Origin of the sequence: Variovorax sp. 160MFSha2.1, from assembly GCF_048305075.1 — a bacterium.
Classification (GTDB): domain Bacteria; phylum Pseudomonadota; class Gammaproteobacteria; order Burkholderiales; family Burkholderiaceae_C; genus Variovorax; species Variovorax guangxiensis.
Map to the genome: position 1 here is coordinate 4,572,769 of NZ_CP157624.1, position 228,937 is coordinate 4,801,705.

A 228,937-nucleotide genomic window follows, 5' to 3' on the forward strand; every position below is an offset into this window, starting at 1 on the left:
ACCCGAACGTGACGCGGCTGCGGCTCGCGCTGGACCCGGCAGCCTGAGCTTCGGCCGGCGGGCGGCCGAACACCCCGCCATTCCGCCATCCCGCCACCTTGTACGGCCGGCCTCGGCCTGCCGCCGTCCGCCCGCACGCACGCAACCTTTTGGTAAAGCGCCACACCTCGTTCGCGGGCGCCTGCAAACCTAAATCTACTTCCTTATGATGCAAAACCTTTTTCCGCCGGAAGCAGAGAGCCTTCGCCATGGTCCAGCTCGCATTGCGTCGTCCGTACACATTCATCGTCATGGCGATGCTGATCGTGCTGGCCACGCCCTTCGTGCTGGCGCGCATGGCGACCGACATCTTCCCGGAGATCAACATCCCGGTGGTCAGCATCATCTGGAACTACACCGGCCTGCCGGCCCAGGAGATGGGCCAGCGCATCTCGGGCCAGGTGGAGCGCGGGCTGACCACCACGGTGAGCGACATCGAGCACATCGAATCGCAGTCGCTGGCGGGCGTGGCCATCATCAAGGTGTTCTTCCAGCCCACGGCCAACATCGAGATGGCGATCTCGCAGGTGGTGGCCTCGATGCAGGCGCAGGTGCGGCAGCTGCCGCCGGGCATCACGCCGCCGCTGGTCATCAAGTACTCGGCCTCCAGCGTGCCGGTGATCCAGCTGGCTCTGTCGAGCCCCACGCGCTCTGAAAACTCCCTCTTCGACGCCACCGTCAACCAGCTGCGGCCGCAGCTCATCACCGTGCCGGGCGCGGCCATTCCCTTTCCTTACGGCGGCAAGAACCGGCTGATCTCGGTCGACCTCGACACCCAGGCGCTGCAGGCGCGCGGCCTCTCGCCGGCCGACGTGGTGAACGCGGTGAACACGCAGAACCTGATCCTGCCCTCGGGCACGGCCAAGTTCGGCGCCACCGAATACAACGTGAGGATGAACGGCTCGCCCGATGCCATCGCGGGCCTGAACGACCTGCCGATCCGCACGGTGAACGGCGCCACCACCTACCTGCGCGACGTGGCCTACGTGCGCGACGGCTTCTCGCCGCAGACCAACGTGGTGCGCCAGGACGGCGTGCGCGGCGTGCTGCTGTCGGTGCTGAAGAACGGCGGCGCCTCCACGCTGGACATCGTCTCCAACATCCGCGCGATGCTGCCCATCGCCGCCCAGACGATGCCGGAGGACATCAAGATCACGCCGCTGTTCGACCAGTCGGTGTTCGTGAAGGCGGCCGTCAAGGGCGTGGTGTTCGAGGCCATCCTGGCGGCCGCCCTCACGGCCGCGATGGTGCTGCTCTTCCTGGGCAACTGGCGCAGCACGCTGATCATCGGGCTGACGATTCCGCTGTCGATCCTGGCGTCCATCCTTGTGCTCTACGCGCTGGGCGAGACGCTCAACCTCATGACGCTGGGCGGCCTCGCGCTCTCGGTGGGCATCCTGGTCGACCAGGCGATCGTGACCATCGAGAACATCGAGCGGCACCTGCACATGGGCACGCCGCTGAAGGAAGCCATCGAAGTCGGCGCGGGCGAGATCGGCTCGGCGGCCTTCGTCTCCACGCTGTGCATCTGCATCGTGTTCGTGCCGATGTTCTTCCTCTCGGGCGTGGCGCGCTTCCTGTTCGTGCCGCTGGCCGAGGCGGTGGTGTTCGCGATGATCGCGTCCTACCTGCTGTCGCGCACGCTGGTGCCGACGCTGGTGATGCTGCTGATGGGCGGGGCGCATTCGGCGCAACCCGCTCAACAGGCTGAAGGCGCGAAGCAGAGCGCCCTGCAGCGCCTCTACCGCGCCTTCGACCGCCGCTTCGAGCGCGTGCGCCGCGCCTACACGCTGGTGCTGTCGGCGGTGCTGTCGAAGCGCGCGGGCTTCATCGGCCTCTTCCTGGGCTTCTGCCTGCTGTCGTGCCTGCTCTACCCGGCGCTGGGCCGCGACTTCTTCCCGACGGTGGATGCCGGCCAGATCCGCCTGCACCTGCGCGCGCCCACCGGCACGCGCATCGAGGAAACGGCGCGCCTCACCGACCGGGTGGAGGCCGCCATCCGAGAGCTGGTGCCACCCGACCAGCTGGAAACCATCCTCGACAACCTGGGCGTGCCCAACAGCGGTATCAACCTCTCATACAGCAACGCCGGCACCATCGGCACCTTCGACGGCGAGCTGCTGCTGTCGCTGAAGGAAGGCCACAAGCCCACCGAGCAGTTCGTGTCGCTGCTGCGCGCGGAGCTGCCCAAGCGCTTTCCGGGCATCGAGTTCTTCTTCCAGCCGGCGGACATCGTCACGCAGATCCTGAACTTCGGCCTGCCTGCCGCCATCGACGTGCAGTTCAGCGGCAACGACATGGCGGGCAACGCGGCGCGCGCGGCCGAGCTGACCAAGGCGATCCGCAAGATTCCCGGCGCGGTCGACGCCCACGTGCACCAGCGCCTGGACGGCCCCGCGCTGAGCCTGCAGATGGACCGCACGCGGCTGCAGCAGTACGGCCTGACCGCCTCCAACGTGGGGCAGAACGTGCTCATCGCGCTGTCGGGCAGCTCGCAGACGGCGCCCGCCTTCTGGCTGAACCCGGCCAACGGCGTGGTCTACAGCATCGCGGTGCAGTCGCCGCAGTACGTGGTCGACTCGCTGGATTCGCTGCTGAACATCCCGGTGGGCGCCAGCGGCACGCCGGCGGCGGGCGGTGGTTCGCAGCAGCTGCTGGGCAACCTGGTGGACGCGCAGGCCGCGCGCCAGCCGGCCGTGATGTCGCGCTACAACATCGCGCCGGTGATCGACGTCTACGTGAGCGTGCAGGGCACCGACCTCGCCAGCGTGGCCTCGAAGGTGCAGAAGCTGGTCGACGAGATGCGGCCCACGCTGCCGCGCGGCAGCCGCGTCGAGATCCGCGGCCAGGTGCAGACCATGCAGTCGTCCTTCATCGGCCTGGGCGTGGGGCTGGCGATGGCCATCGTGCTGGTATACCTGCTGATCGTGGTCACCTTCCAGTCGTGGCTGGACGCGGCCATCATCATCACCGCCCTGCCGGCGGCGCTGGCGGGCATCGCGTGGATGCTGTTCATCACCGGCACCACGCTGAGCGTGCCGGCGCTGACGGGCGCGATCATGACCATGGGCGTGGCCACGGCCAACTCCATCCTGCTGGTGTCCTTCGCGCGCGAGCGGCTGGCCGCCGGCATTCCGCCGCTGTCGGCCGCGCTGGAAGCCGGCGCCACCCGCATCCGGCCTGTGCTGATGACGGCGCTGGCGATGATCATCGGCATGATCCCGATGGCGCTGGGCCTGGGCGAAGGCGCCGAGCAGAACGCGCCGCTGGGCCGCGCGGTGATCGGCGGCCTGGTCTTTGCCACGGTGTCGACATTGTTTTTCGTGCCCGCCGTGTTCGCGGGAGTGCACAGTCGGCTTGCGCACCGCCGCGCGGCGCGCGAGGCCGCGCAGCATCAACAGCATCAACCGCCAGCGGGCACGACCGCCCCCCAGGAGAACTGATTCCATGACGGAGCAACGCCATTCGGCATTGGCCATCCACCCCATCGCCGTCGAGGAAGGCGATGGCGAGCAGCTGCTGCGCCGCCGGCAGATCGTGCGGCGCACGCGCTGGCTGGTGCTGATCGTGCTGGTGCTGCTGACGCTGGGCGCGGCGCGCACCGTGTTCGTGCGCATCGCCAACGCCCGCGCGCTGGAGGCCGGCACCGCCGAGCGCGCGAAGCAGTACGTGCAGACCGCCCTGCCCCGCATGCCCACCGCGGGCCAGACGCTGTCGCTGCCCGGCACGCTGCAGGGCTTCGTGCAGTCGCCCATCTCGGCGCGCGCCAGCGGCTACCTCAAGCGCTGGACCAGGGACATCGGCAGCCGCGTCGAAAAGGGCGAGTTGCTCGCCGAGATCGAGACGCCCGAGATCGACCAGCAGCTCTCGCAGGCCGTCGCTGCCCGCGCGCAGGCCGCCTCGGGGCTGGAACTGGCGCGCAGCACGGCAGATCGCTGGGAAGCGCTGCGCAAGAAGGACGTGGTTTCGCAGCAGGACCTGGACGAGCGCCGCAGCGCCGTCGCGCAGGCCACCTCCAACGTGGCGGCGGCCGACGCCAACGTGCAGCGCCTGAAGCAGACCGAAGGCTTCAAGCGCGTGGTGGCGCCCTTCGCGGGCGTGATCACGCGGCGCAACGTCGACGTTGGCGACCTGATCGACGCCGGCGCGGGCGGCGGCGCCGGGCGCGCGCTCTTCATGCTGGCGCAGACCGATCCGCTGCGGGTGTATGTCAACGTGCCGCAGGCCTACGCGCAGCTGGTGAAGGCCGGCCAGCCGGTGGTGGTGACGCAGGCCGAACTGCGCGGCCAGACCTTCAAGGGCGAGGTGGCGCGAACCTCGGGTGCCATCGACACGACCACGCGGATGATGCAGGTAGAGATCTCGCTGCCCAACAAGGACGGCGCGCTGCTGCCGGGCGCCTATGTGCAGGTATCGCTGCCGCTGGCCGCGAGCCGCACGCTCACCGTGCCGGCGAACGCGCTGCTGTTCCGCGCCGAGGGCACGCGCATCGCGGTGGTCGATGCACAGGGCCGCGTCGCCCTGCGCGCTGTGACGCTGGGGCGCAACTACGGCGAGAACGTGGAAGTGATCGACGGGCTCGAAGGCACCGACCGCATGGTGCTGAACCCCTCCGATTCGCTGGCCGATGGCGACATCGTGGCCGTCGCGCCTGATCAGCCTCCTGCCAAGGGGGCGCCTGCCGGCGCGAAGAAGGAGCCGGCGTGACGCTGGCGCGACTGCCCTGCGCGGCCGCCTGCGCCGCACTGCTCATGCTCGCAGCCGGCTGCGCCGTCGGCCCCGACTACAAGACGCCCGACACCCCCCTGCCCGTGAGCTGGAAGCTCGAGGAGCCGTGGCGCGTGAGCACGCCCAGCGACAGCGCCGACAAGGGCCCGTGGTGGAAGCGTTTCGACGACGCCACGCTCGACACGCTGCAGGCTCAGGCCCTGGCCGGCAGCCCCACGCTGGCCATCGCCAACGCGCGGCTGGCACAGGCGCGCGCCACGCTGGCGGCCACCTCGGCGAGCCGCTATCCGCAGCTCGGCCTGGGCGCGCGCGCCTCGCGCCTGAAGATCTCGGCCAACCGGCCGCTCACCAACTACGCCACCGCCAATTCGTCGACGGTGCAGAACGACTTCGCCGTTTCGCTGAACGCCAGCTACGAACTCGACCTCGCGGGCCGCGTGCAGCGTACCGTCGAGGGCGCGGCAGCCTCCGCCGAGCAATCGGCTGCCGACCTCGCCAACACCAGGCTGCTGCTGAGCGCCGAACTCGCCAGCAACTACTTCAACCTGCGCTCCACCGACATCGAGCTCGACGTGCTCTCGCGCTCCATCGGCCTCCAGCGCCGCGCGCTGGAGCTGGTGACGGCGCGCCACGACCTGGGCGCGGTATCGGGCCTGGACGTGGCGCAGCAGCAGGCGCTGCTGGAAACCACGCTCACGCAGGTCGACGTGCTGAAGAAGCAGCGCGCCCAGTACGAACACGCGCTGGCCACGCTCACCGGCACGCCCGCGCCCAACTTCTCGCTGCCGGTGGACCTGCGCGAAATCAAGCCGCCCGCGGTGCCGCTGGGCGTGCCTTCCGAAATCCTCCAGCGCCGGCCCGACGTGGCCTCGGCCGAACGCGCGATGGCCGCGGCCAATGCGCAGATCGGCGTGGCCACGGCCGCCTTCTATCCGAGCTTCGTCATCTCGCCCACCGTGGGCGTGGACAGCCGCCTGATCGAGACGCTCTTCAACGGCCCCAGCCTGCTGTGGTCGGTAGGCGTGTCGGCCACGCAGGTGCTGTTCGACGGCGGTCGCATCCGCGCGAACGTCGACTTCGCCAAGGCCGGCTACGACGTCACCGTCGGCAACTACCGCCGCACCGTGCTCACGGCGATGCAGGAGGTGGAAGACGGCATCACCGGCCTCTCGGCGCTCGACAGCGCCACCACGCAGGCACAGTCGGCCGTGACGGCTGCACGGCGCGTGCTCGACATGGCGACCAGCCGCTACGAGGGCGGCGCATCGACGTATCTCGACGTGATCACCGCGCAGCAGTCGCTGCTGACGGTGGAGCGGCAGTCCGCGCAGTTGCAGGGGCAGCGGCTGCTGACATCGGTGTTCCTGGTGAAGGCGCTCGGTGGCGACTGGTGCGGCGCCGACACGGCAGGCGCGCCGTCGAGCTGCCTCGCCCTCGATCGGACCGCCAAGGCCGGCTGATCGACGCGCGGCTCAGCCGGCAGGAGCCCCCAGGGAAGCCGAACCCCAGTCCTGGCTGGCGGCAAGCTTCTCCATCGCCATCTCGACGAAGGCCGACACCGCATGCGGAATGTGGTGGCGGCTGGCGTAGATCACGCTCAGGCCACGCCCCGCCCGCCTGTACTGCGGCAGCACCGGCACCAGTCGGCCGGCGGCGATGTCGGACGCCACCAGGATCGACGGCAGCGCGGCGATGCCCAGCCCCGCGCACGCGGCCTTGCGAAGCACGTCCTGCATGTTGCTGACGAAGCGGCCCCGCACGCGCACGTCCTGCTCCGCGCCGTCGGCGTCGAGCAGGCGCCAGGTGGCGTAGCTGCCCGCGTCGGGCGGCGGCGTCACGCAGTGGTGTTCGCCCAGCTCATGCAGGCTGGCAGGCTGGCCGTGCGCGGCCACGTAGCCCGGGCTTGCGAAAAGGCCACCGTAGCTGGCGAATATCCTGCGCGTCGCGCTGCCCGCATCCCGCAGCGGACCGCCGCGAAAGGCGACGTCGATGCGCTCGGCGACGAGGTCGGCCGCCGCGTCGCTCAGGACGAAGTCGATCCGCACGCGCGGATTCGCGGCGAGGAAGCCGGACACCCACTCTATCGGGAAGAAGTCGAAGAAATTGCTGGGCGCGGCCACCCGCACCGCCCCGCTCGGCTCCTGGCTGCCCGCGAGCTGCAGTTGCCCGGCGGCCATGAGCTCGTCGACCGCGGGCAGGCATCGCTCGAGAAAATCCTGCCCGCCGCTGGTCAGCGCCAGCTTGCGGGTCGAACGCTGCAGCAGGCGGGTGCCCAGGTGCGCCTCCAGCTGCCGCACCCGCCGGCTCAGGGTGGCGGAAGGCATGCGCAGGTGCCGCGCGGCTTCGGCAAAACTGCCCAGCCGCGCCACCTGCACGAACATGGCGACTTCATTGAGATCCAGCACCGGAAACTGCCTGCGGCTTTCTCAGAAGTCCATCAGCTTGTCGACTTCCTGCGTCTTGCGGCGCGCGAGTGCGAGGTTGGCGCGCTGCTTGTCGAGCACCACGTAGAGGAAGAGTCCCTCCTTCACCGACGAGGGCCGAAGGATGTGGTACTGCCTGCCGAGGGTGATGAGCATGTCCTCGATCACGTCGCTCAGGCCCAGCGCGCGCATGGTCTTGAGCTTGGCCCGCACCACCTCCGTGTTGCCCGCCGCGGCGATCTCCATGTCCACGCCCGAACCCACGCTGCCGAGGACCATGCCGCTGCCCGAGTCGACGACGGCCGCGCACATGGCGCCGTCGATGGTGAGGATGTCGTCGAGCGTCTGCTTGATGGAAGCCAAGTTTTTCTCCAGGGAAATCGTTGAAGTTGAAAGAAGGAATTGCTGCGTACGGGAAGAGACCCGCGCGCCACGCAGACGCGCGCGGGGGAATCGGCGGTCACACCTCGGCGAGGGTTCTGGCGAGCTGGGCGGCGCGGTACGCCACCATCGCGGGAACGGCGCTGTCTCGCGCCAGCACGTTGATCACGAGGTCGGCGTCGCGGCGATGCACGCTGTGGAACACCGCGAAGCCCGAGTCGGTGAGCACCATCACGCTCTCGCGGCGGCCGAGGCGGGCTTCCTGCGACACCACGTCGCCTATCGCCACGATGGAGCTGCCCATGGCGGCCACGCGCGCCGGGTCTGCGTCGCCGGCGGACGCGGAGGCCACGTCGAAGCCGTCCGCGGTGGCGACCACCACCGCCGTCACGCCGCTCAGCTCTTCGACCAGCTTGCGCGCTTCGCGCTGCGCGTGCGCCGTGGCAGTCCTGGACAGGCCGTGTCTGGTGTTCACTCTTCGTCTTTCCGCATGTCGGCTTCGAGTTGCATGAGCAGCGTGTCGATCAGCACAAGCACATCGCTCCTGCGGCGCACGTCCACATCGAGAATGGGAAACACCCGGCCGGTGGATGCGAGCCGGTCGGCATAGTCGTCGAGGGTGGGCACGGCGTGGGACTGCATCCGCCCCACGCCCACGACGCAGGGCAGTGTCCGCAGATGCTCGGCGAATCCGTCCAGGTACACGCACAGGTCGGCCAGCGGATCGGGCCGCGAGTTGTCCATCAGCACGATCAGGCCCAGCGCGTTCCTCGCGAGGATCTTCCAGAGAAAGTCGAAACGGGCCTGCCCGGGCGTACCGAACAGGCGAACGATGTCGCCGTTGTCCAGCGTGAGCTGGCCGTAGTCCAGCCCGACCGTGGTGCGGGCCTTGTCGATGGACGCGTCGGAACTGCGCACGTCGGTCACGACCGGCGCGACCTCGCTCACGAGGCCGATGGCCGTCGTCTTGCCAGCGCCCACGGAGCCCGTGACGAGGATCTTGTGCTCCCTCATGGCGCGCGCAGGCCCAGCCGGCGGCGGATGCGTTCGATGAAGCTGCGCGCGAAATCGCCGCCGCGCAGCGATCCGTCGCTGCGGGATATGGCCGGCGGCAGCGCTTGTGCCACACGCAGCTCCAGCACGCCTGCCTTGCGCAGCTCGTGCAGGAAGGCCACGCACTGGGAGAAAGGCAGCTGGCTGAGGTCGGCCAGCTCGGTCGCGTTCAGTGCGCGCCGCGACAGCAGGCTCGCCATTCGGATGTTGTCGAGGTCGTTGCGCAGCAGCATGGCCGGCGGCCAGCGGCGCAGCATGAAATGCTCCGCGTCGGACACCTCGACTTCCAGCGCCGTCTGCTCGTGCAGCGTGAGGCCGCCGGGCTGCGCCTCGCGCAGCGCGTGCTCGATGCTGCGCAGCCACTGCTGCAGCCTGTCGGCGCGGATCGGCCGCTCCATGGTGCCGGGCTGCCACCCCGCGTTCATGCTGGTGAGCCTGAGCACGGCGGCGGCCATGCTGCCGGCCAGCCCGGGATATTCATGCTCCGCAGAAGAGCCGTCGACCAGCAGCGCGTCGTAAGGCGGCGCGTCGACCAGCTGCCAGGCGAAGCCGGGCTGGCCCGCAGAGAGCCTCATGATCGTGCGGATCAGGACCGCCTCTGCCATGGGCAGTTTGTGGATGCCGAGCCTCAGCATGGATGTGTCCCCTGCGCCGCGACCATGCCTGGTCAGTTCGTCGAGGCCGTGCCGCGCCAGCCTTGGAGGCACGGCGCAAAGATGCGGTCCAGCGCGCCGGCGGCCGCCTGTTGAAAGCGTTGCATGCCGATGTGGGCCGCCACGAAGCCGTCCGGACCACCAAGGGGTCGTCCGCTCACCAGCTCGCTCTTGCAGCGGGGCAGCAAGGCGGATGCGGCAACGGCCAAACAAGCCAGAAGGACCGCCGATTCGATCAGCGTGAACCCCTTGGTGACGCGCGAAAGCCGTTGCCCTGCCTGTTGGTTTTCTGCACCCGTCGACCTTTTATTCAACCCGTTCCCCTTGCTGTAATCTGAAGCATCCATTTCCCTATGCGGAAATGATGAAAATGAATGAGTTTTTTCGTGCGCTCGCAATGCAGACATGCCGAATTGCATGTCCATCAAAAGGATTCGTGACAATTGTTTACGAAATCTGTTGTGCTGCGCTAGCGCACAAAATGAGTTTCAGCCGATCAGCTTTCGATGCAATCCGCACGATCTGGCCGAATCAATTGCACCAAATTAAGGCAAATTGCCCGCATGTGGTGCATCTGCAATCAGCAGATATGAGCAACACCCGGCTGGGCGCCGGTATTCAGCGGCAGACCGACGAATCGAGATGCGGCTCCAGCCGGCGTTCACTCGTCTCGGCTGGAGGAGGCATCCACTCCTGCAGGCTGAGCTTTTCAACCGCCATGTTCACGAACGCCGTGACCGCAAGCGGTCGCTGCTGGCGGCTCGGGTAGACCACGCTCATGCCGCGTCCTGCCCGCACGTATTGAGGCAGCACCGGCACCAGCCGGCCCGCCGCCACTTCGGACGAGGTCAGGATCGCCGGCAGGGCGACGATGCCCAGCCCGGCGCAGGCGGCCTCGCGCAGTGCCACGTGCGTGTTGCTGCTGAAGCGTCCCCGAACCCGCACGTCTTCTTCGCAGTCGTCGGGGCCTTTCAGCCGCCATGTGGCGAAGCTGCCCGTCGCTGGCGGCTGGGTAACGCATTCGTGCTCGCTCAACTCGCGCAGATCGCGAGGCGCGCCATTCGCCGCAAGATAGGCCGGACTGGCAAGGAGGCCTCCATAGCTCGTGAAGATGCGGCGCGCCACGTAACTCGAATCCTCGAGCGCCCCGATGTGGAACGCGACGTCGATGCGATCGGCGATGAGGTCGGCCTGCAGGTCGCTGAGGACGAAGTCGATTTGCACCGCCGGGTGCGCAGCCAGGAAGGCCGACACCCAGCCCATGTCGAAGTACTCGAAGAAGCTGGCCGAAGCCGCCACCCGGATCGCGCCGCTGGGCTCCTTGCTGCCCGCCACGTGCGACTGCCCGGCCTCTATCAGTTCCTCCACCGCGGGGCCGCAGCGCTCGTGGAAGGTCTGGCCCGCGCTCGTCAGCGTGAGCTTGCGGGTGGAGCGCTGCATCAGGCGGGTGCCCAGCCGCGTCTCGAGCTGCTGGATGCGCCGGCTCACCGTGGCCGAGGGCATGCGCAGGTGCCGCGCGGCCTCCGCGAAGCTGCCCAGGCGCGCCACCTGGACAAACATGGCGACTTCGTTCAGATCGAGCAAGAGATTCCTTTCCTGGATGACTGCTGCAAAAAGCCTGCTTCTATCAATTTCGCTATTGCTATCGATCGATATTCAAATCGAGATCAATTCAGCCCGAATAGCGGTGCGATATGCCGAACCCGCGCAAAAGCGCGGCGGCCAATACTGAGCACCGGCTGACTTTCCGCAATTGGCGGACGCCCTATGGAAAAATGCCGCGAATCTCAATGACATTGCGGCAATATTCATTGCCCGGCTGTTTATAAATATCGACAGACGATTGATCTAATCCATCACCCACCGTCGAGGTCGGTTGGCCGGCAGATGACCTCGACTTCGGATCGCCCATGCAAGTTTTCACCGATGCCCAGGCGCTGCGCTCGCCGCGCTGCCTGGACGACCTGCTCCTGTACCGCCTCTCCCGGGCCATTCGTCCGGGCAGCGGCATGGCGACGCGCCTCGTTGAAGGAGGCTTCGGCATCACGCACCGCGAGTGGGGAATGATCGGCATGCTCGCGCAGATCGGCGAGATCACCTCCTCGGCATTCGCCGAGCGCCTGCACCTCGACCGCGTGCGCACCTCGCGCGGCCTGCGCAGCCTTGCGGAGAAGAAGCTGGTGGAACGCCGGCGCGACGCCGAGGACGGCCGCGAGGTGCACGTGCGGCTGAGCGCCGCGGGCCGCGAACTGTGCGATTCGGTCTTTCCGAGGATCGCGCGCCTGAACATGGACCTGCTCGAAGCCATCGACGAAGAGCATCTCGACGTCTTCCTCACGTGCCTGCGCCGGCTCGAGCTGCGCGGCAAGGAACTGAGCGCGCTGGGCACGGTGCCGGAAAAGGCGGACCGGCGCTCCGGCGGCACGCGCCACAGGTGGCCGGGCCGCAGCGCCTGAGCAGGCCCGAAGCGCGATCGCCAGGAAATCGTCGGAAATTTGACAGTTCCGGCGCCGAGCGGTGCCTACCATCCGGCACCACATGAACACCGACACCAAAGACAACCGCTCAGTCCGGCGCGCCCTGCTGACCGGCGGCGCGCTGCTGGCCGGCGCTGCAGCCACGGGCGCCGGCTACGTTCTCACCCACTCCGACCAGCCCATCGCCATGGACGACTTCTCCGACCTGCCCCGCGCCATGCGCACCCTCGAACGCTTGCGCACCGCACCGCTGCGCACCCGCTCGGGCTGGGACCTGGCGCAGGTGCTGCACCACAGCGCACAGAGCGTCGAATACTCGCTCGACGGCTTCCCCCAGCTCAAGCCCGCGTGGTTCCGCGGCTCACTGGGCAGCATGGCATTCGCGGTGTTCTCGGCGCGCGGCCGAATGAGCCACGGGCTCGAAGAGCCCATTCCCGGCGCACCGGCGATCGCGTCAGGCCAGCCGCTCGATGCCGCGGTGGAGCACCTGATGAGCGCGCTGGGCCGCTTCGAACGCCACGGCAACGCGCTCGCGCCGCACTTCGCCTACGGCGTGCTGAGCAAGTCGGAGTACACCCGGGCGCATCTCATGCACCTGGCGAATCACTGGGAGCTGGTGGACGCCGGCTGACGCGCGCTTCGAGGGCTTCGCGCCCGATGCAGGTTCACGTTCCGGCGACGACCTCTTCGTTGCGGATCTCGCCGTTGCCGGTGACGTCCTGCTCGTCGGCCTCGTCGAGGCGGCGGGCGGGGGGTGGCGGCTGGCTCGACAGGGCACGGTCATGCATGCACCGGCAGGTATTCTTCGGCCATCGAAGAACCGAAGGAGACGGCGGACATGTACACGGAACAAGGCGGCGAAGGCGCGGACCTGCTTCTCTTGCTGCACGGAATGGGCGCGACGGGCGCCGTGTGGTCGCCCCTGTGCGCCGATGCCGGCACCCGCTGGAAAGGCCGCTGGCTCGCACTCGACCTGCCCGGCCATGGCGGCTCCGGCACGCAGGACTCCTACGCCATCGGCCAGCACGCGGCGAGCGTCGCGCGCGCCGTGCTGCCGCATCTGCAGCCAGAAGGGCGCCTCGTGGTGCTCGGGCATTCGCTGGGCGGCGTGATCGGCCTCGCGCTCGCCACGGGCTGGTTCGGCCTCCTGCCGCATCGCGTCTTCGCGGCCGGCATCAAGATCGCTTGGAGCGACGAGGAAGTGCGCCGCATGGACTCGCTGGCGCTGCAGCCCGCGAAGCTGTTCGCCACCGAAGAGGAAGCGCGCGAGCGTTACCTGAAGGTGTCGGGCCTCGCCGCGGTTGCCGGTGCGCCGGCATCGGTGTCAGCGCGAGGCATCGCGCACGGCGACGGCGGCTGGCGCCTTGCGATGGACCCGCGCGCCAACGCGGTGGGCAAGCCGCCGCTATCGGAGCTGATGACGCTCGCGCGCTGCCCCGTTCATCTCGCGCGCGGAGGCAACGATGCGATGGTGACGCTGGAGCAGACCCGCTCGCTCGACGCCGAAGCGCGCGACCTCGGGCCGCATGGGCACAACGTGATGGTCGAGGCGCCCGCGCAGGTCTGGGACTGGATGGCTTCCTTCAGCTGACGCGCAGCTCTTCGATCCTGCGGATCGGTACGGCCACTTCGGCCACTTCGGCGGCACGCGCCCTCAGCTGGCCGCACCCGCCGTCGATGTCCTGCCCCGCCGACTGCCGCAGCTTCGTCAGGATGCCGCGCTCGTGCAGCGTGCGGGCAATCTGCTTGCAGCGTTCCCAGGACGGTCGGTTGAAGTCGACGCCATCCACCGCGTTGAACGGAATCATGTTCAGCACGCCCCACTTGCCCGTGAGCAGCCGGACGATGCCGTCGATCTCGTCCTGCCCATCGTTGACGCCTTCCAGCAGTGTCCACTGGTACTGGATGGGGTAGCCGGTGGCCCGCGCGTAGCGTTCGCCCGCGGCGACCAGTTCTTCCGGCGTCATGTTGGGCGCGCGCGGAAGCAGCTTCCTGCGCAGCCCGGCCTTGGTGGTGTGCAGAGAGAGCGCCAGCGCGGGCCTGACGCGCTCCCCGGCCAGTCTCTCGAACACGCGCGGATCGCCCACGGTGGAGAACACGAGGTTCTTGTGGCCGACATTGCCCACGGTGCCGAGCAGCTCGATGGCCTCCAGCACGTTGTCCATGTTGTGCGCGGGCTCGCCCATGCCCATGAACACCACCTTGCGCACCGGCCTGCGCATGCGCGCGAGCGCGACCTGGGCAATGATCTCGGCGCTTCCCACCTGCCGCAGCAGGCCGTCGCGGCCCGTCATGCAGAACTGGCAGCCGACGGCGCAGCCAACCTGCGACGACACGCAGAGGCCGTCGCGCGGCAGCAGCACGCTTTCGACGGTCTGGCCGTCGGCGAGCGCGACCAGCAGCCGCTCGGAACCATCGGCGCCCGGATGCGCCGCGACCACGCGCGCCAGCCCCGCAAGCTCGGCTTCGATGGCTGGCAAGGCCTCCATCAACGGCGCGGGAAAGAAGCTCGCGGGCAGGCGCCTGCCGCTGTTCCTGGGCAGGGCGTGGGACCACAGCCGCAGGATGCGCTGCTCATGGCTGGGACCGGCTCCGGCTTTTCGCAGCCGCTCTTTCAGTTCGTGGATTCGCATGCGCCCTCTGGGGCTGGAAGCTTCCCGTGCCTGCCGGCTGCCTTTTTCGGAGCAGCGCCGAACGCACGGGAGGATGGTCGACAAGCCCCGGATTGTGCACGGCCCCAGCCGCCTCAGCCCTGCGACTGCAGCCCCATGGCCCGGCGGCGGCTGCTGGCGATCATGGCCGACCCCGCAAGGCACAGTACCGCGAGCAGGGCCAGCGCGGCGCTGGTGCCGCGGGTGAAGATGGCCACGTCGACGCCGGAAAGTCCCGCGCCTGCGTTGCCTAGAACGCTGCGCTGCGAGCCTGGCGAAAGCCGCGCCAGCGCCACGCTGAGCGCCAGCGCGGTGCCCACCATGATTCCGGTGTTCTGCAGTGTCGAGCGCACGCCGTTGGCGATGCCCCTGCGCTGCGGCGTCACTGTCTGCAGGATCGACGCGTTGTTCGGCGTCACGAAGCTGCCGATGCCGAGGCCCAGCCCCCAGAAGCACAGCGACAGCGGCACCGCGCCGATCTCCGGCCGCAGCAGCGTGGCCAGCATCGCCAGCGCGCCTGCCGCGAGCAGCATGCCGCCCACGCACACCGCCTCGGGACTGAAGCGCCGGATCAGCATGCCCGCCACGGGTGCGGCCATCAGCATGCCGAATGCGACCGGGGCCACCCGCAGGCCCGCCTGCGAGGGCTCCAGCCCCGCGCAGGCCTGCAGATACAGCGCCACCAGCACCAGCGGCGCGGCCTGCGCCATCGACAGCAGCAGGATGCCCGCGTAGGCGGTGCGGCGCACCGGGTCACCGAACAGCGAGGGATCGACCAGCGGGCTCGATGCGCGCACCTGGACCCTGTAGAAGAGCGCGATGGCGCCAAGCCCCGCGAACATGAACGCCCACACCGGCGTGCTCGTCCAGCCGCGCGTGCCCGCCATCGAGAGCGCGTAGGTCACGCATCCGATGCCAACGAAGGAAAGCGCCGCGCCCGCAAGGTCGAAGCGCTCCGACCGCACGGCTGCGCCCGCCGGCAGCACCTTCCACGACAGGGCCAGCACGCACAGCCCCAGCGGCACGTTGAGCATGAAGAGCACGCGCCAGCCCCACCACGACACGACGAAGCCGCCGGCCAGCGGGCCCACGACCTGCGCCAGCGCCGCGACCATGGCGAGCACGCCGAGCGCCAGCCCCATCCTGCGGCGGCCGAAGGCGTCTCCAACCAGCGCGCTGGCATTGGCCATGACGCCGGCCGCGCCCACCGCCTGGCAGATGCGTGCCGCCAGCATCAGCCCGGCGTCGGGCGCGAAGGCGCATGCCGCGCAGGCGGCCACGAAGAGGCACAGCCCCGCGAGGAAGAGCCTGCGCCGCCCCCACAGGTCTGCCAGCCGCCCGAAGCTGAGGATGCAGACGGTGCTGACCAGCATGTACGACAGCAGGATCCAGCTCGCCTGCGTGGGCGAAGCATGCAGGCTGCGCGCCACTGCCGGCAGCGCGACGTTGAGCGCGCTGAGGTTGAGAAAGCACAGCAACGCCCCGGCGCTGGCGGCTGCGAGCACCGCCCAGCCAGCCCTGTCGTCCGCCCCCTCGCTGCCCTCACTGCCGGTAGTCACTTGCGTTCAGTCTTCGCTCTTGAAGCCCGAGGCCTCGACGATGGGGCGCCAGTACGCGCGGTCCGAGGCCATGATCCGCTTCACTTCCGCGCCGGGCAGCCCCGTGGGCTCGAGGCCCATGCGGTCGACCTGCCCGCGCACCTGCGGGCTGCGCATCGCGGAGAGAAAGGCCGACTCCAGCTTCGCGACCACGTCCTTCGGCGTGCCGGCAGGCACGAACGCAGCGTAGGCGGCATTGGCGCGGTCGAAGGCGTCGTAGCCCGACTCCTTGATCGTCGGAACATCGGGCAGCCAGCTCAGCCGTTTCGTGCCCGCCACGCCCAGGATGCGCAGCTTGCCCGCGCGATGCAGTTCGAGCTGGCTGGCCAGCGCGTCGGCACCCAGCGGCACGTGGTCGCCGACGATGTCGGTGGCCAGCGGCGCGCCGCCCCGGTAGGTGACGGGCGTGAGCGGCACGCCGATGGCCTTCGACAGCTGCAGCAGGCTGAAATGCAGGCCGCCGCCGAGGTTGGTGAGGCCGACGCTGCCGCCGGAAGGGTTCTTGCGCACCCATGCGACGTATTCCGCGAGCGTTTTGAACGGCTGGTTCGCGCCCGCGGAGATCACGCTGGGCACGTTCGCCAGGTGCGCGAGGGGAACGAAGTCCTTGTCGACGTCGTAGTTCAGCCGCGCGTAGGTCATCGGAAAGAGCACGAAGGGCGGCGTGGCCCCGAGCAGGATGGTTCGGCCGTCGGGCTTCGCAGCCTTCACCGCCTCGATGGAGATGCGGGTGGAAGCGCCGGGGCGGTTCTCCACCAGCACGGGCTCCTTCAGCGTGGTGCGCAGGTCCTCGGCCAGCGAACGCGCGAGGCTGTCGAGCGCGCCGCCCGGCGGAAAGCCGATGATCAGCCGGATGGGCGTGGCGCTGTCGGCATGCGCGGCCGCGCCGGCCAGGGCGATCGAGGCGCCCAGCAGAAGTGTCTTGAGGAACGAGGCCATGGTGGGAGTACCTGCGGAGTTGGGAACGGGTGGAGGGCCGGCTCAGAAGGCCAGCACGGGCAATGCGTTCGCCGGCCTGTGCGCGGCCTCGAAGCCGGCCGCGGCCTGCAGCAGCTGCTGGTCTTCGCGGAAGCGGCCGACCAGTTGCATGCCGATGGGCAGGCCGTCGCGTCCGGCGCCGCAGGGCAGGCTGATGGCGGGATGGCCCGTGAGGTTGAAAGGCATCGTCCACGGGAACCAGTTCGGCCTCAGGTCGGCATAGGACTGGCCGTCGATCTCGATGCTTCCGAACAGGTCCTGGTCGATAGGCAGCGCCGTGCGCGAAAGGGTCGGCGTGAAGATGAAGTCGTGCGTCTCCAGCTGGGCCTGCACCCGGCGAAAGAGCGCGGTCCTGGCGAACATGGCCTGCTGGAAGGCGACGCCGTCGACGTGCTGCGCCAGCGCGAGCTGCTGCAGCAGCGAGGGGCTGAGCTTCTCGCCGTGCGCCTCGGCCAGCGGAGCGAAGCGGCCACGCCAGCTGGTGTGGTTGATCACGCGCCACACCGGCTCGACGTCATAGCCCTCGTCGGGCATCTCCTCCAGTTGCGCCCCCATCGAGCGCAGCGTGGCGAGCGCGGCCTCGAAGGCGGCGGCGACGTCGGCGGAGATCGGCCGCCCTTCCAGCGTCGCACGGTACAGGACGCGCTTTCCGCGCAGGTCGGAGGCGGGCCGCAGCGCGTCGAAGTAAGGCTGCGCGGGCACGCCCAGCGACCACGGGTCGCAGCCGTGCGCGCCGGTCATGGCCTGCAGCATGAGCGCGGTGTCGGCCACGTCGCGCGTGGTGGGCGTCACGTAGGTGTAGTTGCCGAAGGCGTCCTGCACCTGGCTGTGCGGCACCACGCCCAGGCTCTGCTTCAGGCCCACAACGCCGTTGCAGGCGGCGGGAATGCGGGTGGAGCCGCCGCCGTCGGTGGCGATGGCCAGGGGCGCGACGCCCGCCGCCATGGAGGCGGCCGCACCTCCGCTGGAGCCGCCGCTGGTGCGCGTGGCGTCCCATGCGTTGCGGGTGCTGCCGAAGAGGGGCGCATCGGTCATGCACTTGGCACCGAACTCGGACGAGGTGGTCTTGCCGATCAGGATGCCGCCGGCCTGGCGAATGCGCGCCACGGCCAGCGCGTCCTGCGCGGGAACATGGTCGCGGTGCAGCACCGAGCCGTAGGTGGTCCTGACGTCCGCGGTATCGACGATGTCCTTCGCCGTGAAGGGCAGGCCGTGCAGCAGGCCCTGCGCCGCGCCCTTCATCAGGGCCGCCTCCGCCTTCCTGGCCTCTTCCATGGCCTGCTCGTGGCATAGGGTGACGAAGCAGTTCAGCAGCGGCTGCACCGCATCTGCGCGGCGCAGCACCTCGGCGACGATCTCCACCGGCGAGAGCTTGCGTTGCGCGACGAGGGAGCGCAGTGTCACGGCGGACATTTCGCAGATCTCGGACTTCGGAAGACGGGGATACTTTTGCATGCGCAAATGATTGATGCGCCCCCGAAGCCAGTCCAATACTGTTTTCTCGAAAAGGCATATGACCAGCGTATGGCAGCACCAGACTTCAGAACGCTCCGCTACTTCGTGGCCGTTGCCGAGGAACGCAGCGTGGGCAAGGCCGCACGGCGGCTCAACATGGCACAGCCACCGCTGTCGGTGCACATCAGGAACCTGGAAGCCTCGGTGGGAACGCCCCTGTTCCAGCGCACGGCGCGCGGCATGGAGATCACCGATGCCGGCAATGCGCTCTTCAGGCGCGCGAAGGAAGCCCTGCTGCTGGCCAACGAGGGCTTCGACGCCGCGCGGGCCATAGGCTCGGGCAGCAGGGGCCGGCTCACTGTCGGAACCATGGTGGTGCTCTCTTACCTGGTGCTGCCCCGCCTGGAGAACGCGCTGCGCGCGAAGCTGCCCGACGTGGAGATCCAGTACGTGGAGCTCAACGCGGTGAACAACATCTCGGCCATCGCCGATTCCGACGTGTCGGTGGCGATCTGCATTCCGCCCATCGCGCAGGCCGGCATCTCGGTCGAGCGCATCGGCACCCAGCCGCTGATGCTGGCGGTGCGCGCGGATTCGCCGCTGGCGCGCATGGCCAGCGTTCCGCTGCAGCGGCTCGAGGGCGTGCCGCTCATCGGGCTGCCGGTGCCCGAGGGCGATCTCGACAAGTCGGTGGTGGCCTCGATGCTGCGGCGGCACGGCGTCGGCATGCCCGTCGCGCAGCGGGTCGAGACCATGGTGTCGGCGCTGGCGCTGGTGCTCGCGGGCAAGGGCGTGGCCATCCTGCCCGCATGCGCGCGGATCGGCCGGCCGCCGGGCGTGGTGTTCAGGCCGCTGCGCAACGTCGACGCGAAGATGGAGATCGCCGCCTGCTGGCGCAGCGACTGGGACAGCCCGCTGATCCAGCCCTTCCTGGCGTGCGCGCGGGCCTCCGTGCGACAGGCGGCCTAGCTAGGGCCTGTTCACACTATTTCCGGGGTCGCGAAGGGCAGCCAGGGCGGGCCAATCAAGGCGCGTGACGACGCGTGTGCATGCGCACACGCTAGGAACGCAACGCCGAGTGGCCCGCCCTGGCTGCCCTTCCCGCAGGGTTGGTGCTCCAAGGGGCCGTCTGCGGCGTTGCCCGCGCTTGCAAGGCTTCAGCCTTGCTGCGCACGGGCGCCTTGCAGCCAGCCCCTTGGAGCACCAACGCGACCCCGGAAATAGTGTGAACAGGCCCTAGAACAGGCTGCCCTGCCCCGCCGCGCCCGGCGGGCGGAACGCGGAAATTTCGAGCGGAATGCGTTCGCGGTTGTAGCCCAGGCGGTTCGTCGCCTTCTGGAAACGCTGGTGGATCAGGTCGGCCCACAGGCCCGAGCCCTTCATTCGCGTGGCGAAGTCGGCGTCGTAGTCCTTGCCGCCGCGCATTTCGTGGATGCGCGCCATGATGCGGTCGGCGCGCTGGGGGTAGTGCAGCGCCAGCCACTCCTTGAAGAGCGGAGCCACTTCCCACGGCAACCGCACCACCGTGTAGAAGGCGCTGCGCGCGCCGGCCTCCCATGCGGCTTCGAGCACCTGTTCCATGTCTTCGGTCACGAAGGGGATCTGCGGCGCCACGCTCACGCCCACCGGCACGCCGGCCTCGGTGAGCGTGCGGATGGTGCGCAGCCGCCGGTGCGGCGCCGCGGCGCGGGGCTCCAGCTTGCGGGCGAGGTCGCCGTCGAGCGTGGTCACGGTGATGTACACGGCCGCCAGGTGGTCGGCGGCCATGGGCGCGATCAGGTCGAGATCGCGCTCGATGGCGCTCGACTTGGTGACCAGCGCGAAGGGGTGGCGCGCCTCGCCCAGCAGTTCGATCACCGAGCGCGTCAGCCGCAGCTCGCGCTCGATGGGCTGGTAGCAGTCGGTGGCGGTGCCGATGGCGATGTAGCTGGGCCGGTAGCTGCGGCGCCCGAGTTCGGCGCGCAGCACCTCGGCGATGTTGCGCTTGGCGATCAGCTTGGTCTCGAAGTCGAGGCCGGGCGACAGGTTGAGGTAGCTGTGCGTGGGCCGCGCAAAGCAGTAGATGCAGCCGTGCTCGCAGCCCCGGTAGGGGTTGAGGGAGCGGTCGAAGTAGATGTCGGGCGAGTCGTTCTCGTTGAGGGCCGACTTCACGTCCTCGAAGCGCACCTCGGTGGCCAGGGGCTGCAGCGTCTCGGCCTCGGCCGCGCCTTCTTCCAGCGTGCCCCAGCCGTCGTCGAAGGCGTTGCGCTCGTCCTTGGAAAAGCGGTGTGCGATGTGCGTGGCCGCGCCGCGGCCCTTGATGGCGTGGATGGGAATGAAGGCGGCTGGCATGGTCGGCGACTCCTTGGTAACTCGATTTACTGTTTATTTATACAGTATTCCACCGATTCACCGTCATTGCCGATTTTTTAATTTCTTTCTTGACAGAAATTTCGGGAATCCTAAACTCGGAGCCATGGAACTCACCGACATCCAACGCAAGTTCGTCCTGCACTGGGGCGAAATGGGCTCGCTGTGGGGCGTCAACCGCACCGTCTCGCAGATCCACGCCCTGCTCTTCGCCTACGGCAAGCCCATGAACGCCGAGGAGCTGTGCGACACGCTCGGCGTGGCCCGCTCCAACATCAGCAACAGCCTGAAGGAACTGCAGGCCTGGAACCTGGTCCGCATCACCCACACGCTGGGCGACCGGCGCGACTACTTCGAAACCAGCGTCGACGTGTGGGAGCTGTTCCGCACCGTGGTGCGCGAGCGCAAGGAACGCGAGTTCGACCCCACGGTGCGCGTGCTGCGCGAGCTGGTGTCCAGCCCCGACTTCCAGAAGGAGCCCGCCGACGCGCAGGACCGCATCCGCTCCACGATGGAGCTCATGGAAAAGCTCGCCACCTGGGCCGACGAGATGCTGCGGCTGTCGCCCGGCACGCTCGACAAGGTGATGACGCTGGGTGCCAGCGTGCAGAAGTTCGTTCGCGGCGATTCGTCGCAAGGCGGCAAGGGTGGCAAGGGCGAAGACCCGGACGCGCACCACGCCAGCCTGCCCATGATCTGAGTCTCTTTTTTTGCCCAACAATTTCTGTTTTGACAGAAATATCGAGAACGAAGAACGCCATGAGCCATACCGTGACACCCACCTATCCGCTCACGATCTATTTCGATGCAAGCTGCGCGATCTGCTCTGCCGAAATGGGCGCCCTCAAGGCACGCGACGCTGCCGGCCGGCTTCAGCTGGTCGACTGCTCGCCCATCGGCTTCACCGGCGGCCCGGCACCGCGCGAGGCGCTGATGGCGGCCATCCACGTCTCCAGCGCCGACGGCAAGGTGCACGTCGGCGTGCCGGCCATCCGCATCTGCCGCGCGGCGGTGGGCCTGTCCAGCGGCGGCCTGCTGCTCGACCTGCCGCTGGTCGCGCCGCTGGCCGATCGCGCCTATGCGCTTCTGGCACGCAACCGCTACCGCATTCCGCGCTGGCTGGCCGCCAGGCTGGCGGGACGCGTCGCCCCTTCATGCGATGACGGCAACTGCCGCATCTGAAGAAGAAACAACCACACGGGGAACCCACCATGCCCACCGTCTTCCAGCCCGACTTCCGCATGCCGCGCGGAACTGTCGAGCACACCGGCGCCCCCATCACCGCCGAGGACACGCAGGACTACTTCACCGAGGTCGCGACCGACTACAGCGCCTGGAGCCCCAGCTACAACATGCACTTCGGCTTCTGGCGCGTGGGGCTGAACCCGCTGCGGCGCGAGGGCATGCTGGTCGAGATGAACCGCGTGGTCGGCCGTGCGCTGCGCCTCGACGATGCACCCCGCCGCTGCGTGATCGACATGGGCTGCGGCGCCGGCGCCACCGCGCGCACGCTGGTTGGCGACCACGCATCGCTCTATGCCATCACCGTGACCAACGTAGCCGTGCAGAACCGCATCGCCGCGAAGCTCGACGCCGCCGCGGGCGTGGCGGACCGCATGGCGCACATCGATGCCGACTACACCCGCACCGGCCTGCCCGCCGCGCAGGCCGATGGCGCGTGGGCTGTAGAAAGCGCCTGCTATGCCGGCGGCACCGACAAGGCCGACTTCATCCGCGAGGCCGCGCGGCTGCTCAAGCCCGGTGCGCGCCTCGCGGTGGTCGACGGCTTCCTGCTGCGCCGCAACCCTGGCCGGCTCGCAAGCTGGCTGCACCGCCTGTGGGCCGACAGCTGGGCCGTGCCCACGCTGGCCGTGCGCGAAGACTTCGTCGCCGCGCTGCACGCGCACGGCTTCGAAGACGTCGAAGTGAAGTCGTTGCGCTGGCGCGTCGCGCCCAGCGCGCTGCACATCCCGGTGCTGGCCACCCGCTTCACGCTGGCCGAGCTCTGGAAGGCGCGCGGCAGGCTCAGCCCGTGGCGGCGCAAGCACATCGTGGCCAGCTACTGCGCCCTGGCGCTGGGCATGTTCTGGCGCGACTTCGACTACTGCATGGTCACCGCCACGCGCCGCGCCGACTGAGCGCGACACGAATACAGACAGAAAGAGGAGAAGAGGCTTTTCATGCAAAACGATCCCGAAGAAAGCAGGCTCGCCGAGCTGGCACCCGTCGAACCGCAAAATGAAGAAGCACAGCCCAAACCCGTTCGCGGCATGCCCTTCGGCTGGTTCTGGCCGATGGCCATCGGCGCCGCGGTCGCGCTGGTGCTGCGCCTGTTCTTCAGCAGCGCCCCCGGCAAGCCCTACTCGGCCATGCTGGCTTCCTTCGTCTACTTCGTTCCCGCGGTGTGCGGCGCGGTCACGGTGTACATGGCCGAGCGCATCGAGCGGCGCAGCTGGGGCTACTACATTTGGGCGCCGTGGGTGGCGACCTCGCTCTTCGTCGGCGGCACGCTGCTGGTGTTCATCGAGGGGCTGATCTGCGCCATCGTCATCGTGCCGCTGTTCGCCACCATGGGCAGCGTGGGCGGGCTGGCGATGGGCATCGTGTGCCGCGTCACCAACTGGCCGAAGCAGGCCGTCTACAGCTTCGCGATGCTGCCGCTGGTGCTCGGAGCCATCGAGCCCCAGCTGCCCAACCCCGACCAGTTCTCAAGCACCTCGCGCACGCTCTTCATCGCCGCGCCAGCCGAACGCGTGTGGCACGAGCTCAACGCCGCGAGCGACATCCGCCCCGCCGAGGTCGGCGACGCATGGGCCTACCGCATCGGCGTGCCGATGCCGGTGTCGGGCGTGACCGTCGACACGCCCGAGGGCCGCGTACGCCAGGTGCAGTGGCAGAAGAACGTGCACTTCGAGGAGGTCATCACCGAATGGGAGCCCAACCGCCTGCTGAAGTGGCGCTTCCGCTTCTCGCCCGACTCCTTCCCGGCCGGCGCGCTCGACGACCACGTGATGATCGGCGGCCAGTACTTCGACCTGCGCGACGCCACCTACACGCTGACGCCGCGCGACGGCGGCACCGAGCTGCGCGTGGCGGTGTCCTGGCGGCTGAGCACCAGCTTCAACTGGTATGCCGACCGTGTCATGCACCTGCTGCTGAACGATGCCTCGGAGAACATCCTGCGCTTCTACAAGGCGCGCAGCGAAGCCACGGCAACCGCAGTCGCTGCAAGATGACAACGATGCAACCCGTCTTCCAGCAGGCGCTCGGCCCGGCCTGGGACCGGCTGGGCGAGGTCATCCGCCGCCACTACACGATGAGGCCGTTCTCCGACGACTACGTCTGCGTGCGCGGCACCATGGACGAGGTCTGGCACGCGCCCTGGGCCGCGCTGCTGATGCCCTTCGGGCGGCTGTTCGGCGCGCTGGTGCCGCACCAGGGCAAGGAGGTACCCATCGAGGTGCACTACCGCTGCCGCCCCGACAACGCCACACTCTATTGGGACCGCGTTTTCCACTTCCCCGGCAGGCCGCCCTTCCACTTCCACTCGCACATGGAGCACGACGCGGCCCATGGCAGCGAGGTGACCGAGTACGTGCGCTTCGGCATCGGCATGCGCCTCGCGGTGAGCGCGGAAGAAGGCGCGGTGGTGTTCCGCGACCTGGGCTACGTCTGGCGCATCGCGGGGCTGCGCATTCCGCTGCCGCTCGGCCTGTTCATGGGCACGGCCTATGTGGAGGAACGGCCCGACCCGGCCGACGCCGAGCGCTTCACCATGAAGATGCTGCTGCGCCACCGCTGGTTCGGCGACGTGTTCCGCTACAGCGGGCGCTTCCACCTCGGCCCGCGAACAGGATCACAATGAGCGCACCATGCCTCGCCGCCCAGAAAACCTCTACGCCCAGTACCACGCCCACGTCTATTTCGGCCCCGACACGCTCGCGCAGGCCAAGGCCCTCTGCGAACGCGCGGGCCGTGAGCTGATGGTGGTGGTCGGCCGCGTGCACGAGCGGCTGGTGGGCCCGCATCCGCACTGGAGCTGCCAGCTCGCCTTCGACGCCGCCGAGTTCGACCAAGTCATCGAATGGCTGGAAGCCAACCGCAACGGGCTCGACGTGTTCGTGCACGGCGTGACGGGCGACGACCTCGCCGACCACACGACGCACGCCATGTGGCTGGGCGAGGAAAGCGAGCTCGACCTGCGGATGTTCCGCCGCTAGGCCGTCTCTTCGGTACCCGCGCCGTGCACCTTGAAGAAGGTGGCGCCCTCCACCTTCTGCCCGATGGCCTTCTCGTAGGCCTCGCGCACCTCGTCGGGCTGCCCGGCCTGGCCGAAGAAGTCCTTCAGGTACGGCCCCAGCAGCGGATGCGCCGCCAGCTCCCTGAGCGGCAGGCCGTTGATCATCTCGTCTCGGCAGGCCGAAGGCAGGAACACGTTGCGGTTCTTCTCCGGATCGCGGATCAGCCCCTTGGGCTCGTGGGCCGGGTCGGCCTGCATCGCCTCCAGCTCCTCGAAGAAGCGGCGCCGCATCATCACGATGCCCTTGTCGCTCTGGCCCAGCTTCTCGCGCGTGCGGTCGGTGACGGTGCCCTGCCCCACCCACACCACGAAGTCCTGGTTGGCGACGTGGCTGGTGATCCAGCGGCCCGTCGCCGGGTCCTTGATCGGGCCGTACCACGACGGGATGCGCTCCTGCACGTAGGGCTCCTGCTCGCTGGGCACACGGCTCAGCACCCACAGCACGCTCAGCGTGTTGTGGTCGTCGATGGGCACGCGCCATTCGAAGTGGTGGCCGAGGAAAAAACCGTTCGGCCACAGCGTGACGCGGCCGGTGGTCCACATCACGTTGTTCTCGCGCTCGCCGCCGCGCAGGCGCCTGTAGACGAAGCCGTGCTCGAACTCCTCGAAGGCAAGCTTCAGGTGCGTGGGCACGTACGGCCCCTCGTCGCCCTGCAGGCGCGTGGTCCAGTTGTTGTGGGTCCACTCGAAGTGCACCGGGTCGATGGAGTTCTCCTGGCACTGGAACCAGTTGCACGGAATCTCGGCGAACACCGCCTGCGCGAAGCCGTTCGCGCAGTTGAAGAGTTCCCAGTCGGGCAGCAGCGGCGCGGGCTGCGGGCCCATGTAGGCCCAGAGCAGCCCGGCCTTCTCCTGCACCGGGTAGGCCTTGATCTTCGTGTTCCTGCGCATGCGCGCGCCGGGGTCCAGCGTTTCCTCGAAGGGTTGGTGCACGCACTGGCCGCTCTGGTCGTACTGCCAGCCGTGGTAGCTGCAGCGCAGGCCGCATTGCTCGACGTAGCCGTACGACATGTCGGCGTTGCGGTGCGGGCAGCGGCGATCGACCAGGCCGTAGTTGCCGCTCAGGTCCTTGTAGAGCACCAGATCCTCGCCGAGGATGCGTAGCGGCTTCACCGCCTTGCCGTCGAACTCGCTGGCGCCCGCGATCGGATGCCAGTAGCGGCGCAGGTAATCGCCCATCGGCTTGCCAGGGCCTACTTCGGTCAGCAGGCGGTTCTTCTCTTCGCTCAACATCGAATGGTCTCCTTGTCGCTTGTTTCAATCGGCGCGGATGCCGAACTCGCGCACCAGCCTGCCGAAGCGCTGGTCGTCGTCCGAAATCTGCTTGGCCAGCACGGCCGGCGCTCCGCCCACGGGTTCGATGCCGAGCGCGGCCATCCTGGCCTGCACGTCGGGCATCTTCAGGATCTCGTTGAAGTGTTTGTTGAGCGCCTGCACCACGTCGGCGGGCATCGCCTTCGGGCCGAGCAGGCCCATCCACGCGCTCACGTCCACGTCCTTGAAGCCCAGCTCGATGAAGGTGGGCACCTCGGGCATCAGCTTCGTGCGCTGGCGTTCCGCGACCGCAAGCGGAAGCAGCTTGCCGGTGGCGATGTGGCCCGCCACCGCGCCGGGCGTGATCCAGCCCACGCTGACGTGGCCGCCCAGCGTGTCGTTCACCACCGGTGCCACGCCGCGATACGGCGCGTGCGTGGCCGAGATGCCGGCGTCCTTGTTCAGCAATTCGCCCGCGATGTGCATCGGCGAGCCCGCGCCCGGCGTGCCGTAGGTGACGGTCTTGCCGGCCTTCGCCCCGGCCACGAGCTGCGCGACGCTCTGGATGCCGCTCGCGGGCGAGGTCACCAGCAGCAGCGGGATGTTGCCGGTCTTCACGATGGGGGTGAAGTCCTTCACCACGTCGTGCGCCACGCCGGGGCCGGCCTTCAGCACATGCTGCGCGATGGGAAAGGTGCTGGGCGTGAAGAGCAGCGTGTAGCCATCGGCAGGCGCCTTCGCGACCCATACGTTGCCGATCATGCCGCTCGCGCCGGGCCGGTTGTCGACCAGCACCGGCTGCCCGGTGCGCTGCGAGAGCTTCTCTGCGTAGGTGCGCGCGATGGCGTCGGTATCGCCGCCCGCCGGGTAGGCCACGACGATGGTGATGGGCTTGGAGGGCCATGCCTGCGCCACGGCCGCGGTGACGGCACATAGCGAAAGAACGGCTGCAGCAGCGGCACGGGCCGCGTTTCGGTGGTGAAACAACATGCTCTTTTCCTTCTCGGTGGGACGACGTTGGGGTCGAACGCACTGTAGGAACGAGGCTGCGCGGCCAGAAGATATAGTTTCACTGAGTGAACCTTTTTTCTGGAGACCGGCATGTCCGACACCATGGGCACGCAGAGCGTGAAGTCGATCGACGCGCTGCGCCGCGGGCTCGACGTGATGCTGGCCATTCAGCGCTCGTCGGCCGTGACACTGCAGGAGCTGCACCGGCAGACCGGCGTGTCGAAAGCCACGCTGCTGCGCATCCTCAAGACGCTGCAGCAGGCGGGCTGGGTGGAACGCAGCGAGCACGACAAGCGCTACGTGCCCGCGTCGGCCACCGGCCAGTCGGGGCCCGTGGCGGCATGGCGCACGCGGCTTTCGGCGCTTGCTGCCCCTGCACGCGCCACGCTGCAGCGGCTGGTGCCGTGGCCCATCGACCTGGGCGTGCGCGACGGCACGGCGATGCTCATCCTCGACACCGACCGGCCGCGCAACGGCCTTGCGGTCAACTACCGCGCGCTGGGCTTCCGGCCGCCGATGCTGCTGTCGTCGCTGGGCCGCTGCTACCTGTCGTTCTGTCCCGAGGAAGAGCGGCGCGAGATCCTCGCCGCGCTGGCGCGCTCGCCGAACGATTTCGACCGCGGCGCGCGGCGCCCCGAGAACATCCGCCGCATGGTGGCGCATGCGCGCGACCTCGGCTACGTGGCACGCGACCCGACCTCGACCAGCCTGGATTCGCCCGACCGCTTCGGCGCGGTGTCGGTGCCGCTGCGGCAAGAAGACCGGGTGGTGGGCTGCCTCAGCTGCGCGTGGCTGCCGGCGGTGAGGAGCGAGCGCGAGATCGTATCCGCGCACCTGGCCGACATGCAGCAGGCCGCGCAGAGCATCGAACGCAAGCTGGCGCAGGCCGGCTTCGGGCCGCCGCCTCCAACGAATGCATGAAGCGCGAAGCCGGGCCGGCGCTCAGAACTCCGCGTCGAGCTCGTCGATCTCGTCGGGCTCCTGCTTCGCGGCAGCCACCCATTCCTTCATGGCCGGCAGCTCCATCACGCGCTTGCAGTAGGCCGCGCAGACGCCGTCGAGCGCCACGTCGTAGCTCAGGAAGCGCGTGACCACCGGCGCATACATCGCGTCGGCCATGCCCGGCTGGCTGCCGAAGAGGAACGGGCCGCCGTAGGCCTTGAGGCACTCGCGCCAGATGGCGACGATGCGGTCGATGTCGGCCTGCGCGCGCGACCACACCTTGAAGTTCTTGAAATGGGCCTTGATGTTCATCGGCAGCGCGCCGCGCATCGAGGCGAAGCCCGAGTGCATCTCGCCGCAGATGGCCCTGCAGTGGGCACGGGCCGCGATGTCGGAGGGCAGCAGGCCGGCCTTGGGCTTGATCTCGTTGAGGTACTCGCCGATGGCCAGCGTGTCCCACACCTTCACGCCGCCGTGCTGCAGCGAGGGCACCAGCATCGACGACGACAGCAGCAGCATCTCGGCCTTCATGGCCGGGTCGTCGGGCGGGATCACCTTCTCGCTGAAGTCCAGCCCCGCCAGCCTGCACATCAGCCAGCCGCGCAGCGCCCAGGCGCCGTAGTTCTTGCTGCTGATGGTGAGTACGGGTTTGGCCATCTCGGAGCTCTCCTTGGGCGTTGCGCCTTTGCCCGTGCCGCGTGCAAGCCCCATGCCATGCGGCTGGCCCGCAACTTGCCTGCGCGATGCCCATGCTGTACCGGGCCTACCAGAACCAAGCCGACCTGCTCTCCCCGGCGCGGCTCGCGGCGCAGTACATGGCCAAGGCGCTGTGGAAGGAAGGCACCGAGCGCACCATGATGCGGCGCATGGCCGCCCAGTTCGAGGTGTTCTCGCGCATGCGGCTGACCCACACCCGGCCCGACTACGGCATCCACAGCGTGGTTTCCGACGGCGCCGAGGTGGCCGTGCACGAGGAGAAAACCCTCGTCTCGCCCTTCGGCACCCTGCTGCACTTCCGCAAGGACACCGATGCGGTGCATCCGCCCGTGCTGCTGGCCGCACCGTTGTCGGGCCATTTCGCCACGCTGCTGCGCGAAACGGTGCGCACACTGCTGCGCGACCACGACGTGTACCTGACCGACTGGCACAACGCGCGCGACGTGCCGCTGTGGCACGGCGGCTTCGGGCTGGACGACTACACGCTGCAGCTCATCCGCTTCCTGGAGGCCGTGGGCCCGGGCGTGCACATGGTGGCGGTGTGCCAGCCGTGCGTGGCCGCCCTGGCCGCCACTGCGCTGATGGCCGAGGACGGCAACCCCGCCACGCCCCGCAGCCTGACGCTGATGGCGGGCCCGGTCGACTGCCGCATCAACCCCACGGCGGTGAACAAGCTCGCGACCGACCGGCCCATCGACTGGTTCCGGCGCAACCTCATCAGCCACGTGCCGTGGCCGCACGCCGGCATGATGCGGCGCGTGTACCCGGGCTTCCTGCAGCTGTCGGCCTTCATGAGCATGAACCCCGAGCGCCACAAGAAGCAGTTCCAGGACATGTACAGCCACCTGGTCGAGGGCGACATCGAGAAGGCCCGCACCATCGGCACCTTCTACGACGAGTACCTGGCCGTGAACGACCTGCCGGCCGAGTTCTACCTGGAGACCGTGGAGCGCGTGTTCCAGACCTACGACCTGCCGCTGGGCAGACTCACCGTGGGCGAGCGCACCGTGAACCCGGCCGCCATCCGCCGCACGGCGCTGCTCACTGTGGAAGGCGAGCGCGACGACATCTGCTCCGTGGGGCAGACGGTGGCGGCGCAAGACCTGTGCACCGGCATCCGGCCCTACATGAAGGCGCATCACCTGCAGGCCGGCGTCGGACACTACGGCGTGTTCAGCGGCAGCAAGTGGAATGCGCAGATCTATCCGCGCGTGCGCGAGACGATCCATGCGGCAGCCGAGCTGAACGGCTGAGAGAGCAAAAACAATCTGGCAAGGGCCGTGAGGCCTTTGTTTGCCCTTGTGCGCCGGTCTTCCTACACTCGGCCGCCATGCAACGCCAGCCCTTGATCCGCAGCACGCCGCGCGCAGTCTTCACTGCGCGGACCGCCGCGGGGTCGCACCAGACCCTCGCAGATCTCTGAGCCCGGCGGTCAGCCTCTTCCTTCCCCACTTCTTCAGCACATCTTCATCGACCGCCGGGCCCAAGCCCCGCGCGGTAGCGCGCCCATGCGGGCGCGCCGCGCTTTCCCTCGCTGATTCATTCGCCTGTCGCCAGCCGCTTCGCCACGGCCGGCGATGGGCCTCGTCATGCGGAAAGAACACGGACGATGAACAACAACATCCAATCGATCCTGGCGGTCACCGACCTGTCGGCGCACGGACTGCGCACGGTGGTGCGCGCGGCCTCCATCGCGGCGGTGCACGGCGCGCTGCTGAAGATCATGTACGCGCCCGCGGCCTTCGCGGGCCCAGCCGATGCCGATGCGGCAGGCGGCCTTGGCGCGGTGTGCCTTGAGGTGGCCGAGCGCTTCGGCATCCTCGTCAAAAGAGTCGACTGCACGCGCGGCCTGCTCGAAGAAGCCGTGCTGGAGGCGCGCTGGTGCGACCTCGTGGTGATCGGCGACGAGCCCGACCGCTCGCTCGCGGCATTCTTCCGTGGGCAGCCGGCCGAGCGGCTGCTGCGGGCAGCGCAGCGGCCGGTGCTGGTCGTGCGGCTCGACGCGCAGGCCGGCAGCTACCGGCGCATGCTCGTGGCCGTCGACCTGATGGAGGAATCGCGCCCGCTGGTCGACCTGGCCTGCGCCTTCGACGCGCAGGCCGACGTCGAACTTTTCCACGCCTTCACGCCCATGCACGAAGGCAGGCTGCGCTACGCGGACGTGTCCGCGCACGTGATCGATGCCTACCGCCACGCCTGCGCCCGCCATGCGCGCGAACGCATGCTGTGGCTGTCGGATGCGTCGAGCGCGCGCCGCAACCGCGTGGTCTCGTCGGTTGGCCGCGGCGACCCGGCGCGGCAGGCGGCCGTCCAGCAACAGTACAGCGGAGCCGACCTGCTGGTGGTCGGCAAGCGCAGACGTTCGGCGCTGACGGATTTCCTGCTCGGCAGCGTGGCGCTGCGCGTGCTGCGCTGGTCCACGGGCGACGTGCTCGTGGTGCCTCATGGCATGCAGGCACCGAGTTCCACGGCGGCGGTTCGGCAGAGTGCGGCATGACATCGCTGGCACTGCCATTCGCGTTCTCCTTCCCCTCGCTGCCGGACTGGCGCCCCAGGCCGGCCGAGCTGCGCATCGACGTCGATCCGGGCAAGGCCACGCTCGCGCCCGTCCACGAACGCATGCGCGCCCTGCGAGACCGCCTGCAGGACATGCCGGGCCTCGTGTTCGATGACCCCGGCTTGCGCGCACGCTTTCGCGAAGCCGACGGCGAGCTGTACGTCTACATCGAGGACCTGAGCCGAGACAGGCTGGTCGGCTACACCGTGTTCAACCGGCTGATCGAACTGAGCCGCAGAGCGGAGCGCCACATCCGCGCACCGCATTCGCAATACGACCCGGCCTGGCAGCGGCGCGGGCTGGCTTCCGCCGTCTACCGCTGGGCGCTGGACCGGAGCCTCTGCCTCATGAGCGGCGCGCGGCAGTCGCCGGGCGCGCATGCGCTCTGGCAGAGCCTGTCGAGCCGCTACGAGGCGGGCTTCGCCGACCTGCGGAACAAGCAGCTGAGCTACCTGGGCCGCGAGGTCGAGGGCGAAACGCTCGCCGGGCTGCACACGCGCATGTTCCTGCTCGGCGAAGGCTGGACGCTGGAGCGCTTCCGCCTCGAGACGCAGATGGCTTAGCGCCGCGCCCGCGCGCCCTTGCCGCTCACGCGCCGCACCGCCGCTTCGCCGGCCTGCGGCAGCCGCTCGCGCAGGAATGCGATGAGCTCCTGCGCTACCACGTTGCGCATCGGCCCCGGCAGATAGGCCAGCACCACGCGGCGCTCGACGCGCGGGTTCAGCAGCGGCACCACAGCCAGTTCAGGGTCGCGCAGCGACGAGGTGTACAGGCGCGGCATCAGCCCCAGCGCCTGTCCGCCGCGCACCAGCGCATAGAGCGTCTCTGAGTAGCTCACGCGGTACGGCTGCGGACCCTGGGCGAACTGCGCACGCGCCGGGTTGCCCAGCGCGGGCATGCTGCCGCTTTCGAAGAGCACCAGCCGCTCCTTGCCGATGGCCTCCCAGCTCGCGTCGCCGGCCGCCGCCAGCGGGTGGTCGCGCCGCACCACCAGCACCAGCGGATCGCGGAACAGGTCGATGCAGGTCAGCCCGCCCGGCGGCTCGGTGATGGCGGCCACCGCCATGTCGATCTGGCCGCTGCGCAGTTCGGCCAGCAGCGTGGTCGAAGGGGCGTCGCGCCAGGACAACTCCACCTCGCGCCGGCCTTCCGTCTGCAGGAACTCGCTGGCGACGGCCGCCACGCGCGCGCTGGCCGAAGGAATCACGCCGATGCGCACATAGGCCCGGCCGCGCTGCACCGTGCTTTCGATGTCGCGCAGCGCGACCTCGAAGGTGTTGACCAGGAAGTCGGTACGCGCCAGCACCTCGGCGCCGACGGGCGTGAGTTCAAGCCGGTGGGTGGAGCGGGTGAGCAGCTCTGCGCCGAGCAGCTTTTCCATCTGCTTGATGGCGTTGCTCAGGGCCGGCTGCGTGATGGCCAGCCGCCGCGCCGCCCGGCCGAACTGGCCTTCTTCCACCAGCACCGAGAAGAACTGGAGCTGGCGCAGCGTGAGCGCACGCAGGGGCAAGGCGGCCATGGCGGATCCCCGGTTATTGATTCAGTGAATCAAATTATAGAAATTCAAAATTTTCCTTATGAGGACGCCATTACTAGACTGCCGCCATGACCAGCCCCACGTCCGCGCCCGTTGCCTCCGCAGCGCCCCTCACGCTGGAGCAGATGCTGCACGCCATGCCCAAGGCCGAGCTGCACTGCCACCTGTTCGGCACCGTGCGCCACGAAACCTTCAAGCAGCTCAACCGCCGCGCCGGCTCCCCGCTGGCCGACGAAGAGATCGAGGGCTTCTACACGCGCGGCGAGAAGCCGGTCGGCGTGCTGCGGGTGCTGCGCGCGCTCGACGCCCAACTGGTGCGCAGCCCCGGCGACCTCTATCAACTCACGTTCGAATACCTGCAGGACGCGGCCGCCCACAACGTGCGCCATGCGGAGTTCTTCTGGAACCCGACCGGCACGATGCATGAGTCGGGCATCGCCTATCCGCTCGCGCAGGGCGCCATCGTGCGTGCCATCCACGATGCGAAGACGGAATTCGGCATCTCGGGCCGTCTCATCGCCGCCATCGACCGCGAGGCCAGCCCCGAGGCGGCCGTGGAGATGGTCGAATGGGTGAAGGCCAACCGCTGCGATGAGGTGATCGGCATTGGCATCGACTACCGCGAGAACGACCGTCCGCCGGAATTGTTCGCCCGGGCCTATGCCGAGGCGAAGAAGGCCGGCCTGAAGACCACCGCGCACGCCGGCGAGTTCGGCATGCCCTGGACCAACGTGCGCACCGCGCTCGACGAACTGCAGATCGACCGCATCGACCACGGCTACACGGTGATCGACCAGCCCGACTACGCACGCCGCTGCGCCGAGCGCGGCGTGATCTTCACCGTGGTGCCCACCAACTCCTACTACCTGCGCACGCTGCCGCCCGAGCGCTGGGCGCTGGACCACCCCATCCGCCGCATGCCCGGCCTGGGCCTGCGCATCCACCCCAACACCGACGACCCGACGCTGCACAAGGTCACGCCCACACAGGCCTGGCTGATGATGGTGCGCGACTTCGGCTTCGGCCTGGACGACCTGCGCGGCTTCATGCTCAATGGCCTCGACGGCGCATGGATCGACGAGGCGCAGCGCCGCGAATGGCGCACGCAATGGAGCGCCGAGTTCGACGCGCTGCGCGCCCGGCTCGACACCGAACCCGCCCCCACCAACCACGAATGACCCACGCCATGAACACGCCCCGCCGCCTGCTCCTCGCCGCTGCGCTCTGCGCCGCCCTTCCCACCGCCGCCCTCGCACAGGCGGCATGGCCCGCCGCCAAGCCCATCACGCTGATCGTGCCCTTCACGGCCGGCGGCAGCGTGGACGTGAACGCGCGCCTGGTAGCCCAGCGCCTCGGCGAGCGGCTCAAGCAGTCGGTGGTGGTCGAGAACGTGGCCGGCGCGGGCGGCGCCATCGGCGTGGCCAAGGCGGTGAACGCGGCGCCCGACGGCTACACGCTGGTGGCGGGCCCCGACAGTGCCATCGCCATCGGCAAGCTGGTGAACCCCTCGGCCTTCCGCTTCGATCCGCTGAAGGACCTGGCGCCGGTCGGCCTGCTCAACACCGCGCCGATGGTGCTGGTGGCGCGGCCCGGCCTGGAGGCCCAGACTTTCTCCGACTTCGTGAAGCTCGCCAAGGCCAGGCCCGGCAAGTACAACTACGCGACCTCGGGCGTGGGCACGGTGCTGCAGCTGGCGATGGAGCTGCTGAAGGAGCGCAGCGGCATCTTCGTCACCCACGTGCCCTACCGCGGCGGCACGCAGATCGCCACCGACGTGATCGGCGAGCAGGTCGACCTGGCGATGCTGGTGAGCACCAGCGCGATTCCGCACGTGAACGGCAAGCGGCTGAAGGCGCTGGGCATCACCGGCACCAAGCGGCTGGCCGCGCTGCCCAACGTGCCCACCTTCGACGAGATGCCCGGCCTCAAGGGCTTCGACATGGTGAGCTGGACCGGTATCTTCGCGCCCGCCAAGACGCCGCCGGCCGTGGTCGCGCACATCAACCAGGAGCTCAACGCGGTGCTGCAGGAAGAAGGCGTGCGCAGCAAGCTGGTGGAGCAAGGCGCGCTGCCGGGCAGCGGCACGCCGGAATCGTTCGCGAAGTTCGTGCAGGCCGAGTACGCGCGCAACCAGAAGATCGTGCAGACCGCCAACATCAAGGAATAGAGGACTCGCCCCCAGGCTGCGCGGCACTTCGTGTCCGCTTCGCCACCCCCTACCGGGGGCAACACCTGAGGCTCGGCGAAGCCGGTTCCTCGGTGTTCTCGCATCAAGCCGGGCGTTGCGCCGGGCTGTCTCGGCTCAACCGGCCTTGCTCTCGTCCTCTTCGGGCCAGTCGCGGATATAGGCCTTGAGCATCTTGTTCTCGAAGTTCTGGCTGTCCACCACGGCCTTGGCCACGTCGTAGAAGCTGATCACGCCCATCAGCATGCGCTTGTCCATCACGGGCATGTAGCGCGCGTGGCGCTCCAGCATGATGCGGCGGATCTCGTCGAGGTCGGTTTCGAGCGTGCAGGTGACGGGGGCGTCGTCCATGACCTTGCGGACCTGCATGGTGCCGACCTGGCCTCCGTTGCCGACGATGGCCACGATCACCTCGCGGAAGGTGAGCATGCCGACCAGGTCGCCGTGCTCCATGACCACCAGCGAACCGATGTCCTTTTCCGCCATCGTCTTGGCGGCTTCTGCCAGCAGGTCGTCTGGCGTGATGGTGAAGAGCGTATTGCCCTTGACGCGAAGGATGTCGCTGACTTTCATCGTTTTGCTCCTCTGGGAACTCAATCTCGGCTATCTCGGCGGGCGTGCCGTTTTTGAATATAGCCCACAATCGACGCCGACCTGAGCGCCCCTGTCGCGCACGCATGAATTGCAGACGTAACGGGGCATTGCCAGGAGACAACAGCTCAGACACGAGAAAGGCCCTCATGCCCGGATATTCCGACCCCGGTTTCGACACCCTCGCGCTGCACGCCGGCGCCGCGCCCGACCCCGCCACCGGCGCGCGGGCGGTGCCGATCCACCTGACCACCTCCTTCGTCTTCGAATCCAGCGACCACGCTGCGGCCCTCTTCAACCTGGAGCGCGCCGGCCACGTGTATTCGCGCATCAGCAACCCGACCAACGCGGTGCTGGAGCAGCGCGTGTCGGCGCTCGAGGGCGGCATCGGCGCCATCGCCACCGCCAGCGGGCAGGCGGCGCTTCATCTGTCGGTGGCCACGCTGATGGGCGCGGGCTCGCACATCGTGGCCAGCACGGCCCTGTACGGCGGCTCGCAGAACCTGCTGCACTACACGATGCGCCGCTTCGGCATCGAGACCACCTTCGTGAAGCCCGGCGACCTCGACGGCTGGCGCGCCGCGGTGCGCCCCGAGACCAAGCTCTTCTTCGGCGAGACGGTGGGCAACCCGGGGCTGGACGTGCTCGACATCCCCGCCGTGGCCGACATCGCCCACGAGGCGGGCGTGCCGCTGCTGGTCGATTCCACGCTCACCTCGCCCTACCTGATCAAGCCCTTCGACTGGGGCGCCGACCTGGTCTATCACTCGGCCACCAAGTTCCTGTCGGGCCACGGCACGGTGATCGGCGGCGTGGTGGTCGACGGCGGCAGCTTCGACTGGGAGAAATCCGGCAAATTCGCCGAGCTGACGCAGGCCTACGACGGCTTCCACAACATGGTCTTCAGCGAGGAAAGCACAGTGGGCGCCTTCCTGCTGCGCGCCCGCCGCGAGGGCCTGCGCGACTTCGGCGCCTCGATGAGCCCGCACACGGCATGGCTGATCCTGCAGGGCATCGAAACGCTGCCGCTGCGCATGGAGCGCCACATCGACAGCACGCAGAAGGTGGTCGAATTCCTCGCGAGCCACCCCTTCGTGTCGCGCGTGGGGCATCCGCTGATCGAATCGCACCCGAGCCATGCGCTCGCGCAGAAGTTGCTGCGCCACGGCGCGCGCGGCGCGGGCGCGGTGTTCAGCTTCGACATCAAGGGCAGCCGCGCGCAGGGCAAGGCCTTCATCGAGACGCTGAAGATCTTCAGCCACCTGGCCAACGTGGGCGACTGCCGCAGCCTGGTGATCCACCCCGCGAGCACCACGCACTTCCGCATGACCGACGAGGCGCTGGCGGGCGCGGGCATTTCTCAGGGCACGATCCGCCTGTCGATCGGCCTGGAAGACCCGGCCGACCTGATCGACGACCTCAAGCGCGCCCTGAAGGCTGCGGAAAAGGCAGGTGCCTGAGATGAACTACACCGTCAACGGCCACGCCACCTACTGCTACACCGGCGGCAAGCCCTTCGATGCGGCAAAGCCCACGGTCGTCTTCATCCACGGCGTGCTCAACGACCACAGCGTGTGGATCCTGCAGAGCCGCTGGTTCGCCAACCACGGCTGGAACGTGCTCGCGGTGGACCTGCCCGGCCACTGCAAGAGCGAAGGCCCGCCGCCGGCCAGCGTGGAGGAGGCTGCGCAGTTCGTCATCGCGCTGCTCGACGCGGCCGGCGTGCAGAAGGCCGCGCTGGTCGGCCACAGCTTCGGCTCGCTGATCGCGCTGGAGGCGGCCTCGCGCGCGCCGCAGCGCATCACGCAACTCGCGATGGTCGGCACGGCCTACCCGATGGCGGTGTCGCCCGCGCTGCTCGAAAGCTCGGTGAGCGATCCGCAGCGCGCCATCGCCATGGTCAACACCTTCTCGCACTCGCTGCTGGCGCCACCGCCCTCCTCGCTCGGCCCGGGCACCTGGCTTTACGGCAGCTCGCGCGCGCTGATGCGCCGCGTGCTCGCGAGCAACCGCGAGGCGAACGTGTTCCACATCGGCTTCAAGGCCTGCAACGACTACGCCAACGGCGAGGCCGCCATCGAGAAGGTGCAGTGCCCGGTGCTGTTCCTGCTTGGCGACGCCGACCAGATGACGCCGCCGCGCGCCACCAAGGCGCTGGTGGGCAAGGCGCGCAACGCGAAAGTGGTGACGGTGCACGCGGGCCACGCGCTGATGAGCGAGGCGCCCGACGAGGTGCTGTTCGCGCTGCGCGACTTCCTGAACGCCTGAGCTTCCGGGGACCTGACCTACTCCGCCACGATCCCCGCGCGATGCGCAAGGGCGCGGTAGCGCGAGATCTCGCCTTCCATCTGCGTGCGGAAGGCCGCCGCGCCGATGGCCACCGGCTCCATGCCCTGCGCACGCAGTTGCGCCTGCAGCGCCGGATGGCCCATGGTCGCGACGACCGTGCGAGCGAGCTTGTCGATCACGGGCGCCGGCGTGCGCGCGGGGGCGGCGAAGCCGTACCAGGCGTCGAAGGTGGCCTCGGGCAGTCCCTGCTCGGCCAGCGTGCGCACCTCGGGCAGCATGCTGGAGCGCGTCGCGCCCACGATGCCCAGCGCGCGCAGCTTGCCCGCGCGCACGTGCGGCGCCACGGCCGCCACGGTGTCGATGGCGATCTCGACCTCGCCGCCGATCACCGCCAGCGAGCTCTGGCTGCTGCCCTTGTACGGAATGTCCTGCAGCTGGATGCCCGCGGCCAGCGCGAACAGCTCGCCCGACAGGTGCGGCCCCGAGCCCGAGCCGAAGGTGGCGTAGCGGATGCTCTTCGGCTTGGCCTTGGCCGCCGCGACGAGTTCGGGCAGCGATTGCCAGGGCTGACCCTTGCCCACCACCAGCACCAGGGGCGTGCGCGCCACGATGGCGATGGGCGCGAGGTCGCGCACCGTGTCGTACGGCAGCTTCGCGCGCAGGGCCGGGTTCACGCTGAAGCTGGTCGAACCTGACAGCAGCAGCGTGTAGCCGTCGGGCGCGGCCTTGGCGACCGCGTCGGTGCCGATGATGGTGGACGCGCCGGGCTTGTTGTCGATCACGATGGGCTGGCCGAGCTGCTCCGACAGCGTCTGCCCCATGGCCCGCGCGACCAGGTCTGTGCCGCCGCCCGGGGGGAAAGGCACGACCAGCCTGATCGGACGCTCGGGCCAGGCGCCCTGTGCGAAAGCGGGCAAATGCGTGCCCAGGACGGCGGAAGCGGAAAGCAGCAGTCCGAAGCGGCGGCGTGAGATGGCGATGTCCATGGTGCGTGTCAGGAAAGAGTGGAAGCGGATTGCGAAAGCCGGCCGGCAGCCCAGGGCGCGAGGCCCGGCTCGCCCAGGTCCCAGTACAGGCCGGCCATGATCTGCAGGCCCTCGCGCGCCAGCGGCGCGAGCAGGTGCTCGTTGGGCGCGTGCTGCGCGCAGGCGGGGTACGAATGCGGCACCCACAGCGTGGGCAGCCCGAGCAGGTCGGCGAAGACGTCGTTGGGCAGCGAGCCGGCGAGGTTGGGCAGCAGATCGAGGCGCAGGCCGCTGCTTTCCTCGATGGATTTGCGCGCCCAGCCCACCCAGGGGTTCTCGACGTCGAGCCGCGTGGCCGCGCCGGTCAGCGTGACCTCCACCTCGACCTGACCGAACCCGTGCGCATCGAGGTGCGCGCGCACGATCTCCTGCAGGTCCTGCCAGGGCGTGCCGACCACGAAGCGCAGCTGGCAATGCGCCACCGCCTCGGAGGGAATCGCGTTGACGGGCCGCTGCGGCGAGCCCGCGCCGAGCGCCAGCACCTCGATGGTGTTCCAGGCCACCAGCCGTTCGGCCGGGCTCAGGCCGGGCTCGCCCCAGCCCTCGTCGACCTCGGGGTCGTCCGCGCCGCCTCCGATGGCGATGCTGGTCAGCGCGTTGCGAACCGCCTGGGTCACCGGCGGCGGGCGCAGCGCCTCGACGAGGATGCGCCCGCGCGCATCGACCAGCGAGGCCACCGCATGGCTGACGACCGTGCCCGGATTGACCAGGACGCCGCCCCAGTTGCCCGAGTGATAGCCGCGCGGCCGGGCGCGCAGCCGCAGGCTGAAGTTGACCGCGCCGCGCGAGCCGAGGAAGAGCGTGGGCCGCGCGGCGCTCACCCGCGGGCCGTCGCTGGCGATGAACAGGTCTGCGCGCAGCTTGTCGCGCTGCTGCTCGCACACCGCGTGCAGGCCGGGCGAGGCGGCTTCCTCGCCCATTTCGATGAGCCAGGTCACGTTGTAGCCCAGGCGGCCGCCACGGGCTTCCAGCGCCGCCGCGAGGCCGCCCAGGTTGATGCTGTGCTGGCCCTTGTTGTCGGCCGTGCCGCGCCCGTACCAGCGTTCGCCGCGAGCCGTCAGCGCCCAGGGGGCCAGGCCCTCTTCCCAGTGCGCGTCCTGCCCGCTGACCACGTCGCCGTGGCCGTAGGTCATCACCGTGGGCAGGGACGGATCCTCGACGCGGCGCGCGATGAGGAAGGGCCCACCGCCGGGCACCGGGTTGGCGACCACCTCGCAGGCGAAGCCGAGTGCGGCGAGGGGCGGGATCATCTCCTCGCGCAGGTAGGCCTCCAGCGCGGGCGTGGCGGCGCCGGTGTCGCTCTCGGTGCGGAAGGCGACGCGGCGCTGGAGGTCGGCGAAGAAGCCGCCTGCGTCGAAGTAGGCGGCTGCAGCGGCGAGGCTGTCCGGGCGTTGCATGAAGGGGTTCCTTGTCTTTCTGTCCGTCGGGAGAGCAAGTACAAGGCCTGAAGGCCGATGCTTCCAGCATCGTTTTGGCAAGCTACCATTGCCTTGAAGGCAACACCCAAGGCCCTGCCATGACTCTCCCCCTGCTCAGCATCCCGATGCGGCACTTCCTCGAAGTGGCGCGCAGCGGCTCGGTCAACCAGGCGGCCGCGCGCCTCTTCGTGGCCTCGTCGGCGGTCAGCCGGCAGATTGCCAAGCTCGAGGACAGCCTGGGCACGCCTCTCTTCGAACGGCATGCGCGCGGCATGGCGCTCACGGCCGCGGGCGAGCGGCTGGCGGCGCACCTGCGCAATGCACAGCTCGACATCGAACAGGTGGTCGAACAGGTACGCGACCTCGGCGGGCAGAGCGCGCGGCGCATCCGCATGGCCTGCACCGAGGGCTTCGCGGGGCACTTCATGCCGCTGGTGATGCGCAGCTTCGAGTCGGCCAACCCCGGCTGCCAGCTGGAGCTGCACGTGGGCTCGCCCGATGGCGTGAGCGCGCTGCTGGCACGCGGCGAGACCGACATCGCGCTCAAGTACGTGGTCGCGCCCGAGCCCGGCCTGAAGATCGAGCACTCGGCCACCGCGCCGGTGTACGCCGTGCTGCGGCCCGACCATCCGCTGGCGCCCCAGCGCGTGGTGTCGGTGGCCGACGCGGTGCGCTATCCGCTGGCCGTGGGCGACAAGGGCGTGACCGCGCGCCAGCTCTTCGACCAGGCCTGCAGCCTGCAGGGGCTGCAGTACCGGGCGCTCTTCGTGAGCAATTTCTCCTCGGTGCTGCTGCCGCTGCTGCGCACGCCCGACGTGATGCTCTCGGGCCTGGTCACTGTGATGCACCTGATCGACGAGGGCACGGTGGTGGCGCGGCCTTTCGCGGAGGCACCGCTGCAGCAGCGCCAGCTGCAGGTGCTGGCGCTCGAAGGCCGCACGCTGCCGCCGCTGGCGCAGGACTTCGTTCGGCACCTGGTCACGGCCATCGCCAGCGCGGGGCGCCGCAAGCTGGGGCGCGCGCAGGCTTCCGGCGCAACGAGGAAAGAGATCAGCCCAGGGCGTTGATGTCGGCCGGATCGAGGATCGGCTTCGGCGCACCGTTGCGCGCCACCGCCAGCATCGCGCGGCCCAGCTTCTCGGTGGTGGTCACCCGGTTCGGCCAGAGGCGGAAGGCCAGCCCGAGCACGGGTTTGAGCACGACGATGGCCGCGTCGTAGACCGGCGTTTTGGAACGGATGCCATGCAGCGGCTGGATCATGCCGGGACGGAACATGTAGGCCGCCTTGAACGGCAGGCGCAGCAGGGCATTCTCGGTCGCGCCCTTCACGCGCGCCCACATGCTGCTGCCGCGCTCGCTGCTGTCGGTGCCGGCACCCGTCACGTAGGTGAAGGTCATGCCCGGGTTGAGCCGCGCGAGCACGGTGGCTGCCGCCAGCGTGAGGTCGTAGGTCATGCGCTTGTACTCAGGCTCCTTCATGCCCACCGACGACACGCCGAGGCAGAAGAAGCAGGCGTCGAAGCCCTGCAGCTGCGATTCGATGTCGCCGTAGTCGTACATGTCCTTGTGGACCAGGTCGCGCAGCTTCGGGTTCTGCTGCCCTGTTGGGTTGCGGCCGACCGCGACCACGCTTTCCACATCGGGCGCCAGCAGGCACTCGCGCAGCACGCCCTGCCCCACCATGCCGGTGGCGCCGAAGATCAGGACTTTCATGGGAAGACTCCGGTCAGACCGCGAAGACGGCGGGCTTCTTGTTCAGCACCGCCAGCAGCAGGTCGACGTCGAGGCTCGAGGGCTGTGGCGGCTGCAATGCGGAGAGCATGCGCGAGAGCGTCTCGGCATGCGGCAGGAGCGGGCCCAGGAAGCGCGTGCCGTCGGAGCCGGCGACCAGCAGGGTCGGGAAGGTCTCGACGTCGAAGGCATCGGCGATGTCGGCGTGGTCCTCGATGTCGACCCAGGCGAAGCGGAACTGCGGATGCGCGCGCGCCACTTCCTCGAGCAGCGGCCGGTAGTCGCGGCAGGTGCCGCACCATTCGGCGCAGAGGCAGACGACCCAGGGCGCATCGCTGCCTGCCGAGCCGGCGGATTCAGGGGTGCTTGGAAGGCTTGGAAGAGCGCTCAAGGCTGATGCGTCGGTGGTGTGATCGGAAGACCGGGTGGTACGGCCGGGAGGTCGTGGCTATTATGGACAAAGCCCTCCCGCAGGGTACAGGAGACTCTCACGATGAACACCACGACTGCCCCCGCATCTGCCGTCGATCCGCGCCAGTTCAAGAGCTTCGCGGAGTTCTACCCCTTCTACCTGACCGAGCACGCCAACATCACCTGCCGGCGGCTGCATTTCGCCGGTTCGAGCATCTCGCTGCTGTGCCTGGTGGCGCTGATAGTCACGCTCAATCCGTTGTGGCTGCTGGCGGGCCTCGTGGCAGGCTACGGCTTCGCGTGGGTCGGGCACTTCGGCTTCGAGAAGAACAAGCCGGCCTCGTTCAAGCGGCCGCTCTACTCCTTCATGGGCGACTGGGCGATGTACCGGGACATCTGGCTGGGGCGAGTAAAGATCTAGATCAGGAGCACGTCGCCCAGCCTCAGGGAGCGCAGCGGACCTTTCTGCCAGAGGTCTTCGAGCGGCTCGGCCTGCGGCATCAGCAACTCTTTCAGCAGCGGCTCGATGGGCGTCGACGGGTCGGCCAGCAGCACGTAGCGCGGGTCCTCGTTGGCGGGCTCTTCCGCCAGCGGCGCGATCCAGTCGAGCGCCACCAGCGTCTCGAGCACCGGCGCCAGCTGCAGCGCATCCACGCGCATGCGCGTCACCAGTTCGGTCGCGCCCATGCCCTTGGCAGGCGTGGCCTGTGCTCGGGCCAGGTGCTGCAGCGTTTCCATGGCCAGTTGCATGGGCCAGCCGGCGGTGCCGCCGCGCCGCGCGACGCCCGTCAGCAGGCTGGGCAGGTAGGCGGCGATGACCGCGCCCAGAAGCACGATCACCCAGGCCACGTAGATCCACACCAGCAGGATCGGCACCGTCGCGAAGGCGCCGTACAGCACCGAGTACGTCGGCACCAGGCTCAGGTAATAACCCAGCACGCGCTTGGCGATCTCGATGGCCGCCGCCACGAAGATGCCTCCGGCCCACGCATGCGACCAGCGCACGTTGGTGTTGGGCACGTAGTGGTAGAGCGACGCCATGCCGACCGCGAGCAGCATGAACTCGAAGGTGTCGAAGAACAGCTTCACGATGCCGCGCCCCACCACGTCGCTGGTGGCCGCGACCACGTAGGAAGTGGTGGAGAGGCTCACCGCGAGGATGATCGGCCCCAGCGTGATGGCCGCCCAATAGATGAGCACCCGCTGCGCGAACGGCCGCGGCGTGCGCACACGCCAGATGTTGTTGAGCGTCTTGTCGATGGTCAGGATCAGCGCGATGGCGGTGATCAGCAGCACGATCAGGCCCGCGATGCCCAGCCCGCTGGCCTTGCTCGCGAACTGGTTCAGGTAGCCCAGCACCTGCCGCGCGATATTGTCTGGAATCAGGCTTTCGATGAGCCAGCGCTGCAGCCGGCCCTGCATCTTCGCGAACATCGGGAACACGGTGAACAGGGCCAGCGCCACCGTGAAGAAGGGCACCATCGCGATGGTGGTGGTGAAGGTCAGGCTGCTGGCCGTGAGGCCGAGCCGGTCTTCCCGGAAGCGCTCGCCCAGCACCGCTGCCGTGTTGCGCCACGGGAAGCGCGAAAGATCCCTCCAGAGTTGCCGACGATTCATGGCCGGTATCATGCCATCCGCTCTTTTTGCAGCGTCCCCGCCACCCGTGTCCGACACCCCGCCTCCTCCATCTTCCGTTCGCGCCACCCGCTGGGCCGCCGTGGGCAGCGTCGTCGGCCTCATCGTGCTCGGCCTGGCCTGGGAACTGTGGCTCGCGCCCTTGCGGCCCGGCGGCTCGCTGATGGCGCTGAAGGTGCTGCCGCTGGTCATTCCGCTCGCCGGGCTCTGGAAGAACCGCATGTACACCTACCGCTGGGTCAGCCTGATGATCTGGCTCTATTTCACCGAGGGCGTGGTGCGCGCCTGGAGCGACACCAGCGGCGTGAGCCAGGTGCTCGCGCTCGTCGAGGTCCTGCTGTGCCTCGTGCTCTTCGCCGCCTGCGCCTGGCATGTGCGGCTTCGCCTGCGCCACGCCAAGAACGCTGCCCGCCAACTGGAGGCTTCCGCCCAATGACTTCTTCCACCGACCTGATCGAACAACTGCGCGCCATCGTCGGCGCATCGCATGTACTCAACGAGGGCGACCTCACCGCCTACGAGCAGGACTGGCGCAAGCGCTCGCGCGGCAAGTCGCTGGCCGTGGTGCGGCCGGCCAACACCCAGCAGGTGGCCGACGTGGTCAAGGCCTGCGCCGCGGCCGGCACGGCGGTGATTCCGCAAGGCGGCAACACCGGCCTCGCGGTCGGCTCCATTCCCGACGACAGCGGCACGCAGGTGGTGCTAAGCCTGCAGCGGCTGAACGCGATCCGCACCATCGACGCCGCCAACCTCACCATGACGGTGGAGGCCGGATGCATCCTGCAGACGCTGCAGGAAACCGCCGAGAAGGCCGGCTACCTGTTCCCGCTGAGCCTCGCGGCCGAGGGCAGCTGCACCATCGGCGGCAACCTCGCCACCAACGCGGGCGGCACGCAGGTGGTGCGCTACGGCAACACGCGCGAGCTGTGCCTGGGCCTGGAGGTGGTCACGCCGCAGGGCGAGATCTGGGAAGGCACCAGCGGCCTGCGCAAGGACAACACCGGCTACGACCTGCGCGACCTCTTCGTCGGCAGCGAGGGCACGCTGGGCATCATCACCGCCGCCACCATGAAGCTCTATCCGCTGCCGGCGGCGCAACTCACGGCCTGGGCCGCGGTCCCCTCGCTGGACCACGCGGTGACGCTGCTGGGCCTTGCCCACAAGCACCTGGGCTCGGGCCTCACCGGCTTCGAGGTGATGGGCCGCTTCGCACTGAGCCTGGTCGACAAGCACATGCCGCAGTTGCGCGTGCCCTTCATCGCCGACGAGGCCGTCCCTTATTGCGTGCTGCTGGAGAACTCCGACAGCGAATCCGAAGACCACGCCCGCTCGCGCTTCGAGGCACTGCTCGAAACCGCCTTCGAGGACGGCTGCGTGACCGACGCGGTGGTGGCCGAGAACCTCACGCAGGCGCACCAGCTGTGGCACATCCGCGAGAGCATCCCCCTCGCGCAGGCCGAGGAAGGGCTGAACATCAAGCACGACATCTCCATTCCGGTGTCGCGCATCCCGGCCTTCGTCGAGGAAACCGACGCGCTGCTGGCGCGCGAGATCGCCGGCGTGCGGCTGGTCAACTTCGGCCACCTGGGCGACGGCAACCTGCACTACAACGTTCAGGCGCCAGAGAACGTCGATACCAAGGCTTTCCTGAAGAACGAGGAAGAGCGCATCAACACGCTGGTGTACGACGCGGTCGAGAAGTTCGGCGGCTCGTTCTCGGCCGAACATGGTGTCGGCTCGCTCAAGGTCGACAAGCTCGAGAAGCACAAGTCGCCGGTGGCGCTGGAGATGATGCGGGCGATCAAGCGCGGGCTCGACCCCAAGAACATCCTGAACCCCGGGCGGGTGATCCGGGTCTAGCCTCGCCTATCGGACCTGGAGCTTGACGGACGCGGCCCGCGCCGTGTCCGCCCTCTGCATGCTGGTCGCGGCCGGCAGTGCGTCGTCGCAGCGCGCGCAGTCCGCCTTCATGCAACCCAGATGCACCGTGACCGGTCCACCGGCGCTGAGGCCATGCGCCTGCGCCGCGCGCATCAGCCCCTGGTGCAGCGCCTCGTCGACCACCTCGACGCTGGCGTTGCAGCCGCCGCAGCTCAGCCGCACAGTGACTTCGAGCGCCTGCGGCCGCCGCAGGCGATGCACCGCGCGCACGCCCCCCAGGCTGCGCTCCCATTCGCGCTGGATGAGGCCCGCCTGCTCCAGCTCCTTGATCACGCGGTAGACGCTCGCGAGGCCGGTGGCGGTGCCGCGCGCGAGCATGCGGCGGAACACTTCTTCGCCGCCCAGCCACTCGGAACCGCTCTCGGCCAGCGTCTGCAGCACGCACAGGCGGATGACCGTGGGCCGTATGCCCATGCTGCGCAGTTGCACAGAGAAGCCCTCGTTCGCGGGCGCCGCCGCGTACTGCATTGCTGCCGAAACTGCCACTGGCTCGTCCGCCCCTGATCTGCCTTGTCTGACTGCGCTCAGGCCGCCAGGCCCTGCGCCGGCGTGGCCGTGACCTGCGCGACGCGCCCGGCCTTCATCTGCACGATGCGGTCGGCCACGTGGAAATAGCGGTCGTCGTGCGAGATGACGACCAGCGAGTGCCCCTTGGCGCGCAGCTCGGGCAGCAGCTCTGTGTAGAAGAGATGGCGGAAGGTCGGGTCCTGGTCGGCCGCCCATTCGTCGAACACCAGCACCGGGCGGCCTTCGAGGTAGGCGTGCACCAGCGCGAGCCGCTTGCGCTGCCCGGTCGACAGGTCGGTGGTGCTGAAGGCGCCGTCCTTCACCGAGACCTTGTGTGCGATTTCCAGCCGCTGCAGGTAGGGCAGCGCGGTTTCGGGCAGCGCCTGGTGGCCGCCCTCCTCGCCCGCGACAAGGTCCTCGAACAGGTAGAAGTCGGAGAACACGGTGGTGAAGAGCTGGCGGTAGTCGTCGCGCGTCTCGGGCGTGACGGGCCTGCCATCGAGCACCACTTCGCCCTGCTGCGGCGCGTACAGGCCCAGCAGCAGCTTGATGAGCGTGGTCTTGCCCGAGCCGTTGTCGCCGACGATGAAGACGATCTCGCTGCGGCCGATGCACAGGTCGACGGGGCCGAGCACGAAGGCGTCGCCGCCCTCGGGCGCATCGAAGGCGTAGCGCACGCCGCGCAGCTCGATGGCGTCGCGCAGCGGCGGCGAGGCAGGCGGCGAGTCGAGGTGCAGGTGCGGCTCCGGCGTGGCGAAGCGCGCCGACAGGTCGGCGATGCGCCCGAAGGCCACCTTGGCGCGGCCCAGGTGCGGAAGCGCGCCCACGATCTGGTCGATGGGCCCCTTGATGAACAGCAGCACCAGCACGAAGCCGCTGAGCACAACGGGATCGGTCGTGCGCCACGCGGCCCAGCCGAGTATCAGCGCGATCAGCAGGAAGAACAGCGCCGAACCGAAGGAGGTGGCGAGCACGAAGGTGTTGATCGCGCGGCGGTTGATGTCGCGGATCGCATCGACGGTCTGGGCGATCTGCCCCTCGTACACCCTGGCGCGGCGGGCGCGGTGCATGCGCAGCTCCTTGGCGCCCTCGCTGATGCCGCGATAGGCCTTGTGCAGGAGCTCTTCCTTTTCGCGCGACTGGAAGAAGCCCGCGATGCCGCGCCCGTGGGCCCAGCTCTGGATGGCCACGCCGATCAGCATGGCCACCACCAGCAGGCCGAAGAGCGACGGCGACAGCCACGCGAGGTAGCCGAGGCAGCCCAGCGCGATGGCCAGCGAGATCATGGTGGCGGCCAGCATGAAGGCCACGTCGCTGATCATGTCCACGTCCTGCGTGAGAACGGGCATCAGGCGGTGCATGCGGTAGCGCTCCAGTGCGTCGATGGGCGCCGCAAGAATCTTCAGTGCCAGGTCTTTTCGCACCTGGGCGACCAGCCGCTGGCCCACGACGTTGTTCGACATGTCCGAGAGCGCGCGGCCGACCAGCGCCACCACGCACAGTCCGATGAAGGTCAGGAGCAGTCCGCCAGCCATGCCGCCGGGCCGGCTGAGCACCTCGTTGATGGTCGCCAGCAGCGACACGGTGGCTGCGCCGGCGGCGATGCCGGTAACGGCCGAGAGCAGGATCCAGGGAGCGAAGGGTTTCAGCAGCCGGAGCAGATCGGTGGCCTTGGCGCTGGCGGGTTGGGTTTGCATGCCGGTATGACGCTGCGGCGGCCGGAATGTTTAGCCGGCGGCCGGCCCGCCGCTTGCTGCTTACTGCAAGGTCGGCTTCTGGCACGACTCGTCGCCGGGCGCGGACCCGACCATGACCGCGCCGGCCAGGGCCCACAGGGTCAGGGCATCGTCGAGTGCGCGCACGTGGCGGGCATCGCGCCCCAGCCACAGGACCAGCTTCTCCGCGCGCTCGAGCGACGGCGCATCGTGCAGCTCGCGAAAGAGCCGCCAGGCCTCGCTGAAAGCCGGATCGGAAGGAACGTGGTGACGGGAGTTCATCGCATCTGGACGCCTGGACTGCTGTGGATGCGTGGATAGACGCGACCCGCCGTCGGATGTTTAGCGCATGTCATCTCCACGTCGCAATTTCGTGAACTATTGCGCCGCACTAAACCTTCGGGCGGCTCGTCCGTCTCCTGTTGGATGAGCACGACTTGCGCGGCCACGCCCTGTCTTTTCTTCCGATGATTCCCTTGCTGGCACCGATCTTCAGAGGCGAGTGGGCCGTCTACGGCGAAACGCTGGCCTGCGCGCCGCAGCCGCCCGCGGGCGCCGTGCAGGTGGCCGAGCTGATCGCCAGGCCGGAGCTTCTTGCCGCGCTGCTGCAGCAGCACGCCCGTCACCGCCGTGTGCGCAGGCCCGACCTGCGGCCGGTGGCATCGGCCTGGAGCATGCACTACCTGAATGCCCTGCTGCCCCCGGTGGCCGCGGCGGCCAGCCTGCTTCAGCATGAATTTCCGATGGCGCCGGAGCGGGCGTGGATCAGCTTCGAAGACGGCGCCGTGCCGCAGCGCTTTCACATCACGCACGAAGGGCACGCGCGCCCCTGCACCGACACCGCAGCGCGCTATGCGGTTCTGCTCTTCGAGCACCTCGGGCCGCTCTTCGCACAGCTGACCCGACTCACGCGCATCGCGCCCAAGATCTTGTGGGGCAATGCCGCGCGCTGCCTGGAGCCCGTACTCCAGCAGGGCCTGCTGCTCAGCGGCCACGCGCCCTCCATCGCGAAGGACCTGGACCACCTGCTGCACCAGCCGCGCTGGGGCTGCGCCGACAACCCGTTGTTCGCGGTGCAGCGCAAGGTCGTGCGAATGCAGTCCGGCACGCCGGTCCCCGTCACGCTGCACCGGCAGTGCTGTCTCTATTACCTGCTGCCCGAAGAGGGCTACTGCGGTGCGTGTCCGCTGGCGCCGGAGTTCCGCAAGGCGCGGGACCGCGCCTAAACAAACAGCCGCGCCGTGCGTCTTTTGCGGATAAGCATCCGTTCATGGATGCAACCGCGAAATCCACCATGCCACTGCATCCCGACCTGGAAGCCTTCCTCGAACTTGCCGCCATCGCCGAGGAGGACGGACGCCCCCCGATGTGCGACATGTCGCCCGCGCAGGCGCGCGCCAGCTACGACCAATCGACGCTGGCGCTCGACGGCGTGGGCCCCGACCTGCCCGTGGAGGACATCGGCTTGCGCGCCCGCGACGGCGCGCCGCTGCGCGCGCGGCTGTATCGCGGCGCAGCCACGGGCGCGCCGCTGCCCACCCTGCTCTACTTCCACGGCGGCGGCTATGTCGTCGGCGGGCTGGACTCGCACGACGCCCTGTGCCGCACGCTGGCAAAAAACGCCGCGTGCGCGGTGCTGGCGGTCGACTACCGCCTCGCGCCCGAGCACAAGTTTCCGACCGCCTTCCACGATGCTGAAGATGCCGCCCAGTGGCTCGCGGTGCACGGCGGCTCGCTCGGCCTGGACACCTCCCGCGTGGCCTTCGGCGGCGACAGCGTCGGCGGCACGCTGGCCACGGCGCTGACGATCGCCGCGCGCGATGCCGGGCGCCCGCAGCCGCTGCTGCAGCTGCTGCTGTATCCCTGCACCAGCATCCGGCAGGACAGCGACTCGCACCGGCGCTACGCCAAGGGGCACCTGCTCGAGCAGCGCACGCTGCAATGGATGTTCGGCCACTACCTGCGCAGCGACGAAGACCGCCTCGACTGGCGCTTCGCCCCGCTCGCCGCGAAGGATCTCTGCGGCCTCGCGCCCGCGCACCTCGTGCTGGCGGAATACGACCCGCTGGTGGACGAAGGCAGGGCCTACGCCGCGCGCCTGCAGGAGGCCGGCGTGCGCACGCACCTGGCCGTGCACGAGGGCATGGTCCATGACTTCGCGCGGCTGAGCCAGGTGGTGGAGGAAGCGGACGCGCTGCGCTCGTCGCTCGCGCAGGTGCTGGCCGAGGCCTTCCAGCGGCCGGCAGTTGCCGCGACGCCCCCGGCGATCGGCGCATGGGTGTTCCACGCGCACCCCGACGGCCAGCCGCTCGAAGCGCGGCTCGACGGCGTGAAGCTCACGGTCGGCCCGCAAAGCGGCAATGAACGGAGCAGCCGCTGGGCATTGCGCGAGCAGGCCGGCACGTTGCGTCTGGAATGGCCGCAGGGCAATGACACGGAGCCGCAGGAGACCCATCTGCTGGCGGCCATCGAAGCCGTCTTCGTTCGCCATCCGAAGTGCAAGACGCTGCCGTTGCAGGTGCCATCGTCGTGCATCGCCCGGCTGATCGATGCCGGGGCGGTCGCCCCTTCCGCCGGGCAATTGCCGAGCGTGGTGCGCGAGACCTTCTGGCAATTGCCGCGCGTGTGGCAGTGCAATCCGCGCGAGCCCTTCGCGCAGCGCCATGTGATGAGCCAGGGCAAGCGGCATCCGCTGCGGCCCGCCAAGCCCGTCGGCACGGTCTACCAGCGCCACATTCCGTGGCTGTCGCAGACGCTGACGCTCGGCACCGTCGACATCGAACGCGACCTCCCCGCCTTCAACCGCTGGATGAACGACCCCGTGGTCGCGCACTTCTGGGAAGAACAGGGCGACCTCGCGAAGCATCGCGCGTACCTGGACGCCATCGCGGCCGACCCGCGCGTCACGGGGCTGATCGGCCGGCTCGACGGCGAAGCCTTCGGCTACTTCGAGGTGTACTGGGCCAAGGAAGACCGCATCGCGCCCTTCTACGACGCGGGCGACCACGACCGCGGCTGGCACGCGCTGATCGGCGAGGCGCGCTTTCGCGGCAAGCCCTTCCTCACGGCGTGGATGCCGTCGGTGTCGCACTACCTCTTCCTGGACGACTGCCGCACGCAGCGCATCGTGATCGAGCCGCGCGCGGACAACCACAAGATGATCAAGAGCCTGGGCCGCTGCGGCTATGCGCACATGAAGGAGTTCGACTTTCCGCACAAGCGGGCCATGCTGGGCATGCTGCTGCGCGAACGCTTCTTCGGCGAGGCTCTCTGGATTCCCCAAGGGGAGTCGACCATTTCGCCAACTTCGGCCGAGCGCGCCGAACATCCCACCGAGGACCCCTCATATGCAAATCCATGACCTGATCGGCGTCGGCTTCGGCCCGTCCAACATCGCCCTGGCGATCGCCCTCGACGAGAAGCGCCACCACGGCCAGTTCGTGGACGCGCTGTTCATCGAGAAGCAGCCGGGCTTCGTCTGGCACAAGAACATGCTGCTGGACAACGCGCACATGCAGATCTCCTTCATCAAGGACCTGGCGACGCTGCGCAACCCCGCGAGCCGCTTCACCTTTTTGAACTACCTGCACGAGAAGCAGCGCCTGCAGGATTTCGTCAACCTCAAGACCTTCTTCCCGAGCCGCCACGAGTTCAACGACTACCTGGGCTGGGCCGCGGCGCAATTCGAGGATCGCTGCGCCTACGGCGAGGCCGTGTTCGAAGTGGTGCCCGAGATGCGCGGCACCGAGGTGCAGATGCTGCGCGTGCGCTCGCGCCAGGCCGATGGCACGGTGCGCGAGCGGCTGGCACGCAACCTGGTGGTGAGCGTGGGCGGCGTGCCGAACATTCCGGCGCGCTTCCAACCCTTCAGGGACGACGTGCGCGTGTTCCATTCGAGCAGCTACCTGGAGGCGATCGCGAAGCATCCCGACGCCAAACGCATCGCCATCGTCGGCGCAGGCCAGAGCGCGGCGGAGATATTCATGGACCTGCAGAGCCATCCGAACAAGCCGGCGGTCGACCTGATCATGCGGGCGCGTTCGATCAAGCCCTCGGACGACAGCCCCTTCGTCAACGAGATCTTCAACGCCGACTTCACCGACTTCGTTTTCAACCGCTCCGGGCCCGAGCGCGCCGAGCTGCTGGAGGAGTTCTGGCACACCAACTACGCGGCGCCCGACCTGGAGCTGATCCAGCAGATCTTCAACGTGTTCTATCGCCAGCGCGTGGCGGGCGTGGCGCGCCACAGCTTCCTGCGCCGCCACGAGGTGACCGCGGTGCGCGCCGCGGCGGACGGCGTCCACCTGTCGCTGCACGACCTCAACAGCGGTGAGCGCGGCAACCAGGCCTACGACGTGGTGATCCTCGCCACGGGCTACGCGCGCGACGCGCACCGGACGCTGCTCGATCCGCTCGCGCCCTACTTGGGCGACTTCACGGTGGACCGCCACTACCGGCTGCAGGGCACGCCGGAGCTCAAGCCGGGCATCTTCCTGCAGGGCGCCTGCGAGACCAGCCACGGGCTGAGCGACACGCTGCTGTCGGTCACGGCGATCCGCTCGGACGAGATCGGTCAAGCGCTGCTGAACGCGAACCCGCGCCCGCTGCAGCAGCAGGCGCAGGCGGCGGAACGCGCGTCGCGCGCCACTGCAGTCATCTGACATCGGAAAGACGCGGCTCGGTGACTCGGTGATACACTTAATAAGAATAGTTCTTATTAACCCCATCCCCCGGGGTCACCGAAACGCAAAGCCATCGCCGCCATCTCGTTGCTTCCTGAAGGAGGCGGCGATCTCGCGGGCATGACGGGCGTCCGGTTCCGGGGCCCATCGTCGATGCTTGCGAGAAGGCTGCCGGATGCGCGACCTCGTCCAGGAACTTGTAGCTCACTATGCGGACTTGCGCCGACAGCTCACTCGCGACCTGAGGGACCCCCATTACGCGGCGGACATCGCGCAGTCGAGCTTCGAGCGCGTCTACGCGCAGGCGACGAAGGCGCCCGGCGCCGCGCGCATCGACATTTCGCCCGATGACGCGAAGGACAGCGGCAGCGGCGGCATCGAGTCGCCTCGCGCCCTGCTCTTTCGCGTGGCGCGCAATCTCTGCATCGACGAGGCGCGCCGCCGCAAGGTGGCCCAGGAATGGGTGGGCTCGCACGCCACTATTGGCTCCAGCCTCGTGGCGCCCTCGAGCGAATTCCTCCTGGCGCAGCAGCGCGTGCTGGCGCGGGTGGTCGAAACCATGGAGAAGCTTCCGCCCCGGCGGCGCGAAGTGTTCCTGTTGTTCCGGGCCTACGGCCACACGCGCGCCGAGATCGCGAAGCAGCTCGACATCACCGAGATGGCCGTGGCCAAGCACCTGCTGCGCGCCACCATCGACTGCTCGCGAGTGTTCGCCGAGCTGCGCATCGAGCTGATCGAACCGCCGCACGTTCAAAGCCGCGCGGGCTTCGACGCCGCGCTGGCCGAAGACTTCTCGTGAGCGGCGGCATGGCAATGGGCGCACCGCGCGAACGGCTGATCGAGCGCGCGCTCGCGCTGATCGTGGAAGGCGAGGTCGCGCCGGGGGAAGCCGCGCAGAACGCCCGCGCGGCCATGAACCAGTGGCGCAACAGATCGCCCGAGCACGCCGCGGCGCTGCTCGAAGCGCGACACCGCTGGGACATGCTCGGCGGCATGGCCGGCGACCTGCGTGCGCACTTCGACACACCGGCCGCAGGCATGGCGGCGGCGGCCGCAGCGGCAACCTCCGCCCGCACGCCGCAGCGCCGCAAGCTGCTGCTTTCAATCGCGGGGCTGGTCGGCGGCGGGCTCGTAGCGGGCCGCGGCGCGCAGTGGTACTGGCAGCAGCCCATTTTTCGTTCCGCCTACAGCACCCGCACCGCGCAGATGCTGAAGGTGACGCTGCCCGACGGCGCCGCCGACGCGTCGGGCAGCCAGCTCGACATCGCGCCCCGGAGCGCCATCGAGGTCACGCTGTACCGCGGGCAGCGGATCGTCGACATGGCGCGCGGCGAGGTGCGCTTCGAAGTGGCGCACGACTCACAGCGCCCCTTTCGGGTGCGCACGCGCGATGCTGTCATCGAGGTCGTCGGCACCGTCTTCACCGTGCGCGACCGCGGCGGGCCGGTCACCGTGGGGGTGGAGCAGGGGCATGTCCGCGTGCAGGTGCGTGCCCGCCAGAACGCCGAGGCATCCATACCGTCCGCGGAGGTCATCGACCTGCACGCCGGCGAACTCGTCGAAGTGCTGGACGGCCACGCCGATGCCGTGCGCCAGTCCGACACCCGCGCCCTCTCGGCGTGGCGAGACGGCTGGCTCGTATTCGACAACACGCCGCTGAGCGAGGCCCTCGCGGCGGTCAACAGCTACCGAATCCGCCCCATCGTCAGCGCCGACGCGCGCATCGACGCCATGCGCCTGTCCGGCCGCTTCCGCACCAATGACTCCGTGGGTCTGGTCGAAGTGCTGCCGACGATCCTCCCGGTGATCGCCGACTCCCACCCTGACGGCAGCGTGGAACTGCGCAAGCGCTGAAAAAAGAGGCAGCACCAGCCTCACGGCGTGCCCCGGGCCGAACAGTGTGTCTCTGTTTGGCGAGTTCAAACGTCTTACTTTGAGAAACGCCAAGGCTGCTGCTTTTTGCGAGCCATGGCGTCCAAAAGTACGAATACGTCGCATTTACTTGACCTGGAGCCCTGACCCATGCGTTCTTCGCCTCGCCATCGCCTTCTGAGCGCCGCACTCGCCGCCGCCTTCGGAACCATCTTCGTCAGCTGGAGCAGCCTGGCTTCCGCCCAGGCCTCCGAACAGGCGGCCGCGCCGACCTTCGACATCCGCGTGCCCGCGCAGCCGCTGGCGGCGGCGCTGAACGAGCTGTCGCGGCAGACGGGTGCGCAGGTGTTCGCTGCCGGCGACATGGTGACGGGCATCAGCGCGCCCGCGGTATCCGGCAGGCTGACGCTGCAGCAGGCGCTGGACCGGCTGCTCGCCAGCAGCGGCCTCGTCGCGGTGCGCAACGGCGCCTCGCAGGTCACGATCCAGCGCGCTTCGACCGCCACGGCCGGCACCTCGCTGCCACCGGTGACAGTCCAGGCCACGGCCGACGGCACCACCGAAGGCACGGGCTCCTACGCAGCCCGCTCCGCTTCGACCTCCACGCGCATGGACCTGTCCCTGCGCGAGACCCCCCAGTCCGTGAGCGTGATCGGCCGCCAGCAGATCGAAGACCAGAACCTGGTCACGCTCGACGACGTGCTGCGCCAGACCCCCGGGATCGTGGCCGACCGGCTCGACGAACGGGTGCAGTTCACGTCCCGCGGCTTCACGCTGGGCACCATGATCGACGGCATCCCCACCTTCGCCTTCAACACCGTGGCGGGCGAGGTCAGCATGCTCAGCACCGCCATCTACGACCGCGTGGAAGTGCTGCGCGGCTCGGCAGGCCTCCTCAACGGCGTGGGCTCGCCCGGCGGCGCGATCAACCTGGTGCGAAAGCGCCCGACCACCGAGTTCTCGGGCCACGTGACCGGCGGCATCGGCTCCTGGAACCGCTACTCCGGCGAAGTCGACGTGGGCGGCCCGCTCAATGCCGCGGGAACGCTGCGCGGACGCTTCGTGGCTTCGCGCACCGCGGGAGACAGCTTCATCGAATCGAAGAAGACCGCGGAAGACGTGCTGTACGGCATCCTTGAGGCAGACCTCTCCCCCACCACCACGCTGGCCGTCGGCGTCGAGCACCAGAAGACCGCCACCGACGGCGCCAACTACGGCCAGGCCCCGCTCTTCTTCAGCGACGGCACGCGCACCCGTCTGCCGCGCTCCTTCAACTCCAGCGCGCCCTGGAGCTACTGGAACATGTACTCGGACAAGGTCTTCGCCAACCTCGATCAGCAGCTGGGCGGCGGCTGGCGCCTGAAGCTCGACGCGAGCTACCTGAAGAGCAAGCGCAAGCGCGCCTCGGGCGACCTCAACACCTTCTACCCCGTCGACGCGACGGGCGACTCCACCATCGACATCCGGGACAACCCGGCGACATCGAGGAATACCTCCTTCGACGCCCACCTGCGCGGCCCCTTCGAGGCCTTCGGGCGCAAGCACGAGGCGGTCCTCGGGTTCAGCTACAACGACTACGACTACGCCATAGACACCAACCTGGCAGCGCCCACCGTCTTCGATACCCGGCCGCTCAACTTCTACACGCTGCAGTCGTTCCCCGCAGTCACATCCTTCCCCTACAAGTCGTACACGCTGTCGGGCCAGACCTCCGAGAAGTCGGTCTACGCCTCGACGCGTCTGCGCCTGGCCGACCCGCTGTCGGTGATCGTGGGAGCTCGGGGTACCTGGTACAAGAACGACGCGCTCAACCGCAACCAGGTGGCCGGCACGCTGACCAGGGTTCCCGGCTCGCACGAGAGCGGTGTCGTCACGCCCTATGCCGGCATCGTGTACGACCTCAGCAAGGAGTTCTCCGTGTACGGCAGCTACACCGACATCTTCATGCCCAACACCGAGCGCGACAGCGCCAACAATGTGATCCCGCCGCAGCGCGGCAAGAACTACGAGCTCGGCATCAAGGGCGAGCACTTCGCAGGCAAGCTCAACACCAGCCTCGCGGTCTTCCGCACCAAGCAGACCAATCTGCCCGTGGAAGACACCAGCGCAGGCCTGCTGCCCGACGGCAGCGTTCCCTACCGGTCCGTGCCCGGCGCACGCAGCAGGGGCTTCGAACTGACCGCCTCGGGCGAGCTGGCACCCGGCTGGCAAATGCAGGCGGGCTACACCTACCACGTCAAGCGCGACAACAAGGGCGTGCGGCTCGATCCCACCTACCCCAACCGCCTGTTCCGCGTAAGCACCAGCTACCGCCTGCCTGGCGACTGGAGCAAGCTCACCGTCGGCGGCAGCGTGAGCTACCAGAGCAGCATCTATTACGACGAGGCTTCCGGACTCGGCCGTGCGACGCAGGGTGGCCTCACGCTCATCGGCCTGATGGCGCGCTACGAGTTCGACAAGAAGCTGAGCGCCTCGCTCAACATCGAGAACCTGACCGACAAGCGTTATTACAGCGGGCTCGGCGGCTACAACGGCTACACCTACGGCCGCCCGCGCAACGTCTGGCTGAAGCTCACCTACAAGCTCTGATTGCTGTCACGCAGCGCCGGCGCCAGCCGGTGCCAGCAAAAAGGCCGGCCCCGTTTCGGGAGCCGGCCTTTTTTGTTGCCTGCCTTCCGCCTACCGGCCAGCCTGCGCCACCGCGACGCAGTGGTCGACGATCTCCTCCAGCGCCTCGCGGTAGAAGCCGATCAGCTTCTCCACCGTCGCCTCGTCGTACATCGCCCGGCTGAAGATCCAGCTCATCGAAAGCTGCCCTTCGTACACGTTGCCGGCGATCTCCAGCCAGTTGGCCAGCGGAGCCTCCTCGTCGTGGACCGGCCCCGGATGCTCCACTGCCGGCTTGAACATCGCATCGTCCCCGCCCAGGCTGCGGTCGAACTGGCCCAGGTAGTTGAAGGTGATGCGCGCCTGTGCCGGACCCAGCGAGGCACCCTGCGGCCGCAGGTGCTTGAGCACGCCATGCCCGATGCCGCGACGCGGCACGTCCATGCGCTGCTGCTTCGTCGAGAGAATCAGCGACTCGACCGGCGAACTGCCCTCGCGCAGCCGCACCGGGTAGACACTCGTGAACCAGCCCAGCGTGCGGCTCAGGTCGAGCCCTGCGGCATCGGCCTCGCGGCCGTGGCCTTCCAGCTGGACCAGCGTCTCCGGCTCGCCACTCCAGCGCCAGACCGTCCTCGACAGCGCCGCCAGCAGCAGATCGTCGATGGACGTGCCGTACGCCGAGGGCGCCACGCGCAACAGCTGGGCCGTGCGTTCGCTGTCCAGGCGCATGCGCTGCGTCAGCGCGTCGCGATCGACCAGCGCGTCGATCGGCCTGTCCCTCGGAATGTCGACCACCGGCTGCAGCTGCGCCTGCCAGTAGGCAAGTTCATCGTCCAGTTCCGTCCCCTGCGCCAGGGCCTGGAGATGCTCGGCCCAGGCCTTGAAGGAGGCCGTCTTGCCGGGCAGCTGCACCGAGCGGCCTTCGCTGAGTTGCCCGTAGACCGCCTGCAGGTCTTCCAGCAGCACGCGCCACGACACGCCGTCGACCACCAGGTGATGCACCACCAGCAGCAACCGCGCGCTGCCGTCCGCATGGCGCATGTGCACCACGCGCCACGCCGGCCCCTTGGACAAATCGAGGCTGCGCTGCGCCGCGTCCGCCACCAGGCTGATCTCCTGCGCACCGGCGACCTCGCGGCTCCACAGCAGGTCGCGCGGCTCCGCTTGCGCGCTGTAGCGCTGCCGCCAGCGTCCGTCGGCCTGCTGTTCGAAACGCAGTCGCAGCGCGTCGTGATGTGCTGCCAGAGCGTCGAGCGCCTGCAGCAGCAACGATTCGTCCAGCGGCTTCGCCGCCTCCAGCATCAGCGCCTGGTTGAAGTGATGGCGCCGCGGAATGGGCGTGTCGAAGAACCAGGCCTGGATCGGAATGAGCGGCAGCGTGCCCTGCGCCTCGACCACGGCCTGTGCCGGCTCTGTCGGCTGCACGAGCGCGACATCGGCAAGCTGCTCCACCAGCGCCTCGATGGTCGGATGGCGCATCAGGTCGCGCAGGCGCAGCTGGAACCCCAGATCGGCCTGCCGCACCTTGGAGATCACCTGCAGGCTCAGGATCGAGTCGCCACCCAGCTCGAAGAAGTTGTCCGAGATGCCCACCGACTCCACGCCCAGCACCTCGGCCCAGATGGCGGCGAGCCTGCGCTCCCTGTCGTTGCGCGGCGCCTTGATCTCGCGCTGCGCGTCCACACCCGGCTCGGGCAACGCGTGGCGGTCCAGCTTGCCGCTGATCAGCCGCGGCAGCGCATCCAGCACGATCAGGTGCGCGGGCACCATGTGCTCCGGCAGGCGCCGGCGCAACTGCTGCAGGGCCTGCTGCGACAGCTGCGCGCGCGGCCCGCTCGGCATGGGCACGATGTAGCCGACGAGCTGTCGGCCCGAGGGCCCTTCGTGCAGCTGCACCGCGGCCTCCAGCACGCCCGGAACCTCGCGCAGCTGCGCTTCGATCTCGCCCAGCTCGATGCGGAAGCCGCGGATCTTCACCTGCTGGTCGGCGCGCCCGATGTAGGCGATGTTTCCGTCCTCGCGCCACCGCACCAGGTCACCGGTGCGGTACAGGCGGCCGCCGCTGCCCGTGTTGTCGAAGGGGTCGGCGACGAAGCGCTCCGCCGTCAGTGCGCTGCGCCCCAGATAGCCGCGCGCCAGGCCGTAGCCGCCGATATAGAGCTCGCCGACGCTGCCGCGCGCAACCGGCCGCAGCTGCGCATCGAGCACATGGACCGTGCGTTCGCCCACCGGCCGCCCGATGGGCGCATAGGCCTCATCGAAGCCACGGTCCGCGCTGGTCTTCCAGATCAGCGGCGTGACCACGGTTTCCGTCGGCCCGTAGCCGTTGATGAGCGTGCGCGGCCGCAGCGACTGGCGCACCTTGTCGTAGGCGGCCCGGGGCATCGCCTCGCCGCCGAACACGTACAACTCCACCGGAGGTGCCTCGCCCAGCGCCTGCGCCCAGTCGGCCAGCTGGCTCAGGTAGGCCGGCGGGAAAGCCGCGTTGGTCACGCCGTAGCGATACAGCGCGTCGCAGGTCTGCTCCGCCGTCCACAGCTCGTTGTCGCGCAGCGCCAGGCTCGCGCCCACGGTGAGCGCCGTCAGCCAGCGCTCATGGGCCCCGTCGAACGAGAAGGACATGAAGTGCAGCTCGCAGGAGCGCGCCACCATGCCGTAGATCTCCGCCGTGGCCTGGCAATGCATGCTGAGCGGCCCGTGCGACACCGCCACGCCCTTGGGCTGGCCCGTCGAGCCGGAGGTGTAGATCACGTAGGCCAGCTGGTCCTGATGAACCGCGACCTCCGGATCGTGAGCGGGCCAGCCGGCCAGCTCCGCTTCGTCCAGCACCAGCGTGTCGGCCATCGAGGGCAGGCGCGGCAGCACGGCGCGCTGCGTGAGCATCAGCCGCGCACCGCTGTCCTTGCACATGAAATGCAGGCGGTCCTGCGGATATTCCGGGTCGAGCGGCAGGTACGCGGCGCCGGCCTTGAGCACGGCGAGCAGCGCGACGATGGTCTCCAGCGAACGCTGCAGCGACACCGCAACGACCGCATTGCCACGCACGCCGCGCTCGATCAGCGCGTGCGCCAGGCGATTCGCGCGTGCATTGAGATCCGCATAGCTCAGCTCGGCATCGCCCATCAGCAGCGCGATCGCCTCGGGCTGCAGGCGCGCCTGCTGCTCGATGAGCTGGTGCACCGGCGTGCGCAGGAAACCGTGGCGCCCGCTGCGGCCCAGGCGCGCGATCTCGGACTGCTGCGCCGAGGTCAGCGTGTCGAGGTCGCGCAGCGCCTGCGAGCTGTCCTGGCTCATCCTGTCCATCAGGCCGAAGAGCTGCTGCGAGAGGGCCTGCACGTCTGCTTCCTTGAATCGCTCGCGCAGATACTTGAGCTTGATCGTCAGCACCTCGCCCAAGTGGACTTCCACGTCCATCGGATAGTGGGTGACGTCTACCGACTCGGCCTGCTCGAACTTCAGGCCCTGGTCCGCGCGGCCGGCGAGCGTCTGGTCGATCGGGTAGTTCTCGAACACGACGATGCTGTCGAACAGCCCCTGGCCGCCGCCCTGCCCGGCCCAGCGCTGGATCTCGTGCAGCGGCGTGTACTCGTGCTCGCGCGAGGCCAGGTTCTGCGCCTGCAGTTCGCGCAGCCAGTCCCCCAGCCGCTGCGCCGGCGCGGCGTCGACGACCACGGGCAGCGTGTTGATGAAGAGGCCCAGCATCCGGTCGGCCCCCACCAGCCCCGCGGGCCGGCCCGCCACCGTGGCGCCGAAGACGACCGTTTGCTGCGCGGCGTAGCGCGACAGCAGCAGCGACCATGCGCCCTGCACGAGCGTGTTCAGCGTCACGCGCTCGCGGCGGGCGAAGGCCTGCAGGGCCTGCGTGCCTGCCGCATCCAGCGCGGCACCGACTTCGCCGTGGCCTTCGCCGTTGGCTGGCGGCTCGAGAGCCGTGCCGAGCAGCGTCGGCGCATCGATCTTCTGCAGCCGGCTGCGCCAGTAGGCCTCGCCTTCCTTCGCCGTACGCGCGGCCAGCCAGGCGATGTAGTCGCGGTAGCTGCACGCCGGCTCTTCTGTCGCCACGCCGTCGTAGGCCTGCAGCACCTCGCCGAACAGGCGAGACATGCTCCAGCCGTCCAGCAGCAGGTGGTGACAGCTCCAGATGAAGCGATGGCGCTGGTCGTCGATGCGGATCGCGGCAAGCCGCATCAGCGGCGGCGCCGACAGGTCGAAGGCGGCCTGCTGCTCCAGTGCCAGCGCCTCGATCGCCTGCGCCTGGTCGGCTCGCCCGCGCCAGTCGTGCACCGCCATCGGCAGTTCCACCGACCTGGCCACCCACTGAAGCGGAGGCTGGGCCATGCTCAGGAAGCCCGTGCGCAGCACGTCATGGCGTTGCACCACCTGCTGCCACGCACCCCTGAAGCGCTGCACCTCCAGCCCCTGCACGTCGATGCGCAGCTGCGTCACGTACGCCGTGCCACCCCCGTCGTACTCGCTGTGGAACAGCATGCCCTGCTGCATCGGCGACAGCGGATACAGGTCCTGCACCTTCTGCGCCTCCGATGGCAGTACATCCAGCAAGGCGTCCAGCTGCGCCTGCGTCAGCGCCGCCAGCGCGAAGTCCGAGGGCGTCACGCCCGAGGCTGCGCCGGTGCAGTGCGCCACCAGCGCCAGCAGCTCCTCGCGCAGCCGGTGCGTCCACGCCCGCACGTCCTCTTCCCGATGCCGCTCGCGCCCGTAGCTCACCGCCAGGCTCAGCTCTCCCTCGTACACCCGCGCGTTGATCGCGAACTCGTGCGCCTGCGGCGCATCCCCTCCCATCGCCTGGCCACCGCCTTGCGCCGCCGGGCGCCACAGCGCCTGCTCGTCGAAGCTGCCGTCGAACTGCCCCAGGTAGTTGAAGACCACCTGCGCCCTGGGCAACGCCTCGATGGCCTGGCGCTGCGCATCGCTGCCCAGGTAATGGAACACGCCGTGCCCCAGCCCCTTGTTGGGCACCTGGCGCAGCTGCTCCTTCACGCGCTTGAGCGCATCGCCGATCTCGCCCCGCGGCGCCAGCGCCACCGGGTACACGCTGGTGAACCAGCCCACGGTGCGGCTGAGGTCCATGCCCTCGAAGATGTCCTCGCGCCCGTGGCCTTCGAGGTCGACAAGCACGCTGGCCTGGCCGCTCCAGCCGCACAGGGCTCGCGCCAGCGCGGTCAGCAGCAGGTCGTTGACCTGGGTGCGGTAGGCGGCCGGGGCGTCCTTGAGCAGGCGCTGGGTGGTGGCTGCGTCCAGGGTGACGTTCACGCTGGCCTGCTCGCTCGCGCGGCGGCTGCCCCGGGGGTTGGCGCATGGCAAGGAGGCCGTCTCTGCATGGCCCAGGGCCTGCTGCCAGTAGGCCATCTCGCCGGCATTGGCCTGCGCGTAGCCTTGCAGGGCCTGCGCCCAGTCGCGGTAGCTGCTGCTGCGCGCGGGCAGCTCGGCGCTTCGGCCCGCGAGGCTGGCGCGGTAGGCGCTCTGCAGGTCTTCCAGCAGGATGCGCCAGGACACGCCATCGACCACCAGGTGGTGGATGGCCAGCAGCAGCAGCCAGCGGCCGTCTTCGACTTCGATGAGCAGCGCCCGCATCAAGGGGCCTCGCTCCAGGTCGAGGCTGCGCTGGGCTTCGTCGCACAGCGCCTCGATGCCGGCTTCGTCCTTCGCGCGGCGCACCCACAGCAGTTCCTGCAGTTGCGCTTCGGGAACGGGTTCGTAGCGCTGGGTCCATTGGCCCTGCGCCTGCTGGCTATAGCGCAGCCGCAGGCCGTCGTGGTGCTGCACCAGCGCGCCCAGCGCCTGGCGCAGCGCCTTCATGTCCAGCGGCTCGCGGCTTTGCAGCAGCACCGACTGGTTCCAGTGGTGGCGCGCCGCCATCTCCATGCCGAAGAACTCGGCCTGGATCGGCAGCAGCGGCACTTCGCCTTCGGCCGGCCCGCGCACCTGCGCCGCGGCCGCCTCCTGGTCGAGTGCCTGCACCACGCCGGCGAGCTGGGCGATGCTCTGGCGCTCGAACATCTGCCTCGGGGTGAGCTGCCAGCCCGCGCGACGCGCCTGCGCGACGATCTGCAGGCTGAGGATGGAGTCGCCTCCGAGTTCGAAGAAGTTGTCGTGGCGCCCCACCTGCTGCAGGCCCAGCACCTGGGCCCACACCTGCGCCAGCGCCTGCTCCGCTTCGCCCTGCGGCGCTTCGTAGTCGTGCGCCGCGGCGTACCCAGGCTCCGGCAGCGCCTTGCGGTCGACCTTGCCGTTGGCGTTCAGCGGCAGCGCCTCCAGCACCACGAGGGCACCGGGCACCATGTACTCCGGCAGCACCGTGCCGAGCTGTTCGCGCAAGGCTGCCGCCTCCAGCGCCGGCTGGCCTTCGTGGCCGCAGACGTAGCCCACCAGGCGGGCTCCGCTGGGCCCCTCCTGCGCCACCACCACCGCCTCGCGCACGCCCGGCTGCGCCAGCAGCTGCGCCTCGATCTCGCCGAGCTCGATGCGGAAGCCCCGCACCTTGACCTGGTGGTCCAGCCGCCCGAGGTATTCCAGCTGGCCGTCCTCGCGCCAGCGAACCAGGTCGCCCGTGCGGTACAGCCGACCGCCGGCCTCATCGAACGGGTCCGCCACGAAGCGCTGCGCCGTCAGGCCGCTTCTGTTCAGGTAGCCACGGGCAAGGCCCGCGCCCGACACAAACAACTCACCGGCGCATCCCACCGGTACCCGATGCAGGTCGGGGTCGAGCACATGCATGCCGAGGTCCGGAATGTTCACGCCGACCGGGCTGCGCGGCACCTCGAGATCGAGCGCCGTGATGGGCCGATAGGTCACGTGGACAGTGGTCTCCGTGATGCCGTACATGTTGATCAGCCGCGGCTGCGCATCGCCGAAACGCTCGACCCACGGACGCAGGCTCTGCGGCTCCAGCGCCTCGCCGCCGAAGATCACATGTTTCAGCGACAGGCCGGCTTCCTCGTAGAGTCCGCGTGCGGTCATCAACTGACGGAAAGCCGAGGGCGTCTGGTTCAGCACCGTGACCCGCTGCTCGCGCAGCAGGGCCAGGAAGTCGTCTGGCGAGCGGCTGATCCAGAAAGGAACGACCACGAGCCGGCCGCCATGGCACAGGGCACCGAAGATTTCCCAGACCGAGAAGTCGAAGGCATAAGAGTGGAACAGGGTCCACACGTCGTCCGCGCCGAAATGGAACCAGTCCTGCGTCGAGCCCAGCAGCCGCACCACCTGGCGATGGCACAGCTGGGCGCCCTTGGGCTTGCCGGTCGAACCGGAGGTATAGATGACGTAGGCCAGCTGGTCCGCGTGCTGCGCGACGGCCGGATCGTGATCGGGCACCGACTGCAGCTCGAGCGTGTCCAGCGCCAGGACCTGCACGCCCGGTCCGCTGGGCGGCAGGCCGGGCTGCACCTCGCTGTGCGTCAGCAGCAGCGCGATGCCGCTGTCTTGCATCATGTGGGCCAGGCGATCGGCCGGATAGGCCGGGTCCAGCGGCACATAGGCTGCGCCGGCCTTCAGGATGGCCAGAAGGGCCACCACCATCTCGATGCCGCGCTCCACCGCCAGGCCAACGCGGGCCTCCGGCCGTACGCCGAGTTCGATGAGCCGATGCGCCAGGCGGTTCGCGCGTGCATTGAGCTCCGCATAGCCGAGCCTGTGTTCGCCGAAGACCAGCGCCACGGCCTGCGGACGCGCGCGGGCCTGCTGCTCGAAGAGGCCGTGCAGCGAGGCATCGCGCGGCACGGCCGGCTGCTCGCGTTCGGCTCCCCAGGACTGCAAGGTCTGGAGCGTCGCCGGATCGAGCAGCTCGAGTCGATCCAGGCACCCGGCCTTCGCATCGACCAGCTGCAGCAACAGGTGCCGCATGCGGTCGGCGATGGCACTTGCCGTCTGCTCGCCGAAGCTGTCGCGCATGAAGCCGAACTGCAGCCCCAGCGTGTCGGCCTGGCGCACGACCAGGGTCATCGGGTAGTTGCTCTCCTCGCTGTGCGCGATCTCGCCGAAGCTCAGGCCGCCGGGCGAGCTCGCCTTCAGCGCCTGATCGACCGGGTAGTTCTCGAACACGACGATGCTGTCGAACAGCCCCTGGCCGCCGCCCTGCCCGGCCCAGCGCTGGATCTCGTGCAGCGGCGTGTGCTCGTGCTCGCGCGAGGTCAGGTTCTGCGCCTGCAACGAGCGCAGCCAGTCGCCCACGGGCCGGCCGGCCTCGATGCCGACGATCATCGGCAGGGTGTTGATGAACAGGCCCAGCACCTGGTCGGCACCGCGCAGTTCGGCCGGGCGACCGGCTACCGTGACGCCGAAGCTCACGGTGCGCTGGCCGGAGTGACGGGCCAGCAGCAGCGCCCAGGCCGCCTGCACCAGCGTGTTCACCGTGATGCGCTCGGCCCGCGCGAAGGCTTGGAGGCGTTGGGTTTCCGAAGTGTCCAGGGTGCGGATGCAGCGGCCGTGCCCCGGCTGCGCTTGCGCCGGCCTGGGCAGCACCTGGCTCAGGTGCGTCGGCGCATCGAGGCGAGCGAGCTGGCCGCGCCAGTAGGCCTCGTGGGCCACGGCATCCTGTGCCTGCAGCCACTCGATGTAATCGCGATAGCGGCCGGCCTGCGGCGGCAGGGCGGCCCCTGCGTAGGCGCTCAGCACTTCGCCCATCAGCCGCGACAGGCTCCAGCCGTCGAGCAGCAGGTGATGAGCGGTCCAGACCAGATGATGGCTGTCCTGCCCGGTACGGATCGCGAGCAGCCTGGCCAGGGGCGGCTGAACGAGGTCGAAGCCGCGCGCGAGATCTTCGCTCGCCCAGTCGTCCAGCGACTGGCGCAGGTTCGGCTCGGCGCGCGCATCGCGCTCCAGCCAGGGTGTTTCCACCGACCTGGCCACCCACTGCAGCGGAGGCTGGGCCATGCTCAGGAAGCCCGTGCGCAGCACATCGTGGCGTTGCACCACCTGCTGCCACGCACCCCTGAAGCGCTGCACCTCCAGCCCCTGCACGTCGATGCGCAGCTGCGTCACATACGCCGTGCCACCCCCGTCGTACTCGCTGTGGAACAGCATGCCCTGCTGCATCGGCGACAGCGGATACAGGTCCTGCACCTTCTGCGCCTCCGATGGCAGTACATCCAGCAAGGCATCCAGCTGCGCCTGCGTCAGCGCCGCCAGCGCGAAGTCCGAGGGCGTCACGCCCGAGGCTGCGCCGGTGCAGTGCGCCACCAGCGCCAGCAGCTCCTCGCGCAGCCGGTGCGTCCACGCCCGCACGTCCTCTTCCCGATGCCGCTCGCGCCCGTAGCTCACCGCCAGGCTCAGCTCTCCCTCGTACACCCGCGCGTTGATCGCGAACTCGTGCGCCTGCGGCGCATCCCCTCCCATCGCCTGGCCACCGCCTTGCGCCGCCGGGCGCCACAGCGCCTGCTCGTCGAAGCTGCCGTCGAACTGCCCCAGGTAGTTGAAGACCACCTGCGCCCTGGGCAACGCCTCGATGGCCTGGCGCTGCGCATCGCTGCCCAGGTAATGGAACACGCCGTGCCCCAGCCCCTTGTTGGGCACCTGGCGCAGCTGCTCCTTCACGCGCTTGAGCGCATCGCCGATCTCGCCCCGCGGCGCCAGCGCCACCGGGTACACGCTGGTGAACCAGCCCACGGTGCGGCTGAGGTCCATGCCCTCGAAGATGTCCTCGCGCCCGTGGCCTTCGAGGTCGACAAGCACGCTGGCCTGGCCGCTCCAGCCGCACAGGGCTCGCGCCAGCGCGGTCAGCAGCAGGTCGTTGACCTGGGTGCGGTAGGCGGCCGGGGCGTCCTTGAGCAGGCGCTGGGTGGTGGCTGCGTCCAGGGTGACGTTCACGCTGGCCTGCTCGCTCGCGCGGCGGCTGCCCCGGGGGTTGGCGCATGGCAAGGAGGCCGTCTCTGCATGGCCCAGGGCCTGCTGCCAGTAGGCCATCTCGCCGGCATTGGCCTGCGCGTAGCCTTGCAGGGCCTGCGCCCAGTCGCGGTAGCTGCTGCTGCGCGCGGGCAGCTCGGCGCTTCGGCCCGCGAGGCTGGCGCGGTAGGCGCTCTGCAGGTCTTCCAGCAGGATGCGCCAGGACACGCCATCGACCACCAGGTGGTGGATGGCCAGCAGCAGCAGCCAGCGGCCGTCTTCGACTTCGATGAGCAGCGCCCGCATCAAGGGGCCTCGCTCCAGGTCGAGGCTGCGCTGGGCTTCGTCGCACAGCGCCTCGATGCCGGCTTCGTCCTTCGCGCGGCGCACCCACAGCAGTTCCTGCAGTTGCGCTTCGGGAACGGGTTCGTAGCGCTGGGTCCATTGGCCCTGCGCCTGCTGGCTATAGCGCAGCCGCAGGCCGTCGTGGTGCTGCACCAGCGCGCCCAGCGCCTGGCGCAGCGCCTTCATGTCCAGCGGCTCGCGGCTTTGCAGCAGCACCGACTGGTTCCAGTGGTGGCGCGCCGCCATCTCCATGCCGAAGAACTCGGCCTGGATCGGCAGCAGCGGCACTTCGCCTTCGGCCGGCCCGCGCACCTGCGCCGCGGCCGCCTCCTGGTCGAGTGCCTGCACCACGCCGGCGAGCTGGGCGATGCTCTGGCGCTCGAACATCTGCCTCGGGGTGAGCTGCCAGCCCGCGCGACGCGCCTGCGCGACGATCTGCAGGCTGAGGATGGAGTCGCCTCCGAGTTCGAAGAAGTTGTCGTGGCGCCCCACCTGCTGCAGGCCCAGCACCTGGGCCCACACCTGCGCCAGCGCCTGCTCCGCTTCGCCCTGCGGCGCTTCGTAGTCGTGCGCCGCGGCGTACCCAGGCTCCGGCAGCGCCTTGCGGTCGACCTTGCCGTTGGCGTTCAGCGGCAGCGCCTCCAGCACCACGAGGGCACCGGGCACCATGTACTCCGGCAGCACCGTGCCGAGCTGTTCGCGCAAGGCTGCCGCCTCCAGCGCCGGCTGGCCTTCGTGGCCGCAGACGTAGCCCACCAGGCGGGCTCCGCTGGGCCCCTCCTGCGCCACCACCACCGCCTCGCGCACGCCCGGCTGCGCCAGCAGCTGCGCCTCGATCTCGCCGAGCTCGATGCGGAAGCCCCGCACCTTGACCTGGTGGTCCAGCCGCCCGAGGTATTCCAGCTGGCCGTCCTCGCGCCAGCGAACCAGGTCGCCCGTGCGGTACAGCCGACCGCCGGCCTCATCGAACGGGTCCGCCACGAAGCGCTGCGCCGTCAGGCCGCTTCTGTTCAGGTAGCCACGGGCAAGGCCCGCTCCGCCCAGATACAGCTCGCCCGCCATGCCGGCCGGCACCAGATTCAGGTCGCCATCGAGCACCACTGCAGTGCGGTCGCCCACAGGCGAGCCGATCGGCATGTAGGCCGCATCGAAGCCCTCGCCCGCATGCGCCTTGGCGATGGTCGGCGTGATCACTGTCTCGGTCGGCCCGTAGCCGTTGATGATCCGCGGCGGCCGCAGGTTCGACATCACGCGGTCGAAGGCAGCGCGCGAAGTCGCTTCGCCGCCCACGGTGTAGGAGCGCAGCGAAGGCACGCGCCCCTCTTCGCCCATGCCCTCGGCCAGCTGCTGCAGATAGCTGGGCGTGAAGCAGGCGATGGTGATGCCGTGACGGCTCATCTCCTCATGGCTGCGTTCCACCGACCACAGCTCCTCGTCGCGCGGCATCAGCGCCGAGCCGAAGGCCAGGGGCGTCCAGATGCGCTCGTGCGCACCGTCGAAATTGATGGACGCGAACTGCAGCTCGCGGTCCTGCGGCGTCATGCCGTAGACCTTGCCGATGGCCAGGATGTGCATGCCCAGCGGCCCGTGCGCGACGGCGACGCCCTTGGGCTGACCGGTCGAGCCCGAGGTGTAGATGACATAGGCCAGGTGCTCGCCGCTCAGCGCGACGTCGGGGCTGTCTTCGCGACCAGTTTCCAGCGCCTGTGCATCGAGCAGCAGCGTGGGGAGTTCGCGCATCGCGACCGGCAGGCGCCCGCGCACATGGGCCTGCGTGAGCAGCATGCAGATGCCGCTGTCGGCTGCCATGAATTCCAGCCGCTCCGCGGGATAACCGGGGTCGAGCGGCACATAGGCGCCGCCCGCCTTGAGCACGCCGAGCAATGCCACCACCGTCTCGATGGAGCGCTCAACCGCCAGGCCCACCCGGCTTTCCGGCCGCACGCCCAGCGCGATCAGCCGATGGGCCAGCCGGTTGGCGCGGGCATCGAGTTCGGCGTAGCTGAGCTCGGTGTCGCCCATGATCAGGGCCGTGGCCTCGGGACGCACGCGCGCCTGCCTTTCGACCAGCCGGTGCACGAAGGCTTCTTCCTGCCCCTGTTCGGCGGAATTCCACTCTCCCGTTCCCCAGCGCTGCAACTGCAGGCGCTCGGCTTCGTCGAGCAATTCGACCTCGCGCAGGGTCTTGCCAGGGTGGCTCACCAGATGCTGCAGCATCGCGACGAAATGCGTCGCCAGCCGCTCGACGGTCCGAGGTTCGAACACCGCCTTGGCGTAGGTGAAGACGAAGCCGAAGCCACCGTCGGATTCCTCCAGCGTGTCGAGCGCCAGTTCGAAGGGTGCCGTCTGCTCGACGATCTCGTAGGGCTCCAGCGCGAGCCCGGGCAGTTGTCCCAGCGCGCCCAAGTTCTGCTGCTGGTGGTTGAAGATCACCTGGAACAGCGGTGGCTGGCTCAGGCTGCGCTGCGGCGCGAGCGCATCGACCAGCTGCTCGAAGGGCAGGTCCTGATGAGCCTGCGCGTCCAGCGCCGCCTGGCGTGCCTGCGCGAGGAGCTGGGCCAGCGTCGTGTGGCCTTCCACCGTGTTGCGCAGCACCTGCGTGTTGACGAACAGGCCCACCACGCCGGCAACCTCGGTCCGGTCGCGGTTGGCGACCGGCACGCCGAGGCGGATGTCGGTCTGGCCGCTGTAGCGGTGCAGCAGGCCCTGGAACGCTGCCATCAGCAGCATGAAGGGCGTGGCCTTTTGCGCGGTGGCGCTGCGCCGCAGTTCGCGCGCCAGCGCCTCGGGCAAGGCGGCACGGTGGCGGGCCACGCGATACGGCCCCTGCGCGGGGCGCGGATGGTCGCCCGGCAGCTGCAGCAGAGGTTGCGCGCCGCCGAGCTGCGCCTTCCAGTAGTCGAGCTGCCGGTCGCGCTCGCCGGCATCGAGCCAGTTGCGCTGCCATGCGGCGTAGTCGGCATAGCTCAGCGTCGGCTTGGCAAGCGCCGGTGCGGTGCCCGCGGTGTGTGCGTGATAGAGCTGGCCGAATTCGTCGATGAGGATCTGCATCGACCAGCCGTCGGCCACGATGTGATGCAGCACCATGACCAGGATCTGCTCGTCGTCGGCCAGACGGATCAGGCCCACGCGCAGCAGCGGGCCGGCGGCCAGGTCGAAGGCTTCGCCGGCCATGCGGCTTGCTTCCTCCTGCGCCCGGCCGTCGCGCGACTGCCCAGGCTCGGCGCGCAGGTCGACGTGGCGCAGATCGGGCATCGACGCGGCATGCACGACCTGCTCGGCCACGCCTTCGGCGCTGGCGCGGAAAGTGGTCCGCAAAGATTCATGCCGCGCCACCAGCGCGGCCAGGCTGGCTTCCAGGGCCTGCTGGTCGAGCCGCCCCTTCAGCCTCAGCGCGGCCGTGATGTGATGCGCCGCGCTGGCGGGCTCCATCTGCCACACGAACCACTGCCGGGCCTGTGCGTACGACAGCGGCGACACCGCCCCCCCGGGCCGCGGCACGATGGGAAGCCGGCCGAAGTCAATGCCCTGCTGCCGCAACGCCGCGATGAATTCCTTCTGCTTTTCCGGCGGCAGCTCGGCAAAGCGTTGTGCGATCAATGTGCTGCGTGCGTTCACTTAGGCTCCCAGACTTTCCAACAATGCATCCATGCGATCCAGCTCCGAGCCATCCTGCTCGGCGTGTGCGGCCTGTGCGCGGCCTTCCGCCGCCAGGACTTCGGCACAGGCCGCGAGGCTCGGGCATTCGAAATAGCGCTGCAGCGGCAGGTCGACGCCCAGACGCGCCTTGACCAGCTGCCGCAACTTCAAGGCGGCCAGCGAATGGCCTCCGAGCTCGAAGAAGTTGTCGTGGCGCCCCACCTGCTGCAGGCCCAGCACCTGGGCCCACACCTGCGCCAACGCCTGCTCCGCTTCGCCCTGCGGCGCCTCGTAGTCGTGCGCCGTGGCGTACTCCGGCTCCGGCAGCGCCTTGCGGTCGACCTTGCCGTTGGCGTTCAGCGGCAGCGCCTCCAGCACCACGAGGGCACCGGGCACCATGTACTCCGGCAGCACCGCGCCGAGCTGCTCGCGCAAGGCTGCCGCCTCCAGCGCCGGCTGGCCTTCGTGGCCGCAGACGTAGCCCACCAGGCGGGCTCCGCTGGGGCCCTCCTGCGCCACCACCACCGCCTCGCGAACGCCCGGCTGCGCCAGCAGCTGCGCCTCGATCTCGCCGAGCTCGATGCGGAAGCCCCGCACTTTGACCTGGTGGTCCAGACGCCCCAGGTACTCCAGCTGGCCGTCCTCGCGCCAGCGGACCAGGTCGCCCGTGCGGTACAGACGCCCGCCGGCCGCATCGAACGGGTCCGCCACGAAACGCTGTGCCGTCATGTCGCTGCGATTCAGATAACCGCGCGCAAGCACCTCCGCGCCCACATACAGCTCGCCGATCGCGCCCAGCGGCGCTTTGCGCAGGCTGCCGTCCAGCACCAGCAGGCGCGCGCTGGAAGCCGGCCGCCCGATGGGCGGCAGCCCCTCGCCGTCGGCGAGCTCGACGACGAACTCGCTGACCACGTGGGTCTCGGTGGGACCGTACTGGTTGAGCAGGCGGCACTGCGGCTCGCGCTGCAGCCAGGCGATCAACGCGGGCGTGAGCTTGAGCTGCTCGCCCGCCGTGACGATCTCCTTCAGTGCCGGCAGCCGCGTGCCTTGGGCCAGGGAGGCTTCGGCAAGATGCTGCAGCACGGAGAAGGTCAGGAACACGCGCTCCACCGACTGCTCGCGCATCAGCGCCTCGAGTTCGACCATGTCGAGCCGCTGCGCCTCGGTGCTCTGCACCAGGCAGCCGCCAGAGGCCAGGCCGCTGAGCATTTCCTGGAACGCCACGTCGAAGCACGGCGATGCGTACAGCAGGGTGCGGCGCGAGCCGGGAATGCACGCCAGCTGCCAGGCGATCAGCCGCGCCACCGCTTCGTGCCGCATCGCAACGCCCTTGGGACGCCCGGTGGAACCCGAGGTGTACAGCACGTACGCCAGGTGGTCTCCATGGAGCGGCACGACCGGGTTGTCCCCGGGCTCGCCGCTCACGTCGTCCGTGTCGAAGGACAGCAGGCGCACGCCGGGCCGGGACGGAGTCCGCGCCGCGAGGGCATCACGGGTCAGCACCCAGGCGACGCCGCTGTCTTCCACCATGTAGGCCAGGCGATCGGACGGGAAGGACGGGTCCAGCGGCACATAGGCCGCACCCGCCTTCAGCACAGCCAGCAAGCCCACCACCGTTTCGACGGAACGGTCGACCGCGATCGCCACCCTGTCCTCCGGCCTCACGCCGAGCCGGATCAGGCGATGCGCCCACTGGTTGGCCAGCCGGTTCAGGGCCGCATGGCTGAGCCGCCGCTCGCCGGCGACCAGCGCCGGAGCCTCGGGATTCAGCCTTGCCTGGCGCTCGACCAGCCGGTGCACAGGCTCCGGCGAATGTGCCCTGAAGTCGCCGCGTTCGAAGCGCGCCAGTTGCTCCAGCTCACACGGTTCGATCAGCGGCAGCTGCGCCAGCGGGCGCTCGCCGTTGTCCTCGGCCAGGGCCAGCAGCAGTGCTCGCAGTTGGCTCGCGAGGCGCTCGATGGTCGCCTCGTCGCACAGCTCCTGCGCGTAGAGCCAGTCCAGCTGCAGCGTGTCGCCCTGATGGACCAGCAGGCTCAGCGGATAGGAGGTGTCTGCCTGCGTGCGCACCGGCCCGAACACCAGTCCGCCCGGCGAAGCCTCCTTCAGCACCTGGTCGACCGGGTAGTTCTCGAACACCATCAGGCTGTCGAACAGGCCCTGCCCAGCACCGCCCGCCCAGGCCTGGATTTCATGCAGCGGCGTGTGCTCGTGCTCGCGCGCGGCCACCTGGCTGGCCTGCAGTTCGCGCAGCCAACCGCCCACGGGCTGCCCGGCTCGCAGCGGCACGACCACCGGCAAGGTGTTGATGAACAGCCCGAGCATCTGCTCGGCACCGCGCAGATCGGCAGGACGGGTAGCGGCGGTGGCGCCGAACACGACGGTGTCCTGGCCCGTATGGCTGCCCAGCAATAGCGCCCACGCGGCCTGCATCAGCGTGTTGAAAGTCACCCGCTCGCGCCGCGCAGCCTGTTGCAGGCGCTGCGTGGCAGAGGCATCGAGCAGGCTGCGATGGCGCGCCTTGCCTGTCTTTGCAAGGGCGGGAGGGCGCAGTGCGGACAGCAACCGCGTCGGTGCGTCCAGCGTACCCATGGTAGCGCGCCAGTAGCGCTCGCCGGCCTGCGGATCGCGCGCGCCCAGCCAGGCGATGTAGTCGCGGTAGCGCCCTGGCGCCTGGGACGGCGGCTGCCCGCTGTAGCGGTGCAGCACCTCGGCCATCAGTTGCGCGGCGCTCCAGCCGTCCAGCAGAAGATGGTGATGCGTCCAGATCAGGTGATGACGGCGTTCGCCGGTGCGCGCCAGCAGCAGCCGCATCAGCGGCGGCCGCGAGAGATCGAAACCCTGCTCCTGCTGTTCGCGGGCCAGCGCCTGCAGCGCCGCACCAAGGTCGACGCGCTCGCGCAGGTCGTGCTCGATCCAGGGCATTGCCGTGCCCGCGCTGGCGGCCACCCATTGCAGGGGCGCTTCGCCATGCACGAGGAAGCCGCTGCGCAGGATCTCGCTGCGCTGCAGGGCCGCCTCCCAGGCAGCGCGAAGGCGTGCCGGATCGAGGTTCTCCACATCCACCGCGAGCTGGTTGACATAGCTGCCGTCCTGCGGTTCGAGCAGGCCGTGGAACAGCATGCCCTGCTGCATCGGAGACAGCGGATACAGATCCTCCAGCTCGGCGACCGCCACCGGCAAGGCATCGAGTTGCGACTGGCCGAGGCCGGCCAGCGGAAAGTCCGATGGCGTCACGCCGCGTGCACCCGCAGTGCAATGCGCGATGAGCGCATGGAGTTCGTCCTCGAAGCGCTTCACCCACCCCTGCACCGTCCGCCGCTCATGCCGCGCGCGGCTGTAGCTCACGGTGATGGTGAGTTCTCCGCCGGACACCTGGCCGTTGACCGTGAACTCGTGCAGCAGCGGTGCCGCTTCATCCATCGACACGCCCGGACTCTCTTCGGCCTGCCGCCAGGGCGAGCCGGCGTCGAAGCCGCTGTCGATCTGCCCCAGGTAGTTGAAGACGAGCTGCGGCGCCGGCAAGGCCCTCAGGGCCTGGCGCTGCGCTTCACTGCCCAGGTGCTTCAGCGCGCCATGGCCAAGCCCCTTGAGAGGAATGCCTCGCAGGCTTTCCTTCATCCGCCTGAGCGCCTCGCCCGGCTCGCCCGAGGTATCGAGCAGCACCGGGAACAGGCTGGTGAACCAGCCCGTGGTGCGCGACAGGTCGACGCCACCGGGCAGGTCCTCGCGGCCGTGGCCCTCCAGCATGATCTGCATCCGCTCGTGTCCGCTCCAGGCGCACAGCGCCCGACCCAAAGCCGTGAGCAGCACGTCGTTGACCTGCGTGCGATAGGCCGCCGGCGCCTCCTTGAGCAGCGCGTGCGTCCTGGCCCGGTCGAGGCGCAGCTCGATGCTGCCGCGCTCGGCCTGCGTGCTCGCGCCCTCGGGATGCTCGCAGGGCAACACCACGGGCACTTCGGCCAGCGTGCGCCAATAGGCAAGCTCCCCGTCGCCGGACGCGGCGGCGTACTCCTGAAGGGCCAATGCCCAATCCCTGACGCTGCCGGTCCTGGCGGGCAGCGCGACGGTCTCGCCCGCGCGCAATCGCGCATAGGCTTGCCCCAGGTCCTCGAGCAGGATGCGCCACGACACGCCATCGATGACAAGGTGATGTGCCGCGAGCAGCAGGCGCCATGAGCCGTCGCCGAGCTTGATGGCCAGCGGGCGCAGCAAGGGCCCGCGCTCCAGGTCAAGACTGCGCTGTGCTTCGTCGCACAGTGCCTCGACCGCGGCCGCGTCTTTCGCCTCGCGCACCCACAGCAGCTCCTGGTGCCAGCCTGCCGGCAGCGGCTCGTAGGCCTGCCGCCACGCATCCGCGGCATCCTTGCAGAATCGCAGCCTGAAGGCATCGTGATGTTCCATGGCGGCCACCAGCGCCCCCTGAAGTGCGGGCAGGTCCAGCGGCTCGCGGCTTTGCAGCAGCAAGGACTGGTTCCAGTGATGACGCTCGGGCATCGCCGTCTCGAAGAACTCGGCCTGGAGCGGCAGCAGCGGCACCGCGCCGTTCTCCACGCTGTCCTTCGCGCCGTGGCCGGTCGACGGCGAAGCCGCGGCATCCACCGCTTCGGCCACCTCCGCGAGTTCCGCGATGGTCTGGCGATCGAACATCTGTCTTGGCGTGAGCTTCCATCCGGCCGTACGCAGGCGCGCCACGATCTGCAGGCTCAGGATGGAATCGCCGCCGAGGACGAAGAAGTTGTCGCGCCGCCCCACCCGCTGCACGCGCAGCAGTTCGGACCAGATCGCGGCCAACGCCTGCTCGACCACGCCGCAAGGTGCTTCATAGGCGTCGGTCGCGACCGACTCGGGCTCCGGCAGCGCCTTGCGGTCGATCTTGCCGTTGGCATTGAGCGGCAGCGTGTCCAGCACGAGCAGCGCGCCGGGCACCATGTAGTCCGGCAGCGCGGCGGCCAGGCGCTCGCGCAGCACTGCTGCATTCAGCGCCTCGCCTGTTCGCGCCGAAACATAGCCCACCAGCCGCATGCCAGCGGGACCGGCTGCCGCCACCACTACCGCCTCGCGCACGCCCGGCTGCGCCAGCAGCTGCGCCTCGATCTCCCCGAGCTCGATGCGCAGGCCCCTGATCTTCACCTGATGGTCGATGCGACCCAGGTATTCGAGCTCGCCGTCCTCCCTCCAGCGCACCAGGTCGCCCGTGCGGTACAGCCGCTCTCCGGCATCGCCGAACGGATCGGCGACGAAGCGCTCGGCGCTCAGGCCTGCCTTGTCCAGGTAGCCCCGCGCCAGGCCGATGCCTCCGAGGTACAGCTCGCCCGGCAAACCCTGCGCCGCGAGGTTCAGGCCATCGTCGAGCACATAGGTCTTCGTGCCCGCGATCGGGCGGCCGATGGCGACGTGGTTGCGCCCGTCGGGCCTGCACGTCCAGTGCGTGACGTCGATGGCCGCTTCCGTTGGGCCGTACAGGTTGTACAGGCCCGCGCCGGGCAGCCGCTCGAACACCCTGGCCTGCGCCTCTGCCGGCAGGGCCTCGCCGCTGCACACGATGCGCGTCAGGCTGGTGCAGGCCTCGATGCCCTCATGGGCCACGAAGGCCTGCAGCATGGAAGGCACGAAGTGAACGGTCGTCACGCCGTGACGGCGGATCAGCTCGACGAGCTTCGCCGGCTCGCGATGGTCGCCCGGTCGGGCCACCACCAGGCGCGCGCCCTGCATCAGCGGCCAGAAGAACTCCCACACCGACACGTCGAAGCTGAAGGGGGTCTTCTGCAGCACGGTGTCGGCTTCGCCCAGCGAATAGGCGTCCTGCATCCACGCGAGGCGGTTGTACAGCGACAGGTGGCGGTTGGCCGCGCCCTTGGGCCGGCCGGTGGAGCCGGAGGTGTAGATGACGTAGGCGAGATGCTCGCCGTGCAGGGGCACGCCGGGGTCGGCGCTCGGGCCTTCCTCGAGGTCGAGCCGGTCCAGCTCGATGCTCTGCACGCCCTCGCGAAGCGGAATGCCCGGCACCACATGGCTCTGGGTGAGCAGCAGCGCGACGCCGCTGTCCTCGAGCATGTAGGCGATGCGGTCACTGGGGTATTCAGGGTCGATGGGCACGTAGGCGCCGCCGGCCTTGAGGATGGCCAGCAGGCCCACCACCATCTCGATGCTGCGCTCTACGGCGATGCCGACCTTGGTATCGGGCTTCACACCCAGCGCGATCAGGCGATGCGCGAGGCGGTTCGCCTTCGCGTCGAGTTGCGCGTAGCTCAGCGAGACATCGCCGAACACCAGCGCCACCGCGCCGGGGTTGCGTTGCGCCTGCCTGCCGATCAGCCTGTGCACCGGCTCCGCATAGTCGTGGTGCGGCAGGCCGGCGCTCTGGCGCCTCAGTCCGGCGCGTTCTTCCTCGCCCGTCAGCACGAGATTCGCGAGCACGCAGTCAGGGTCGGATGCCAGCGTCTGCAGCACGCGCTGGTAGCTGTCGACCAGCCGCTGCGCGGTGCGCGCCTCGAACAGGTCGGTGTTGTATTCGAGCCGGCCGCGCACGCCCTGCGGGTCGATGTAGAAGTCCAGCGACAGATCGAACTTGGCGCCCGCATCGTCGAACTCTTCCAGCTCGGCCTGCACGCCCTCGAAATCGAGCGCCACGGCCTCGCCGGACATCTGCACGCCGAACATCACCTGGAACAGCGGGCTGCGTGCCGGGTCGCGCCGGTCCTTGCGGTTCGCGAGCAGCACTTCGAAGGGCAGGTCGGCGTTGTCCAGCGCGGCCAGCGCATCGGCGCGCACCTGGCGGCAGACCTCGCGCAGGCTCTGCCTCGGCGAGAGCCGCGCGCGGAACACCTGCGTGGTCACGAAGAAGCCCAGCAGCTCGCTCACTTCCTCGTGGTGCCGGCCGGCGTTGGGCACACCGACGGCGAAGTCGCCCTGCCCGCTCAGGCGCGACAGCAGCACCTGCCATGCCGCGAGCAGCGCGACGAAGGGCGTGCATTTCTCGGCGCGGCAGAATTTCTGCACCGCCAGTGCCAGCGCCGGCGGCAGCTCGAAGCCCAGCGCGGTGCCGGCGAATGTCTTCTGCGCGGGACGCGTGCGGTCGGTCGGCAGGTCAAGCGACGGAACCTCGGGGCCGAGATGCCGGTTCCAGTGGTCGAGCTGGCGCGCCAGAGCGCCGCCCTGCACGCTCGAGCGCTGCCACACGGCGTAGTCGGCGTACTGCACGGGCAGCGGCGGCAATGCGACGGCAGCACCGCCGCTGCGCAGCGCGAGCCGGTAGGCCCGCGCCAGGTCGCCGGCGAGGATCGGGTTCGACCACGCATCGGAGACCACGTGATGCAGGCACACGGCCAGCACGTGGCGCCGGTCGCCCAGCTTCACCAGCCGCGCGACCAGCGCTGGCGCGGCGCCCAGGTCGAACACATGCGCCGCGGTGCGGCGCACGGCCTCGTCCAGCGGCTGCTTCTGCGCTTCGGGCGAAAGCGCCGAAAGATCGATGCGCTCAAGCGCGAAGGGCGCCGATGCCTGCACCCGCTGCATCGGCACGCCGTCCTGCTCGAAGAAGGCGGTGCGCAGGATGGCGTGGCGCGCGATCAGCGCCTGGAACGCACGCTCAAGCGCATCGGCGTCGAGCGCGCCGCCCAGGCGGAAGACGCGCGGAAGGTTGTAGGCCGTGAGGCCGGGTTCGAGCTTCTGCAGGAAGCACAGCTGCTCCTGCGCGTAGGAAAGCGCGACGGCGTCGCCGTCGCGAACCGTGCTGACGATACCGATGCTCATGCAGCCTCGCTTGCTTCTGCCGTCGCCTCTTCGGACTGCCGAAGAGCCTGCGCCCGCTGCTCGAGCCCCTCGGCATCGCCGCTGGCCTCGCGCAGCACCGCGGCGAGCGCGACCGGCGTCGGGTGGTCGAACACCGCGCCTGCGGCGATCTCCACCTGCAGCTGCTTGCGGATGCGCGCCACCAGCTTGATGACCTGCAGCGAATGGCCGCCGAGTTCGAAGAAGTCTTCGTCCGCGCCGATGGGGCCGCTGCCCAGCAGCGAGGCCATGCCGCCGGCCAGCACGGCTTCGAGCGCGTCGCGCGGCTCGGTGCGCACGCGGCGATCGGCCGCGGCGGGTTCCTTCGCCGCCAGCGCGGCCAACGCAAGACGGTCGATCTTTCCGTTGGGCAGGCGCTCGAAGGCATCCACCGCCTTGAAGCCGGCCGGCACCATGTGCGCGGGCAGCAGCGCGGCAAGTTGCTCGCGCAACGCACGGCCATCGGCTGTCGCGGTATCGTCCGCGACGAAGAAGGCGGCCAGCGTCGTCGTGCCTGCGGCGTCCTGCACCGCCAGCACCACCGCCTGCCGCACGCCCGGCTGCGCCAGCAGCACCGCCTCGACCTCGGCGGGCTCCACGCGGAAGCCCTGGATCTTCACCTGATGGTCCGCGCGCCCCGCGAGGCGGATGCCGCCTTCGGGCAGCACGTGCGCCAGGTCGCCGGTGCGGTAGAGCCGCTCGCCCGGGTTGAACGGATCGGCGACGAAGGCCTCGCCCCCCTCGCTCGCTTTGCGGTTCAGGTAGCCGCGGCACAGCTGCGCGCCGCCGACGTAGAGCTCGCCCATGCCGCCCGCTGGCACAAGGCGCAGCGATGCGTCGAGCACGTGCACGCGGTTGTTGGCCAGCACCTGCGTCAGCGGCAGCTGCGCTGGCAGTTGCTCGTCCGCGGGCACGGCATGCACCATCACGCCGACCGTGGTTTCGGTCGGCCCGTAGTGGTTGTAGATGGCGCACTGCGGCGCGAGCCGCGCGATGCGCTCGACCAGCGCGCGCGGCGCGGCCTCTCCGCCCAGCACCAGCGTGCGCGGCAGGCTGGGCACCTCGCATTCGAGCAGCGCCTCCAGGTGCGAGGGCACGATCTTGATCGCGTCGATCGCATGCGCGGCCATGAAGCGAGCGAAGGCTTTCGCGTCCTTGGCTTCGTCCTCGCCCGCGACGACGAGGCAGGCGCCGTTGAAGAAGGCACCGAAGAGCGCGGTGTTGCCCAGGTCGGCCACCACCGAGCTCGTGAGCGCCCAGCGGCGGCATTCATCGAGCTTCATCGCGGCCGAGGCGGCGGCCACGTAGTTCAGCAGCTGGCCCTGCTCGATGGCGACGCCCTTGGGCTTGCCGGTGGAGCCGGAGGTGTAGAGCACATAGGCCAGGTCCTGCGGCGCGATGCGGTGCGCCGGAGCCTCGCCGGGCAGGCCGTCGAGCGCGGCGGGCAGCGCATCGAGCACCAGCGCGGGCTGCGCGTCGGCGAGCACGGCGGAGCGGCGCGCCTCGGGCCAGCCGGGCTCCAGCGGCAGGTAGGCCGCCCCCGCGCGCCAGGCGGCGAACATCGCCACCGGCAGGTCGAGCGAGCGCGGCAGGTTGAGCGCGACGATAGCGCCCGGCTTCACGCCCTGCGCGACGAGCCAGTGCGCGAGGCGATTGACGCGGGCATCCAGCTCGCGGTAGCTCAGTCGTTGACCACCGCCTTCGAGCGCGGGGGCCTCGGGCGTCGTCTTCGCCCAGTGCGCGATGCGATCGGCCACGGTCTGCGTGCCCACATCGATGCGCACATCGTTCTGCGCGAGCAGCAGCGCCTGCTCCTTCGCGCCGACCAGCGGCAGCGAGCCCGCAGGCGCATCGGGCCGAGCGACCACGGCCTCCAGCAGTGTGGCGAACTGCATCAGCAGCCGCTGGAGCGCGGCGCGGCTGTAGCGGGCCGCGTCGGCGTGCAGCGACAGCACCGTGCCCTCGACGCTCCATGCGGCCTGCAGCGCGAGCTCGAAGCACTGTATCGGACCGGGCAGGCCGGCCAGCGTCCATTGCGTGCCGGTGCCATGGCGGCGGCCTGCCTCGTGCGAGGCGAAACCGACGACGGTGTGCGCGGCAAGCGGCGGCGTATCGACGGGCCAGTATTCCTGCACGTCGACGTGCGCGGCCATGGTGCCCTGCAGCCGGGCGATCCAGCTCGCGAAGGACTCATCGGCGGCCACGTCGACCACGATGGGCAACACTTTGTCGAACAGGCCGACCGCGCCCTGCATCGGCTCGTAGTCGCGCCGGCAATCGTGCTGCCAGCCGCCGACGAAGCGGCCCGCGCCGCCGTCCAGCCGCGCGAGCAGCAGCCACCACACGCCCTGCAGCAGGGTCTCGGGCTCGACGCCGAGCGCGTCCGCGCGTTCGGCCACGCGCGCCGAGAGCGCCGCATCGATGGCAGCGCCGGCCTCGTGGCGCGTCGTTGACGCTCCGGCGCCATCGAGCCGCGCATGCAGGCGCGGCGACGCGAGCGTGGCGGCGTGCGCCGCGAAGCGCTGCCAGTAGGCGCAGCCCTCCGCGGCGTCCTCGCCTTCGACGAGATCCTGCCGCCATTCGACGAAACGCGCGTACTGGAAGATGTCTTCCGGATCGATGTTGCCCTCGCCCAGATAGGCCATGGCGATCTGGTCGAAGAGGTTCCGCAGGCTCTCGCGGTCGGCGGCCAGCGGGTTCACCGACAGCGCGAGCGTGTGCCGCGCCTCCCCCGTGCGTACGAGGCCGGCGCTGACGAGTTCGCCGCGCTCCATGGCCAGCGGCTCGCGGTTGAAGGCGTCGAGCCATGCGGCCACGGCCTCGCCGGAGGCGTTGGGCATGTCGGCGGACTGCCACTTCAGCGGCGGCATTTCGTCGTGGTACTGCAGCCGCAGGCCCCGGTAGCCGGGCACCTGCCGGATGGACGCGCACAGCGCGCCGTGCGCGCGCAGCACGCTCTCCACCGCGATGCGCAGGCGAGCGATGTCCAGCGGGCCCGCGATGCCGGCCAGCATCGGCAGGCGGGGCGCGCCGGCGGGCACGAGGCGCTGCTCGGGGCTCAGCGCAAAGGTGGTGTCGGCGTTGTCAGTCGTCACGGTTGTCACGCTCATGCCCCCTGCTCGTCGGCCATGCGGGCGTCCGTCGCCGCCTGCGCAGCGCCTGCCAGCGCGGCGCGGTCGAACATCGCGCCCATCGCCACCACGATCTTGCGCGGCCCTTCGTACGGGTCGCGCGCATGGGCCGCGAGCATGTTGTCGAGCATGACGATGTCGCCCTGCTGCCAGTCGAAGCGCACCGCGCATTCCTCGTAGACGCGGCCGACCACGGCCATGGTCTCGTCGGCGATGGGTGAGCCGTCGCCATAGGTCACGTTGCGCGGCAGGCGGTCGATGCCGCCCATGGCCAGCAGGTCCTCGCGCACCTGCGCCTCCAGGCAGGCCACGTGGTGCAGCTGGATCTGGTTGAAGAACACCTTCTCGCCCGTGAGCGGATGGCGGATCACCGCCGGGCAGCGGGTGCGCGTCTGCAGCGTGTCGCTGTCGAGCCAGCGCCAGGCGATGCCGGCGTCGGCGAGGCGGGCTTCCACGTCCTCGCGGCGCTCGGTCTTGTAGAAGTCCTGCCAGCTCACGTCCAGGCCCGGCGTGAAGGTGCGCACGTACAGCAGCTCCTTGCGCTCGAACTCGGCCACCATGTCGGCCGGCAGGCGGCGCAGCATCTCGCGGCAGTCGACGATGGGCGTGGCCCCGCCCACCGGCGAGGGCAGCTCGCAGAAGAACCACTGCTTGCGCGGCCAGCGGTCGAGGTGCGAGCTCTCGTTGTGGTACAGGATCATCTGCCGCTCGGGGTACGGCGTGGAGCGGTAGGTCTTCTTGCCGCCCTCCTTCTTGGGCAGGTCGCCGTAGCTGCCGTACAACTCGGGCTCGATGGCCTCGGCGAAGGCCTCGAAGTCCTGCGGCGTCTTCAGGCCGAAGTTGCGGAACAGGATGCCGCCGTGCCTGGCCACCAGCATCTCGATGTAGTCAGCTTGGCTCTTCGCCCAGGCCACGGTGTCGAGGTCGGCGGTGGTGGCCTGCAGCACGATGGGGAACTCGGCGCCCGGCTTGAGGAAGGAGGTCTGGACCACGGGGCGCGTGGCTGCGCGCGGGGCCTCGGTGCCGGGGGCTGCCTTGGCGAGTTTGCCCAGCTTGTCGAGCTTGTCCATCTTGCTGTTGCTGCCGGCGGCGGCGGTGGGTCGGGTGGTGTTCATGGCGATTCGCTCCTGCGATTGCGTGGGGGCCGGCCCATCGACGGCATGGATGGCATCGATGGCCAGGCCCGGTGTTGCGACGATCCGCTCCAGCAGCGCGTGCCACGAAGCGGCGTACTTCTCGACGGTTTCCCGCCGGTACAGGTCTGTGGCGTACACCCACTCGACGGTGAGCGCGCCGGCCTGTTCCCTGGCGAACACCGCCAGGTCGAACTTGGATTCGTTCATCTGCTGGGGCAGCACCTCGACCTCGGCGCCTTCGATGGCGAACCGGATCTCCGGTGTGTTCTGCAGGACGAAGAGCACCTGCACCAGCGGATTGCGGTCGCGCGCGCGGCGCGCGCCCGCGAGTTCCACGATCTGGTCGAAGGGCACGTCCTGGTGGTCCATGGCGGCGAGCGTCTGTCGCTTCGTCCGCGCGAGCCATTGACTGAAATCCGCCGGCCGGCCTTCCATTCGCGAACGCACCGGCACCACGTTGACGAAGAAGCCCAGCAGCTGCTCCAGGTCCGGATGACCGCGTCCCGCCACGTCGGTGCCGATGACGACGTCGTCGGCGCCCGAGGCCTGGTGGAAGAACAGGAAGAAGGAGGACAGCAGCAGCGTGAAGAGCGAGGCGTCGGACTCGCGCGCGAGCCTGCCCAGCGCCTGCGACAGGGCCGGCGAAAGCTCCAGCACCACCGAGCTGCCGGCGTGCGACGCTGTGGCCGGGCGCCGGTGGTCGGGCTTCAGGCTCGAGACCTGGGGCGCGTCGCGCAGGTAGTCGCGCCAGAACCCGGCCTTGGCACCGAAGGCTGGCGAGGCCAGCGCGCGCTCGTACCACGCGGCGTAGTCCACGTACTGCACCGGCAGCGGCGCGAGCGCCAGCGGCTGGCGACGCAGCGCGCGCTCGTAGAACTCGCCGAGCTCGCGTGCGAACACCGCGATCGACCAGCCGTCGAACACGATGTGGTGCACCACGAGGATCAGCACATGCTCGCGCTCGCCGAGGCGCGCGACGGTGGCCTTGATCAGCGGGCCCTCGGCCAGCACGAAGGGCATGCGCACGAGTTCATCGAAGAGTTCGGCGTAGCGGCGTTCGCGCTCGGCCTTGTCGGCGCCGGGAACGTCGATGACCGGAATGTCCAGGCACACGCGGTCGCGGATCACCGCCACGGGCTCGCCCTCGCCGTCCTCGGCGAACACGGTGCGCAGCACTTCGTGGCGCGCGACGATGGCGTCGATGGCAGCACGCAGCGCGCCGACGTCCAGCTCGCCGTGCAGGGCCAGGCCGGCCGACATGTTGTAGGCCGCGCGGCCCGAGACGTTGGCGGCATCGGTGAGGCGGTCGACCAGCCACAGCCGGCGCTGCATCGGCGACAGCGGCAGCGCGCCGTCGCGCGGCACGGTCGGAATCTCTCTCGAGGCGGCGCTGCCCGGGTTCGCCGCGACATCCTGCGCAGGCATGTGCGCCATCAGCCCCGCGATGGTCGGCGCCTTGAAGAACTCGCTGGGGTGCAGCTCGACGGCGTAGGCCTTGCGGATGCGCGACAGCAGCTGGATGGCCACCAGCGAATCGCCGCCGAGCTCGAACAGGTTGTCGTCCATGCCGATGGGCGCGATGCCCAGCCGCTCGGTCCAAAGCGCGGCCAGCGCGTTCGCGAGCTCGCCTTCAGGTGCGACGAAAGGCGTCTGCAGCGCGGGGCGCGGATGGCTTGCGCCGCCCGCCGTGGGCTGGGCGCCTTCGGCATCGAGCAGGTCGAGCATGCCGTTGTCCAGCGGGCCGAGGCGCTCGGCGAGGTCGGTGGTCGAGATCACGGTCTGCGGCCGCAGCGGGCCGTTGACGATGCGCTCGAAGGTGCGCGCGCCCTCGGGGCCGTCCATGCCGATGCCCTCGGGCACCACCATGTTCTGGGCCATGCCGAGGCCGCGCCAGGCGTCCCAGTTGACCGAGAAGACCGGATAGCCGCCGCTGCGCGCATGCGCGATGGCCACGGCGTCGAGATACGCGTTGGCCGCGGCGTAGTCGCTCATGCCCAGGCCGCCGGCCACGCTGGAGATGGAGGAGCAGAACTGCACGAAGTCCAGCGGCTGTCCGCGCACCGCGTCCAGCAGCACGCGGGTGCCGCGCACCTTGGTGGAGAACACGGTGTCGACCTGCGCGCGCGTGCGCTGGGCCATGATGCCGCCGCCCGCGTCGCCGGCAGCGTGGACGATGCCGTGCAACGCGCCGAAGCGCGCGTTCGCAAGCGCGAGCGCGGCCTGCACCTGTGCCGGGTCGGACACGTCGGCCGACAGGGTCAGCACCTGCGCGCCCAGCGATTCGAGTTCGAGCAGCTGGCGCAGGCGCGTTCTCTGCGCCTCGTTCTGGTTTGCGTCGCCGGCCAGCGTGCTCCACGCCGCGCGTTCGGGCATGGCCGTGCGGCCGAGCAGCACCAGACGGGCCTGCCAGTGCTGCGCTAGGTGCTTCGCGATGGCGAGGCCGACGCCGCCCAGGCCGCCGGTGACGAGGTACACGCCCTCCCGGCGCAGGCGCGGCCGTGCGGCGGCCGGCAGCGGCGCGGGCTCGTAAGTCCTGGCCCAGCGATGCGCGCCGCGATACGCCAGCAGCGGCTCGCCGGCCTCGTCGCGCAGTGCGGCAGCTTCGGCGGCAACCTGTTCGACGAGCAGGTTCTCGGCCTCGCTTTCGGGCGCGGGCAGCATCACGTCGATCACGCGGCAGCGGATGCGCGGGCATTCCTGGCCGATCACCTTGGCCATGGCCGGCAGCGTGGCCTTCTCGGGACACAGCGCCTCGGCGCCGGTGATGTCCTCGATCTGGTTGGCGACGATGGCGATGGGCAGCATGGCGGCGCTGGCCGCGGTGGTGCGGGTGTCCAGCGCCTGCACCAGCGCCAGCAGGCTGAAGAAGCCGCGCTCCAGCAGCTCGGCCTGAGGACCGGCGGCGGGCACCTCGTCGAGGCACCAGAGATGGTGGATGGCGGTGACGGCGCCGAAGTCGGCTTCGACCTCGCGCAGCAGCCGCGCGTGGTCGGCCTGCTCGCCGGGGCGCAGCGCCCATTCGTCGCGGCCGTTGCGCGCGAAGGACCCGCCGCGCTGCGCGATGGCCACGGCATGGCCCTGCGAGCGCAGGTGCCGCGCGAGATGGCCGGTGAAGCCGCGGCCGTCGCCGTACAGCAGCACGCAGCCCGCGGCGGGCTCGCTCGCCGGTGCCGGCATCGGCGCCTCGATGCGCTTCCATGCCGGCACGTAGAACGCGTCCAGCGGCTTCCTGCCCGGCGATTTCGCCGATGCGCCATCGGGTGCGTCGACCCAGTAGCGGCGGCGCTGGAACGGGTAGGCCGGCAGCGGCACGCGGCGGCGCGGCTGGCCCGCGTGGCAGGCGGCCCAGTCGATGTCCACGCCCGCGAGCCAGAGGCCGGCGAGCGCCTGCGCGATCTGCTGCGCGTTGCGCGCCCGTTGCTGCGGATGCGCCTGGCTGGCGAGCACGGCGGCCGCCGACGCGGCCTTCGGGTGCTGGCGCGCGAGGCCCGCGAGCGTTTCACCGGGGCCCACTTCGAGCACCACGCGTCCGGGCACGTCGAGCAGCGTGCGCAGGCCATCCACGAACTGCACCGTGCCGCGCAGGTGCTGCGCCCAGTAGCCCGGGCTCATGGCCTGTTCGGCCGTGACGAGCTTGCCGGTGACATTGGAGACGAAGGGGATCTTCGGCGCCTGCCGCGGCACCGAGGCGATGAGCCGCTCGAGTTCGCCGAGCAGCGGCTGCGTCATCGCCGAATGCGAGGCGATGGACACATGCAGGCGGCGCGGCAGGTGGCCCTGCGCGCGCAGCTTCTCCTCGGTCGCCTCGATGGCACCGATGGGGCCTGAGAGCACGCTCAGCTGCTCGCCGTTGGCGGCGGCGAGGTCGCAGCCGTCCTGCAGGAAAGGCGCGAGCTCGGCCTGCGAGAGCGGCACCGCCGTCATCGCGCCGGGCTGCATGGACTGCAGCAGCCGGCCGCGCAGGGCCGCCACGCGCAGTGCGTCTTCGAGCCTGAACACGCCCGCCAGGCAGGCGGCCACGTATTCGCCGAGGCTGTGGCCCATCATCACGGCGGGGCGCACACCACGGCGCATCCACCAATGCGCCATTGCATATTCGATGACGAACAAGGCGGGCTGCGCGAGGGCGATGCTGAAGAGGCGCGCATCGGCGTCGGCCTCCGCGCCCGGCGCGGGGAACAGCAGCTCGCGCAGGTCGAAGTCGAGCTCGGGGCGCAGCAGCTCGCAGCAGCGGTCGACGTCATCGCGGAAGGCGGTGTCGCCGCGGTACAGCTCCAGGCCCATGTTGGCGTGCTGGGTGCCGCCGCCGGGAAACAGGAACGCCACTTCGGGCGGCTCTTCGGGCGTCGGCGCCGAGGCGGTGACGACGCCCTCGCCCGAGGCCAGCATGCGCGCGGCCGCCGATGCCTCGTCTGCCACCACGGCGCTGCGATGCGCGAAGGCGCGGCGACCCGACTGCAGCGTGTGCGCGATGTCGGTCAGCGCGAGCTCCGGATGCGCCTCGATGTGCGCGCCCAGCCTTTGCGCGGCCTGCCGCGTGGCAGCTGCGCTCATGGCCGACAGCGGCAGCACCTGCCAGCCGCTCTCCTTGGCCTGCTCGGCGATGGCGGGAGCTTCTTCGAGCACCACGTGCACGTTGGTGCCGCCGATGCCGAATGAGCTGACGCCAGCCCGGCGCGGCGCATCGCCCTTCGGCCAGGGCCTGGCCTCGGTGTTCACGTAGAACGGGCTGTTCGCGAAATCGATCTGCGGGTTGGGCTGTTCGAAATGCAGGCTGGGCGGCAGCGTCCTGTGGCGCAGCGCCATCGCCGCCTTGATGAAGCCAGCCACGCCGGCCGCCGCGTCGAGATGGCCGATGTTGGTCTTCACCGAGCCGATGGCGCAGCTGCCCTTTTCGGTTGCCCCGCCGCTGGCGAAGGCCTGCGTGAGCGCGGCCATCTCGATCGGATCGCCGAGCGTGGTGCCGGTGCCGTGCGCCTCGACGTAGCCGACGGTGGCGGCGGGAACGTCGGCCACCATCTGCGCCGCGCGGATCGCGCTGGCCTGCCCCTGAACGCTGGGCGCGGTGAAGCCGATCTTGTCGGAGCCGTCGTTGTTGGAGGCGCTGCCCTTGATGACCGCGTGAATGGTGTCGCCGTCGCGCAGCGCCTCGGCCAGCCGCTTGAGCACCACGATACCCGCGCCGCTGCCGATGACGGTGCCCGCGGCCTTCGCGTCGAAGGCGCGGCAGTGGCCGTCGGGCGAGAGGATGGCGCCGCTCTGGTAGCGGTAGCCGCCTTCCTGCAGCAGGTTGAGCCACACGCCGCCGGCCAGCGCCATGTCGCAGTCGTGGCTCAGCAGCGCCTGGCAGGCCATGTGCACCGCTACCAGCGAGGTGGAGCATTCGGTCTGCACGCTGACGGCCGGGCCGCGCAGGTCGAGCTTGTAGGCCACGCGCGTGCACAGCGAGCCGGCGGAGTTGCCGCTCATCAGGCCCAGCATGTCGGCGATGCCGGTGCCGGCGTCCACGCCGAAGGCGGGCAGCAGGTGCCGCATGAGGTAGAGGTTGGGGCCGTCGCCCGCGTAGACGCCGACCGAGGCGCCGCCCTTGCCCGCCCCCGCCTGCCAGCCGGCGCTTTCCAGCGCCTCCCAGGCGCATTCGAGGAAGATGCGCTGCTGCGGATCGAGGTGCTCGGCCTCGCGCGGCGAATAGCCGAAGAAGCCCGCGTCGAACTGGTCGAAGCCCTCGAACAGCACGCCGGCCTTCACGTAGTCGGGGTCGGCCAGGGTGCGCTCGGGCACGCCGCGCGCGCGCAGCTGCTCGTCGCTGAAGACGGTGACCGACTCCACGCCGTCGCGGATGTTGCGCCAGAAGGCGTCGACGTCCGGCGCGCCCGGGAAGCGGCCGGCCATGCCGACGATGGCGATCTCGATGCCCGTGTATTCGGGCGCAGGTGTCTGGTCTTGCATCAGAGGCTTCTTTCGGTGGGACGGCGGCGCTGCAGCAGGGCCGCGCGCTGGCGCTGGGCACGCGCCTGCTCGTCGTCGGCGCCCTCGCCGCCGGACGCGGCAGGCGCGGCATTGCGCTGTCCCTGTTCGATGCGCCGCGCGAGCGCGCCGACGGTCGGGTACTTGAAGAGATCGACCACGGTGAGGCCCGGCTTGAGCCTGTCTTCCATCAGCCGGTGCATGCGGATCACGAGCAGCGAGTTGCCGCCGAGGTCGAAGAAGTTGTCGTTCATGCCGACCTTCGCGACCTTGAGCAGCTCGGCCCAGATCGCAGCCAGCGTCTCTGCCACGTCGCCCTGCGGCGCCTCGTAGGCATGGCCGCCCTGCCCCCCTGCGGCGACGGGCGCGGGCAGCGCGCGGCGGTCGATCTTGCCGCCCGCTGTGAGCGGAAAGCTCTCGAGCGCCACGATGGCGGCGGGCACCATGTAGTCGGGCAGCGCGCGCGCCAGCCGCTCCCTGAGGGCGGCGGTGTCGATCTGCGCGGCGGGCGCGGGCGAGACGTAGGCGGCGAGCGAAGGGCCTGCCGCGGCCTCGTGCACGAGCACCAGCGCCTCGCGCACCGCCGGGTGCTCGCGCAGGCGGGCCTCGATCTCGCCGAGCTCGATGCGAAAGCCGCGGATCTTCACCTGGTGGTCGAGCCGGCCGAGGTATTCGAGCTGGCCGTCGTCGCGCCAGCGCACGAGGTCGCCGGTGCGGTAGAGCCTGCCGCCTGCGCCGTCGAACGGGTCGGCGACGAAGCGCTCGGCCGTGAGCGCCGCGCGGCCGTGATAGCCGCGCGCCAGCCCCTCGCCGCCGAGGTACAGCTCGCCGGCGACGCCCTGCGGCACCGGCTGCATGTCGGCGTCGAGCACATGGGCCGTGCGGTTGCCCACCGGTCGGCCGATGGGCGCGTAGCCCTGCACGTCGTCGTGCGCCGAACCGTTCCAGGCGGTGGGCGTGATGACGGCCTCCGTCGGGCCGTAGGCGTTGACGATCCGTTCGGGCCGCAGCACGCGGCGGATCAGCGCCAGGTCTTCGCCGGTCCAGGCCTCGCCGCCGAAGAGCGCGAGGCGCACCGCATGCGCGAACGGCGGCTGGCCCTGCATCAGCTGGCGGGCATAGGCCGGCGGCAGGTCGACCACGCTCACTCGGTGGCGCTGCAGCAGCGCGTCGAGTTCGCCCGCGAGCGAGCACCACTGCGACTGCACCACGAGGGCCGCGCCCGTCGCGAGCGGCAGCAGGCACTGCTCGATGGACGCGTCGACGTGCGGCAGCGCGAACAGCAGCGAGCAGTCTTCGGCCCGCATGCCGCAGGTGCGTGCCATCGCCTGGATGTGCATGGCCAAAGCACCATGCGGCACGGCCACTCCCTTGGGCCGGCCGGTGGTGCCGGAGGTGTAGATGATGTAGGCGAGCTGGCCGTCGTGCAGGCCGATTTCGGGGCCGGAGGAGGCTTCGCCGCGCAGTTGCTCTTCGTCGAACAGCACGGTGGCGATGCCTCGCTGCACTTCCGCATCCGCAGTGCTGGTCAGCAGCAGCCCGGCGCCGCTGTCTTCCAGCAACTGCGCAATGCGCTGCGTGGGATGCATGGGGTCCAGCGGCAGGTAGGTGACGCCGGCCTTGAGTACGCCAAGCAGGCCTACGACGCGATCTGCGGCCGATTCGATGGCCACCGCGACGACAGTGCCGGGAACTGCGCCCTGGCGGATCAGCCTGTGGGCGACGCGGTTGGCGCGTTCGTTCAGGGCCGCGTAGCTCCACTGGGCGTCGCCGTCGATCAGCGCGACGGCGGCAGGGGTCGCGCGTGCATGCACTTCGAACAGGCGGTGCACGGGCTGCGGCTGCGGCGATTGCCACTCGCCCGTCGACCAGTCGCGCAGCTGGCGCTGCTGTGCCTCGTCGAGCCATTGCACGTCGCCAAGGGCCTGGGCGGAATCCGACGCCAGCGCCTCCAGCAGCGCGCGGTAGTGCGCAGCGATGCGCTCGATGCTGGCGGGCTCGAACAGCTCCGCCGCGTAGGTGAACACGGCCCCGGTGCTTCCGTCGGCGCGCTCGCGGATGTCGAGCACGAGTTCGAACTGCGCGGCGCCCTCCTCCATGCGGCGCTCGCGGACTTCCAGCCCGGGCAGCGCGCGCAGCGTGTCCGCGTCCTCGCGCAGGTGGTTGAGCATCACCTGGAACAGCGGGCTGTGGCTCAGGCTGCGCTGCGGCTGCAGGGCCTCGACCAGCTGCTCGAAAGGCAGGTCCTGGTGGGCCTGCGCGCCGAGCGCGGCTTCTCGGACCTGCGCCAGCAGCTGCGCGAGACTCATGCGGCCGCTCACCGAGGCACGCAGCACCTGGGTGTTGACGAAGAAGCCGATCAGCCCCGCTGTCTCGCTGCGGTGGCGGTTGGCCACCGGCACGCCGACGCGCACCTCCTGCTGGCCGGTGTAGCGGTGCAGCAGCGCCTGGAAGCCGGCCAGCAGCGCCATGAAGAAAGTCGCGCCCTGCGCCTGCGCCGCGGCGCGCAGCCGCTCGACGAGGATGGCGTCGAATTCGAAGGCATGGCTCGCGGCGCGGTAGCTTGCCACCGCCCGGCGCGGATGGTCGGTGGGCAGGGCCAGCACGGGATGCTCGTCGCCGAGCTGGGCACGCCAGTAGGCAAGCTGGCGTGCGGCCTCGCCTGCGGCGAGCCAGTCGCGCTGCCAGAGGGCGTAGTCGGCGTACTGGATCGGCAGCGGCTCGAACCGAGGGGCCTCGCCCTTCGCGCGGGCCGCATAGCCTGCGCCGAGTTCGCCGACCAGCACCTGCATGGATGCGCCGTCGGACACGATGTGGTGCGCCACGACCACGAGCAGGTGACGGGCCTCGTCGATGCGGATCAGCGCCGCGCGCAGCAGCGGGCCTTCGCCGAGGTCGAAGGGCTCGGCGTGGACGCGGCTCGCATGCTCGATCGCCGCAGCTTCGCGCTCGTGTGCCGGCAGATCGCGCAGGTCGACGTGCCGCAGCGAGAACTGCGACACAGGCTGAAGCCACTGGCTCGCGCTTGCGTCCGCCGCCGCGCGGAACACGGTGCGCAGGCTCTCGTGGCGGGCCACGATGTCGTCGAACGCAGCACCGAGCGCTTCGGCGCGCAGCGGTCCCGACAGATCGAGAGCCACGCCGACGTGGTACGCGGTGCTCTTCGGATCGAGCTGCCACAGGAACCACTGGCGCTCCTGCGCGTGCGAGAGCGCGAGCGGGCCGGCGCGGCGCTCCCCCGGCAGCACGGGGATCGCGCTGCGCGGGCTGCGCTGGCCGCTTTCGATCACCCGGCGCACTTCGGCCGAGAGTTCGCCCAGCCGGGGCTGTTCGAAAAGCATGCGCGCTGGGAAGTCGATTTCCCACCGGTCGGCGATGCGGGCCGCGACCTGCGTGGCGGCGAGCGAGTTACCGCCGCGGATGAAGAAGTGATCGCCGCGCGCGAGCGCGGGCTGCTGCGCGCCGCGGCGCAGCACTTCGTTCCAGATGGAGGCGACGGCCTGCTCCAGTTCGTCGAGCGCCGGCTGCGCCACAGGCGCATTCGCCGTCGCCGCCGGGCCACCGAGCACGAATTCGCCATGCGCGTACATCGCGTATGCGTCGGCCGTGCGGTCGATCCAGCCTTGCCGGCAGGCGCCGCGCTGCAGCTTGCCGCTGGTGGTCTTGGGCATGCCGCCGGGGTTGAGCAGCATCACCACGGACAGCGGCTCGCCGAACTGCTCGCTCACGGCCGCGCTCAGCGTTTCGACCAGCGCCTCGGGCCTGACCAGCTTCTGCGTGCTGCGCGAGACCTCGGCCGCGAGGCCGATGCCCTCGCCGCTCGGCCCATCGACTGCGAAGGCGGCCACGCGGCCCTTGCGCACGATGTCGACCTCGGATTCGATCATCCGCTCGATGTCCTGCGGATACAGGTTGTGGCCGCGCACGATGATCATGTCCTTGATGCGCCCGGCCACGTAGAGCTCGCCCTCGTGCACGAAGCCGAGGTCGCCGGTGCGCAGCCAGGTGGCGCCGTCGTGCTCGACGAAGGTGTTGCGCGACACATCCGGCTTGTTCCAGTAGCCGCTGCCGATGCTGGGCCCCGTGGCCCAGATCTCGCCGATGCCACTCGCGTCGCGCATGGCCAGCGAAACCGGGTCGACGATGCGCACGGCATGACCGGAGACAGTCCTGCCGCAGCCGACGAGCGTGGTGCTTTCTTCGGATTCGGCTTGGCTTTCGACAACGCCGCGCGCGAGGCTGCGGCTCGAGAAGCCCTGGGCGACCATGCCCGCGCCGCGCCGGCCCCCGGCAACGAAGAGAGTCGATTCGGCGAGGCCGTAGCACGGATACACCGCCCCGGCGGCGAAGCCCGCTGGCGCGAACTGCGTCCTGAATTGGCGCAGCGTGTCGGCGCGCACCGGCTCGGCGCCGGAGAAGGCAAGAGTCCAGCTCGACAGGTCGAGCTTGCGCAGTTGCGCTTCCGAAACTCTTTCGAGGCACAGGCGGTAGGCGAAGTCGGGCCCGCCGCTGATGGTCGCGCGGTGGCGCGAGATGGCTTCGAGCCAGCGCACGGGCCGCTCGAGGAAATAGCGCGGCGACATCAGCACGACGGGAATGCCGCGATGCAGCGGCTGCAGCAGGCCGCCGATCAGGCCCATGTCGTGGTTCAGCGGCAGCCAGCTTGCGAAGGTGTCGTCGTGCCCGACGGAAAGGCCCTCCTCGATCGCGCGCATGTTCGCCATGAGGTTGGCGTGCGTGACCATGACGCCCTTGGGCGCGGAGGTCGAGCCGGAGGTGTATTGCAGGAAGGCAATGTCGGAAGCGGCCGGCGTATGCGGCACCCAGCGGTCGGCATCCTCGGCGCCGATCTCGTCGACGGCGATCAGCGGCACGTCGGCAAAGGCTTCGGCCACGCTGGCGATGGACGCCTTGATGGCCGCATGCGTCAGCACGCAGCAGGCGCCGGCATCGGCCGCGATGCCCTCCAGCTTGCCGAGATGCCGCTTGCGCGTCGATTCGGGCGGGAACACGGGCACGGCGATGAGGCCGGCGTAGAGGCAGGCGAAGAAGCTGACGACGTAGTCGTCGCTGTTGTCGAGCATGATCAGCGCGCGCTCGCCACGGCCATGGAACTGCTGCAGCCGCGCCGCGAGGCCGCGCACGCGCTCGTCGAGCCGGCTGTAGCTGATGGGGGTGTCGAGGGGGGCGCCGTCGCGGTCGGTGACGGCGATCAGCGCGGCGTCGCCGGGCCGCCGCGCAGCCAGATCGCGCAGGTGGCTCACGAAGTCCACGGGGTGCATCGGGTTCACATCGGTTCCTTGAATTGCCAGGCCCGCGCGGCGGCGCAGCCCGGCGGCAGCAGGTCAGGCAAGGGCACGGGCACGAGGCGCATGGACTTCCGCTCCCGCTGCCAGCCCGGCCAGGCGCTGCACCAGCGCCTCGAGCACGCGGGCCTCCTGCTGCCGGATGAAGAAATGGCCGCCGTCGAACCAGTCGAGCGTGAAGCCGGCGCGGGAGGTCTCGGCGGACCAGGCCTCCATGCGCCAGGGCTCGATGTCGTCCTGCCGGCCGGAGAAGGCGTGCAGGGGAAGAGGCAGCGACGCATTGCCAGCATGCGCGAAGCTCTCGCACACGCGGTAGTCGGCGGCCAGGGTGTCCAGCGTCATGCGCAGCAGCTCGGGGCTGTCGAAGAGCTCCTCCGGTGTGCCGCCCTGCTTGCGCAGGTCGCCGACGAGGGCCGCGTCGTCATTCATGTCGACGAAGCGGTCGGGGTCGCGCTGCGAAGGCGCGGCGCTGCCGGACACGAGCAGCGCGCGCGGCAAGGGCCGGCCATCGGCACGAAGGCGCTGCGCGACGCCCCACGCCAGCAGGGCGCCCATGCTGTGGCCGAAGAGCGCGAAGTTGCCGCGCAGCGCGGCATCGTGCTCGGCGCACAGGAGCGAGACCAGCGATTCGAAGTCTTCGACGAAGTCCTCGCCCAGGCGGCTGCCACGGCCGGGCAGCTCCATCGGCACGACTTCGATCCAGTGCGGCAGCAGCCGCCGCCAGCGCAGGTACATGGTGGCGCTGGCGCCTGCGCATGGCAGGCACAACAGGGAAAGGGGCGCCTGCATTCGCTCTTCTTCGGATGGCTTCAGGCTGCGGCAGGAGCGCTGTTGCTGTCTTCCTGCTGCGCCATCCAGTCGCGCAGCGACCTGGGGCGCATGTCGGTCCAGGTTTTCTCTACGTACTCGAGCACGGTCTTCTTGTCGCCCTGGACGCCTTCGACGGCCTTCCAGCCGCCGGGCACGGCCTTCCATTGCGGCCAGATCGAGTATTGCTCTTCGTGGTTGACGAGAACGATGAAGGTCTCGTCCTCACGGTCGAAGCAGCTGGTAGACATGTGCGGTCCTCTCGGGGTAGTTGAGATCGGCGGCGAGGCGAAGGCGCCTGCCCTTGCGATAGATGACGGGGACGGAGGCCGCGTGTTTAGGGTCGGGAGACACTCGTTGCGCAGGCGCGCGCGGCCGCGGCCGCGAGGGCTCGCGGCGCGGAAAGGGAAGGAAGAAGGAGGAAGGAAAGAAGGCCGCGGCTAGCGCGCGGCGGAGTCGCCCGGGCCGTCGTCGGGCGGGGGAACGTCGTTGGCGGGCGGAACGAGGCCCACGAGCAGCCAGAGGCGGGCCGCCTCGTCGTATGTCTTGCGGTGAAGAGGATCGGCGGCGAGCCATTGCGCGAGCTCCCTGCCCGCCGCCTCGCCGAGGCCGCCGCGCTCATGCTGGCGGCGCACCCAGGTCCATGCGATCTGCCAGACCGGGTCGTGGTCCTTGTCCTGCTTTGTCATCGGCGACATCGTATCGCCGACGGGGAGGCGGAAAAATCAGCCGGCCTGGACGAGGTAGCGGCAGCTTTCGAGGGCGGCGTCGGCGTCCTTGATCATGAAGTTCACCAGCGTGGCGGAGCAGCCGAGACGCACGCCGATCTCCCGTTGCGTCATGCCGCTGAGGCGGTTGAGCTCGAAGGCCAGGCGGGTGCGCGCGGGCAGCGCTTCTAGCACGCGGTCGATCGCGGCCAGCGCCTGGCGGCCGTCGAGTACGCGGTCGGGCGCGTCGTTGCTGGGCGGGCTGACCAGTTCGACGTCTTCGCAGTAGGTGCGATAGGTGGCCTCGACGGAGTTGTGGCGGTGGTAGTCGAAAGCCACGTTGCGCACCACCTGGCAGCAGTAGCCGAGGGGCTTGCGCACGTCGCGCACGCAGGCGCCGTCGGCGAGCTTGAGGTAGGCGTCCTGCAGCACTTCGTCGGCGAGATCCGCGGTACGGACGATTTTTTGCGCAACGCGCTGGAGCTGGGCACGGTTTGCGATGAAGACCTCTCCCAGCGTGGGCTCGGCTGGCTGAAGCGACATGTCCATGGGTACTCCTGAAGTATTCAATTCGAGATAATGCAAATAAGAACTATTACTATCTTTAGACAAGAAAAGGCCCGCTTTCGCAGTTGCTCCTCCCTTTATCTCTTACCCATTAAGACGTTTGAACGGCCGAAACCGAGACAGCCTTCAACGCTCGCCGGAGGGCCCGGCGGGGCCACCTAAAATGCCGCCCCTAGCCCGATTCCGCACCCATGAACATCGTCGTCAACGAAGAACTCAAAGCCTATATCGATCCCATGACGCCGGAGGAACACGAGGCGCTGGAACGGAGCATCCTGGCCGAGGGCTGCCGCGATGCATTGGTGCTGTGGGGCGATGTGCTGGTGGACGGCCACAACCGCTACGGCATCTGCCAGAAGCACGGCCTGCCCTTCAAGACGGTGCAGAACCCGCGCTTCAAGACCATCGAGGACGTGCACCTCTGGATGATCGACCAGCACCTGGGCCGGCGCAGCATCTCCGACTACCTGCGCGGCGTGCTCGCGCTGAGAAAGAAGGACATCGTCGACCAGCAGCGCAGCCGCCTGGCCACGGCGACCGAGCCGGCCTCCTCCGCCCTTGCCCCTGCCTCTTCCTCGGACGATCCCCCGTTCGATGCCGATCCGCCTGCCGATGCCACGGGTGAAGAAGCCGCCGCGGCAGTTCCCCTTCCCCCGCCCGCTCCGCTCAACAGCCGCGAAGCCATCGCCAGAGCCGCCCGCCTGAGCAGCAGCCAGGTCGGCATGATCGAGAAGATCCAGAAGCAGGCCGCGCCGGAACTGGTGGCCGCCGTCAAGTCGGGCGTGATCTCGATCAACACCGCGGCGGCCGTGGCCACGCTGCCGGCCGAAGAACAGGTCTCGGCCGCGAACGCGGGCAAGGATGAACTCAAGCAGGCTGCAAAACGCGTGCGCGAGTCGAAGAAGAAGCCGCGTGCGGAAACGGCCGAGCAATCTTCGGACGACGACGCGAGCCCGGATACGGTGCAGGCGCTGCAACAGCGCGTGGCCGAACTCACGGCCGAGAACGAATCACTGCGCAGGCAGGTTGCCGAGCTGCAGGCCCAGCTGGATCACTGAGAGCCTGCAGCCGGCTGGATGAGGAAGGCAGTTCCTACGGCTGGATCTCGCTGATCTTCGCGCCCGACAGCGAAACGCCCGCTTCCAGCCCCACGTTGGTCATCACGAAACCCACCACGGGCTGGCGCAGCGTGTTGGTGTCGATGCTGCCGTTGGCGCCGATGGTCGCGAGCGCCACCGTGGCGTCGGCGCCGGCCGTCCAACCCTTGCTGCCGCGGAACTTGTCGAGCGCGGCCTGGGTGTTGAACAGGTAGATCACTGCCTTCGACTGCGCGCCGGCCTGGAAGCCCACCGACCCGGCGGTGGTGCTGTAGTAGGACTGCGTGCGCCCGTTCACGCGCAGGGCGCCCCGGCCGTACTCGGCGCCCACGCCCATGCTGGCGCCCACCACGGCCGGAAACACCAGCACGCCGCTGGACTTGGCGACCAGATCGCGCGAGCCCTTCACCGAATCGTAGAGCTTAGACAGCGAAGCATCGACCTGCGCATCGATGGAGGCGCGCGAAGACGCGCTGCTGGCCTGGTCCTGCGGCCGCGTGGTCGTGCACCCGACGAAGGCCAGGCTGCACGCCGCCACGAGGGACGAAAGCGCCAGCGTCCGGAAGTTCATGGCTTTTTTCATGACGGAATCCTTCCTTTGAAAAGAACATGGATCGGCAATGAGATCTCTGCCCGTGGGCAGATTCGCCCATGCTAAGACCGTCAAAACCGGGCAAATGGAGTTGAAGGCATCGGCCTACGCGAGGTCACGGCATCGATGAACCTTCGCGGCGCACCCGCGGCCGGCGCGCAATGTTCGTGCAATGGTGATTCGTAGCATCGCGGCTGTGGTGCGGATGGCTGCGCACGGCCCTCCGCGATCTGGCATCCGAACCGACATCGCGCCCCATGACATTCGACCTCGCAGCAAGAAGGCTGCCGCGCCAACCGCGCGCCGGCAGCGTCCGCCGACCTGAACTGCCGGACGCGCTGCGCGGCTTCGTGCTGGTCCTCATGCCGATGCTCGGCCTGCTCGGAGCGTCGGCACTCGAATTCGCCGTGTCGTCGGCTGCGCTGCTTTCGCTGCTCTTGGGCATGAGCTTCGCGATGCGGGCGGATCGGCCTGGCAAGAAGCCGGCGGCCTTGCGCGTGCTCGCGCGGCGCATGCTGCTGGAGTCCGTCGCCTATCGACGGCTGTGGGTTCGGCTGCTGAAGACGGCTGCGGTCACCGGCATCATCGCGGCCCTGCTGCTGCAGCGACTCGCACCGCTGGCAGCAGCCCTCTTCATCTGCTGCATGGCGGCCTTCGTTCTGCTGTTCCAGCAGGCGCGCTGGCGGCAATGGCTGCGCAAGCTCGCGCCCATGGGCTGCATCGCACTGACGAACTGGCTGCTGCAAGTGCTGGCCGCAACGGTGCTGTTCCATGCGCTGGAGCCGCGTTTCGGGCTCCTGCTGGGGGTTGCCGTGCCCTTCGCCCCACTGCCGGCGCTGCAGGCGATGCTCAGCTGCCGATGGCTGGCCCGCACTCGCAGAGTTCCGGTCGCGCCGGTTTGGCACGGCCTGGTATCTCAAGGACAGGCCGGCTGAGCGCGGCCTGTCCTCGCATTCACCACCCGCCTGTCAAGGCACGACCGTGATGCGGTCGGTCGCCGGCGGCGTCAGCGGACTGTTGGCCTTGATGTAGGCCTCCAGGGCATCCACGTCCTGGTCGCCGCCCAGCGTGTCCGTCCCCTGGTTGAAGACGGTGAAGTTGTCGCCGCCGGTGGCCAGGAAGCTGTTCATGGTCACGCGGTAGCTGGTGCCATCGGTCATCGCGGTGCCGTTGAGCGACATGTTGCTGATGCGCGATCCGGCAGGCTGCGACAGGTTGTAGGTGTAGCTGAAGCCGTTGGAGGGCAGCAGCACCTTGGGCGCGCTCGTGGTGTTGGAACCGCTGTTGAACTGCTGCTCGAGCACCGCCTTGATCTGCGCGCCGGTCATGGTCTTCACCACCAGGCTGTTGCCGAAGGGCTGCACGGCGAAGATCTGGCCGTAGGTCACGCTGCCGTCGCCGGCGGGCGCGAGGTCGGCACGCACGCCGCCCGGGTTCATGAAGGCGATCTGCGCGGCGCCCTTGCCGGCGGGGGTGGTCGCGGCGAGTTGCGCATCGGCGATCAGGTTGCCCAGCACGCTTTCCTTCGACGCGGTCTGCGTGCGCGTGGCAGTGGCGGTCAGCGAGCCCACCACGCGCTGCACTAGCGGCCCGGCGATCGCGAGGTACTGGCTGATGAGCGCAGCCACTTCCTGGTTCTTGCCGAAGACGGGGTACTGGTCGGTCAGCGCGACAGTGGTCGAGCCGCTGGTGTAGGCCTCGCCCTGCACGATCACGTTGTCGGCGCTCTTGGCCGTCACCTTGCGGGTCTTGGTGTCGATGGTGAGGTTGATGTCGGTCAGCAGCGTGCCGTACTGGCCGGCGCTGGTCAGCAGGAAGGGCTTGGCGGGGTTGGACTTGGCGTAGTCGCAGATGTAGGAGCGGTGCGTGTGTCCCGAGATCACCACGTCGACCGACGCGTCCAGCTTGTTGAGGATCGGCAGGATGTCGCCGCTCAGGCCGGCGCAGCTCTTGTCGTTGTAGCCCACGGTGGTGGTGCCGCCTTCGTGGATGACGACGACGATGGCGTCGGCGCCCTGCGACTTCAGCTGGGGAATCAGCGCGTTGGCCGTATCGGCTTCGTCCTTGAAGCTCAGTCCGGCAACACCGGCGGGCGTCACGATGTTCGGCGTGCCCTTCAGCGTCATGCCGATGAAGGCCACCTTCACCGTGGCGCCGTCCTTCGTGAAGCTCTTCATGCCGGTGGCGGGAAACAGCGTGTTGCCGTCGGTCTTCACCGTGTTGGCCGCGAGAAAGCCGAAGTTGGCGCCCGGGAAGCTCTTGTTCACGCGGCAGGGCTCGAGCGCGGTGTTCTTCGCGCAGCCGCCGTTCTTCATGCGCAGCAGTTCGGTCTGGCCCTTGTCGAACTCGTGGTTGCCGACCGCGTTGAAGTCGATCTTCATCGCGTTGACGGCTTCGATGGTCGATTCGTCGAGGAAGAGTGCCGAGACCAGCGGCGACGCGCCGATCATGTCGCCGGCCGACACCACGGCGTTGTTCGGATTCTTCGCTTTCAGCGAGGTGATGGCGGAAGCCATGTAGGCCGCGCCGCCGGCGGGCACCGCCACCGTGCCGCCCGCCTTCGCCGGCGCGTTGATCGACAGCTTCGGCGGCTCGAGGTTGCCGTGCAGGTCGTTGAAGGCGATGAGCTTGACGTCGATGGTGCCCGGCGCAGCGGGCGCCGGAGCCGGTGCAGGCGGATTGCTCGCCGTGGGAGGCGGCACGAAGGGAATGAAATTGTTCGAGTTGCCGCTGCCGCCGCAGGCGGTCAGGGTGGCCACCACCACGCCGGCAAGGGCGAAGTGCTTCAACGATGCATGCATGGGAAACCTCTCTCCTTGTTTGGTAACGCAGCGGATGCTGGCCACCGCGCATGACGAGGCCGTGAAGGCCCTGCCGTGGCGTGAGGAGATCGGCAGCCGTTTCAGGGCAACTGGACGATGCGGATCGCAACGCCGGGGCCGAAGGCGGCCTGCAGGAGCGCCTTCGCCTCCATGCTGCGCTGGTCGGTCGGCGACTGCACGGCGAGCCAGCCTTCGGTGGGGCGCCGCTGCAGGTGCCAGCCTTCCTGTCCGAGCTGGATGAGCCGGGCCAGCGCCGCAGCGTCCGCCACCGGCGGCGCGGCGGGCGTGATGTCGAGCCAGTCGGTGACCTGTTCGCTCTCGCCGCCCAGGCGGGCTGCGGCGCCTTGCGCAAGCACTTGCTGCGTAGCTGCGTCTTGCACCGTACCCTGAAGCACGATGCCGCCGCCGTGCCAGCGGATCTCGAGCGACGAAGCCGACTCGGCCGCACTGGCTTGCGGTTCACCGGCGGCCCCAACGCGCCAAGCGATACCCATTGCCAGGATGGCAAGGCCGGCGATCGCTGCAAGAAGAATGCTGATGCGCTTCGTCATTCGAGGCGCGAGGGTGCCACGCCGCGCATGACGCCGGTGTGACGATCGGCTGCAGTCGACGGACAGCCATTCGGCCTACACGGTTAAGCGCATGCCGGCGCATCCGCGGATCACCGGATTCCTATACGCTTGAGTTCCGTCCCCCGCATTCCCCAACACCCCGAGGAACGAACATGGCAGCCAATGCGAAAGTCACAGGAAATGTCGAATACCGGGCCGGCGATGGCCCCCTGATCCTCATTCCCCAAGGCCCCATCGAAATCCAGTTGGCGCCCGACAGCGCCGTGCTGAGCTGGGGCGATGCCGGCAGCATGCAGACGACGGCGATACCGATCGCCGAGTACCAGCGCTACCTGAACGAGGGCGTGATCCAGCCCGACTGAAATGTGCCGGCGGCAGCCAAGCCGACCGACCAATAAAAAACGGCCCCGAGGGGCCGTTTCTTATGGAGCATCCTCGACACACGGCCGGGATGCCTGCGTCACCGCTTCTTTCTTACTTCTTCTTGGCAGCCACGGCCTTCTTGGCGGGAGCGGCGGCCTTCTTCGCTGCGGGCTTGGCAGCCACAGCCTTGCTGTCGGCCTTGCGCTTTGCAGCCTTGGGGTCCACGGCGGCCTTGAAGGCTGCGCCCGGCACGAACTTCGGCACCTTCTGTGCAGCGATCTTGATCTTGGTGCCGGCGCTGGGGTTGAAGCCCGAGCGTGCGGCGCGCGCCACTTGCTTGAAAGTACCGAAGCCGACGATCTGGACGGGGTCGTCCTTCTTCACGGCGGTGACGATCGAGCTGGTGATGGTCTCGAGGACGCGCGCGGCTTCTGCCTTGCTGAGGTTATGGGCGGCGGCGATTTTTTCGACGAGTTCGATGCGGTTCAACTGAGTTCCTAATAAGTTTGATTTCGCCATGTTGCCTATGGCGGCGCAGCACGAATCACGCTGCAAGCGGGCGGGAGTTTATTCGACTGCGAGAGCCCGGATGTAACGCGGTCGCTTCGAGTTGTCGTTGATTTGCCTCATTCGGTCTTCGAGGAGGTCTTGTGCCTGCATGTCGGCGAGCGATCCATGTCGCGAATGACCATAGATCAGCGAGAAAAATCGCGCCCCGCGCGATGACCAGTACGCCGGGCCGCAACGAAGTTCTCCGAGGAGATTTGATGGCACCGCACTCGTGAAGGCTGCCGCGGCTCTCCGATGCCGCTGTCATGGTGAAGCTACCGTAGCTGCGAAGCTACGTATCGAGCGCGTATCCGCTAGGTTGCTCTCCAACAGCATCAGTGGACCAAGCATCGAGCATCTCTACCGATGCTCTCCCTGCGCAGGCGCATCCTGAACTCGCACCCGAACCTGATCGGGGATTCGTTCGACACGCCGCACGTCCCATGCGACAAACGCACGGCGCCTCGTAGCCACGAGGCAACAGACATGCGCAGATCAGCGGATGAATGGGGGAAGCAAAGAAACAGGTAGAAGCCAGAAAGTGAAAAGCCCCTGCAGCTTTTGGCTGCAGGGGCTTCTGACTGGCGGAGTGGACGGGACTCGAACCCGCGACCCCCGGCGTGACAGGCCGGTATTCTAACCAACTGAACTACCACTCCTGGTAGACAACGTTCGCTCCTTGCGGAACCGAGTGTTGACGACTCGTGCCTGCTTCACTGAAGTGAAACTGGCGACCCTACGGGGATTCGAACCCCGGTAGCCACCGTGAAAGGGTGGTGTCCTAGGCCTCTAGACGATAGGGTCAAAACCTTGGACGTGCTGCGATCAGCATCTCATACCTTCTCGACACTCTGGTGGAGGTAAGCGGGATCGAACCGCTGACCTCTTGCATGCCATGCAAGCGCTCTCCCAGCTGAGCTATACCCCCGTGTGGGTGTCGAGCCTCAGATTATAGCCCGAATTTCAGGCCTTTCTCAATCGTTCGACAACTTTTTCGCGGGAAAAAATTTCGAGGACTGAATCCAAGGACGGTGTTTGCGGTGTTCCCATCACAAGCACTCGTACTGGCATCGCTAACACCGGCATCTTCAATGCGTGTGTCGCGAGGACTTCCTTGATCATAACTGCGATCGAGGCCTTATCCCACGCGACCGTCATCATTTTTTCTGCAAGCGTTGCGATTGCGGGCTTCACTGCATCGGTGATGTGCTGTGCGCGATCGGCTTCGGTCACGGTGATGTCCGCATAGAACGCAGCAGCCCAGTCGGCCAGAGCCACCGTCGTCTCGCAGCGATCCTTGAAGAGCGCGCAGATCGCAGGCAGACGCTCATCTGCAACGATGCCGCGCTTGTGCAGCTGCGCTGCAACGAGCGGCGCGAGTTCATCGCCGCTCTTCGCCTTGATGTACTGCGCATTGACCCACGCGAGCTTCGCCGCATCCCACTGCGCGGGACTCTTCGACAGGTGCGAACCGTCGAACCAGCTCACCATCTGCTCGCGCGTGAAGAGCTCGTCGTCGCCGTGGCTCCAGCCCAGGCGCGCGAGATAGTTGAGCATCGCTTCCGGCAGGTAGCCGCTGTCTTCATAGGCCGTGACGCTCACTGCGCCGCGGCGCTTCGAGAGCTTCTGTCCGTCGTCGCCGAGGATCACCGGCACGTGGCCGAACTCGGGCAGCGGCGCAGCCAGCGCGCGGAAGATATTGATCTGCCACGGCGTGTTGTTGATGTGCTCGTCGCCGCGGAACACGTGCGTGATGTTCATGTCCCAGTCGTCGACCACCACCGCGAAGTTGTAGGTCGGCACACCGTCGGGCCGCAGGATGATGAGGTCGTCGATCTCACGGTTGTTGATGGTGATCTCGCCCTTCACGAGGTCGTTCCACGTCACGTCGCCTTCGGGAGGATTGCAGAAGCGCACCACCGGCGGCACGCCTTCGGGCACGGGCGGCAGCACCTTGCCCGGCTCGGGACGCCAGCGGCGGTCGTACAGCGTCTTCTCGCCGCGTGCACGCTGCGCCTCGCGCATCTCCTCGAGTTCCGCAGGCGTGCAATAGCAGTAGTAGGCGGTGCCCGCCGCGAGCATCTGCGCGATCACTTCGCGGTAGCGCTCCAGGCGCTGCATCTGGTAGATCGGGCCTTCGTCGTATTCGAGGCCGAGCCAGTGCATCGACGCGAGGATCTGGTCGGTTGAGTCCTGCGTGGAGCGGGCCACGTCGGTGTCCTCGATGCGCAGCACGAACTCGCCGCCGTAGTGGCGCGCATAGGCCCACGAGTAGAGGGCCGTGCGAGCCGTGCCCAGGTGAAGAAAGCCCGTGGGGGATGGTGCGATGCGGGTGCGTACTTTGCCGGTCATTTCGTTATCGTGGATTCAGGGTGCTCAGGCCGCGCGCGATGTCGGCCTTGATGTCTTCGACATGCTCGAGGCCGACCGCGAGGCGGATCAGCCCCTGGCCGATGCCCGCGGCCTGGCGCTGCACTTCGGTCAGGCGGCCGTGCGAGGTGGTGCCGGGGTGCGTGATGATGGTCTTCACGTCGCCCAGGTTGGTGGCACGGCTCACGACGCGCGTGCTGTTCATGACGTGGAAGGCATTGGCGCGCGCCGTTTCGGGCGAGTCGCCGACCACGTCGAAGGACACTACCGCCCCGCCCTGCCCCGACTGTTGCTGCATGGCCAGCTCGTGCTGCGCATGCGAAGCCAGCCCCGGGTAGTACACGCGCGAGACGCCCGGCTGCTTCTCGAGCCACTGCGCGATTTCCATCGCGTTGGCGCAATGCGCCTTCATGCGGATGCCCAGTGTCTCGATGCCCTTGAGCACCACCCACGCGTTGAACGGCGCCAGCGCCATGCCGGCGGTGCGCACGATGGGGCCGAACACGTCGACGATGAGCTTCGAGGGGCCGCAGATCGCACCGGCCATCACGCGGCCCTGCCCGTCGAGGTGCTTGGTGCCCGAGTGGATGACGAGGTCGGCCCCCAGCTCCGCCGGACGCTGCAGGATAGGCGTGCAGAAGCAGTTGTCGACCGCCAGCAGCGCGCCCGCGGCATGCGCCACCTCGGCCAGCGCACGGATGTCGCAGACCTCCGTGAGCGGATTGGTCGGCGTCTCGGCGAACAGCAGCCTGGTGTTCGGCTTCACGGCCGCGCGCCATTCGGCCACATCGGTCTGCGACACGAAGGTGGTCTCGACGCCGAACTTGGCGAATTCCTTGCCGAACAGGTTCAGCGTGGAGCCGAACACCGAGCGCGAGCAGACCACATGATCGCCGGCCTTCAGCAGGCCCATGCACATCATGAGGATCGCGCCCATGCCGGTCGATGCGCCGATCGCCGCCTCGGTGCCTTCGAGCGCCGCGATGCGCTGCTCGAAGCTGGTCACGGTCGGGTTCGAGGTGCGCGAGTAGGTGAAGCCAGGCTCGGTGCCCGCGAAGCGGCGCATCGAGGTTTCGGCGTCGGGCTGCACGAAGCCGCTGGTCAGGAAGAGCGCGTCGGAGTGCTCCCCGTACTGGCTCGGCGCGAGACCGGTGCGCAGCGCGAGCGTCTCGGGGTGCAGCCCGGGCGGCAGTGTTCTTTCGTCGTCGGTCACTTCGTCTGCTCTCTCACTCGCTGTGATTGGGAAGCGCGAGGCGCGAGGAATCCTCTTCGGTCTCCTCGATGCGCGGACGGTTGCCGTTCATGCGGGTGATGGCGTCGGTATCGATGTCGCCGGTCACGTACACGCCGTCGAAGCAGGAGGCGTCGAAACCATCGAGCTTGCCGTTCAGTGAACCGATGGCGCGCTTCATTGCATCGACATCCTGGTAGATCAGCGCGTCGCAACCGATCAGCTCGCGGACTTCCTCGACGGTGCGGTCGTGCGCCACCAGCTCGTCCTTGGTCGGCATGTCGATGCCGTAGACGTTGGGATAGCGCACCGGCGGCGCGGCGCTGGCCAAGTAGACCTTGCGGGCGCCGGCGTCGCGCGCCATCTGCACGATTTCGCGGCTGGTGGTGCCGCGCACGATGGAGTCGTCGACCAGCAGCACGTTGCGGCCCTTGAATTCGCTGCCGATCACGTTGAGCTTCTGGCGCACCGACTTCTTGCGCACGCCCTGCCCCGGCATGATGAAGGTGCGGCCGACGTAGCGGTTCTTCACGAAGCCTTCGCGGTACGGCACGCCCAGCAGGTGCGCGAGCTGCGTGGCGCTCGGGCGGCTCGACTCGGGGATCGGGATGATCACGTCGATCTGGTTCGGCGGCACGGTCGACACGACGCGCTTGGCCAGCGTCTCGCCCAGGTTCAGGCGCGCCTGATAGACCGAGATGCCGTCGAGCACGGAGTCCGGACGGGCCAGGTAGACGAATTCGAAGATGCAGGGGTTGAGCGTCGGCGACTCGGCGCACTGCATCGAATGCACCTTGCCCTCGAGGTCGATGAACACGGCCTCACCAGGGTTGATGTTGCGCTCGAAGGCATGGCCCGAGCCTTCCAGCGCGACCGATTCGCTCGCCACCATCACGGTGCCGTCGGCGCTGCGGCCCATGCACAGCGGGCGGATGCCGTACGGGTCGCGGAAAGCCAGCAGGCCGTGGCCGGCGATGAGCGACACCACGGCATACGAGCCGCGCAGGCGCTTGTGCATGCTCTTCACGGCGGCGAACACCTCGGCCGGATGCAGCGGCACGCCGCGCGAGGCACGCTCGAGTTCATGGGCCAGCACGTTGAGCAGCACTTCGGAGTCGCTCTCGGTGTTGGTGTGGCGGTGGTCGGTGGAAAACAGCTCCGAGCGCAGCGCGTGGGCGTTGGTCAGGTTGCCGTTGTGCACCAGCACGATGCCGAAGGGCGCGTTCACGTAGAAGGGCTGGGCCTCTTCCTCGCTGTAGGCGTTGCCGGCGGTGGGGTAGCGAACCTGGCCCAGGCCCACGCTGCCCGGCAGCGCGCGCATGTTGCGCGTGCGGAACACGTCGCGGACCATGCCCTTGGCCTTGTGCATGAAGAACTTGCGTTCCTGCAGCGTGACGATGCCTGCGGCATCCTGGCCGCGGTGCTGCAGGAGCAGCAGCGCGTCATAGAGCAGCTGATTGACGGGTGCGTTGCTGACAACGCCGACGATTCCACACATGAACGATTCCCCTTAGGGCAGGTAGCTGGCCAACTTTTCAGGCAGGGAGGGCTTGAGGCCCTGCAATGCCGCATCGAGAACAATGGCGCTGCGCGATTCGTGCCACCAGGCACTGTCGCTCAACACCAGCAAATGGACAACGACGGCGAACACGAGCAGGGCCACCACGCCCCGCGCCGCGCCGAACGCCGCGCCCAGAATCCGATCCACCGGCCGCAGACCCACGACCGTGATCAACTTGCGCGTGAGCGCTGCCACCAGCCCCACGCCGAACACCACCGCCACGAACACCAGCACGAAGGCCAGCGGGTAGCGCCACGCTCCCTGCGGGTCACCGAACGGCAGCCATGCCGCCACGTCCGACGCCAGCCACTGGGCTGCAATGAAGGCGGCCACCCATCCGATCAGCGAAATCACCTCGAACACCAGCCCGCGCACCAGGCCGAAAAGCATCGACACCCCGATGAGCGCGACGGCGATCCAGTCGAGCAAGGCCACGGCAACGGCTGGCGACGACTCTTACAACGTGAGGATCGCGGCCGACAAAGACAAGCCCTTGACCTTATCGGCCGCGCGGTCGGCCTCGGCACGCGAGCTGAAGGGGCCGACACGCACACGCGTGCGTTCGCCGTCGGCAGTCTTCGCCACGTGCACATAGGTCTTGAGACCGGCCCTCTCGAGCTTCTGGCGCACTTCGCGCGCCTTGTCGGCGTCGGCGAAGGCGCCGACCTGCACCACGAAGCGGCCGCCCTCGTCGGCAGCGGCGGGCTTGGCGGCGGCCGCGGTGACGGGCTTGCCCTCGAGCAGCGCGCGGGCGCGGGCGCCGTCGTCCACGGCGGCGGGTTTCGGCTTGGCTTCGGGCTTGGGTTCCGGCTTCGGCTTGGGCTCCGGTTTCGGTTCCGGCTTGTGCTCGGGCTTGGGTTCGGGCTTCGGCTCAGGTTTGGTTTCTGGCTTGGGGTCCGGCTTGCGCTCGGGCGCCGGGGCCTGCGTGGAGCTGGCGACCGGCTTGCCCGGGTCGATCTCGGTGCCGTCCGCGGCTTCGGTGATCATGCCGCTCGACGACGAGGCGGATGCCACGCGCGAGCTGCCGTTGTCGGGGGCGGCCGGCGTGGTGCTGCTGCTGGTGGCGGGCGCCGGCGTTGCCGGCACGGGCAGCGGCTTGACCTTGTTGCGGTCCGGAATCTCGATGGGGATGTCGACCGACACCGGCCGCGGCTGGGTATCGAACAGCAGCGGGAAGCCGATCACGCCGAGCAGCACCAGCACCGCCGCGCCGAGCAGCCGGTGGCGCGCACGCCGACGCATGGTTTCGACACTTTCCGCTGGGACTGCGGCTGGGGCGCCTCGTCCTTCGTTGCCTTGCGGGCCGCGCGTGCGGAACTTGAAAAACGCCATGAAGTTCGATCCCTGGAGGAGTGCAGCGAGGTGGTGCCAGAAGGTGCGTACAACCCGACGATCAGCCGCCCGGCGACAGGTGTTTGGCTTGCAGCCGGGGAGTGCCGTTTTCGAGGACGCCACCCACGGTGAAGAACGATCCGAAGACCACGATTCTATCAGCGGGCCCTGCCTGCCCGATGGCCGCGCGCAGCGCCTCCATCGGCCCTGCATGCACGCTGCCGGAGGCGTCGGCGCGCGTGTTCTGCGCCTGCCAGGTGGCCAGCAGGTCGGCCGCCTTGGCGGCGCGCGGCGTAGGCAGGTCGGTGAAGTACCAGCGGTCGATCAGCGGCCCGATGCGCGCGAGGATCGGGGCCAGGTCCTTGTCCGCCATCACGCCGAAAACGCCGTGCGTGGTGGGGTAGAAACCCATCGCGTCGAGGTTCTCGGCCAGCGCGGCCACGGCGTGCGCGTTGTGCGCCACGTCGAGCACCAGCGCGGGCTCGCCCGGCACGATCTGGAAGCGGCCCGGCAGCTCGACCATCGCGAGCCCGTTGCGCACCGCCTGCGCCGTGATCGGCAGTTGTGGCCGCAGCGCCTCGAGCGCCGCCAGCACGCCGGCCGCATTGATGAGCTGGTTGGCGCCGCGCAGGGCCGGATAGGCCAGCCCGCTGTAGCGCCGCCCGCGGCCCGACCAGCCCCACTGCTGCTTGTCGCCCGCAACGTTGAAGTCGGTTCCGAAGCGCCAGAGGTCGGCGCCGATCGAGTTGGCATGGTCGATCACGCTCTGCGGCGGCACCGGGTCGCTCACGATGGCGGGCTTGCCCGGGCGCATGATGCCGGCCTTCTCGAAGCCGATGCTCTCGCGGTCGGGCCCGAGGTATTCCATGTGGTCGAGGTCGATGCTGGTGATCACCGCGCAGTCGGTGTCGATGATGTTGACCGCGTCGAGCCGGCCGCCCAGGCCCACCTCGAGGATCGCCACGTCGGGCTTTTCCACGGTCATGCAGTGCAGGATGCCGAGCGTGGTGAATTCGAAGTAGGTCAGCGGCATGTCGCCGCGCGCCTTTTCCACCACCTCGAAGCTTGCTATCAGTTTCGAAGCATCGACAGCCTCGCCCTGCAGCCGCAGGCGCTCCTCGAAGCGCACCAGGTGCGGCGAGGTGAACACCGCCGTGCGGTAGCCCGCGTGCGTCAGGATCGATTCGAGCATGGCGCAGGTCGAGCCCTTGCCGTTGGTGCCCGCCACCGTGATCACGGGGCAGGCGAAGCGCAGGCCGAGGCGCTGCGCCATCTCTTTGGCGCGTTCGAGTCCGAGCTCGATGTTCTTGGGATGGAGCCGCTCGGCGCGCTCGAGCCAGTCGTTCAGGGTTTCCATGGAGGCGGGCATTGTCGCCGACCCGTCGGCCGGGGCATCATCGCGGCCATGACAACCCTCTACGGCATTCCGAATTGCGACACCGTCAAGCGCGCCCGCGCCTGGCTCGACGAACACGGCATTGAATACACCTTCCACGACTTCAAGAAACAGGGCGTTCCCGAGGCAGAGCTCGACCAGTGGCTGAAGAAGCCTGGCTGGGAAGCCCTGGTCAACCGCAAGGGCACCACCTGGCGCAAACTGGACGACGCCACCCGCGAGGGCGTGGTCGACGCCGTTTCCGCCCGCGCCGTGCTGCTGGCCAATCCCAGCCTGATCAAGCGGCCGGTGGTCAACTGGGGGCCCCAAAAGCCCGTTACGGCGGGATTCGACGCCGACGCCTGGGCTGTCAACGCCGTGTAAACCCCGGAACCCGGCCTGCCGCCCGGCGTCGAACCTCGATCCGCAGGAGAGACACACCATGAACAATCGCACTTTTCGCACTGTCGCAGGCATTTCAGTCGCCGGCATGCTGGCCGCCGGCACCGGCCTCGTTCATGCGCAGCAGAACCAGGTGGTCCAGGCCCGGGTGATCTCCGCCACCCCGATACGCGAAACGACCGGCAGCGACGTGAACTACAACGTCACGTACGAATACAACGGCCGGCAGTACACCACCCGCATGAACACCCGGCCCGGAGCGACCATTCCGATCCAGGCCGGCGCGTATGGCGTGACGGGCGTGGCAGGCGTGACGACCTCCCCGGTGACACCGCAGCCGCAGCTGCAGGCCTACCCGGTCGAGGCCAACAGCGGCGGCGGCTACGCCCCGCAGTCCGGTGGCTCGCCATGGGACAGCGTGGTTCCCGAGCCCGGCGTCGTCGTCTCCAGCGCCCCCGCGCCGGTCTACCAGCCGGCGCCCGTGTACACCGCTCCCGCCCCCGTCTACGTGGAGCCGGCCTATACGTACCCCTATGCCTATCCCTACGTCTACCCGCCGGTCGGCATCTCGCTGAACCTCGGCTATTCGCGAGGCTGGGGCGGCGGCTACTACCGCGGCTACGGCTATCGCGGCTGGGGCGGCTATCGCGGCGGCTGGCACCGTTGAGGCGAGGGCTGGCGGGCCGCCGCCCCCGAGCCCCTAAAATCGAGGACTTTTCCAACCCTTGACGGGTGCGCCGCAGGTGCGGTGCGTCCTCGATTCGCCGGCCGCCAAAGCGCCGGTGCCACCCAATGACGACGACTACCGACACTCTGAACAGCGCCGCAGTGGCCACCAAGGCCAATGTGTATTTCGACGGCAAGTGCGTGAGCCACAGCCTCACGCTGGCGGACGGCACCAAGAAATCGGTCGGCGTGATCCTGCCGTCCACCCTCACCTTCAACACCGGCGCTCCCGAGATCATGGAAGGCACCGCCGGCAGTTGCGAATACCAGCTCGCGGGCACCGACGAATGGATCGCCTCGGGCCCCGGCCAGAAGTTCAACGTGCCCGGCAACTCGAGCTTCAAGATCCGCGTGACGGGCGAGCCCTACAGCTACATCTGTCATTTTGGGTAAACCCCAGGCTTCGCGCACTTCGTGTCGCTTCTCCCACCCCCTTGCAGGGGGCGATACCGATGGCCCGGCAAAGCCGGTTCCACGGTATCCCGGGCAAAGAGCCGCGCCACGAAAGCCATGAGCCATTGAACCGCGCCACCACCAACGGAACTCCCATCATGTCGACCATCCTCCAAAACGTTCCCGCCGGCCAGAAGGTCGGCATCGCCTTCTCCGGCGGCCTGGACACCAGCGCGGCGCTCCACTGGATGCGCAACAAGGGCGCGATCCCCTACGCCTACACCGCCAACCTCGGCCAGCCCGACGAGCCCGACTACGACGAGATCCCCCGCAAGGCGATGCTCTACGGCGCCGAGAACGCCCGCCTGATCGACTGCCGCGCGCAACTGGCCAACGAAGGCATCGCCGCCCTGCAGGCCGGCGCATTCCACGTCACCACCGCCGGCGTCACCTACTTCAACACCACGCCGCTGGGCCGCGCCGTCACCGGCACCATGCTCGTGTCGGCCATGAAGGAAGACGACGTCCACATCTGGGGCGACGGCAGCACCTACAAGGGCAACGACATCGAGCGCTTCTACCGCTACGGCCTGCTGACGAACCCCGCCCTCAAGATCTACAAGCCCTGGCTCGACCAGGTCTTCATCGACGAGCTGGGCGGCCGCGCCGAGATGTCGGCATTCATGCAGAAGGCCGGCTTCGCCTACAAGATGTCGGCCGAGAAGGCGTACTCGACCGACTCGAACATGCTCGGCGCCACGCACGAAGCCAAGGACCTGGAGCACCTGAACAGCGGCATCACCATCGTGCAGCCCATCATGGGCGTCGCCTTCTGGAAGGACGAGGTCGAGGTCAAGCGCGAGACCGTGTCTGTGCGCTTCGAGGAAGGCGTGCCGGTCGCGCTGAACGGCGTGCGCTACTCGAACCTGGTCGAGCTGATCCTCGAAGCCAACCGCATCGGCGGCCGCCACGGCCTGGGCATGAGCGACCAGATCGAGAACCGCATCATCGAGGCCAAGAGCCGCGGCATCTACGAGGCTCCCGGCCTTGCGCTGCTGTTCATCGCCTACGAGCGCCTGGTCACCGGCATCCACAACGAAGACACCATCGAGCAGTACCGCGAGAACGGCCGCAAGCTGGGCCGCCTGCTCTACCAGGGCCGCTGGTTCGACCCACAGGCCATCATGCTGCGCGAGACGGCCCAGCGCTGGGTGGCGCGCGCCATCACGGGCGAGGTGACGGTCGAGCTGCGCCGCGGCAACGACTACTCGATCATGAACACCGAGTCGGCCAACCTCACCTACAAGCCCGAGCGCCTGAGCATGGAGAAGGTCGAAGGCGCGTTCACGCCGCTGGACCGCATCGGCCAGCTGACGATGCGCAACCTCGACATCGCCGACACGCGCGAGAAGCTGGGCATCTACACCCAGACCGGCCTGCTGTCGTCGACCGAAGGCGCTGCGCTGCCGAAGCTGGCGAACGACGGCGACGCGAGCTGATCGACGGCGATCAAAGCCTCCAATGACAACGGGCCCCTCGGGGCCCGTTTTTCATGGGTAATGCGCAAGGTTCAGTCCCCGCCGCCTCCACCGCAGCCGCCTCCACACCCGCCACCGCCATCGGACGAGCCTCCGTCGCCGGAGCCGCCATCACCGCTGCTGCTCGACGACTCGCTCCCGCCGAAGCCGCCTGCGTCGCCCGAGCTGCCGCTGTCCGACGACGAATCGCCGAAGCTGGTGCCGCAATGCGCATCCGAGCCGATGTGCCGCTCGACCGCCCGGCAGTCGGGTATGTAGTGAAAGCCGCCTTCGATGGCGAACTTGATGTCCAGCGCGAACAGCAGCGGCAGCCGCGCGGGCTTGCGCGGATCGATGCTCTCTTCCTTGCAGGCCCAGTACCAGGTGCGGCGCAGGCCGTCGTTGCGCTTGGGGTCCCGGCCAAGCACTTCGGCAGGGCTGTGGTGCAGCATGCCGCCGAAGGCCGCCTTGCACCAGTTCTGGTAGCCCTGCGTGTGCAGGATGAACTCGTGCCAGGCCGTGTCGACCACCTTCGAGGGCATGGCCACGAACTTGCGGTCGCTGCGCAGGTGCGCCATGAAGAACTGGCGCAGGCCGCGCAGCACCAGTTCGGCGTCGCGCCGGCTGAGTTGCGGATGCGCCTGGCACAGCTTGCCGACCAGGAAGGACGGCAGCCGCGCCTCGCGGATGAACTGGCGCCGCAGGCTGGTCTCGAGGAACTTGAGCACCGCCGCAAACAGCAGCGCGAACACGATCACCGCCACCATCGAGCCCCAGCGCCGCGTTCCGAGGAAGAGCGCCAGCAGCGCGACCACGGGCACTGCCCGGCGAGCCCAGACGAGGGCACCGATGCGGCGGCGGAAATTCAGGTGCAGGAAGTCGAGGTCCATGCTGGCGTGGCGTCAGCTCAGACGACGACCGGCTCCGGCTCCAGCCGGATGCCGAAACGCTCGTACACGCTGGTCTGGATCGCCTTGGCGAGCGTCATCACCTCGCCTCCCGTCACCGGGTTCTCGCGGCCGCCGCGGTTGACCAGCACCAGCGCCTGCCGCTCGTAGACGCCGGCATTGCCCACCGACTTGCCCTTCCAGCCGCAGGCGTCGATGAGCCAGCCGGCCGCCAGCTTGATGCTGCCGTCGTCCATCGGGTAGTGAACGATCTTCGGGTCGCGCGCGATGATGTCCGCGCACTGCTCGGGCGTGACCGTCGGGTTCTTGAAGAAGCTGCCGGCGTTGCCCAGCACGCGCCAGTCGGGCAGCTTGGCGCGGCGGATGGCGCAGATCCAGTCGAAGATGTCCTTTGCGCTCGGCGTGAAGTTGCCCGTCTCCTCCATCTTGCGCTCCAGGTCGAGGTAGCCGACCACCGGTTTCCAGGGCTTGGGCAGGCGAAAGCGCACCCGGGTGATCACCGCCCTGCCCGCCAGGCCGAAATCGTTCGGACCGCTGCGCACATGCTTGAAGACCGAGTCGCGGTAGCCGAAGGCGCATTGGGCCGCATCGAGGGTGAAGCTGCGGCCGGTTTCGAGGTCGAAGGCGTCGAGCGACTCGAAGCGGTCCTGCAGTTCGACACCGTAGGCGCCGATGTTCTGCACCGGCGAGCCGCCCACCGTGCCGGGAATCAGCGCCAGGTTCTCCAGCCCCGGATAGCCGTTGCGCACCATCCACTCGACGGCGTCGTGCCAGGTTTCGCCCGCGCCGGCCTCCACGATCCAGGCGCGCGGGGTTTCTTCCAGCAGCCGCAGGCCCTTGATCTCGACCTTCAGCACCAGCGACTTGACGTCGCCCGTCAGCACGATGTTGCTGCCGCCGCCCAGCACGAAACGGGGCGCGTCGCGCCATGCCGGATCGTCGCGCAGCGCGGCCAGGTCGGCCTCGCCGGCAATGCGCGCCAGGTGCTGCGCGCGCGCGACGATGCCGAAGCTGTTGTAGGGCTGCAGCGGGACGTTGGACTCCACGATCATGGGAGAATTGTCGCATCTGCACCCGTGAAGAATTCAGGAGAGAGTCCATGCCGTCCTTCGATACCGTCTGCGAACCCAACCTTCCCGAGGTGAAGAACGCAGTCGAGAACACCGCCAAGGAAATCGCCACGCGTTTCGATTTCAAGGGCACGGCCGCCGCCGTCGAGCTCAAGGACAAGGAAATCACCATGATCGGCGACGCCGAGTTCCAGCTCGTGCAAGTCGAAGACATCCTTCGCAACAAGCTCACCAAGCGCAGCGTCGACGTGCGCTTCCTCGACAAGGGCGACGTCCAGAAGATGGGCGGCGACAAGGTCAAGCAGGTCATCAAGATCAAGAACGGCATCGAGAGCGAGCAGGCCAAGAAGATCACCCGCATCGTCAAGGACAGCAAGCTCAAGGTTCAGGCCGCGATCCAGGGCGACGCGGTGCGCGTCACCGGCGCCAAGCGCGACGACCTGCAGGCGGCCATGGCGCTGATCAAGAAGGACGTGCCCGACATGCCGCTCACCTTCAACAACTTCAGGGACTGATCTAGGTACTCCCCCAGGCTTGCCCACTTCGTGTGGCCGCCAACCCCCTCGCCGGGGGCAATACCGGCGGACCGGCGGAGCCGGTTCCGCGGTATTCCTGGTCTATCAAGTCGAACAACCGACGCTGGAGCAGCAAGCCTCGTATGAAACATCTTCTCGTCGCAGCGCAGCTGTTCGCTGCCGCCGCCGTGGCGCATGCGGCCGGCTCGGTCACGCTGACGGGCAGCATCGGCAGCCGCGCGATCCTGATCGTGAACGGCAATCCGCCCAAGACGGTGGCGATCGGCGAGAGCTACCAGGGCGTGAAGCTGGTATCTCTGCAGGCCGAGCAGGCCGTGGTCGAGATGGAGGGCAAGCGCGTCAACCTGCGCATGGACACGCCGGTGAGCATCGGCGGTGGTGGCGGGTCGGGCGGGGGCGGAAGCCGCGTGGTGCTGTCGGCCGACAGCCGCGGGCACTTCATGACGCAGGGCGCCATCAACGGCCGGCCGGTCACCTTCATGCTCGACACGGGCGCGACGGCCATCGCGCTGTCGGCCGACGACGCCCAGCGCATCGGCCTGGACTACAGCAAGGGCCAGCGCGTGCTGATGAACACCGCCAACGGCACGGCTACCGGCTATAAGCTGCGCCTGCAGTCGGTGCGCGTGGGCGACGTGGAGGTGTACGACATCGACGCCATCGTCTCGCAGCAAGCGATGCCCTTCGTGCTGCTGGGCAACAGCTTCATCAACCGCTTCTCGATGCGGCGCGACGCGGACCAGATGGTCCTCGAAAAACGCTATTGAGCTAGGACCAGGGCCTGTTCAGGCCTGCGCGGCCGTCACCACGATCTCGATCTTGTAGGCCGTGTTGGCCATTTTGGCCTGCACGGTGGCGCGCGGCGGCGTGTTGCCGGCCGGGATCCAGGCGTCCCACACCTCGTTCATGGCGGTGATGTCGTCGATGTCGGCCAGGAAGATCTGTGTCATGAGAATGCGCGACTTGTCGCTGCCGGCCTCGGCCAGCAGGCGGTCGACCATGCCGAGCACCTGCGCGGTCTGGCCGCGGATGTCCTGCGTGGTGTCGTCGGGCACCTGGCCCGCAAGGTAGATGGTGCCGTTGTGCACGGCTGTCTCCGACAGGCGCGGGCCGACGTGGTAGCGGGTGATGGAAGCCATGGAACGTGTTCTTTCTTCGGTTCAGGTTGGTTTCTTCTTGGAGCCGAGCTTCGACTCCGTGCCGGCAGCGAGCCGGCGGATGTTCTCGCGGTGCCGCCAGATCAGCAGCAGGCTCATGACGATGATCGCGACCAGCGCCGTGCGGTCCAGCGGCCAGGCGATGCCGCCGCCGATCAGGTAGTAGGCCGGCGCGAAGAAGGCAGCCACCAGCGAGGACAGCGACGAATAGCGGAAGAAGATCGCGATGATCAGCCAGGTGGCGCCGGTGGCCAGCCCCAGCCAGGGCGCGATGCCCACCAGCACCCCGGCGGCCGTGGCCACGCCCTTGCCGCCCTGGAAGCCGAAGAACACCGGGTACAGGTGCCCGAGGAACGCGGCCACGCCGGCCACAGCGGCAACGCCCCCTCCCAGCCCCCACTGCGCGCCGAACTGGTGGATGAGGAACACGGGCACCCAGCCCTTGAGCGCATCCAGCAGCAGCGTGGCGAGCGCCGCGCCCTTGTTGCCCGAACGCAGCACGTTGGTGGCGCCGGGGTTCTTGCTGCCGTAGCTGCGCGGATCGGCCATGCCAAGCGCCTTGCTCACGATGACCGCGAACGAAAGCGAGCCGATCAGGTACGACGCCACGATGGCAATGATGGAAGGCAAGGTGAAGCTCAAGACGGCACTCCGCGGGGGATGATGGTTGTTGTTGTGTGTTCGGCGTATCGGATCAGGCGACCGGCGCCTCGGGCGGCGATTGGATCACGACGTACTGCTTGCGAAACTCGAAGCCCCGGTCGGGCCACTGCGCCGCGTAGGCGCGCAGCGCATCGGCGCCGGCGGGCCAGTCCTCGCCGTTGATGCGGCAGTCGGCCTGCACTTCGCCCTCGGCGTCTCGCGCGGCATAGAGCCGCACGCCGTAGAGGCCGTCCGACTCGATCTGCGGCTTGAAGGCATCCCAGGTGTTGGTGAAGAGGCAGCAGGGGCAGAACGGATGTTCTTCCTCCTCGGCCGCCTCCTTCGCATGTTGGTGCGCGACCGGTCCGAAGAGCACGCGCCGCTCGCGGGCCGGGCGGCCTTCGGCCTCCTTCGCTTCCCAGTTCATCTGCATCGAAGTGCAGTGGCTCAGGCCTGCCGCGTCGGCGGACAGCGCATCGAGGAACACGACCAGATCGACCTGCGCCCAGAGGTCGAAGCCCCGGGTCAGGGAAGCGGCGATGTCGGCGCCCACCGAATGCTGGAACTCGAAGAGGCCCTTGGGCAGCAGCTCGGCATGCGCCACCTCGATGGTGCTGCTGGTGCGCACGCTGCCGTCGCTGTTGGCCCAGTAGCTGGTGATCTGTGGCCAGAGCCACAGACCGCTGCCGGGCAGCCGCAGCCAGCCTTCGCGCTCGCGCACCGGCTCGTGGCCACGTGCCTCCAGCGTTTCGAGCAGCAGTTCGGTGAGGTCGAAAACCTCGGTCCAGTCCTTCTTGCCATCGTTGAACTCGACTTCGAACGACGGCCCGCCGCCTTCGTTGGCGGGACAGAGCGGAGGAAAGAAGTCTGGGGAGGACGAGGACGGTGATGTCGCCATGGCGGCGGCTATTCTGCCAGCGCGCATTGCACGGGCTTCGCGCCCAGCAGCGCCACGCACACCTGCGGATCGATGCCGATCAGGTAGCCGCGCCGCCCGCCGTTGAGCACGATGCGCGGCAGCTCCAGGATGCTCGACTCCACGTAAACCGGCATCTCGCGCCGCGTACCGAAGGGCGAGGTGCCGCCCACCATGTAGCCGCTGTGCCGCTGCGCCACCTCGGGCTTGCAGGGCTCCACCGACTTGGCGCCGATCTGACGCGCCAGATTCTTGGTCGACACCGTGCGGTTGCCGTGCATCAGCACGATCAGCGGCCTGGCGTCCTGGTCCTGCATCACCAGCGTCTTGATGACGGTGAACGGGTCCAGCCCCAGCATCTCGGCGCCGCGCTGCGCGCCGCCGTGCTCGACGTATTCGTAAGGGTGCTCGGTGAAGGCGATCTTGTACGCGCGCAGCAGTTGCGTGGCGGGTGTCTCGGAGGTGTGGACGCTTTTCTTGGCCATCTGGGTGGCAACTTCCGGTTCAGGATGACTTCAGGAAATCCGGTGTACCGCAGCAAGAATCTGCCGCACCACATCGAATTCCGGTCGAGCCATGCAGCATACGCCAGCCCCGGAGGGCGCGATTCCGTTCCCCACGCTGCGCCGCCCCGCCCTCACTGCGCTCGTGCTGGCGGTCGCGGCCATGCACGCGGCGGTGCTCTGGCTGCTTGTGATGGCGACGAAGCCGCATGGGCGCACTGCCGGTGCAGCGAAACGCATCGTCGTGGAAATGGTGCGCACTGAGCCTCCGACGAAAGCGGATCCGGCGCCACGCAAGAAGGCGGCATCGCCTGCCTCCACTTCATCGCCGCGCCCGGCCGCCAGGCGGCCGCCGCAATCCGTTCGAGCCAAGGCGAACGCCGCTCCCGAGGCTCCGGCCGACACATCGCCCCCATCGCAAGCAGCAAGCGTTGCACCCGCGCCGCCGCCGATCCTCCACTCGGAAAGCATGCGCCGCGCCCTGCGCGACATCGCCCGCGAACGCTCCTTCGCCGACCGAGCCGCCGAGGATCTCAACGGCAGCCCGCGCTCGGGCTTCGACTCCAGCCTCAGCGCGGGCGTCGCAGGCGCCGCGCGCGGGGACTGCAGGAAGGGCGAGTTCAAGGGCGGCGGCATGGGCCTGCTGAGCCTGCCCGCGCTCGCGCTGGCTGCCGCGAACGGCGAATGCGCCCGCTGACGGATCAGGGAACGGAACTCAGGCAGCCGGATCGCGGATTTCCCAGCGGATCTTGTCGATCTCGGCCAGCACCTCCGGCGACAGCGTCGTGCCGTACACGTCCAGATCTTCTTCCAGCTGCGCCAGCGAGGTCACGCCGATGATCGTGCTCGCCACCTGCCACTTGGTGTAGCAGAAGGCCAGCGCCAGCTGCGTCGGCGTCAGGCCGTTGTCGCGGGCGAGCTGGTTGTAGCGCCTGGCCGCCCGCAGCGAATCGGGGCGGCCCCAGCGCTGCTTGCGCACCGATTCGTAGCTCGAGATGCGCGCGCCCTTGGGCGCGTCCGGCCCCTCGATGCCGCTCTGGTCGTACTTGCCGGTGAGCAGGCCGAAAGCCAGCGGCGAATACGCCAGCAGCGACACGCCCAGCCGGTGCATGGTTTCGTCCAACCCGTTCTCGTAGCCGCGGCTGATGAGGCTGTACACGTTCTGCACCGTCGCCACGCGCGGCAGGCCGTGCTGTTCGGCCAGCCGCACGAATTCGTGCACGCCGTAAGGCGTTTCGTTCGACAGGCCGATGGCGCGCACCTTGCCCGCCTTCACCAGCTTGCCCAGCGCTTCGAGCTGCTCGTGGATCGGGGTCTTCGAGGTTTCCTTGGCCGGGTCGTAGTAGATGTTGCCGAAGAGCGGCACGTGGCGCTCGGGCCAGTGGATCTGGTAGAGGTCGATGACATCGGTGCGCAGCCGCTTCAGGCTGGCGTTGCACGAGGCTTCGATGTCGGTCGCCGTCATGCCGCTGCCTTCGCGCACCCAGGGCATGCCGCGCGAGGGGCCGGCCACCTTGGTCGCGACCACCAGCTTCTGGCGCGCGCCGGGGTTGGCGGCGAACCAGTTGCCGATGATGGTCTCGGTGACGCTGTAGGTTTCCTTGCGCGTGGGCACCGAGTACATCTCGGCGGTGTCGATGAAGTCGACGCCCCGCTCGAGCGAGCGGCTCAGGATGGCGTGGGAAGTGGGCTCGTCGACCTGTTCGCCGAAGGTCATCGTGCCGAGGCAGATCGGGGTGACGTGCAGGTCGCTCTGACCGAGTTGGATCTTTTTCATGCGCGGGATGCTACCGCCCCGGTCTCAGGCCCGCCGGCCGCCGCGCCAAAACCCGAGCGCCGCGCGGCCTGCCGGCCGGCCGCTGCCTGTCCTGTGGCGGACTGCGTCAGTACAAAGGCCTCCTTATCATCGACGCCCATGTACCAAGCCCTCCGCCCCTCCCGCAGCGAATTCGTGCCCGTGCGCAACCTCAGCTACCACGTGCGGCTGTGGGGCCAGCCTTCCGACAAACGCCCGCCGCTGGTGCTGGTGCACGGCTGGATGGACGTGGCGGCGTCGTGGCAGTTCGTGGTCGACGCGATGGAGGAAGACCGCTTCATCATCGCCCCCGACTGGCGCGGCTTCGGCCTCACCGACGGCGGCGGCGTCGACAACTACTGGCTCGCCGACTACCTCGCGGACCTCGAATGGCTGCTCGACCACTACGCCGGCGAAGGTGAAAGCGCCCGGCAGATCGACCTCGTCGGCCACAGCATGGGCGGCAACGTCGCCATGCACTACGCCGGCGTGCGGCCGCAGCGCATCCGCCGCCTCGTCAACCTCGAAGGCTTCGGCATGCCCGCGCGCAAGCCCGACGAAGCGCCCGCGCGCTACGGCCAGTGGATCGACGAGCTCAAGCGCCTGCACCGCGGCGAAATGGCGCTGGCCGGCTACTCGGCCGTGGACGGCGTGGCCCGCCGCCTCATGAAGACCAATCCGCGCCTGACGCCCGACAAGGCCGCCTGGCTCGCAAGCCACTGGTCGGTGAACCACGCCCAGCCCGACGGCAGCGAGCGCTGGCAGATCCTGGGCGAGGCGGCACACAAGATCGTCAATGCCCACATCTTCCGCGTCGACGAGACGCTGGCGCTCTACTCGCGCATCGCCGCGCCGCTGTTGATGGTCGAGGCATCGGACGACAGCCTGCACGGCTGGTGGAAGAACCGCTACACGCTCGACGAATTCCACGAGCGGCTGAAATCGGTGGGCAACGCGCGCATCGAGCGGCTCGAAGACGCGGGCCACATGCTGCACCACGACCAGCCGCGGATCGTCGCGCGGATGATCGAGGAGTTTCTCGCGGCCTGATCAGCCGCGCCGGGGCTCGCTGTCCAGGCTGGCCATCTGCGCAGCTGCATAGCGGTCGCCGGCAGCGGAGCCCTTCGGCACCGCGCGCTCGATGGCGGCGAAATCGTCGGCCCCCAGCTTCACGCTCGAAGCACCGAGTGCCTCGTCGAGCCGCGTGCGCCGCCGCGCGCCGATCAGCGGGACGATGTCGTCGCCTTGCGCCGCCACCCATGCGATGGCGATCTGCGCGACGCTCACGCCCTTTGCGTCGGCGATCTTGCGCAGCGCCTCGACCAGCGCAAGGTTGCGCTCCACGTTCTCGCCCTGGAAGCGCGGGCTGTGCGCGCGGAAGTCCTTCTCGCCCGCGCTGTCCTTCGTCCAGTGCCCGCTGATGAGGCCACGCGACAGCACGCCGTAGGCGGTGATGCCGATGCCCAGCTCGCGGCAGGTGGCGAGGATTTCGTCCTCGATGCCGCGCGAGATCAGCGAATACTCGATCTGCAGGTCGCACACCGGATGCACGGCCGCCGCCTTGCGGATGGTCTGCGGGCCCACTTCCGACAGGCCGATGTGGCGCACGTAGCCCGCCTTCACCAGGTCGGCGATGGCGCCGATGGTCTCCTCGATCGGCACGTTGGGGTCGAGCCGCGCCGGGCGGTAGATGTCGATGTGGTCCACGCCCAGGCGCTGCAGCGAGTAGGTCGCGAAGTTCTTCACCGCCGCCGGCCGCGCGTCGTAGGCCACCCAGCCGCCGGCCGGGTCGCGCATGGCGCCGAACTTGACGCTGACCAGTGCCGCGTCGCGCTGCGAGGGCTTCAGGCCCTTCAGCGCCTCGCCGATCAGCATCTCGTTGTGGCCGCTGCCGTAGAAGTCGCCGGTGTCGAGCAGCGTGATGCCCGCGTCCATGGCGGCGTGGATGGTGGCGATGCTTTCGGCGCGGTCGGAGGGGCCGTACATGCCCGACATGCCCATGCAGCCGAGGCCGATGGCGGAAACCCTGGGGCCGGTGGCACCGAGCTGGAGTGTGTTCATCGAAGCGTTCCTTTCAGAGGGGCCGGACGCGATGGCGAGCGGCATGGCGGTAGTCTGGAAGCAAAGATGCCGTTCGATAATCCGTCCAGCCCTGCACGGGTTGTGCGGGAAAGCGCACAATCGCGCCATGAACGAACCAGAGCTCTCCGACCTGGGCGCCTTCGTGGCCGTCACCCGCGCGCGCAGTTTCCGGGGCGCGGCCGCCCTGCGCGGCGTGTCGCCCTCCTCGCTCAGCGAGGCCATGCGCAGGCTCGAGGCGCAGCTGGGCGTGCGCCTGCTGAACCGCACCACGCGCAGCGTGACGCCCACCGAAGCGGGCCAGCGCCTGCTCGACCGCATCTCGCCCGCGCTGGACGACATCGCCGGCGCGCTCGACACGCTCAACAGCTTTCGCGACAGCCCCACCGGCACGCTGCGCCTGAACGTGCCGACCATCGTGGCGCAGCGCGTGCTGCCGCCGCTTGCCAGCCGCTTCCTGCGCACGCACCCGGGCATCACGCTGGAGATCACGACCAACGACACCTTCATCGACGTGCTCGCGGCGGGCTTCGACGCCGGCATCCGCTACGACGAGAGCATCGCCCGCGACATGATCGCCGTGCCCCTGGGCCCGCGCACGCAGCGCTTCGTGGCCGCGGCATCGCCTGACTACCTCGCCGAGCACGGCGTGCCCAGGCACCCGACCGACCTGCTGCGCCACGCCTGCATCGGCCACCGCTTTCCCAGCGGCGTGCTCGCGGCCTGGGGCTTCGTGCGCAAGGGCAAGACGGTGAAGATCACGCCGAGCGGGCCGCTGATCGCATCGGCGCTCGACCTGGAGCTGCACGCCGCCGAGTCGGGCCTCGGCGTGATCTACACCTTCGACGAGTACCTGCGCCCCTCCATCGACCGGGGCACGCTCGCGCCGGTGCTGGAGGACTGGTGGCAGAGCTTCTCGGGGCCGTTCCTGTACTACCCGAGCCGCACGCACATGCCGGCGCCGCTGCGGGCTTTCGTCGATTTCCTGAAGGGCGAAGGCCAGTCCGGCTGATGTCCGCCGGATATTTGCCCAGCGGATAACCAAGCGCGCGAATCTTCGTTCGCGCGGCGCTCACCGCGTCCTAGAGTGCGCAGCTCCCTTTGCCGTCCCCTGGAGTTGTAGTCATGCCTTCCTCTTCGCGCGCGCCGTCGTGGCTGCGCCGCTTCGCCCCGCTGCTCGGCGGCCTCTCCCTGAGCCTGGCGGCCCAGCTTTCCGCTCACGCGGCCGACCTGCGCGTGGGCTTCATGCCCGGCCCGTACCGCGATGCCTTCACGAACGGCATCGAGCCCCAGCTGAAGAAGCTGGGCTACACCGTCAAGTACGTCGAGTTCAGCCAGGGCGTGCAGCCCAACGACGCGGTGGAGCGCGGGCAGATCGACGCCAACATCTTCCAGCACACGCTGTACCTCAACGCCACCAACAGGCAGCAGGGCTTCGACCTCGTGCCGGTGGTGCATGTGCCGACCCCGCCGATGGGCCTCTACTCGCAGCGCCACAAGTCGCTCGACACCGTGCCCGACGGCGCCACGGTCACGCTGCCATCCGACCCGGTGAACGCGGCTCGCGCGCTCAACATCCTCGCGGGCATCGGCTGGGTGACGCTCAAGCCGGGCGTGAGCCCGGTCTCGGTGTCGGAGCGCGACATCGTCGCCAACCCCAAGCGCCTGAAGCTGGTGCCGTTGGAGGCCGCGCAGGCCCCGCGCTCGCTGGCCGACGCCGACATCGCCGCCGTGCAAGGCAACTTCGCCATCGCCTCGGGCCTGAAGCTCACCGAGGCGCTGAAGCTGGAGAACATGACGCTGCCCTACGTGAACGTGGTCGCCGTCAAGCGCGGCAACGAGAGCGCGAAATTCGCGCAGGACATCGCGGCGGCCTACCAGTCGCCCGAATTCCAGCGCTTCTTCAGGGCCAACCCGGCATGGGCCGGCTACCGGCTGCCCGACTACTTCTCGCAATGAGCCTTTCGAACAACAAGACCGCGCCGCGGCAGCTGCACCTCAACGTCAACATCCTGCATTCGGGCTTCGTGCCCTCGGCGTGGCGCCTGCCGCAGAGCGATCCGTGGGCCTTCGCCGACATCCAGCACTACATCCGCACCGCGCAGATCGCCGAGGCCGGCAAGCTCGACGCGGTGTTCCTCGCGGACAACGCGGCCATCGTCGACCAGATCCACTTCCGCCCGATCACCGCGCTGGAGCCCACGGTGCTGCTGGCCTGCGTGGCCGCGGCCACCACGCACATCGGACTGATCGCCACCGCCTCGACCAGCTACAACGAGCCCTACAACATCGCCCGCCGCTTCGCCACGCTCGACCATGTGAGCAGTGGCCGCGCCGGCTGGAACGTGGTGACCACGGCCGACCTGCCCTCGGCGCGCAACTTCGGCCTCGACGCCACGCCCGACCACGCGAAGCGCTACGCGCGCGCCTCCGAGTTCACCGACGTGGTGAAGGCGCTGTGGGACAGCTGGGAGGACGATGCCTTCGTCGGCAACAAGACCACCGGCAGCTTCATCGACACCGCCAAGGTGCACGCCATCGCGCATCGCGGCGAGCACTTCGCGGTACAGGGCCCGCTTAACCTTCCGCGCTCGCCGCAGGGCCACCCGGTGCTGGTGCAGGCCGGAGCCTCGGCCGACGGACGCGAGCTGGCCTCACGCCACGCGGAAGCGGTGTTCTCCGCCTCCCAGTCCTTCGAGGAATCGCTGGCCTATGCCCGCGCACTGAAGACCCGCGCGGCCGAACTGGGCCGCGGCCCCGACGCGGTGAAGGTGCTCGCGGGCCTGACCACCATCGTCGGCGCCACCGAGGCCGAGGCGCGCCGCCGCCGCGACGAACTGGTCGACTTGATCCCGTGGGACTACAGCCTCACGCGCATCGCCGGCACGCTCGGCATCACGCCCGACCGCCTGAAGCTCGACGAGCGCCTGCCCGACAACCTGCCGCTGCCCGCCAATGGCAACGGCAACCACACCTTCTTCAATGCGGTGGTCGCGGCCGGCCGCACACACGGCTACACGGTGCGCCAGCTGATCCGCGAACTCGCGGGCGGCGGCGGGCACCGCGTGATCGTCGGCACGCCGGAGCAGATCGCGGACGACATCGAGCGCTGGTTCAGCGCCGGCGCGGCGGACGGCTTCAACCTGATGCCTGACGCGCTGCCGCACGGGCTGCAGGATTTCGTCGACGGGGTGGTGCCGATCCTGCAGAAGCGCGGGATTTTCCGCACGGAATACGAGGGGCGTACGCTGCGCGATCACCTGGGGCTGACGCGGCCTGCCGGGCGGACGGCGCAGCGGCTGGCCGCCTGAATAGATAAAGGTAAAGGGCGCAAAGAAAAAAGGCCGCGGTTCACGCGGCCTCTTGTTCTTCTTGCGTCATCACTCCTCGTCGGCGTCGTTGCCCGTGAGCGACAGCACTTCCTCGACGAAGGCTTCGAACAACGGCAGCGACGCCGGCAGCCCCTCCAGCGACTCAGCCTCGCCCGCATCGAAGAAATGCGGCTTGCCCGCCGGCACCGAAGCCCACTCGCCCGCCTCCAGAAGCAGGCCGAGGTAGCCGTCATCGGTCGGCAGATAGAAGAGCCCGGCGCTCTCGAGCACGCGCTGCCCCTTCTTCCTGCCGCGCCCCCAGCTCACGCCCTGCCCGGCCAGGCGTTCGGTGATCCAGCCGTCGCACACATGCGTGTCGCTCCAGTTTCCCTGGGCATCGAATACGGCCAGAACGGGCATGGGGAGTCCTTTTCTCGAAGAAGGATGAAGGAAAGGAAGGATTACTGCAGGAAACCGGGCTTGGCGTAACCCTGGAATTTGCTGTCAACCACCGCCTTGAACTCCTTCGAGCGGTAGGCATCGGCGATGTCCTTGGCCCACTGGGTGTTCTTGTCGGCGGTCTTCACGGCGACCACATTCAGGTAGTAGTCGGGCGTCTTTTCGAGCACCACGGCCTCGGTGAGCTTCAGGCCCGAGGAGATCGCGAAGTTGCCGTTGACGATGGCGTACTCGGTGTCGCCGAGCGAGCGCGGCAGCTGGGCGGCTTCGAGCGGAATGAACTTCAGCTTCTTCGGGTTCTCGGCCACGTCCTTCTCGGTGGCGCGCAGCGGGTCGATGCCGGTCTTCAGCGTGAGCAGCTTGTTCTGCTCCAGCAGCACCAGCGCGCGGGCCAGGTTGCTCGGGTCGTTCGGCAGCGTCACGCGGTCGCCTTCCTTCACATCGGCCAGCGTCTTGCGCTTGGTCGAGTACACGCCCATGGGCGCGATCGGGCCCTGCACCAGTTCGGCGAGGTCGAGCTTCTGGTCGGCCGCGAACTTCTTCAGGTAGACCTGATGCTGGAAGAAGTTGGCGTCCAGCGAGCCCTGGGCCAGCGCGAGGTTGGGCTGCACGTAGTCGTTGAACTCGACCAGCTTCACCTTGTAGCCCTTCTTCTCGAGGATGGGCACGATGCCCTGCTTGAGCTGGTCGGCGTTGGAGCCGGCGGTACCGCCGATCACCAGGTTCTTCTTGGCGGGGTCTTGCGCATGGGCCTGCAGCGAGAGGCCGCCCAGGGAAAGGGCTGCCAGCGACAGGGCGAGAACGGAACGGCGCAGGAAAACGGTCTTCATGAGATTGGAAAAGCTGGAAGGAAAAAAGTGAGAGATCAACGCTTGTCAAGCCTGCGTGCCGTGGCGTTGCCGGCGAATTGCAGGATCTGTACCAGCACCACGAGCAGCGCCACGGTGAGCACCATCACGTCGGTCTGGAAACGGTAGTAGCCGTAGCGGATGGCCAGGTCGCCGATGCCGCCGCCGCCCACCACGCCGGCCACCGCCGAGTAGGAAAGGAAGCTCACGGCGAGTACGGTCAGCGCCAGCACCAGGCCCGAACGGGCCTCCACCAGCAGCACGCGCCAGACGATCTGCAGCTCGGTCGCGCCCATGGCGTGGGCCGCCTCGATCACGCCGCGCGGCACTTCGCGCAAGCACTGGTCGACCAGCCGCGCCAGGTAGGGAATGGCCGCGAACGACAGCGGCACCGCGGCCGCCAGAGGCCCGATGGAGGTGCCCGCGATCACCCGCGTGAACGGCACCAGCGCCACCAGCAGGATGATGAAGGGGAACGAGCGCACCGTGTTCACCAGCCAGTTGAGCACCAGGAACGCCGGCTTGTTCTCCAGCGACTGCCCCGGCCCCAGCAGGAACAGCAGGATGCCCAGCGGCCCGCCGATCAGCACGGCCGCCGAGAGGCCGATGGCCAGCATCATGAAGGTCTGCCCGGTGGCGACCCACAGCTCGGGGAGGATGGGGGCGATGTTCTCAAACATAGGCCAGCTCCTGCGCGCCGAACTGGGCCGACGGCCGCGCCGGGTGCGATTCGCGCGCCTCGCGCTCGCGGCGGCGCACCAGCTCGTCGATCTCGCGGCCCAGCGCGGTCTTGCGCTCGGCCTCACCGGCCGCATCGACCGCGAACTGCTCCACCAGCCGGCCCTTCTCGAGAATGGCCACGTTGCGGCACAGCACTTCCACCACCGACAGCTCGTGCGTGACGATCACGATGGTCACGCCGATCTTCTGGTTGATGTCGCGCAGCGTCTCCAGCAGCGAGCGCGTGGTTTCGGAGTCGAGCGCCGAGGTGGGCTCGTCGCACAGCAGCACCTGCGGGCGCGGCGCCAGCGCGCGGGCGATGGCCACGCGCTGCTTCTGCCCGCCGGAGAGCTGGGCCGGGTAGGTGTCGATCTTCTCCGCCAGGCCGACCAGGGCCAGGCACTCGCGCACGCGGGCGTCGATCTCGGCCTTGGAATGGCGGCCGTGGATCTTCAGCGGGAAGGCCACGTTGTCGAACACCGTGGCGTTCTGCAGCAGGTTGAACTGCTGGAAGATCATGCCGATGTTCTGGCGCGTGTCGCGCAGCTCGCTGCGCGAGAGCGTGGTGAGGTCGCGCCCGCCGACGAAGACGCGGCCCGCGTCGGGCCGCTCCAGCAGGTTGATGAGGCGCAGAAGCGTCGACTTGCCGGCGCCGCTCTTGCCGATCAGGCCGAACACGTCGCCCTGCTGGATGTCGAGCGACAGCGAATGCACGGCGTCGAACGCTTCGCCGCTGGGCAAGGCGAAGGATTTCTGCACCGATTGGAGACGGATGACTGGCGCCGCGTGATCGCCGCGGCCCTGGTCAGGCGTAGGGTGGGTCATGGAGAAGAAGCGCGGCCCGCGCGGGTGGCGCAGGTCGCGTAGGTTCGAAAAAAGGTGCCGAGTATGAAAAGAAACGCACCGAAAGGGAACGAACAAAAAGGATGCTGTTTATACGAATAGGCACATAAGAGAAGTACGTGACGGGCGCGACACGCCATATCGATATGCAGATTGGTTCGTTCCCTTCCGCGGCCGGCAATGCCACATTCGCGCCTTCGTTTTTTTCGATCCGCGCAAGCACATGCATACCAATTTCCGCCGCCGCACCTTCGCCCTCGCCACCCTGGCTGCCGCCCTCTTCGCAGGCTCCGGCGCCTTCGCGCAGGACAAGAACAACATCAAGGTCGGTGTCTCCGTCGGCAACGGCGAGCAGATCTTCGAAGTGGTCAAGAAGGTCGCCGCCAAGGACGGCCTGAACATCCAGGTGGTCGTGTTCAACGACTACCAGCTGCCCAACGCCGCCCTGGCCTCGGGCGACCTCGACGCCAACGCCTTCCAGCACCAGCCCTTCCTGGACAACCAGAACAAGGCGCGCGGCTTCGACATCGTGCCGGTGGGCCTGACCATCACCGCGCCGCTGGGCTTCTACTCGCGCAAGATCAAGTCCATCGACCAGCTGCCCGACGGCGCCACGGTCGGCATCCAGAACGACCCGTCCAACGGCAACCGCGCCCTGCTGCTGCTGCAGTCGGCCGGTCTCATCACGCTGAAGCCGGAGGCGGTGAAGAACAACACGGCCACGCCGCTGGACGTGGTCACCAACCCGAAAAAGCTGAAGCTGGTGGCGCTCGACGCCGCCCAGCTGCCGCGCTCGCTGGACGACCTGACCATCGCCTCCATCAACAACGACTACGCCGAGAAGGCCGGCCTGTCTCTGAACAAGGACGCGGTGATCAAGGAATCGCCCAAGAGCCCCTACGCCAACCTGATCGCCGTGCGCCGCGCCGACAAGGACAAGCCCTGGGCGAAGCGCCTCGTGGCGGCCTACCAGTCGCCCGAGGTGAAGAGCTTCATCGAGACGCAGTTCAAGGGCTCGCTGGTTCCGGCGTTCTGACGACTCTTGCGCCCTCCCCCGCTGGGGAGGGGCCGGGGGTGGGGGCAAGCGGCGCTCGCATGGGACGCCCTGCCCGCCCCCGTCCCAGCCTTCCCCCAGAGGGGGAAGGAGCAATACGGGGGCCTCCTCGGTGGAAGACCGGAGCATGAGAAAATGCCCGGTTTCCCCGAACACAGTCAGGACACCCCATGGACGCAGAACAGATCAACCAAATCGGCGCGATGCTCGCGGACCTGAGCGCCCGCACAGTCGATTTACGGAGGTATCTTTGACTACGATGCCAAGGCCGAACGTCTGAGGACGGTCAACGCATCGCTCGAAGATCCCAACGTCTGGAACGACCCGAAGAAGGCCCAGGAGCTGGGCAAGGAAAAGAAGTCGCTCGACGACGTGGTCGTCACGCTCGACCGGCTCACCAGCGGCCTGTCGGACAACACCGAGCTGTACGAGATGTCTAAGGAAGACGGCGACATCGCCGGCCTGCAGGCCATCTCCGATGACGCAGCCACGCTCGAAGCCGACATCAAGCAGCTCGAATTCCGCCGGATGTTCAACAACCCGGCCGACCCGCTGAACGCCTTCATCGACATCCAGGCCGGCGCCGGCGGCACCGAGGCCTGCGACTGGGCCAGCATGCTGCTGCGCCAGTACACGAAGTACGCCGAGCGCAAGGGCTTCAAGGCCCAGCTGGAAGACGAAACCCCCGGCGACACCGCCGGCATCAAGAGCGCCACCATCAAGGTGGAAGGCGACTACGCCTTCGGCCTGCTGCGCACCGAGACCGGCGTGCACCGACTGGTTCGCAAGTCGCCCTTCGATTCCTCGGGCGGACGTCACACCAGCTTCGCCAGCATCTTCGTGTACCCGGAGATCGACGACTCCATCGAGATCGAGATCAACCCGGCCGACGTGCGCACCGACACCTTCCGCGCCAGCGGCGCCGGCGGCCAGCACATCAACAAGACCGACTCGGCCGTGCGCCTGACGCACATCCCGACCGGCATCGTGGTGCAGTGCCAAGACGGCCGCAGCCAGCACAGCAACCGCGACGTGGCCTGGAAGCGCCTGCGCTCGCGCCTGTACGACCACGAGATGCGCAAGCGCCAGGAAGAACAGCAGAAGCTCGAAGACAGCAAGACCGACGTGGGCTGGGGCCACCAGATCCGCAGCTACGTGCTGGACAACAGCCGCATCAAGGACCTGCGCACCAACGTCGAAGTCTCGGCCACGCAGAAGGTGCTCGACGGCGACCTCGATGTGTTCATCGAGGCCTCCCTCAAGCAAGGCGTGTGATACCGATGAGCCTGCAAAGCCTGAAGGGTGGCAAGGTCGAAGCCTTCATCTTCGACATGGACGGCACCATGATCGACTCCATGCCCTGGCATGCGCGGTCGTGGGTCGAGTTCGTGGCGCGCCACGGCCTGAAGCTCGACGTGAGCGACATCCTCGCGCGCACCACGGGCCGCACCGGCGCCGAGTGCATGCGCGAGCTGTTCCAGCGCGAGCTCTCCGACGACGAATGCCTGGCGCTGGTGCACGAGAAGGAAGAAATCTACCGCGCCATGTTCAGCGACAACTTCACCGAAGTCGCAGGCTTCACGGCCTTTGCCAAGGCAGCGGTTGCACACGGCCTGAAGGTGGCGGTCGGCACGGCCGGCGACAGGCACAACATCGAGTTCGCCATGTCGCGCCTGAAGATGGACCCGCTGCCGCTGGCCATCGTGGGCGGCGACGAGGGCTTCTCGGGCAAGCCCACGCCCGCCATCTTCCTGGAGGCCGCGCGCCGCATCGGCGTTGCGCCCGAGCGCTGCATCGTCTTCGAGGACGCGCCCTTCGGCATCGAAGCCGCCCGCCGCGGCGGCATGCGCGCCGTGGCCGTGTGCAGCACCCATTCCGCCGCCGAGCTTGCCGGCCCCCATGTGATCGCCGCGGTTCGCGACTACGACGAACTCGCCCATTCAAATTTTTTGGAGACCCTCGATGCTGCAGCGTGACGCCCAAGGGCAACCCATCGCCATCCGCCGCGAAGACTACGCGGCCCCGGCCTATTGGATCGACACCGTCGACCTGACCTTCGACCTCGACCCCGCCAAGACCCGCGTGCTCAACCGCATGCAGATGCGCCGCAACCCCGAGGTGCCGGTGCAGCCGCTGCGCCTGGACGGCGACGAGCTGAACCTGGCGCGCGTGCTGGTCAACGGCCAGGGCGCCTCGTTCCGCATGGAGGGCGAGCAGCTCGTCATCGACGGCCTGCCCGACAGCTTCGAGCTCGAGATCTTCACCACCTGCTGCCCCATCAAGAACACCAAGCTGATGGGCCTGTTCGTGAGCGAGGACACCTTCTTCACGCAGTGCGAGGCAGAGGGCTTCCGCCGCATCACCTATTTCCTCGACCGTCCGGACGTGATGGCGAGCTACACCGTCACCCTGCGCGCGGCCAAGGCCGCCTACCCGGTGCTGCTGTCGAACGGCAACCTCGTCGAGCAGGGCGAACTGCCCGAGGGCCGCCACTTCGCGAAATGGGTCGACCCGTTCAAGAAGCCCAGCTACCTGTTCGCCCTGGTAGCGGGCAAGCTGGTGGCGCGCGAGCAGCGCATCAAGGCGCGCAACGGCAAGGAGCATCTGCTGCAGGTGTACGTGCGCGCCGGCGACCTCGACAAGACCGAGCATGCGATGAACTCGCTCATCAACTCGGTGCTGTGGGACGAGGCCCGCTTCGGCCTGCCGCTGGACCTCGACCGCTTCATGATCGTCGCCACCAGCGACTTCAACATGGGCGCCATGGAGAACAAGGGCCTGAACATCTTCAACACGAAGTACGTTCTTGCCAACCAGGCCACCGCCACCGACGCCGACTACAGCAACATCGAGAGCGTGGTCGGCCACGAGTACTTCCACAACTGGAGCGGCGACCGCGTGACCTGCCGCGACTGGTTCCAGCTGTCGCTGAAGGAGGGCCTCACCGTCTTCCGCGACCAGGAATTCAGCCAGGACCTGTGTGCCGACGCATCGGCGCGCGCCGTCAAGCGCATCGAGGACGTTCGCGTGCTGCGCACCGCCCAGTTCCCCGAGGACGCGGGCCCCATGGCCCACCCGGTGCGACCCGACAGTTACATCGAGATCAGCAACTTCTACACCGTCACCATCTACGAAAAGGGTGCCGAGGTGGTGCGCATGATGCAGACGCTGGTCGGTCGCAAGGGCTTCGAGAAGGGCATCACCCTCTACTTCGAGCGCCACGACGGCCAGGCCGTGACCTGCGACGACTTCGCGCAGGCCATTGCAGACGCGAATCCCGAATCGGAACTCGCCCGCCTGCTGCCCCAGTTCAAGCGCTGGTACAGCCAGGCCGGCACGCCGCGTCTTGCCGCCCACGGCGTGTACGACGCGCAGAACCGCAGCTACACCCTGAGCGTGGTGCAGAGCTGCCCGCCCACGCCGGGCCAGCCGACCAAGGAACCCTTCGTCATTCCGCTGAACGTCGGCCTGCTCGACGCCAGCAGCGGCCGCGAGCTGCCGCTGCAGCTGGAAGGCGAGAGCGAAGCAACGCACGGCACGCGCACCGTGGTGCTGTCGCGCGCCGGTGAGCAGATCACCTTCACGGGCCTCGACGCGGAGCCGGTGCCTTCCATCCTGCGCGGCTTCAGCGCGCCGGTGATCCTCGACTTCGAGTACACCGACGCCCAGCTGCTCACCCTTCTGGCCAACGACCCCGACCCGTTCAACCGCTGGGAAGCCGGCCAGCGCCTGGGCCTGCGCGCCGCGCTGAACGGCATTGCCGCGCTGGCCACCGACAACACGCCGGTGCTGAACGACGCCTACATCGACGCCATGCGCAGCGTGCTGCGCAACCCGCAGCTCGACGCCGCCTTCAAGGAACTGGTGCTCACGCTGCCCTCGGAAACCTACATCGCCGAGCAGCTCGACGTGGTCGACCCGCAGCGCGTGCACCTGGTGCGCGAAGCCATGCGCGCCCAGCTGGCCACCGCCCTCTTTGCCGACTGGCAGTGGGCCTATGAAGAGCACCACGACACCGGCGCCTACAGCCCCGATCCGACCTCGTCGGGCCGCCGCGCGCTGGCCGGCATGGCGCTGAACTTCCTGTGCCTGGCGGCACGCTCCTCGGGCGACGTCGTTTGGCCGGGCAAGACGCTGCAGCGCTTCAAGGATGCGGGCAACATGACCGACCGCTTCAACGCGCTCAACGCGCTGGTATCGTCGGGCCACACGCTGGCGGCACAGGCGCTCGCGCGCTTCCACGCCATCTTCAAGGACGAGGCGCTGGTCATCGACAAGTGGTTCTCGCTGCAGGCCGGCGCGCCCGACCGCGGCGGCGACATCCTGCCACTGGTGAAGCAGCTGATGAAGCACCCCGACTTCTCGCTGAAGAACCCGAACCGCGCGCGCAGCGTGATCTTCAGCTACTGCAGCGCCAACCCCGGCGCCTTCCACCGCCCCGACGCGGCCGGCTACGTGTTCTGGAGCGAACGCGTGATCGAGCTCGACGCCATCAACCCGCAGGTTGCCGCCCGCCTCGCGCGCGCGCTCGACCGCTGGAGCAAGCTGGCCGAGCCCTACCGCAGCGCCGCGCGCGAGGCGATCGCCCGCGTGGCGGCCAAGCCGGACCTGAGCAAGGACACCCACGAGGTCGTGACCCGCGCGCTCGCCGGCAACTGACCCCGAACGAACCCGAACACCACGGAAAACACATGGCTCAAAAGATTTCCCTCACCCGCTACCTCGTCGAACAACAGCGCGCCGACGGCCTCATTCCCGGCCAGCTGCGCCTGCTGCTCGAAGTGGTCGCGCGCGCCTGCAAGAGCATCAGCCAGGCCGTCAATAAGGGCGCGCTGGGCGGCGTGCTCGGCACGGCCGAGAGCGAGAACGTGCAGGGCGAGATCCAGAAGAAGCTGGACATCATCGCCAACGAAGTGCTCATCGAGGCCAACGAATGGGGCGGCCACCTCGCGGCCATGGCCAGCGAGGAAATGGACAGCATCTACGTGGTGCCCAACCGCTACCCCCAGGGCGAATACCTGCTCATGTTCGACCCGCTCGACGGCAGCAGCAACATCGACGTGAACGTCAGCATCGGCACCATCTTCAGCGTGCTGAAGAAGCCCGACGACCACCCCGGCGTGCAGGAAGCCGACTTCCTGCAGGCAGGCACACAGCAGGTGGCCGCCGGCTACTGCATCTACGGCCCGCAGACCACCCTGGTGCTGACCGTGGGCAACGGCGTGGCCATGTTCACCCTCGACCGCGAACAGGGCAGCTTCGTGCTGACGCAGGAAGACATCCAGATTCCGCCCGACACCAAGGAATTCGCGATCAACATGAGCAACATGCGCCACTGGGACGAGCCCGTGAAGCGCTACATCGACGAATGCCTGGCCGGCAAGGAAGGCCCGCGCGGCAAGGACTTCAACATGCGCTGGATCGCCAGCATGGTGGCCGACGTGCACCGCATTCTGATGCGCGGCGGCGTTTTCATGTACCCCTGGGACAAGCGCGAACCCGAAAAGGCCGGCAAGCTGCGCCTGATGTACGAGGCCAACCCGATGAGCTGGCTGGTCGAGCAGGCCGGCGGCGCCGCCACCAACGGCAAGCAGCGAATCCTGGACCTGCAGCCCACCAAACTGCACGAGCGGGTGAGCGTGATGTTGGGTTCTAGAAACGAAGTTGAGCGTTTGACGCAGTACCACGCCGAGAAGGCGTGATTTCTTGGCTATAATCTGAGGCTTCGCCGGTGTAGCTCAGTCGGTAGAGCAGCTCATTCGTAATGAGAAGGTCGGGTGTTCGATTCATCTCTCCGGCACCAAATCAAAAGCCCCGCTATTTTTTCGATAGCGGGGCTTTTTGTTTGTTATTAACACTGAGGGGCGCAGCCGTTTGCAATCACTCCGGCCCTGCTGATTCAATCGCCCGAAGCTTTTCGGTCAACGTCAAATTCTTTACGCGAGCGTGTTCGCCGTAATGCACCTCCCGATGACATGCGGGACAAAGGGCGGCGACAAACCGCGGATGGTCAGGGCCACCGTCAGACACCCGCGTGGTGTGGTGCGGCTCCAAGTAAGGAGCCCCTCCGCTTCGATGAAATGGTGCAGGCCGATCGCAAAGCTCGCATTTACCCGCTGCACGCAGAAGCACGTAATCCCGCACCGCGCGGCTGCGTTCGTAAACGGTGCGCCCTCCTTCTTTGCTGTTTTGCGAGCCATCCGCCTTTGATGCGGCAATTGCCCTATTTCTGGACTCTTGCAGCGTCAAATGCTTCACAGGATCATCTGCCGGAGCAAGTTCCAGTTGCTCGAGGCGCGCGACCGGCACAAGCCGAAAAATGATCGCGTTGCGCTCAACGCCGTCTACGTCGAGCGAGCGAACCCAGTCGTGACCGTGATAAACGAATTCCCCAAGGTACTTTTGGCCCTTGCCTTTGCCAATGGTCCGAAACAAGTGCAGCGCTTTCCCTCTAGCTGAGTGATCGCGAACTGCCATGTTGCCCCGGACAAACTTCATGTCGCCCTTCTGGCCCTCGCCAGAAAAAAAGAAGGTGCCTTCGTCATCGAATCGATCCTCATAGCCGTACCGTTCCCCGCTATCACCAGTGAACAAGAACGTCACAGGTGCCTGTGCGGAGTCGGAAATGCCGCCTTGCCGACCACCGCCGAACGGAATGTTGAGGTCAGGCCAACGCTGATACGTTTCGCCCAAGACGAAAGACGGGAGTTCTGCAGCAATCGAAGGCAAGGGGAGCGCGGGCTTACTGGCCACGACACCTCCCCTGGAAATTGAGTCGCTCCACCCTATCCAGGGAGAAATGCTTGTCAGGACAGGACTTCCAACGAGTCTGCTTCCTGCAATTTGCCCCGAAATAGCCGTACATCCCCTGGCCTCCTAGTTAACGATTGGCAACACACTTTAACGTCAATCGATTTGGGCAAGTCACAGTTCTCAACGGATCTGGGCCACCGTCGTTTTCAGTCCCCTCTCGCCAGCAAAGCCTCTTGCAAAAATTGCAGCTACTTTGGGCGACCTCTTTTAGCAAATGTGAAATGGCGTCGACCTTGCCAGATACACTTGTTTCGTTGGCAAGGTCCCGATCGGCACGGTTCATGTTCTTCAACATGGGCAAACCGGAGCAACTCGGAGCCGGTTTGCAAAGGGCAACAGGAGAGCCTCACATGACCGATGCAGCTGACGCGACGTCACGCAACGCGCTCGTCGACGTCGCACCGCTGGCCGCTCGCTTGGAGCAATTTGCTGCTGAGCGCGATTGGGCTCAATTCCATTCGCCCAAGAACTTGGTGATGGCCTTGACCGGTGAGCTCGGTGAACTCAACGAAATCTTTCAGTGGATGCCGGAAGAAGCTTCAAGAGGGGCTGGCCGAGATCCACAGACTGCACAGGCCGTTCAAGATGAGCTCGCAGACGTACTGCTCTACCTCGTTCGCCTTTCTTCAGTCTTAGGCGTCGACCTCAACGCTGCTGTTCAACAAAAGCTGGAAGCCAATGCACTGCGCTACCCCGCAGACAAAGTGCGCGGCAGCAGCAAGAAGCACAGCCTGTCCTGAGCCGGCAAATCTGAAGAGGATTGATGTGATCGTCTACGAGGCCGATAAGAAGCAATTTCTCAGCGACAACAACGACAGGGACATAGAGGACGTCATCCTCGCCAAGTACTTCAGCGCCACGGGCCGCAAGGTGCCGGCGTCAGAAATGAAGTCATGGCGGGATTCGCTCGGGTACATGTCGAAGGTGCTCAGCGACTCCGAGATTCCGAATGACGTCGGTGTGGCCGTCGAACTTCACATCCCGCAAAGCTCCAAGCGCATCGACATCAGCCTGACCGGTCGAGGCCACGACAACTCGAAAAATGTCGTGATCGTCGAGCTCAAGCGATGGGACAAGGTGAAGCCTTCGAAAAAGGACGCACTGGTCAAGACCTACCTCGGCGGTGGACACCGAGAAGTCGTTCACCCCTCGTACCAAGCGTGGTCCTATGCTTCTCTGATGGAGGGCTTCAACGAAGCGGTCTATTCCGGCGGCATCTCCGTCCAGGCTTGCGCCTACCTGCACAACTACGACCGCGACGGCATCATCGATTCGGCCCACTACGCCGACTACATCGCAAAGGCACCGCTGTTCCTGCGTGGAGAAACTGAGCGTGGCCTGCTGCGCACCTTCATCAAGCAGCACATCAAGTTCGGCGACCCGAGCGTGCTCTATGAACTGGCCAACGGCCGTATCAGGCCATCGAAGGCGCTCAGCGACAGCCTTGCGGGCCTGCTGAAGGGAAACGCCGAGTTCATCTTGATCGACGACCAAAAAGAGGTCTACGAACACATCTTGGCTGCAGGTCGGTCCGCGTCAAGCACGAACCCCAAGGTGGTGATCGTCGAAGGTGGCCCAGGAACAGGCAAGACGGTTCTCGCCGTCAATGCTCTGGTCGCCTTGATGGGAGCCGGCTTGAACTGCAAGTACGTTTCGAAGAATGCGGCGCCAAGGCGCGTCTACGAAACCAAGCTTGTCGGCACGATGAAACGCACGCACTACGCCAACCTCTTCGTGGGCTCAGGCGGCTTTGTCGACACACCCGCCGACCAGTTCGACGTGTTGATCGTGGACGAAGCGCACCGTTTGAACGAGAAGAGCGGTCTGTACGGCAATCTCGGTGAAAACCAGGTCAAGGAGCTTATTGCCGCCGCCAAGTGCACCGTGTTCTTCATCGATGAGGACCAGCGCGTGGCGCTCAGCGACATCGGCACCAAGAAGACCATTCGCGACTTCGGCATTAACAAGGGCGCCGAAGTGGCCGAGCATGAATTGGCCTCGCAGTTCAGATGCAGCGGCTCGGACGGCTACATCGCCTGGCTCGATGACGCTCTCGATGTACGGGAGACCGCCAACAAGACGCTCACGCCGGCCGAGTTCGACTTTCAAGTCTTCGACACACCCGACGAACTTCATGCGTCGATCGCGGCGAAGAACATGACAGGTACTGCGCGCGTCGTAGCGGGCTATTGCTGGCCATGGACCAGCAAGAAGGATCCAAAGGCCTTCGACATCGTCATCGGTGACTACCGCAAGCGTTGGAACCTCGACGTCGACGGCAGTTTGTGGATCATTGCGCCAAACTCGATCAACGAGGTGGGCTGCATTCACACCTGCCAAGGCCTGGAGGTGGACTACATCGGGGTCATCATCGGCCCGGATTTGATCGTTCGCGACGGGCGTGTCGTGACGGTACCGAAGGCACGAGACCGATTCGACAAGACATTGCGCGGCTACAAGTCTCGATTCAAGGCCAACCCCAAAAGCGCCGCTGCAGAGGCGGATCTCATCATTAAGAACACTTACCGCACATTGATGACGCGCGGCATGAAAGGGTGTTACGTCTACTGCAGCGACGAAGAGACCGCGAGCTATTTTCGCAACCGGCTGTCACCCGGTGCGCTCGCTGTGGTCCAGACCTGAAGATCGACGGTGGGCGCTGGAGCCCTCCGACAGATGAGCTCAGGCCTTCTGCTGATCGATCGCGTGGAGCCTCTTCAGGAGTTCTTGCGTGAGCCGGGCGATGTCATCCGCCAGATCCGCGCCGATCCACATGATGTTGCCCCGATGCCTCGCCCCAATCGCCTCGAACAACTCTTGCTCGTCCCCGTAACAGCAGTTCAACAGAGATCGCAGCTGAGTCAACTTGTTCTCGAGAATGTCGACGGCATCCTGCTGGTTGATTGCATCGGTGGAAATGGGCGAGTTTTGCCCGGCGATAATTCGATCAGCCACTTGATGTGCTCCTTACCAAAGATCTGCACGTTGATTGGTCAGACGGCCATGGTGTTAGCGCACCTTGGCCGTCGCCTTTTGTGCCTCACATCGACATCGCTGCGGTGTGCATCGATGTCCCGCCGTGAGGCGCGGCGGTCGTTCAAATGTATGGGAGAACCTTGCTGGCGGGGGACTCCATGCAGTGAACAAATTGGGGATCGCGCCGACTTTGCGTAGATGACCGCGATCGTTGCGGCGGCGCTCAGGCCTTGATCTGCCTGGCCTTCGCACGGCCAGGCGCACGTCGCGGTGCCTTGTAGTCCGGATCGACCGCCCTGAGTGCCTCAGGCATCTTCTCTGCAATGGCGATCAGCGTCTTTGCGGAGCCTGTCGGTTCGCGGCGGCCCTGCTCCCACTGCTGCAGAGTGCGCACCGACACGCCGAGCAACTTGGCAAAGCCGGCTTGCGACAGGCCGGTGTTCTCGCGTGCAGCAACGAGAGGCGTGTATACCTTGCGCGTCTTCCCGGCACCCATTTCGCGTGCCGACTGCACAAGCAATGCCTCCAAGTCCTGGCTCGCTTCGAAAGCGGCCAGTTCGGCATCACTCATTGGCTTCTTCTGCGGCATCGCGCAACTCCTTCAAAGTTTCGCCGGAGATCGAATCGAGATTCGCTTTGGCGTAGATCAACAACAGGACCACTTCACCGGGCTTCCTGCGGTTGAAGTACACAACCCGCACGCCGCCACTCTTGCCCGATCCGGCTCGGCTCCATCGCACCTTGCGCACGCCACCCGACCTCTGAACGGGATCTCCGGCATCAGGGTTCTCGGAGATGTAGGCTGCAAACTCATCTCGCTCTTCCTCTGTCCAGTAGTTCGGCCATAGCTTCTGGAAGGTTGGGGTTTCAACGACGGTGAGCATGCGCGCAGCAGTACGCCATTGGCGTACATTCTAATCGTGCAGCGTCGTGAACCCATTCACGGAATCAGCACAAGAATGTCGGTAGGGACGGCCAGGAGGCAAATCGACCGCACTGCGCCTATCAAGCGCGCCTCCTGAAACTCGGATCAACACACGAAAGTGCGAGCGACGACCTGGTTGCTGCAGTCCGATGAATGGAAATGCAACGGTCTGTCGCCCCATTTCCCGTCAAACGCAAAAAGGCCCGCCATCGAAACGATGACGGGCCTTCGATTGCAGGCATCCAAATGAATTACGAGCCCGCTTCACTCAACCACCTAGCAGCCAGTGCAGGCACCACGTCCGTCGCCCTGCCCTGCAGGAAGGCGAAGCCGCGCGGCACCTCTTCCATGTCGAGCGCGACAAGCACTTTCTCGGCATTGCGGTCCGCATACCGCACGAGCGACGCCGCCGGATAGACCGCGAGCGAGGTGCCCACCACCAACACGCGCGCCGCGGTGGCCACGTGCTCCTCGGCTTCCTCGAAGTGCTGCACCGCCTCGCCGAACCACACGATGTCGGGCCGCAGCTGCGTGCCGTCTTCGCAGAGTTGCCCCATGGCAATGGGATTTCCGTCGATGCGATAGTGCTTCGGCTCAGGCTCCGAGGTGCCTCGCGCGTAGGCGAGTTGCCCGTGCAGATGCACCACGTTGCGCGACCCGGCACGCTCATGCAGCGCGTCGACGTTCTGCGTGACGATCACGACTTCGTATGCCACCTCGAGCGATGCGATGGCAGCGTGCGCGGCATTCGGCTGTGCCTGCCATGCCTTCTCGCGCCGTTCGTTGTAGAAGGCCAGCACCGCCTCCGGGTGCCGCTGCCAGCCTTCGGGGCTGGCGAGTTCCTGCCACGAGTAGCTGTTCCACAGCCCCTTGGCATCGCGGAACGTGGGCAGACCGCTCTCCGCGCTCACGCCGGAGCCCGAGAGCACGACGATCTTGTTCGGCTTGACCTTGGGTTTCATGCTTCGGTGCTCCTTCTGCGTGGCTGTCGTTGAATTGTGGCTCCCCGAACACGGATCGAACGTGTGACCTGCGCATTAACAGTGCGCCGCATCTACCAGCTGAGCTACCGGGGAAAGATTGGTTGAAGGATGTGTATGGAGGCGCGACCCGGAGTCGAACCGGGCTGGACGGATTTGCAATCCGCTGCACTGCCGCTTTGCTATCGCGCCGGAATCGAGCCTGATGATGGCGTTGGTGGTGGATCGTCTTCGAGTCGAACGAAGTATTCCCGAAGGAGACGGGGTTACAGCCCGCTGCAGTCGCCAGTGCTGCTAACGATCCATCAAAGAGAAAACTCGATCGGTGAATGGCGTTCCGCAGGGGAATCGAACCCCTGGCTTCCTCCTGGACAGGGAGGCACTCTGGCCACTGAGTTAGCGGAACGAAAAGATAAAAATGAAAAGCTGGCAAGCCCTCAAGGATTCGAACCTTGGATCCCGGATCAAAACCCGGTGCCTTGGACCACTAGGCGAAGGGCCGGCAGAAATTGGTTGGCGCGCGCGGAAGGATTCGAACCTTCAACCGTTGGGTTTGGAGTCCAGTGCTCTGCCAGTTGAGCTACACACGCACAAGAAAAAACGAAAAAGAAAAGATGGTCTGGGTGGCAGGATTTGAACCTGCAGCCTCCTGCTTCCAAGGCAGGCCGTCTACCAGATTGACACTACACCCAGAGAAATTGGTGCCCCAGGGGAGACTCGAACTCCCAGAATTCCGCTTCTAAGGCGGACACGTCTACCAGTTGCGTCACCGGGGCTGAAAAGAAAATGTTTGTGGCTGCTGCCGCGAATTTTTAAGGAGCACTCACAAGGCTCGAACCTTGTGCGGGCAGCACGATCGCTGCTCGTGAACGAATGGCATGAAAACGAAGAGGCCCGGAACCTCGCGGTGTCCGGGCCTCTTCTGTTCGAGAGAGAGCTTGGGAGGTCTGCGCCTATGCGCGTCCTCCACCCGGTTGCACCTGATCCTGGTAATCGCACGGCCACAGATTGGCCCGCGGGTTGGACATCGGATACGGGAGTTGATTGAGTTGCTGCTGCAGCAGCGGCTGCAGGCCGAGGCCATCGTGCGAAGCGACGCGCACGAACACGTTGCCGGATGCGGGGCAAGTGCTGTAGATGCGGATCGTTGCGGCTTTCACGTTGGGTCCTGTTGGCGTCGAGTGGGATGGACTGTAAATAGTCTTTACACAATCGTCAACTGCTTGGACAAACTTTTTTCAAGCACCGTTGCTGCGAGCGGCGGACAACGGTGCCTTCAATGCGACGACGAGTGTCGCGTAGCTGCACACTGTCTGTGGGCTTCAATAAGGCGTCCGCAATCAATGACGGCAGCGCAGGCGCCACGCGCTCGTGGAGTTGAATGTCAGTCGCAGAACGCTGCGAGCCCCATGCCCTGCGCCTTCGCTTGGGTCAAGATCGCGTGCATCGACTTGAAGGCCGCGATCTGCGCGTATTGAGCGCCAGCTTCAGGGGCGTTGGCGGTGAATACCTCGAGCATGGTCACGACCTGCTCGACGCTCAACAGCGAATCGTCGAAGTATTCGAGGTTTACGCCTTTCTGGGCACATCTGTCCAAGAGGGCTCCGATTGCGCGATGCGCATCCCGATCGACAGAGCCCGCATGCTGGAGGCCACGCGGGTCTTTCAGCAAGTGACTGCAGGTCGATTCGACGAAGTAAAGGTCCAGCATTCGGCACTCTATCGGGGCATCCGTTTCGCCAGTTCGGCGCAGGTCAGGCCCAGGCCATCGGCGTGCGTTGCCAACGGCACGCCAAGCTTCTTTTCCAGGCTCCCGAGCCACTGGAGGAAGCCGACGGTGTGCACTTCGTCGGCCTCGGTCATCTCGAAAATTCCGTTGCTCGCATGCGACCGCTGGACGATCTCGATGAGGGAGATGAACGACGCCAGATCCTTCGCGATGTCGGTGATGTCCAGCGCGCGTATAGCGCGGATCAGGCTCAGCTCTTCCTGCAGCGGTATCACGGTCGGCTGCGTTGCCCAATGTGCCGACAGCTTGCCGGGGGTCACCGCGGTCACGGGCCTACAGGCTCTCGAAGAAGTAGGCGAGCACGGTGTCGTCGACGAATCCCTTGTCGAACATTTCGTCCGAAAGAGACCGCGCGGCATCGTCGAAGGAAATCCGGTCGAACTTCCGGTCTTGCAGCATCTTCACGAATGGTGCGCACAGCTTGGCAAGCGCCGCGTTGTCGACGGCAAGCTGCCTCACACCGCCGGTCATGATGTACGGCAAGACCACGAAAACGCGCAGGTCGAAGCGGACATAGAAGCGCGCCTGCATTTCCTTGCTGAACTCGCAATTGATCAGGTGCGAGTACCGATCATTTTCCGGGCGATCCACCGTCACGCGCGCCTTGTTCGCGCTGAAGGCTTCGTGCAGGGCGTCCAGCTCGGGCGTTGCCTCGTCCGGCAGCGGCGCAAATTCTCTGGCCGCTGCGAAGGCTTCAAGTTTTCGAATCGTCTGTGTCATTGAGGAAATTGCGTCACCACGTCTCTTGGCCCCTGATTGTGGCCTCCACCGGCTCGCTCGAGAACAACACGCCCGCCGGTTACGCGCGTGACGTTATCCGAACCGCGCCCCGTGACGCGACCTAGGTCGGCGTTCTCGAAGCGCAGCCGCGACACGTTGGGTGCCCCTTGGCGCGTTACGACGGTGCCCGGCGCATAGATCACTTCGTCGGTAAACTTCTGCCCACCTTCGCCGACGCGGAAACGCCCCTTTCCAGCCTGCGGTACAGAGTTGGCGTGGTGGCGCGAGTCACTCAGATGCTGTCGCGAGTTCGGCGTATACCTGCCGTTCCTCGCAACGGAAATGGCTTCAATCGGCGTCAGGCCCTTTGCCCGAAGGTTCATGTACCTGTCTTTCAGCGTCTTCGGGCACCAGCCCGACGGGTCTGCCCAGTCGATGGGATTGGCCGCATAGTGGTGGAGGTTGATGCCCCCTTCCAATCCGATCGGGTCTGGGCTGATGAACCGCCCGATGTCCGGGTCATAAAACCGGAAGGTGTTGTAGTGCAGCCCCGTGTCCCGATCCAGATACTGCCCCTGGAAGCGCAGGTTCTGCTCGATGGCCTGGGGCGCCGAGCCGCTCGATACAACAGCCCTGCCGTTCAGCGTCGTGACTTCCCATTGCTCGGTGACGGTCGCGCCCCATGTTCTGTAGCTCGCGCGCCAGCACAGTTGGCCTTCGTTGGTGCTCAGTTCTTCCGGCAGGCCGGTGGTGTCGTTGTGAAAGTGAAGGACCTGCGCCCCAGCCGATGCCTGGGCGGGCTCAGCCTTCGCATCCAGCCGCGCCACCGGTACGTAGCTATCTGGCTCGTACACATAGCTCACCACCTGCGAGCCCCTGCGCTCCTCGATCAGCCGCATCCCCTCCCAGATGAACCGCGTGCTGCCGAACGCATCGTGCTTCGCCACGCGCCGACCTATCGCGTCGTAGTCGAAGCGCGTGACCTGCGTGGTGGCTTCGGGCGTACCGGGCCGCCGTGTGGTGTGCACAGCCGCGAGGCGGCTTTCGTCATCCCACTCGAAGCGCTGGTCGGTGTGCCTGCCCGACAGCTTGCGCACCAGCCGCCCGTGGCCGTCGTAGCTGTAGCGCTTGTCCTCGAACACGCGCACGAGGTTGTCGCGCACGTAGCCGGGCGTGGTTGATGCGTCGAGCAGGTTGCCTGCCGGGTCGTAGGCAAAGCGCTCGCTGTTGGCCGCGCTGCGCACGCTTTCTTCGACGCGGCCGGTGGCGTCGTATCTGTGCGCTGTAGTGCCCTGCAGCGAATGCCGGCTCTGCCTCAGCTCGCCCACAGGGTCGTAGCTGTATTCCTTCATCAACCCATCGAGCAAACGGGTGCCGGGCGTACCGGCGGCGTCGATGGCCTGGCGCCAACTCGGGTCTTGCCTAGTGAATGCCGCGTCCAGCCCGCCGGGGCGGCACCACGACGCGGTTCGCCGGCCCATTGGGTCCAGCGCAAAGCGCGTGTGCAGCGCGCCCTGGCTGCGCGCCACTTCGCGGTGCAGGTCGTCGCGCTCGATGTCGCTGATCAGCTGGTGCACCGCAGGCGCGTCGCCATGCTGCTGCGACAGGTTGACCTGATGCAGATGCCCGGAGCCGTAGTACAGGTAGTTCAACGCGCGCTGCACGCCCGGCTGTGAGGCGATGGCAGGCAGCACGGTCTGCGTGCGGTTGCCGAGTTCGTCGTGCGTGTGGCGCAGGGTGTGGGACTCGCCGGTGATCTCGTCGATGGCCGTCTCTTCGACGAGCCGCCCGAGCTTGTCGTACACGAACACGGTGCGATGCAGGGCGCGCGGTTTGTCATCCGTAACGGGTTGCGGCGCTTCCAGCTTGATCGCTTCGATCAGGCGGTCCAGCTGGTCGTAGCTGTAGCGGTAGCGGCGGCTCCCGGTGCGCTTCTCGACGAGGCGACCCACGGCGTCGCGCAGCAGTTCGGTGCGCAGGGGTGCGGCCGGCCGATGAGGCTCGGCGTCGTCGTGCAGCGCGAGGTCGTCGTCGCCGATGCCTGGTACATGGGTGATGCACACCGGCCAGCCGTTGGCGTCGTATTCCACCTGCACGCGCGTACCGCCCACGCGGCGCTCTTCCACCACGCGGTCGGCGGCGTCCCGCACGAACTCGAAGTGCAGGCCGTTCTCGTTGACGAGCGCCTGCAGGCGCTGGGCGCTGTCGTAATGCCAGGCGATGCGGCGTCCCTCGGCGTCCTGCCGCACCAGCGGCTGGCCGCGCAGGCCGAGCGCGAAATGCGTGCTGCGGCTCAGCGCATCGGTGGCGGCGACGATGCGGCCGGCCGCATCGCGGCGCAACGACTGGTGGCTCTGGTCGGGCTGCGACACCGACAGCAGCCGCCCCATGGCGTCGTGCGTCAATCGCGTGCGCTGGCCCATGGCATCGGTCACGGTCTGCAGGTGGCCCCAGCCGTCGTATGCGTAGCGCGTGGACTTGCCGGAGCAGTCGGTCAGCGAAAGCAGCTGCGCGCAATCGTTCCACGTCATGCGGTTGGTGCCGCCCTTGCCGTCGGTCACCACGATCGGCAGGCCCCGCCTGTCGTAGGCGTACTCGGTGGTGTGGCCCAGCGGGTCGGTCTCGCGCACCAGGTTGCCCTGGTCGCTGTAGGCGTAGGTCCAGGTGCTGCCGTCCGCGAGGGTCTGCCGCCAGGGCTCGCCGAACTCGGTCCAGCCGGTGCTCTGCGTGCGGCCCAGCGCATCGGTGCGGCTGGCCATGAAGCCCATGGGGTCGTAGGTGCAGCGCGTGGTGGCACCGCCGGGCTCGGTGATGGCGACTAGCTGGCGCAACTCGTTGTACTGCGCGTGCCATTGGCGGCCCGTCGCATCGACGTAGTCGGTGACCTGTTGGTCGGCATTCCAGTGCCAGGCGTACTCGCGTCCGAGCTGGTCGACGACCAGTGTCTGGCCCAGCGCCAGCGCGTCGTCCGCGGCAGGCGGCACGCGCCGGACGGTGTAGCTCTCGCCGTCGTTGGTCCAGTGGCGGACCACGTGGGCTTCGCCGCCCTGGCCGCGCCACTCGTAGCGGCATTCCAGCCCTGCGGCGTCGGCATGGAAGTCCATGAGGCCCTGAGCGTCGTAGCCGAAGCGGCGCACCACCGCGCCGTTGCGGTCGGTCACCTCGAGCAGCCTGCCTTCGGCGTCGTGCCTGTAGGTCACAAGCAGGCCCGGCAGCTCGCCGGATGCGCCGGCGGCCAGGCGCACCGCGCCCACCCGGCGGCTCTCGCCCGCGTACTCGAGCGCCAGCAGCCGGCCGGTGCTGTCGGTCAGCTCGACCAGCCGGCCCAGCGCGTCGTGGCGCAGGTCGATGAAGTTGCCGTTGCGGTCTTCCAGCCGCGCGAGCTTCAGCGTCTGGACGCGCGACTCGCCTTCAATCGGCGGCTCGAACAGGAAGAACAACCCGCCCGGCACGTGGATGAAGTAATGGCCGCCTTCGGTGCGGCACAGGTCGAGCCCGTCGCGCAGGCTGTACTGCCGCGTGCCGGGCTCGATGTCGGGCAGCACCATCGGCCGGCCCTGCTCGTCGATGAGCGTGACCACGGGCTGGCCTTCGTCGTCGCTGCCCAGCCGCAGTTCCATCGAATAGGGCAGGCTCCAGCCCTGCCCCAGCGGGCCGTCGCGGCGCAGGTCGTGGCTGCTGTAGAAGCGCTGCCATGCGATGGGCAACGGCCCCGGCAGGCTGAAGTCGAGCTCGCTCTCGCCGCCCAGGAACTTGCCGCCCGTGGCCGCATGCACCGGATTGCCGAAGGAGCTGACCATGCCGTGGATGCCCATGCCAAGCCCCACCGCTCCTTCGATCAGGCAAGGCAGCGCGTTCTTGCCCTGCCGCGCGAGCTTGGGCAGGCAGCGCAGGCCGCGGTAGATCATGACCACATTGAAGATGGTCACCAGCACCTTGGAGATGAGCGGCACCTCGTCGGCCACCTCGCGCACGCGCGCGGTCGGCCCGCCGATGAAGACCGTGGGCGCCCCGTCGCTCACCTTGGCGCCGCACTCGGTGTGGTCGTCCTTGCGCGAGGCCACGCCCATGTTGATGAACACGGTCTCCGCGCCCTCGGCAAGAAGAATCTGCGGCGAGTCGTTCTTGCAACTCACCGTGTCCATGGGAGCGTCGGGCGAGGCCCGCGCCGCGCCCAGGGCCTTGCCGCCGATGAACACGTCCGACGATCCGCTGGTGATCATCCCGGTCACGGTGAGCGTCTCGGGCACCAGCGCATCGGCGATCGACTCGCCCAGGCTCGCGCCGACGTAGCCGCCGGCCATGCGCGCGCCCACGACCACCGCGCCCGCCACCAGCGGCCCGGCGAGCCCGCCGGTGCCAACCACGGCCGCCGCTGCCACGCCCACCGCGAAGCCCACGGCGATGCCGCCGATCAGTCCGCCGGCGAACTTGGCCCAGAAGCGCGCGTGCGCGTTGGTGTGGGCAATGGGGTCGTGCAGGCGTGCAGCTGCTTGGCCGGCCATGGCGCCTCAGGCCCTCGGCTGGAAGCTCTCGAGCACGCGCCGCCACAGCACGACCGCCTCGGCATCGAAGGGCACGGGGCTGCTGGCCGTGAGGATCAGCACGCTCCTGCCGCCCGGGTCCTGCGGCAGCAGGAACACGGCCTGGCGTTGATGCAGCGCCTGGCCGTTCTGCTTGAACTGCGTGGCGAGTTCGATGGCATGCAGGCTCGCGATGGCCGGGCCCACGGCAATGTCGGTGCGCGACACCTCCTTGAGCTGGTTCACCTGACGCGTCAGGTCGTTCATCTGCCGCGTGACGAACTGCGCCAGGGTTTCCTGCGTTCGCAGCGCGTCGCGGCTCACGATGAGCGTGGTGCCCGAGCCGTCGGGCATCGCGAGGACGTTCATCGAGCGGTCGATGCGGCCGTCTTCGGGAATGTCGAACTGGCCTTCGTTGAGGTGGTAGCGCATGCGTTGATCCGGTTCCCCTCAGGGCGAAGGACTCGGTGAGTTGGATGGCGGCGAGGACGCGGCTCCAGCGCCTTGCCCGACTGCAGTTCGCAGCTTCTCTCGAAGCTGCACGATTCGCGAGTGGAGAACATCTCGTTCAAGGCTTGCCGCAACCGCTTCACGGCCTTGCGCGGCTTCATCGGCGGCGAGCACCAACGTCATTCCGCTCGAATCGATGGCGTCGGGAGACAGGTATCGATCGCCGATGTTCTGCAGGCCGAGCGCAAGATGGCGGCGCGCGGCAGTCCAATCCTGCCGTGCGATCGCCTCGTCGCAGACGCGGAGAATCGTTTCGGCGGTATGTGCGAGGGCTTCTTCGTCGGTCATGGGAGCTACGGCCATACGCGATTGAGGACGCCACCACTGCCCTGGTAGTAGGCCAGCTTCAGCTTCTCGGCCGTCTCGCGCGCGGCGATGCGCGTGGCCGTGGGAAAGCTCGTCTGGCCCGTTCCCTGTTTCATCAACTCCGCGATCCTCGCGTTCTGCGCGGCATTGAGCAGCTTCGAATCGACGGACGCCGGCGTCTGGGCGGTGCGCATGTACATGAACTGGTCAGCACCGCTCTGGGCGAGGATGACGTTGTGCTGCTTGTTGATGAGATAGCCCGCATCGCCACCACTCAGGGAGACACCGGTGTAAGGGCCTTTCGGATGAGAGTGAAAGACGCCCAGCACCTCCTGGTCGCGGGAAACCGACAGGTTCGGCACGGCATGGTCCGACGCCCCCGCGACGGGATTGACGAGCGCAATGTTCCCTTGCCCATTCGCTACAAGCGTGTTGGCCTGCTCCTGGGCCACTCCGTTCGGGAAGCTCTTGTTCCACTGCCTCGTGAAGTCATTGTTGAACTCCGTGAAGTTCACCTGCGCGGGCGTCAGGTTCGGCGAGGGGGGCACCGCGAGGTTGGCTGCGGTGACAGGCGGCTCTTCCGCCGGGGTCGGAGCGAAGGCGGGTTGAGCTTGCGCTTTTGCCGCGGACGCTTGAGGAGCCGGTGCGGTCCCGCTGGCCGCGGGGACGGCGACCCCTTCTTCCTCCGGAGGAGCCATTCCCTCGGGCGCATCGCAATTCAGGAAGATCTTCCCGCCCCGCTGATCCAGGTTGTCCGTGAAGTTCACCAGCCCCTTCACTCCGTTGATCTTCACGGTCCCATCGGCCAGCAGCACGATCGACGACTTGCCGCAGATCAGCGAGATGCTGGTCTTCGCGGTGACGAACACGTCCTGCTCCGCTGCCTGGATCACCACCGACTTCTGCCCGGTGAGGTTCGCGTTGGCCGCGGTGGAGGTGACGGAGGCGTCGGTCTTCGACACCAGGTTGATCGCACCGGCGCTGGCGTGCGAGACGATGTCGCCGTCGGACACCACGTTGATCTGCCCGCCCTCGCTCACCTGCGTGAGCATGCCCTTGGCGGCGAGCTGCGTGAGCTGGGCGCCGGTGGTCATGGTCAGCGCCGAGACGGAGCGCATCGACACGCTCTGCCCCGAGCTCACCACGATGGGCCGGGGGCTGATCATCGTCTGGCCCTCGGGGCTCACGATGGAGACCACCGGCTTGTCGATCTTGCGCGAGAGGTCGAGCATCTGCTGCGCGTCTGCCATGGCCGGATCGGGGTCGTCCGAGACGCCGGCCTCGGGCGATCCGCCGGCCGCCAGCGCGGCGACGGCCTGCGACACGCCGCCGAGCGACTGCACGCCCTGCACCAGCCCCGAGAGCGTCTGGTTCTTGCCCTGGGCCATGGCGCTCACGAGCGATTTCGTCGCGGCCACGGCCTGCCCCGCCGCCTGCATGAGCGCGTTGCTCTGCGCGAGCGTGGCGCCCATCTGCTCGTGGCCATCGGGGTTGTCGCGCGAAGTCTTCTGCGCGAAGTCCTGCGTGTAGGTGGTCAGCAGAAGGCCCTTGTCGGCGCGGATGGAGCCCCACTCGTTGGTGCGCAGCTCGAAGCCGTAGCTGCGCTGCACACCCGAGCCCTGGTTCATCAGATAGCCCATGTGCAGATGGGTATTGCCGTGGTCGGTCGACAGCTCGATGTGCTCGGTGCCGCGGCTGTCCTCGAAGCGCAGCATGTGCTTGCCGCCGCCGCCCTTGCTCCAGTGGGTCTGGAAGCCGGTCTGGGTCTTGTGGCGCGGCAGCTCCCACGGCGGCATCTGCGCGGCGTTGTAGACGCAGCCGGTGACGATCGGATGGTCGGGGTCGCCGTTGAGGAAATCGACGATCACCTCCTGGCCGATGCGCGGGATGTGCATCGCGCCGTAGTTGCTGCCGGCCCAGGTCTGCGAGACGCGGATCCAGCACGAGGAGTTCTCGTCGCGCTTGCCGTAGCGGTCCCAGTGGAACTGCACCTTGATGCGGCCGTACTGGTCGGTGTGGATCTCCTCGCCCGCCGGGCCGACCACCACCGCGGTCTGCGGCCCGGTGGTGCGCGGCTTCGGCGTGACGCGCGCTGGGCGATACGGCGCACTGTCGGGCAGCACCTCGAAGCTCTGGCGGTAGCTGGTGCTGCTGGTCGACTCGCTGTAGGCGGCGTCCGCCGCGCCGACCACGCGCAGCGCGTTCTCCTGGAAGTCGTACGTCACGGCCTCGATCAGGTAGCGGCGGTTCTCCTGGGCGTTCGGGTGGCGCGCCAGCTCGAAGAGGTAGCCGGGCGCCATGTGGCGCAGGTTGCCCTCGGCACTCACCAGCTCGCGGCGCCCCGCGAGCTGCTCCAGCCGCAAGCGCGCGTAGTTTTCGCCGTCGGCCAGCTCGGTGTAGCCGCCGGGCCAGTCGTAGATCTCGAAGCTGTCGCGGCTGTGGCCGGCCGGCTGCTGGCGCACGGTGTCTATCTCGGCGTTCGGCTTCCTGAAGTCGTAGTCGTCGGCCGCGAAGTTGCCCGATGCGATGTCCTCCGAATGGCTCCAGCTGTCGATGAAGTCCTGCTCGAGGATCTGCGCGGCGAGCACGCCCGCGTGATAGGGCACCCTCACCGGACCGGCGGACAGGTCGGTGTGCGAATCGGCACCGTCGCACAGCACCAGCTGATGGCTGCCCTGCGCATGCGAGAAGAAGTAGTAGATGCCCTCCTGCTCCATGAGCCGGCTGGCGAAGTTGAAGTCGCTCTCCGAGTACTGCACGCAGTAGTCCCAGGTGCGGTAGCTGCCGCTCAGCCGCGCGTCGATGGCGAAGCCGTAGGGCGCGAGCACCTCCTGCAGGATCTGCGGGGCGGTCTTGAACTGGAATATCCTGAAATCGGAGCGACGGGTGGCGTACCACAGCCAGGGGCGCAGCGTGGCCTCGTACACGCACATGTCGCCGTCGTCCTTGCCGATGTAGGCGAAGCGCGTGACCTGCCCGCTCAGGAAGCGGCTGCCGGCGCCGCCGAGTTCGGTGGCGAGGTTCACCTCGATGCTCATGTCCTCGCCCAGCATGCTCCGGGGCTGGATGTTGGGCATGTCGCTGATGAGCCGCACGCGGTGCTCGAACAGCGCGGAAATGCGCTCCTGCCCCGTCATCGAGCGGAACTTCAGGCGCTCGCCCAGCGCGCTGTGGGCGATGAAACTGCGGGTCATTCCTGGAAAGCTCCCTGGTCAATGAACCCGGCGCGGGCCGCACGAGCGGCACGCCGCGCCGGGCAAAGGGAGTTCAGGCCTCCTTGTTTTCCTTGATGTTCCAGCCCAGCACCGTCTCGGCGCCCTTGCCGCCCTTGTCGGTCTGCTCCCAGTACTGCTGCTTCACCTTCGCGGCCTGGAACGAGTACTGCACGAACACCGCGTCCGAGCCCTGTTCGGCCGTGTACTGCACCGAGGTCACCAGCACTTCTTCGAGCGTGACGCGCGTGTACTCGATCTGCGAGCCGCCGGCCTTGCACACCGACACTTCCACCTTGCCCAGGTGCTTGCCGCTCGCGCAGTTCTTCATCACCGAAGGCGCCGCCTTGTCGATGCGCGCCAGCACCTGCAGATCGTTGAAGCTCGCCTTGCCGACACCGCCGCCACCACCGCTGACCATGTTGCCGGGCTGCGTGGCGCCCCATGCGAACGACTTGATGTCCGTCCACTCCTTGTGGTTCGAATCCTTCGATTCGCCGTTCGCGCCTTCAACGCGCATGAACATGTCTACTGCCATGAGATCAACTCCCTCGAAATTGCGTGCCCGCCCCGGGGGCACATTGGAACCAGCCGCCCTCCCGGCAGGAGGACGGCAACGAATCGGAAGGCTCGGCCGGCGCTGGTGACACAGCGACGGTGGCCTTTTTCCGAAGCACAACGCTTCAGCGCACGAACATTAATCGAGGGGTTCGTGCGCAACCAGTGCCGAACGGCATGCGCAAAAAGAACTACCAAAGCCGGCGTTTGGTTCCCGGGATCACATCCTGTACTGTTGCGGGCGCACCCTCCCCACATACCGTCCCATCCATCCAGGAGCCCGCATGGCGTCGTCCACACCCGCTGCACACCCGCACTACGACCGCCTGATCGCCGCAGCGCGCGGCCTGCCCTCGCTGCGGGTCGCGGTGGTGCACCCTGCCAACGCGGCCTCTCTGGAAGCAGCGCTGGCGTCGGCGTCGCTGGGCCTGATCGTGCCGACGCTCGTGGGCCCTCGCGCGAAGATCGAGGCAGCCGCGCAAGAGGCTGGCATCGACCTGTCCAGGATCGCGATCGTCGACGCGCCTCACAGCCATGCCGCCGCCGATGCGGCCGTGGCCATGGCGCTGCGCGGCGAGGTCGATGCACTGATGAAGGGCAGCCTCCACACCGACGAGCTCATGGGTGCCGTGGTGCGCCGCGAAGGCGGGCTGCGCACCTCGCGGCGCATCAGCCACTGCTTCGTGATGGACATTCCGGGCCATGCGCAGCCGCTGATCATTTCGGACGCGGCCATCAACATCGCGCCCACGCTCGAGGAGAAGGCCGACATCGTGCAGAACGCGATCGATCTTGCGCACGCGCTGCACATGCCGGCCGTGCGCGTCGCGATTCTTTCCGCGACGGAGACGGTCAACGCCAAGGTGCCTTCCACGCTCGACGCCGCGGTGCTTTGCAAGATGGCCGACCGCGGCCAGATCACCGGCGCGGTGCTCGACGGCCCGCTGGCCATGGACAACGCCATCGACGCCGAGGCCGCACGCATCAAGGGCATCGTCTCGCCGGTGGCGGGGCGCGCCAACGTGCTCATCGTGCCCGACCTCGACGCGGGCAACATGCTCGCGAAGAGCCTGACCTTCCTCGGCGGCGCCTATGCCGCGGGCATCGTGCTGGGGACGAAGGTGCCGGTGATCCTCACGAGCCGGGCCGATTCGGAACCGGCCCGGCTCGCCTCGTGCGCCGTCGCGTCCATGCTCGCGAAAGCGGGGCGCGACAAGCTCATCAAGGCGGTGGGCTGAGCCCGGCGCTCAGCGGGCGCCGGCCACGATCGCGATTCCCCTGATCTGGCCCGCGGACGGCGCCCGCTCGGGCTTCGGATAGCGCGCCGGCGCGAAGCGGTGCAGCAACTCGGACTCCTGCATCTTCGCGGCCTCGACGTTCGCGAGCTTGACGTGGCCGAAGCCGCGAATGGACAGCGGCAGCGCCGCGATGCGCGCAGCCGTCGCCTGGTTGCCCGCCGAGAGTTCGCCCGCCATTGCTTCGAGCAGGCCGTCGAAATGCGAGATCAGCTCGCGCTCCATGCGCCGCTCCGCGGTGCGTCCGAAGATGTCGAAGGCCGTGCCGCGCAGCCGCTTGCCATGCGCCAGCCAGCGCATCGCGGGCAGCATCCAGCTTCCGATGCGGATCTTGGCGGGCGCCTTGCCGTGCGCGCCACGCGAGAGCACCGGCGGAGCCATGTGGAATTCGAGCTTCAGGTCGCCTTCGAACTGCTCGTTGAGCTTCTGCAGGAAGGCGCCGTCGGTGTAGAGCCGCGCCACTTCGTATTCGTCCTTGTAGCTCATGAGCTTCAGCAGGCTGCGCGCCGCGTTGCGCGTGAAGGGCAGGCTCGCGTCGCCCCCCTGCAGTGTGGCCTCGCGCTCGCGCAGGCTGCGAATGCGAGCCTCGAAGCGGTCCGCCCATGCGGCGTTCTGGTAGCCCGTGAGATGCCGGCGCGCCTCGGCGATCAGCACGTCGAGCGGTCGCTCGTCGAGGGAAGAAGCCTGCGCATCGACGGGCGCCGCGCGCAGCGCATCGAGCGCCTCGGGGTTGCCGGCCGCGAGCCGCCCCAGCGAAAAGGCCGACTGGTTCGCGGCCACCGCCACGCCGTTGAGCTCGATCGCATGCATCAGCGCCTCCAGGCTCAGCGGCACCAGCCCGCGCTGCCACGCGTAGCCGGCCGCGACGATGTTGGCGGCCAGCGTGTCGCCGAGGAACTCCTCGGCCAGACTCTGAGCGTCGAAAGTCTCGACCTGCTCGTCGCCAGCCACGAAGCGCATCTTCTCCAGCAGAAGGTCGACATGCAGGTCGGCATCGGGGTTGCGCAGCGACTCGGCCACCGGAATCTCGTGCACGTTCGTGAGCACCCGCGTGCGTCCGTGGCGCACGGTCTGCAGCGCGTCGGCCGATGCGCCCACCACCACGTCGCAGGCGAGGATGGCGTCGGCCTGCTGCGTGTCGATGCGCACCTGGTGCAGCCGCTCGCGCGAATCGGCTAGGCGCACGAAGCTCAGCACCGAGCCGCCCTTCTGCGCGAAGCCCATGAAGTCGAGCACGCTCGCGGCCTTGCCTTCGAGGTGCGCGGCCATGGCGATCACCGCGCCCACGGTCACCACGCCGGTGCCGCCCACGCCGGTCACGAGCAGGTCATACGGAGCGGTCCAGGCGTGCTCCGCCGGGTACGGCAGCGCGGCCACGCGGTGCAGGAAGGCATCGCGCCCCGACGCGAGCGCACCGCTCTTGCGGCGCAGCTTGCCGCCCGTGACGCCCACGAAGCTGGGGCAGAAGCCCTTGGCGCAGGAGTAGTCCTTGTTGCAGCTGGTCTGGTCGATCTTGCGCTTGCGGCCCATCGGCGTCTCGTGCGGCAGCACGGCCACGCAGTTGCTCTGCACGGTGCAGTCGCCGCAGCCCTCGCACACGGCCTCGTTGATGAACAGGCGCTTCGGCGGATCCGCCAGCTCGCCCTTCTTGCGGCGGCGGCGCTTCTCGGCGGCGCAGGTCTGCTCGTAGATGAGCACCGTCACGCCCCCCATCTCTCGCAGGCGGCGCTGCACCTCGTCGAGCGCGGCGCGGTCGTGGAACTCGGTGCCTTTCGGAAAGCGGTCCTTGATGGCGTCGTACTTGCCGATGGCGTCGCTCACCACCACCACCTTGCTCACGCCTTCCGACTCGACCTGCCGCGCGATGGCGTCCACGCTGATGACGCCGTCGACCGGCTGCCCGCCGGTCATGGCCACCGCGTCGTTGAACAGGATCTTGTAGGTGAGCGTCGCCTTGGCCGCCACGGCCTGCCGGATCGCGAGGTAGCCGGAGTGGTAGTAGGTGCCGTCGCCCAGGTTCTGGAAGACGTGCGGCGTCTTCGTGAACATCGCGTGCGAGATCCAGTCCACGCCCTCGCCGCCCATCTGGATGAGACCCGCGGTGCTGCGGTCCATCCAGTTCGCCATGAAGTGGCAGCCGATGCCCGCGCGCGCGGTCGATCCCTCGGGCACCTTGGTGCTGGTGTTGTGCGGGCAGCCGGCGCAAAAGTACGGCAGGCGCTTGACCGCGTCGCTCGCGTTGGCCAGCAGCTCGGGCGGCGTGAAGTCGCGCACGTGCTGCAGGTGGTCGCCCAGGTCGTGGTTGTCGGGGAAGTGCACGGCCAGCCAGTGCGCGACCAGCTCGATGAGCCGCGAGGGCCGCAGCTCGCCCAGCGCCGACACCAGCGGCTGGCCTTCGCGGTCGTGCTTGCCCACGAGCACGGGACGCGCATCGGGCGGCGCGTTGTAGAAGATGTCGCGCAGCTGCGTCTCGACCACCGCGCCCTTCTCCTCGACGATGAGGATCTCTTCCAGCCCCTGCGCGAAGGCCTTGATGCGCGTCTGCTCCACCGGAAAGCTCAAGCCCACCTTGTAGAGCCGCACGCCCGCGCGGGCCAGCTGCTCGGGCGAAAGCTCGAGCCGGCGCAGCACTTCCATGAGGTCGTGGTGCGCCTTGCCGCAGGTGACGATGCCGACCTTCGCGTGATCGCTCACGATCACGTGGCGGTCGATGCTGTTGCGCCTGGTGAATGCGGCGACGGCCGCGAGCTTGTCTTCGAGCCGCGACTCGATGCGCAGCGAAGGCAGGTCGGGCCAGCGGTAGTGCAGGCCGTCCGGCGGCGCATGGTGACCGGTGGCGGCGCTCACCGCATCGGCGTCTTCCCATGCGCTGACGCGAGCATTGATCGCGTCCAGGTCCACGGTGCCCGCGCTCTCCACCACTTCGGACAGCGCCGCCATGCCGACCCACGCGCCCGAATAGCGCGAGAGCTCGTAGCCGTACAGCCCGAACTCCAGGTACTCGGCCACGCTGGAAGGCTGCAGGATGGGCATGCGCCACGCCATGAAGGCGTGGTCGCTCTGGTGCGGCATCGACGACGAAACGCAGCCGTGGTCGTCGCCCGCCACCACAAGCACGCCGCCGTGCGGCGAAGAGCCATACGCATTGCCGTGCTTGAGCGCATCGCCCGCACGGTCGACGCCGGGACCCTTGCCGTACCACATGGCGAACACGCCATCGACGGTGCGCTCCGGGTCCGATTCCACGCGCTGCGTGCCCAGCACCTGCGTGGCCGCGAGCTCCTCGTTCACGGCCGGCACGAAGCGGATGCCCGTCTGCTTGAAGCGCTCGCCGGCCTTCCAGATCGCCTGGTCGACCATGCCCAGCGGGGAGCCGCGATAGCCGCTGATGAAACCCTGGGTGTGCAGGCCGCGCTGCGCATCGCGCCGGCCCTGCATCACGAGCACGCGGATCAGCGCCTGCGTGCCGGTCAGGAAAACCGAGCCGGATTCGGCCCAGATGTTGTCGGAGAGTTGGTAGCCGGGCCGTCTTATCGCGGTGGCATTGAGTGGGGCATTCATGCCCGGAATTGTTCTGCCGCCTTCCGAGGGAGTGCTTCTTCAATGCACTAGCGCAGACCCTTGTTTGAAGAAGAATTCACCTTAAAACAAGACAAAAAAAGAAGGTTTTATTTTTTATTTCTTCAGATCCCGAGAAAACACCAGTCTCCCGGCGCTACCTCATCTTCCGGCGCCCGCGTGCCGCGCCCGGAACTCGCCCGGCGTCATGCCTTCGAGCCGCCGGAAGTGGCGGTTGAAGTTCGAGAGGTTGTTGAAGCCCACCTCGTAGCAGATGCTGCTCACGTGCTGGCGCGTGGAGGTCAGCAGGCCGCAGGCCTTCGCCAGGCGCAGGCCGATGATGAAGTCGGTGAAGGTCTTGCCGGTCGCGCGGCGGAAACTGCGCGACAGCGAGGTCCGGCTGGTGCCCACGAGCGCGCTGACTTCCGAAAGCGACAGCGGCTGTGCGTAGTTGTTCCGGATGTGATGCAGCGCTCTCTGCACGTGCAGCGTGCGGCCCGGCCCGGCGGCGTCCGCGTGCACGGGGGTTCGGGCCAGCAGCCGGTAGTCGGTCCACTGCGAGAGCTCATTCAGCACGACGGTGAATGCCGAAAACCGTGCCAGCCCGTGCAGCGTCGAAAGGCGCCTCAGCTTGGTCAGCGTCTCCGGACCCAGGCCGACGAAATGCACGCCCTGGCGCGCGCGCGAAAGAAGCGGCCCGACGTCCGACAGCTCCGGGAATATCGTCGCACCGCGGCGCAGCGGCTCGTCGCTGAAGCGCAGCACCAGCCCGTCATCCGGCTCCGCTCGATACGCCAGCCTCAGTGTCCGTGGCAGCAGGGGCCCGAGCAGCACGACCGCGCCGGGTGCGAGCGTATGCGTCTCTTCGCTCGCGCCGCTGCCGATGCGCAGGCATGCCGGGGCGCTTCCGATCAGGTGCAGTTCGTGGTCGTGAAGGCAGTTGCGGGAGTCGAAGCTTCGCCCCGCGAACGGGCTCGGCTCCTCGCAGAGAACGGTGGCATTGGCGTCGGACATTCGATTGCGATCCACAAGGCCTCGTGACGATGGCGCGGCGGCCGCATCTGCGGTCAGTCGCGCGAGCGCATCGCGAAGAAGCCCCCGGCCACCAGGATGAACGCCCCGATGATCACCTTCTGCCAGGTGCTGGGCACCCCGGCCAGGATCAGCACGTTGTTGATCAGCGTGACCAGCACCACGCCCAGCAGCGTGCCGCCCACGGTGCCGCTGCCGCCGGTGATGCGCGCGCCGCCGAGGATCACGGCCGCGATCACGTCCAGCTCGTTGCCCACCAGGTCGAAGGGGTTCGCCAGCCGCGTGCTCGACACGTGCACGATGCCCGCCAGCCCCGACAGGAACCCCGCGTACGCGAACACGAAGACGTGCACCGTGCACAGGTTGTAGCCCAGCCGCTCCGCAATGGCCAGGCTGCCGCCGATGGCGTACACCGCGCGGCCGATCAGCGTGCGGTTCAGCAGCCACCAGGTCAGCACCGCCGCGAACACCAGCACCAGTACGGTGGCCGGCAGCACCACGTGCAGGCCCTGAGGCGTGTCGAAGCGCCACAGCGCCAGCTTGCCGAAGGAATCCATCGGCGCCGGCACGTTCATGAAGAACACGGTGCCCACGAAGGTCAGCAGGATGCCCCGGTACAGGTACTGGGTGCCGATGGTGACGATGAGCGAAGGCGCCTTGAGCCAGTGCACCAGCAGCCCGTTGATCACGCCCAGCAGCGCGCCGCTCGCCGCGCCGGCAACCAGCAGCAGCGCGATGGGCGCGTCCGGAAAGTAGTTCAGCACCAGCTTGGTGATGCTGTACATCGTGAGCGCGGCAATGGCCGCGAACGACACGTCGATGCCGCCGGCCGCCAGCACGATCAGCACGCCCAGTGCGAACAGGCCCAGCACCGTGCAGGCGCGCACGATGTCGAACAGCACCGGCAGCTGGAAGAAGCTCGGGTTGATGGCGCCCACGGCCAGGCTCGCCAGCACGATCAGTGCGAGCGTGAAGACCGAGGGTCGCTGCGCGAGCCAGGCGCGCAGCGAGACCCGCGCCTGCGGCGGGTGCGGAGCCGATTCAGGCGCGGCCGGCGCGGACTGCGCTTGCATGGTGGAAGCCGTCATGAGAATGCGGGAGAAGGTGTGTCGGAAACCAGCGCGTGATAGAGGTCGCTCTCGGCGAGCCCCTGCGCGTCGAAGTCGTTGGCGATGCGGCCCTTGCGCATCAGCAGGATGCGGTCGCAGTTCTGCAGCAGCTCCTGCAGGTCGTCGCTCACCAGGATCACGCCCAGGCCCTGCTCTGCCAGCCGCTGCACGATGCGGTAGATGGTGTCCTTGGAGCCCACGTCCACGCCAACGGTGGGGCCGTGCAATATCAGCACGCGCGGCCCGATGGCCAGCCAGCGCCCGATGAGCACGCGCTGCTGGTTGCCGCCCGAGAGCGACTGCACCGGCCGGTCGACGTCGGGCGTGGCGATCTGCAGGTCGGCCACGGTGCGCTCCGCCAGCGCCTGGCACTGGGTTGTATCGAGCGCGCCGAAGCGCCCGCGCAGGCGGTTGAGCACCGCCGTGACGATGTTGTCGCGGATCGGCTTGTCGAGGAACAGGCCCTCGCTGAGCCGGTCTTCAGGCACGTAGCCGATGCCCTGGCGGATGCCGTCGGTGGGCGTCTTCAGCGCGATCTCCTTCGCGTCGAGCAGCACGCGCCCGCGGTCGGCGCCCTGCACGCCGGCCAGCGCCAGCGCGAGCTCGTTGCGGCCGGAGTCGAGCAAGCCGGTCACGCCGAGGATCTCGCCCTTGCGCAGCGTGAAGCTCACGTCGCTGAACTGCGCGCCGCGGCCCAGCGCCTCGACCTTCAGCAGCTCCTCGCCGCCGTGCGAGCCGTGGCGGTAGCGCTCGCCGTCGAGGTGCTTGCCGGTCATCCAGTGCGCGATCTCGGCCTTGGTGAAGTCGCGGATCGGGCCCTGCGCCACCTTCGTTCCGTCGCGGAACACGATGGCCTGGCCGCCCATGGCCATGCACTCGTCGAGCTTGTGGCTCACGAAGAGCACGGCCACGCCCTGCTCGCGCAGCGCCTCCACCACGCGAACGAGGTTGTCCACCTCCTTCTGCGTGAGCGAGGTGGTGGGCTCGTCCATGATGACCATGCGCGCGCGCGTGGCCACCGCGCGCGCGATGGCCACGAGCTGCCGCGTGGCGATGGGCATCTCGTCCACGCGCCGCGCGAGGAAGGCCGCATCGGTCGGCAGCTTCACCGCCTCCAGCGCGCGCGCGGCCGTGGCCGCGAGCGCCTTGCGGTCGAAGCGCCGCGCCAGCCTGCCGCCGGTTGCAACCAGCTGCTCGCTGAGCGCGACGTTCTCGGCCACGCTCATGTTCGGCAGCAGCGACAGGTCCTGGTAGACCGTCTCGATGCCGAGGCTGAGCGCCTGCAGCGGCGACAGCGAGTCGTACGGCTGCCCGTCGATCACGATGCGCCCCTGGCTCGGCGGCTGCGCGCCCGAGATGATCTTGATCAGCGTGCTCTTGCCGCAGCCGTTCTCGCCGAGCAGGTGGTAGATCTCGCCGGCCTCGATGCGCAGGTCGATGCCGCGCAGCGCGTGCACGCCCGCGAAGCGCTTGTGCACGTCCTGCACTTCGAGGAACACCCGGCGCCCGGCCGGTGTGTCGGCCGGGCTTGCTTGCGTGGAAGGCGCGGTCAGGGTCATGGCTGCAAGGCGATCAGAACGAATACTTCTTGTAGTTCTGCTTGTCGACCTCGACCCAGGCCTGGCCTGTGACGATGATGCCCACGCCCGGGCCCTTCTTCACCGAGACCTTGTTGTAGCCGGGCACGCCCATGTCGGTGCCGTCGGTGATGGTCTTGCCGTCCAGCAGCATCTTGGCCGCCTTGTTCATGACGATGCCGGCGTCCTTCGGGTCCCAGAAGGCGATGCCGCCGACCGCGCCCGACTCGAGGAACTTGGCCGCCTCGCTCGGCAGGCCGGTGCCGAAGACGCAGATCTTGCCCGCCAGGCCGGCTTCTTCCACCGCGCGGCCGATGCCCAGCACGTCGAGCGACGACGAGCCCTGGAAGCCCTTCAGGTCCGGGTGCTTGCGCAGCATTTCCTTGGCCTTGCCGTAGGCCTTCTCGGCGTCGTTGAGCGACTCGTTCTTGGCGTCGACCAGCTGCATCTTCGGGTACTTCTTCGCGTTGGCGGCGCCGCCGTCGGCCCACTGCACCTGCGACTGGCTGCCCAGCGAGCCGACCAGCGAGGTCCACTTGCCCTGCTGGCCCATGCAGGCGGCAAGGCGCTCGTTGATGCGCGCGCCGTAGGCGGTGTTGTCGAAGGCCTCGATGTCGACCATGGTGTTCTTCTGGTTGTCGGCCTCGTGCGTGACGACCTTGATGCCGCGTTCCATCGCGCGCTTGAGCACCGGCTCCAGCGTGGGCGGGTCCATCGACACCACCGCGATCGCGTCGACCTTCTTGGCCACCAGGTCTTCCACCAGGCGCTGCTGCTGCGCGGCGTCGGACTGGGCCGGGCCGATCTGGCGCGTGGCCACGCCCGGCGTGCTGCTGCCGAACTCCTTCACGCCCACTTCCATGCGGTTGAACCAGCTGATGCCGGTGATCTTCACCACGGTGACGATGTCCTGCGGCTTGCCCTGCGCATGCAGCGCCGAGGCGAAGGCGACGGTGCCCAGTGCGAGCACGGTGCAGGCGATCTTGGTTTTCTTCAGCATGTTCGTTTGTCTCCTAGCCCTCGGTGGTTCTCTGCGTCGCGCCAGGAGGGGGCTGATGCGGCGGTGCGCTGGTGCGCGAAACGGAGATGAAGCTGCGCAGGTCGGCCAGGCTGAAGCGCGCCGATGCCAGAAAGAACAGCAGCAGCAGGCCCCAGGCGCAGTCGCGGAAGAAGTTGGAGATGCCCAGCAGGTTGAAGGTGCTCGACAGCAGCTGCAGCGCCACGGCCGAGAAGAACAGGCACACCATGCGCCCGTAGCCGCCCTGCGGCCGCACGCCCGCCATCACGGTGATGAGGATGGCGATCAGCAGGTAGGAGTTGCCGTAGTCCGACTTCACGCTGGCCGTGCGGCCCGCGATGATCACGCCCGCCACCGCCGCCAGCACGCCGCACAGCGCGTAGGTGGCGATCAGCATGCGGCCCTGCGGAATGCCCGCGTAGCGCGCCGCCTTGGCGTTGGTGCCCAGCAGGAAGAGCCGGATGCCGAACGGGCTCTGCTTGAGCAGCCAGCCCACGGCCAGCAGCATCGCGATGAAGATCGCGAACGGAATGGGCACGCCCAGCACGTTCTCGTTGCCGATGGCCGAGAGCGGCTCCGCATTGCCCACGCGCAGGCTGGAACCGCCCGTGAGCACCACGGCCAGGCCGGTGTAGAGCAGTTGCGTGCCCAGCGTGCACAGAATGGGCGTGAGGCCGGCGCGCGCAATCAGCACGCCGTTGAGCAGCCCGCCTACCAGCCCCGTCGCGAGCGCGACCGCGGCAAAGGCTCCGGTATAGGCCCACGGCGCAGCATCGGCATCGATCAGCATCGGCGCCAGCGTGGCCGCCACCACGCCCGAGAGATTGGCCAGCGCCACGCCCGAGAGGTCGATGCCGCCGTTGCCGGAGATCATGGACAGCGCCACACCCATGGCCAGCAGGCCGAGCTCGGGCAGCTGGCCGCCCATCGACTGGAAGTTGTAGACGTCGAGGAACTCGCCCTTCGACAGCACCGTGGCGACCACGAGGATCGCGACGTTGATGCCGACCAGGAAGTTGAGCTCGCGGTCTGAAAACCTGAATTTCACGGAAGGCTCCTTTGCGGCTCGCGTTCTCAGGCTGCGGCCCGGCCCAGCAGCGCATCGACCTCGGCACGCGTGGGCATCGAAGGCGCGGTGCCGGCGCGCGTGACCGAGATGGCTGCCACGGCCGAGCCGAAGCGAGCGGCTTCCAGCGGAGACGCGCCCTCGGCCAACGCGGCCGCGAAGCCGCCGTTGAACGCATCGCCAGCGCCGGCCGTTTCCTTCACCGCGCCGGCATGGAACACGGGCAGGTGCACCGACTCGCTCGCGCTATGCAGCAGCGCGCCCTTGTCGCCGAGCGTGATGAGCGCGCAGCCCACGCCCTTCGACAGGAAGAAGTCGCCCGCGCGGCGCGCATCCTCGACGGTCTCGACGGCGATGCCGCTCAGCGCCGCGGCTTCGTGCTCGTTCGGCGTGATGAAGTCGCACAGCGGGTACACCGCATCGTCGAACGGCAGCGCGGGCGCGGGGTTGAACACCGTCACCGTGCCGGCAGCGCGCGCAAGCTCCAGACCGCGCTGCGCGGCGCCGGCGGGCTGCTCCAGCTGCGTGACGAACACCCGCGCGCCGCGAATGGCGTCGGCGGCCGCATCCACGTCCGCCGAGTCGATGAGCGCCGCGGCGCCAGGCACCACGATGATGGCGTTGTCGCCCGTGACCTCGTGCACGTAGATGAAGGCCGCGCCGGTCGGCTGCGTCGTCACCTGCGGCACGCGCGGCGTGATGCCCTCCTCGGCCCAGAGTGCGAGCGCATTGGCGCCGAAGGCGTCCTGCCCGAGCTTGGAGATGAAGGTCACCTGCGCGCCGGCGCGCGCCGCCGCCACCGACTGGTTCGAGCCCTTGCCGCCGGGGCCCATGGCGAAGCCGGAGCCGGCGATGGTCTGGCCCACGCCCGGAAGGTCGGCCGCGCGGAAGGCGAGGTCGGCCACGAAGATGCCGAGCACGGCGACGCCGCGCTGCTGATGCGAAGAAGCCGTGCTCATCGCGATCAGGCCTCGGGGGCGATCACGCCCTTCTTGAACACGAAGCAGCCGTAGAAGCGGCGCTCCCCGGTGGCGATCACGCAGTAGGCGCGGCGCGCGGCTTCATAGAAGGCGAAGCGCTCGATGGAGCCCATCGGACGCGGGCGCCCTTCGGCCGCGTCGATCTCGCGCTGCATCTCCTGCTGCACGGGCGGGATCTCATCGGGCGCCCCCATGATCTCCATGCGCCTCGCCGGATCTTCCACCGCGTTGTCCAGCGGCAGCACCGAAAGAATGGCGCGCGCCGCCTCGGTGGTGCCCACGCCGTCGATGCGCAGCAGCCGGCCCAGCGAGGTCTGGCGGGCGACCGAGTCGGCCGGGAAATTGGCGTCGCACAGCACCAGCTCGTCGCCGTGGCCCATCGCGCGCAAGGCGTAGAGCACGTCTGCGTTGAGCAGCGGATGGATGGACTTCAGCATTCGGTCTCCTGAATTGGTATGGCTTTCGCGGCTGCGATCTTAGATAAAGAAAACGTTTGCGCAAACGTTTGCTTCTCGGGGATTTCCCTTGGTTTCGATAACAGGCACAACGGCTGCCCGTTCATTCGCCATAGGGAATCCAGATGTTCTTGACCTGCGTGGCGTGCCGCAGGAACACCGCGCCTTCGCCCGATGCCGGGTCGTGCCAGTCGGTGGCCAGGCCGTGGTCGACCAGCGTGCGCTTGAGGTTGCCGACAGACAGGCGCTCGGCATCGCGCGACAGTGCCTTATCACCGAAGACCCAGAGCGCGTCGACGTCGTCGTGCTCCGCCAGCGTGCGCACGAGGCCCGCGGCCGGGCCGGTCACGATGTTGACGACGCCGCCCGGCAGGTCGGAGGTTTCGAGCACCTGGTAGAAGTCGGTGGCGACCAGCGCGTGCTTCTCGCCCGGCACGATGACCGTGCGGTTGCCCATGGCGAGGTTCGGCGCCAGCAGGCTCACGAAGGACAGCAGCGGCGCCTCGTCGGGGCAGACCACACCCACCACGCCGATCGCCTCGACCGTGGCCAGCGCCACGCCTCGCAAGGGCGGCACATGCACCGTGCCCTCGTACTTGTCGGCCCAGGCCCCGTAGGCGAAGAGGCGGCTCACCGATGCATCGACCTCGGCCTGCGCGGCCTTCGCTGCGACGCCGGTGAGGCTCGCGATGCGCACGGCGAACTCGCCTGCGCGCGCCGAGAGGTTCTCCGCGAGGTAGTAAAGCGCCTGTGCGCGGCGATGCGGCGTCGCGCTCGACCACCCGGCAGCCGAGCGCGCTGCGGCGACCGCGTTGCGGATGTCCTTGCGGTTGCCCGTGCCCACCTCGCCGGCACGCTGCCCGTTGGCGGCGAAAATGCTGCTGGAGAGTTCGCCATCGGGCCGCACCTGCTTGCCGCCGATGAAGAGCTTGGCGGTGCGGTCGATGGCAGGCAATGCGAGCGCAGATTCGTTCTTCGCATCCGCAGCCTCGTTCGCAGCGACACTCGCTGCAGCAGAACGCGGCTTGCGCTGCGCCCACGCGCGCGGCTTCAGATATTCGTAGCAGCCCTCTCGCCCGCCCTCGCGGCCGTAGCCCGATTCGCGGTAGCCCCCGAAGCCCACGCCAGCGTCGAACAGGTTGGTCGCGTTGACCCACACCACGCCGGCCTGCAGCTGCGGCGCGATGCCCAGCGCGAGGCCGATGGTCTCGCTCCACACGCTGGCCGCGAGGCCGTAGCGCGTGTTGTTGGCAAGCGCGATGGCTTCGTCTGGCGTGCGGAAGGTCATCGTCACCAGCACGGGGCCGAAGATCTCCTCGGTCGCGACGGTGGATGCCGGCTGCACGCCCGTCAGCAGGGTCGGCGGAAAGAAGCTGCCGCCCGGCGGCAGCGCGCCCGGCGCCTGGTAGCAGCTCGCGCCCTCGCGCACGCCGGTGGCAACGAGCGAGCGCACGCGCTCCAGTTGCGTGGAGTCGATCAGGCTGCCCATGTCGATCGCCTTGTCCAGCGGCGGGCCCACGCGCAGGGTCTGCATGCGGCGCTTGAGCCGCGCGATGAAATCGTCGGCGATGCCTTCCTGCAGCAGCAGCCGCGAACCGGCGCAGCACACCTGGCCCTGGTTGAACCAGATCGCGTCGACCACGCCTTCGACAGCGGCGTCGATGTCCGCGTCGTCGAACACGATGAAGGGCGACTTGCCGCCAAGCTCCAGCGTGAGCGACTTGCCCGTGCCCGCCGTCGCGGTGCGAATCAGCCGCCCCACTTCCGTCGAGCCGGTGAAAGCGATCTTGTCCACGCCCTCGTGCGCGACCAGTGCAGCGCCGGTGGCGCCGTCGCCCGTCACCACGTTGAGCACGCCGCGCGGCAGGCCCGCCTGCGCCGCGAGCTCGGCGAAGAGCAAGGCGCTCAGCGGCGTGAACTCGGCGGGCTTCAGCACCACGGTGTTGCCCAGCGCGAGCGCGGGTGCGATCTTCCACGCGAGCATCAGCAGCGGGAAGTTCCACGGAATGATCTGGCCGACCACGCCCAGCGGCACCTGGTCGGCGAACTCGCGCTCCTGCAGCTGCGCCCAGCCGGCATGGTGATAGAAGTGGCGCGCGGCCAGCGGCACGTCGAGGTCGCGCGTCTCGCGGATCGGCTTGCCGTTGTCGAGTGCCTCGACCACCGCGAGCAGGCGCGCATGGCGCTGCACCATGCGGGCGAGCGCATACAGATGCCGCGCACGGCCATGGCCGCCGAGCGCGAACCAGCCCGGCTGCGCTGCGCGCGCGGCCGCCACCGCGGCATCCACGTCCTTCGCCGAACCTTGCGCGATGCGCGCGAGGCGCTGGCCGGTGGCCGGCTCGGCCGTGTCGAAGTGCGCGCCCTCGGCAGCAGGCGTGAAGCGCCCGTCGATGAAGTGCCCGAAGCCTTCGGCATGGCGCGCGAGCCATTCGCGCGCGTCGGTATCGCTCTCGGGCGCGGGGCCGTAGTCCATGGTGTCGAAATAGCGTGCGACGTTGTTGTTGCTGCTGCTCATCGGGCTCATCCGATCGGGTGGCGGTTGTAGGCCGAGTAGCGGCCGGTGACGTGGTGCTCCAGCTGGCGCTCGATGTCGGCCAGCAGCGTGGAGGCGCCGATGCGGAACAGGTCGGGCTCGAGCCAGTCGCGGCCCAGCTCCTCCTTCATGAGCACCTGGTAGTCGAGCGCCGTCTTCGCGGTGGAGACGCCGCCCGCGGGCTTGTAGCCCACGCGCAGGCCGGTGCGGGCCTCGTACTGGCGGATCATCCGCAGCATCGCGAGCGTGACCAGCGGCGTGGCGTTCACGCCTTCCTTGCCGGTGGAGGTCTTGATGAAATCGGCGCCGGCCATCATGCAGACCATCGAGGCCTTCGCGACGTTGCGCAGCGTCTTGAGCTCGCCCGTCGCGAGGATCGCCTTCACGTGCGCCTCGCCCGCCGCGCGGCGGAAGTCGAGCATCTCGTCGTAGAGCTTCTTCCACTGGCCGGCGAGCACGTGCTCGCGGGTGATGACGATGTCGATCTCCGAAGCGCCGTCGCGCACCGAGGCCTCGATCTCCTTGAGCTTGAGCTCGTGCGGGATCAGCCCCGCCGGAAAGCCCGTGGATACCGCCGCCACCGGAATGCCGCTGCCTGCCAGCGCCTCGACCGCCGTGGAGACGAAGCGGTGATAGACGCACACAGCACCCGTGTGCAGCTTGCGGTCGGCAAACCCGAGTGCGGCCAGCAGGTCGGGGCGAACCGGCGTCACGGCCTTGGCGCAGAGCCGCTTCACGCGCTCTGCCGTGTCGTCGCCGCTGAGCGTGGTGAGATCGATGCAGGTGATGGCCTTGAGCAGCCAGCCGGCCTGTGAGTCCTTCTTGACCGAGCGGCGGCCGGGCAGCGTGGCCACGCGGCGCTCGGCGGCAGAGAGGTTGAAGCGGATGCCGTCGATCCAGCCGAGGTCGAAGGGCTGGGCGGTGTTGCGCGCGGCAGCGGGGTGGGTCTGCGCCGGCGTCCCGGCGGGCGCCTGGGGCGCGGCCGCAGGCGAAGCCGGGCGCGAGCGCACCGCGCCGCTGGGGCGAACGAGGGAAGTGGAAGTCATGGATGGGCGAGCGCCGTGGCGCGCAAGGGCCGCGACTGCGGCGGGACGGCTGGGTACATGTCTTTTGTCTCCGGGCCTCATCGCATCGCATTGCATCGCGGCAGGCCTTGGTGTTCGTGTTGGGATAAATGTTATTACAACAACATTTAAATGCGCAATATGTTTTTCAAACAACATTGAAACGACATGCGATGCCCGATACTCCAGAGCGTGGACCTGAGGAAACGAACATGAGAAGAACCGCCGGAGCCGAGGCCCGGGCCGTGCGCCTGGCCAGGATGCAGGAACTCGTCGAGGCCGGCGGCCCGCTGCCGATCAAGCAGGCGGCGCAGCAACTCGATGTGACGGAAATGACCATCCGCCGCGACCTGGCGTCGGCGGAATCTCCCCTCTCCGCCCTCGGCGGCTACGTGCTCGCGACCACGCTGCCGGGCGCCGAACGCTACTCGCTCGACGAGGCCAGCGACCAGCATGCGGCCAACAAGCGCCTGGCCTGCGAGCGCGCCGCCGGGCTGGTGCAGCCGCACGACAGCCTCTTCATCGACTGCGGCACCACCATGGTCCATTTCGCCGAGGCGCTGCCGCCCGAAATGCCTTTGAGCGTCGTGTGTTATTCCACGAACATCGCGCAGGTGCTGAGCCGCCGCCCGAACACGCAGCTGATGCTGCTGGGCGGGCTCTACCACCCCTCCTCGGCCACCTTCTTCTCCGACGAGGGCCTGCAGTACCTCGCCAGGCTGGGCGTGAACAAGGCCTTCATCTCGGCGGGCGGCATCGACCTGGAGCGCGGCGCGAGCTGCTCCAACTTCCACGAGGTGCCGGTGAAGCAGGCGGCCATCCGCAGCGCGTCGCAGAGCTTCCTGATCGTCGACGAAAGCAAGCTCGGCACGCTGCGGCCGGCCTTCTTCAGCCCGCTCGACGCCTTCGCGCGCATCGTGGTCGGCGGCTCGCCCGAGGCCTCGCTGAAGAAGCAGTTCAAGGACCTGCCGCTGGAATTCGCGCGCGCCGCCGACGCATAGGCGCTGCATTGCCCTGACGCATCGATCGGGGAGAATCGCGACGACGGAGGGGATCGGCACTCGATCCCCCTCTGAACCCCATCACTACACGCGACTGCGCGATGAATGCCGGCACCGTTTCCCTCGACGAGCACTGCCTCAAGATTCTCTCCGCGCTGCAGCACGACGGCCGCCAGACCGTGCAGCAGATCTCCGAGGCCGTCGGCCTCTCGCCCACGCCCTGCTGGAAGCGCATCAAGGACATGGAAGCCGCCGGCGTCATCCGCGGCTACACCACGCTGGTCGACCCCGAGCTCGTGGGCCTGCACGTATCGGCCGTCGCCGAAGTGAACCTCGACCGCCACAGCGAGGCGATGGTGCAGCGCTTCGAGGAAGCGGTGGCCGCGAGCCCGCAGATCATCCGCTGCGTGTCGGCCACCGGGCCGGCCGACTACATCCTCAACGTGACCGTGCCCGACATGAAGCACTACGAGCGCTTCCTGCACGAGGTGCTGTTCAGCCTGCCGGGCGTGACGCACGTGAGGTCGAGCATCGTGCTGCGCGAGATCAAGTCGGAAACCGCGCTGCCGTTGGACCACCTGCTGCCGGGCACGCCGCGCGCGACCGGCTCGAGGCGCGGCGCCGGATGAACTGAGCTCTCCCAGAGGCTTCTTCGAAAACGGGGCGTGCCTGTAGCAAGCACTGAACACTCCCGCCGGCCTCCAGCGACATCGTCAGAAGTCGGCCGTTTCTCGAGAGTCTGTAATAGACCGTAATGGAACGGCCTGCAATCGAGCACCAAGATGCCCGGACCTCCATACTCACACAAGGAATATGTGATGGTCCCGTCTACTTCGGGCAATTGCAGCCACCATGCGAGATAAGTACTCGTTTGTTCCTGATCCCGTCGCACCGCCCAGCCACCACGGCCGGCGTGACGAAATCTCGGCGCTGTTCGGTATCAACAAGAACATGCGGAAGCGCCACTCGACCGAGGCGGCCAACGCGCTGGCGCAGAACCTTGCTGTAGCTGCAGACTTCAATGCGATTCATACCGCGCTACACACCTATGAGAAGGCGCATCTGAACGGTGGCGGCAACTGGCCGCGACTCAAAGGCGCGCTATTGCTCCGCTATCGCGGAGTACTCGATTTCGTGGACAACCTCCCTCATTCGTCAGATTGCTTCATGCGGGTCGGAGGTATCAGGGCCAAGGTTGGTACCGTCTTCTTCGGCGAAGGCCGCTTCCATCTCATCGGCCGCCCGCTGCTCGCACATAACGACGTCTACCATCGCCACGGTGACAACAATGTTCCCCCTCGTCACTACATTTCGCTCACCACCTCGGCCACGCACGTCAAGCGTTTCGTCACCCGCGGCCTGAGCGCATTCGATGCCATGGCCATCACGCAGGGGCGACCGCTGCGCTCCGTGCTCGGCACCGTGAATGCCCAGCTCACCGAGGTCGGGGGAGCCTTCATGCACGGCGTGGGCGCGGGAATCGCGCTGACTGAAGCCCAGCAGATCCTGACTCATACACGCGGCTGGGGCGGCAACAAGCGCTACATTTCCACCGGCGTCTCCAACAGACCCGCGCTGTCCACGCGCGGAATACCTTTCGTCAGCATGTACGGTGTAGTGACGGTGGATCTCGCGCTCGTGCCGGCCGCGACCATCTTCGACGTGCACCGCCACGACGTGGCTTCGGCCTGGCTGGGCTTGCCGGCGACCGACGTTCTGAACAACGGCCATCACACCAATACCGGCGACATCGCCGAACAACAATATCTGGGCCTGCGCGACACCATCCGCACACGCGAACTCCTGATCAAAGGCAGCATCCCCATCGCGGCCTTGCATCGCACTTCGGCCGGCCGCGTCTTGCTAGGATTGGGGTCCACCACCAACCTGATGCACGATGGTCATGCCAAGCGCAGGGTCAACGGCTTCGGCGATGGCGGTACCGAGCATCTGATCAGCACGCTGGCGCCGGGAATACGCGGCACCATCGTCGGACAGGATCACATGAGCTTTCGCGACCCACACACCAATCTGCGCTGGCACTTCCTTGAGTTCAATGCCCCGGGTGCGGTCGTTGCCGCCCAATTGGTGCTGCAGCCCCTGCTCGCCGGCCGGAACATGGTTGCATTCGAAAAGTTCACCCCCATCCGGCCGCCGGGCATGGTGTAGCTCTCGACAGGGCTTTCCATTGTCATACCGCACGCCCGCGCCTTCGCCTGACGCCTCTTTTGCCCGCCTGGTACTGGATTCCGACGTGCCGGAAGTACCGCGCCTGCAATCGTCCTGGCAACCGACAGGAGCCTTCACCACCTCCGGCAGCGCGCAGTTTTCGATGGCCGGCTGGCAACAACTGCACGCCACCGTCATCCAGAGGCAACCAGCGACCTTCGTGGTGGTGGATCTCCGCAAGGAATCGCACGGATTCATCAACGGCGCCGCTATCAGTTGGTACGCGGCGGGCAGCAACTGGGGCTGTGCAGGTCTTTCCCCGGCCGATGCCGAGGAACTGGAACGTTTGCGCTTGACCATCGTCTCGAACTCACCGGAAGTCACGGTGACAACCAAGACGCAGGTGCAGCTCGGCGCACCAGGTGGCGAGACGTGGCAGGTAGAGCAAGTCTGCAGCGAGAAGCGTCTCGTTGAGGACGACGACGTGCGGTATGTGCGTCTGCCCGTGGATGATCATTGCGCACCCGATGCTGCGGCGTTGAACGCCCTGGTCGAGCTGTTCGACTCCCTGCCTGCCGGCAGCCATCTTCACTTTCATTGTCGCGGTGGAAAAGGCCGGACAGCCACGGCCCTCGCCTTGCTTGATATTCATCAGCATGCCGGCTCCACGCCCTTTGCACAGATCATCGAACGCCAGGCGATATCGACTGGCTATGCATTGGATGGGCATGTGCACGACACGCAACAACCCAAGTTCCCTCACTTGCGGGCTCGGCTGGAAATATTGAAGCAGTTTCATGCGGATCGCGCGTCCAGGTGACGGAACTGGACGTAGAAAAGAATGGCGGCATCGCAGCCACAACGACAACACGAACATGAACCTGCCGTTTCGCCTCGCGCTCGCCGCGCTCATCCTTTCGATGGGCACCTCGGCCCTCGCAGCAACGCCGGCCACGCCGCCGGCCGCAACGCAGGCCGCCGCCAAGCCCGTCCCCGGCGTGCCGGTACCCGCAGGCTCTCCGCAGCAGGCCGGCCCCATCCGCTTCCAGTTCGCCATCTACTACGCCAAGACGCCGGCCACCGACCCGATGGCCGCGCTGCGCGGTGCGCTCGGCAAGACCGGCGGCAGCCCGAAGCTCCTGGCGTCGATGCCGACGCCTTCCTCCGTCAGCGCGCCCGTGGTCTTTGCGAACTGGAACACCACCACCGTGCTGAAGGAGTACCGCGCACCCGACATGGAGTCGCTGCAGCGCTTCGGCCGCGGCATCTCGCGCGAGCAGGCGGAAGCGCTGCAGAAGGCGGACAAGGCGCTGATCCTCGATTTCGCGCACCCCTCGCAGCAGTCTTCCGCCGCCATGCAGAAGGCGCTGCAGGTCACGCTGCAGGTCGCGCGCGACACCGGCGGCCTGCTGTGGGACGAGGAGACGCGCGAAGTCTTCTCGCCCGACGAATGGCAGAAGCGGCGCATCGACAGCTGGGCCAACGGCCTGCCCGACGTGTCGCAGCACATGACCATCCACGCTTACCGCAGCGGCGAGATGGTGCGGGCCATCACGCTCGGCATGGGCAAGTTCGGCCTGCCCGACGTGGTGGTGAGCGATTTCTCGTGGTCGAGCAACCGGCCCATGGGCAGCCTGCTCAATGCCTTCTCCCAGGCGATGGCCGAGGGCATCACGCTGGCGAAGCCCGGCCAGTTCGACATGGACCTGCGCGCGCTCAAGCATGCGGCCGCGCGCGACCCGCTGCTTTCGGGTCTGAAACCCAACGCCGCCGCGGTGGCAAGGCTCTCGCTCGTCAACGGCACCTGGGAAAGCGGCGATCCGCAGAACAGGCTCTACGAGATCCGCTTCGACCGCTACAAGGGCTCCGACCGCTACGCGCAGCAGAACGCACTGCTGAGCTCGGTGTTCGGCGCCGACGAAGACCCGGTCACCCGCCTGAAGCACAACGACGAACTGCTCGCCGCCAGCAAGGCCGCCACCGCTCAGTTGCCCAAGCTGCGCGATGCCTTTGCCAAGGGCCTGCAGCCCGGCGAATACATCCTCGTGAAGGCCCCGTTCACCACGGCCGCGGGCGGCAACGAATGGATGTGGGTGGAAGTCGCGCGCTGGAACGGCGATGCCATCGAGGGCCTGCTGAAGAACGAGCCTGTCGACGTCCAGGGCCTCCACGCCGGCCAGATGGTGAAGGTCTCGCAGGCCAAGGTCTTCGACTACATCCGCATCTATCCGGATGGCCGCCGGGAAGGCAACGAGACGTCGAAGATCATCGCGCGCATGCAGGGCGCGAAGAAGTAGCAGTAGCGGCAGCAACAGCAGCCGGCTGCCCGCCGGGAATGAAGACGGTGAACGCGCATCCCCGTCCGCCCGGCGCCTGCGCGAGCCCGATGGTGCCGCCCATGCGCTGGCAGGCTTGACGCGCTATCGACAGCCCCAGCCCCGTGCCCTGCGCGAGGGTGGCCGAGCCGCGATGGAAGCGTTCGAACACCAGTTCGTGCTCCTCGACCGGAATGCCGGGCCCGCTGTCGACCACGGAAAGAACCAGCCCCTGCGCCTCGCGCCGCAGCGTCACCACCACCTGCCCGCCGGTTTCCACGTACTTCACCGCGTTGTCGAGCAGATTGCGCAGCACCGACTCGAACAGCGGCACGGGCAGTTCGAAGACCAGGCTGTCGGAGGATTCGAGCATCAGCTCCAGCCGGCGCTGGTCGGCGTCCCTGGCGGCCTGCGCGAGATGCCGCCGAGTGAGCTCCGCCACGTCGACGAACTGCGTCTCGGGGCGCTCTGCGCCGTCCATGGTGGCCATCTCCAGCAGCTGCTGGATCAGGTGCGAGCCGCGCGCGATGGCGTGCGCCAGGTGCTGCGCCGCCCCCTGCCGCTCCTGCGGATCGGTCGAGCGCGACAGCACGTGGGCCTGTGCGCCGATCACCGCCAGCGGCGTGCGCAGCTCGTGCGCCGCATCGTTCACGAAGGAGCGCTCGCGCTCGACCTTGCCCCGCAGTTGCGCAAGCAGCCCCTCGAGCGCCTTCAACAATGGCTCGAGCTCGGCGTACTTCGGATCGAAGCCCAGCGGCGACAGGTCTTCCGCGCTGCGCAGCTTGATGCGCTCGCCCAGTTGCCGCAGTGGCTTGATGCCCTGCGCGGCGGCGATCCACACCGGCGCGAGCACGAAGGGAAACGCGATCAGGAAAGGCAGGAAGAGCGAGCTGCCGAAGAGGCCGATCAGCCACGGTATGCCCGAATGCGGCTCGCCCAGCCACACTCGCCAGCGCTCGCTGCTGCCTTCGTACAGCCAGTAGCGCTGGCCGCCCAGCGTCACGTCGACCATCTTGTCGTGCTCGCCGCTCAGCACGAGGCCCTCGACCTCGGGGGAGACGTACAGCAGACGGCCCTCGTGGTTCTTGAGCTGGAAGACCACGTTGCCGGGCAGGTCGCCTTCGAGGCGGCGCAGCTCGTTGATGATCCGCCCCATCGCGTCCATCACGCCGGCGGCGACTTCGTCGTTCTCGATGCCGGCCAGCGCGGTGTTGATCTCCCGGCCTGCGCGCACCACGCTCGAGTCGGTGTTCATGTTCATGCTGAAGCTCATGAACATGTAGATCACCAGCGCGCCCCATGCCAGCGAGAAGGCGATCAGCACCGACAGCGCCACGCGCCGCACCAGGCTGCGGCGCAACAGCCACATCATGAGGCGAGCATGTAGCCGACGCCGCGCACGGTCTTGATCCGCTCCGCGCCGATCTTGCGGCGCAGGTTCGACACGTGCACTTCGATGGCGCCGAAGTCCACCGGCTCGCCCAGCGGATCGAGCCGCTGCGAGAGCGTGCCCTTCGGGATCACCGCGCCGGGCTCGCGGGCAAGTTCCAGCACCAGCTGGAACTCGCGCGGCGACAGGTCCAGCGCCACGCCGCCCAGCCGCGCGACATGGCTGCGCGGCTCGATCTCCAGTTCGCCGAAGGACCACACGTCGCTGGCCTGGTGTGCGTAGCGCCGGCGCACGGCATGGATGCGCGCGACCAGCTCGGGCGTGGCGAAGGGCTTGACCACGTAGTCGTCGGCGCCGCCGTCCAGGCCCGCAAGCCGGTCTTGGAGGGCCGAACGCGCGGTGATGACCACGATGGGCACCGTCACGCCCGAGCGGCGCCAGCGCGACAGCAGCTGCAGGCCCGAGCCGTCGGGCAGGCTCACGTCGAGCAGCACGCAGCCGCAGGCATCGCCGTCGAAGGAGCGCGGTGCGTCGGCGATGCGGCGCAGCCACTCGATGCTGAAGCCCTCGGCCTTCAGCGCCTGCGAGAGGGCTCGGCCCAGGTCCAGGTCGTCTTCGATGAGCAGGAGGTGCATCGCCCGGATTGTCCGGCGGGAACCTTAAGCATTGCCAAAGGTTCGGAGGCGAACAATGATGCGGTCTTCCCTCGCCTTCCTCGCCTTCCTCGCTTTCCTTCTTCCTGGTCTCCCCGGTCTTCCGGGCCGCCGTCCGCGCGCACCGGCGGCAGCCCGAGCAAAACGGAGTCGTACAGAGTGAACACCGCCTTCGCAACCCTGCTCGTCGCCGCCGCGCTCCTGTCGGCCTGCGGCAACCAAGATGCCGGCCCGCAGCCGGCCGCCCCCGGCCTGCAACAGCGCGCCGACGCCGTCACGGGCCGCGTCACGGCGTTGGATGGCGACTTCGAAGGCGCGGGCCTGGCTGGCGCCAGGGTGCTCTTTCCGGTGGGCGCCGACGCGAAGGCGATGACGGCCGTGATCGCCGCGCGCCTGGTCGAGCGCGGCTCCCTGCGCTGGAACACGCGCATCGCCGAGGCCCTGCCCGAACTGCGCCGCCTGATGCTGCCCGCCTACCGCAACGTGACGCTCGAAGACCTGCTCGCGCACCGCGCCGGCCTGCCCGCCTTCACCACCGAAGAAGAGTTCGGCCGCTTCCTGGCCGTTCTTCCCGAGGCCGTGCCTGCCGGCGCGCTGCCCACCACCGACGCCGGGCGCCGCCTCTTCTTCGCGCGCTGGCTGGTGCGCCAGCCGCCCGCGGCCGACAGCACCGGCTTCCGCTATTCGAACGCAGGCTACGCACTCGCGACCACGATGATGGAACGCGCCACCGGCCTGAGCTACCGCGCGATGTTCGAGCAGGAACTGGCCCGCCCGCTCGCCATCGCCGGCACCTGGCGCGAAGCCGATGCACGCGGCCCCGCCAGCCCGCAGGCCTGGCTCGACGCGATCATGCCGGCCGGCCGCTTCGCCACCACGGCGTCGACCTACGCCGGCTGGCTGCGCTGGCACCTGCGCGCATTGCAGGGCGACCAAACGCCCCTGCCCTCCAGCTACGTGGAGCGCCTGCGCGGACTCGCCCCCGGCGGCTACGCACTCGGATGGACAGGCACGCTCGTGCAAGGCCGCCCGGTGCTGCGGCACGCACGCGGCGGCGCTGAAGCCTCGCTGGCCGAGACGCAGTCCGACGCGGTGGTCGACACCGACGGCGGCAGCGCGAGCTTCGCGCTCTCGCTCGCCGGCCAGCGCGAAGGCGGCGTGCGTGCTTCGGCGGTGCTTGACCGGCTCATGGCCGGGCTGAACGGCCTGAACGGCCTGAACGGCGATGAGCCCACCACCAAGCCGCTCTTCGCGCAACTGCGCTGCAGGCTCAGCCGCTGCAGCTTCGTGATGCGACTGCGGCGCATCGCCTGGGTGCAGGCGCTGCTGCGCTGATCCAGACCGATCTGGCGCAAACTGGAGGCCCGCCCGATCACCGAGGAGCCCCCGATGCGCATCCGCGAACTCGCCACCGGCCTGCAGTTTCCCGAAGGCCCGATCGCCATGGACGACGGCTCCGTACTGCTGGTGGAGATCGCGCGCGGCACGCTCACGCGCGTGCGCGCCGACGGCCTCGTGCAGGTGGTGGCCGACCTGGGCGGCGGACCCAACGGCGCGGCCATCGGGCCCGATGGCGCTGTCTACGTCTGCAACAACGGCGGCTTCAGGTGGCACACCGAGGCCGACGGCTGCATGCGGCCCGTCGGCCAGGCCGAGGACTACTCGGGTGGGCGCATCGAGCGCGTGAACCTCGCGACCGGCCGTGCCGAGCGCCTCTACGACACGGTGGATGGCGGCGCCCTGTGCGGGCCCAACGACATCGTGTTCGATGCTCATGGCGGCTTCTACTTCACCGACCTGGGCAAGGTGCGCGAGCGCGACATGGACCGCGGCGGCCTCTTCTACGGCCACGCCGACGGCAGCACCGCCAGCGTGATCGCGCGACCGGTGATGACGCCCAACGGCATCGCGCTCTCGCCCGACGGCGGCACGCTCTACTACGCCGAGACCGAGGGCGCGCGCGTCTGGGCCTTCGACATCACGGCGCCCGGCCGCGTGCGCAAGGACGGCTGGCCCTCGCCGCACGGCGGCCGCATGCTCTGCGCCTCGCCGGGCGGGCACTACCAGCGCTTCGATTCGATGGCGGTCGACGCGCTCGGCAATCTCTGCGTGGCGACGCTGCTGCACGGCGGCATCAGCATCGTGGCGCCGGACGGCGGCGCGGTCGAGCACGTGCCGCTGCCAGACCGCTACACCACCAACATCTGCTTCGGAGGACGAGACCGGCGCACGGCCTATGTCACTCTCTCGGGCAGCGGGAGGCTGATCGCCATCGACGACTGGCCCACGCCCGGCCTTGCGCTGAACTTCGAAGCCTAGGAAACCACCTGGTAGTACAGGTTCTGCGGATGCCGGGCCTGCGCGAAGAAGAACCAGCGCTCCGCCAGCAGCCCCGGCGCCTGCACCAGCGCCGCGAGCAGCCACGGCAACGTTCCCGCGCCGGCGATGCCCCACGCGAGCAACAGCGCCGGCAGCACGAAGGCCAGCAGCTGGAAGCCCAGCTTCATGTTGCCCAGCGCCGCGAGCGAAGCGCCATGGAAGAACTCGCGCGTGTTGAACGAGCCGGCCGACATGCCCATCGACTTCTGCACCAGCTTCTGCGTGCGGATGCCGGTGGCCGACTGCAGCGTCGACTTGTGGCGAATGCCCGCGTTGCGCCGCAGCGCCGTGCCGCGCGCCGCCCATGCCGCCAGAGTGGCGACGAGCGCATAGGGCCCGAACGCGTGCACGAGGCGCGCCTCGCCGGCCAGCGCCGCCATCGCGCAGGCCAGCACCAGACCGGACGACAGCCCGATCAGCGTGAAGTTGAGAATGGTCAGCGGATGCGCCCATTCCTCGATGAAGCGCAGGCAGGCGTAGATCATCGCGGTGCAGTACCAGAGCAGCACCGCGCCGCACAGCGCGAGCACCGGCAACAACCATGACCACGGCGCGCCGACACCCAGCCGCAGCGACAGCCACCACAGCGCCACCAGCGCGATGAAGGCCGGCAGCACGATCACCTCGCGCGACATCCACGAGGTGCGCCACATCAGCACCGCGCGCCACGCGCGCGTCTTGCGGCCCAGGTGCATGAACGAGGCGGCCAGTCCGGCCACCAGCAGCACCTCGGCCACGCCCAGCGCCAGGGCCAGGAAGCCCGGCGCGAGTTCGAGCCCGAAGAGCACGGCCAGCGCGAGCGCGAACACCAGCCCCTGCGCGGCGCCGGCCAGCGTGGTGAAGAAAAGAATCGAGAACGCCGGATGCATGCGGCCTACTCCTGTTCCGAAGGCGTGATCCGCCTCGGCAGATAGCGATTGGCCGGGTTGGTCTCCCACTCGGGCATGAGCTGGTAGCCGCCGCGCTCGCGGATCGCCTTCGACACGTCGGACTCAGGGTCCTTCACGTCGCCGAAGAGCCGCGCGCCGGTCGGGCAGGCCTTCACGCAGGCGGGCTTGCGGTCTTCCCTGGGCAGTTGCTCGTCGTGGATTCTGTCAACGCACAGCGTGCACTTGGTCATGACCTGGCGCTCCTCGTCGAGCTCGCGCGCGCCGTAGGGGCAGGCCCATGCGCAGTACTTGCAGCCGATGCACTTGTCGTAGTCGACGAGCACGATGCCGTCTTCCTTGCGCTTGTAGCTCGCGCCCGTGGGGCACACCGGTACGCAGGGCGGGTCTTCGCAGTGCAGGCAGCTCTTCGGGAAGTGGATGGTCTCCGTCGCCGGAAAGGCGCCGGCCTCGTAGGTCTGCACGCGGTTGAAGAAGGTGCCGGTAGGGTCGGCCGCGTAGGGCCGCTCGTCGGCCAGCGGTCCGGCGCTGCCGGAGGTGTTCCATTGCTTGCACGAGGTCACGCAGGCATGGCAGCCCACGCAGACGTTGAGGTCGATGACGAGGGCGAGCTGTTTGGCGAGAGTTTCACCGGGCTCGGCACGAGCTGTGCCGGTATTGCTCCCTCTCCCTCTTGCGGGAGAAGGTTGGGGTGAGGGTGCAACGGCTTTCATCACCCCACCGCTTCCAACTCCAGCGGTGCCGCCCTCACCCCAGCCCTCTCCCGCAAGCGGGAGAGGGGGCAAAACCGGAGCCGGCGCCATCAGGTCCTTCAGCCATTGCATCATTTCCTGTTCCTCCCCGCGAAGTAGGTCAGCACGCTCGCCGCCTTGCCCAGCACGCCGGGCACCGCCGGCATGCTCGCGACCTGCGGATAGCTCTCCTCGGGCTCCCCCGGATCGGCCGGCCGTATGCGCACCCGCACGTCGTACCAGCCGGCCTGCCCGGTGATCGGGTCGGAGTTGCTGATGGTCCCGCTCGCGGTGCCTGCACAGGGCAGCTCCTCGCTGATGAGATGGTTCAGCAGGAAGCCCTTGCGCGCCTCGTCCGCGCCCGGCGCGAGCTGCCATGCGCCGTCGGCCTTGCCGATGGCGTTCCAGGTCCACACGGTGCCCGGCTCCACCGCCTCGCTGTGGCGCAGCATGCAGCGCACCTTGCCCCAACGGCTCTCGACCCAGCACCAGCCGCCGTCGGCGATACCCGCGGCCTGCGCCGTCACCGGGTTCACGTGCAGGTAGTTGTGGCTGTGGATCTGCCGCAGCCATGCGTTCTGCGAGTCCCACGAGTGGTACATGGCCATGGGCCGCTGCGTGAGCGCGTTGAGCGGAAACGCATCGAGGTCGGTCGCGGCCTCTTCGAGCGGCGGATACCAGAAGGGCAGCGGATCGAAGTACTTGTCGATGCGCTCGCGCAGCGCCTCGGGCGGCTGCCGCCCTGCGCTCTTGCCCTGCGCCGCGAGCCTGAAGGTCTGCAGCGTGTCGGAGTAGAGCGCCAGTTGCACCGGGTCGTTGCGCTGGCGCCAGCCCTTGTCCTTCGCGAAGTCGAGGTACTCGCGGTTCCAGTTGCGCATGTAGTGCATGCCCTCGGGCATGTGGTACTGGAAAACGCAGTTGTTCTTCTCGTAGGCCTCCCACTGCTTCGGGTTGGGCGCGCCGCGCAGGTGCTCGGTGCCGTCCTTGCCGCGCCATCCCATGAGAAAGCCGATGCCCGGCTGCGGCTCGAAGTTGACGATGAAGTCGGGGTAGCCGCTGTACTTGCGCCCACCCTCGGGCGTGGTGAAGGCCGGAAACTTCAGCCGCGAGGCCAGCTCGATCAGCACCTCCTGGAAGGGCTTGCACTGCCCCGTGGGCGGCACCACCGGGATGCGCACCGAATCCACCGGCCCGTCGAACTCCGAGATGGGCCGGTCGAGCATGCCCATCACGTCATGCCGCTCGAGGTAGGTGGTGTCGGGCAGCACGAGGTCGGCGAATGCCACGGTCTCGCTCTGGAAGGCGTCGCACACCACCAGGAAGGGGATCATGTGCTCGCCCTTCTCGTCCTTGCGGTTGAGCATCTCGCGCACCGCCATGGTGTTCATGCTGGAGTTCCAGGCCATGTTGGCCATGAAGATCAGCAGCGTGTCGATGCGGTACGGGTCGCCCTTCACCGCATTGGTGATCACGTTGTGCATGAGCCCGTGCGCCGACAGCGGGTGCTCCCACGAGAAGGCATGGTCGATGCGGATCGGCGAGCCGTCGGGGTTGATCGCCAGCTCTTCGGGACTGGCCGGAAAGCCCAGCGGCGCGGCATTGAGCGGCGTGTTCGGCTGGATCATTCCGGGGTCGTTGAAGGCGCGGTAGTTCGGCACGATGTGGCGTGGGTAAGGCGCCTTGTGCCTGAAGCCGCCCGGCGCATCGATGGTGCCGAGCACGCTCATCAGCACCGCGAGCGCGCGCACCGTCTGGAAGCCGTTGGAATGCGCAGCCAGCCCGCGCATCGCATGGAAGGCCACGGGCCGGGCCTGTGTGGTCCCGTGCCGCTTGCCCCATGCGTCGGTCCATGGAATGGGCAGCTCGAAGGCCTGCTTCAGCGCCGTCTCGCCCATCTCGCGCGCCAGCTTGCGGATGCGCGCCGCGTCGATGCCGGTGATGGCCTGCGCCCATTCGGGCGTGCAGCTCGCCACGCGCTCGCGCAGCAGCTGGAACGAGGGCGCAACGCGCGTGCCGTCGGCCAGCGTGTAGTGGCCTTCGAGCGCGGGGTCGCAGCCGTCGGCGATGCCTTCGGGGTACGCGGGCTTCACGCTGCCGCTGGCCTTGTCCCACACCAGCTTGTTGTGCGGGTTGCGGCCGTCGCCCGGTGGGCCTCGCTCGGGATCGAAGGCGAACAGACCTTCGCGCTCGCAGTCGTCGAGCACCACCAGCTGCGGCGCGTTGGTGAAGCGCTTGAGGAACGCATGGTCCACCAGCTCGTTGCCGATCAGCTCGTGCAGCAGCGCCATGAACAGCGCGCCGTCGGTGCCGGGCTTGATCGGAATCCACTCGTCGGCGATGGCCGAGTAGCCGGTGCGCACCGGGTTGATGGAGATGAAGCGCCCGCCCGCGCGCTTGAACTTGCTGATGGCGATCTTCATCGGGTTGCTGTGATGGTCCTCGGCCGTGCCGATCATCACGAAGAGCTTTGCGCGTTCCAGGTCGGGCCCGCCGAACTCCCAGAAGCTGCCGCCGATGGTGTAGATCATTCCCGCGGCCATGTTGACCGAGCAGAAGCCGCCGTGCGCCGCGTAGTTGGGCGTGCCGAACTGCCGCGCGAAGAGGCCCGTGAGCGCCTGCATCTGGTCGCGCCCGGTGAAGAGCGCGAACTTCTTCGGATCGGTGGCGCGGATCTTCGCGAGCCGCTCGGTCAGCATGTCGAAGGCGCGCTCCCAGCTGATGGGCTCGAACTCGCCCGCTCCGCGCTCGCTGCCGGCCTTGCGCAGCAGCGGCTGCGTGATGCGCGCGGGAGACACCTGCTTCATGATCCCCGAGGAGCCCTTGGCGCAGATCACGCCCTGGTTCAGGGGGTGGTTCGGGTTGCCGTCGATGTAGCGCACCTCGGGGCCCTTCTCGCCCTCCCGCAGGTGCACGCGAATGCCGCAGCGGCAGGCGCACATGTAGCAGGTGGTGGTCTTGACCGTGGTGTCGGCCGTGGGCGTGGGCGCCACCAGCGGGTCGTGCACGGGCTCGCGAGACAGGAAGCTGAACACTTGGCGGTCCTTTGTTTTCAGGCGGGGGTCCGCTCGATGGTATGCAGCCTCGATCAAACGAAAAAGCAGAGAATATCGCTCACCATGACCGGAAAAACTGATCAGCAGCAGGGCACCGCATCGAGCTCCCGCCTGCGCCTGAACCTGCGCCAGCTCGAAGTGTTCGTCGCCACCGCGCGCGAAGGCAGCACCCGCGCCGCGGCCGACCGCATCGCGCGTTCGCAGTCGGCTGCCAGCAGCGCCCTGGCCGACCTGGAGTCTTCGGTGGGCGTCCAGCTCTTCGACCGGCTCGGGCGCCGGCTGGTGCTCAACGAGAACGGCCGTGCCTTGCTGCCCAAGGCACAGGCGCTGCTGGACCAGGCCGCGGAGGTCGAGGCGCTTTTCAGCGGCGAGCATGCGGCGCCGCTGCGCGTGGCGGCCAGCTTCACCATCGGCGAGTACCTGCTGCCGGAGCGGGTGTCGACCTGGACGGCGCTGCATCCGCAGAGCCAGGTGCACCTGCACATCGCGAACACGCACGACGTGATCGAGGCAGTGGCCGGCTTCGACGTGGACGTGGGCTTCATCGAAGGCCCGCAGACGCACCCCGACCTCGTGGTGCGGCCCTGGCGCGAAGACGAACTGGTGATCGTCGCTGCGCCCGGCCACGAGCTGGCGGGCCGCGTCGCCACGCACAGGCAGCTCTCGCAGGCCACCTGGGTGTTGCGCGAGCATGGCTCGGGCACGCGGCAGGTGACGGACGCATGGCTCATCCAGAACCTGGAGCAGGTGCACGTGGGCTTCGAACTGGGCAGCACCGAGGCCATCAAGCGCGTGGTGGCATCGGGCACCGGGCTCGCGTGCCTCTCGCGCTACACGGTGGCGCAGGCGCTGGAAGACGGGCATCTGGTGGAGCTGCGCACGAGGCTGCCGGCCGGCGTGCGGCGGCTGGCGACGGTGATGCACCGCGACAAGCTGCTGGGCCGCGCGACGGCAGACTTTTTGCGCCACTGCGGCGCCATCGTGCCGCGCCGCTAGAAGTCTTCAGCCGGCGGCTCGCAGCACACGCGCCGTGTGCCTGGCGATCACGGCTTCTTCATCGGTGCGCAGCACCCACGCGCTTACGGGACTCTCGGCCGTAGTCAGCCGCGCGGCACCGCTGCGGTTCGCGGCGGCATCGACATTCACGCCCAGCCACTCGCAGTCTTCGAGGATGCGTTCGCGCAACGCCGCGCCGTTCTCGCCGATGCCGCCGGTGAAGATGATGGCATCGACGCCGCGCAGCGCCGCCGCGAGGCTGCCCATGTGCCGCACCACCTGCTCGGCGAAGTGGCCGATGGCCTCGGCGGCGGCAGGCTCGGCCGAGGCCTCCAGCACGCGCATGTCGCTGGACACGCCCGAGATGCCGAGCAGCCCCGACTGGCGGAACAGCAGCGCCTCGACCTCGTCGGCCGACATGCCGCGCGAGCGCATCAGGTAGAGCACGACGGCCGCGTCGAGTTGGCCGCAGCGCGTGCCCATGGTCAGCCCGTCGAGCGGCGAGAAGGTCATCGTCGTCACGACCGATCGGCCTTGCGCGATGGCGCACATCGAGGCGCCGTTGCCCAGGTGCGCGACGATCACGCGCCGCTGCGCGAGCTCGGGCGCGATACGGGCGAACTGCGCGACGATGGATTCGTAGGAAAGGCCGTGGAAGCCGTAGCGACGCACGCCCGCGTCGTGCAGCTCGCGCGGCAGCGCGAAGCGCCGGTTGACCTCGGGCTGCACCGCGTGGAAGGCGGTGTCGAAGCAGGCGACCTGCGGCACACCGTCGAATGCCGCCATCGCCGCGCGCACGCCCGCAAGGTTGTGCGGCTGGTGCAGCGGCGCCAGCGGTTCCAGTTTCGCCAGCGCGTCGAGCACGCCGGCATCGATGCGCACCGGCGCCACGAAGTCCGCGCCGCCATGCACGATGCGATGGCCCACGGCCGCGATGCGCCCTCCTCCCGACTGCTTCGCGTGCCAGTCGAGCAGCGCCGCAAGCGCCCCCTGGTGCGAAGCCTGTGCGCCTTCGAGCGGCGCGTCGTGCAAGGCCTGCCCGTCGGCATCTCGCACACGAAGCCGCGCCTTCAGGCCCGCGCCCAGCCCATCGGCCTGCCCCGACCAGCGCGCCGCCGGCAGCGCGGCGTCGCCATCGCCGGCCGCGTCGAACAGCGCGACCTTGATGGAAGACGAACCCGCGTTGAGCGTCAGCAGCGAACCGGTCATAGGGTGGCTTGAGTTCAGACGTAGTCCTTGTACTTGTCGAGGAATCGTACCGGCTTGGACAGCGCGTCGCGGCGGAACGGGTCGCCCAGCTCGCGGGTGCACATGATCTCGATCACGCAGGTCTTGCCTTCGTTCATCTGCATGTCGATGGCCTTCTTCAGCGCCGGTCCCACGTCCTCGAGCCTGTCGACCACGATGCCCTCTGCGCCCATGGCCTTGGCGATGCCCGCGAAGCTCTCGCTCTCGAGCTCCCCGGCGACGAAGCGGCGGTTGTAGAAGTCGACCTGGTTCTTCTTCTCCGCGCCCCACTGGCGGTTGTGGAAGACCACCGCCGTCACCGGGATGTCGTGGCGCACGGCCGTCATGATCTCGACCATGCTCATGCCCCAGGCGCCGTCGCCGGCATAGGCCACGGCCGGGCGGTCGGGCGCCGCGCACTTGGCGCCGATCATGGTGGGCAGCGAATAGCCGCAGTTGCCGAAGCTCATCGGCGCGAAGAAGCTGCGCGGCTCCTCGAAGCGCAGGTAGCTGTTGGCGATGGCGTTGATGTTGCCGATGTCGGTGGACACCATCACGCGCGGCGGCATGGCCTTCTCGAGTTCGCGCAGCACCTGGCGCGGGTGCAGGTAGCTGCCGCCGGTGGGCGTCTTCTCGCCTTTCGCTTCCTCGATGGCGTCGAGGCTGAACTGGTCGCGCTCGTGGGTCCACTCGTCGAGCTCTTTCTCCCACGCGGCCTTCTCGGCCTTGATCTTCTCGGCGCGCTCGGCCTTGGTGGCATCGCAGGCCAGTGTCTTGCCCTGCAGGCGCTTGAGCAGCTCCTTGGCCGTGGCCTTGGCGTCGCCGTGGATGCCCACGGTGATCTTCTTCACCAGGCCCAGGTTGGTGTGGTCGGCCTCGACCTGGATGATCTTCGCTTCCTTCGGCCAGTAGTCCATGCCGTGCTGCGGCAGCGTGCCGAAGGGGCCCATGCGCGAGCCGAGCGCGAGCACCACGTCGGCCTGCGCGATCAGCTTCATCGCGGCCTTGGAGCCCTGATAGCCCAGCGGGCCGGCCCACAGCGGGTGGCTCGCGGGGAAGGAGTCGTTGCGCAGGTAGCCGTTGGCCACCGGCGCGCCCAGGCGCTCGGCGAGTGCCTTGCACTCTTCCACTGCGTCGCCCATGACCACGCCGCCGCCCGAGAGGATCACCGGGAACTTGGCCGAGGCCAGCAGTTCGACCGCCGCATTCAGGCTGTTCTCGCCGCCCGCGCCGCGCTCCACGCGCATCGGCTTCGGGATCTCGCACTGGATCTCGCCGTAGAAGTAGTCGCGCGGAATGTTCAGCTGCGTCGGGCCCATCTCGGAGATGGCGCGGTCGAAGCAGCGCGCCGTGTACTCGGCCATGCGCTTGGGGTTGTTGACGTGGCCCTGGTACTTGGTGAACTCCTGGAACATCGGCAGCTGGTTGGCTTCCTGGAAGCCGCCGAGTCCCATGCCCATGGTGCCGGTCTCGGGCGTGATCATCACGACCGGGCTGTGCGCCCAGTAGGCAGCCGCGACGGCCGTCACGCAGTTGCTGATGCCGGGGCCGTTCTGGCCGATGACGAGGCCGTGGCGGCCCGACACGCGCGCATAGCCGTCGGCCATGTGGGCGCCGCCCTGCTCGTGCACCACCGGAATGAGGCGGATGCCCGCGGGCGCGAAGATGTCCATCGCGTCCATGAAGGCCGAGCCCATGATGCCGAAGATGTCGGTCACGCCATTGGCGACCATGGTCTCGACGAAAGCCTCGGAGGGCGTCATCTTCTGCACGCCCTTGACGGCTTCGCGTGCGGGGGCTGCGGCTTGCTTCTGGCTCATGGGAGGCGTCTCCTGGAAGGATGAAGGGGCGGGTTTCGCTCTAAAAGTCGGAACTTCTTGTTCCGGAATTCATTCCGGCGGAATATAGGACGGCATCGGCACCGCGTCAAACAATTTACAAAAATCGGAACGTCTTGTCTCTTTTTTTGTAAAACACCTATGATTCGCGCCATGAAGATCGTCAAAGGGCTTTCCGTGGACGCCGCCGAACCGACCGGCTCGGGTGGTGACTCGCCCACCATGCGCCTGTTCGCGCTGCTCGAAGTCATGGCCGCGAAAGACCAGCGCTATTCGCTGCAGGGCCTGGTGGAAGAAACCGGCCTGCCCAAACCGACCTTGCACCGCATGCTGCAGCAGCTCGAAGGCGCGGGGCTGCTGCAGCGCGAAGGCGACGGCCGGCACTACGGCATCGGCACGCGGCTGCGGCGGCTGGCCGAGAACCTGCTGCTCAACGACAGCCTGCACGGCGCGCGCCACACGGTGCTGCGCCAGCTGGTGGAAGAGATCGGCGAGAGCTGCAACCTCACTGCCCTTTCGGGCAGCGAGGTCGTCTACCTCGACCGCGTGGAGACCGCCGCGCCGCTGCGCTTCTACCTGCACTCGGGCTCGCGCGTGCCTGTGCACTGCTCGGCCAGCGGCAAGATCTTTCTCTCGCAGATGAGCGCGGCGCAGCGCCGCCGGCTGCTGTCTCATGCGCCGCTCGAAACCTACACGCCCCGCACGCTGACCGATCCCGAGGCGCTGGAAAAGGAAGTACAGCGCGTACGCAAGGACGGCTACGCCATCGACCACGAGGAGTTCCTGCCCGGCCTGCTGTGCATCGCCACGCCGGTGCCCTCGGGCGACGACGCCCCCTCCAACCTCTGCATCGCGGTGCAGGCGCCGGTGATGCGGCTCGACGCGGCCAAGGCGAAGACGCTGCTGCCCGCATTGCAGCGTGCCGCTCAGGCACTGAGCCGCATCGACGCCGACGCGGCCTCCGACCGCGCGCAAGCCTGAAGAACTCCATTTCGCTGGAACCGCCATGACCGACACCGCCGACCTTCGACCCGACCGGATGCTCAGCGTACGCGAGGTGTTCGGCATCGACTCCGACCTGCGCGTGCCTGCATTCAGCGAGCGCGATGACCATGTGCCTGAGGTCGACGCGGTCTACCGCTTCAACACCGACGTGACGCTCGCCATCCTTGCGGGCTTCATGCGCGACCGGCGCGTGATGGTGCAGGGCCTGCACGGCACCGGCAAGTCGACCCACATCGAGCAGGTGGCGGCGCGGCTGAACTGGCCCTGCGTGCGCCTGAACCTCGACGGCCACATCAGCCGGCTCGACCTCGTGGGAAAAGACGCGGTGGTGCTGCGCGAAGGCAAGCAGGTCACCGAGTTCCAGGAAGGCATCGTGCCCTGGGCTCTGCAGCGGCCGGTAGCGCTGATCTTCGACGAGTACGACGCGGGCCGGCCCGACGTGATGTTCGTCATCCAGCGCATCCTGGAGCGCGACGGCAAGTTCACGCTGATGGACCAGAACCGGGTGCTGCGCCCGCATCCCTTCTTCCGCCTCTTCGCCACCGCCAACACCGTGGGCCTGGGCAACCTCAATGGCCTCTACCACGGCGCGCAGCGGCTCAACCACGCGCAGATCGACCGATGGAACATCGTGGCCTCGCTCGACTACCTGCCGGCCGCGGAAGAGATCGCCATCGTGCAGGCGCGCGTGCCTTCGCTGGCCGACGAGGCGGGCACGAAGCTGGTCGCATCGATGGTGGCCGTGGCCGACCTCACGCGAAAGGGCTTCGCGGCCGGCGACCTCTCGACGCTGATGTCGCCGCGCACCGTCATCACCTGGGCCGAGAACATCGAGATATTCAAGGACCCGGCGCTGGCCTTCCGCCTTTCCTTCGTCAACAAGTGCGACGACGCTGAACGCCCGCTGGTGGCCGAGTACTTCCAGCGCTGCTTCGACCGCGAACTGAAGGAATCGCACCAGCTCTCGGCGGGCCCGCGCGAATGACCGCCGGCCCCGCGAGCGCGATGCAGCGCCGCGTGCGGCAGGAAGAACTCGTCGCCGAGCTCTGCGCGGGCGTGGTGCGCGCATTCAGCGGCGAGCGCGACCTGCACTTTCGCGGACGGCGCCTGCACCGCGGCCGCATGGCGCTGCCCTGGTTCGCGCCGCACCTGCATCCCTCGCCCGACACCGACGATTTCGCGTCCTTCCGTGGCGTGGCCGACGGGCTCGCGCTGCGGCTCACCGCATCGGATGCGGCGCTGCACCAGAGCCTGCGCCCCGAGGAGCCGGTGGAGCGCATGCTGTTCGAGATGCTGGAGCAGTTCCGCGCCGAGGCGATGGCGCCAGAGGTCATGGTGGGCATGCGGCACAACCTGCGGCACCGGCACGAGGAGTGGTCGCTCGCCTTTCATCACTCCGGGCTGACCGACACCGCGCGCGGCCTGCTGCTGTATGCCGTCGCGCAGATCTGCCGTGCGCGCGTCAACGGCGAACAGGTCGTCGAGGAAACCGAGGACATGCTCGAAGCCACGCGCTTCGCGCTCGCACCGCTGATCGGCCACGCGCTGGCCGGCCTGCGCAAGGACCGTGCCGACCAGGCGGCCTATGCGGTGCACGCCCGCGCCATCGCGCGCATCGTTGCCGCGATGCTGCACGAGGCCGGCGACGGAGACAGCGAAGCCGCGCGCGATGCCCACGTGGATGACAAACGCAGCGTGTTCAGCCTCGTGGCCGATATGGACCAGGAGATCGTCGAGCGCTTCACCACCGCCGAGTCGGGCCGCAGCGAGGCGCTCGAAGGCGCTGGCGGTGCCTACCGCGTTTTCACCGACGCCTACGACCGCGAACACGATGCCGCCACGCTCGCACGCAAGGAAGTGCTCGCAGGCCATCGCGAGAAGCTCGACCGCCGCATCGCCGCGCAGGGCGTGAACATCGCCCGCCTCGCGCGCGAGCTGCGCGCACTGCTAGCCGAGCCCGAACGCGACGGTTGGGACGGTGCGCAGGAGGAAGGCCTCGTCGATGGCCGCCGCCTCGCGCAGCTCGTGGCCTCGCCCACCGAGCGCCGCCTGTTCCGCACCGAGCGCATGGAGCCGCTGGCCGATTGCATCGTCACCTTCCTCATCGACTGCTCGGGTTCGATGAAGGAGCACGCCGAACCGGTGGCGATGATGGTCGACGTGTTCGCGCGCGCACTCGAACAGGCTGGCGTGGCCTGCGAGGTGCTGGGCTTCACCACCGGCGCGTGGAACGGTGGACGCCCGCAGCGCGAGTGGGTGCGCGCGGGCAGGCCGCCGCATCCGGGGCGGCTCAACGAGCGCTGCCACATCGTCTTCAAGGCCGCGGCCACGCCATGGCGACGCGCGCGCCCCGCAATGGCGGCGCTGCTCAAGGCGGACCTGTTCCGCGAAGGCATCGACGGCGAGGCGGTCGACTGGGCCTGCATGCGGCTGCGCCAGCGCGGCGAGGCGCGCAAGCTGCTGATGGTGATCTCCGATGGCTCGCCGATGGACAGCGCCACGCACCTCGCCAACGACGCGCACTACCTCGACCACCACCTGCGCGACGTGGTCGCGCGCCAGGAACAGCGCGGCGACATCGAGATCGCCGGCATCGGCGTGGGCCTCGACCTGAGCCCCTGCTACAGCCGCAGCCATGTGCTCGATCTGGCGAACCCGAGCGGCAACACCATCTTCCGCGAAGTGATCGGGCTCATGGCGGGACGCCATCGCCGCTGAGGCATTTAGAACTACATCCAAGTCCCTGATTGACAAGGGGCACCAGGCGTTCTTACATTGCGTTTCACATCCGAGAACGCTGTTCCAATATTTGGAACAACAAGGAAAGCCAAGCCTCATGGACTCCACGCTTGCCAAGGGCCTCGCCGCCATCGAATGGATGGTGCGCCAGCAGCGCGACTGCCGCGTCACCGAACTGGCGCAGGCATTCGGCATGGCGCGCAGCAACGCGCACCGCACGCTGCAGACGCTGGTCGAATGCGGCTGGGCCGTGCAGGACCCGGGCACGAGCACCTACCGGCCCAGCCTCAGGCTCTTCGAACTCGGGGCGATGGTTTCCGAGGCATCCGACATCGGCTCGCTGCTGCGCCCTCATCTCGCGCAGCTCGCGCAGGCCACGGGCGAGACCATCCACCTCGCGGTGCTCGACGGCGCGGAGATCGTCTACCTCGACAAGTTCGACAGCCCCCTGCCGGTGGCCGCCTACTCGCGCATCGGCGGTCGCGCGGCGGCGTACTGCGTGGCTTCGGGCAAGGCGCTGCTCGCCGCGGCAGGCCTGAGCGTGCCGGCGCTGCAGGAGTGCCTGGGCACGCTGGAGCCGCACACCAGGAACAGCATCACCGACTTCGGCACCCTTTTCAACGAACTGGAACGCTCCCGCGCCCGCGGTTATGCAGAAAACCGCGAGGAATGGCGCATCGGCGTTTGCGGCCTCGGCGTGCCCGTGCTCAATGCACGCGGCGAGGCCGTGGCGGCCGTCGGCATGAGCGTGCCCTCGATCCGCTTCGCGCGCACGCAGGCGCGCGGGCTGGCCGATCACCTGATGGCCTGCGCGCGCGATGCCAGCGTCACGCTGGGCTATCGCGTGGGCGCCGCACCGGCCGGGCCGTCGCCGATGTCCATCACAAAGAGAAGGAGACCCGAATGAAGTTGTTCTTCGCCCCCTGGCATCGCGCCGGGATGCTGGCTCTCGCCGCGCTCGCTGCCTTCGCCTCGCCCCTTGCCGCGCAGGCGGAAAACGGCAGCGACTACCCCAACAAGCCGATCCGCCTCGTCGTGCCCTACCCGCCCGGCGGCGGCACCGACGTGATCGCGCGCATCGTGCAGGAGCGCTTCTCGGCGTTGCTGGGCCAGCAGGTGCTCATCGACAACCGCGGCGGCGCGGCGGGCTCCATCGGTACCGAGCTGGTGGCCAAGTCGCCGCCGGACGGCTACACGGTGCTGTTCACGCTCTCGTCACACACCATCAACCCGGCCATCTACGCGAAGCTGAGCTTCGACACCGCGAAGGACTTCGCACCCGTGGGCATGGTCGCCTCGCTGCCGCAGATCCTGGTGGCCAACACGCAGTTTCCGGCGAACACGGTGGCGGAACTGGTCGCGCTGGCCAAGGCCAAGCCCGACAGCATCTCCTTCGCATCGGTGGGCAACGGCTCGCCAGGCCACTTGGCCGGCGAGCTCCTGAAGCTGCGCACCGGCACGCAGATGACGCACGTGCCGTACCGCGGCGGCGGCCCGGCCGTGACCGACGTGATGGGCGGGCAGGTGCCGCTGCTGTGGGTGTCGATTCCGGCGGCCGCGCAGTTCGTGAAGGCCGGCAAGCTCAAAGCGCTCGCGGTATCGACCACCAGGCGCAGCGCGGCCTTTCCCGACGTGCCGACGATGCAGGAGGCCGGCATCGCCGACTTCGACGTCGACTCCTGGTACGCCGTGTTCGTGCCCGCGAAGACGCCCAAGCCCGCCATCGACAGGCTCAACCGCGTGATCAACACCGTCGTCAAGGAACCCGAGATTCGCGACAAGCTGCTCGCACAGGGCAGCGAAGGCGTGGGCGGCACGCCGGAGCAACTGGGCAAGGTCGTGACCGCCGAACTCGTGCGCTGGCAGAAGCTCGCCAGGGAAGCAAACATCAAGGTGGATTGATCCACGCAGGCCCCATGGAACACCCGAACACCCCCTCTTCCCCCATCGCCGAATTGGTGGCGCGCGCCCGCGCCGCGCAGCGCATCTACGAGACCTGGTCGCAGGCGCAGGTCGACACCGCCGTTGTCGCGGCGGGCTGGGCCATCATCGAGCCGGCACGCAACCGCGAGCTGGCCGAGCTGGCCGTGGCCGACACCGGCGTGGGCAACGTCGAGGACAAGGTGCGCAAGAACCACCGCAAGACCTTCGGCCTGCTGCGCGACCTGCACGGCGCACGCTCGGTGGGCGTGATCGCTGAAGACCCGGCGCGCGGCATCGTCGAGATCGCGCGGCCCGTGGGCGTGGTGTGCGCCATCACGCCATCGACCAACCCGGGCGCGACGCCGGCCAACAAGATCATCAATGCGCTCAAAGGGCGCAACGCGGTCATCGTCGCGCCCTCGCCCAAGGGCTGGTCGACGGCGGCGCGGCTCATCGAGTTCATCCACGCGCAGTTCGACCGCATCGGCGCACCGCGCGACCTGGTGCAGCTGCTGCCCGCGCCGGTCAACAAGCAGTCGACCGCCGAGCTGATGCGGCTGTGCGACCTGGTGGTGGCCACCGGCTCGCAGGCCAACGTGCGCGCGGCGTACGCGAGCGGCACGCCGGCCTTCGGCGTGGGCGCGGGCAACGTGGCGGGCATCGTCGACGAGACGGCGGACGTAGAGGCCGCAGCCGATCGCATCGTGCGCTCCAAGACCTTCGACAACGCGACCAGCTGCTCGTCGGAGAACAGCCTCGTCGTCGTCGATGCGGTGCGCGCGAAGATGCTCCCCGCCCTGAAGGACCGCGGCGCCGTCATGCTCGCCGACGCGCAGAAGGCCACGCTGCAGAAGCTGATGTGGCCCGAGGGCAAGCTCTCGGCCGCCGTCATCGGGCAGTCGGCACGCGTTATCGCCGAGCGCGCGGCCGAGGTCGATGGCGCCAACCGCGCGGCGTGGCAGGCGATTGCCGAGGCCGATCCGCGCATCCTCATGGTGGCCGAGGACGGCGTGGGCCACGACCATCCGTTCTCCGGCGAAAAGCTGAGCCCGGTGCTCGCGGTGTACGCCGCGCGCGACTTCGACGAGGCCGCCGCCACCGTGGCGCGCATCTATTCGTACGAAGGCGCCGGCCACTCCGTGGGCCTTCACAGCGCGGTGCCCGAACGCGCACTCTCGCTCGGCCTCACGTTGCCGGTCTCGCGCGTCATCGTCGACCAGGCGCACTGCATCGCCACCGGCGGCAGCTTCGACAACGGGCTGCCCTTCTCGCTCTCGATGGGCTGCGGCACCTGGGGCAGGAACAACTTCTCGGACAACATGAACTACCGGCACTACCTGAACATCACGCGCGTGTCGCGGCCGATTCCCGAGGTGGTGCCGAGCGAGGAAGACATCTTCGGCGCCTTCTTCGCCAGCCACGGCGCGAAGTGAACATGACGGCGGCCGCGACCACGGTGCATGCGCTGATCGAGCGCCAGGCACGAGAGCAGCCGCACGCGGTCTACGCGCGCGCCACGGAATCGGAGAAGCACATCGCCTACGGCGAACTCGCGCGCGGATGCCGCCGCGTCTCGGCCGTGCTGCGCGGGCTCGGCATGCAGCCGGGCGACACGGTCTCGGTCGTCATGCCCAACGGCCTGCAGACGCTGCGGCTGCTGCTGGGTGCGATGCACGGCGGCTTTCGCGTGAACCCGGTCAACCTGCTGTCTCAGCCCGAGCAGATGCGCTACGTGCTCTCGCATTCCGACTGCCGCCTGGTCTGCGTCGCGCCCGAATGGGAATCGCGCGTGCGCGGCATGGTCGAAGCCTTCGACCGGCGCGTGGAGCTGATCGTGGTCGACCCCGAGGGCGACGCGCTGCCCGGCGAGGAAGAAGCCGCCGCGGACGTGCCGCCGCCCTCGCCCGACGCGGTTGCGCTGCTGATGTACACCTCGGGCACAACCGGCAACCCCAAGGGCGTGATGCTCACGCAGCGCAACCTCGCCGCCAATGCGCACGCCATCAGCGAGGAGCACGGGCTGCGACCGTCCGACCGCGTGCTGGCGGTACTGCCGCTGTATCACATCAACGCCTTCACCGTGACCATGCTCGCGCCGCTGGCGCACGGCGGCAGCCTCGCGATGCCGCCGAAGTTCTCTGCCGGCCGCTTCTGGGAACAGGCCACGCAGACGCAGTGCAGCTGGATCAACGTGGTGCCCACCATGATCTCGTACCTGCTCGAAGGCCCGAAGCCGCCGCTCGCGCAGACGCTGTCGATCCGCTTCTGCCGCTCGGCCTCGGCCGCACTGCCGCCGGAGCACCTGCGCGCCTTCGAGCAGATGTTCGGCATCGGCATCGTCGAGACCATGGGGCTCACCGAGACGGCAGCGCCCTCTTTCTCGAACCCCATGGACCCTGCCGCGCGCAAGCTCGGCTCGGTCGGCCGCGCCTCGGGCTGCATGGCCGGCGTGGTCGACGCGCAGCTCGCGGCCGTGCCCGACGGCACCACCGGCGAACTCGTCATTCGCGGGCCGAACGTGATGCTCGGTTACTACAAGAACGAAGAAGCCACGCGCGCAGGCTTCACGCCCGACGGCTGGCTGCGTACCGGCGACCTCGGCCACCGCGACGAGGAAGGCTTCTTCTTCGTTACCGGCCGCATCAAGGAACTCATCATCAAGGGCGGCGAGAACATCGCGCCGCGCGAGATCGACGAGGCCCTGCTGAAGCACCCCGCCGTGCTCGAGGCCGCCTCGGTGGGCGTGCCCGACCGCCACTACGGCCAGGAGATCGGCGTGTGCATCGTGCTGCGCGAAGGCTGCGCCTGCACCGAGGAAGAACTGCGCGAGTTCGCCGCCACCGCGCTCGGCCGCTACAAATCGCCCGGCCACTACCGCTTCGTACAGGACCTGCCGCGAGGCCCCTCCGGAAAGGTGCAGCGACTGAAGCTGATGCCGCTCTTCGAGGCATGACGGCTGCCGAACTGCTGGTACCGCCGCTGGCGCCAGCAACGCTGGCCTACAGCCTCTGCGTGGTGTTCGCGGCCGGCATCGTGCGCGGCTTCGCGGGCTTCGGCTTCTCGGCCATCACCGTGGCGGGCATGTCACTGGTGATCTCACCCGCGCTCGTGGTGCCCGCGATCTTCATGCTGGAGATCCTCGCCAGCCTGAGCCAGCTGCGCGGCATCGCGCGCGACGTCGACATGCCATGGCTGGGCTGGCTGATGCTGGGCAACCTGATCTGCATTCCGCTTGGCGTGGCGCTGCTCGCGTGGTTGCCCGAGACGCCGCTGCGCCTGCTGATCGGCATTCTTCTGATGGCCGCCGCGCTGTTGCTGCGCAGCGGCGCGCATGTCGCGCTGGAGCCCACGCGCGGTCTGCGACTGGCCGCCGGGCTGCCTCGGGCTTCATCAACGGCGTGGCAGCCATCGGCGGCATTGCGGTCGCGGTGCTGCTGAGCACGGCGAAGATGGCGCCCGCCGCGCTGCGCGCCACGCTGATCGCGCTGCTGCTCTTCAGCGACGTGGTGTCGCTCATCAGCGCTGCGCTGATGCCCTCGTCGACGCACGCATCGGGCAACCTACTGGGGCCGGACACGCTCAAGTGGGCGCTGTGGCTGGCGCCTGCGATGCTGGCGGGCATCTGGTGGGGGCAGCGCTCTTTCAAGGGTGTGTCGCCGGAGCAGTTCAGGCGGCTGGTGTTGAATCTGCTGATCGGGCTGGCGGCGATGAGCGTGGTGCGGTCGGTGGCCGGGCTGGTGTGGTGAAGACTGTCGGCAGTCAGGCCGGCGGCGCCATCAACCCCGCGTCATACGCCTCGCAATAGCTCCCCCAATCCTCCACCACCTGCGCCGCACACTCATGCGCCGCATCCAGCAAGTCCCCGCGCCACGATTTCGCCGACGCGCCGAAGTCGATCAGCGCATCCGCGATGGCCGAGCCCTGGCGGCCCGAGCTGCGCAGTTGCGCCCAGGCCATGAGCTGGCCCATCTCGGCGATCACGCCGCGGATGTCGGCGAGGCGCGCGCGGTTCACGTCGAGCATCACGCGGTCTTCGCTGGGTTGGAGGCCGCGCAGCACGTACGAAGACTTGCGGCCGACGATGGGATGCAGGAAGGCCATCGACACGGCCTGCATGCGGCGCTGCAGGCCGACCACGCGGTGCGCCTCCGAAGGCCATTCGGGCTGCTTCGTCTTCTTCAGGTGCGGCACGAGCGACGACGGCAGCGCCTGCTTCAGGTCGAGCAGGAAGTTGGCGTCGGGCGAGCCCTTGCCTTCGATCAGCACGATGTAGCGCTCCACGCCGAGGCTGCCGGTGCCGGCGATGCGGCGGGCCACGTCGAGCACCTTGAAGAAGCCGGGGTTGGGCTGCGAGGCGGCGAAGTTGTCGATGAGCCTGGTGACCCGCTCGCGCTGCGCCTCGGTGGCCTGCAGCGCGTGCTTGCCGTCGCAGCGGATGGAGCGCCTGCGGCCCTTGCGGTCGCTGCGCCGGTCGAGGAACGCGGGGCGGGTGCGTGCCTTGAGGGTGTCGAGCAGGTCCCTGACGAGACCGCCTGCGGTGTCGCGCTCGATCCAGCGGGCCTTGCCCAGCACGAGCGCGCAGGCATAGGCATCGAGGAAGGTCCTGCACAGGGCATCTGCATCGGTGCTCTTGCACAGGCCCTCGCCCGCCACCAGGATGCTGGAGAGGAAGCGCGCCAGCTCCCACGTCACCGGCGCGAGCGCGGCTTCGTCGAAGTCGTTGAGGTCGAAGTAGACGAGCCGGTTGTCGCCCTTGTAGCTGCCGAAGTTCTCCAGGTGCGCGTCGCCGCACAGCCATGCAGTGGGGGCCTTGGAGAAGAGCGCGCCGGCCGGCAGGCGGTCGTAGAACAGGTGGCAGGTGCCGCGCAGGAAGACGAAGGGGCTGGAGCGCAGGTTGGCGTATTTCATCGCCAATCGTTCCGGATCGCGCCCGGCGTTGAAGCTGCGGATGGTCTTGGCGGCGTTGGGCATGCGTTTCGTCTTTCTTCCTCTTGCGCGGGTCGCGAGCGGCGGATTCTGTGGCCGCTCGCCCACTCGAAGCTGACGAAGCTGCGAGGCTGAAGAGGCCGAAGTCAGAGCAGCCCGGCCATCTTCTGCGCCGCCGCCTTCAGCGCATCGATGCGCCCGATCGCGTCGTCCATCGACATGCGCGCCGTGGGCGCATGCACGGCCAGCGCGGCGCGCACCGCGCCGGCCGCATCGCGCACCGGCACGGCCACCGCCACGAGGCCGGCGATGAATTCCTCGCGATCGCAGGAGTAGCCCTGCTTCGCGATTGCCTCGCACTCGGCGCGCAGCGCGGCTGCCTTGACGATGGTGTTGGGCGTCATGCGCTCCAGCGGCAGTCCGTCGATGAACGCATCGCGCTCCTTTGCCTGCATCTGCGCCAGGAAGAGCTTGCCGCTGGCCGTGCAGTGCAGCGGCACGTGCGAGCCCACGTCGAGCGTCAGGCGCAGCGGCCATTGCGCCTCGACGCGGTCGAGGTAGAGCACCTGCGCGCCGTCGAGGGTGGTGAGGTTGCAGGTCTCGCCGACCTGGCGCACCAGGGCCGACAGCACCTCGTGCCGCAGCCCGCGCACCACGCCGTGGTTGAGCGTGTCGAAGGCCAGCCGGCGCAGCGCGGGGCCGACGGTGAAGGAGCGCTCGTCCACGTCGCGCGCCAGGAAGCCGGTTGCCAGCAGCTGCGTGCAGATGCGGTGCGCCGTGCCCTTGGGCAGGCCGAGCTGCGCGGCCAGGTCGGCCAGCGTGAGCGCGCGGCCTTCGCTGGCGAGCAGCGCCAGCAGGCGCAGGCTGCGCTCGGCGGAGGAACCGGAGACGCCGGCGGACTCCACGTCGTCCTGGAGGGGCGCTGCGGCGGGAATCACTGCGGCGGATGCGCGCGCGGAACGTGGCATGCGGATAAACCTTGTGAAGAAAAGAAGTCGGTCCGGAAAGGTATGGCCATGGACGCAGCCTGGCCACGGCGATTGTTCCACTGCCCGGCCCCGCTATCTCCAGGCCCCATTCAGCGCATGCAGTGCGGCAAAGGCAGGCGCATTCGGCTGGGCTCCCAAAAGAATGTCCGGGATTTTTTTCGTAAACGAATTCGATGAATTTGTGATCAAAAAAAAGGCCGCGCATGGCCTCAAGAACCCGAAATCCCGACCGAAAAGAAAAGCACGGAATTCGCGCCGATTGAAGGGCGCCCAATTCCGACGGCGCTTATTGCGATCCCGCTTTTTCCTACCCTGACACCGGACCCATGAAAAATATCTCGACCCGGAAACTGCTCGCCGGGACTTTCACGATCCTCGCGCTGCTGGTGCTGCTTGTGAGCCTGCTGGCACTGCGTTCGCTGAATGCGGCCGACCACCGGTTCTCCAGCTACGTCGCCGGCATCGCGCACCGCAAGGCGCTGACGGCCGAGATCGGCATCGCCGCCAGCCGGAGGGCCATCGGCGTGCGCGAAATGGTGCTCGTGCAATCGGCGGCGGAGCGCGACCGGGCCAAGGCGATGGCGGTCGACAGCAACGAGAAGCTGCAATCCGCGCTGAAGCAACTCAAGAAGGCGCTCGACACGGAAAGCGATGTGACGCAGCGCGAACGGGCCATCTTCGAAAAGATGGAAAAGACCGAAAGGGAATACCTGCCCATTGCCCTTTCCATCGTCGAACTCGCCGCCGCCGGAAAACGCGAGGAGGCGATCGAAAGAATGAATACTGCGTGCAGGCCGTTGCTCCTGCAGCTGCTGCTCGCCTCGGTCGAATACGCGGACTACAACGCGGAAATATCGCAAAAGGATGTCGAGGCTTCCGCGGCGGCCTATTCAAGGCAGCTGACGCTGCTGCTCGCGCTGAGTTGCTTCGCGGTGCTGGCGGCGGTGGCGCTCGGCGTCTTCATTGCGCGCCGTCTCTTCTCGGCGCTGGGCGGAGAGCCAGCCATGCTCAGCGTGGCGGCCCACAGGGCAGCGTGCTGGCATCCATGGTCGCCATGCGGCGCCAGCTGGTCGCGCTGATCGGGCAGGTCCGCTCCTGTGCCGACAGCATCGCCGTCGCGAGCGCGGAGATCGCCCAGGGCAACAACGACCTTTCCCGCCGGACGGAGGCCGAGGCCTCTTCCCTTCAGGAAACCGCGGCCTCCATGGAAGAACTCAACGCCGCCGTCAGGCGCAACGCCGCCAGCGCGACCGAGGCGAACAGGCTCGCCCACGGCGCGAGCAACGTGGCGATGCGCGGTGGCGAAGTCGTGGTGCAGGTCGTGGAGACGATGAAGAGCATCAACGACGGCAGCAAGCGGATCGCGGACATCATCGGCGTGATCGACGGCATCGCGTTCCAGACCAACATCCTTGCGCTGAACGCCGCCGTGGAGGCCGCGCGCGCGGGCGAGAAGGGCCGGGGCTTCGCGGTGGTCGCCTCCGAAGTGCGCAGCCTCGCGGGACGCTCGGCCGACGCTGCGAAGGAGATCAAGGCGCTGATCGGCGCGAGCGTCGATCGCGTCGAGGCCGGCTCGGCGCTGGTCGACCGCGCGGGGGCCACCATGGCGGAAGTGGTCGACTCCATCAGGCGGGTCGCGAACATCGTCGGCGAGATCAGCACGGCCAGCTCCGCGCAAAGCGCCGGTGTCGCGCAGGTCAACGCAGCCGTGACGCAGCTGGACCAGGCCACGCAGCAGAACGCGGCGCTGGTCGAACAGAGCGCGGCCGCGGCGCAGAGCATGAACATCCAGGTCGAGCAGCTGATGCAGGCGGTCTCGGCCTTCCGGGTCGGCAAGGCGCGCCCTGACGCCGTTGCCAAGCGCGCCGCCGAGCCGGTGCTTCGGCTCTCGGCGGATAGCGCACTGGCTTAGGAATCGGAAGGCCCGCCCCGCCGCCACCCGGCTCGGCATGCGGGTAAACGTTAAAAACGGAACATTGCGTTCCGAAAATCAATGACCTAGGATCGGTTCGAACAAGGGCGCTCGCCCCTCCAGAACTTCCCCCGGGACCATTGCATGCCTGAAGAAGAGTTCGACTACATCGTCGTCGGCGCGGGTTCCGCCGGCTGCGTGCTGGCCGGCCGGCTCAGTGAAGACCCGGCCACGCGGGTGCTGCTGCTCGAAGCCGGCCCGGCGGACCGGTCGCTGTGGATCCACCTTCCCATCGGCTACGGCAAGACGATGTGGAGCTCCACCTACAACTGGCGCTTCGAGACCGACCCCGACCCGAACATGAACGGCCGGCGCATCTACTGGCCGCGCGGCAAGACCCTGGGCGGCTCCAGCTCGATCAACGGCCTGATCTACATCCGCGGCCAGCGCGAGGACTACGACCACTGGGCCGCGCTGGGCAACGCCGGCTGGGGCTACGACGATGTGCTGCCCTACTTCATCAGGTCGGAAGGCAACCAGCGCGGCGGCGACGCCTTCCATGGTGGCGAGGGGCCGCTGAAGGTTTCGGACATCGCGGCGAAGCACGAACTCATCGAAGCCTTCATCGATGGCGCCGTGCAGACCGGCGTGCCGCGCACCGACGACTTCAACGGCGCCGCGCAGGAAGGCGCCGGCTACTACCAGCTCACCACGCACAAGGGCTGGCGCTGCAGCACGGCCAAGGCCTACCTGACCCCGGCGGTGAAGCGGCGGCCCAACCTGCGCATCGAGACCGAGGCGATGGCCGGGCGGCTGCTGTTCGACGGCAGGCGCGCCACGGGCATCGCCTACCGCCAGCGCGGCGAACTGAAGACCGCGCGCTGCCGCGCAGAGGTGCTGCTGTCGGCGGGCTCGCTGCAGTCGCCGCAGCTGCTGCAGCTCTCGGGCATCGGGCCGCGCGCGCTGCTCGATCGCTTCGGCATTCCGGTGGTGCAAGAGCTGCCCGGCGTCGGCGAGAACCTGCAGGACCACCTGCAGATCCGCCTGGGCTACGAATGCACCAAGCCCATCACCACCAACGACCAGCTCAACTCCTGGTTCGGACAGATGGGCATGGGCCTCGAATGGCTGCTGCACCGCACCGGCCCGCTGGCGGTGGGCATCAACCAGGGCGGCTGCTTCATGCGCGCGCTGAAGGATGCCGAGGGCCGGCCGGTGGCGGCCACGCCCGACATCCAGTTCCACGTGGCCACGCTCTCGGCCGACATGGCGGGTGGCAAGGTGCATCCGTACTCGGGCTTCACGATGTCGGTGTGCCAGTTGCGGCCCGAGTCGCGCGGCCACGTGCGCATCCGCTCGCTCGACGCGGCCGAGCCCCCCGAGATGCAGCCCAACTACCTTTCGACCGAACTGGACCGCGCGACCACCGTGGCCGGCGTGAAGGCCGCGCGCGCCATCGCCGAATCGCCCGCGATGCGCCCCTACGTGAAGCGCGAGGTGAAGCCCGGCCCCGGCGCGGCGAGCGACGCCGACCTGCTGGAGTTCTGCCGCAACAACGGCGCCACCATCTTCCACCCCACCGGCACCTGCCGCATGGGCGCCGACGCGCTCGCGGTGGTCGACGCGCGCCTGCGCGTGCACGGCATGGCGGGGCTGCGCGTGATCGACTGCTCGGCGATGCCGACGCTGGTGTCGGGCAACACCAACGCGCCCGCCGTGATGATGGCCGAGAAGGCCGTCGACCTGATCAGAGAGGACGCGAGAGCGACAGCCGCCGCGCAGTGAGTTCCCGCATCGAACGAATCCCACGGTCCGCAGAGACCGCCACGACAACCTCATCGGAGACAGACATGAGCGCAAGCGACGAGAAAGCGATTCGCAGGGTGGTGGTTTCGGCCCTGGTGGGCGCCACCATCGAGTGGTACGACTTCTTCCTGTACGGCGTGGTGGCCGGCATCGTGTTCAACAAGCTCTACTTCCCGGGCAGCGACCCGGTGGTGTCGACCCTGCTGGCCTACACGACCTTCGCGGTGGGCTTCGTCACGCGGCCGCTGGGCGGCGTGATCTTCGGCCACTTCGGCGACAAGATCGGCCGCAAGAGCATGCTCATCATCACGCTGATGATCATGGGCGTGGCCACCTTCCTCATCGGCCTGGTGCCCACCTACGCGCAGATCGGCATCGCGGCGCCGCTCTTGCTGTTGCTGCTGCGCGTGGCGCAGGGCATCGGGCTGGGTGGCGAATGGGGCGGCGCAGTGCTCATGGCCTACGAGTACGCGCCGAAGGAGAAGCGCGGCTTCTACGCCTCGCTGCCGCAGATCGGGCTGGCCATCGGCCTGTGCATGGCCTCGGGCGTGGTGGCGCTGCTGTCGTGGCTGCTCACCGACGAGCAGTTCCTCTCGTGGGGCTGGCGCATCGCCTTCCTGATCTCGGGCGCGATGGTGATGGTGGGCATGTACATCCGCCTGCACGTGAAGGAAACGCCGGAGTTCGCGGCCGTGAAGGCGCGCAACGCCGAGCTGCGCATTCCCTTCATGGACATGCTGCGCCGCTACCCCGGCAACGTGTTGAAGGGCATGGGCGCGCGCTACATCGACGGCGTGTTCTTCAACATCTTCGGCGTGTTCTCCATCAACTACCTCACGAGCACCATCAAGATCAACCGCACCGAGGCGCTGCTGGGCGTGATGGCCGCGGCGGTGGTGATGTGCTTCGCCATTCCCTTCTTCGGGCGCATGTCCGACCGGCTGGGGCGCCCGCGCGTGTACATGTGGGGTTCGCTCATCACGGCCGTGTCGGCGTTCCCGGGCTTCTGGCTCATGACGCACAGCGGCGGCAACGTGCTGCTGGTGTGGCTGTCGATCATCATTCCCTTCGGCATCCTGTACGCCTCGGTGTACGGACCGGAGGCCGCCCTCTTCTGCGACCTGTTCGACGCGAAGGTGCGCTACACGGGCATCAGCTTCGTCTACCAGTTCTCGGGCATCTTCGCCTCGGGCATCACGCCGATCATCGCGACGGCGCTGCTGAAGTCGGGCGGCGGCGAGCCATGGCAGATCTGCCTGTATGTGCTGTTCGCGGGCGTGGTGTCGGCGGTGTGCGCGTGGATGATCGGGCGCGGCGCCTCACCTGCGGATGCACCGGCGGCGGTGGCCTCGCGCTGAGGGCCACGCAAACCTTTCAGAGCGCGCTGCCTATGCCGAGCGCGCGCATCACGGCCGCGGTGCGCGTCTCCACGCCCAGCTTCACGTACACGTGCTCCAGGTGCTTGTGCACCGTGCGGGGGCTGATCTGGAGCAGGGCGGCGATCTCGGCGTCGGTCTTGCCGCGCGCCAGCCAGTGCATGACCTCGCCTTCGCGCGGCGTGAGGGCCGGAGTGCGCTTTGGCGGCGAGACGGCGCGCGCGGATACCTCCGCGCAGGTCAACCGGTACAGCAACGCCACCGCGACCACATGCTCCAGCCCCGCGCGGCGATAGTGCTCGGCCTGCATCGATGCGCGGCGGAACTCTCGCCGGCCCGGTGCCTTCGCGGCGTTGCGCCGGATTGCATGCACGCCGTGATGCCGCACGGGCGACTGCCCGGATTCCAGCTGTTCCAGCAGGCGGAGTGCGCTCGCGCAGTCGCCGCGCGTGAGATGCGTCATGGCATGCCCCTTTCTTCGTGCATACGCATTGCTGCGTATGGCGCCCGTACGCATCGGGACGGAGGATCGCCCTTCGTCCCTCTGCCGCGAGCCCAGTATAGGCAGGCAAGGGACGCGCGAGCCGTCCGCCGGCGAAGGGGAAACACATGGCTATCGACGAAACAAGGCTTAACGCGTTCATGGGTAACTTCGTCCATGACATCGGCGCCGTGATGCACGCCGCAACCATCGTCGTGGGCGACCAGCTCGGCCTGTACAAGGAAATGGCGAAAGGACCGGGCACCGTGGAAGAGCTGGCCAAACGCACCGAGACCGATCCGCGCTACCTGCGCGAGTGGCTCTCGGCACAGGCCGCCAGCGGCTATGTGGAGTACGACCCGAAGAGCGAGCGCTTCTCGCTCACCGAAGAGCAGGCCTTCGCGCTCGCCGAGGAAGGCAGCCCGGCCTTCGTGCCCGGCGCGTTCCAGATCGCCGTGGCGCAGTTCAAGGCCGTACCCAAGATGGTCCAGGCCATGCGCACCGGCCTGGGCATCGGCTGGCACGAGCACGACCCCGCCCTCTTCCACGGCACGGAGCGCTTCTTCAGGCCGGGCTATGCGGCCAACCTGGTGAGCCAGTGGATACCGGCGCTCGAAGGCGTTTCCGCCGCGCTCGAGCGCGGCGCGCGCGTGGCCGACGTGGGCTGCGGACACGGCGCCTCCACGCTGCTGATGGCACAGGCCTACCCCGAGTCGAGCTTCGTCGGCTTCGACTACCACGCCCCCTCGATCGAGCGTGCGCGCGAGACGGCGCGCAAGGCCGGCATCGACGATCCGAAGCGCCTGAGCTTCGAGGTCGCGAGCGCGAAGGACTTCCCGGGCAAGGACTACGACCTTGTCGCTTTCTTCGACTGCCTGCACGACATGGGCGACCCGGTGGGCGCGGCGGCGCACGTGCGCGGCAGCCTGAAGCCGCAGGGCACCTGGATGCTGGTGGAGCCCTTCGCCAACGACCGCCTGGAGGACAACATGAACCCGGTGGGGCGCGTGTTCTATTCGGCCTCGAACTTCATCTGCACGCCCGCCTCGCGCTCGCAGGAAGTGGGACTGTGCCTCGGCGCGCAGGCCGGCGAGGCGCGGCTTCGCGACGTGGCTTCCAAGGGCGGCTTCGCGCATTTCCGCCGCGCCAGCGAGACGCCCTTCAACCTGATCTTCGAAGCACGTCCGTGAGGACATCCAAGGAGCTGCCGCCATGTCACGCCAATACATCGACTGCCGCGAATACCCGAGCACCATGAACTGCAGCGTCGCGCTCAGCGCCGACAGCGAGAGCGAGCTGCTCGATGCCGCCGTACAGCACGCCGTGACCGTTCACGGCCACACCGACACGCCCGAGCTTCGCAAGCAGCTCGCGAGCATGTTCAAGACCGGCACGCCGCCGCTGCAGGCACCTGCCGCGCAGAAGTTGCCCGCCTGACAGCTGAGCCGGCCGCGGCGGTCGCTGCGCCGCCGGCCGGTCCCTGACTCTTGGCTGACCGATGGCCGGCTGGCCACCGGGTATCGCCGCATCTACACTGCGGCCATGAAGAGAACAGGGGAAGCACAGCGCTGCCTGCAGCCCGTGGTGGAGCTGCGGAAGGAAGTTTCGTCCTACGCCTACTCCGTTCGCGCGCCCCGCTCCAGGGGCGTGATACCTCCCAGCTCGTACCGCAACGGCGGCTTCGCCACGCTGGCCGAATGCCTCGGCGACGTGGCGCGCGCAATGGGCGGCGACTTCTCGCGCATCTACGTGCGGCTCGAGGGCTTGTGCGTCGGCGAGCGCGACATCGTGGAGTTGCGCCGCGACCCCGAGAGGGTCGCCGTCGAACTGAAGGCCGGACTCGAGGCCGAACTGAAGGCGAAGGCCGCCTTCGAGGTCAGGGCCGAGAGCGTGTCCGAGCCCGGCGAAGGCTGATCGCGATAACCAGCCCCATCGCCGCGGCGCCGCAGCCGGCAAGGAACACGCCGCCGTACCCAGCCCTGTCCGCGAGCAGCCCGGCCAGCGGGCCCGTCAGCCCGTAGGCGACGTCCTGGAAGGCGGAGAACCCGCCCAGCGCCGTGCCGCGCAGATGAGGCTGCACCAGATGCACGACCTCTCGCCCCATGGACGGAAAGATCATCGAGCAGCCGAGCCCCGTGAGGAACGCGCCGACAAGGGCAACCACAGGATCGGAAGCGCTCCAGATCAGCGCCTGCCCCACCGTCTCGACCGCAAGCGAGCCGATGGCCACGGGCAGTCCGCCCACGCGGTCCGGCAGGTGGCCGAAGAGCACGCGCACCAGCACGAAGCCGCCGCCGAAGGCCGTCAGGCCCAGCCCGGCGTAGCGCCAGTGCTGGTCGAGGAAATGCAGCGTGAAGAACGCGCCGATCGCCGCGAAGCCGATGCCCTGCAGGCACACGATGGTGCCGTGCGGCCAGACCTGGCCGATCACGCGCCAGAACGGCGGCCGCTCGGCGCCCGGATGCGCGGGCACGCCGGACATGCGCCAGATCGCGAGCATGCCGAGGCAGGGCAGGATCACGCCGACGCTCATCACGCCGGCGTATCCGAAGCGCTGCTGCAGCGCGAGGCCGATCGGCCCGCCGACCGCCAGCGCGCCGTAGATGGCGGCGCCCACCAGCGCCAGCACCTTACCCGAGCGCACCGGGCCGACGAGCCCGATGCCCCAGCCGATGATGCCGACGCCGACCAGGCTTTCGCCGAGGCCGACCAGCAGCCGGCCCGCCAGCAGGACGAAGTAGGCCGTCCAGGGCGACTGCACCAGCAGGCCAGCGACCAGCGAGACCAGTGCGCCGCTCACATAGAAGACCAGCCCGCGCGACACCGCGGCCTTGGCCCCGGCGCGGTCGGACTGCGTGCCGGCATGGGCCCGGCTCAGCACGGTGGCGAGAAAGGCGATGCCGACGCCGAGCCCAGCCCACACGTTGCCCAGCCCGAGCTGCCCCGTCACGAAGATCGGAACGACGGGCAGGGACATGCCGACGCAGAGATAGGAAATGAAGAGGATGGCCGTCAGCAGCAGCAGTCGGCCCTGCGCGGGGTCGCGCGTCGATGATGGTGGCGATGACGATGAAGTCGTGGCCCGTGTCGATGGAGAAGTCATGGTGTCGTCCAGGTTCGTGGTGTTCTCCCGGCCGACCGGAGCGCGCATGCGAACGCACCCCGACCGGCAAGGGTCGTGGAGTGCGTTGGTTGACGTCAGACGCTTACGGCCAGTGCGACTGGCACTGCGGACACCGTGGCGTCCGCGTTGGAGTGGTGGCGGTAGTCAGCCGGGCTGCTCGATGCCGCTCGACAGACGAAGGCCGGCCGGTTTCATGCGAGCCGCATCGACAGTTCGACGTCATCGCCGAAGGGCGTGGACATGTAGCCCGAGGCGGGCGAGCGCACATGCGCGAGGTACTCGGGGCAGTAGTCGGCGTTGTCGGCGACGACGAATGCGCCGGGCCTCAGGCGGCTTTCGACCAGCGCGAGGATCTCCGGGTAAAGGGCCTTGGCGCCGTCGAGCAGCAGCAGGTCGATCGACCCGGGCAAGTCGGCTGCGAGCGTGCGCAGCGCGTCGCCCTCGCGAATCTCGACCAGGTCGGCGAGGCCGCCAGCCTCGAGGTTGCGGCGGGCGCGCGCCACCTTGGAGGGCTCGAACTCTGTGGTGACGACACGGCCGCCGCCGTTGTCGCGCAGGGCGGCGGCGAGGTGCAGCGTAGAGATGCCGAAGGAAGTGCCGAACTCGACGATGTTCCGCGCGCCGCCGCTGCGCGCCAGCATGTAGAGCAGCAGGCCGGTCTCGCGCGAGACGGGCAGCGGGACGTCCTTGAGCCGCGCGTAGAGATCGATGTAACCGGTCTTGCTGCGCATCAGCTTCGAGCGCTCTTCGTCGGACAGGCCGGCGATCGCCGCGCTCATCGCGGGCGATGCCTCGGCGGCCTCGGCGAACAGGCGCTCCAGCAGGGGCGCCAGTGGTTTGTTGGTGAGGGTTGTCACAGGGGTTCTTCGTGTCGGAGTGAAGGTCGGCCAATAATATGAAGGAACATTCACATTTCCTATTCGCGTTGCGAACCCCGCCCATGGCCGACCGTCAGAACCCGCCGATCTCCTCCCGAAGAAAGCCCAAGCAGGCCCGCTCCAACGACCTCGTCGCGGCCATCCTCGAGGCAGCCCTTCAGGTTCTGGAGAAGGAAGGCGCGCAGCGCTTCACCACCACGCGCGTGGCCGAGAGGGCCGGCGTCAGCGTCGGGTCGGTGTATCAGTACTTCCCCAACAAGGCGTCGATCCTCTTCCGGCTGCAAAGTGACGAGTGGAAGCAGACGAGCGACATGCTCTGCGGCATCCTCGAAGACGCCCAGCGCCCGCCGCTGGAGCGGCTGCGCATGCTGGTGCACGCCTTCGTGCGATCGGAGTGCGAGGAAGCCGGAATGCGCGTGGCGCTCAACGACGCCGCCCCGCTCTACCGCGACGCGCCCGAGGCGCACGAGGCACGCGCCGCCGGCGACCGCATCATGCAGGCCTTCATGCGCGAGGCCTTGCCCGACGCCGGCGAAGCCACGCGGGCGCTGGCGGCCGACCTGATCACGACCACGTTCAGCTCGGTGGGCAAGCAGTTCTCGGAAAGTCCGCGCACCGACGCGGAGATCAAGATCTATTCGGACGCCATGGCCGACATGTTCTGCGCCTACCTCCAGAGCCTCGGGCACGGCCAGCAGAAGAAGCGCCCTCGCCGACCGGCAGGCCTCTAGCCCTCGCACCTTTGTCTTTGTATTTCGCACGAAACACTGCTTACCTCTTGATGCAGTTCAGGGTATGCCTGCGCCACACGGCGTCACGCCCGTAGCGCGCTGGGCCTCAACCGGCGGTGCAGGCGAGCATTGCCCGCACCCGCCTCGGCAGCCATCGGCCCCCGCTTGGGTACCCGCTTCCGGGCATATCGCCCGCCGCAACGCGTACTTACATTTTTGGCTTGCAAATCGAAAACGACGGCATGTGCAGGCGGAGGACAGATTCGCGCCCGCACGCGGGAGCCTGCCCGTTCAGGCGACGAACGAACAAGTTGGGAAGCCATGAACAAGGTTTTTCGGACCCTCTGGAATCAAGCCCGCGGCACCTGGGTCGCCGCACCCGAGACCTCGCGCGGCCATGCGCGATCGGCGCAACAGCCGGCCGAGGCGATGGCCATTGCCTTCGCGCTCGCCCCTGCCTTCGCGGCGCTGCTGCTGGGTGCCGGCCCGGCGCTGGCGGCGGGCGGCGCGGGCGGCCAGCCCGCCAACGACACCTCGCTGCACGCCGGCTCAGGCGGTGCCGACGGCAGTGGCGGCAGCGGCGGGCTCAACGACACCACGGTGAATGCGAACGGCGGCGCCGGCGGATCGTCGACCGACGCGGGCCCGACGGCCGGCTCCGCAGCCAACATCGGCTCCTTCGCCGGCGCCACCGCCGGCACGGGCGGCGCGGCGGGCGCGGGCAGCAACGTCGTCAGCCCCGGCGTGCTGCAGGGTGACAACGGCGCGGCCGGCCAGTCGCAGACCGGCGACTTCAGCAACGGAAACGGCTACGGCGGCGGCGGCGGTGGCGGCTTCCAGGGCGCGTCCATCGGCACTGGCGTCACCACCTCTTCCGACAGCTACACGGGCGGCGCTGGCGGCGCGGGCGGCAACGGCTACTGGGCGGCCGGTGGAGGCGGTGCGGGAGGCTACGGCTCCATCCTCATCGGGCCGACCGGCAACTACACCGCCACCGGCAGCTCGACCGGCGGCGCCGGCGGCAAGGGCGGCGACGCCTTCTCGCAAGCCGGTGGCGGCGGCAGCGGCGGCGCCGGCTTCTTCCTGAATGCGACGACCTCGGGCATCGTCTTCACCAACAACGGCGTCATCGCCGGCGGTGCCGGCGGCGCGGGCGGCTCCGAGCTGCTGCCGGCGCGCAGCAACGCGTCGGGCGGCGGCGGCGGCGCCGGCGGCAGCGGCATCACGCTGGCGGGCAGCGCGGTCTCGGTGACCAACACGGGGGCGGTCAGCGGCGGCGCCGGTGGCGCGGGGGGGGCCGGCGGCGGCGGCGCGGGCGGAACCGGCTCACCGGGCGCCGGCGGCGATGGCGGCATCGGCCTGCGGGCGACGGGCGCCAGCACGATGATCACCAACAGCGGCTCCATCACCGGCGGCAACGGCGGCGTCGGCGGCGCCAGCAGCAACGGGGGCGCGAGCGGTGCCAACGGCGCGGGCGGTGTGGGCGTGTCGGGCGCCAACCTCGGCATCGTGCACAGCGGCAGCATCACCGGCGGCATGGGCGGCGACGGCGTCACCCGCGCGGCGGCCGTGGAGTTCACCGGCGGCAGCAACAGCCTGACGCTGAACGCCGGGGCGGCGCTGACGGGCGCCGTGGCCATCGACGGCGGCGCCACCGCCAGCATCGTCGCGGGCGCCGATGGCCTGAGCCTGAGCAGCCCGCTGCTGCTGGGCGGCACCGGCACCATCGACACCAACGGGCACGACATGGGCTGGTCGGGCCCCGTCTCCGGAACCGCCGGCCTGGTGAAGAGCGGCGCGGGCACGCTGACGCTGTCGGGCGCCAACGTCTACACCGGCGCCACCAGCGTCAACGCCGGCACCCTGCGCGCCGGAGCGGCCAATGCGCTCAGCAACGCGAGCGCATTCACGGTCGCGTCGGGCGCCACGCTGGACCTCGCCGGCCAGAGCCAGACCATCGCGTCGATGGCCAATGGCGGCACCGTCTCGCTCGTCGGCTCCGCGCCGGGCACCACGCTCACCGTGACCGGCCCGTGGGTCGGCAACGGCGGCACCTTGCGCCTGGGCACCGCGCTGGGCGACAGCAGCAGCGCGAGCGACCGGCTGGTGCTCAGCGGCGCGACCGCCATCGCCAGCGGCACGACCAACGTGCAGATCACCAACCTCGGCGGACTCGGCGCGCTGACCACCGGCAATGGCATCGAGGTCGTCAGCGCGATCAACGGCGCCACCACCACCGCGCAGACCACGAAGAACGCCTTTGTGCTGGCGGGCGGCCACGTCGATGCCGGCGCCTACGAGTACCGGCTGTACGCCGCCGATGCGAGCGGCGCGGGCGAGAACTGGTACCTGCGCTCCAGCGCCGTGGTCACGCCTCCCGCCAACGGCGGCGGAGGCGGAAGCACCGGCGGCACCGGTAGCGGCGGCGGCACCGGCGGCGTGAGCGTGCCAACCTACCGCACCGAAGTGCCGCTGTACGCCGCGCTGCCCGAGCAGTTCCGCCAGGCCAACCTGTCGATGCTCGGCAGCATGCGCCAGCGCTTCGGCGACGACGGCCCGCCCGGCAGCAACGACGCCGGCCCGGCCATGCAGGACCGGAGCTACCGCCAGGTCTGGGCCCGCATCGTCAGCACCGACCGCACCATCAGCCAGGGCGGCACCGTGAACCCCACCAGCAAGGGACGCCTCACCGGCTTCCAGGCCGGCACCGATCTCTGGGCCGACGCCCACTGGCGCGCCGGCGTCTACCTCGGCGAACTCAACGGCGACATGCGCGTGAACGGCTTCGCGCGCGGCATCGTCAACTACGCGGCCGGCTCCAACGACCTGCGCAGCCAGTACCTGGGCGCCTACGCCACCTGGAAGAACGACAGCGGCCTGTACGTCGACGGCGTGCTGCAGGCCGGGCGCCATCACTACACGGCATCGCCCGCGCTGAGCTATTCCAGCTCCGGCAAGGGCAGCAGCCTGCTGGCCTCCATCGAGGTCGGCCAGTCATTCGCCATCGCGCCGGGCTGGACCATCGAGCCGCAGCTGCAACTGGTGCACCAGCGCATCAGCCTGGACGACGGCGGCATCGCCGCCGCGCTGGTGCAGCAGCACAGCCACAGCGGCTGGATGGCGCGCGCCGGCGTGCGGGTGAAGGGGGAGATCGCCACCTCCGCCGGCCTGCTGCAGCCCTATGTGCGCTTCAACGTCTACCGCAACGGCAGCGGCACCGACACCGCCCGCTTCATCGGACCCGCGGCCTACACCGACATCGCCACGCGCACCGGCGGCACCAGCACCGAACTGGCGGCGGGCGCCACGCTGCAGCTCACGCAGAACGCGAGCCTGTACGCGGAGCTGGGCAAGCTCTGGGCCTCGGGCGGCGGCGTGCGCACGAAGAGCAGCGGCATCGAGGGCAGCGTGGGCGTGAAGTTCCGCTGGTAATGCAAGGACGCGGCGGCGCGCTCAACGCCGCCCGCCGCCGTCCTCGCGAACCATCTCGACGACCGACAGCACCGCCTCGATCACCGCCTCCGGGTCGTCGAACTGGATGTCGTGGCTGGAGTTCGGCAGCGACAGGTGCCTGCCGCGCGAAGACCACTCCGCTTCTTCCATGTGGAGCTGCTGCCAGATGGCCAGCACCTCGCGGCCCTGTGCGGGCGTGATCTTCATTCCCCGGAGCTCGGCCTCGGTGTACGGCGCCATCGCGGTGAGCACCACCAGCGCACGCCTGCCCAGGTCGCGGAAGGCGCCCGCCTCGGCGAGCATGGCATCGGTCGCGTCGCTCTCCGCCATCTGCGTGACCATCGACTTCGGCGCGTAGGCCCGGACCGCCCGCGCATCGCGCTCGCTCTGGTTCGGCGCACGGGGCAGCAGCCTCGGGGCCGCCGCCCTCAGCAGGCCGGTCCACGCGAGCGACACCGCGACGCGCGAACGCAGCGAGCGGGTTTCCGTCATGTAGGCCGCGACGCGCGCCACCTGGTCTGGATGCGACGGGTCCACCAGAACCAGCCCCGCCACCTCGTCGCCGAAGTACCGCGTGAAGGTCGTGGCGAACAGTCCACCCAGCGACTGCCCGACCAGCACGAAAGGCCCGCGCTCTCCCGCTCGCGCCAGAGCCTCGTGAAGATCGCTTGCCACCTGCTTCGCGCTGATCGGCGCACCCGACGGGTCGCTCCACATCAGCCCCGCGCGGCTGTAGGCGCACGCCCGCGTGCGCGCCGCGATGGCCGGCTGCACCGCCGACCAGCTCAGCGAGCCATCGACGCTGAGCCCGGCTTCGAACACGACCGTGGGCGAACCGGAGCCCCGGCAGTCGAGCTGGATACGGCGCCCGCCGCCGACATCGACCATCTTTCCCGGCGCGGGGAAGTCCCGCTGCGCCCGGTAGCGGCCGACCTGCTCGTACACCACGCCCGCGAGGATGGCCAGCGCGAGAAGTGCCGTGCTCCAGAAGACGATGCGCATCATCACCAAGGAAGATCTGTTCGACGAAGGCTTCACCGCGGCCATGGTGCCACCGCCAGGCGGCCAAGGCCACCGGCTAATGCTTCGAGCGATCGCCGCGCACCGGCCCCGGCACGAAGGCGTTGGTGCGCGCCATGTAGTCGAGATAGGCGGGGCGGCGCTCGCCGATGTCGCTTTCGAGCATGCGCACACCCGAGACCTTCAGCAGCAGCCAGGTCATGAGCAGCGGCGACACGATGCTCCACGCCCCGCCCCACCCCGCGCCGCCGATGGCCATGAGCCAGATGCCCCACCATGTGCAGGCCTCGCCGAAGTAGTTGGGATGCCGCGTGTAGCGCCACAGGCCGCGGTCCATCACCTGGCCACGGTTCGCGGGGTCGGCCTTGAAGCGCGCCATCTGCGCGTCGCCGATGGCTTCGAAGAGGATGCCGAAGAGCGCCAGCGCGCCGCCGACCGCATCGAGCGGACCGAGCGACCGCGCAGCCGCCATGCCCGGAAGGAAAGGCGCCGACACGATCCAAGCCAGCACCGCCTGCAGCGCGAACACCAGATACAGGCTCCTGAAGCCGAAGTTCGGCTGGTTGCGCGCGCGTATCGCCTGGTATCGGCGGTCTTCGCCATGCCCCCAGTTGCGCCACGTGACGTAGATGCACAGCCGCAGCGCCCAAGCGGTGCCCAGTACCGCCATGCACAGTCCGCGCGCGGTCTGCGCGGGCAGCAGCAGGAAGTACACGAGGCCGGCACCCGCAATGAAGACCGACCACATCCGGTCGACGAGGCTCGCGTCGTGCCGTGCGAGGCTCACGGCCCAGGTCGGCAGCGCCAGCGATGCGGTCCACGCCAAGCCCGCAAGAGCGACCACGGTCATGCCGCTGCTCATGCGCGGCACTCGAAGAGATGGCGGTCCACCGGGCGGCGCTTCCGGTGGTCGAAGCAGGAGAACGGCTGCAGCCCCTTCAAGGCCCGGCGGATGGCGAATGCGATGTCCTGCGGCATGTGCGTCTGGTCTTTCCCCTGGGGACACGCGCGGGGGCGTGCATGGACAGGTGTACGCGGCGAATCGGGTTTTGGATGAGCCTCGGCTAAAGTCGGCCACGACCTTACCCACATCCCGAAGACATGCGTGACGTTCTCTACTACTCGTTGATGCTCCTGCTGGGCTTCGCCTGGTACAGGTTCGGGCAAAACCTGCTGCGCAAGGGCAACCGCGACGAGAACGACGAGCTCACCAAGGGAATCGTGGGGCCCGTGGGCTTCCTGATGGCTGGCGGCATCGCCTGCTACCTCTTCTTCGGCGTGCTGCGCGCGCTGGTCCGGGCAGAGGTGCCATGCATCGGCAAGGGCTGTGCGGGACAGCTCTACACCCTGGCGGCCAATCCCGGCGAATTCTGGGCCAACGTGCTCTTCATGGTGTGGATGGTGCTCGCCCTGGGCTATGCGCTGTACGTGACGCTCAGGATCTGGTTCAGGGTCTAGGGCGCGATTGCCGGTGCGCCATCGGTCGAACGGGTCACCTGCGTGACCTCGCACCGACACCGGCTACGGCGGCTACCCCAGCTGAAAGGGCGGTAACATTTCTGCGTGCTCCGCCGCCCCACCCTGGTCGGACCACCATGAGAACAGCAGGAACTCCGGGGTGTCACCGCAAATGGAGCCCCCTGATGTGGAGCATCCTGGCCGATCTTTTTGTCGGCATCTTCGATTTCGTTGCCGATGTCTTCCTGTTCCGGCGTCTGCGCCACAAGCGCGGCCACCGTGACCGCGGCCTTGCCGAAGACACGCTGGCGGTCGCCCGGTTCGACTTCGTCACCCTCGTTTTCATCGGCCTGGCCTGCGCCGGATTGATGCTGCTCCTGGCACTCGGATTCGGCTTGCCGGCCGGCTGGAGCGTCGGGATCGGTCTCGCCGTCGGCGTCGTGTGGGGAATGTGGCGATATTTCCGGCTGGTTCGCGAGCGATGAGCGGGGCCGGCGCCCGGCTTGAACCAAATATCGTTGGCTCGCTGCGCAACAAAGCCTCAGAATGCGTCGCGCCTATCTGGTCCTCGACAGTGGAGCTCCGACATGAAGAATCGCCTTGCGCTGGTATTGGCCCTGTTGATTGCTGTGCTGTGCACAGCCAATGCCGGAGCACAACCGGCCTTCCCGAGCAGCTTCAAGACCCGGACCGTCACCCTGGCGGATGGCGCGAGCATCTTTGTCCGCTCCGGCGGTGCCGGCCCCGCCGTGGTGCTCATCCACGGGTTCGGCGACACGGGCGACATGTGGGCCCCGCTGGCGCAAGAGCTCGCGAAGACGCACCTGGTGATCGTGCCGGACCTCCGCGGCATGGGGAAATCGTCGAAGGCCACCAGTGGCTACGACAAGAAGTCGCAGGCTGCTGACATACGCGCGGTCGTGACTGCCCTGAAGCAGGACCAGAGCGCCGTCGTCGGGCATGACATCGGCACGATGGTCGCCTATGCATATGCGGCCAGCTACCCCGACAAGGTCGACAAACTCGTCGTGATGGACGCGCCCGTGCCCGGCGTCGCGCCATGGGACCAGATCATCCTGTGGCCCGCGTTGTGGCACTTCAACGCCGGCGGCCGCGATTTCGAGCGACTGGTCGCCGGCAGGGAGCGCATCTATCTCGACCGGTTCTGGAACGAGTTTGCCGGCACGCCTTCGAAGATCGACGAGGCGACGCGGCGGCACTACGCCAGGCTCTATGCGCAGCCGGGCGCGATGCGCGCCGCCTTCGCGCAGTTCAACACCATCGCCAGCAACGACGTTGCCGACAACATCGCGTTCTCCAAGACCAGGCTCGCCATGCCGGTGCTCGCCATTGGCGGAGAGAAGTCCTTCGGCGACAACATGGCGATCGTCATGCGCAATGCGGCAACCAATGTGCGCGGAGAAGTCGTGCCGGGTGCAGGACACTGGTTGATGGAAGAGAGTACCGGCGTTACGGTCGGGTTGATCAGCAAATTCCTGGCTGCTTCGCAGTAGCGCCGTCTGCGCACCTTTGCTGACGGACGCCGGATTCAGAGAAGAGACGACACCACCTCGCGGCAGGTGCGGAACATCCTGCGGGGCCCCAGGTCGTCGATACGCTGATCCTCGCCGTACTGACGCGGCTGGCCGGCGAGTGGCGGATCAAGGCGCTCGAGAACGTGACGCTGGCGAATCCCGCACGGGGGAAGCGGTGCCGCGACCGACACAGGCTCAGTAGGACCCCGGCGGCGGCGTGTGCCTCATTCGCCGCGACGTGGCCATGCTGATGAAGCGCGCACGCGCAGCGCCGAGCCGGGCGCGGCCGGCGCCGACGAAACCGCCGATGGCCGACTTCACCGCATCCGCTACCGGCGACTCCCGCGGGTATGAGGGCGACAGGCCGCACTTGCGCATCAGCCGGTTCACCTGGTGGATGCGGGCCACCTCGCGCGTGGCGGCGGTGTAGAAGGTCACGCCGATCGAGATCGACAGGCGATCGCCGGCGCCGGTCCCGCCGACCTGCGAGCGGGTCATGTGGGGCGAGGTGCTGGGGAAGTAGATGACATCGCCCGGCCGTGCGTCGAACTCCAGCCCCAGCGGCATGAACGCTTCGCTGAAGCGAACCTTCTTCAGCGACTGAGTGACGATGAAATCCTCCACGGCGTCGGCCGGCACGATGCCGCGGTCGCGGTGGTCCCACACGTTGAGGATCTTGTGGCCATGCAGCTGCAGCCAGAAGTTGTTCTCGCGGTCGATGTGAAAGGGCGTGACGGAAGGCGGCGCCGAGAAGAACACGAAGCCGTTCACCCTGAAGATGTCCGGCTGCTCGCGCTCCACGAGCGCGCGCATGGAGTTCACCACCGACATCAGCAAGGCCTGGTAGCGGGGAACGACTTCGATGTTGTAGAAGGCGCACGACGAGCCCGGCTCCTCCATGCGCTCGAAGAACTCGTCGATGCTGCGCCCGCCCGGCGGCCTGCCCTCGTGCGAGAGCGCCGAGGAAATCGTTCTCTTCGGGTCCATGAACCTGCACTGGTCCACCTTCGAGAGCTCCATGCCGAGCTTCACGAGTTCGGGCACCTGGAACAGCGGATGCTCGTGGAAGTTGTGGTGCATCGGCGTGATGCGCTGGGTCGAGAAACCCTCGGGGTCGTCGGTCCAGACCCGATATGTCGCCGGCCCCGAAGTCCCGACGGAATTCATGCTGGTCAAGCGCATGGCAGCACCTCCGGAACGCTTTCCGGACTCCAGCCCCCGAACGAAGGCGAGGCCGCAGCCCACGAGCAGAAGTAGTACTTTGGAGTTCAATACTGGAGCGGGTTTATGAACACTCCCTGACCACTCCCATGCGCTTTCGCAGGCTTGATCCGCAGTCGCAAAAAGGAGGTCCCGTGGTTCTTCGCGCCGCTGCCTGCGCCAGGGCATCGCCATCGAAATCGACGGCTGCGCGCGCGACGGCTCCAGCATCTTCACCAGGTTCGATGCCGCATCGCGAGGCCCTTCCTCCGGGCTGCGCGCCGCCCCCGCCGCGAGCCGGGGCGGCGACGGCACCTGGCTGCGCCGCTCAGGCCGAAGCCGTTTCCCGGTGGTTCGCCACGGCGCGGCGCCCGCGCTTGACGGAGTACATGGCCTCGTCGGCCAGCCGCAGCGCCTGCGCCGCGGAGGTGGTGCGCGGGTCGATGGCGACCACGCCGACGCTCGCGCCGCGGTAGTCGAGCGTGGCGCCCTGCAGCCGCAGTTCGCCCACGGTGCTTTCGCCCAGCCGCTCGGCGAGCGAACGCGCCGCGGCGTTCGGCGCCTGGTCGAAGGCCGGGCCGGCGCCGATCACCACGAACTCGTCGCCGCCGTTGCGCGCCAGCATGTCGCCCGCGCGCAGCGAGGCCGACATGCGGGCGGTCATGGCGACGAGAAACTCGTCGCCGATGTCGTGGCCGTGGGTGTCGTTGATCTTCTTGAAGCCGTCCATGTCTATGAAGCCGACCAGCACGCTGGTGCCGTCGCGCTCGGCCTGCGCCATCAGCCTGCGCAGGCCGTCGACGAGCGTGCGGCGGTTCGGCAGGCCCGTGAGCGCGTCGGTGGAAGCGAGGGTGACGACTTCGGCATGGGCCTTCTCCAGCTTCCTGTAGAGCAGCTCGCGCTCCACCTGCTGGCCGATCAGCCGCGCGAACAGCTGCAGCACGGGCTCGGCATGCGGCGCCAGGGGCTGCTGCGTCGAGCTCGCGGCGCACAGGGTGCCGAACAGGTCGCCGCCCTCGGTCTTGACCGGCGTGCTTACGTACGTCTGGATGCCGAGCTCCTTTGCCGCGTCGGAATCGCCCCAGCAGCTGGCGACGTCGCCGGTGTAGGTGCGGCCCTCTTCCATGGCGCGCTTGCAAAGCGTGTCGGCCCAAGGCACGGTGAGGCCCTCTGGAATGCTCAGCTGCCGCACATTGCGCGAGAAGAGGATGTGCTGCTGTCCCTTGTCGAGGTCGATGGTGGTGAGGTAGGTCGACTCCAGCCCGGTCACCGCGCCGAGCATCTCGAGCATCGGACGGGTCAGGTCTTCCAGCGTCCGGGCCGAAGCCACCGAGTCGGAGAGTTGTTCGATCAGAGATTCCATGGCCGGCATTTTGACGGCGAAGCGGCCCCGGCAGCGGTTCCCCGGTCGCCAGGAGGCTTTCGGGCCGCGTCGCGCCCCCGGAATCACGGGTTTATGCTTGCGCCGGCCTTGGGCCGCCCGGCCTCCACAGATCTTGAAACAACAGGAAACTCATGTTTGACCATGTCAAATTCGGCGTGAGCGACTACGCGGCGAGCAAGGCGTTTTTCTTAAGGGCGCTCGAACCGCTCGGCGTGGCCGTCGTTTCCGAGGGCGTACCGAGCTACGGCGTCGAACTCGCCTCGAAGAGCAAGGCCTCGCTGTGCCTGTTCCAGACCGACGAGAAGCCGGCGCACCTTCACCTCGCGTTCAAGGCCGAGACCCGCCAGCAGGTCGACGCGTTTTATCGCGCGGCGCTGGAGGCGGGAGGCAGGGACAACGGACCGCCCGGCCTGCGCCCGCAATACCACGCGAACTACTACGCGGCCTTCGTCATCGGCCCGGACGGGCACAACATCGAAGCGGTCTGCAACGAGCCCCGGGCCTGACCCGGTAGCTCAGCGCGTCGCGCGCGACCAGGCCTCGTACAGGTCCTCGCCCTCGTCGCGCACCGGCAGCGCGCGCACGGGCATCTCGCGCTGTTCGATGGGCCGCGCGATCTCCAGGTAGCCACGCTCGGCCGACAGGTCGTGCGGCTCGCCGTCCTCGTTGGAGTAGGCGTAGTAGACCTCCTTCACTCCCGCCAGGTACATCGCCGTGAGGCACATCGGGCACGGATAGCCGCTGGCGTACACCACGCTGCCCGACAGGTCGGTGCCGCCCTGCGCCTTGGCGGCGATGCGCACGGCCTGCATCTCGGCATGGGCCGTGGGGTCGCACAGGGCATCGACCTCGTTGACGGCATGGGCCAGCACCTTGCCGTTGCGCACCAGCACGGCGCCGAAGGGCCAGGTCCTGCGCTCGCGCACGTTGCGCATGGCCAGGCGGATGGCGTCGACCATGTATTTCTCTGCGTTGGGTTCGGATTGGAGTTGGGGTTGGGTCATCGCTATGGGCTCCGGCGGCAGTCAGCTGCCGCGATACGTTGAAAAGAACCAGGGCGCGCACAGCATCGGCACGTGGTAGTGCTGCGCGGCGTCGAAGATGGAGAAGCGAACGGGCACCACGTCCGAGAGCCCATCGGCGGCCTTGAAGTGGTCGCCGACGTGGAAGCGCATTTCGAAGTGGCCGGTGCGCGCGTCCTTGGCCGCGAGCATGGGCGCGTCGGTGCGGCCGTCGGCGTTGGTGCGGGTGCTGTTCAGGCGCGTGGGCGGAGTGGTCGCCATGTCGTAGAGCTCCACCTGCAGGCCGGCCAGGGGCCTTCCGTTGGTGATGTCGAGCACGTGGGTCGAGATGCCGGTCATGTCGTGTCCTTTCGTGAATCCGGTGAGCTCAGCTGCCGCGCGAATAGGTGTAGCTCCACGGGCCGAACTGGATCGGCAGGTGGATGCGCTCGGCGACGTTGGCCACGCGGATGCGCACCGGCAGCCTGGTCAGGAAGGGCGGCATGGGCAGCACGGCCTTCCTGCTGGCGAAGTAGTCGTCCACGTGCAGCAGCAGCTCGTAGTCGCCGGCCTGATAGCTGTCGCCGATCAGCAGCGGTTCTTCGGAGCGGCCGTTGCCGTTCATGACGACGCTGCGCAGCGGCCTGTAGCTGCCGCCTTCCAGCCGCGAGAAATCGATGCGCAAGCCGGTGGCGGCCGCGCCGTGGAAGGTGTCCAGCGCATGCACCGTCAGGCGCGGGCTCGCGCCATGCAGCACGATGGGGCCGCTGGCCTGGGCCGGGCCGGCCGGCGCGGCGTTGGGCTGTTGTTGCGCGAGTGCTCCACGCGTGGTCAGCGCCGCGGCACCCAGCGCCAGTCCCGAGAGCGCGAACTGCCTGCGCGCGGGTTGGGATACGACTTGATTCGCCATGCTGTTGTCTCCTGTCGTTGTTGCCTTTTTCGGGCGATGGAAGGCCTCGCCGGTGCATGGGATGCACCAGCCGGCGGGAACGGGAACGTGTCCGTCGGGAAGAGAGGGGAAAGGCGCCTTCAGCCGTCCAGCAGCGCGTCGATGCGCCCCCGGGTGATGAGCCCGATCTGGTCGAGCGCGGCGCGGTGCTCGGCCTGCGTGCTCGCTTCGGCGCGCGCGCGCATTGCCTCGAAGATCTGCTGCTTGGTGTTGCGGCGCACGGCGATGATGAAGGGGAAGCCGTGGCGCTCGCGGTACGCACGGTTCAGCCGTTGCATTTCGTCCAGCTCTTCGCGGCTGAGCGCGTCGAGCCCGGCGCTGCGCTGCTCGCCGACGGATTCGGTGGTCATCGTGCCGGCCTGGGCTTCGCGGCCGGCCAGTTCGGGGTGGCCGCAGAGGAAAGCGATGCGGCGCTCGTGCGGCGCCTCGCGCACCACGTCGAGCATTGCGGCATGCAGCGCGTCGGTGTCCGCGAAGGGCCTGCGAGCCCACGCGGCCTGCGCAACCCAGGGGGAGTTCTCGAAGGTCGCACCGACGGCGGCGACGAAGGCGTCGCGGTCCATGGCGTTGAGCGCGGCCAGGTCCAGGCGGGTGGCGGTGAGGGTCATTGGTTGTTCTCTCTCATGACTGCTTGCGATGCGAAGGCACGCAGGCCAGGATCAGCAGGGTGGCGCAGACCTCGACCGCCGCCACCACGTAGAGGCCGGGCGAGAGGCTGCCGGTGGAGGTCTTGATGAGCCCCAGCATCCAGGGCGCACCGAAGCCGGCGAGGTTGGCGATGGAGTTGATCAGCGCCACGCCGCCGGCTGCGGCGGTGCCGGCCAGGAAGCGGTTGGGCATCTGCCAGAACACCGGAATGGCACTCATGGTGCCGACGATGGCCAGCGTGAGCCCAACAAGCACCGCCAGCGCGCTGTGCCCCAGGAAGAGCGCCACGACCAGCAGCGAGGCAGCGCCCAGCGCGGCGGCCAGGGCGCAGTGCCAGCGCGATTCCTGCTGCCTGTCGGAGTGGAAGCCGTTCCAGATCATGCCGGCCGCGCCGCACAGGTAGGCCACGGCCATGATCCAGCCCACCGTCACCGGGCTGGTGAAGCCCACTTCCTTGACCAGCGTGGGACCGTAAAAGGTCAGCGAGGAATTGGCCGCGATGATGCAGAAGAAGATCAGGATCAGCAGCCAGATGCGCCCGCTCCTGAGCGAAGCCAGCATGCTGTGCTCGCGCTGGCCCAGCGAGCGGCCGTCGCGCTCGAGGTCTTCATGCACCAGCTGGCGTTCGCGCGCCGTGAGCCATCGGGCCTGCTCGGGCCTGTCGGTCAGGTAGAAGTACGTGACGAAGCCGGCAATGACCGAGGGAATGCCTTCGAGCAGCAGCACCCATTGCCAGCCCGACCAGCCGTTCACGCCGTGCATGCCGGTCATGATGGCGCCGGCCAGCGGCCCGCCGATCACGCCCGCGAAGGCCGAGGCCGACATGAACATGCCGAAGGCCTTGGCCCGCCGGTCGTTGGGGAACCAGTAGGTCAGGTACAGGATGATGCCGGGGTAGAAGCCGGCCTCGAACACGCCCAGAAGGAAACGCAGGAAATAGAACATCTCCGGCGTCTTCACGAACATCGTGGCGATGGAGGTCAGGCCCCAGCCGATGGTGATGCGCATGATGGTCTTCTTGGCCCCGATGCGCTGCAGCAGCAGGTTGCTGGGCACCTCGAAGAAGAAATAGCCCAGGAAGAAAATGCCCGCGCCCAGGCCGTACATCGCCTCGCTCCACTTGAGCTCGTCGAGCATCGTCAGCTTGATGAAGCCGATGTTGACCCGGTCGATCCAGGCCAGCACCCACAGCAGCATCAGGAAGGGAATGAGCCGCCAGATGATCTTGCGGTAGACCCCGTCCAGCTCGGACGGGGTGTCGGAAGGCCGGGCGGGTGCGGCCGCCGTGGTTGTCGATGTCATGCTTTGTCTCCAGGTCCTTGGTGTGGGGCTTCGCGATCCGCTCCATCGCCGAGAAGGAACGCCGCCTGCCGGGGCACTGTAGGCACAATGGTCCCGCCGCGCGCACGGCGCGCGGAATGTGCGGCATAAACCAGAGCGATAGGTCGCGCCCCGCGAGGGTGCGCCATCCGGTCGAACCCCTAGACACATGACGAGAAGCCAGGACCTTGTCGACATCCATCTGCTGCGCGTGCTGGCGGTGCTGGTGGCCGAGCGCAGCGTTTCTCGCGCGGCTGTCCGCATGAACCAGACGCAGCCGGCCGTCAGCGCGGCCTTGCGGCGCCTGCGCGACGCCTTCGGCGACCCGATCCTGGTGCGCGAGCGCGGCGGCATGGTGCCCACCGCCCGCGCGCTGCAGCTGCGCGACAGCGCGCGCGAGGTGCTCGGAGAAATCGACCGCATGCTGGCCGGCCCCGAGCGCTTCGAGCCCGGCTCCAGCACCATGACCTTCACCATCGCCACGCCGGACTACCTGGCCGCGAGCTTCATGGCCGAGGCAGTGGCGCGATTTCGCGCCGAGGCGCCGCAGGCACGCCTGCTGATCCACCCCCTCACCCCCGGCTACGACTACGAGCGCGCGCTGGCGCAGGGCGAGCTCGACATCGTCATCGGCAACTGGCCGCTGCCGCCGGAGCGCATGCACCTGTCTCTGCTGATCGAGGACGACCTGGTCTGCATGATGAGCCCGACCAATCCGCTGGCCGCGCCGGGCGCGATGACGCTGCAGCGCTACCTGGCGGCCGCCCATGTCGTGCCCACGCCCTTCGCCAAGTCGCACCGCGCGGTCGTCGACAGCCACCTCGCCGGGCTCAGGCAGACCCGCGACGCACGCGTCTTCGTGCCCTACTACGCAATGGCCCCCTGCCTCGTGGCCGAGAGCGACCTCGTCTTCACCACCGCGCGCCACTTCGCCGAGCAGTTCACGCGCAGCCTGCCGGTGGTGAACATGCCCGCGCCCGAAGGATTTCCGCGCATGCGCTTCTACCAGCTGTGGCACGAGCGCTCGCAGCACCAGGGCGCCCATCGCTGGCTGCGCGGGCTGCTGTCGACGGTGGGTAGGCACCTGGCGCAGTCGGCGCCCGGTGCGACGAGCGAGCCCGCTGCGGACTAGGTTTCGCCTTCCGCAAGGTCCCGGCACAGCTCCAGCACCATGCCGCGCAGCCATCGGTGCGCGGGATCTCGGTCCATGCGCGGATGCCACATCTGCGAGATGGTGATCTGCTCCGTGTGCATCGGCAGCGGGAACGAGCGCAGCGTGCTCTGCGCCCTCAGACGTTCGAAGTACGAGGCCGGTACCAAGGCCACAAGATCGGTCGCCGCCGCTATCGACAAGGCAGCACCGAAGCTCGGCACCGTGACCGCGACGTTGCGCGCCAGCCCCATCGCCGCGAGAGCCACGTCCGCCGGCCCTTCCTTGCGGCCGTGGCGCGACATGACCACGTGGTCGCAGGCGGCATAGCGCTCGGGCGTGATCCCGGCCTCGGCCAGCAGCGGATGGCCTTCGCGCACCGCGGCGATGAAGCGGTCCCGATAGAGCGCCTGGACGCGCACCTCCGGCCCCGCCGAGTCGCCCAGCACGCCGACGTCGAGATCGATCAGGCCTTCGCGCAGCGGGCGCACGTCCTTGTCGGGCTTGGGCGCGAAGCGCAGGCGAACGCCGGGCGCCTCCTTCGCGACACGGGCCACCAGCACATGCGCGAAGGCCTCGATGAAGCCGTCGTTGGCCCGTATGGTGAAGAGGCGCTGCAGCGTGCGCGGGTCCAGGCACGCGTCGGCGGGCTGCAGGACCGCGTGCGACTCCTGCACCAGGTCTCTCACGCGATCGCGCAGCGCCAGCGCATGCGGCGTGGGCACCATCCCGCGCCCGGCGCGCACCAGCAGTTGATCGCCTGTGGCCTCCCGCAGCCGCGCCAGCGTGCGGCTCATGGCCGATTCGCTCAGGCCCATGCGCTCGGCGGCCTTCGCCACGTTGCCTTCTGAAAGCAGTGCGTTCAGCGCGGTCAGCAGGTTGAGATCGGCGTCTTGCATGCCCGACGCTAGCACAGGCGCGCGGATCCAGGCAGGCGCCGCATGCAGGAACAACCTGCGCGCCACGCTCTGGGCCGGCGCGTCTTCGCGACCTATTCTGGGTCGACGCAATCGAGCGTCTTCCATCAAGGCCACTCCCATGCTTCTCTCACCTTCACTCCGCTCCAGCACTTCTTCCATCGGGACCGAGGCGGCGAACGATGCCGACGGCCTGCCGATGCCCCGGCGCATCGCGGCCGTCGCCGCCATCCTCGGCGCGGGCACCCTGGTGGTGCTCGACGGCGCGATCGCCAACGTGGCGCTGCCGAGCATCTCCCGGCAACTGCAGGCGACGCCTGCCGATGCGGTCTGGATCATCACGGCGTACCAGCTCGCGGTCGTGATGTTCCTGCTGCCTGCTTCCGCCGTCGGCGCGCGACTCGGCTATCACCGAGTGTTCGCCGGCGGCGTCGCGCTGTTCACCGCGGCGTCGGTGCTGTGCGCGCTTTCTCCGTCGCTGCCATGGCTGGTCGCCGCGCGATGCCTGCAAGGGCTGGGCGCGGCGGCAGTGATGCCGCTCGGCCTGGCGCTGCTGCGCTTCACCTATCCACGCCGGCTGCTGGCGAGCGCGATAGGCTGGAACGCACTCGCCATTGCGAGCGCCACGGCGGCGGGGCCTTCCATCGGCGCATTCATTCTTTCGGCGGCGAGCTGGCCGTGGCTCTTCGCGGTGAACCTGCCCATCGGCCTCCTCGTGCTCGCCGCTTGCACGAAGCTGCCGCGCCCCGAGTCGACGAAGGACAGCATCGACCTCTGGAGCATTGCGCTCAACGCGATCATGTTCGCCGCCTTCGTGCTCGGCAGCGACCGGCTGCCGTCGAGCCTGCCGCACGGCGGCGCGCTGCTCGGCGTGGCGATCGCCTCGATGGTCCTGCTGGTGCGCCGCGAGATGGCGAAGAAGGCGCCGCTGGTCCCGCTCGACCTGCTGCGCGTGCACTCGTTCCGCATCTCCGTCATCGCTTCGGTCTGCTGCTTCACCGGCCAGATGGCGAGCTACGTGGCACTGCCCTTCTACATCCAGCACGAACTCGGCCAGAGCACAACTGCCACCGGCCTGCTGATGACCCCCTGGCCATTGGCGGTGATGCTGGCCGCGCCGCTGTCGGCACGCATGGCGCAGCGGGTGCCGACCGCATGGCTCTGCGCGGCGGGAAGCGCGTTTCTCGCAACCGGGCTGGCGCTGTGCGCGCTGTGGCCCATACACGGCGACCCGGCCTTTCCGATCGCGCTCTTCACCAGCCTCGCCGGCTTCGGCTTCGGCCTCTTCCAGACGCCCAACAACCAGAACATGCTGCTCTCGGCGCCCAAGGAACGCAGCGGCGCGGCCGGTGGAGCGCAAGGAACCGCGCGGCTCACCGGGCTGACGCTCGGAAGCCTGGCGATGAGCCTGGTGTTCGGGGTACTGCCTTCGCACAGTGCCGTGCACCTGGGGCTCACGATGGCGGCGCTGGCTGCCCTGGCGGGGAGCGTGGTGAGCCTGCTCAGGAGCCCTGCAAGGCCGCGGCTCTCGTGAACAGGAAGCCCTAGGCCGGCAGTTGCAGCAACGGCAGGTGCCAGCCGCCGTAGATGCCACCCACGCGCAGCGCCACGATCAGCACCACGCCCGCATGGAAGGCCCAGCGCCTGCTTGCTCCCGCGGCCTGGAGCAGCAGATAGGCGGCGATGCCCGCGATGGCGGCAGAACCATAGATGCCGCTGCTCAGCAGCAGCGGAACATGCGCGGTGAACACATCGCGCATCAGGCCGCCGGCTGCGCCGGTCATGGTGCCGACCAGTGTCACGATGACCGCCGGCAGCCGCCGCTCTTCGGCGATCTGCGCCCCGGTGATCGCGAAGAGCCCCAGTCCCAGCGCATCGGCCAATGCCAGCGCGTGCTCCGGTATCGGTATGAAGTGCACCCACGCGATGCTCGCCACGGTCGCCACGAGGATCACGTAGACATGGCGCACGTCACTGATCCAGAACACCGGATGGCGGTTGAGCAGCAGGTCGCGCAGGGTTCCGCCACCCACCGCGGTGACGGAGGCGATCACCAGCACGCCCAGCCAGTCGAGTCCCGCGTGGCCTGCGGCCAGCACGCCGCTGACTGCGAACACGGCAACGCCGGCAAGATCGAACAGATACAGCAGCATGGCTTCCGCCGATGCGGGTGTCGGCGCCCTGCCTGGCTCTTCTCGCTCGGAATGTTCCATCGGTCGGTGTGAAGAGAAGGTTGGAAGATCGGTGCCCGGCATTCTGCATGCGAGTGCCGGGCGCGTTCCCGAGGACAGACCGGGTCCGCCTTCCAAAGCCCGCTTCCACCCGGAGACTGCGATCTCCGGTGGTCATGTTGACAAATGTGAACTGGCACACATTCGCCGTCCGAAAGCGAATGCGGCCTCCTACTGCAATCCGTAGTATTCATTTTGTTTCACAACTGTTCTACGGAGCTTGCACGTGATGGCCTGCAGACCCTCGTTCCACCGAACGTACGAGCCGCTGAATGCGGTTCGCGGGTCCGCCGCACGAACGCGTGGCCCCGCTGAGCCGAAGGCCACGTCCATGCCGTACACCTAGCCGTTCCCGCGTGCCGCGCCGAAGTTCTCGCGCGAACCGCACGCCCTCTCTCCCGTGACCCGATAGCCGATCGCCGGCACTCCTCGAAGGGGTGCGTGTCGCGTGATGCCTTCGCTCGTCCGGTGAT

Annotated in this window: 188 protein-coding genes, 11 tRNA genes and 3 pseudogenes (1 of these 202 cut by a window edge); 88 read left to right on the top strand and 114 right to left on the bottom strand. The window is 68.3% G+C overall.

Features of this window, described 5'->3' with window-relative positions; translation table 11 throughout:
- The 4 genes from ABL838_RS20845 to ABL838_RS20860 all read left to right on the top strand — a co-directional run.
- Positions 1–47 carry the 3' end of an N-acetyltransferase family protein gene (locus ABL838_RS20845; protein WP_418121673.1) on the top strand. It extends 505 nt beyond the left edge of the window, so 47 of the gene's 552 nt are visible here — the last part of the coding sequence; the start codon falls outside the window, past its left edge; the stop codon is at positions 45–47.
- 201 nt (positions 48–248) lie between these two features.
- Entirely contained in the window at positions 249–3,482 is a 3,234-nt protein-coding gene (locus ABL838_RS20850) for an efflux RND transporter permease subunit (protein ID WP_418121674.1), read from the top strand.
- Positions 3,483–3,486: 4 nt separating this feature from the next.
- Entirely contained in the window at positions 3,487–4,746 is a 1,260-nt protein-coding gene (locus ABL838_RS20855) for an efflux RND transporter periplasmic adaptor subunit (RefSeq protein WP_418121675.1), read from the top strand.
- Between the two features lie 44 nt (positions 4,747–4,790).
- Entirely contained in the window at positions 4,791–6,227 is a 1,437-nt protein-coding gene (locus ABL838_RS20860; protein WP_418125888.1) for an efflux transporter outer membrane subunit, read from the top strand.
- A gap of 12 nt (positions 6,228–6,239) precedes the next feature.
- On the opposite strand, the gene ABL838_RS20865 is transcribed toward ABL838_RS20860, so the two are convergent.
- From ABL838_RS20865 to ABL838_RS20895, 7 genes are all read right to left on the bottom strand, one after another.
- Positions 6,240–7,172: a LysR family transcriptional regulator gene (locus tag ABL838_RS20865; RefSeq protein ID WP_418121677.1), complete on the bottom strand. Its 933-nt coding sequence runs from the start codon at positions 7,170–7,172 to the stop codon at positions 6,240–6,242.
- A 21-nt stretch (positions 7,173–7,193) separates the two neighbouring features.
- Complete coding sequence (locus ABL838_RS20870; protein ID WP_184641420.1) at positions 7,194–7,553, bottom strand: hypothetical protein; 360 nt, start codon at positions 7,551–7,553, stop codon at positions 7,194–7,196.
- A 97-nt stretch (positions 7,554–7,650) separates the two neighbouring features.
- A complete protein-coding gene (locus ABL838_RS20875) occupies positions 7,651–8,046 on the bottom strand; it encodes a roadblock/LC7 domain-containing protein (RefSeq protein ID WP_184641421.1) in 396 nt (131 codons plus the stop codon).
- Positions 8,043–8,585, bottom strand: coding sequence for a GTP-binding protein (locus ABL838_RS20880; RefSeq protein WP_418121678.1), 543 nt, complete (start codon positions 8,583–8,585; stop codon positions 8,043–8,045). Before ABL838_RS20880 ends, ABL838_RS20875 begins: the two co-directional genes overlap by 4 nt.
- Entirely contained in the window at positions 8,582–9,259 is a 678-nt protein-coding gene (locus ABL838_RS20885) for a hypothetical protein (RefSeq protein ID WP_418121679.1), read from the bottom strand. The genes ABL838_RS20880 and ABL838_RS20885 overlap by 4 nt, the downstream gene beginning before the upstream one ends.
- Positions 9,260–9,291: 32 nt before the next feature.
- A complete protein-coding gene (locus ABL838_RS20890) occupies positions 9,292–9,702 on the bottom strand; it encodes a type II secretion system protein (protein WP_418121681.1) in 411 nt (136 codons plus the stop codon).
- A 193-nt stretch (positions 9,703–9,895) separates the two neighbouring features.
- On the bottom strand, positions 9,896–10,861 hold the full coding sequence (locus tag ABL838_RS20895; protein ID WP_418121683.1) for a LysR substrate-binding domain-containing protein: 966 nt from the start codon (positions 10,859–10,861) through the stop codon (positions 9,896–9,898).
- A 326-nt stretch (positions 10,862–11,187) separates the two neighbouring features.
- Between ABL838_RS20895 and ABL838_RS20900 the strand changes: the two genes are divergently transcribed.
- Both ABL838_RS20900 and ABL838_RS20905 read left to right on the top strand, forming a co-directional pair.
- A complete protein-coding gene (locus ABL838_RS20900; protein WP_184641425.1) occupies positions 11,188–11,733 on the top strand; it encodes a MarR family winged helix-turn-helix transcriptional regulator in 546 nt (181 codons plus the stop codon).
- An 82-nt stretch (positions 11,734–11,815) separates the two neighbouring features.
- A complete protein-coding gene (locus ABL838_RS20905; RefSeq protein WP_418121686.1) occupies positions 11,816–12,385 on the top strand; it encodes a DUF1569 domain-containing protein in 570 nt (189 codons plus the stop codon).
- Positions 12,386–12,419: 34 nt separating this feature from the next.
- Here ABL838_RS20905 and ABL838_RS20910 read toward each other — a convergent pair whose 3' ends face one another.
- Complete coding sequence (locus ABL838_RS20910) at positions 12,420–12,542, bottom strand: hypothetical protein (RefSeq protein WP_418121687.1); 123 nt, start codon at positions 12,540–12,542, stop codon at positions 12,420–12,422.
- Positions 12,543–12,592: 50 nt separating this feature from the next.
- Here ABL838_RS20910 and ABL838_RS20915 point away from each other — a divergent pair, with 50 nt between their 5' ends.
- Entirely contained in the window at positions 12,593–13,345 is a 753-nt protein-coding gene (locus tag ABL838_RS20915) for an alpha/beta fold hydrolase (RefSeq protein ID WP_418121689.1), read from the top strand.
- Here ABL838_RS20915 and ABL838_RS20920 read toward each other — a convergent pair.
- The 4 genes from ABL838_RS20920 to ABL838_RS20935 form a co-directional block, all read right to left on the bottom strand.
- Positions 13,338–14,387 (bottom strand): RNA methyltransferase, encoded by a 1,050-nt coding sequence (locus ABL838_RS20920; RefSeq protein ID WP_184641428.1) that lies wholly within the window; start codon positions 14,385–14,387, stop codon positions 13,338–13,340. The genes ABL838_RS20915 and ABL838_RS20920 overlap by 8 nt on opposite strands.
- A 113-nt stretch (positions 14,388–14,500) precedes the next feature.
- Positions 14,501–15,964 (bottom strand): MFS transporter, encoded by a 1,464-nt coding sequence (locus ABL838_RS20925; protein ID WP_418121691.1) that lies wholly within the window; start codon positions 15,962–15,964, stop codon positions 14,501–14,503.
- A gap of 6 nt (positions 15,965–15,970) precedes the next feature.
- Complete coding sequence (locus tag ABL838_RS20930; RefSeq protein ID WP_126024843.1) at positions 15,971–16,942, bottom strand: tripartite tricarboxylate transporter substrate-binding protein; 972 nt, start codon at positions 16,940–16,942, stop codon at positions 15,971–15,973.
- Between the two features lie 42 nt (positions 16,943–16,984).
- On the bottom strand, positions 16,985–18,394 hold the full coding sequence (locus tag ABL838_RS20935) for an amidase (protein WP_418121692.1): 1,410 nt from the start codon (positions 18,392–18,394) through the stop codon (positions 16,985–16,987).
- Positions 18,395–18,505: 111 nt separating this feature from the next.
- Between ABL838_RS20935 and ABL838_RS20940 the strand changes: the two genes are divergently transcribed.
- Entirely contained in the window at positions 18,506–19,405 is a 900-nt protein-coding gene (locus tag ABL838_RS20940; RefSeq protein WP_418121693.1) for a LysR family transcriptional regulator, read from the top strand.
- A 267-nt stretch (positions 19,406–19,672) separates the two neighbouring features.
- On the opposite strand, the gene ABL838_RS20945 is transcribed toward ABL838_RS20940, so the two are convergent.
- Positions 19,673–20,767, bottom strand: a complete 1,095-nt coding sequence (locus ABL838_RS20945) for a PA0069 family radical SAM protein (RefSeq protein WP_418121694.1) — start codon at positions 20,765–20,767, stop codon at positions 19,673–19,675.
- Positions 20,768–20,891: 124 nt separating this feature from the next.
- Here ABL838_RS20945 and ABL838_RS20950 point away from each other — a divergent pair, with 124 nt between their 5' ends.
- From ABL838_RS20950 to ABL838_RS20975, 6 genes are read left to right on the top strand one after another with little or no spacing between them, the layout of a single operon-like run.
- On the top strand, positions 20,892–21,485 hold the full coding sequence (locus ABL838_RS20950; RefSeq protein ID WP_126024839.1) for a GbsR/MarR family transcriptional regulator: 594 nt from the start codon (positions 20,892–20,894) through the stop codon (positions 21,483–21,485).
- Positions 21,486–21,544: 59 nt separating this feature from the next.
- The gene (locus ABL838_RS20955; protein ID WP_126024838.1) at positions 21,545–21,967 is read left to right on the top strand and encodes a thiol-disulfide oxidoreductase DCC family protein; all 423 of its coding nucleotides are present in this window, start codon (positions 21,545–21,547) and stop codon (positions 21,965–21,967) included.
- A gap of 29 nt (positions 21,968–21,996) precedes the next feature.
- Positions 21,997–22,923, top strand: coding sequence for an SAM-dependent methyltransferase (locus ABL838_RS20960; protein WP_418121696.1), 927 nt, complete (start codon positions 21,997–21,999; stop codon positions 22,921–22,923).
- A 42-nt stretch (positions 22,924–22,965) separates the two neighbouring features.
- On the top strand, positions 22,966–24,021 hold the full coding sequence (locus tag ABL838_RS20965) for an SRPBCC family protein (RefSeq protein WP_418121697.1): 1,056 nt from the start codon (positions 22,966–22,968) through the stop codon (positions 24,019–24,021).
- A 5-nt stretch (positions 24,022–24,026) separates the two neighbouring features.
- A complete protein-coding gene (locus ABL838_RS20970; protein WP_418121699.1) occupies positions 24,027–24,650 on the top strand; it encodes a DUF4166 domain-containing protein in 624 nt (207 codons plus the stop codon).
- A 7-nt stretch (positions 24,651–24,657) separates the two neighbouring features.
- Positions 24,658–25,005 (top strand): DOPA 4,5-dioxygenase family protein, encoded by a 348-nt coding sequence (locus ABL838_RS20975; RefSeq protein WP_418117178.1) that lies wholly within the window; start codon positions 24,658–24,660, stop codon positions 25,003–25,005.
- Here the strand turns inward: ABL838_RS20975 and ABL838_RS20980 are convergent.
- The gene (locus ABL838_RS20980; protein ID WP_418121701.1) at positions 25,002–26,318 is read right to left on the bottom strand and encodes a Rieske 2Fe-2S domain-containing protein; all 1,317 of its coding nucleotides are present in this window, start codon (positions 26,316–26,318) and stop codon (positions 25,002–25,004) included. The two genes, ABL838_RS20975 and ABL838_RS20980, sit on opposite strands and share 4 nt — an antisense overlap.
- A 24-nt stretch (positions 26,319–26,342) precedes the next feature.
- Positions 26,343–27,329, bottom strand: coding sequence for a Bug family tripartite tricarboxylate transporter substrate binding protein (locus ABL838_RS20985; protein ID WP_418121702.1), 987 nt, complete (start codon positions 27,327–27,329; stop codon positions 26,343–26,345).
- 111 nt (positions 27,330–27,440) lie between these two features.
- Here ABL838_RS20985 and ABL838_RS20990 point away from each other — a divergent pair, with 111 nt between their 5' ends.
- Entirely contained in the window at positions 27,441–28,271 is an 831-nt protein-coding gene (locus ABL838_RS20990) for a helix-turn-helix domain-containing protein (protein WP_418121703.1), read from the top strand.
- 21 nt (positions 28,272–28,292) lie between these two features.
- On the opposite strand, the gene ABL838_RS20995 is transcribed toward ABL838_RS20990, so the two are convergent.
- A complete protein-coding gene (locus ABL838_RS20995; RefSeq protein ID WP_418121704.1) occupies positions 28,293–28,949 on the bottom strand; it encodes a glutathione S-transferase in 657 nt (218 codons plus the stop codon).
- A 92-nt stretch (positions 28,950–29,041) separates the two neighbouring features.
- Between ABL838_RS20995 and ABL838_RS21000 the strand changes: the two genes are divergently transcribed.
- From ABL838_RS21000 to ABL838_RS21010, 3 genes are all read left to right on the top strand, one after another.
- Positions 29,042–30,262 (top strand): polyhydroxyalkanoate depolymerase, encoded by a 1,221-nt coding sequence (locus ABL838_RS21000; protein ID WP_418125889.1) that lies wholly within the window; start codon positions 29,042–29,044, stop codon positions 30,260–30,262.
- A gap of 356 nt (positions 30,263–30,618) precedes the next feature.
- A complete protein-coding gene (locus ABL838_RS21005) occupies positions 30,619–31,506 on the top strand; it encodes a universal stress protein (RefSeq protein WP_418121706.1) in 888 nt (295 codons plus the stop codon).
- Complete coding sequence (locus ABL838_RS21010) at positions 31,503–32,129, top strand: N-acetyltransferase (RefSeq protein WP_418121708.1); 627 nt, start codon at positions 31,503–31,505, stop codon at positions 32,127–32,129. The genes ABL838_RS21005 and ABL838_RS21010 overlap by 4 nt, the downstream gene beginning before the upstream one ends.
- Here ABL838_RS21010 and ABL838_RS21015 read toward each other — a convergent pair.
- Positions 32,126–33,085, bottom strand: a complete 960-nt coding sequence (locus ABL838_RS21015; RefSeq protein WP_418121710.1) for a LysR family transcriptional regulator — start codon at positions 33,083–33,085, stop codon at positions 32,126–32,128. The two genes, ABL838_RS21010 and ABL838_RS21015, sit on opposite strands and share 4 nt — an antisense overlap.
- Positions 33,086–33,171: 86 nt before the next feature.
- Here ABL838_RS21015 and ABL838_RS21020 point away from each other — a divergent pair, with 86 nt between their 5' ends.
- Positions 33,172–34,281, top strand: a complete 1,110-nt coding sequence (locus tag ABL838_RS21020; protein ID WP_418121712.1) for an adenosine deaminase family protein — start codon at positions 33,172–33,174, stop codon at positions 34,279–34,281.
- Positions 34,282–34,289: 8 nt separating this feature from the next.
- Positions 34,290–35,270: a Bug family tripartite tricarboxylate transporter substrate binding protein gene (locus ABL838_RS21025; RefSeq protein ID WP_418121714.1), complete on the top strand. Its 981-nt coding sequence runs from the start codon at positions 34,290–34,292 to the stop codon at positions 35,268–35,270.
- 135 nt (positions 35,271–35,405) lie between these two features.
- Here ABL838_RS21025 and ABL838_RS21030 read toward each other — a convergent pair whose 3' ends face one another.
- A complete protein-coding gene (locus ABL838_RS21030; RefSeq protein ID WP_184641444.1) occupies positions 35,406–35,861 on the bottom strand; it encodes a CBS domain-containing protein in 456 nt (151 codons plus the stop codon).
- A gap of 167 nt (positions 35,862–36,028) precedes the next feature.
- Here ABL838_RS21030 and ABL838_RS21035 point away from each other — a divergent pair, with 167 nt between their 5' ends.
- Together ABL838_RS21035 and ABL838_RS21040 are read left to right on the top strand one after the other, a co-directional pair.
- The gene (locus ABL838_RS21035; protein WP_093209576.1) at positions 36,029–37,339 is read left to right on the top strand and encodes an O-acetylhomoserine aminocarboxypropyltransferase; all 1,311 of its coding nucleotides are present in this window, start codon (positions 36,029–36,031) and stop codon (positions 37,337–37,339) included.
- Between the two features lies 1 nt (position 37,340).
- Positions 37,341–38,147 carry an alpha/beta fold hydrolase gene (locus ABL838_RS21040; RefSeq protein WP_418121717.1) on the top strand — a complete coding sequence of 269 codons (807 nt, stop codon included), beginning with the start codon at positions 37,341–37,343 and terminating at the stop codon, positions 38,145–38,147.
- 17 nt (positions 38,148–38,164) lie between these two features.
- Here the strand turns inward: ABL838_RS21040 and ABL838_RS21045 are convergent, their stop codons facing one another.
- Together ABL838_RS21045 and ABL838_RS21050 are read right to left on the bottom strand one after the other, a co-directional pair.
- Entirely contained in the window at positions 38,165–39,154 is a 990-nt protein-coding gene (locus ABL838_RS21045; protein WP_418121719.1) for a Bug family tripartite tricarboxylate transporter substrate binding protein, read from the bottom strand.
- A gap of 8 nt (positions 39,155–39,162) precedes the next feature.
- A complete protein-coding gene (locus tag ABL838_RS21050; protein WP_418121722.1) occupies positions 39,163–40,590 on the bottom strand; it encodes a M20 family metallopeptidase in 1,428 nt (475 codons plus the stop codon).
- A 119-nt stretch (positions 40,591–40,709) separates the two neighbouring features.
- On the opposite strand from ABL838_RS21050, the gene ABL838_RS21055 reads away from it, so the two are divergent.
- Complete coding sequence (locus ABL838_RS21055; RefSeq protein WP_418121724.1) at positions 40,710–41,678, top strand: LysR family transcriptional regulator; 969 nt, start codon at positions 40,710–40,712, stop codon at positions 41,676–41,678.
- Here ABL838_RS21055 and ABL838_RS21060 read toward each other — a convergent pair.
- On the bottom strand, positions 41,662–42,324 hold the full coding sequence (locus ABL838_RS21060; protein ID WP_418121726.1) for an NmrA family NAD(P)-binding protein: 663 nt from the start codon (positions 42,322–42,324) through the stop codon (positions 41,662–41,664). The genes ABL838_RS21055 and ABL838_RS21060 overlap by 17 nt on opposite strands.
- Positions 42,325–42,337: 13 nt before the next feature.
- Positions 42,338–42,733: a thioredoxin family protein gene (locus ABL838_RS21065; protein WP_418121727.1), complete on the bottom strand. Its 396-nt coding sequence runs from the start codon at positions 42,731–42,733 to the stop codon at positions 42,338–42,340.
- A 102-nt stretch (positions 42,734–42,835) separates the two neighbouring features.
- On the opposite strand from ABL838_RS21065, the gene ABL838_RS21070 reads away from it, so the two are divergent.
- On the top strand, positions 42,836–43,174 hold the full coding sequence (locus tag ABL838_RS21070; protein WP_418121728.1) for an Mpo1-like protein: 339 nt from the start codon (positions 42,836–42,838) through the stop codon (positions 43,172–43,174).
- Here ABL838_RS21070 and ABL838_RS21075 read toward each other — a convergent pair.
- Positions 43,171–44,382, bottom strand: coding sequence for a YihY family inner membrane protein (locus ABL838_RS21075; protein ID WP_184641452.1), 1,212 nt, complete (start codon positions 44,380–44,382; stop codon positions 43,171–43,173). The genes ABL838_RS21070 and ABL838_RS21075 overlap by 4 nt on opposite strands.
- Between ABL838_RS21075 and ABL838_RS21080 the strand changes: the two genes are divergently transcribed.
- Together ABL838_RS21080 and ABL838_RS21085 are read left to right on the top strand one after the other, a co-directional pair.
- Positions 44,381–44,824: a DUF2069 domain-containing protein gene (locus ABL838_RS21080; RefSeq protein ID WP_126024815.1), complete on the top strand. Its 444-nt coding sequence runs from the start codon at positions 44,381–44,383 to the stop codon at positions 44,822–44,824. The genes ABL838_RS21075 and ABL838_RS21080 overlap by 2 nt on opposite strands.
- Positions 44,821–46,248, top strand: coding sequence for an FAD-binding oxidoreductase (locus ABL838_RS21085; protein WP_126024814.1), 1,428 nt, complete (start codon positions 44,821–44,823; stop codon positions 46,246–46,248). Before ABL838_RS21080 ends, ABL838_RS21085 begins: the two co-directional genes overlap by 4 nt.
- A gap of 6 nt (positions 46,249–46,254) precedes the next feature.
- Here the strand turns inward: ABL838_RS21085 and ABL838_RS21090 are convergent, their stop codons facing one another.
- Genes ABL838_RS21090 through ABL838_RS21100 form a run of 3 tightly spaced genes read right to left on the bottom strand, consistent with a single transcriptional unit; the run spans position 46,255 to position 48,833 of the window.
- Complete coding sequence (locus ABL838_RS21090; protein ID WP_369661485.1) at positions 46,255–46,815, bottom strand: Fur family transcriptional regulator; 561 nt, start codon at positions 46,813–46,815, stop codon at positions 46,255–46,257.
- A 38-nt stretch (positions 46,816–46,853) separates the two neighbouring features.
- On the bottom strand, positions 46,854–48,533 hold the full coding sequence (locus ABL838_RS21095; RefSeq protein ID WP_418121729.1) for a cyclic peptide export ABC transporter: 1,680 nt from the start codon (positions 48,531–48,533) through the stop codon (positions 46,854–46,856).
- Positions 48,534–48,593: 60 nt separating this feature from the next.
- Positions 48,594–48,833 carry a hypothetical protein gene (locus tag ABL838_RS21100; protein ID WP_418121730.1) on the bottom strand — a complete coding sequence of 80 codons (240 nt, stop codon included), beginning with the start codon at positions 48,831–48,833 and terminating at the stop codon, positions 48,594–48,596.
- Between the two features lie 185 nt (positions 48,834–49,018).
- On the opposite strand from ABL838_RS21100, the gene fhuF reads away from it, so the two are divergent.
- From fhuF to ABL838_RS21135, 7 genes and pseudogenes are all read left to right on the top strand, one after another.
- Positions 49,019–49,777, top strand: a complete 759-nt coding sequence (gene fhuF / locus ABL838_RS21105) for a siderophore-iron reductase FhuF (protein WP_418121731.1) — start codon at positions 49,019–49,021, stop codon at positions 49,775–49,777.
- 68 nt (positions 49,778–49,845) lie between these two features.
- A pseudogene (locus ABL838_RS21110) lies at positions 49,846–50,820 on the top strand (alpha/beta hydrolase); the annotation flags it as partial.
- 501 nt (positions 50,821–51,321) lie between these two features.
- Positions 51,322–51,912 (top strand): annotated as a pseudogene (locus tag ABL838_RS21115) (GNAT family N-acetyltransferase); the annotation flags it as partial.
- A complete protein-coding gene (locus tag ABL838_RS21120; protein ID WP_418121732.1) occupies positions 51,899–53,212 on the top strand; it encodes a lysine N(6)-hydroxylase/L-ornithine N(5)-oxygenase family protein in 1,314 nt (437 codons plus the stop codon). The pseudogene ABL838_RS21115 and the gene ABL838_RS21120, both read left to right, overlap by 14 nt.
- Positions 53,213–53,408: 196 nt before the next feature.
- Complete coding sequence (locus ABL838_RS21125; protein ID WP_418121733.1) at positions 53,409–54,032, top strand: RNA polymerase sigma factor; 624 nt, start codon at positions 53,409–53,411, stop codon at positions 54,030–54,032.
- 8 nt (positions 54,033–54,040) lie between these two features.
- On the top strand, positions 54,041–55,087 hold the full coding sequence (locus ABL838_RS21130) for a FecR family protein (protein WP_418121734.1): 1,047 nt from the start codon (positions 54,041–54,043) through the stop codon (positions 55,085–55,087).
- Between the two features lie 168 nt (positions 55,088–55,255).
- Positions 55,256–57,694 (top strand): TonB-dependent siderophore receptor, encoded by a 2,439-nt coding sequence (locus ABL838_RS21135; RefSeq protein WP_418121735.1) that lies wholly within the window; start codon positions 55,256–55,258, stop codon positions 57,692–57,694.
- Positions 57,695–57,784: 90 nt separating this feature from the next.
- Here ABL838_RS21135 and ABL838_RS21140 read toward each other — a convergent pair whose 3' ends face one another.
- The 9 genes from ABL838_RS21140 to ABL838_RS21180 form a co-directional block, all read right to left on the bottom strand.
- The gene (locus ABL838_RS21140; RefSeq protein ID WP_418121736.1) at positions 57,785–71,512 is read right to left on the bottom strand and encodes a non-ribosomal peptide synthase/polyketide synthase; all 13,728 of its coding nucleotides are present in this window, start codon (positions 71,510–71,512) and stop codon (positions 57,785–57,787) included.
- Positions 71,513–79,285, bottom strand: coding sequence for an amino acid adenylation domain-containing protein (locus ABL838_RS21145; protein WP_418121737.1), 7,773 nt, complete (start codon positions 79,283–79,285; stop codon positions 71,513–71,515).
- Positions 79,282–82,413, bottom strand: coding sequence for a non-ribosomal peptide synthetase (locus ABL838_RS21150; RefSeq protein WP_418121738.1), 3,132 nt, complete (start codon positions 82,411–82,413; stop codon positions 79,282–79,284). The genes ABL838_RS21145 and ABL838_RS21150 overlap by 4 nt, the downstream gene beginning before the upstream one ends.
- Positions 82,410–89,519 carry an SDR family NAD(P)-dependent oxidoreductase gene (locus ABL838_RS21155; RefSeq protein WP_418121739.1) on the bottom strand — a complete coding sequence of 2,370 codons (7,110 nt, stop codon included), beginning with the start codon at positions 89,517–89,519 and terminating at the stop codon, positions 82,410–82,412. The genes ABL838_RS21150 and ABL838_RS21155 overlap by 4 nt, the downstream gene beginning before the upstream one ends.
- Positions 89,519–94,819, bottom strand: coding sequence for an amino acid adenylation domain-containing protein (locus ABL838_RS21160; protein WP_418125890.1), 5,301 nt, complete (start codon positions 94,817–94,819; stop codon positions 89,519–89,521). The genes ABL838_RS21155 and ABL838_RS21160 overlap by 1 nt, the downstream gene beginning before the upstream one ends.
- Positions 94,820–94,882: 63 nt before the next feature.
- Entirely contained in the window at positions 94,883–95,632 is a 750-nt protein-coding gene (locus tag ABL838_RS21165; protein WP_418121740.1) for a thioesterase II family protein, read from the bottom strand.
- Between the two features lie 20 nt (positions 95,633–95,652).
- The gene (locus ABL838_RS21170) at positions 95,653–95,901 is read right to left on the bottom strand and encodes an MbtH family protein (RefSeq protein WP_418121741.1); all 249 of its coding nucleotides are present in this window, start codon (positions 95,899–95,901) and stop codon (positions 95,653–95,655) included.
- 189 nt (positions 95,902–96,090) lie between these two features.
- Positions 96,091–96,339: a FecR/PupR family sigma factor regulator gene (locus tag ABL838_RS21175; protein WP_369661472.1), complete on the bottom strand. Its 249-nt coding sequence runs from the start codon at positions 96,337–96,339 to the stop codon at positions 96,091–96,093.
- Between the two features lie 36 nt (positions 96,340–96,375).
- Positions 96,376–96,906 carry a sigma-70 family RNA polymerase sigma factor gene (locus ABL838_RS21180; protein WP_418121743.1) on the bottom strand — a complete coding sequence of 177 codons (531 nt, stop codon included), beginning with the start codon at positions 96,904–96,906 and terminating at the stop codon, positions 96,376–96,378.
- A gap of 209 nt (positions 96,907–97,115) precedes the next feature.
- Here ABL838_RS21180 and ABL838_RS21185 point away from each other — a divergent pair, with 209 nt between their 5' ends.
- Positions 97,116–97,982, top strand: a complete 867-nt coding sequence (locus ABL838_RS21185) for a plasmid replication/partition related protein (protein WP_369661471.1) — start codon at positions 97,116–97,118, stop codon at positions 97,980–97,982.
- Between the two features lie 34 nt (positions 97,983–98,016).
- Here ABL838_RS21185 and ABL838_RS21190 read toward each other — a convergent pair whose 3' ends face one another.
- Positions 98,017–98,604, bottom strand: coding sequence for a YSC84-related protein (locus ABL838_RS21190; RefSeq protein ID WP_418121744.1), 588 nt, complete (start codon positions 98,602–98,604; stop codon positions 98,017–98,019).
- A 266-nt stretch (positions 98,605–98,870) separates the two neighbouring features.
- On the opposite strand from ABL838_RS21190, the gene ABL838_RS21195 reads away from it, so the two are divergent.
- Complete coding sequence (locus ABL838_RS21195; protein ID WP_418121746.1) at positions 98,871–99,548, top strand: DUF418 domain-containing protein; 678 nt, start codon at positions 98,871–98,873, stop codon at positions 99,546–99,548.
- A gap of 33 nt (positions 99,549–99,581) precedes the next feature.
- On the opposite strand, the gene ABL838_RS21200 is transcribed toward ABL838_RS21195, so the two are convergent.
- Both ABL838_RS21200 and ABL838_RS21205 read right to left on the bottom strand, forming a co-directional pair.
- Entirely contained in the window at positions 99,582–101,414 is a 1,833-nt protein-coding gene (locus ABL838_RS21200) for a bifunctional metallophosphatase/5'-nucleotidase (RefSeq protein WP_418117214.1), read from the bottom strand.
- 101 nt (positions 101,415–101,515) lie between these two features.
- Positions 101,516–101,986 (bottom strand): hypothetical protein, encoded by a 471-nt coding sequence (locus ABL838_RS21205; RefSeq protein WP_418121748.1) that lies wholly within the window; start codon positions 101,984–101,986, stop codon positions 101,516–101,518.
- Positions 101,987–102,159: 173 nt separating this feature from the next.
- On the opposite strand from ABL838_RS21205, the gene ABL838_RS21210 reads away from it, so the two are divergent.
- The gene (locus ABL838_RS21210) at positions 102,160–102,369 is read left to right on the top strand and encodes a hypothetical protein (protein ID WP_126025282.1); all 210 of its coding nucleotides are present in this window, start codon (positions 102,160–102,162) and stop codon (positions 102,367–102,369) included.
- Positions 102,370–102,481: 112 nt separating this feature from the next.
- On the opposite strand, the gene ABL838_RS21215 is transcribed toward ABL838_RS21210, so the two are convergent.
- The 10 genes from ABL838_RS21215 to folC all read right to left on the bottom strand — a co-directional run bounded on the left by ABL838_RS21215 (position 102,482) and on the right by folC (position 110,782).
- Positions 102,482–102,859 carry an HU family DNA-binding protein gene (locus tag ABL838_RS21215; RefSeq protein WP_184641706.1) on the bottom strand — a complete coding sequence of 126 codons (378 nt, stop codon included), beginning with the start codon at positions 102,857–102,859 and terminating at the stop codon, positions 102,482–102,484.
- A gap of 642 nt (positions 102,860–103,501) precedes the next feature.
- A tRNA-Asp gene (locus tag ABL838_RS21220) sits at positions 103,502–103,578 on the bottom strand.
- Between the two features lie 69 nt (positions 103,579–103,647).
- Positions 103,648–103,723: transfer RNA gene (locus ABL838_RS21225), tRNA-Glu, on the bottom strand.
- Positions 103,724–103,771: 48 nt separating this feature from the next.
- Positions 103,772–103,847: transfer RNA gene (locus ABL838_RS21230), tRNA-Ala, on the bottom strand.
- A 35-nt stretch (positions 103,848–103,882) separates the two neighbouring features.
- Positions 103,883–105,271, bottom strand: a complete 1,389-nt coding sequence (gene gltX, locus ABL838_RS21235; protein ID WP_418121750.1) for a glutamate--tRNA ligase — start codon at positions 105,269–105,271, stop codon at positions 103,883–103,885.
- Between the two features lie 4 nt (positions 105,272–105,275).
- On the bottom strand, positions 105,276–106,502 hold the full coding sequence (locus tag ABL838_RS21240) for an O-succinylhomoserine sulfhydrylase (RefSeq protein ID WP_418121752.1): 1,227 nt from the start codon (positions 106,500–106,502) through the stop codon (positions 105,276–105,278).
- A 13-nt stretch (positions 106,503–106,515) separates the two neighbouring features.
- The gene (gene purF, locus ABL838_RS21245; RefSeq protein WP_418121754.1) at positions 106,516–108,018 is read right to left on the bottom strand and encodes an amidophosphoribosyltransferase; all 1,503 of its coding nucleotides are present in this window, start codon (positions 108,016–108,018) and stop codon (positions 106,516–106,518) included.
- A gap of 12 nt (positions 108,019–108,030) precedes the next feature.
- The gene (locus tag ABL838_RS21250; RefSeq protein ID WP_418117218.1) at positions 108,031–108,516 is read right to left on the bottom strand and encodes a CvpA family protein; all 486 of its coding nucleotides are present in this window, start codon (positions 108,514–108,516) and stop codon (positions 108,031–108,033) included.
- Positions 108,517–108,537: 21 nt separating this feature from the next.
- Entirely contained in the window at positions 108,538–109,413 is an 876-nt protein-coding gene (locus ABL838_RS21255) for an SPOR domain-containing protein (protein ID WP_418121755.1), read from the bottom strand.
- A gap of 61 nt (positions 109,414–109,474) precedes the next feature.
- Positions 109,475–110,782, bottom strand: a complete 1,308-nt coding sequence (folC, locus tag ABL838_RS21260) for a bifunctional tetrahydrofolate synthase/dihydrofolate synthase (protein WP_418121757.1) — start codon at positions 110,780–110,782, stop codon at positions 109,475–109,477.
- A gap of 36 nt (positions 110,783–110,818) precedes the next feature.
- Between folC and ABL838_RS21265 the strand changes: the two genes are divergently transcribed.
- The 4 genes from ABL838_RS21265 (at position 110,819) to argG (ending at position 113,808) form a co-directional block, all read left to right on the top strand.
- Entirely contained in the window at positions 110,819–111,172 is a 354-nt protein-coding gene (locus tag ABL838_RS21265) for an ArsC family reductase (protein WP_418117220.1), read from the top strand.
- Positions 111,173–111,230: 58 nt separating this feature from the next.
- Positions 111,231–111,857 (top strand): hypothetical protein, encoded by a 627-nt coding sequence (locus ABL838_RS21270; RefSeq protein ID WP_418121758.1) that lies wholly within the window; start codon positions 111,231–111,233, stop codon positions 111,855–111,857.
- 125 nt (positions 111,858–111,982) lie between these two features.
- Positions 111,983–112,309, top strand: a complete 327-nt coding sequence (locus ABL838_RS21275) for a pyrimidine/purine nucleoside phosphorylase (RefSeq protein WP_126025273.1) — start codon at positions 111,983–111,985, stop codon at positions 112,307–112,309.
- 158 nt (positions 112,310–112,467) lie between these two features.
- A complete protein-coding gene (gene argG, locus ABL838_RS21280) occupies positions 112,468–113,808 on the top strand; it encodes an argininosuccinate synthase (protein ID WP_126025272.1) in 1,341 nt (446 codons plus the stop codon).
- 71 nt (positions 113,809–113,879) lie between these two features.
- On the opposite strand, the gene ABL838_RS21285 is transcribed toward argG, so the two are convergent.
- Positions 113,880–114,716 (bottom strand): glycine-rich domain-containing protein, encoded by an 837-nt coding sequence (locus ABL838_RS21285; RefSeq protein WP_418121760.1) that lies wholly within the window; start codon positions 114,714–114,716, stop codon positions 113,880–113,882.
- Positions 114,717–114,733: 17 nt separating this feature from the next.
- Positions 114,734–115,786 carry a UDP-N-acetylmuramate dehydrogenase gene (gene murB, locus ABL838_RS21290; protein WP_418121762.1) on the bottom strand — a complete coding sequence of 351 codons (1,053 nt, stop codon included), beginning with the start codon at positions 115,784–115,786 and terminating at the stop codon, positions 114,734–114,736.
- Positions 115,787–115,833: 47 nt separating this feature from the next.
- On the opposite strand from murB, the gene ABL838_RS21295 reads away from it, so the two are divergent.
- Positions 115,834–116,319 carry a YajQ family cyclic di-GMP-binding protein gene (locus ABL838_RS21295; RefSeq protein WP_126025269.1) on the top strand — a complete coding sequence of 162 codons (486 nt, stop codon included), beginning with the start codon at positions 115,834–115,836 and terminating at the stop codon, positions 116,317–116,319.
- Between the two features lie 143 nt (positions 116,320–116,462).
- On the top strand, positions 116,463–117,107 hold the full coding sequence (locus ABL838_RS21300; RefSeq protein ID WP_126025268.1) for a retropepsin-like aspartic protease family protein: 645 nt from the start codon (positions 116,463–116,465) through the stop codon (positions 117,105–117,107).
- Between the two features lie 18 nt (positions 117,108–117,125).
- Here ABL838_RS21300 and ABL838_RS21305 read toward each other — a convergent pair whose 3' ends face one another.
- From ABL838_RS21305 to ABL838_RS21320, 4 genes are read right to left on the bottom strand one after another with little or no spacing between them, the layout of a single operon-like run.
- On the bottom strand, positions 117,126–117,479 hold the full coding sequence (locus ABL838_RS21305; protein ID WP_184641676.1) for a RidA family protein: 354 nt from the start codon (positions 117,477–117,479) through the stop codon (positions 117,126–117,128).
- Positions 117,480–117,500: 21 nt separating this feature from the next.
- The gene (plsY, locus tag ABL838_RS21310; protein WP_418121765.1) at positions 117,501–118,139 is read right to left on the bottom strand and encodes a glycerol-3-phosphate 1-O-acyltransferase PlsY; all 639 of its coding nucleotides are present in this window, start codon (positions 118,137–118,139) and stop codon (positions 117,501–117,503) included.
- Positions 118,140–118,191: 52 nt separating this feature from the next.
- Entirely contained in the window at positions 118,192–119,037 is an 846-nt protein-coding gene (locus ABL838_RS21315; RefSeq protein ID WP_184641675.1) for a DUF6348 family protein, read from the bottom strand.
- 8 nt (positions 119,038–119,045) lie between these two features.
- The gene (locus ABL838_RS21320) at positions 119,046–119,540 is read right to left on the bottom strand and encodes an aminoacyl-tRNA deacylase (protein WP_418117227.1); all 495 of its coding nucleotides are present in this window, start codon (positions 119,538–119,540) and stop codon (positions 119,046–119,048) included.
- Between the two features lie 91 nt (positions 119,541–119,631).
- Between ABL838_RS21320 and ABL838_RS21325 the strand changes: the two genes are divergently transcribed.
- Complete coding sequence (locus ABL838_RS21325; protein WP_418117229.1) at positions 119,632–120,255, top strand: hypothetical protein; 624 nt, start codon at positions 119,632–119,634, stop codon at positions 120,253–120,255.
- A gap of 18 nt (positions 120,256–120,273) precedes the next feature.
- Here ABL838_RS21325 and ABL838_RS21330 read toward each other — a convergent pair whose 3' ends face one another.
- The gene (locus tag ABL838_RS21330; protein WP_369661457.1) at positions 120,274–121,335 is read right to left on the bottom strand and encodes an aldo/keto reductase; all 1,062 of its coding nucleotides are present in this window, start codon (positions 121,333–121,335) and stop codon (positions 120,274–120,276) included.
- 138 nt (positions 121,336–121,473) lie between these two features.
- Here ABL838_RS21330 and ABL838_RS21335 point away from each other — a divergent pair, with 138 nt between their 5' ends.
- On the top strand, positions 121,474–122,403 hold the full coding sequence (locus tag ABL838_RS21335; RefSeq protein WP_418121767.1) for an alpha/beta fold hydrolase: 930 nt from the start codon (positions 121,474–121,476) through the stop codon (positions 122,401–122,403).
- Here ABL838_RS21335 and ABL838_RS21340 read toward each other — a convergent pair whose 3' ends face one another.
- Positions 122,404–123,414: an aldo/keto reductase gene (locus ABL838_RS21340; protein WP_418121769.1), complete on the bottom strand. Its 1,011-nt coding sequence runs from the start codon at positions 123,412–123,414 to the stop codon at positions 122,404–122,406.
- 127 nt (positions 123,415–123,541) lie between these two features.
- On the opposite strand from ABL838_RS21340, the gene ABL838_RS21345 reads away from it, so the two are divergent.
- The 3 genes from ABL838_RS21345 (at position 123,542) to ABL838_RS21355 (ending at position 126,743) form a co-directional block, all read left to right on the top strand.
- The gene (locus ABL838_RS21345) at positions 123,542–124,444 is read left to right on the top strand and encodes a LysR family transcriptional regulator (RefSeq protein ID WP_418121770.1); all 903 of its coding nucleotides are present in this window, start codon (positions 123,542–123,544) and stop codon (positions 124,442–124,444) included.
- Positions 124,445–124,557: 113 nt separating this feature from the next.
- Positions 124,558–125,391: a MetQ/NlpA family ABC transporter substrate-binding protein gene (locus tag ABL838_RS21350; RefSeq protein ID WP_418121772.1), complete on the top strand. Its 834-nt coding sequence runs from the start codon at positions 124,558–124,560 to the stop codon at positions 125,389–125,391.
- Entirely contained in the window at positions 125,388–126,743 is a 1,356-nt protein-coding gene (locus ABL838_RS21355; RefSeq protein WP_418121774.1) for an LLM class flavin-dependent oxidoreductase, read from the top strand. The genes ABL838_RS21350 and ABL838_RS21355 overlap by 4 nt, the downstream gene beginning before the upstream one ends.
- Before the next feature lie 69 nt (positions 126,744–126,812).
- Here ABL838_RS21355 and ABL838_RS21360 read toward each other — a convergent pair whose 3' ends face one another.
- Genes ABL838_RS21360 through ABL838_RS21375 form a run of 4 tightly spaced genes read right to left on the bottom strand, consistent with a single transcriptional unit; the run spans position 126,813 to position 129,595 of the window.
- A complete protein-coding gene (locus tag ABL838_RS21360) occupies positions 126,813–127,163 on the bottom strand; it encodes a hypothetical protein (protein ID WP_418121775.1) in 351 nt (116 codons plus the stop codon).
- A gap of 41 nt (positions 127,164–127,204) precedes the next feature.
- Complete coding sequence (locus ABL838_RS21365) at positions 127,205–128,032, bottom strand: MetQ/NlpA family ABC transporter substrate-binding protein (protein WP_126025252.1); 828 nt, start codon at positions 128,030–128,032, stop codon at positions 127,205–127,207.
- Between the two features lie 35 nt (positions 128,033–128,067).
- On the bottom strand, positions 128,068–128,730 hold the full coding sequence (locus ABL838_RS21370) for a methionine ABC transporter permease (RefSeq protein ID WP_093200265.1): 663 nt from the start codon (positions 128,728–128,730) through the stop codon (positions 128,068–128,070).
- Positions 128,723–129,595, bottom strand: coding sequence for a methionine ABC transporter ATP-binding protein (locus ABL838_RS21375; RefSeq protein WP_418121777.1), 873 nt, complete (start codon positions 129,593–129,595; stop codon positions 128,723–128,725). Before ABL838_RS21375 ends, ABL838_RS21370 begins: the two co-directional genes overlap by 8 nt.
- Positions 129,596–129,836: 241 nt before the next feature.
- Here ABL838_RS21375 and ABL838_RS21380 point away from each other — a divergent pair, with 241 nt between their 5' ends.
- The 6 genes from ABL838_RS21380 (at position 129,837) to ABL838_RS21405 (ending at position 136,470) form a co-directional block, all read left to right on the top strand.
- A complete protein-coding gene (locus ABL838_RS21380; protein ID WP_418117240.1) occupies positions 129,837–130,649 on the top strand; it encodes a MetQ/NlpA family ABC transporter substrate-binding protein in 813 nt (270 codons plus the stop codon).
- Between the two features lie 188 nt (positions 130,650–130,837).
- Positions 130,838–131,942 (top strand): peptide chain release factor 2 gene (prfB, locus tag ABL838_RS21385; RefSeq protein WP_126025249.1). Its coding sequence is split into 2 segments (ribosomal slippage): positions 130,838–130,918 and positions 130,920–131,942, totalling 1,104 coding nucleotides; the frame shifts between segments, so codons are not numbered across the junction.
- Positions 131,943–131,947: 5 nt separating this feature from the next.
- Complete coding sequence (locus ABL838_RS21390; RefSeq protein ID WP_418121779.1) at positions 131,948–132,643, top strand: HAD family hydrolase; 696 nt, start codon at positions 131,948–131,950, stop codon at positions 132,641–132,643.
- Entirely contained in the window at positions 132,630–135,326 is a 2,697-nt protein-coding gene (gene pepN / locus ABL838_RS21395) for an aminopeptidase N (RefSeq protein ID WP_418121781.1), read from the top strand. The genes ABL838_RS21390 and pepN overlap by 14 nt, the downstream gene beginning before the upstream one ends.
- Positions 135,327–135,358: 32 nt before the next feature.
- Positions 135,359–136,369, top strand: a complete 1,011-nt coding sequence (locus tag ABL838_RS21400) for a class 1 fructose-bisphosphatase (RefSeq protein WP_019658239.1) — start codon at positions 135,359–135,361, stop codon at positions 136,367–136,369.
- Between the two features lie 25 nt (positions 136,370–136,394).
- A tRNA-Thr gene (locus tag ABL838_RS21405) sits at positions 136,395–136,470 on the top strand.
- A 77-nt stretch (positions 136,471–136,547) separates the two neighbouring features.
- Here ABL838_RS21405 and ABL838_RS21410 read toward each other — a convergent pair.
- Positions 136,548–137,396, bottom strand: a complete 849-nt coding sequence (locus tag ABL838_RS21410) for an HNH endonuclease (protein ID WP_418121783.1) — start codon at positions 137,394–137,396, stop codon at positions 136,548–136,550.
- 434 nt (positions 137,397–137,830) lie between these two features.
- On the opposite strand from ABL838_RS21410, the gene ABL838_RS21415 reads away from it, so the two are divergent.
- Positions 137,831–138,220, top strand: coding sequence for a nucleotide pyrophosphohydrolase (locus ABL838_RS21415; RefSeq protein WP_418121784.1), 390 nt, complete (start codon positions 137,831–137,833; stop codon positions 138,218–138,220).
- Positions 138,221–138,245: 25 nt separating this feature from the next.
- Positions 138,246–140,123, top strand: a complete 1,878-nt coding sequence (locus ABL838_RS21420; RefSeq protein WP_418121785.1) for a DNA/RNA helicase domain-containing protein — start codon at positions 138,246–138,248, stop codon at positions 140,121–140,123.
- Between the two features lie 39 nt (positions 140,124–140,162).
- Here the strand turns inward: ABL838_RS21420 and ABL838_RS21425 are convergent, their stop codons facing one another.
- The 20 genes from ABL838_RS21425 to ABL838_RS21520 form a co-directional block, all read right to left on the bottom strand.
- Positions 140,163–140,435 (bottom strand): hypothetical protein, encoded by a 273-nt coding sequence (locus ABL838_RS21425; protein ID WP_418121787.1) that lies wholly within the window; start codon positions 140,433–140,435, stop codon positions 140,163–140,165.
- Positions 140,436–140,679: 244 nt separating this feature from the next.
- Entirely contained in the window at positions 140,680–141,045 is a 366-nt protein-coding gene (locus tag ABL838_RS21430; RefSeq protein ID WP_418121788.1) for a helix-turn-helix domain-containing protein, read from the bottom strand.
- The gene (locus ABL838_RS21435; protein ID WP_418121790.1) at positions 141,020–141,340 is read right to left on the bottom strand and encodes a type II toxin-antitoxin system RelE/ParE family toxin; all 321 of its coding nucleotides are present in this window, start codon (positions 141,338–141,340) and stop codon (positions 141,020–141,022) included. The genes ABL838_RS21430 and ABL838_RS21435 overlap by 26 nt, the downstream gene beginning before the upstream one ends.
- Before the next feature lie 292 nt (positions 141,341–141,632).
- A complete protein-coding gene (locus tag ABL838_RS21440; RefSeq protein WP_418121792.1) occupies positions 141,633–142,343 on the bottom strand; it encodes an SIR2 family NAD-dependent protein deacylase in 711 nt (236 codons plus the stop codon).
- Positions 142,344–142,380: 37 nt separating this feature from the next.
- A tRNA-Asn gene (locus tag ABL838_RS21445) sits at positions 142,381–142,457 on the bottom strand.
- A 22-nt stretch (positions 142,458–142,479) separates the two neighbouring features.
- Positions 142,480–142,553 (bottom strand) — tRNA-Cys (locus ABL838_RS21450).
- Positions 142,554–142,691: 138 nt separating this feature from the next.
- Positions 142,692–142,767, bottom strand: a tRNA-Asp gene (locus tag ABL838_RS21455).
- A 21-nt stretch (positions 142,768–142,788) separates the two neighbouring features.
- A tRNA-Gln gene (locus tag ABL838_RS21460) sits at positions 142,789–142,863 on the bottom strand.
- Between the two features lie 12 nt (positions 142,864–142,875).
- Positions 142,876–142,951, bottom strand: a tRNA-Trp gene (locus tag ABL838_RS21465).
- Between the two features lie 25 nt (positions 142,952–142,976).
- A tRNA-Pro gene (locus tag ABL838_RS21470) sits at positions 142,977–143,054 on the bottom strand.
- A gap of 6 nt (positions 143,055–143,060) precedes the next feature.
- A tRNA-Leu gene (locus tag ABL838_RS21475) sits at positions 143,061–143,137 on the bottom strand.
- A 177-nt stretch (positions 143,138–143,314) separates the two neighbouring features.
- The gene (locus tag ABL838_RS21480) at positions 143,315–143,521 is read right to left on the bottom strand and encodes a hypothetical protein (RefSeq protein ID WP_184641658.1); all 207 of its coding nucleotides are present in this window, start codon (positions 143,519–143,521) and stop codon (positions 143,315–143,317) included.
- Positions 143,522–143,745: 224 nt separating this feature from the next.
- On the bottom strand, positions 143,746–144,072 hold the full coding sequence (locus ABL838_RS21485; RefSeq protein WP_418121794.1) for a hypothetical protein: 327 nt from the start codon (positions 144,070–144,072) through the stop codon (positions 143,746–143,748).
- Positions 144,073–144,080: 8 nt separating this feature from the next.
- A complete protein-coding gene (locus ABL838_RS21490) occupies positions 144,081–144,419 on the bottom strand; it encodes a hypothetical protein (protein ID WP_418121795.1) in 339 nt (112 codons plus the stop codon).
- A gap of 4 nt (positions 144,420–144,423) precedes the next feature.
- The gene (locus ABL838_RS21495) at positions 144,424–144,870 is read right to left on the bottom strand and encodes a hypothetical protein (protein WP_418121797.1); all 447 of its coding nucleotides are present in this window, start codon (positions 144,868–144,870) and stop codon (positions 144,424–144,426) included.
- Positions 144,867–149,375: an RHS repeat-associated core domain-containing protein gene (locus ABL838_RS21500; RefSeq protein ID WP_418121799.1), complete on the bottom strand. Its 4,509-nt coding sequence runs from the start codon at positions 149,373–149,375 to the stop codon at positions 144,867–144,869. The genes ABL838_RS21495 and ABL838_RS21500 overlap by 4 nt, the downstream gene beginning before the upstream one ends.
- A gap of 6 nt (positions 149,376–149,381) precedes the next feature.
- Positions 149,382–149,825, bottom strand: coding sequence for a DcrB-related protein (locus ABL838_RS21505; protein ID WP_418121801.1), 444 nt, complete (start codon positions 149,823–149,825; stop codon positions 149,382–149,384).
- 18 nt (positions 149,826–149,843) lie between these two features.
- On the bottom strand, positions 149,844–150,191 hold the full coding sequence (locus ABL838_RS21510; RefSeq protein WP_418117249.1) for a hypothetical protein: 348 nt from the start codon (positions 150,189–150,191) through the stop codon (positions 149,844–149,846).
- A 5-nt stretch (positions 150,192–150,196) separates the two neighbouring features.
- Entirely contained in the window at positions 150,197–153,403 is a 3,207-nt protein-coding gene (locus ABL838_RS21515) for a type VI secretion system Vgr family protein (protein ID WP_418121803.1), read from the bottom strand.
- Between the two features lie 73 nt (positions 153,404–153,476).
- Positions 153,477–153,959, bottom strand: coding sequence for an Hcp family type VI secretion system effector (locus tag ABL838_RS21520; RefSeq protein WP_369661437.1), 483 nt, complete (start codon positions 153,957–153,959; stop codon positions 153,477–153,479).
- 304 nt (positions 153,960–154,263) lie between these two features.
- On the opposite strand from ABL838_RS21520, the gene ABL838_RS21525 reads away from it, so the two are divergent.
- Entirely contained in the window at positions 154,264–155,217 is a 954-nt protein-coding gene (locus ABL838_RS21525; RefSeq protein WP_176667263.1) for a phosphate acetyltransferase, read from the top strand.
- A gap of 9 nt (positions 155,218–155,226) precedes the next feature.
- Here the strand turns inward: ABL838_RS21525 and ABL838_RS21530 are convergent, their stop codons facing one another.
- The 10 genes from ABL838_RS21530 to deoC form a co-directional block, all read right to left on the bottom strand.
- Positions 155,227–158,835, bottom strand: a complete 3,609-nt coding sequence (locus ABL838_RS21530; protein ID WP_418121804.1) for an indolepyruvate ferredoxin oxidoreductase family protein — start codon at positions 158,833–158,835, stop codon at positions 155,227–155,229.
- Between the two features lie 159 nt (positions 158,836–158,994).
- Complete coding sequence (locus ABL838_RS21535; RefSeq protein ID WP_418121805.1) at positions 158,995–159,846, bottom strand: helix-turn-helix domain-containing protein; 852 nt, start codon at positions 159,844–159,846, stop codon at positions 158,995–158,997.
- Between the two features lie 53 nt (positions 159,847–159,899).
- Entirely contained in the window at positions 159,900–160,952 is a 1,053-nt protein-coding gene (locus tag ABL838_RS21540; protein ID WP_418121807.1) for an ABC transporter permease, read from the bottom strand.
- Complete coding sequence (locus tag ABL838_RS21545) at positions 160,949–162,532, bottom strand: sugar ABC transporter ATP-binding protein (protein ID WP_418121808.1); 1,584 nt, start codon at positions 162,530–162,532, stop codon at positions 160,949–160,951. Before ABL838_RS21545 ends, ABL838_RS21540 begins: the two co-directional genes overlap by 4 nt.
- A gap of 13 nt (positions 162,533–162,545) precedes the next feature.
- Positions 162,546–163,550, bottom strand: a complete 1,005-nt coding sequence (locus tag ABL838_RS21550; RefSeq protein ID WP_126025227.1) for a substrate-binding domain-containing protein — start codon at positions 163,548–163,550, stop codon at positions 162,546–162,548.
- 13 nt (positions 163,551–163,563) lie between these two features.
- The gene (locus tag ABL838_RS21555; RefSeq protein ID WP_418121809.1) at positions 163,564–164,616 is read right to left on the bottom strand and encodes an ABC transporter permease; all 1,053 of its coding nucleotides are present in this window, start codon (positions 164,614–164,616) and stop codon (positions 163,564–163,566) included.
- A 26-nt stretch (positions 164,617–164,642) separates the two neighbouring features.
- Positions 164,643–165,593 (bottom strand): ribokinase, encoded by a 951-nt coding sequence (locus tag ABL838_RS21560; protein ID WP_126025225.1) that lies wholly within the window; start codon positions 165,591–165,593, stop codon positions 164,643–164,645.
- 5 nt (positions 165,594–165,598) lie between these two features.
- A complete protein-coding gene (locus tag ABL838_RS21565; RefSeq protein ID WP_184641644.1) occupies positions 165,599–166,051 on the bottom strand; it encodes an RbsD/FucU family protein in 453 nt (150 codons plus the stop codon).
- Positions 166,052–166,172: 121 nt separating this feature from the next.
- Positions 166,173–168,587, bottom strand: coding sequence for an aldehyde dehydrogenase family protein (locus ABL838_RS21570; RefSeq protein WP_418121812.1), 2,415 nt, complete (start codon positions 168,585–168,587; stop codon positions 166,173–166,175).
- Between the two features lie 5 nt (positions 168,588–168,592).
- The gene (gene deoC / locus ABL838_RS21575; RefSeq protein ID WP_418117260.1) at positions 168,593–169,651 is read right to left on the bottom strand and encodes a deoxyribose-phosphate aldolase; all 1,059 of its coding nucleotides are present in this window, start codon (positions 169,649–169,651) and stop codon (positions 168,593–168,595) included.
- 230 nt (positions 169,652–169,881) lie between these two features.
- On the opposite strand from deoC, the gene ABL838_RS21580 reads away from it, so the two are divergent.
- From ABL838_RS21580 to ABL838_RS21600, 5 genes are all read left to right on the top strand, one after another.
- Positions 169,882–170,670, top strand: coding sequence for a DeoR/GlpR family DNA-binding transcription regulator (locus ABL838_RS21580; RefSeq protein WP_126025221.1), 789 nt, complete (start codon positions 169,882–169,884; stop codon positions 170,668–170,670).
- Positions 170,671–170,771: 101 nt separating this feature from the next.
- Positions 170,772–171,299: an Lrp/AsnC family transcriptional regulator gene (locus ABL838_RS21585; protein ID WP_184641640.1), complete on the top strand. Its 528-nt coding sequence runs from the start codon at positions 170,772–170,774 to the stop codon at positions 171,297–171,299.
- A gap of 223 nt (positions 171,300–171,522) precedes the next feature.
- Entirely contained in the window at positions 171,523–172,839 is a 1,317-nt protein-coding gene (locus tag ABL838_RS21590) for a hypothetical protein (protein ID WP_369661427.1), read from the top strand.
- Between the two features lie 19 nt (positions 172,840–172,858).
- Positions 172,859–173,659, top strand: coding sequence for a protein tyrosine phosphatase (locus ABL838_RS21595; protein ID WP_184641638.1), 801 nt, complete (start codon positions 172,859–172,861; stop codon positions 173,657–173,659).
- Between the two features lie 55 nt (positions 173,660–173,714).
- A complete protein-coding gene (locus ABL838_RS21600; protein WP_418121815.1) occupies positions 173,715–175,136 on the top strand; it encodes a DUF2314 domain-containing protein in 1,422 nt (473 codons plus the stop codon).
- On the opposite strand, the gene ABL838_RS21605 is transcribed toward ABL838_RS21600, so the two are convergent.
- Together ABL838_RS21605 and ABL838_RS21610 are read right to left on the bottom strand one after the other, a co-directional pair.
- On the bottom strand, positions 175,105–176,526 hold the full coding sequence (locus ABL838_RS21605; RefSeq protein ID WP_418121817.1) for a sensor histidine kinase: 1,422 nt from the start codon (positions 176,524–176,526) through the stop codon (positions 175,105–175,107). The two genes, ABL838_RS21600 and ABL838_RS21605, sit on opposite strands and share 32 nt — an antisense overlap.
- Positions 176,523–177,179 (bottom strand): response regulator, encoded by a 657-nt coding sequence (locus tag ABL838_RS21610; RefSeq protein ID WP_418121819.1) that lies wholly within the window; start codon positions 177,177–177,179, stop codon positions 176,523–176,525. Before ABL838_RS21610 ends, ABL838_RS21605 begins: the two co-directional genes overlap by 4 nt.
- A gap of 177 nt (positions 177,180–177,356) precedes the next feature.
- Here ABL838_RS21610 and ABL838_RS21615 point away from each other — a divergent pair, with 177 nt between their 5' ends.
- Entirely contained in the window at positions 177,357–178,532 is a 1,176-nt protein-coding gene (locus ABL838_RS21615) for a serine hydrolase domain-containing protein (RefSeq protein ID WP_418121821.1), read from the top strand.
- Positions 178,533–178,586: 54 nt separating this feature from the next.
- Positions 178,587–179,516 carry an SMP-30/gluconolactonase/LRE family protein gene (locus ABL838_RS21620; RefSeq protein ID WP_418117268.1) on the top strand — a complete coding sequence of 310 codons (930 nt, stop codon included), beginning with the start codon at positions 178,587–178,589 and terminating at the stop codon, positions 179,514–179,516.
- Here ABL838_RS21620 and ABL838_RS21625 read toward each other — a convergent pair.
- The 3 genes from ABL838_RS21625 to ABL838_RS21635 are packed head-to-tail and all read right to left on the bottom strand — an operon-like array spanning position 179,513 to position 184,226.
- A complete protein-coding gene (locus tag ABL838_RS21625; RefSeq protein ID WP_418121823.1) occupies positions 179,513–180,445 on the bottom strand; it encodes a dimethyl sulfoxide reductase anchor subunit family protein in 933 nt (310 codons plus the stop codon). The two genes, ABL838_RS21620 and ABL838_RS21625, sit on opposite strands and share 4 nt — an antisense overlap.
- Positions 180,446–180,450: 5 nt before the next feature.
- A complete protein-coding gene (locus tag ABL838_RS21630) occupies positions 180,451–181,290 on the bottom strand; it encodes a 4Fe-4S dicluster domain-containing protein (protein WP_418121825.1) in 840 nt (279 codons plus the stop codon).
- A complete protein-coding gene (locus ABL838_RS21635) occupies positions 181,287–184,226 on the bottom strand; it encodes a molybdopterin-dependent oxidoreductase (RefSeq protein WP_418121827.1) in 2,940 nt (979 codons plus the stop codon). Before ABL838_RS21635 ends, ABL838_RS21630 begins: the two co-directional genes overlap by 4 nt.
- Positions 184,227–184,310: 84 nt before the next feature.
- On the opposite strand from ABL838_RS21635, the gene ABL838_RS21640 reads away from it, so the two are divergent.
- Positions 184,311–185,243 carry a LysR family transcriptional regulator gene (locus ABL838_RS21640; RefSeq protein ID WP_184641629.1) on the top strand — a complete coding sequence of 311 codons (933 nt, stop codon included), beginning with the start codon at positions 184,311–184,313 and terminating at the stop codon, positions 185,241–185,243.
- A 6-nt stretch (positions 185,244–185,249) separates the two neighbouring features.
- Here ABL838_RS21640 and ABL838_RS21645 read toward each other — a convergent pair whose 3' ends face one another.
- On the bottom strand, positions 185,250–186,452 hold the full coding sequence (locus tag ABL838_RS21645; protein WP_418121829.1) for an acetate/propionate family kinase: 1,203 nt from the start codon (positions 186,450–186,452) through the stop codon (positions 185,250–185,252).
- Positions 186,453–186,466: 14 nt separating this feature from the next.
- A complete protein-coding gene (gene xsc / locus ABL838_RS21650; protein ID WP_369661417.1) occupies positions 186,467–188,290 on the bottom strand; it encodes a sulfoacetaldehyde acetyltransferase in 1,824 nt (607 codons plus the stop codon).
- A gap of 171 nt (positions 188,291–188,461) precedes the next feature.
- On the opposite strand from xsc, the gene ABL838_RS21655 reads away from it, so the two are divergent.
- From ABL838_RS21655 to ABL838_RS21695, 9 genes are all read left to right on the top strand, one after another.
- A complete protein-coding gene (locus ABL838_RS21655; RefSeq protein ID WP_418121831.1) occupies positions 188,462–189,289 on the top strand; it encodes an IclR family transcriptional regulator in 828 nt (275 codons plus the stop codon).
- Positions 189,290–189,314: 25 nt separating this feature from the next.
- Complete coding sequence (locus tag ABL838_RS21660; RefSeq protein WP_418121833.1) at positions 189,315–190,298, top strand: AAA family ATPase; 984 nt, start codon at positions 189,315–189,317, stop codon at positions 190,296–190,298.
- Positions 190,295–192,031: a cobaltochelatase CobT-related protein gene (locus ABL838_RS21665; RefSeq protein ID WP_418121835.1), complete on the top strand. Its 1,737-nt coding sequence runs from the start codon at positions 190,295–190,297 to the stop codon at positions 192,029–192,031. The genes ABL838_RS21660 and ABL838_RS21665 overlap by 4 nt, the downstream gene beginning before the upstream one ends.
- Before the next feature lie 118 nt (positions 192,032–192,149).
- On the top strand, positions 192,150–192,959 hold the full coding sequence (locus tag ABL838_RS21670) for an IclR family transcriptional regulator (RefSeq protein ID WP_418121836.1): 810 nt from the start codon (positions 192,150–192,152) through the stop codon (positions 192,957–192,959).
- Positions 192,956–193,954, top strand: coding sequence for a tripartite tricarboxylate transporter substrate binding protein (locus tag ABL838_RS21675; RefSeq protein ID WP_418121838.1), 999 nt, complete (start codon positions 192,956–192,958; stop codon positions 193,952–193,954). Before ABL838_RS21670 ends, ABL838_RS21675 begins: the two co-directional genes overlap by 4 nt.
- A 14-nt stretch (positions 193,955–193,968) precedes the next feature.
- A complete protein-coding gene (sauS, locus tag ABL838_RS21680; protein WP_418121839.1) occupies positions 193,969–195,408 on the top strand; it encodes an acylating sulfoacetaldehyde dehydrogenase in 1,440 nt (479 codons plus the stop codon).
- A gap of 2 nt (positions 195,409–195,410) precedes the next feature.
- On the top strand, positions 195,411–196,928 hold the full coding sequence (locus ABL838_RS21685) for an AMP-binding protein (protein WP_418121840.1): 1,518 nt from the start codon (positions 195,411–195,413) through the stop codon (positions 196,926–196,928).
- Complete coding sequence (locus ABL838_RS21690) at positions 196,925–197,413, top strand: sulfite exporter TauE/SafE family protein (protein ID WP_418121841.1); 489 nt, start codon at positions 196,925–196,927, stop codon at positions 197,411–197,413. Before ABL838_RS21685 ends, ABL838_RS21690 begins: the two co-directional genes overlap by 4 nt.
- Entirely contained in the window at positions 197,374–197,721 is a 348-nt protein-coding gene (locus ABL838_RS21695) for a TSUP family transporter (RefSeq protein ID WP_418121842.1), read from the top strand. Before ABL838_RS21690 ends, ABL838_RS21695 begins: the two co-directional genes overlap by 40 nt.
- Positions 197,722–197,734: 13 nt before the next feature.
- Here ABL838_RS21695 and ABL838_RS21700 read toward each other — a convergent pair whose 3' ends face one another.
- Together ABL838_RS21700 and ABL838_RS21705 are read right to left on the bottom strand one after the other, a co-directional pair.
- The gene (locus ABL838_RS21700) at positions 197,735–198,946 is read right to left on the bottom strand and encodes a DUF2252 domain-containing protein (protein WP_418121843.1); all 1,212 of its coding nucleotides are present in this window, start codon (positions 198,944–198,946) and stop codon (positions 197,735–197,737) included.
- 101 nt (positions 198,947–199,047) lie between these two features.
- Positions 199,048–199,869: an IclR family transcriptional regulator gene (locus tag ABL838_RS21705; protein WP_418121844.1), complete on the bottom strand. Its 822-nt coding sequence runs from the start codon at positions 199,867–199,869 to the stop codon at positions 199,048–199,050.
- A 347-nt stretch (positions 199,870–200,216) separates the two neighbouring features.
- Between ABL838_RS21705 and ABL838_RS21710 the strand changes: the two genes are divergently transcribed.
- The 4 genes and pseudogenes from ABL838_RS21710 (at position 200,217) to ABL838_RS21725 (ending at position 204,966) form a co-directional block, all read left to right on the top strand.
- Positions 200,217–200,969 carry an MCP four helix bundle domain-containing protein gene (locus ABL838_RS21710; RefSeq protein ID WP_418121846.1) on the top strand — a complete coding sequence of 251 codons (753 nt, stop codon included), beginning with the start codon at positions 200,217–200,219 and terminating at the stop codon, positions 200,967–200,969.
- Positions 200,924–201,802: pseudogene (locus tag ABL838_RS21715) on the top strand (methyl-accepting chemotaxis protein); the annotation flags it as partial. The gene ABL838_RS21710 and the pseudogene ABL838_RS21715, both read left to right, overlap by 46 nt.
- Positions 201,803–201,946: 144 nt before the next feature.
- A complete protein-coding gene (locus tag ABL838_RS21720) occupies positions 201,947–203,587 on the top strand; it encodes a GMC family oxidoreductase (RefSeq protein ID WP_418121848.1) in 1,641 nt (546 codons plus the stop codon).
- Between the two features lie 65 nt (positions 203,588–203,652).
- Positions 203,653–204,966 carry an MFS transporter gene (locus ABL838_RS21725; RefSeq protein ID WP_418121849.1) on the top strand — a complete coding sequence of 438 codons (1,314 nt, stop codon included), beginning with the start codon at positions 203,653–203,655 and terminating at the stop codon, positions 204,964–204,966.
- Between the two features lie 16 nt (positions 204,967–204,982).
- On the opposite strand, the gene ABL838_RS21730 is transcribed toward ABL838_RS21725, so the two are convergent.
- Positions 204,983–205,447, bottom strand: coding sequence for a helix-turn-helix transcriptional regulator (locus tag ABL838_RS21730; protein WP_369661399.1), 465 nt, complete (start codon positions 205,445–205,447; stop codon positions 204,983–204,985).
- 146 nt (positions 205,448–205,593) lie between these two features.
- Between ABL838_RS21730 and ABL838_RS21735 the strand changes: the two genes are divergently transcribed.
- The 3 genes from ABL838_RS21735 (at position 205,594) to ABL838_RS21745 (ending at position 207,379) form a co-directional block, all read left to right on the top strand.
- Positions 205,594–206,655: a class I SAM-dependent methyltransferase gene (locus ABL838_RS21735; protein WP_126024470.1), complete on the top strand. Its 1,062-nt coding sequence runs from the start codon at positions 205,594–205,596 to the stop codon at positions 206,653–206,655.
- A gap of 22 nt (positions 206,656–206,677) precedes the next feature.
- Entirely contained in the window at positions 206,678–206,902 is a 225-nt protein-coding gene (locus ABL838_RS21740) for a DUF1059 domain-containing protein (RefSeq protein WP_126024469.1), read from the top strand.
- A gap of 105 nt (positions 206,903–207,007) precedes the next feature.
- On the top strand, positions 207,008–207,379 hold the full coding sequence (locus ABL838_RS21745; RefSeq protein WP_126024468.1) for a hypothetical protein: 372 nt from the start codon (positions 207,008–207,010) through the stop codon (positions 207,377–207,379).
- Here ABL838_RS21745 and ABL838_RS21750 read toward each other — a convergent pair.
- Both ABL838_RS21750 and ABL838_RS21755 read right to left on the bottom strand, forming a co-directional pair.
- Positions 207,342–208,568 carry an arabinose transporter gene (locus tag ABL838_RS21750; RefSeq protein ID WP_418121852.1) on the bottom strand — a complete coding sequence of 409 codons (1,227 nt, stop codon included), beginning with the start codon at positions 208,566–208,568 and terminating at the stop codon, positions 207,342–207,344. The genes ABL838_RS21745 and ABL838_RS21750 overlap by 38 nt on opposite strands.
- Before the next feature lie 212 nt (positions 208,569–208,780).
- On the bottom strand, positions 208,781–209,446 hold the full coding sequence (locus ABL838_RS21755) for an O-methyltransferase (RefSeq protein WP_418117286.1): 666 nt from the start codon (positions 209,444–209,446) through the stop codon (positions 208,781–208,783).
- A gap of 83 nt (positions 209,447–209,529) precedes the next feature.
- On the opposite strand from ABL838_RS21755, the gene ABL838_RS21760 reads away from it, so the two are divergent.
- Both ABL838_RS21760 and ABL838_RS21765 read left to right on the top strand, forming a co-directional pair.
- The gene (locus ABL838_RS21760; protein WP_418121854.1) at positions 209,530–210,198 is read left to right on the top strand and encodes a TetR family transcriptional regulator; all 669 of its coding nucleotides are present in this window, start codon (positions 209,530–209,532) and stop codon (positions 210,196–210,198) included.
- 321 nt (positions 210,199–210,519) lie between these two features.
- Complete coding sequence (locus ABL838_RS21765; protein ID WP_418121856.1) at positions 210,520–213,630, top strand: autotransporter outer membrane beta-barrel domain-containing protein; 3,111 nt, start codon at positions 210,520–210,522, stop codon at positions 213,628–213,630.
- A gap of 21 nt (positions 213,631–213,651) precedes the next feature.
- Here the strand turns inward: ABL838_RS21765 and ABL838_RS21770 are convergent, their stop codons facing one another.
- Complete coding sequence (locus ABL838_RS21770; RefSeq protein ID WP_418121857.1) at positions 213,652–214,698, bottom strand: alpha/beta fold hydrolase; 1,047 nt, start codon at positions 214,696–214,698, stop codon at positions 213,652–213,654.
- Positions 214,699–214,729: 31 nt separating this feature from the next.
- Positions 214,730–215,533 carry a DUF1295 domain-containing protein gene (locus tag ABL838_RS21775; protein WP_418121858.1) on the bottom strand — a complete coding sequence of 268 codons (804 nt, stop codon included), beginning with the start codon at positions 215,531–215,533 and terminating at the stop codon, positions 214,730–214,732.
- A 239-nt stretch (positions 215,534–215,772) separates the two neighbouring features.
- On the opposite strand from ABL838_RS21775, the gene ABL838_RS21780 reads away from it, so the two are divergent.
- The 3 genes from ABL838_RS21780 (at position 215,773) to ABL838_RS21790 (ending at position 217,643) form a co-directional block, all read left to right on the top strand.
- The gene (locus ABL838_RS21780; RefSeq protein WP_369661392.1) at positions 215,773–216,129 is read left to right on the top strand and encodes a hypothetical protein; all 357 of its coding nucleotides are present in this window, start codon (positions 215,773–215,775) and stop codon (positions 216,127–216,129) included.
- 185 nt (positions 216,130–216,314) lie between these two features.
- Positions 216,315–216,614, top strand: coding sequence for a hypothetical protein (locus ABL838_RS21785; RefSeq protein ID WP_418121859.1), 300 nt, complete (start codon positions 216,315–216,317; stop codon positions 216,612–216,614).
- A 102-nt stretch (positions 216,615–216,716) separates the two neighbouring features.
- Positions 216,717–217,643, top strand: a complete 927-nt coding sequence (locus tag ABL838_RS21790; RefSeq protein ID WP_126024460.1) for an alpha/beta fold hydrolase — start codon at positions 216,717–216,719, stop codon at positions 217,641–217,643.
- A gap of 216 nt (positions 217,644–217,859) precedes the next feature.
- Here ABL838_RS21790 and ABL838_RS21795 read toward each other — a convergent pair whose 3' ends face one another.
- Positions 217,860–218,846, bottom strand: a complete 987-nt coding sequence (locus ABL838_RS21795; RefSeq protein ID WP_418121861.1) for a JmjC domain-containing protein — start codon at positions 218,844–218,846, stop codon at positions 217,860–217,862.
- Between the two features lie 346 nt (positions 218,847–219,192).
- The gene (locus tag ABL838_RS21800) at positions 219,193–220,227 is read right to left on the bottom strand and encodes a diguanylate cyclase (protein ID WP_418121863.1); all 1,035 of its coding nucleotides are present in this window, start codon (positions 220,225–220,227) and stop codon (positions 219,193–219,195) included.
- A 152-nt stretch (positions 220,228–220,379) separates the two neighbouring features.
- On the opposite strand from ABL838_RS21800, the gene ABL838_RS21805 reads away from it, so the two are divergent.
- Positions 220,380–220,754, top strand: a complete 375-nt coding sequence (locus ABL838_RS21805; RefSeq protein ID WP_418121864.1) for a VOC family protein — start codon at positions 220,380–220,382, stop codon at positions 220,752–220,754.
- Positions 220,755–220,763: 9 nt separating this feature from the next.
- Here the strand turns inward: ABL838_RS21805 and ABL838_RS21810 are convergent, their stop codons facing one another.
- The 5 genes from ABL838_RS21810 to ABL838_RS21830 all read right to left on the bottom strand — a co-directional run bounded on the left by ABL838_RS21810 (position 220,764) and on the right by ABL838_RS21830 (position 224,148).
- Positions 220,764–221,252: a nucleoside deaminase gene (locus tag ABL838_RS21810; RefSeq protein ID WP_126024456.1), complete on the bottom strand. Its 489-nt coding sequence runs from the start codon at positions 221,250–221,252 to the stop codon at positions 220,764–220,766.
- Positions 221,253–221,273: 21 nt separating this feature from the next.
- The gene (gene uraH / locus ABL838_RS21815) at positions 221,274–221,609 is read right to left on the bottom strand and encodes a hydroxyisourate hydrolase (protein WP_418121866.1); all 336 of its coding nucleotides are present in this window, start codon (positions 221,607–221,609) and stop codon (positions 221,274–221,276) included.
- Between the two features lie 28 nt (positions 221,610–221,637).
- On the bottom strand, positions 221,638–222,159 hold the full coding sequence (locus tag ABL838_RS21820; protein ID WP_418121868.1) for a hydroxyisourate hydrolase: 522 nt from the start codon (positions 222,157–222,159) through the stop codon (positions 221,638–221,640).
- A 119-nt stretch (positions 222,160–222,278) separates the two neighbouring features.
- Positions 222,279–222,806, bottom strand: coding sequence for a 2-oxo-4-hydroxy-4-carboxy-5-ureidoimidazoline decarboxylase (uraD, locus tag ABL838_RS21825; protein WP_418121870.1), 528 nt, complete (start codon positions 222,804–222,806; stop codon positions 222,279–222,281).
- A gap of 13 nt (positions 222,807–222,819) precedes the next feature.
- Positions 222,820–224,148 (bottom strand): MFS transporter, encoded by a 1,329-nt coding sequence (locus ABL838_RS21830; protein WP_126024452.1) that lies wholly within the window; start codon positions 224,146–224,148, stop codon positions 222,820–222,822.
- 187 nt (positions 224,149–224,335) lie between these two features.
- On the opposite strand from ABL838_RS21830, the gene ABL838_RS21835 reads away from it, so the two are divergent.
- The gene (locus ABL838_RS21835) at positions 224,336–225,298 is read left to right on the top strand and encodes a LysR substrate-binding domain-containing protein (RefSeq protein WP_418121872.1); all 963 of its coding nucleotides are present in this window, start codon (positions 224,336–224,338) and stop codon (positions 225,296–225,298) included.
- Here the strand turns inward: ABL838_RS21835 and ABL838_RS21840 are convergent.
- Positions 225,295–226,215, bottom strand: a complete 921-nt coding sequence (locus ABL838_RS21840; RefSeq protein WP_418121873.1) for a LysR family transcriptional regulator — start codon at positions 226,213–226,215, stop codon at positions 225,295–225,297. The genes ABL838_RS21835 and ABL838_RS21840 overlap by 4 nt on opposite strands.
- Positions 226,216–226,354: 139 nt before the next feature.
- Here ABL838_RS21840 and ABL838_RS21845 point away from each other — a divergent pair, with 139 nt between their 5' ends.
- Positions 226,355–227,767, top strand: a complete 1,413-nt coding sequence (locus ABL838_RS21845) for an MFS transporter (protein WP_418121875.1) — start codon at positions 226,355–226,357, stop codon at positions 227,765–227,767.
- A gap of 10 nt (positions 227,768–227,777) precedes the next feature.
- Here the strand turns inward: ABL838_RS21845 and ABL838_RS21850 are convergent, their stop codons facing one another.
- Positions 227,778–228,386, bottom strand: a complete 609-nt coding sequence (locus ABL838_RS21850) for a trimeric intracellular cation channel family protein (protein ID WP_418121877.1) — start codon at positions 228,384–228,386, stop codon at positions 227,778–227,780.
- Between the last annotated feature and the right edge of the window lie 551 nt (positions 228,387–228,937).

Coding starts and splice junctions, on each gene's coding strand:
- ABL838_RS20850 (WP_418121674.1), top strand. CDS start 249: ATGGTCCAGCTCGCATTGCGTCGTCCGTACACATTCATCGTCATGGCG.
- ABL838_RS20855 (WP_418121675.1), top strand. CDS start 3,487: ATGACGGAGCAACGCCATTCGGCATTGGCCATCCACCCCATCGCCGTC.
- ABL838_RS20860 (WP_418125888.1), top strand. CDS start 4,791: ATGCTCGCAGCCGGCTGCGCCGTCGGCCCCGACTACAAGACGCCCGAC.
- ABL838_RS20880 (WP_418121678.1), bottom strand. CDS start 8,585: ATGAGGGAGCACAAGATCCTCGTCACGGGCTCCGTGGGCGCTGGCAAG.
- ABL838_RS20885 (WP_418121679.1), bottom strand. CDS start 9,259: ATGCTGAGGCTCGGCATCCACAAACTGCCCATGGCAGAGGCGGTCCTG.
- ABL838_RS20890 (WP_418121681.1), bottom strand. CDS start 9,702: ATGGACATGCAATTCGGCATGTCTGCATTGCGAGCGCACGAAAAAACT.
- ABL838_RS20900 (WP_184641425.1), top strand. CDS start 11,188: ATGCAAGTTTTCACCGATGCCCAGGCGCTGCGCTCGCCGCGCTGCCTG.
- ABL838_RS20905 (WP_418121686.1), top strand. CDS start 11,816: ATGAACACCGACACCAAAGACAACCGCTCAGTCCGGCGCGCCCTGCTG.
- ABL838_RS20910 (WP_418121687.1), bottom strand. CDS start 12,542: ATGCATGACCGTGCCCTGTCGAGCCAGCCGCCACCCCCCGCCCGCCGC.
- ABL838_RS20915 (WP_418121689.1), top strand. CDS start 12,593: ATGTACACGGAACAAGGCGGCGAAGGCGCGGACCTGCTTCTCTTGCTG.
- ABL838_RS20920 (WP_184641428.1), bottom strand. CDS start 14,387: ATGCGAATCCACGAACTGAAAGAGCGGCTGCGAAAAGCCGGAGCCGGT.
- ABL838_RS20930 (WP_126024843.1), bottom strand. CDS start 16,942: ATGGCCTCGTTCCTCAAGACACTTCTGCTGGGCGCCTCGATCGCCCTG.
- ABL838_RS20935 (WP_418121692.1), bottom strand. CDS start 18,394: ATGTCCGCCGTGACACTGCGCTCCCTCGTCGCGCAACGCAAGCTCTCG.
- ABL838_RS20940 (WP_418121693.1), top strand. CDS start 18,506: ATGGCAGCACCAGACTTCAGAACGCTCCGCTACTTCGTGGCCGTTGCC.
- ABL838_RS20945 (WP_418121694.1), bottom strand. CDS start 20,767: ATGCCAGCCGCCTTCATTCCCATCCACGCCATCAAGGGCCGCGGCGCG.
- ABL838_RS20950 (WP_126024839.1), top strand. CDS start 20,892: ATGGAACTCACCGACATCCAACGCAAGTTCGTCCTGCACTGGGGCGAA.
- ABL838_RS20955 (WP_126024838.1), top strand. CDS start 21,545: ATGAGCCATACCGTGACACCCACCTATCCGCTCACGATCTATTTCGAT.
- ABL838_RS20960 (WP_418121696.1), top strand. CDS start 21,997: ATGCCCACCGTCTTCCAGCCCGACTTCCGCATGCCGCGCGGAACTGTC.
- ABL838_RS20965 (WP_418121697.1), top strand. CDS start 22,966: ATGCAAAACGATCCCGAAGAAAGCAGGCTCGCCGAGCTGGCACCCGTC.
- ABL838_RS20970 (WP_418121699.1), top strand. CDS start 24,027: ATGCAACCCGTCTTCCAGCAGGCGCTCGGCCCGGCCTGGGACCGGCTG.
- ABL838_RS20975 (WP_418117178.1), top strand. CDS start 24,658: ATGCCTCGCCGCCCAGAAAACCTCTACGCCCAGTACCACGCCCACGTC.
- ABL838_RS20980 (WP_418121701.1), bottom strand. CDS start 26,318: ATGTTGAGCGAAGAGAAGAACCGCCTGCTGACCGAAGTAGGCCCTGGC.
- ABL838_RS20985 (WP_418121702.1), bottom strand. CDS start 27,329: ATGTTGTTTCACCACCGAAACGCGGCCCGTGCCGCTGCTGCAGCCGTT.
- ABL838_RS20990 (WP_418121703.1), top strand. CDS start 27,441: ATGTCCGACACCATGGGCACGCAGAGCGTGAAGTCGATCGACGCGCTG.
- ABL838_RS20995 (WP_418121704.1), bottom strand. CDS start 28,949: ATGGCCAAACCCGTACTCACCATCAGCAGCAAGAACTACGGCGCCTGG.
- ABL838_RS21000 (WP_418125889.1), top strand. CDS start 29,042: ATGCTGTACCGGGCCTACCAGAACCAAGCCGACCTGCTCTCCCCGGCG.
- ABL838_RS21005 (WP_418121706.1), top strand. CDS start 30,619: ATGAACAACAACATCCAATCGATCCTGGCGGTCACCGACCTGTCGGCG.
- ABL838_RS21010 (WP_418121708.1), top strand. CDS start 31,503: ATGACATCGCTGGCACTGCCATTCGCGTTCTCCTTCCCCTCGCTGCCG.
- ABL838_RS21015 (WP_418121710.1), bottom strand. CDS start 33,085: ATGGCCGCCTTGCCCCTGCGTGCGCTCACGCTGCGCCAGCTCCAGTTC.
- ABL838_RS21020 (WP_418121712.1), top strand. CDS start 33,172: ATGACCAGCCCCACGTCCGCGCCCGTTGCCTCCGCAGCGCCCCTCACG.
- ABL838_RS21025 (WP_418121714.1), top strand. CDS start 34,290: ATGAACACGCCCCGCCGCCTGCTCCTCGCCGCTGCGCTCTGCGCCGCC.
- ABL838_RS21030 (WP_184641444.1), bottom strand. CDS start 35,861: ATGAAAGTCAGCGACATCCTTCGCGTCAAGGGCAATACGCTCTTCACC.
- ABL838_RS21035 (WP_093209576.1), top strand. CDS start 36,029: ATGCCCGGATATTCCGACCCCGGTTTCGACACCCTCGCGCTGCACGCC.
- ABL838_RS21040 (WP_418121717.1), top strand. CDS start 37,341: ATGAACTACACCGTCAACGGCCACGCCACCTACTGCTACACCGGCGGC.
- ABL838_RS21045 (WP_418121719.1), bottom strand. CDS start 39,154: ATGGACATCGCCATCTCACGCCGCCGCTTCGGACTGCTGCTTTCCGCT.
- ABL838_RS21050 (WP_418121722.1), bottom strand. CDS start 40,590: ATGCAACGCCCGGACAGCCTCGCCGCTGCAGCCGCCTACTTCGACGCA.
- ABL838_RS21055 (WP_418121724.1), top strand. CDS start 40,710: ATGACTCTCCCCCTGCTCAGCATCCCGATGCGGCACTTCCTCGAAGTG.
- ABL838_RS21060 (WP_418121726.1), bottom strand. CDS start 42,324: ATGAAAGTCCTGATCTTCGGCGCCACCGGCATGGTGGGGCAGGGCGTG.
- ABL838_RS21070 (WP_418121728.1), top strand. CDS start 42,836: ATGAACACCACGACTGCCCCCGCATCTGCCGTCGATCCGCGCCAGTTC.
- ABL838_RS21080 (WP_126024815.1), top strand. CDS start 44,381: ATGCCATCCGCTCTTTTTGCAGCGTCCCCGCCACCCGTGTCCGACACC.
- ABL838_RS21075 (WP_184641452.1), bottom strand. CDS start 44,382: ATGATACCGGCCATGAATCGTCGGCAACTCTGGAGGGATCTTTCGCGC.
- ABL838_RS21085 (WP_126024814.1), top strand. CDS start 44,821: ATGACTTCTTCCACCGACCTGATCGAACAACTGCGCGCCATCGTCGGC.
- ABL838_RS21095 (WP_418121729.1), bottom strand. CDS start 48,533: ATGCAAACCCAACCCGCCAGCGCCAAGGCCACCGATCTGCTCCGGCTG.
- ABL838_RS21100 (WP_418121730.1), bottom strand. CDS start 48,833: ATGAACTCCCGTCACCACGTTCCTTCCGATCCGGCTTTCAGCGAGGCC.
- fhuF (WP_418121731.1), top strand. CDS start 49,019: ATGATTCCCTTGCTGGCACCGATCTTCAGAGGCGAGTGGGCCGTCTAC.
- ABL838_RS21120 (WP_418121732.1), top strand. CDS start 51,899: ATGCAAATCCATGACCTGATCGGCGTCGGCTTCGGCCCGTCCAACATC.
- ABL838_RS21125 (WP_418121733.1), top strand. CDS start 53,409: ATGCGCGACCTCGTCCAGGAACTTGTAGCTCACTATGCGGACTTGCGC.
- ABL838_RS21130 (WP_418121734.1), top strand. CDS start 54,041: ATGGCAATGGGCGCACCGCGCGAACGGCTGATCGAGCGCGCGCTCGCG.
- ABL838_RS21135 (WP_418121735.1), top strand. CDS start 55,256: ATGCGTTCTTCGCCTCGCCATCGCCTTCTGAGCGCCGCACTCGCCGCC.
- ABL838_RS21145 (WP_418121737.1), bottom strand. CDS start 79,285: ATGAGCATCGGTATCGTCAGCACGGTTCGCGACGGCGACGCCGTCGCG.
- ABL838_RS21150 (WP_418121738.1), bottom strand. CDS start 82,413: ATGAGCGTGACAACCGTGACGACTGACAACGCCGACACCACCTTTGCG.
- ABL838_RS21155 (WP_418121739.1), bottom strand. CDS start 89,519: ATGCAAGACCAGACACCTGCGCCCGAATACACGGGCATCGAGATCGCC.
- ABL838_RS21160 (WP_418125890.1), bottom strand. CDS start 94,819: ATGCACCCCGTGGACTTCGTGAGCCACCTGCGCGATCTGGCTGCGCGG.
- ABL838_RS21165 (WP_418121740.1), bottom strand. CDS start 95,632: ATGCAGGCGCCCCTTTCCCTGTTGTGCCTGCCATGCGCAGGCGCCAGC.
- ABL838_RS21170 (WP_418121741.1), bottom strand. CDS start 95,901: ATGTCTACCAGCTGCTTCGACCGTGAGGACGAGACCTTCATCGTTCTC.
- ABL838_RS21175 (WP_369661472.1), bottom strand. CDS start 96,339: ATGACAAAGCAGGACAAGGACCACGACCCGGTCTGGCAGATCGCATGG.
- ABL838_RS21180 (WP_418121743.1), bottom strand. CDS start 96,906: ATGGACATGTCGCTTCAGCCAGCCGAGCCCACGCTGGGAGAGGTCTTC.
- ABL838_RS21185 (WP_369661471.1), top strand. CDS start 97,116: ATGAACATCGTCGTCAACGAAGAACTCAAAGCCTATATCGATCCCATG.
- ABL838_RS21190 (WP_418121744.1), bottom strand. CDS start 98,604: ATGAAAAAAGCCATGAACTTCCGGACGCTGGCGCTTTCGTCCCTCGTG.
- ABL838_RS21195 (WP_418121746.1), top strand. CDS start 98,871: ATGACATTCGACCTCGCAGCAAGAAGGCTGCCGCGCCAACCGCGCGCC.
- ABL838_RS21200 (WP_418117214.1), bottom strand. CDS start 101,414: ATGCATGCATCGTTGAAGCACTTCGCCCTTGCCGGCGTGGTGGTGGCC.
- ABL838_RS21205 (WP_418121748.1), bottom strand. CDS start 101,986: ATGACGAAGCGCATCAGCATTCTTCTTGCAGCGATCGCCGGCCTTGCC.
- ABL838_RS21210 (WP_126025282.1), top strand. CDS start 102,160: ATGGCAGCCAATGCGAAAGTCACAGGAAATGTCGAATACCGGGCCGGC.
- gltX (WP_418121750.1), bottom strand. CDS start 105,271: ATGACCGGCAAAGTACGCACCCGCATCGCACCATCCCCCACGGGCTTT.
- purF (WP_418121754.1), bottom strand. CDS start 108,018: ATGTGTGGAATCGTCGGCGTTGTCAGCAACGCACCCGTCAATCAGCTG.
- ABL838_RS21255 (WP_418121755.1), bottom strand. CDS start 109,413: ATGGCGTTTTTCAAGTTCCGCACGCGCGGCCCGCAAGGCAACGAAGGA.
- folC (WP_418121757.1), bottom strand. CDS start 110,782: ATGCCCGCCTCCATGGAAACCCTGAACGACTGGCTCGAGCGCGCCGAG.
- ABL838_RS21265 (WP_418117220.1), top strand. CDS start 110,819: ATGACAACCCTCTACGGCATTCCGAATTGCGACACCGTCAAGCGCGCC.
- ABL838_RS21270 (WP_418121758.1), top strand. CDS start 111,231: ATGAACAATCGCACTTTTCGCACTGTCGCAGGCATTTCAGTCGCCGGC.
- ABL838_RS21275 (WP_126025273.1), top strand. CDS start 111,983: ATGACGACGACTACCGACACTCTGAACAGCGCCGCAGTGGCCACCAAG.
- argG (WP_126025272.1), top strand. CDS start 112,468: ATGTCGACCATCCTCCAAAACGTTCCCGCCGGCCAGAAGGTCGGCATC.
- ABL838_RS21285 (WP_418121760.1), bottom strand. CDS start 114,716: ATGGACCTCGACTTCCTGCACCTGAATTTCCGCCGCCGCATCGGTGCC.
- murB (WP_418121762.1), bottom strand. CDS start 115,786: ATGATCGTGGAGTCCAACGTCCCGCTGCAGCCCTACAACAGCTTCGGC.
- ABL838_RS21295 (WP_126025269.1), top strand. CDS start 115,834: ATGCCGTCCTTCGATACCGTCTGCGAACCCAACCTTCCCGAGGTGAAG.
- ABL838_RS21300 (WP_126025268.1), top strand. CDS start 116,463: ATGAAACATCTTCTCGTCGCAGCGCAGCTGTTCGCTGCCGCCGCCGTG.
- ABL838_RS21305 (WP_184641676.1), bottom strand. CDS start 117,479: ATGGCTTCCATCACCCGCTACCACGTCGGCCCGCGCCTGTCGGAGACA.
- ABL838_RS21315 (WP_184641675.1), bottom strand. CDS start 119,037: ATGGCGACATCACCGTCCTCGTCCTCCCCAGACTTCTTTCCTCCGCTC.
- ABL838_RS21320 (WP_418117227.1), bottom strand. CDS start 119,540: ATGGCCAAGAAAAGCGTCCACACCTCCGAGACACCCGCCACGCAACTG.
- ABL838_RS21325 (WP_418117229.1), top strand. CDS start 119,632: ATGCAGCATACGCCAGCCCCGGAGGGCGCGATTCCGTTCCCCACGCTG.
- ABL838_RS21330 (WP_369661457.1), bottom strand. CDS start 121,335: ATGAAAAAGATCCAACTCGGTCAGAGCGACCTGCACGTCACCCCGATC.
- ABL838_RS21335 (WP_418121767.1), top strand. CDS start 121,474: ATGTACCAAGCCCTCCGCCCCTCCCGCAGCGAATTCGTGCCCGTGCGC.
- ABL838_RS21340 (WP_418121769.1), bottom strand. CDS start 123,414: ATGAACACACTCCAGCTCGGTGCCACCGGCCCCAGGGTTTCCGCCATC.
- ABL838_RS21345 (WP_418121770.1), top strand. CDS start 123,542: ATGAACGAACCAGAGCTCTCCGACCTGGGCGCCTTCGTGGCCGTCACC.
- ABL838_RS21350 (WP_418121772.1), top strand. CDS start 124,558: ATGCCTTCCTCTTCGCGCGCGCCGTCGTGGCTGCGCCGCTTCGCCCCG.
- ABL838_RS21355 (WP_418121774.1), top strand. CDS start 125,388: ATGAGCCTTTCGAACAACAAGACCGCGCCGCGGCAGCTGCACCTCAAC.
- ABL838_RS21360 (WP_418121775.1), bottom strand. CDS start 127,163: ATGCCCGTTCTGGCCGTATTCGATGCCCAGGGAAACTGGAGCGACACG.
- ABL838_RS21365 (WP_126025252.1), bottom strand. CDS start 128,032: ATGAAGACCGTTTTCCTGCGCCGTTCCGTTCTCGCCCTGTCGCTGGCA.
- ABL838_RS21370 (WP_093200265.1), bottom strand. CDS start 128,730: ATGTTTGAGAACATCGCCCCCATCCTCCCCGAGCTGTGGGTCGCCACC.
- ABL838_RS21375 (WP_418121777.1), bottom strand. CDS start 129,595: ATGACCCACCCTACGCCTGACCAGGGCCGCGGCGATCACGCGGCGCCA.
- ABL838_RS21380 (WP_418117240.1), top strand. CDS start 129,837: ATGCATACCAATTTCCGCCGCCGCACCTTCGCCCTCGCCACCCTGGCT.
- ABL838_RS21390 (WP_418121779.1), top strand. CDS start 131,948: ATGAGCCTGCAAAGCCTGAAGGGTGGCAAGGTCGAAGCCTTCATCTTC.
- pepN (WP_418121781.1), top strand. CDS start 132,630: ATGCTGCAGCGTGACGCCCAAGGGCAACCCATCGCCATCCGCCGCGAA.
- ABL838_RS21400 (WP_019658239.1), top strand. CDS start 135,359: ATGGCTCAAAAGATTTCCCTCACCCGCTACCTCGTCGAACAACAGCGC.
- ABL838_RS21415 (WP_418121784.1), top strand. CDS start 137,831: ATGACCGATGCAGCTGACGCGACGTCACGCAACGCGCTCGTCGACGTC.
- ABL838_RS21430 (WP_418121788.1), bottom strand. CDS start 141,045: ATGCCGCAGAAGAAGCCAATGAGTGATGCCGAACTGGCCGCTTTCGAA.
- ABL838_RS21435 (WP_418121790.1), bottom strand. CDS start 141,340: ATGCTCACCGTCGTTGAAACCCCAACCTTCCAGAAGCTATGGCCGAAC.
- ABL838_RS21440 (WP_418121792.1), bottom strand. CDS start 142,343: ATGAAACCCAAGGTCAAGCCGAACAAGATCGTCGTGCTCTCGGGCTCC.
- ABL838_RS21485 (WP_418121794.1), bottom strand. CDS start 144,072: ATGCTGGACCTTTACTTCGTCGAATCGACCTGCAGTCACTTGCTGAAA.
- ABL838_RS21495 (WP_418121797.1), bottom strand. CDS start 144,870: ATGACACAGACGATTCGAAAACTTGAAGCCTTCGCAGCGGCCAGAGAA.
- ABL838_RS21500 (WP_418121799.1), bottom strand. CDS start 149,375: ATGGCCGGCCAAGCAGCTGCACGCCTGCACGACCCCATTGCCCACACC.
- ABL838_RS21505 (WP_418121801.1), bottom strand. CDS start 149,825: ATGCGCTACCACCTCAACGAAGGCCAGTTCGACATTCCCGAAGACGGC.
- ABL838_RS21510 (WP_418117249.1), bottom strand. CDS start 150,191: ATGACCGACGAAGAAGCCCTCGCACATACCGCCGAAACGATTCTCCGC.
- ABL838_RS21515 (WP_418121803.1), bottom strand. CDS start 153,403: ATGACCCGCAGTTTCATCGCCCACAGCGCGCTGGGCGAGCGCCTGAAG.
- ABL838_RS21520 (WP_369661437.1), bottom strand. CDS start 153,959: ATGGCAGTAGACATGTTCATGCGCGTTGAAGGCGCGAACGGCGAATCG.
- ABL838_RS21525 (WP_176667263.1), top strand. CDS start 154,264: ATGGCGTCGTCCACACCCGCTGCACACCCGCACTACGACCGCCTGATC.
- ABL838_RS21530 (WP_418121804.1), bottom strand. CDS start 158,835: ATGAATGCCCCACTCAATGCCACCGCGATAAGACGGCCCGGCTACCAA.
- ABL838_RS21535 (WP_418121805.1), bottom strand. CDS start 159,846: ATGTCCGACGCCAATGCCACCGTTCTCTGCGAGGAGCCGAGCCCGTTC.
- ABL838_RS21540 (WP_418121807.1), bottom strand. CDS start 160,952: ATGACGGCTTCCACCATGCAAGCGCAGTCCGCGCCGGCCGCGCCTGAA.
- ABL838_RS21545 (WP_418121808.1), bottom strand. CDS start 162,532: ATGACCCTGACCGCGCCTTCCACGCAAGCAAGCCCGGCCGACACACCG.
- ABL838_RS21550 (WP_126025227.1), bottom strand. CDS start 163,550: ATGCTGAAGAAAACCAAGATCGCCTGCACCGTGCTCGCACTGGGCACC.
- ABL838_RS21560 (WP_126025225.1), bottom strand. CDS start 165,593: ATGAGCACGGCTTCTTCGCATCAGCAGCGCGGCGTCGCCGTGCTCGGC.
- ABL838_RS21565 (WP_184641644.1), bottom strand. CDS start 166,051: ATGCTGAAGTCCATCCATCCGCTGCTCAACGCAGACGTGCTCTACGCC.
- ABL838_RS21570 (WP_418121812.1), bottom strand. CDS start 168,587: ATGAGCAGCAGCAACAACAACGTCGCACGCTATTTCGACACCATGGAC.
- deoC (WP_418117260.1), bottom strand. CDS start 169,651: ATGACTTCCACTTCCCTCGTTCGCCCCAGCGGCGCGGTGCGCTCGCGC.
- ABL838_RS21580 (WP_126025221.1), top strand. CDS start 169,882: ATGAGAAGAACCGCCGGAGCCGAGGCCCGGGCCGTGCGCCTGGCCAGG.
- ABL838_RS21585 (WP_184641640.1), top strand. CDS start 170,772: ATGAATGCCGGCACCGTTTCCCTCGACGAGCACTGCCTCAAGATTCTC.
- ABL838_RS21590 (WP_369661427.1), top strand. CDS start 171,523: ATGCGAGATAAGTACTCGTTTGTTCCTGATCCCGTCGCACCGCCCAGC.
- ABL838_RS21600 (WP_418121815.1), top strand. CDS start 173,715: ATGAACCTGCCGTTTCGCCTCGCGCTCGCCGCGCTCATCCTTTCGATG.
- ABL838_RS21605 (WP_418121817.1), bottom strand. CDS start 176,526: ATGATGTGGCTGTTGCGCCGCAGCCTGGTGCGGCGCGTGGCGCTGTCG.
- ABL838_RS21610 (WP_418121819.1), bottom strand. CDS start 177,179: ATGCACCTCCTGCTCATCGAAGACGACCTGGACCTGGGCCGAGCCCTC.
- ABL838_RS21620 (WP_418117268.1), top strand. CDS start 178,587: ATGCGCATCCGCGAACTCGCCACCGGCCTGCAGTTTCCCGAAGGCCCG.
- ABL838_RS21625 (WP_418121823.1), bottom strand. CDS start 180,445: ATGCATCCGGCGTTCTCGATTCTTTTCTTCACCACGCTGGCCGGCGCC.
- ABL838_RS21630 (WP_418121825.1), bottom strand. CDS start 181,290: ATGATGCAATGGCTGAAGGACCTGATGGCGCCGGCTCCGGTTTTGCCC.
- ABL838_RS21640 (WP_184641629.1), top strand. CDS start 184,311: ATGACCGGAAAAACTGATCAGCAGCAGGGCACCGCATCGAGCTCCCGC.
- ABL838_RS21645 (WP_418121829.1), bottom strand. CDS start 186,452: ATGACCGGTTCGCTGCTGACGCTCAACGCGGGTTCGTCTTCCATCAAG.
- xsc (WP_369661417.1), bottom strand. CDS start 188,290: ATGAGCCAGAAGCAAGCCGCAGCCCCCGCACGCGAAGCCGTCAAGGGC.
- ABL838_RS21655 (WP_418121831.1), top strand. CDS start 188,462: ATGAAGATCGTCAAAGGGCTTTCCGTGGACGCCGCCGAACCGACCGGC.
- ABL838_RS21660 (WP_418121833.1), top strand. CDS start 189,315: ATGACCGACACCGCCGACCTTCGACCCGACCGGATGCTCAGCGTACGC.
- ABL838_RS21665 (WP_418121835.1), top strand. CDS start 190,295: ATGACCGCCGGCCCCGCGAGCGCGATGCAGCGCCGCGTGCGGCAGGAA.
- ABL838_RS21670 (WP_418121836.1), top strand. CDS start 192,150: ATGGACTCCACGCTTGCCAAGGGCCTCGCCGCCATCGAATGGATGGTG.
- ABL838_RS21675 (WP_418121838.1), top strand. CDS start 192,956: ATGAAGTTGTTCTTCGCCCCCTGGCATCGCGCCGGGATGCTGGCTCTC.
- sauS (WP_418121839.1), top strand. CDS start 193,969: ATGGAACACCCGAACACCCCCTCTTCCCCCATCGCCGAATTGGTGGCG.
- ABL838_RS21685 (WP_418121840.1), top strand. CDS start 195,411: ATGACGGCGGCCGCGACCACGGTGCATGCGCTGATCGAGCGCCAGGCA.
- ABL838_RS21690 (WP_418121841.1), top strand. CDS start 196,925: ATGACGGCTGCCGAACTGCTGGTACCGCCGCTGGCGCCAGCAACGCTG.
- ABL838_RS21700 (WP_418121843.1), bottom strand. CDS start 198,946: ATGCCCAACGCCGCCAAGACCATCCGCAGCTTCAACGCCGGGCGCGAT.
- ABL838_RS21705 (WP_418121844.1), bottom strand. CDS start 199,869: ATGCCACGTTCCGCGCGCGCATCCGCCGCAGTGATTCCCGCCGCAGCG.
- ABL838_RS21710 (WP_418121846.1), top strand. CDS start 200,217: ATGAAAAATATCTCGACCCGGAAACTGCTCGCCGGGACTTTCACGATC.
- ABL838_RS21720 (WP_418121848.1), top strand. CDS start 201,947: ATGCCTGAAGAAGAGTTCGACTACATCGTCGTCGGCGCGGGTTCCGCC.
- ABL838_RS21725 (WP_418121849.1), top strand. CDS start 203,653: ATGAGCGCAAGCGACGAGAAAGCGATTCGCAGGGTGGTGGTTTCGGCC.
- ABL838_RS21730 (WP_369661399.1), bottom strand. CDS start 205,447: ATGACGCATCTCACGCGCGGCGACTGCGCGAGCGCACTCCGCCTGCTG.
- ABL838_RS21735 (WP_126024470.1), top strand. CDS start 205,594: ATGGCTATCGACGAAACAAGGCTTAACGCGTTCATGGGTAACTTCGTC.
- ABL838_RS21740 (WP_126024469.1), top strand. CDS start 206,678: ATGTCACGCCAATACATCGACTGCCGCGAATACCCGAGCACCATGAAC.
- ABL838_RS21745 (WP_126024468.1), top strand. CDS start 207,008: ATGAAGAGAACAGGGGAAGCACAGCGCTGCCTGCAGCCCGTGGTGGAG.
- ABL838_RS21750 (WP_418121852.1), bottom strand. CDS start 208,568: ATGACTTCTCCATCGACACGGGCCACGACTTCATCGTCATCGCCACCA.
- ABL838_RS21760 (WP_418121854.1), top strand. CDS start 209,530: ATGGCCGACCGTCAGAACCCGCCGATCTCCTCCCGAAGAAAGCCCAAG.
- ABL838_RS21765 (WP_418121856.1), top strand. CDS start 210,520: ATGAACAAGGTTTTTCGGACCCTCTGGAATCAAGCCCGCGGCACCTGG.
- ABL838_RS21770 (WP_418121857.1), bottom strand. CDS start 214,698: ATGGCCGCGGTGAAGCCTTCGTCGAACAGATCTTCCTTGGTGATGATG.
- ABL838_RS21775 (WP_418121858.1), bottom strand. CDS start 215,533: ATGAGCAGCGGCATGACCGTGGTCGCTCTTGCGGGCTTGGCGTGGACC.
- ABL838_RS21780 (WP_369661392.1), top strand. CDS start 215,773: ATGCGTGACGTTCTCTACTACTCGTTGATGCTCCTGCTGGGCTTCGCC.
- ABL838_RS21785 (WP_418121859.1), top strand. CDS start 216,315: ATGTGGAGCATCCTGGCCGATCTTTTTGTCGGCATCTTCGATTTCGTT.
- ABL838_RS21790 (WP_126024460.1), top strand. CDS start 216,717: ATGAAGAATCGCCTTGCGCTGGTATTGGCCCTGTTGATTGCTGTGCTG.
- ABL838_RS21795 (WP_418121861.1), bottom strand. CDS start 218,846: ATGCGCTTGACCAGCATGAATTCCGTCGGGACTTCGGGGCCGGCGACA.
- ABL838_RS21800 (WP_418121863.1), bottom strand. CDS start 220,227: ATGGAATCTCTGATCGAACAACTCTCCGACTCGGTGGCTTCGGCCCGG.
- ABL838_RS21805 (WP_418121864.1), top strand. CDS start 220,380: ATGTTTGACCATGTCAAATTCGGCGTGAGCGACTACGCGGCGAGCAAG.
- ABL838_RS21810 (WP_126024456.1), bottom strand. CDS start 221,252: ATGACCCAACCCCAACTCCAATCCGAACCCAACGCAGAGAAATACATG.
- uraH (WP_418121866.1), bottom strand. CDS start 221,609: ATGACCGGCATCTCGACCCACGTGCTCGACATCACCAACGGAAGGCCC.
- ABL838_RS21820 (WP_418121868.1), bottom strand. CDS start 222,159: ATGGCGAATCAAGTCGTATCCCAACCCGCGCGCAGGCAGTTCGCGCTC.
- uraD (WP_418121870.1), bottom strand. CDS start 222,806: ATGACCCTCACCGCCACCCGCCTGGACCTGGCCGCGCTCAACGCCATG.
- ABL838_RS21830 (WP_126024452.1), bottom strand. CDS start 224,148: ATGACATCGACAACCACGGCGGCCGCACCCGCCCGGCCTTCCGACACC.
- ABL838_RS21835 (WP_418121872.1), top strand. CDS start 224,336: ATGACGAGAAGCCAGGACCTTGTCGACATCCATCTGCTGCGCGTGCTG.
- ABL838_RS21840 (WP_418121873.1), bottom strand. CDS start 226,215: ATGCAAGACGCCGATCTCAACCTGCTGACCGCGCTGAACGCACTGCTT.
- ABL838_RS21845 (WP_418121875.1), top strand. CDS start 226,355: ATGCTTCTCTCACCTTCACTCCGCTCCAGCACTTCTTCCATCGGGACC.
- ABL838_RS21850 (WP_418121877.1), bottom strand. CDS start 228,386: ATGCTGCTGTATCTGTTCGATCTTGCCGGCGTTGCCGTGTTCGCAGTC.